This is a genomic window from Nitrospinota bacterium, from assembly GCA_016208975.1.
In the GTDB taxonomy this organism is placed as follows: Bacteria; Nitrospinota_A; UBA7883; order UBA7883; family JACRLM01; genus JACQXA01.
In genome coordinates, this window is record JACQXA010000004.1 from 1,929,840 (window position 1) to 2,160,525 (window position 230,686).

The window sequence follows — 230,686 nt, forward strand, 5'->3', positions numbered from 1 at the left end:
GACAGGTTCTATCTGGAGTTGCAGGATCACGGCATGGCCAGCCAGCGCAACGTGAACCGGCTCATGATACCCCTTGCCAAAGAGATGGGCTTGCCGCTGGTGGCAACCAACGACGCCCATTACCTCAACCGGGAGGATTCCGCCGCCCACGACGCCCTGTTGTGCATAGGAACCGGCAAGAACATATCGGACGAGAACCGGCTCCGTTATGAGGGAGACCAGTTTTACGTTAAAACCCCCGAGGAGATGCAGGCCCTTTTCAGGGACGTGCCCGAGGCCCTCTCCAACACCATCCGCATAGCCGAGGAGTGCAATTTCACCTTCGATACGGGCAAGTATCACCTGCCCCGGTTTCCCATCCCCGGCGACACCACCATAGACGAATACCTGGAGCAGGTGGCCTCCCACGGGCTGGAGTTGCGGTTTATCCAGTCGGCCCGGTCCGGCAGGCCCATCAGCGATGAAAAACAGGCGGAATATAAAAAACGGCTCCAGTGGGAATTGCAGACCATCGGCAAGATGGGGTTTCCGGGCTATTTTCTTATAACGTGGGATTTCATACGGTTCGCCCGGGAACGGGGGATACCCGTGGGGCCCGGGCGCGGTTCGGCGGCGGGCTCCATGGTGGCTTACGCGCTGAGGATAACCGACCTGGATCCCATCGAGTACAACCTCATATTCGAACGCTTCCTTAACCCGGAGCGCATATCCATGCCCGATATAGACATAGACTTTTGCATGGACAGGCGCGAGGAGGTCATAAATTACGTCAAGGACAAGTACGGCGGCAAGGATTTCGTGTCGCAGATAATTACCTTCGGCACCATGAAGGCCAAGGCCGTGGTGCGCGATGTGGGCCGGGTGATGGGCATGCCTTACGCCGAGGTGGACAAGATAGCCAAGCTCATCCCCAACGACCTGAAGATGACGCTGGACAAGGCGCTGAAGCAGGAACAGAAGCTTGCTGACATGGTGGCCGCCAACCCCCAGGTGGCGCGCCTGTTCCAGCTTTCAGGCACGCTGGAAGGCACCGCACGGCACGCATCAACCCACGCCGCCGGGGTGGTGATAAGCCCGGAGCCGCTCACAACCTTCATGCCCCAGTTCAAGTCCGGCGACGATGTGACAACCCAGTTCCAGATGACCGACATCGAGAAGCTGGGCCTGTTGAAAATGGATTTCCTGGGCCTGCGCACCCTAACGGTGTTGAGCAACACCGTTAAACAGATTAAGGCCGGGAAAGACCCGGATTTCGACCTGGACACCATCCCATTGGGAGACAAGAAAACCTTCCAGCTGTTAGGCGCGGCCCAAACCCTGGGCGTGTTCCAGCTGGAGTCTTCGGGAATGCGGGACCTGATCCGCAAGATGAAACCCACCGATTTCTTCGACATCATCGCCCTGGTGGCGCTGTACCGCCCAGGCCCCATAAACTCCGGCATGGCCGACCAGTATGTGCGCCGGAAACACGGGCATGAGAAAGTGGAGCTACCCTTCCCGGCTTTGGGCTCCATTCTGCAGGAGACCTACGGCGTTATCGTTTACCAGGAACAGGTGATGAAAATCGCCAACGTCCTTTCCGGCTTTACGCTGGCCCAGGCCGACACCCTGCGAAAAGCCATGGGCAAAAAGGACGCGGGGCTTATGGCCAACCTGCGGGACAAGTTCATAGACGGCGCCGCCGGGAATGGATACAACCGGGAGAAGGCGGAGGCGCTGTGGGGGCAGATAGAGAAATTCGGCGAGTATGGGTTCAACAAGTCCCACTCCGCCTGTTACGCGCTGGTGGCATACCAGACAGCCTACTTGAAAGCCCATTTCCCTGCGGAATACATGGCCAGCCTGATAACCTCGGAAATGGACAACACCGACAAGGTGCTCCGCTATATACAGGAGTTGCGGGACATGGGCATCCGGGTGCTTCCGCCGGACGTGAATGAGTCCATGAGCGATTTTACTGTGACGCCGGAGGGCATCCGGTTCGGCCTCGCGGCCGTGAAAGGGGTTGGAGCCTCGGCGGTGAACGCCATGATAGCCGCCAGGGAGAAGGAAGGCAGGTTCACTACGTTGTTGGGTTTCCTCGAATCGGTGGACTCCCAGCCGGTGAACAAACGGACGCTGGAGGCGCTGATAAAGTGCGGCGCGTTCGATTCCACGGGCAATACCCGGGCCGCTTTGATGGGCGGGCTGGAGGAGTCGCTGGCGGCGGCGCAAAAAACACTGCGTGACCGGGAGGTGGGCCAGTTCTCCATATTCGGAGGAATGGGGGCGGCCGAGGCGATAGAGCCGGCCATCTCGAAGGTAAAAGACCTGCCCGAATGGCCCGAGAAGGAGCGGCTGGCCTACGAGAAGGAAGCCTTGGGGTTCTATATCTCCGGCCATCCGTTAAACTCCAAGGCCCGCGACCTGAAAATACTCTCAAACTTCAACGCCTCCACCATAGAGAACGCCACCCATAAAGCGGAAGTGCGTATAGGCGGGGTGGTGGTTGCCAAAAGGACCCAGAGCACCAAGAAGGGGGACACCATGGCCTTCCTTACCCTCGAAGACCTGCACGGCGTTGTGGATGTGACGGTATGGCCCGATGTGTACGCCAAGAGTCTGGACATTCTCGACAAAGACGAACCGGTGTTCATAAAAGGCGCCGCCGAGGTGGATGACGAGGGAGGGGTTAAGATAATCGCCCAGGAGATATTGACCTTCGACGCCGCCAAGGCCAATTTCACCAACTCCGTGAAAGTCACCATGTCGTCGCCGGGGCTGGAGGAAGAGACCCTGCGGGAGCTCAAGGGCCTGTGCGAGAAGCACCGGGGCAAATGCGCGGTGACACTGCAGTTCATCGTGCCGGGCAAGGGGGAAGTCACTTTGCGCGCCGGGGGGGTGACGGTGAACCCTACGGAGAAATTCATCCAGTCGGTGGAGGAGCTTTTAGGGGAGGATTCTGTTTACCTGGAGTAAGCCCCCCGCCCGCCGCCATAAAGCCTCGCCAAAACCTTCCGATAAGTAATTATGAAGGGCTGACCGCCCGTAAAGGATGGTGATTGGCATGTTATTGAAATCACTAAAACCAACGGCGCTCTTCGATTCGATAGCGCATGCATCGCCCGCCAATAGTTATATTGGAGGCAAGTTGGGGGCAAAGCCTGCCGGAAAGGTTCCGGCGGGGCCAAAACCCCTGGTGGCCGACAGGGTGGACTTGCTTGGCGAAAAAAAGCCTTCCGGCCTGGCGGTTAATTCGCCTGTCGGGACGGTTTACGATTATGACGTGTCCGATTACCACCAGCTGGTGGTAAAGGTTGTGAACGCGCAAAACCGCGCCGAGGTGGTGCGACAGTATCCATCTGAAGAGTCGCTGAGTTTGAAGGACGCTTACAGGAGATTCCTGAAGCTCATAGGGATGTAACGGGGTTTTCCCCGGGAAGGGGCCTGCCCACGGGCAAGCCACCCTCCCGGAGGGCTCCGTTTCATTTTTCTTGGGGGAGCGTACGGGCCTTTAGCCTATAATAAACCCCCATGCGGCAAGACCATATCAGCGATCCAGCTCCAGAATCCCCCGAGGAAACCAGGTTCGACATGACCCTGCGCCCATCAAGCCTGGGCGAATATGTGGGGCAGAAAGCCTTAAAAGAAAGCCTGGAAATATTCATAAAGGCGGCCCTTAACCGGGGCGAGCCGTTGGACCACTGCATTTTCTACGGCCCGCCGGGATTGGGAAAAACCACTCTGGCGAACATAATTTCCCGCGAGATGGGGGCGCAATTGCGGGTTACCTCAGGCCCAATTTTGCAAAAGGCGGGCGACCTGGTGGCCATCCTCACCAATCTTCAGGAAGGGGACCTGCTTTTCATAGATGAGATTCACCGGTTGAATCCCGCCGTGGAGGAGGTGTTGTACCCGGCCATGGAAGATTTCCGGGTGGACATCGTGATAGGCCAGGGCCCAGCGGCGCGATCCATTAATTTGACACTCCCCAGGTTCACCTTGGTGGGGGCCACTACCCGGGCAGGGTTATTGGCCTCGCCCCTCCGGGACAGGTTCGGTATAAGCCACCGGCTGGATTTTTATAGCCGTGAGGAGCTGATGACCATCCTCAAAAGGTCGGCGAAATTATTGAACATAGAGTTAGGCGAAGAAGGGTCGGGGGAGATAGCCTCCCGGAGCCGGGGCACGCCCCGGATAGCCAACCGCTTGCTCCGCAGGGTAAGGGATTACGCCGAGGTGAAAGCCGGAGGCTCCATAACAAAAGATGTCGCCGATGCGGCCCTAACTATGCTGGAGGTGGACAAGCTGGGGCTGGACAAGATGGACCGGCGGCTTCTTTCCATCATTGTGAACACTTTCGGCGGCGGCCCCGTTGGGATAGAAACCCTTGCGTCGGCCATCCATGAGTCCGCCGACACCATCGAGGACGTTTACGAGCCTTTCCTTATTCAGGAGGGGCTCATCCAACGGACGCCTCGGGGCAGGGTGGCTTCCGGCGCCGCCTACCGGCACCTGGGGCTGACGGAAACCGCCGGTAGAGAGGGCAAAAGCCTGCGGCTACCCCTTTAACCGGTAAAAAAAAGCCAGCTTCCGTAATCCTTAATTTTTCTTTAAAGCCGGGGGGTTGCTGTATAATCATTGCCTAATCTTTGTTATACATCTATGGAAAAAAAATTAGTTTATTCAACTAAAGCCCCCCGTCCAGTGGGCGCGTATTCGCAGGCGGTAATAATCGGCGACATGATTTATACCGCAGGCCAGCTGGGGCTGGATCCTGTCACGGGCAAGCTTATGGGGACTGATATTGAATCCCAGGCCCGGCAAGCCCTGGCCAACTTGGAGGCGGTGATCTCCGAGGCGGGGGCGTCTCTCAACGAGGTGGTGAAAACCACCATTTACCTTGTGGACTTGTCTCATTTTCCCGTGGTGAATGAGCTTTACGGATCCATATTCAGGGCGTCACCGCCGGCAAGGACCACTGTGCAGGTGGCGGCCCTTCCGTTGGGCGCCTTGGTGGAAATCGAGATGATAGCCTATCTGCCCGACGGGTCGGCGTCGTTTTAGGAGGCCAATGGCGCGATCCATGACCGGTTATGGCCGGGTTGAAACTGAGATAGACGGCAGAAGGGTGGTGGTGGAGGCCCGTTCGGTGAACCACCGGTTCCTGGAAGTTAACGTTAAGAGTCCGGCACGGGTGTTCCCCTTGGAGGAGTCCGTCCGCCAGTGGGTGAAGGCGAGGTTCGCCCGGGGGTATTTCGACGTGATCATTTCCGTCCCGCCAAATGGCCAGTCCGCTGGCGCGGTCAAGGTTAACGATGAACTGCTTACAGGCTACCTTCGCGCCGCCGAGGAGCTTTCGAAACGGTACGGAGTGGCTTATCCACCGGCATTCGGCGACCTTGTGCAGGTGAAAGACCTGTTTGCGCCCGCGGCGGAGGATTTTTCACTGGAGAAAAAATGGGGCGAGTTGGAGGCTCCAATCCTTGACGCGCTCGGCCAGCTGGACAAAGCCCGCCAGACCGAGGGCGAAAACACAGTCAACGATGTGAGGGCCCGATTTTCCCGGATCAGGGAGCTTTTGGCCAAAGTCAGCGTCGAGAGTGTCAACTCGGCGGCGGAACGGTACGAAAAACTGCGAGGCAGGCTGGCCAAGCTTTTGAAGGACGCGGAGATGGAGGAGTCCCGGCTGGCCCAGGAAGCGGCTTTGCTGGCGGACAGGAACGACATATCCGAAGAGCTGGAAAGGCTGACCAGTCATTTAAAACAGGTGGAAGAGCTTTTCGGGCTTGCCGAGCCGCTGGGCCGGAAGCTGGAGTTTTACCTGCAGGAGATGAACCGGGAGATAAACACCATCGGCTCCAAATCGGTATCCACCGAGATAACTTTTATCGTGGTGGAGGTCAAGGGCGAGATGGAGAAGATCCGCGAACAGGCGCAGAACCTGGAATGACCGGGCATGCCGACCAGAAACAGGGGGTGCTGATAGTCCTCAGCGCCCCATCCGGCGCCGGGAAGACCACGGTGGCCAACAAGCTGTTGAAGGCCGTGCCAGGGCTGGAGCGTTCCATATCCCACACCACCCGGCCCATCCGGCCCGGCGAGAAAAACGGGGTGGACTACCATTTCGTCACTAAAAAAGAGTTTGAGGGGATGGTGGCGCGGGACGAATTTATAGAATGGGCCGAGGTTCATGGCAACCTTTACGGCACCGCCTTCGCTAACATAGACGACGTGGTGCTGAAGGAGAAAAAAGACCTTTTACTGGTGATAGACGTGCAGGGCGCCAGGACATTGTCGCGCCGGGGGGTGGAGTTTTGCTCCATTTTCCTGATGCCGCCTTCACTGGAGGAATTGAAGCGGCGGCTTGCGGGCCGCGGGTCGGATCCGGCGGAAGTGATGGAGCTTCGGCTCCGCAACGCCATGGACGAGGTGGCCGAGATGGGCTCGTTCGATTACACGGTTATAAATGGCGATCTGGACCAGGCCGTGGCCGAAGTGGCGGCCATTATCACCGCCGAACGTTTGAAAACAAAGAACCGGGGGCTGGTTTTCCCGGATTTTAACCGTTGATGAAAGGGGTCTTGGAATAATGGGGTCTAAGCTGGTTCGTTACTTGATGGCGTTCGTGGTTCTAACGGCGGTCTCCCTGGCCGTGAGGGAAGGGGTGCGCCGGTTCGTGCCGATGCCATCAGGCAAGGGCGTGACCGTACCGGTGATGGACGAGGCCACCTCCCCGTTTTACATCGCGGAAGCCGCGCTTGGCCACCAGATGGACAAGTCCTATGTATTTACAGACCAGGACGGGGCCGCGTTCGATATAGCCTCCTGGTATGACAAGCCGATGATAGTCTCCTTCATTTTCTCCAGTTGCGGAGAGGTCTGCCCGACAATTACCGCCAGCATTGCCAAAATAGCCAAGAACAACGCGGAAAGGCTGGGGAAGGATTTCAGGATAGTTACGATAGGATTCGACGAAAAACGGGACACTCCCGCCAATCTCCACAAGTTCTCGGGCAACTTCAATCCCGACTACAACAACTGGAAATTCCTGTCTGGCAAGCCGGAGACGGTGAAAGCCATGGCGGACAAGCTTGGGATAACATTCAAGCCCGACGGAAAAGGCTCGTTCCTGCACACCGTAGGGGTCACGGTAGTGGCCCCCGGCGGCATCGTGTACGCCCAGGTGTTCGGGCCATCTTACTCCAACGAGCAGGTCTTGGATCCCATAGACGAGACACTGGGAAGAAAGAAAAAGGAGAGCTAGGTTTATACCCGGCCCCCGGCAAGGCTACAAACGCGGCGGATAGGATAGAGAGACAGGCCCGCCGTTTAATAATATTCATAGGAGTTTTTATTATGCTGTTATATGTAGTGGAAGCGGATATTCCCATCCTCGTCTGGTTGTTGGGCTGGGCGCTGGTCCTTGCCATGAAAGGCGATCACGAGAAACACAAGAAAGTGGCCATCTGGCACGGGGTGGCCACGTGGGCCTCGGCGGCCATAGTGTTCGTCCTTGTCCGGATGGGTTTCCGTATGGGGCAGAGCGCGCCGGAATGGATTCTGGACCTTCACCTCAATATCATTTACACCATTCCGCCTCTGTTGATCTTGCTGGCCATCACCGCCATGAACAGGAAGTCGCTGGCCCATAAAGGCACGGCGGCGGCCTATCTTATGCTATGGGCCGCGGCGCTTGTCACCGGCGGCATGATATTCGCCATGGACCGGGGCTGGATTCAGGGATAGCAGGCGCGTTTTTTAATACGGCCTTGATTTTATAGTGTTTGCCAGCCGCACGGGGGCTGGCAAACCTCCTTCAAATTGGGGGCCCTGCCTTGAAGGTGTTGCCCCTTTTTCGAGTGGATGGCCCTCCTGGAAGAGATTTCCCGCAGTTCCGGCGGTATGTGATATATAATAATACGCTTTTAATCCGCAGGTTAGTGATGAGCGCAAGCAATATAAACGCCGGTGTCATAGGCTCCGGCAGGATGGGCCAGTACCATGTGGGCGTTTACTCCGAGCTCACAGGCGTTACCCTCGCCGGGGTGGTGGACATCAACGAGAACCGGGGCGCCGAAGTTGCCAAGAAATACCGCGCGCCTTATTTCAAGGATTTCAGGGACCTCTTTGGCCGGGTGGACGTGGTCTCCATAGCCGTTCCCACATCCCGCCATTACGAGATAGCCAAGGAATGTCTTGAAGCCGGCATCCACTGCCTGGTGGAAAAACCCATTTGCGACGACGTTTCCAAAGCCGAGGAGCTTTTCAACATCGCCGAACGCAAGGGGGTAACCCTTCACGTGGGGCATGTGGAGCGTTTCAACGGCGCTGTCCAGGAACTCAAAAAAGTGGCCACAAACCCCATCCTCATAGAAAGCAGGAGAATGGGGCCTTTCGACCCTCGGGTGAAAGACGATGGCGTGGTGCTGGACCTTATGATCCACGACATAGACATCATATTGAACCTGGTGGATTCGCCTGTTGTTGAGATAAACGCCATGAGCGTTTCGGTGTTTACCGACAAGGAAGACGTGGTGAACGCCCAGATACGGTTCGAGAACGGTTGTGTGGCCAATATCCTTGCTTCCAGGGCCACACAGGAGAAGATCCGCACCATGGCCATAACCCAGGAAAAAGAATACATAGTGCTGGACTACACCACGCAGGACATCCTTGTCCACCGGCGCGTGTCCACCCAGCACCAGATTTCAAGACAGGAACTGCGATACGCGCAGGAGTCGTTGATAGAGCGCATTTTTGTCCACCGGGACAACCCGCTCAAGCTGGAGCTCAAACATCTTATCGATTGCGCCGCCAACGGGGCGGATCGCCGCATATCAGTGGAGAACGAGCTTAAGTCGCTGAGGGTTGCCTTCATGGTGCTCGATAAAATAAGGCCCGTAGGACGGGCCATCCACGCCGGGGTGTAATGGCCCCGGATAAACCTCTCGGCCTCATCGCCGGGAAGGGATCGTTACCCCGAATCTTCATCCGTGAGGCCCAATCGCGCGGGCGCGGCGTGGCCGTGGTGGTTTTCGGGGAGGAAGAAGCCTCTGGTCTGGCGGAAATCGCCCCCAACCTGGCCCATCTTGGGCTGGGGCAGGCAGGGAAAGTGATAAACACTTTCAAAAAAGCGGGGGTCGAAGAAATAACCCTTCTGGGTAAAATAGATAAACGCGTTCTTTACAAAAACCCGAAGTTTGACCTGCGGGCCCTTTCCATCCTAAAAAACCTGGACTTGAAGAACGACGACGCTGTGATGAACGCCGTGGTCGGTGAGCTTAACAAAGAGGGTTTTACCGTGGTGAGCCAGGCCATGTTCCTGAAAGACCACATGCCCCCCGCCGGTTTGCTGGCGCCCCGGGAGCCGGACGGGCGGGAGAGGAATGACATGGAGTTCGGCATGCGCATGGCCAAGGGAGTCGCCGGGCTGGACATCGGCCAGACGGTGGTGGTGAAGGACGGCGCCGTGGTGGCGGTAGAGGCCATTGAAGGGACCGACGAGGCCATTGAACGGGGTTGCCGGATATGCGGGCCGGGAGGGGTTGTGTGCAAGGTTAGCAAACCAGCCCAGGATGACAGGTTCGACATTCCCACGGTGGGGCCTAAGACCGTGGAGGTAATGGAACTGTTCGGCGCATCGGCGCTTTGCATTGAAGCGGGGAAAACATTGGTGGTGGACGCGCCGGGCATGGCCGAAATATGCCGCCGGGCGAACATCACGTTCCTGGCGGTATGACCGGGGCGGGCGGCGAACGGAAACTCGCCTGGTATTGCGCGCTCCTAGTGGCCGGGTTCGCCCTGTTCCGGCTTGTCATGATGGGGCTTACTGGCCTGGGGGACTCGGAGAGCTATTACTGGGCCTGGGCCCACCACCCGGCGTTGAGTTATTACGACCATCCCCCCATGGTGGCTTGGCTTATACATCTGTCCACATCAATAGGCGGGGATAGCGTTTTCTTCACCCGGCTGCCATCGGTGTTCCTGTTCATATTCATCGGATGGGTTTTCTACCGGCTCTCGATGAGGCTGTTCAACGACGGGCGGGTGGCTTTCATCTCCATCCTCACGTTCAACCTTATACCCATGTTCGGTATCGGGGCGTTGCAGATGGTGCCGGACATACCATCGGCGGCCTGTTACCTTTTGTTTATCCTTATCATCCATGACCTTCTGGCGAAAAACGGCCCGGGCTGGATGTGGCTGGCCCTGGGCGTGGTGATGGGGGTTGGGCTGTTGGGGAAATATTTCGCTATCCTGCTGTTGCCGTCGGCGATGCTTCTTGTGGCGATGGTTCCAGGATACCGTCATTGGTACAAGCGGCCCGAGCCTTACCTTATGGGGGTGGTGGCCCTGCTGGTGTTTTCGCCGGTGATAATCTGGAACTATACAAACGAATGGCCCAGCTTCAAGTTCCACCTGGTGGAGCGCCATCATGGGCCTTCATTCTCATGGGATAACGTGGGGCGTCTCATCGGGGGGCAGATGCTTTATGTAACCCCGCTATACCTCATCGCCCTGCTTTGGAGCGCATACGCCGGGTTTAAAAAAGCCCTGGCCGGTGATAACCGTTACGCCCTGCTTTCGGCGTTCTCCGTTCCCACGCTGGTCTTTTTCTACGTGGTGACCGCGTGGACCAACGAGGCGGAGCCTCACTGGCCCGCTTTCGGCTATCTGCCCGCCGCAATTATGATGGCCTCGCTGGGGGTGGAGGCCTGGGACAGGCGCGATGGCAAAACCGGAAAGCGCCTGGCGGCCTATTTCGGCGTGGCTACGGCCATGGCCGGTATGGTGTTCGCGCTGTTTTACATCCACGTGTTCCACCCAATCCTTCCCATTAAACCCAAGTATGACATTGTTAACGAACTGATAGGGTGGGACAAGGCCGGACCCGAGATAGAAAAAGCGTTCGAAAAACTCTCGGTTGGCGGCCAAAAGCCCTTCGCCCTGGCGCATCATTGGGTGCTTTGCTCACAGTTGATGTTCGCCACCCATGACAAAATCCCGGTGGCCTGCATAAACGAGAAAACCGACCAGTTCGACTTTTGGGACAGGGAAAGTGAACTGCGGGGCCGCCCGGCCGTGATAGTGACCGATTTGAGGTTCGAAGAGACCCCGGACAAGCTTTACCTGTTCGATTCCGTGGAGAAACTGGCCGAGATACCGGTTATGCGCGGCGGGGAAGAGACCCGGCGGTTTACGATTTGGGCCGGTAAGAATTTCAAAGGCTCCAGCGCCAGCGTCCCGCCGGTGATAAAGATCGAATAGGGCTTATTTGCGCCCTTTGCCGTTCCGGGCGGGTTTTATTTTGAGATCGTCTATCTTTCTTCGCAGAGTGTTCCGGTTCAATCCAAGCACCCGCGCCGCTTCCGTTTGGTTTCCGCCGGTTTCCTCCAGCGTGATTTCCAGAAGGGAGCGCTCCACAATGTTGACTATCATGGAGTGCAGGTTGCAACCGTTCTCCATGTGGTTCAGCTTTTTTATGAATTTCTTCAGGTCTGTCCTGAGGGCCGTTTCGAAGCAGACCGGCGTCAGAGAGCCGTTATCGCAAGTCATTTTGTTCTCTTCCATAACGGGGGAAAATTCAACCGGCCACAAAAGGATTTTTGTATAACTAACACCACCCCTGCCCGCCACCCACAGGCAAGGAACGATGCTAGCCATATCGAACGGTGAAGTCAATACCCAAAAGTCCGTTTCGCCGGCCTGGATTGCGCCAGTTTTACCGTAGCGGTTATTCGAGGCTGTAAAGGCGCGCCAAACGAAGATTTTTCTTTTACGCCGTGTTGAATAATGTTAAATTTTCCTTTAAGGATTATTTTATGCCGGGACTGGCGCAATTGCTGTTTTAAGCCTTGTTTTCCAGCCGCTTCTTGCCGGGCTTTTTCTTCCCCCAAAAGAGGTGAAATAGCGGGTGGGTTTTGCGGGTGGCCATGAACATGCGGCGCTGGCGGCGTTTTTCTTTTTGCCGGAAATTTTAGAATGAAGTTCACGCAGGACTCTAAAGAGCTTACGGACATAGCCAGGGAACTTAGGGTTGATATCCTCAGGATGCTGGCCCGCTCCGGATCCGGCCATACTGGCGGATCACTCTCATGTATAGACATTATTACGGCGCTTTATTTTTCCAAGATGAACCACAGCCCCCATTTCGGCAAGGACGCCGACAGGGACGTGTTCGTGCTGAGCAAGGGGCACGCCGCCCCGGCGCTGTATGTGGCGCTGGCCCGGTGTGGTTATTTCGACAGGTCCCACCTGGATTCGCTCCGGAAACTTAACGCCATCCTTTCCGGCCATCCTTACTCCCCCTCCACGCCCGGTGTGGAGGTGTCCACCGGCTCGCTGGGGCAGGGGCTTTCCCTGGCAAACGGCATCGCGCTGGGCTACAGGCTGGACGGCAAGAAGGGCACGGTGTTCTGCATGATGGGGGACGGGGAGAGCCAGGAAGGCCAGATATGGGAGGCGGCCATGACCGCCGCCCATTACAAGCTGGACAACGTGGTGGGTATCGTGGACAACAACGGCCTTCAGATAGACGGCAAGGTGTCCGACGTGATGAACATCGAGCCCATTGGCGACAAATGGCGCGCCTTCGGGTGGGAAGTCATAGAGATAGACGGCCACAACATGGAGTCGATCATGGACGCCGTGGATAGGGCAGTGGCGGTAAAAGGAAAGCCCGCGCTCATCTGGGCGCATACAGTCAAGGGGAAGGGAGTTTCCTTTATGGAGAACAAGGTTTCTTTCCATGGCACAACCCCTTCCGCCGATGAGTTGGAAAAGGCCATGGCCGAGCTTGCCGCCGTTTGACACGCCGGATTATTAGGAATTGAAATGAAAAACCGCGAGAAAAAATCCCTCAGGGACGCTTATGGCGCCACGCTGGCGGAGCTTGGGGCGCAAAACAGGAACATAGTTGCGCTGGACGCGGACCTTTCGGGCTCAACCCGCACATCCGTGTTCGCCGCAAAGTTCCCGGACAGGTTCTTTAACATGGGCGTGGCCGAGCAGGACATGATATCCACGGCGGCGGGGCTGGCGGCGGCGGGCAAGATACCCTTCGCCTCAAGCTTCGCAATTTTCGCCTCCGGGCGGGCGTGGGAGCAGGTGCGCCAGTCGGTATGCCTGTCCAACCTCAACGTGAAGATAGTGGCCACCCATGGCGGCATCACCGTGGGGGAAGACGGCCCCAGCCACCAGGCGCTGGAAGACCTTACGCTTATGCGGGTGCTTCCCAACATGACGGTGATAGTGCCGTGCGACGCCGTGGAGACCGCGGCGGTGATGCGCAGAATAGCGGACACTTATGGCCCCGTTTACGTGCGCGTGGCCCGGGAGAAGTTCCCAGTGATATTCGACGCCGATTACAAGTTCAACATCGGCAAGGGCGTGATATTGCGCCATGGCTCCGACGTGGCCATCATCGCCTGCGGCTATTTGGTGAGCAAGGCGCTGGAGGCGGCGGAGGAACTGGCCGAGGAGGGTATCTCCGCGGCGGTGGTGAACATGCCCACCATAAAACCGCTGGACGAGGACCTTGTGATTCAAATGGCCTCCACCACCGGCGCCATCGTGACGGCGGAGGAGCATTCCATTACCGGCGGGTTGGGCTCGGCGGTTATGGAGGTTGTTTGCGAGAACGAGCCTGTGCCGGTTATCCGGGTGGGCATGAAAGGGAGATTCGGCTCGTCGGGCAAGCCCGAGGAGCTAATGGACTATTACGGAATGAACGCGCCGGCCGTGGCGGAAGCGGCCCGGAGGGCCATGGCCCTCAAGACCGGCCCGGTTCAACAGAATAAAAAGGATTGATTGGGCAAAATGCCGGAAACGAAAATCGACGACGTTAAAACCTCCGGGGGAGCCCCCCGCAGGGAAGGTTTCTTCTCCCGCTATTCGATGTGGGCAATGACGCTGGCTTTCATCATCGGGGTGGGGCTTGGCGTGGTCAAGTCCGACTCGGTCCTGGCGGTGGTGAACACCTATGACGAGCTGGAGATTTTCGCCGACGTTTTAAGCCTGGTGGAAACCAATTATGTGGAGGAGGTGAAATCCTCCAAGCTTGTGGAGGGCGCCATAAACGGCATGCTCCGCACACTGGATCCCCATTCCAGCTACATGACCCCCGAGGTTTTCAAGGAAATGCAGGTTGAGACCGAAGGGGAGTTCGGCGGCATAGGAATAGAGATCACCATAGACAACGGCCAGCTTATGGTGGTTGCGCCCATGGAGGAAACCCCCGCCTGGCGCGCAGGCGTGAAGCCGGGCGACAGGATAGTGAAAGTGAACGGCGCTCCGACCCACGAGATGACCCTTATGGAAGCCGTCCGCAAGATGCGTGGCAAGAAGGGCTCCACGGTGGTGATAACCATAATGCGCGACGGGTTCGACGAACCGAAGGATTTTAACATCGTCCGCGACATCATAAAGGTGGCCAGCGTCAAGAGCCAGATGTTGCCCGACAAGTGGGGCTACATAAGGATACGCAGTTTCTCCAAGGACACCGGGGAAGAAACGGCCCGGTCCCTGGAGGAATTGAAAAACCAGGGAATGAAAGGGCTTGTGCTGGACCTGCGCAACGATCCGGGCGGGCTTTTGAACCAGGCGGTGGAAGTGTCGGAGCAGTTCCTGAAAAAGGGGGAGCTTATCGTTTACACCAAGGGGCGAATGCCGAACCAGAACATGAGGTTCACCGCCCAGAAAACCGTGGATAAAGACACTTACCCGATGGTGGCGCTGGTAAACAACGGCTCGGCCTCGGCGTCGGAAATCGTGGCTGGCGCCCTGCAGGATTTGAAGCGGGCCATAGTGGTGGGCACCCAGACTTTTGGAAAAGGCTCGGTGCAGACTATCATTCCGTTAAAAGGGGACGCGGGGCTTAGGCTGACCACGGCCCGGTACTACACCCCGTCCGGCAGGCAGATACAGGGAGTGGGAATAACGCCGGACATCGTGGTGGAACAGCCCGATGAGGAAAAGGCCGAGGCGGAGCAGAAGGCCAAGGAGAAAAAGCCCTCCCATTTGAGAGAGAGGGATCTGCAAAACTCCTTGGACTCCGACAAGCTCGAAAAGGAAAAGAAGATAAAAGACGTCAAGGAGCCCGCCGACAAGACGAAGCTTTCCAAGGATAGCAACGGGAAACGTCCGCTGGTGGACATTGAGAAGGATGTCCAGCTCCAGCGCGGCATTGCGGTGCTGAAAAGCTGGGAGATAATCGGCGACATGCAGAAGAGGCAGGGCGCCGCCAAGTGATTTTATACTGGGCGGGTGCGATGGGCCGCAGGCGCCTGGAATAAAATTCCGTGGCGACCCGCGGCGGTAAAAAGAAATCCAAACCTGCCGGAGGCGGCGGGCGAAAGGGCCCCAAAAACCCGCTCCGCCGGTATATGGTGGAAATCATCCTTGGTTTCGCCATCGGCATATTGGCCATAGCCGTATGGCTTCTGGCTTCCGGCGCGCTGGTGGGCGACAAGCCTGTTAAAAAGTCCGGCGCCGGAAAATCCGTAAAAGAATATGGGGAATATGGTGAAGGGCGACCCGAGGCAAGCCTTGCGCCACCGTCAAAACTGTTCATTCCATCACCCCCTCCGAAACCAAGAATAGCCATAATCATGGACGACCTGGGGGCGGACACCGCCGTTGCGGAAAAACTCCTTGCGCTGGACGCGCCCATAAACTTCGCGGTCCTGCCATACCTCCCCCATTCAAAAGACGTGGCGGTTAAAGCCACCCGGGCGGGAATGGTTGTATTACTTCATCTGCCCATGGAGCCCAAAGGTGATGATGTTCCACCGGGAAAAGGGGCGTTATACATAAAGCAAGGGGATGCGGAGATAGGCTCCATCGTAGCGGGCGATCTGGATTCGGTTCCCGGCGCCACTGGGGTGAATAACCACATGGGCTCGCGGTTCACGGAAGACGGCGCGAAAATGGCCGTGGCCTTAAAAGAGATAAAGGCGCGCAAAATGTTCTTCGTGGACAGCCTTACAAGCCCCCAATCGCAAGCTTATGAAACAGCCGTTTCCATGGGCCTGCCCGCTGTCCGGCGGGATGTTTTTCTGGATAACGAGAAGGATATGGAGAAGATAACGGCCCAACTGGAAAAGCTTGGCAAAATTGCCCGGAAACGGGGTTACGCCATCGGCATCGGCCACCCATACCCTGAAACGCTGGAGGCGTTGCCCGCTGGCATATCCGCCATCAAAGACAGCGGGGTGGAGATAGTGAAAGTGACAGAACTGATCGAACAACCTGCGCGGTGAAATCAGCTAATTAGTCGAGCCCGTATAAATAAAAATCCTCCGGGCTTGATACGGTAAATTCCAGCCGGAATTTTTTCTTCTCCCCGGGTTTTAATGTTACGTCCCATGTAAGGATGTTGCGCTCATCCCGTTTGTCGAATTTGGGTTCCGCCACCACATCCTCCACCCTCACCTCCTCGTTTTGGGGCAGGGGAAGCTGGTCCTTTAACTCCACGACCCGTTCGGTCTTCTTGAAATTCTCCAGCTTTATCTCGTAAACGTAATGGACTGATATCCGCTTTTGCACGATTCCCTTGTCCGCCCGCTCTTTCTTTATAAGCTTGCGCTCCACCTTCATCCCCTCGTCGGCCCCGAAATCCAGCTTCACCTCCTGACCCGGGGCGGCCGGTTTCAGCTGGGATGCGCCCGTCAGGCTGTCACCCACAAAGGTCTGCGCCTCCCCGGCCAGTAGCGGGTAATCGCTGTTATTCACGAACTTTGACCGCATGTAAATATAGGGGGAAATCTTCGGTATCGTCACGTATGTGGTCTCGGGCTTGAAGGTAAGCTCCACCACGGGGATGCGGGTTTTATCCGCCCCTGATTTTATGGTGTGCCTGCCCGGAGCCTGGAAAAAAGCGTAAGCCCCGGAAGACGCCACTTCCGCCGTGTCCGTTCTGGCTTCTTCCTCTTTGGCGGGAGCGGGCGCGGCCATGGATTGGGGCGCCATCAACGCCATATCACCCTTTTTCGTTTTCTGCTCCCTCATCGGAGAGTATGCTCCAATAATCCAGGGCTCGATGTCCGGTAGCGAGGGACTCAACAGCGGGTTAGCGGTGGAGAGGGCCACTTTTACGTTGCCCCAGTCTTCCCCGGTGCGCTGATGGATCATGGCCGAATAGCCCACCCGCACATCATCGCTGTCCTCGGTTCGCGCGGTGTAAACCGGTTCCCAATAGGCGCCAGGCGTGGTGTATTCCAAAGTGAAAACGCCCTTTGCCGGGCCGGCGGAAACAAAATCCACCGCCACCGATTTCAGGCTTTTCCTCGACTGGCTCTTCAGCTTGTTAAGTTCCCGGGTTAGCCTGTCCAACTCCTTTTTCATGGATTCCTGCTCGGTTTGGGCGTCTAACACCCCGGCGCCCGCTTCCACGCTTCTGCCGTAGATCATGTCCAACAGCTTGTTTAGATCGGCCACGGTGGGGCGGTATAGCGGCGGGGAGGAGGATGCTTTTTTGCCGTCCGACCCGGCAATCTTTTCAACGAACTTCAACTGCTCCTTGCGGGCGGTGATTTTGTAATCCAGTTTTTTTATCTCGCGGTTGAGTTTTTCGATCTTCCCGGTTAATGCCGCTTCTTCCGGATTCGCGGATTCGGAAAGCTCAACGGAGGATACCCGCGCCCCTTTAATGATAACGGTAGCGCCGGTTCTGGCCGAAACCCGGACCGATGAATCGTAAAGCCCGGATGGGAGGTTCTCGAAAACAATGGTATGGGCGCCAACGGTTGTTTCCACATCCGCCACCCTTTTAACAGATGCCCTGTCCCGGTAGATAGACACCGAATCCACCTTCCCCTCCACCCGGATTTCCGATGACAACGCGGGGGTTGGTGAAGCGAACGACAGGGAAACCATCAGGGCGATTGATATGCGCATATAGACCCTTCCTGGCTAGGTTGCGGGAGGATTATTCCACAATGCCTATGGGTGCGTGGCCGGAAGTTTTAAGCTTTTCAGCGGCCTTGGAGGCTTCCTCCCGGCTTTCGTAACGGCCCACGCGGACTATATAAATATCCGCCCCGCCGTCACGCTGAATTGTTCTGGGGTCGAACCCTGCCCCTTTAAGCCTGGCGGCAATATCGCTGGCGGCGGATTGGCTGGTGAACACCCCGGCGGTGATAATAAGCCCTTCATTTCCCTGTTTTGTGATTTTAGGCTCGAACCCGGCTTTTTCCAGCGCCGCCTTGGCCTGTTCGGCCTCCTTGCCGGTCTTAAAATCGCCAGTCTCCACGGAGTAAATCTTGCCTTCAAGTTTGCCGATGGATATCCACGAGTTGAAACCTTTGGCGGAAAGGTCGTCTTTCAACGCCAGGGCCCAAGCCACGTCGGAAGCGCCTGCCACCTGCACGGCAAATCCTTCCATGGGGTTGGTGGCGGGAAGCTGGATGTCTTTTTCATCCACGGCGCCGGGCGCCTTGTCATCGGCGTCTATCAAATTCTGTTTTTGCAGGACGGCCATCTGGGCTTCGGATTCTTCCAGTTGCGGCGCCTGCTCGGCTTTTGCTTCCAGTTTCTGCGGAGCCGGTTTTACCGCGGCTTGTTCGCCGTCCAGCATCCCGGTCGCTACCAGTACCGCGCCAACACCCAAGGCTACGCCAGCCACAGCCAACAGCAACCTTTTGGTCTTGGATTTTTCCTGCGACTTAAACTCCCCGGCGAAATCGTCAAGATTATGGTCCACCTCGTCGAATTCGTGGTCTTCCCTCAATCCGTCGTCCATTATGTTTCCCCGGTTTTTTCAATACTATTTAGCCGTTTGTACCACAATCAACGGCCCCGGGCAAGGGGGCAATGGGAGATGCGACGGTTACACACCCACATCCAATACCGGAAGGCCCATGCGGATGGACTGCACGTAATAGCGTTCGAACACCAGCTTCATCAAATGGAATATCCTGCCCTTTTTATAAACCAGCCTGTTCCTTGGCGCCAATAGCGGGTCTGCGGCGATAAAAAAGGCCTTGTCGCCCGCGTCGGCCACGCATGTCACGGAAAAATTCTTGCCATCCTTTTTCAGAGCGCCAGTTATGTCCGCCACAATATTGTCCGCCGCCACACGCGCCATCCGCTCGGTCATCTGGCCTGTTTTCGGGACGCCGGTAGGCACCGGTGTTTTCAATGGCGGGATGGCCAGCGCCACCCCGGCGGAGTATATCTCCGGGTATTTAGGGTTCGAAAGGTCGTTATTGGCCAGAACGAATCCCCGCGGATTGGCCAACCCTTCCACCCCCATATAGGCGTGGCTCCCGAAGAACGGCGGGATGATTAGCGAGAAATCGTTCCCGAACTGTGGGCCATCGGAAAGATCAACCGTCTCCTCGGTTACCTTGGACAATGAAACATTGGATTTCCAGGAAATCTCCCTGTCCGCGAATTCATCCTCCAGCGCCCGTGTAAGGCCGCCAAATCCGCCCACGCCAAAATGGCCCAGGAACGGCTCGTTGGTGAAGAAAGATATGTTGAACCGGCTCCTTATGCCTTTGCGCCGCAACAGGGTGTCCGTGAGCATGGCCATTTCGTAGGCTGGGCCGAGGCACGAGGCGCCTTGGGCGTTGCCGAAAACCAGCGAGCCCGAGCCTTTTGCGATGGCCGCCTCCAGGGCGCTTCCCGCCTGCAACGCCTGGTCAACCGAGAAAATAGAGTAACTGTTCCCCCCCTCCGGCCCCATGCCCGGCGCGACTCCGAAATCCAGTTCCGACCCTGTGGCGATAAGCAGGTAATCGTAACGGTAGTCACCCTTAATCCCCTTGGCTATCCTGTTTTCCGGCTCCAGCCGAACTATGGTGTCCTGGGAAAAACCCACCCCCTTCCGCGCGAAAAGCCCCGGCAGGGGTATTTGAATGCGGGTGGCGTCGCGCCAGCCCATGGCCACCCAGGGTAGTGACGGGGTAAAGGTGAAATGGTCATCTTTGGAGACCACCGTTATGGAATGGCGGCCTCCCAGTATTTTGGCCAGCCGGGTGGCGGCGTGATAGCCCCCGAATGAGGAGCCGAGAATAAGGATTTCCTTGCCAGCCATGACGGTTTCCCCTCCACCAATTTAAAAAGTTACCACCCGGTCACTGTCCATGATCCACCGGTTCAACTCGCCCATTGAACCCACTTTTAACGATGAGGCCATTTCGCCCTCCCCAACGCCGCACCGGTCTATGCAGGTCTTGCAGTATTTTATTTCCGCCCCTTTCGCGGCCAGATCCACTAGCATGTCGCACAGATCGAAAGCGCCGTCTGGAGGGGTTAAAGCATCCCTCCCCGCGTCAACCGCCTCGTTGATGAGGAATACCCTCGTCACCGAGCCGTTTTTCAAGGCCGTCTCCGCGAGCCTTATGGCGTTCCACGCCGCGTCGGATCCTGCGTATGGAGCGCTACTAATTACCACCAGCAAAGATTTGGATTCCATAAATATCAGTCCTCCCATGTTATTTTTCCAGGGGCCATCCCTGTTTTTTCCAAAAGGTCACCCCCCCTTGCGTCACCACAGCGTCGAGCCCCTCTTTTATCAGCCGCTCCCTGGCGGAAGAGGAACGGCGATCTGTCCCGCAGATCAAATAGACCCTGGCTCCGCTTTTTATCTCCCCAATCCTGGTCTCCAGCTCCGGCAATGGGATGTTCACGGCGCCGGGCAGATGACCCTCCACAAATTCCGCTACGCTCCTTACATCCACCACGTAAGGATTCCCGCCGGACTCGATCATCCGTTTCAGCTCTTGCGCCGGGGTGAATAGCTTCGCCTCCCGGGCCCTTTTCACCAGCCTTGGTAGAACGAACATGGCCGCCACCAGCGCCGCCGCCACTAGGCCGTGCCGGACGGCCCCTTCCCCTCCGGCCAGCGCTTCATTACCCGCGTAGCCTAAATAGGTGTAGGCGAAGCTTGCGGGCGCCATGAAGACAAAGGAGGCTATAACGTATTGCGCCAGGCCTATCTTTGTAAGGCCCAGGGCGTAGTTCATCACATTGAAGGGGAATACCGGCACAAGCCGTATGAAGGCCACAAACCACCATCCTTCCACCTCCACGCCGTCGTACATCCTTTTCAACACGCCGGATCCCAACCGGCGTTGTACCCATTCGCCCGCCACGAACCTTGAAACAATGAAGGCCAGCGTGGCGCCCAGCGTGGCCCCTGTGAGGTTTAGAATCGTGCCCCACACCGGGCCGAAAAGCGCTCCGCCCATGATGGTGAGGGCCGATCCGGGGATCATTAGCGGGGTCATCGCGGCGTAGAGCGCCACGAAAATCACAGGCCCCCAAATGCCAGCTTCTTCCAGCAAGGGCGCAAGCTGGCCCGGATCCAGCGATTCCCGGTTCAAAATCGCCACGACGATAGCCACGATCACCATGGCGGCGACCAAGGTCCTGATAAAATTCCTGTTCAAAATCGCCTCAATCCAAAACTATCTGTTGATGGCGTAACCGCTTCCGGGTGAGACGAATGGCTGGATGAGCATCCTGTCCAGCCGGTTATCTCTCGGGCCGCGGAACTCTTTTATTCCTATAACCATCCCCAGGTGCCCCTTGGCGGGCTGGGGGAGGTATGTGCCGAAAAGCCTGTCCCACCAGGGCAGGTTGAAACCGAAATTGCTGTTGGCCTCCCGGGGCTCCACCGAATGATGGACCCTGTGCATGTCCGGGGTCACCACGAAAAGACGCAAAACAGCGTCCACCCTTTCCGGGATGCGGATGTTGCCATGGTTGAACATGGCGGTGGCGTTGAGCAAAACCTCGAATATCAGCACCGATCCCGGGCTTGCGCCGATGGCCGTCACCACACCGAATTTTATTAGCATGGACAAGATTATCTCTATCGGGTGGAACCGAGCGCCGGTGGTAACGTCATAATCCAGGTCGGCGTGATGCATCCGGTGCAGACGCCAAAGGGATGGAGCCGCGTGGAACAGAACATGCTGAAAATATATGGCCATGTCCAGAAAGACCACGGCGCCCAGGGTTTCAATCCAGAAGGGGAGGTCAACGTTGTTTAACAGGCCCCATGCCCTGTCTTGAACGGTGAAGGCCAGCCCCACCGCAGCCGCCGGGAAGATAAGCCTGAGCAGGAGGGTGTTCAACGCCACCAGCCCCAGGTTCGAAAGCCACCGGGCCGCCTTGGGTGTTGTCAGCGCTCTCCTGGGCGCCGCAAGCTCCCACATGGCCACCGCCCCGAAAACCCCGAAGAAAAACGATAGCCTTACGGCGGCCTCCCACGCCATTGAACCCTCCCCGGCCATGATTTAATATACCCCTTCTTGAAAAAGTGGACGCGCTGGCGTATTATTCAACTGTTCAATTGAATACTAAAATATCTTGGGGAAGGGGCAATGTCAAGCGTAAGCCGTAAAGGCGAGATTTACGCCCATTTGGCCAATGCGGGCAAGGCGCTGGCGCACGGGGCCAGGCTGGAGCTTTTGGAGTACATGTCACAGGGGGAACGAAGCGTAGAGGAGCTGGCGGAGCTTTCAGGCATGCCGGTGGCCAACGTCTCCCAGCATCTGCAAAAACTGGGCAGGGCCGGAATGGCCGTTTCCCGCAAGGAGGGGCAGAGGGTGTATTACTCCATATCCGGCATGGAGGTGGTGGCCCTGCTTTCGGCGCTACGGAGCGTGGCGGAGAAGAACCTGGCGGAAATTCGTGGAGTGGTGGACAGATACCTGAAAGTCAAAGACAGCCTGGAGCCTGTTCGCGCCCGGGAGCTTTTGAAGCTGGCCAAAAAAGGTTCCGTGACGGTGATAGACGTTCGCCCCCCCGAGGAGTACGTTCAGGGGCATCTGGCCGGGGCCGTGAATGTGCCGCTAAAGGAGCTGGAGTGGCGGTTGAAGGATATTCCCAAGGCGGGCGAAGTGGTTGCGTATTGCCGGGGGCCTTACTGCGTTATGGCTTTTGAGGCAGTGGTCGCGCTTCGCAAAAAGGGGTATAGGGCGCGAAGGCTGGCTGATGGATTTCCAGAGTGGAAGCAGGCGGGCCTGCCGGTGGCCGCCGGGACCGGAAAAAGCTGAAGACGCGGGGGGCTTATCCGTTGTCGGCCATTTGATGGGAGTATAGGACCAGCCTTCCGCCACCTGCCCTTTTAGCCGCGTACATGGCGTCGTCGGCGAACTTCACCAGCTCCTCAGGATCGCCGCCATGGGACGGATAGATGCTTATTCCTATGCTGGCCGAAAGCGAAAGGGGGATGCCGCCGATCTCCACGGGGCTCTTGAGGGCCGCCAGTATCTTTTCCGCTATAAATTCCGGCTCTTCCCCTTTTTTCATCCGGGGGATGAGCGCCATAAACTCGTCCCCCGCGATGCGCGACACGGTGTCGGACTCCCGGAGCGAGTGTTTCAGCCGTATGGCCGCCTCCTGGATAAGCTTGTCCCCCACATCGTGGCCATGGCTGTCGTTGACATGCTTTAGTTTGTCCAGATCCAGGAAAAACACCGCCAGCATCTCTCCGTCCCGTTTGGCGTGGGCCAGCTCCAGCGAGAGACGCTCGAAGAACATTTGCCGGTTCGGAAGCCCCGTAAGCGCGTCGTGATAGGCCAGGAACCTGATAGTTTCCTCTTTCTGTTTGCGCTCGGCGATGTCGTTGAACACGCCTATGTAGTTTGTCACCAGGCCAGAATCGTCTTTAATGGCCGCCAGGGATAGCCACTCGGGGTAAACCTCCCCGTTCTTGCGGCGGTTCCATATTTCCCCCTGCCATTGCCCGGTGTTTTTCATTTCCTCCCACATCGCCTGGTAGAACTCGGGCCCATGGGCTCCGGACCTGAGAACCCTGGGGGTGCGGCCAATCACATCCGCCTGATCGTATCCCGTAACGGCCGTGAACGCGGGATTTACCGTTTGTATAACCCCGTTGGCGTCGGTGATCATGATCCCCTCGATGGCGTTATCGAACACCGTGGCGGTCATTTTCAGCCTGTCTTCGGCTTGTTTTCGCTGTGTCCGGTCTATCCCGGTGACGATGATGTGCAGGGGGGCGGTTTCACTCCTAAAGAGCGCCGCCAGGGACCATTCGATATATCGCCGCTCATGGGCGCTGGTCCTTATATAGTGCCAGAAGCTTACGTTTTTACCTTCGTGGATTACCTGGCGGAGCGCATCCTGCGCCTCATCTTTGTCGTCATCGCTCCAGGAAAGCTCCTGGAATTTATGACGGTCCAGGTCTTCCGGGGTGTATCCGGTGGTGTCGGAGAAAGCCCGGTTCATCCTCAATATCCGGCCAGCGGGATCCAGAACGGCCACAAGGGCGCCAACCGTGTCCAGGATGCCCGATACAAAGTTGCGTTCTTCCTGCAACTGTATGGCCAGCATGGTGCGGCGGTCCACCTCCTTGCGGAGCGCCGCCTTGCTCCCTTTCATAAGGTAAATGGTCTTGGTGAGCAAATCGGCTTTAACCTCCGCCAAATATGCGTTGCACCGCATCTTCAGCGCTTTTTCGGTGAGGTTCTTGTTGATCCCCTGTATTTCCTTCATGTGCCTTGCGCCGGTCTGCCTGATGTTCTCGTCCATCGCCCCCTCCCGGTTAAACCAGGTCCACCCCGCATTTCAAGTTTTTCAGCCGGCCGATGGCTTTCCGGACATTCTCCCCCTCCAGCACCGAGCCGTGCTGGGGAAGTATCCTTTCTATATCCATCTTCTCCAGCATCTCCATGCATGGGCGCAAAATGGCGGAGCTTGGCATGTAAAGCTCGTGCCACCGCTCCATGGGGGAAAGGAAATCCCCGTTGGCGAACAGGCTCCAGTCCTGCGATATGGCCCCGAAAATGTCTGAAGTGAACAAAGTCTTGGTCTGGCTGTCGTAAGTGACTATGGCGCCGGGCGCGTGCAGGTACGGGGTGAAGATAAAATCCAGTGTCCGTCCGCTTTTCAGCTGGAGTTTGTAGCCGTTTTTGTCCACCGCGTAAAACCCGGACCGCAAGCCGTAATGCCTGAGAAGGCGCACCGTGTTGGAGTGGGCCACTATCTGGAGGCTTGCGCTGTTTATTACCTCCTCCACCACCGCCAGGTTGCCAGCCACGTCGGGATCCTGATGATGGGCCACCACGTAGGTGATGCTCTCCGGGTCCACAAGGTCTATGACCTTTCGCATCACCACGGAGAAGTGGGGGATGGAGCCCGGATCTATGAGAATTATGTCCTCATCGTCGATAAGCACATACGGGTTGCAGTGGAGGTTGGCTTCCCTGTCGTAGAACCCGACCCAATAGATGTCCCGTGTTATGGAAATAGCGTTATCGTAATCGAGTTTTAAAGCCATGGGCCTTTTAAATAAGACTTGGTTAAATTGTAAAGGGGCGTTACTGAGCCATTCTACACAATCATGGCGCCCCGTGTCTAATCAACAGACCCGCTCTAAAAACAGAACACCCCAAGAGCCCCCGGTCCAACATGGGAGCCTAACACCGGCGAGACCCGGCCGGTGAGGGGAGATTCCACCCCCAGCCGTTCTTTTATAATGGCGATAACCTGGTCCCGGCTGTCCATGTCGTCCGACCAGGCGACGGCCACGCGCCCTTCAAAGCCGGGCCGGGAGGCGCGTTCCTCCAGCAGTTCCACCAGTTTTTTCATCATCGCCTTCCTGCCCAGTGCCGACCGGCATGACGTTGCCTTTCCATCCTTGTATTCAAGGATGGGTTTCACCCCGAAAGCATAGCCTATTACCTTCTTGGCGGTTCCAATACGCCCGTTTTTGGAGAGATATTCCAGCGTGTCCACCGTGAAGAAGGTGGAGAGTTTCCCTTTTATCCCATCCAGCCGCGACAGAATGTCCGTAACCGCGGCTCCGCTTTCCGCCATGCGGGCGGCTTCCACAACCATCATCCCCAGTCCCAGCGAAACATGGCCCGAATCGTAACTTATAACCTTTCCGCCGCCGAACTCGTCCCCAAGCCTTTTCCCGGCCTGGTAGGCGCCGGAGAGGGTGGAGGATATGTAGATGGCCAGGACCTTGTCGCAATGGGGGATGAGGTGCTCCAGCGCCCGGATGAAATCGCCCGGGGCCGGAAGGCTGGTGCGGGGTAAAGATCCGTCCCGCCGAAGGCGGTGATAGAACTCGTCGGCGGTGATGTCCATCCTGTCGCGGAAAGACTCGTCGCCGAACATCACCTGGAGCGGCGCCATCTCCACGCCCAGCTCTTCGAGCAGAGCCAGGTCCAAGTCGCAGGTGGAGTCGGTGAGCATCCCGATGGCCTTGAGCGCCCGTTCCGCCCCCGCCAGCTGGCCGCTTTGGGCCACCATGTCGTCCACCTTGGTCTTTATAAGCTGGCCCAGGCCGCCGAGGTAACTGAACACTTTGGGCGGGTCGTTGGTGTGCACATGTATTTTCAGCAGGCCGCTGTCGCAGGTTACTATCACCGAGTCCCCCAGGGAAGACAACTGGCCGCTTATGTCGCTCCTTACGAATCCGCCGCCGCTTACAAGCCCCTCCACGCAATAACGGAACTTGATATCCTCCGGCTTGGCGCGGGCGAATACGCGCCTGATAGGTTTTAACGCCGCGCCCCATTCCCCCTTCATGTAGTTTAACGCCCCTTCCCAGAACAGCAGGAACCCATGGGCGCCGGAATCCACCACTTTGTTCTCCCGGAGTAGCTCCATCTCCCCGGTGGTCTCGTCCACCGAGTGGCGGGCGCTTTCCACCAGTTTCTCTATGGTCACCCGCATGTCCTCGATATCCGTCTGGGCTTCTTTGAGCCTGTCCACAGCCTTGCGGATGGTGGTGAGGATGGTGCCCTCCTTCGGGTTTGTAAGGGCCGCGTAGGCCGCCTGTTTGCCATGGTCCATCGCTTCAATGAACCCGCCGGGGCGGACAGACTCCTCCTCTTTTAGCTTCAAAAACATGCCGTGGAAGAATTCCGAAAGTATGATGCCGGAGTTACCCTTGGCGTCCATACGAAGTTTTTGGGATAGCGTGCGAAGCACCTGGCTTAAGGAATCGCCATCGGAGCCCTCCAGCGCCTCGGCGGCTTTTGTGAGGGTGTGGGCCATGTTCGTGCCCGTGTCGCCATCGGGCACGGGGAACACGTTAATGCTGTTGAGGTAGTCGCGGGACTCGGAAACCCGCCGCGCCCCCGCAATGAAAAGCTCCCGGAACCTTTGTCCGTCCAGCGTATCCTTGGTCATGGCGTCACGCGATGAAGGGTCAATGGAGGCTCACACCCCCATGGCCAGTTTTCTGATAGGTTTTTTAAGCTTGTCCATCATCCTTATAAGCCGCTCGCCGTGGCGCGAGTAGTACATCTTGTAGATGAGCGCTTTTTTAAGCGACTTCTCCCGGTACACGTTGAAGGCGAAGTTCCTGTAGCAGTCCAGGATGTCCTCCCGGGTGAACTGGGGCATGGTAAGCGGCGTGTCGGTCCTGGAGATGAAATCCTCGTCCAGAAAATCCGGGCTCAGGAAACCGGCCTCGATGGATATGCGGTGAAGGGCGGTGCCCGGGTAAGGGTTGAATATGTAACATACAAGGCTGTCCGGCTCTATCCTGCGGTTCACCTCCACGGTGTCCATATGCATCTGGCGGGTTTCATGCGGGAAACCCACGATGTTGTAAGACTTGGTCTTCAACCCGGCCTTCCTGGCGTCGGCGAAAGCCTGCACAATTTTCCCGTTGGTCATCTTGCGGTTCAGCACTTTTCTGCGCAATTCCTCACTGCCCGACTCCACCCCCATGGCCACCCTTGTGCATCCGGCGTCGGCCAGGTTTTTGAAAGTGTCGTAATTGGCGCTTTCAACCCTGGTGGTCACCTCGAAAGGCAGGTCTATCTCCCTTGTGTACGCGTCGCAGAAGTCTTTAACGTACTTTCTGTCTATGGTGAACACGTCATCGGCGAAGAAGATGTTTTTCACCTTGAACCGGGTCACAACGTCCTTTATCTCGGCGATGCCGTTCTCCACGCTCCTGAACCGCACGTATTTGCCCTCCTGCAACCTGCCCATGGCGGGGCTTCCGCAATAGTTGCAGTTATAGGGGCAACCGCGGGAGAGCATGAAGGTGGCCCGGTCGTAATCCGAGTCCACTATCTTCTGGTAGTCGAACATGTCCCGGTCGCCGAATGGTATCTGGTCCAGTTCGTGGATGAAATAGCCCGGAGGGTTTTTTATGAGCGACCCGTCGCTGTTTCGCGCCCACACGCCGGGGATGGTCCTGTAATCCCCCCCCTTCTCCAGAGCTTCCACAACTTTTAAAATTACCGTTTCCCCCTCGCCCACGCATATGGCGTCCAGCCCCTCGGCGTTTTCCAGGAACTGGGGATATAAGGAGGGGTGGGTTCCGCCCGCTATTTGGAACACTCCCGTGGGCCTCACCATGGCGGCCAGTTTTTTCACATGGCGCACTTGTGAGGAATCGGTGGTGTAGCCTACGATGTCCGGCTTGAAATCGCTTATATGTTTGAGGAGCCCTTCCGGATCCCACTGGTCGAACATATAGCGCAACTGGGTCTGGTGGCCCGCTTTCTTCAACACCGACGATAGGATGCCCAGGCCGAAATGGTAGCTTTTGGCCCCGCCCTTCACGTTTATGTCGGTATAGACAAACAAAACTCTCATGCTTTATCCTGTTTATTCGCCGATGGAAGGTTATCCATAGGATAATCACATCTTAATTTAACGTAGGGTTTAATGCAATTTTTAACGGACGCAAGCGGCGTTGGGGAACATAGGCTGTATGGATCCCTCCGATAAGCTGAACATACAGATTCAGCACGAGTACCGGGGCAAAGGCAAGTCGCGCCTTGAACAGTACCAGGACCTGGTGGTGGGTAGCCGCTCCATATGGTTCCTCATGAAGTTCGAGCTTATTACCCTGCTTTTTTCCCGGATTCCCGGGGCGTTGGGGCTCATCCTGCGAAAAATATTCTATCCCTTCATTGTTAATAAAGTGGGGCATGGGGTGGTGTTCGGTGTGGACGTGTCCCTGCGGCATCCTCAAAAGCTTACAATTGGCGAACGGGCCATTATAGACGATGGCGTTCTTCTGGACGCCAAGGGGGCAGATAACAACGGCATCAGCCTGGGCGCCAACAGCTACATAGGCCGGGGCACGGTGTTAAGTTGCAAGGAGGGGGATATTGTAATAGGCGACTACGCCAACATATCCACATGGTGCAACATCTCGTCCAACTCCAAAATAATAATAGGCGAGAAAACCCTGCTGGGGCCTTATGTTTCCATCTTCGCCACCAGGCACAATTTCGACCGGCTGGACGAGGCCATACTGGACCAGGCATGGTCCAGCAAGGGTATAACCCTGGGCGCCAACTGCTGGCTTGGGGCCAAGGTGACGGTGCTGGATGGGGTCACTGTGGGGGACAACACCGTGGTGGGCGCCGGGGCGGTGATTAACGCCGATCTGCCGCCAAACGTGGTGGCCGTGGGAATGCCCGCCAGGGTTGTACGGGAAAGGAAATGACCCAAAGCCCGGCAAACCGCCCAGCCAGGCCGTTTTCGGTTTTTGCCCTCTTTTTTCTCATCGGCCTGTTTTTTTCATGGCCGCTGGCTGGAAACCTATTCAATTCCATTCCATACGCGTATATTCCCGCGGCGGAGCTTTTAAAATCGAAGCTTATCCAGGGAGACCATCTTCAGTTTTACTATCATCTGGGTCTGCTCAAACACGCCGCGTTGGGGCATATAGAGTGGTTTACTAACCCTCTGGAATTCGCCACGGAATACCAGAGTAAAGGCTTTTACAGCTATTTCATGCCGCTCTCGTTTCTTTATTTGCCGTTCACTGCCGTTTCAACGCCACTGGCCTACAACCTGTTCCTGCTGATAACGTTCGCTCTCGGCGGGCTGGCCATGTATTTATGGGCGTGGCAGGTTACCGGCAACCGGTTTGCGGCGCTTATGGCCGGGGTGGTGTTCAACTTCGCGCCCATAAGGCAGGTGGAGCTTTTTGGAGGCCATCCCGCCGGATTCGCCATATTCATGGCCCCGCTGACCATGTATTTTTTTGACCGGGCCATGGCCAGCCGGAAAATCGCGCAGGGCGTTCTGGCGGGGCTTTGCGCGTTCCTGCTGGCGTTCCAGTATCTCCAGTTCGGTTATTACATGCTGATGTTCCTGATTGTGTACATCCCATGGATGGTCTGGACATCCACAACAGGCTCAGGTTTGAATTATAAAACGGCGCTCCGCGCTTTTGCGCCAACAATGGCCCCGTTCCTCACGGGTTTGGCCGGGGCTGTCGGCTGGATGTACTACTTCAAGAAATCGGCCGTGAAAGAGGCCGTGTTCTCCGCCGGGCGCACCATGGACGAGATAAGCCTTTTTTCCCCGAAACTTTCTTCCGCGTGGGATCCGGACACGGATTTCAGCGTTTACATCGGCCTGCCGCTTCTGATGGTAGTAGCCGCGCTGGCCCTGGGCGTGGCGGCGTTAAAGTGGAAGTCCAATTCGATGAGAGACGCCATTTTCTTCAGCGCCGTTTTCGTGTTGGCGTACATCCTCTCTTTCGGCGTAACGCTGAACGGGATTATTCCGCTGTACACGGTGTTCTATAAATATTTCCCTTATTTCAACCTTTCCCGCACCCCCGCCAAGATGATGCTGGTGTCGCTTATGTCCATCGCCATGCTAACGGCGGTATTGGCGGCATGGTCCATAGAAAAAGAGCGCTGGCGACGGGTTGCGGGAGTTGTCCTGATCGCCTTCACCCTTGTGGTAATGGCGGACTGGCGCCCGGCCAGAGGGGTGGGGATGTGCGTCCTTGACGAGGGCAACGCCATATATAAAGATGCGGCTCAGCGAGACGGCGGGAAAATACTGAACCTGCCCATATGGCCCGGGGAAAGCTCCTGGGAGTCTATCTATCAGTATTACGCCATATCCAGCGGGGCGCCGATGATCAACGGCTATTCCCCCCTGGTGTCCAAACGGTACGCCGAAAACGTCTTCATGCCCCTCTTTTCATTAAACGCCGGGGATGTCACCCAGAAACAGGCCCACCTGTTGAAAGAGCTGGGGGTGACAAACATAATATTCCACGAAGAGGCATATCCGCCCAAGGTGTCGGCCTATCCGGCCGGTCTGGCTGTGGCGAGACTGGCCAGGTCTCCCTATCTAAAGCTTGTGAGGCATGAAGGGCCGTTATGGCTTTTCGAGCTTTCGCCGGAGAGTGGGGAGGGGAAAGCGGAAACCATTCAGGTATCATCCCCGGTGGGAGTGTTTTACGAAGCGGAACATCTGGCCCCTATTGGGGGAAAACGTGTTGAGGATAAGCGAGCCTCTGGCGGCATTGCGCTTTTGATGGAAAAAGCGGAGCCCGGCAATCCCGCTGGCATAATAAACGCCGGGCCGTACAGGACTTTTCCGTCCGGAAAATATACGGCCGTGTTCCGCATGAGAACCGTTGACGGGATCCCGGCGGAGGCCCCGGTGGCCAAACTGGACGTGGCCGCCGATGAGGGACGGACAATTGTAAAATGGCGGAAAGTCAACGGCGCCGAGTTTGGCCAGGATGGCGGGTATCAGGATATACAGCTGGAGTTTGAGCTTGCCCCCGGCGGCGCATGGCAATTGGAGTTTCGCGCCTATCTTGCGGGGAGCGCGCCTGTATGGCTGGACAGCGTGTATGTATTGCCAGCCGAAAGGGTTGACCCCCAGTTTGAATTCGAGGCAGAAGAGCTTTTCCATACGGGTGACGCGATAAAAGATGAAAACGCCTCCGGAGGTCTGGTGGTGCGGGCGGAGCCGGGGAAAGATCCCATAGGCCCAATGGTTTTCGGCCCATGGCGGATGTTTGAAGCGGGGGACTATTCGTTACGTGTTTATATGCGCTCAGAATGCCCTGCCGGAATCCAGGGCGGCGCAGGCGTTTCCATCCACAAGGGTGGAGAGGGTAAACTGATAATGAAAAGTGATACGCCGCCCGCGGGTCAGGCTGGCAGTGGATATGGTGAAACCGCCCTTAAGTTCCACCTGGACGAAAAAGGGCCGCTGGAGTTTAAGGTGGTTTTTAGCGGAGCCTGCGCGGTGATGGTTGATAAATTGCGGGTTGAAGCTGATAAAACCTCCAATTGACCCTGTATGTTACAATGGCCAGCTTAGAGAGATCATAGGCGCGGATAATAAATTGAGCAGGCTGGAACAACAACAGATCCTCGAATTTGTGGACAAGCTCCCGGGTTTTTCCCCGGCGGCGCTGAAGATAATATCTTTGGCCAACAATCCCAACACTTCCCCCACGGAGTTGGTAAACGCCATAAGCATGGACCCCATGCTTACCGCCAAGATGCTCAAGCTTGTAAACTCGGCCTATTTCGGTTCGCGCGGCGTTGCCTCACTTAACCGGGCTGTGATGCTTCTGGGTTTCAACACGGTCAAGAACATATCCTTGTCCCTGGCGGTGGTGGGGGGCATCCGTGTGCGGGGCGAGTTCAAGTGGTTCACCAACGACCAGTTCTGGGAACATTGCCTGGCGTGCGCCATAGTCACAAAGAGCCTGGCCAAAAAGATGAATGTGGGGGCGCTGGAGGTTGAGGAGTTTTTCGTGGCCGGCCTGGTGCACGACATGGGGCTGGCGGCGCTGATACAGAAAATGCCCAAGGAGATGGGGGATATTTACGACCCGTCCTATCAGCCCGAGCGTCCGCGGCACAACGTGGAGAAGGAAATGCTGGGTTTCTCCCACCCCGAGCTGTCCGGGCTTATCGCCCGGCGGTGGAAATTCCCGCCATCGCTGGTGGCGGCCATCGAACATCATCACGACCCTCTCGCGGCGCCCGAGGAGCATCGCAGGCTGGCCGCCGCGGTGCACCTTGCCGACAGTGGTTGCCACTCCCTAAAAATAGGTATTCAAACCGAGATAAATATTGGTAATATCACAAAAGAAGAACTTGCCGCCGCCGGGCTGGAGCCGGACCAGGTTGAAGAAAGCCTGGTGGGCCTGCCGGAAGCGGTGGAAGGCGCCAGGTTCTTCCTAGAGAAGGTGGACTAAAAAGCAGTCATGCAAATCCAGTTTTGGGGGGTTCGAGGCTCCATTCCCTCACCTGCGCCGGACACGGCGCAATTCGGGGGCAACACACCATGTGTTGAGGTTCGCAACGAGGGGGAGCCGGTCATAATACTGGACTCCGGCACTGGCATCCGCAAGCTGGGGATGGAGATAATGAAAGACCCCTCGGTGCGGGAGATACACATTCTCCTCTCCCACACCCATTGGGACCATATTCAGGGCCTCCCCTTTTTCGCGCCTCTGTTCAGCCCCAAATACACCATAAAACTATACGGCCCCGTCCATTACTCCAAGAACCTGGAGCAGATTTTAAGCCTGCAGATGGACTATACCTATTTCCCCGTGAGGGTAGAGGAGCTGGCGGCCAACCTTTCTTTCCACGACATAAACGAGCAGGAACTCACCATCGGCAAGGGTGTCAGCATAAAGACCAAATTTGTGAACCATCCTGTGGTGTGCCTTTCATACCGCATTACCCACAACGGCAAGTCTTTCGTTTATTGCACGGACCATGAGCCGTACAGGAACCTTTTCGATGACGGAGACGAGCTTAACCGCGAAGAGGGCAGGCTTGTGGCCGAAGAGCAGACCGAGGCGCTGATAAGGTTCATGGAAGGCTCAGACCTTCTGTGCATGGACGCCCAGTACACGCCGGAGGAATACCGCACAAAGATAGGCTGGGGCCATTCCCATGTGGACTACACTTACAGCATGGCCAGGGAGAGCGGCGTGGGTGAGCTGGTGCTGTTCCATCATGACCCGGACAGGACCGACTCGGAGCTCATGAAAATCCTCAGCGGCCTGCAGGACCGTTCATGGAGCCCTGTCAGCGGCGCCGTCCCTGTCCGCCTTGCCAGGGAGCGGCTGGTAATCACGCTGTGATTCCCCCCAGTAGCTGGCTCACCGGCCTATGACCTCCGTCGCCCACAGCATAAGAAGGATATTCTTCACCGGGCTTCTGGTGAGCCTTCCGCTGGTCATTACCATATTCATATTCAAGTTCGTTTTCGAGTTGTTCGACGGCCTTTTAGGGCCGGTGGTGACAACGGCCATCAGGATAATGGGCGCGCCCATACCTCCCGATTTCCGCATACCAGGCATAGGCGTGGTAAGCACCATCGCGGTGATCTTTTTCATCGGCCTGGTGTCGGCCAATTACCTGGGCAGGAAACTGTGGGACATGGCCGAGACGGCTTTAACCAAAATACCCATAATCCGCTCGGTGTACATCGCCGCAAAGCAGGTGATAGACACATTTTCCACCAGCAACGGCGCGGCCTTCCGCAAGGTGGCGCTGGTGGAGTACCCGCGGAAAGGGATGTTTTCGCTGGCGTTTATAACCGGAACCACGCGCGGAGAGGTGGCCCAGAGGCTGGGCGGGGAGATGGTGAACATCTTCATCCCCACCACGCCCAACCCCACCTCGGGATTCCTGCTTATCCTGCCCAAAGAGGCTGTTATTGAACTTGACATGGCGGTTGAGGATGGCGTTAAGATGATCGTGTCATGCGGGCTGGTTGTGCCCCCCACCGCTGGGGCTATTGTGGAGGGGAATCGCTCCGCTCCTTCTGACGAGCCCGTTTCTAATGGAAGTGTTTAAAGAAAATGTCTGGGAAGTTTTGCGTACAAATAATCTCTAAAAAGGCTGGCTCAGGCCTCATTAAAAAACTGGCCGCGGGGTTCGAGGGCGAAATTAAGGCGGTGGTGGACGTCAAGCGTTCCATCATCGCCGCCGGTTGCGAATGGCACGACGAGGCGCGGGACATGCTGGTGAAGAACGGCTCCGACTCCGACGATTTGTGGGGGGCCAGGGTTTGCGTGAAAAGCGGAGACATCATCTTCAAATCGCAGATAAACGAGGGCAGGGTGGGCGCCGAGAAAAACGAAATTTGCGACCAGGAGATCCGCTCCGAAGTGGAGTCGGTAATTAGGCAGTTGCTTATCTAACCCCGGCCGTCTTTATATCGCTCCTTCGGCCGCAAGCCTGGCTCCGTTGATGATCATCTCCCGTTCTTCCGGTCCAGCGCCAATTATAACGGCGGAAAGCTCCTCGCCGCCCGTGTCCATGGGCAGGGCTCCCCGTTTGGTTAGAGGGTTGAACGCAAACTCACCCAAAACCTCCAGCCACCGGGCCGCGGAGAAAACTTTTCCCGGGGCCGGTATCCTCACGCTGGCTCCAAGCCCAGTATCAGCCATCACCATCGGGTCGCCAGTCAAGGCGCGGTTTACAAACCAAAGGGCGGCTGTGGAAGTGTTGTGCCGGGCGTTCATCTCCACAGCGTAAACTTTCCGGGTCTGGCCGGTCACAATAAAATCCACTCCCACCACGCCTCTTAGCCCCAACAGCGCCGCCTCCCTTGCCAGGTGATGGCCCTGATCCAGAAGCTCCGCCCTCACGCGCCCGTCGGGATGGATGTCGAAAAGGTTGCCCGTATGTTTTAAATCCGCGGACATCACCTGGGCGCTCTGCCCGAAAAGGATTGCTTCATTGTCTGTGATGTAAAACTGCAGGTTGGGGCTTTCCTCCACATCCATAAGAGGCTGGAGCACATAAAGGCCGCCACCTTGCCGCTCCACACGGCTGGCCAGCGCCAGCTTTTCATCGGCGTCTCGCGCTATAAACACCCTGGAGCCGCCGACGCTTTTCGCTCCTCGGACGATGATGGGACCACCGTTCCATTTTCTTATCCGGGACGCCACCGCGTCGCTGTTGCCTGAATAGGAAGGGATGAACGGCATACCCATGTCTTCCAGGAGGCGCAGGAAGAAAGCCTTGTCGTTCAACAGGTCCACCACTGCGGGATTGGTGAATCCGCCACGTTTGCCCGCCATATCCATAATCCTGTTTTCAACCGGACCCATTATGTATGGCTCCACGCCCCCTTGCCAGCGCCGGATAAACTCCATGACGCCGGGGCTTTTTATTACGTCATCGGCCAGGGAAGCGCCTGCGGACACTTCGGGGGTAAGGATATCGGCCCCGCCAGCGCCGAGGGAGCGAAGAAGGCCCAGATAGTTTTCTTCCACCTGCCCATCCAGGATTACCGGGTCTTCCGGCCCCGCCATCAGGAGCGCCCGGCGCGAAAGGCGTTTTAAAGCCCGCTCGAAATTAAGGTAGTCGCTGGACTTTTCCGGCCATATCTCCCTGCCCCGGGTGAAATGCACGCTGGGCAAGTGAAGCAAAGGGTTTCTCAATTCTTGCCCTTCCGCCTGTAGCCGGATGGATCCACTCCCGCCGCTTTCATTTTTGAATAGAGGGTTTTTCTGTCCAGCCCGGCCTGTTGCGCAACAGCGCTTATGTTCCCTGAGAACCTGGCAAGTAGCGACTGGAAATAGTTTCTTTCCACGGCGATCAAGGCTTTCTCGCGCATCTGCCGGTAGGGCAGGGCGGCCAGGCCCTCCTGCGCTTCGCTTTTTACCGGCAGGGTTCCAAGTCCTACGTCGGCCTCCCTTATAATTCCATCTCTGGCCACTATCACCGCCCGCTCCATGGCGTTTTCCAGTTCGCGCACGTTGCCGTCCCACCGGGCGGCGGCAAGTTTGGCCATGGCGGCCGGGTCTATGGAATGGGCGGCCCGGCCATGCCGGGCGGCGTATTGTAACAGAAAATGCTCCGCCAGAGCCGGGATGTCCCCGGGCCGTTCCCGCAGGGGCGGCACATGCACCGGGAATGTGTTGATCCTGTAATAAAGGTCCCGCCGGAACCTTCCTTCGGCCACGTCGGCGGCCAGGTCCCGGTTGGTGGCGAAGATAAGCCGGATATCCGTTTTTATAACGGTGTTGCTTCCCAGCCTTTCCACCTCGCCTGTCTCAAGCGCCTTTAAAAGCTTCACCTGGGTTGCGGGGCTTATCTCGCCGATTTCGTCCAGGAACAGGGTGCCGCCATGGGCTATCTCGAACTTGCCCGGCTTTTCCCGGATGGCGCCGGTGAAAGCCCCCTTCTCATGCCCGAATAACTCCGATTCCAGCAACGACTCGCTGAGGGCGCCGCAGTTGATGGTGACAAACTTCATTCCCCCTCTACGACTGAGCTTGTGCACCGCCGCCGCGATAAGCTCTTTGCCCACACCGGTCTCGCCATGGATTAGCACCGCCGAGTCGGTTCCCGCCACCGAGCGTATGGTTTCGTAAAGGCCCAGCATTTTCTCCGCCCGGCCGATGATGCCGCAGAAGTCCCGCTCTTGCCCTGCCCCGCTTCCGGCCATGGCGATGGCCCGTTCCAGCGTCTCGTCGGAATAGGGTTTTGTCAGGGCGCAAATGGCCCCGGCGTGGAGGAAGGTTTTTTCCAGCGCCTCGTCGGCCCCGCCAAGAAGGATGACTATGGGCGACCCCGGGGATTTGGAGCGGATGTGGGCCATTATGTCAGTAGGGCCTGGTGTGGGAAACCTGGGGTCCGCGAAGATTATGTCAAACCGTCCGGAATATATCTCCAGCCTGTCCACCTCCTGCCATGCGTAAGCGGCCCGGGCGGCCCACCCGAGTCTTTCCAGCTTACCGCGAAGGCTTTCCACGGCATGCCTGTCCAAATCCACGATAAGGGCGGAACCGGCGTTCATGGCGCTTCCAGGCTAAGCTCTACCCCGGCCTTAGCGAGAGCCAGCCCTACGGCTTTCCAGTATCTGGCGGCGGCTTTCCGGGCTGAACCCTGGGCCAACAGTTCCGCGGCGCGCTGGGCCACCAGTTCTTTCTGGTATTCGAGGACAGCGAATGGCGTTGTGGCCCCGGCCTCCAGTTTTTTTGTTTCCCCGTCCAGCCGTTTTTCCGCCAGTTCCCGAGCCGCCCTGGCCGCCACTGTCTGTTTTAATCCCGAAGCCAGATTGCGCGCCGCCTCGCGGACCTCCAGCGCCGCGTCACGCCGGGCCATTTCAAGCCTGGTTTGCGCCGCCTTCAGGTTTAACCCCGCCAGCGCCGCCGCTGATGACGCCCCCCGGGAGTCCAGCGGGAGAGAGAATTTAAGGCCCACCATGTAATCGTAGTAATTGCCCGAAACCACATCCGACACAGAGTCGGAAAAACCTCCATTGAGCGGCGACAAAAGCTCCCCCTCGCCGGTGAGGCTCGTTACTGGGCGCGCCTCTCCCCGAAGGCCGGAAAGATTTACCGTTCCCACCATGTCCAGCCCGGGCAGGGTTTGGTTGTTGCGGTATAAAAGCTCGGCCCGCCGGTTCTCCACCTCCATTTGCGCCGCCAGGATATCCGGCCGCAACGATAAAGCCTGCTCCAGCGCCTCCAGGCTCTCTTCCGGCGGGCTTTCCGGCTCCGGGGCTCCTCCAGGTTCCAGCGTGGTATCCCACCAGGCTGGATCTTTTCCCCGGGAACCCATGAGCTTTATCAGGTTGTCGGAAGCCCCGCAGTATGAGTTTTCTGCGGCGATAAGTTTCTCCTCCCAGGAGGCCACCGAAGCCTGGGCGGCGATGATCTCGATGGGCGCCAGCGCCCCCGCTTTCACCTGGGCGGTCACCCGCCGTTCCAGGTCGCGCGCCCTGTCCAGCGCCTCTTTTTGCGCCTGAACGTTTTCCTTTTGATAAACCAGGTCCCAGTACGCTTCCTGGGTCCTGGTCACAATGTCGCTCAAGGCGGTTTTAAGCTTGTAGAACGCCATGTCCCGCTTGGCCTCGGCGGAAGTGATGCGCCACCGGTTCACGGATATGCCCGCGTTTTTAAGCACCGGTTGGGTAAGCTCCAGCTTTAATCCCGCGCCGTAAGAGGGATTGAGACTCTGGAATGAGGAGTTGGTGGTTTCCCTGGATGTTGTGGCCGCCAGCTTGTACTGGGTACCCGGCTGGGCCTTGCCGGATATGGAAATCTCGCCGCTTTGAACGTCTTTTTCAACCACCGCCGGGTCGGCGAAAACGGAGGAGCTGGGGGTGGCGCTCTTTCCCGCCGCCGCCTCCGCCCCGAACTGCGGATCGAACTCGGACAGGGCCGATACCAGCTCGGTTCCCGCCGCCGCCGAGTTTATCCATTCAAGCGTCCCGTCGAAATTCCCGGCCACCGCCTCGGTTACGGCCTGGGATAGCGTGATTTCGGTGATGCGGGCGGAACCGGCCAGGGCTGGCCCAGGCCAGGTAAAGGCCGTTATAAGGCATAGGCGGGCCGGAAAAAGAAAAACCGCCGGCCATGAAGACCGGAAGGTCATCGGGGCGCCCGCTCCGCGATTCTGGCCAGCCGTTTGTCAGCCTCGTTCAAGCGGCTCACCAGGGAGTGGATTATCTTGAGGGCTATCTCGGGGTAGTTCTCGATGGTCTGTTTAAGCTTGTCGCCCGGGAATACTTTCACCATGCTCTTGCCCTTGGAGCGGATGGTGGCCGTGCGCGGCTGGTCCATCAGCGCGCTCATCTCGCCGAAATATTCGCCCGGTTGTGAGATTTCCCCCACCACCCTGCCGCTTTTGGTGATGATAAGGTGGCCCTGCAGGAGCTGGTAGAAGTTCTTGTCGGTGTTGCCCTCTTTTATTATCAGGTCCCCATCTTCGAATGTCAGTTCGTCCGGGTTGAGCAGGTAGGCCGGGAGCGCTTCTTTCACCAGCACGGTCTTGGCCAACACTTCCTCCAGGCTGGTCATGCCCAGCCGCGCCTTATCCAGCGCGTCCATGCGGAGGGTTTTCATTCCTTCCTTTATGGCTATCTTCCGCAGGGCGGCCTCCTGCACTTGGGCCGTTATGGCCTCTTTCACCGTCTGGGAGGCCTCCAGCATCTCAAAAACACCCAACCGGCCCTTGTATCCGGAGCCGTTGCATATGGTGCAACCCTTGCCCTTGTACAGGGTGTAATGGGGCACCTCCTCCTTGGCTACGCCCGCCTCCAGCAGATCCTGCGGATTGAAGTCGGTGACTTCAACCTTGCAACTGGCGCACACCCGGCGCAAAAGCCGCTGGGCTATGACAACCGTAAGCGCCGAGGAGATCATGTAACCGGGTATGCCTATGTCCAGCAGGCGGCCTATGGTGGAGGCGCAGTCGTTGGTGTGCAGGGTGGAGAACACCATGTGGCCCGTCATGGCCGCCTTTATGGCTATCTCCGCCGTCTCCATGTCGCGAACTTCGCCCACCAGTATCACGTCCGGATCCTGCCGCAAAAAAGCCTTTAGCGCCGAGGCGAAGGTAAGCCCCACCTCCGGCCGCACGTTCACCTGGTTTATGCCGGTGAAGTTGAACTCCACCGGGTCTTCTGCGGTGAGTATCTTCACGTCCGGTTTGTTTAGTATGTTGATGCCCGAATAGAGGGTGTTGGTCTTGCCGGAGCCTGTGGGCCCGGTGACCAGCACAAGCCCCTGGGGCCGCCGGATAAGCTCCAGGAACCGCGTCAGCATTTTTTCCGTGAAGCCCAGCTTCGTAAGGTCTATCTGTAGCTTGCTCTGGTCCAGCAGGCGGAGCACCATGGATTCGCCGAATAGCGTGGGTAGCACGTTCACGCGGAAGTCTATGGATTTGCCCCGGCCAAGCTTAAGCTTTATCCTGCCGTCCTGGGGGCGGCGCTTCTCAGCTATGTTCAGGTTGGACATTATCTTCAGCCGCGAGATCAGGGCGCCCTTGATGGTCAACGGCAGGTTCATGGCCCGGTGCAGGGAGCCGTCTATCCTGTACCGCACCTGGAAGCTTTTTTCGTATGGCTCTATGTGAATGTCCGAGGCCCCCTGGCTTATCCCCTTGAGCAGGATGCCGTTGACAAGCTTTACTATGGCCGCGTCGGCGGAGTTGTAAAGCTGGTCCTTGTCCTCGTCTTCGGAGGTGGAGTCTATCTCCACCTCCTCGGTGGCGTCGGATATGATCCCTCCGATGTCGTCGAACTTTTCGAATATCTGCTTGTCGTCCCCTTCGGGCTTTTCCTCATGCACCTCGCCGGCGGTGGCCAGGGCGGTGTAGTCTTCGCTGGAGATGGCGTAGTATTTCTTGAACGCCTCCAGCAGGTCCCGCTCGGAGACCACGGCGGGTTTTATGGTCTGCTTTACATGGGAACCCACCTGCTCCAGCGTGGCGTAATTGGTGGGGTCTATCATGGCCAGCCGCAGGTTCTTCCCGTCGGAGCGGATGGGGAATATCAGGTTGTCCCGCGCCATCTCCCAGGGAATCATCTTGATGGCCTCGGCGTCCGGCTTTTCGTCTTCTATGTTAGTGATCGGGATGGCGAGAGACCGGGCGATGAATTTGATTATGGTCTCTTCATCCAGGTACCCGAGCTTCTGGACAACCTTGCCTATGCGGGCGTTGGCTTTCTTCTGGTACTCTTCAGCCTCTTTTAGCTGGGACCGGGTAATCTGCCCGTCCTTGACCAAAAGCTTTCCCAGCACCTCGGAGGAAGCATCCTCCTTAACGCTTTTTTTGAAGCTGGTCTTTTTTTCCGCTATTTCAGCCATAGTCCGGTGATGTTATAAAACACGCCATCAAAGCAGGGAAAACCGGAAGCGCACGCTCCGCCCCATTTAATTATAAAAACTTAGGAGGCCCCAGTCTATGAATTATATTTGAATGGCTTGAGCCAGCGGGCCCTGGTTTATAAGGATGGACATTTAAAATTGGCGGCGGGATTTTAACGAGGCTCTTTATTAATTGCCCGCCCAAATAAATTTTACGGGTTTGCCCTGCTTTTCGATAAGCACGATATCGTAAGGCCAGTCTTTCTGCTGAGGAAGGTTTTGGGCCTCGACAGGAGCCCATTGGCGCACCACCACCTCCACGGTCTTTTCCCGCGCCACAACCCGTTCCACTCCTATCCGGTGCCCTTGCGCCGGTTTTTCTCCGGCGAAGACCGCTATAAGGCTTACAGCCTCGAAATTAAAGGGTGGCGACGTTTGTTCGTTGATGTTCAACTCGGCCAGGAGTTTGGAGTAATCTTTCCCGTTGTCCACCAACGTGGCCCTGGGGCCTTTGATACCCGATGGATTGGCGTTGGGGAGCGTTGTCGGGTTGAACCTCAGGATAAGCCCGCTCTGCGCGCCATCCTGGTCATCCCAGTGCATGTAATATTCCTCCGGCGTGTTGCGGACTATCTCCGCCACCGCACTGTCTATACAGACTCTCGCCGCCTGCTCCGCGCCTGTTCCCTGGAATCCACCTAACCCCACCGGCACGCGCGACCAGCCGCCGCCCACGCCCCCCACTATGCCACCGCCCCAGTCCTGGGTTCTGCCTTCAACAGAATTGGCGTGGACCACCCTGCCGGTGCGGGCGTCCACTATCTTGATGTCGGTGGTGATGTAAGACTCGGTGTAGGTGACAGCGCCTATGGGGGTGTCTCCCTGGTTGTTGGCGTTTATGGCTATGGATGCCCCCAGGGTTAACGCGCCGATAAGGATTCCTCCGGCCCCGAAAGCGTCTTTCTCAAAACCGGTGACGGCCCCGAACACCAGAAGCTCAGCCCCTTCGATCTGACCGGTTTGCGCCGCGGTGGCTTCCGATATCCGGCCTGCGGCGGCGAAGTCCTGCTCGTTGATGACGGCGTTGAGATCCTGCCGGTCCAGCATTATGAAGCGGTTCGTATTGAACAGGGCGGTGGTGAGCATGTCGGCCATGCCCTCGCCCATGGAGCCTTCCAGCTTTCCGCCGGTCTTGTCCACGAACTTCACCACCGACAACCTGGCCTTGGGGCCGTTGTAACGCTCTTCCATGGCCTGGGCCATGGTTGGGCCGCCCCCTCCGCGAACCGTGGCTGTGGGCGCCGTGGCGCAGGCGGAGGTGAAAGTGAGAATCATGGCGGCCATCGCCGCCGAAAGCCTAAGCCTGGGTTTCATATCTGTCGTGAACCGGTTGACGCCTTTTACCTAACGAGTTTAGCACCAAACAGGCCCGGTCACATTATGAACCGGCCAACGCGGGGGATGAAATCGCTCTCCTCCACGGGTTTTGTTAGGAAGTCCGCCGCGCCCAGGCGGAACACCTGTTCCCGGGTTTCCACGTCGCTGTCGGAGGTGATGACAATAACCGGCGTATCCTTGAGCTTCGGCATGTCCTTGATCCGCTTTAACAGCCCCAGTCCATCCAGGCTTGGCATGTGGACGTCGGATATAATGAGGTCTGGCGTTCTCTCTTCCAACAGCTTCAGGGCGAGGTCGCCGTCTTCGGCCTCCACGGTTTGCGCCCCCATCTTGCCCAGGTGGATTCTCAGGGTTTGCCGCATCACGTCGCTGTCGTCCACTATCAGTATGAGGGGCTGGGACGGCCCCATGTCCATGCAGAAAGACGAGCCTTTACCCGGCTCAGACTCCAGCTGGATGGTTCCACCGTGGGCTTTCATGATGTCCATGCAAAGCGGAAGCCCGAAGCCCGCGCCCCTTTCCCCCGAGGAGCCGGAAGTGCTGGTTTTTGTCTCATGGCGGAAAAGGTCCGGCTTCAGGGATTCGAGCACCCCCGGCCCCGTGTCCTTGACGCACAGCAAGTTTGGGCCGGGGGAGTGGATCACCACCCTGTCCCCCTTGGCGCAGAATTTCACCGCGTTGCTGATGAGGTTTAAAAGGACTTCGTGGATGAGCGCCATGTCCCCGTAAATCTTCAAGGTTTCCGGGATGTCCACATTTATGGAAATGCCCTTGCGCTCCGCCTGGAACGATACGGAGGCGGCGGTGGCTTGGGCCAGCGCCCTGGCGTTTACCAGCCTTCGGTTGAGTCTGATCTTTCCCATGTTCATCCTGCTGATATTCAGCAGTTGGTCGGTCATTTTCAGAAGGTCGTCGCAGGTGTTCAACGCCCTTTTCATAAGGGTGGCGCGGTCTTCTTCGCTCATGGCCGGTTCCCCAAGGATAAAATTGAGGATGCCGATAACCGTAGCCATCGGGGACCTTAAATCGTGAGACACGAGCGATACGAACTTGTCCTTGAGCATGGTGGCGTCTTCGGCCAGTTCCTTGGCCTGTTTCAGCTCCGCCTCGGCCTTCTTCCTTTCGGTCATGTCCCGCCCGATACCCTGTACCCCAACCGGCTTGCCGTCGCTCCATATCAGCCTGGTGGAAAGCTCCACCGGTATCCTCTTCCCGTTTTTTGCCACCACCTCCAGTTCGTACAAGGTGGAAATGGCTTCGCCCTTGAGCTTTTTCTGGATGCTTTCCGTGGTGGTCTTTAAATGTTCCGGAGGCACCACCATGGAGATGCTCGAGCCGATAACTTCATCCTCGCCAAAGCCCAAAACGTTTACGCATGCTTTGTTTATGGTGGTAAAACGCCCCTCCAGGTCGTGGGAGTAAAGCAGGTCGTTGGCGTTGAGGAAAAGGTCTTTATATTTCTCTTCGCTGGCTTTCAGCGCCGCCTCGGTGGCCTTGCGCTCGGTAACGTCCCTGGCCACGCCGAAGATCTCCTCTTCGCCCCTGGCGTTCTTTATAAGCATACCCTTGAATTCCAGGATGAGGACCTGGCCGCTCTTGTTTCGTATCCTAAGCTCGTTTACGGGCGGCGCTTCCATCTCCTGTACCCGCTGGAGGTTTACCCTGGCCTTCTCCATATCGTCCGGATGCACCAGCCCATTGAAATTTTTTCCGATCCATTCCTCTACCGGCCAGCCGGTGATCTTATGGAATGCCGGGGTTAGGGAGGTGAAAATCCCGTCCCTTGTCATGGTGTAAACGTAATCCCGGAGGTTTTCAAGAATATCCTTGTAGCTGTCCAGCCGGTCGTTGAGCCCGGTGTTTTCATGGCGAACCTGCTCCAGCTCTTTTTCCAATGACTCCACGCGGGCGCGCAGGGTTTTGGCCTCTCCGTCCCCCCGGTGGCCGGACAACAGCTGATCGAAAATAGGCATGGTTCTTCTCTGCCGGACGGCCCGGCTTAATCTATTGGTGATTTGGATGGATGTAGCCCGTAGATTCTATCCAAACGCCCATTGCAGGTCAACGCCTCGTGTTGACAATGGGAATCAATTGAAATACGCTGTGCATTGGCGGTTGAAACTTATCATCGAAACGCGGAAAGGGAGCGGCGCTTAAAGGATGTCCAGGGTTTCCTCAGGCGGACAGTGGCTGAAAAGGTATCACGATTTCCTTACCCGCAACGGATTGAAATCCACCATCCAGCGGGACTTGATCGTGGAGGAGTTCACCCGCTCCACGGGCCACATAAGCGCCGACGAACTGCATTTGAAGCTCCGGGCGGGACACCCGTCCATAGGCCTGGCCACCGTTTACCGCACATTGAAAATACTTTCCGCGGCGGGGCTGGCCAAGGAGCGCCGGTTTAACGACGGGTTGATAAGATATGAATTCGCCGGTCCCGACGGCGGGCATCACGACCACATGGTGTGCCTGACCTGCGGGAGGGTGGAGGAGTTTGAGAACGAGGATATCGAGGAGCTTCAGCGCAAAGTGGCGGGGCAACATGGATTTAAAATGACCGACCACCGGCTGGAGATATATGGCCATTGCGCCCAATGCGCCTCCCGCCGGGAGAAAGCCTGAAGGGTTAAGCCCGCCCGTTATTAATTGGCGTTAAGCCGCTCCACGATCTCCATGATCACGTCGTCGGCCTTGTCGGAGGCCACTCCGCACGATCCGGCCCCCGCATGGCCCCCGCCGCCGTATCCGGCCAGAAGGTTTCCCACGTCCACCGCGCAGGTGCGGTTTAAGATGCTGTGGCCCACGGCTATGGTCACCATCCCCTGGGGGCCGCCGTAGAATACCCTCACGGAGACATTGGCGGTGGGGTACAGCGCGTATACAAGGAACCGGCTTCCCACGGGCGTCTCTTGCAACGGGCGGAAATCCGTCACCACCACCGCGCCGTTGATGTAGGAATGTTTTTTGAGCTTTCCCTCAAAGTCTATCTGCTGTTTGTAGAACTCCCGGGTCCGGTCTTTCACCTCGTCTATGGCCAGGATATCCTCAATGGGCAGTTCCCTTATCCATTCTATAAGCTTTTGGAAGAAGTCGTGGGAACTGCCGAAACCAGTGCGAGGGTCCACTGTATTTGCCAGTTTCACCCATCCTTCGGGACGCAGGATGTCGTTTAGCGTAAGTTGCGCGGAGTCTATCTTGTCCACATCGGCCATGAGCCCGGCGTAACGCTCCCACTGGGGCATGGCGTAATATTCATACACCAATCTGGCGCAGGAGGGGGCCAGCCCGTACCGTCCTTTGAAGCCCTCGGGGCGTTGTTCCCTGTCCATCTCCGATATGTGATGGTCGAACCACATGCCGCAGGAGGGGTGGTAAGGCAGGTTTACTATTATGTCTTCGCCGGTGACCTCAACTATCCGGTCCTGCATCTGCTTTGGATGCACGAAACGGACACCGTCTATCTTTTCGGCTTCGGTGAGCAGGACACAGCAAACAAGCCCGTCGAAATCACCTCTGGTGATTATTTTCATCTTGGCCCTTCCCGCAAAATCATTTCAACCCTATCCTGTGCCCGCATCGGGATACAACCGTAACGGCCCCCGCTTTATCCAGAAGGCCCATGGCCACCCGGAAACGGTTCGGCCCGATAACAGCCCCGCAAAGCGGGCATTGCGCCGTTTCACCAGCGGAGACAGCCATTATCGTTTCGGCCTCTTTATGCCCTTCCCAGCCTATAATGTCGCCCCGGATTTTAACCGCCATCCCCGGCCCATACCGCCGCCGGGTTTCCGCCGGTGGTTTTCCGCCCCTATATATGTCCCGGGCGGTAAGCGTAAACTCGACCCCGGCGCCGCTTTCCACTTCCGCCATATCCATGATGGGTGGCGCCAGGAAAACCTTTATAAAAAGGTCCCGCCAGGTTTTGCCCCCGCTGTCTGGCAAAAGCGCCGCTCCGTCATATATAAAACTCCCCCCGGTCTTTATGGATTCACGGCCAGCCTGGTTTATCACCGTCAGGCCCATGTAAACTATCTTCCGCTCCACAGGCATAGCCGCAATCCCGGTCGGATGGATACCTATTTACCCGTCCTTTGTTTCTGAACGCGCCCGTCGGCCTCTTCCACCTCGGCGGCGATTTTTACCCGATAAGCCTCAAGCTTTTTGCGCAGACGTTTGTTGGACAACGCCATGATTCGAACGGCCAGCAATGCCGCGTTCTTTCCCCCGGCTTTGCCTATGGATACCGTGGCCACGGGCACCCCGCCTGGCATGTTTACCGTGGACATCAGCGCGTCCATCCCGTTCAGCGCCCCGCCGCCCATGGGAATGCCTATAACCGGAAGAACGGTTTCCGCCGACACCACCCCCGCCAGATGGGCAGACATGCCAGCCCCGGCGATGATAACCTTTGCCCCCTCGGCCTCCGCCCGTTTAACCAGCGCCCGTGTCTTTTCCGGAGTCCTGTGGGCGGAGCAGATGTGAAGCTCATAGGTGACGCCCATTTCGTTCAAAACTTTTTCGGACTCCACGGCCGTATCCATGTCCGACTCGCTTCCAATCAGTATCAGAACGTCCATAGCCCCTTTTCCGCCCTCTGTTTTTTATGGCTCATCCGTGCAAGGCTGTCATCGCCAGCGGCGTTTCGTCCGGCACGATCTTTCCCGGATTCAAGATGTTATTGGGGTCGAAAGCCGTTTTTATCCGTTTGGTCAAATCAATGCCTATCCGGCCTATCTCCTGCTCTATGTACGGGGCCTTGGATATGCCCACCCCATGCTCGCCGGACAGGGTGCCCTCCAGCTCCAGGCAGATGCGGAACACGTCGTCTATGGCCTTCTTGGCCCGTTCGTACTCCGTCTTGTCACGCTTGTCGGTCATAACGTTCACGTGGATGTTCCCATCCCCGGCGTGGCCGAAGTTGATGATGGGCATGCCTATTTTCTCCGACAGGGCCGCCAGACGCGTCATAAGGTCTGGTATGCGGGAGCGGGGAACGGTGACATCCTCGTTTATCTTAGAGGGGCGCACCCGCAGGATGGCCGGGGATATGGAGCGGCGCACCTTCCATAGCGTCTCCCGCTCCTCCTCGTTCTTGGCCACCTGTATCCTTACGGCGCCATTCTCGCCACAAATGTTCTGTATCCGCGCCAGGTCGCTTTCGGCGGCGGCGGCCGTTCCATCGGTCTCTATGAGCAAAATGGCCGCCGCGTCGGTGGGCAGGCCAGCGTGCAGATAATCCTCCACCGCCGCCACGGCGCTCTTGTCCATAAACTCCAGGGTGGTGGGAATTACCTTTGCCCGGATAACGGCGGACACGGTCTTGGCCGCCGAGTCCACCGTGGGGAATATGGCCAGCATGGTGCGGGCGGTCTCCGGTTTGGGCAATAGGCGCAGGCGTATCTTGGTTATCACGCCCAACGTGCCTTCCGAACCCACCATCAGCCTTGTTAAGTCGTATCCCACCACGCTTTTGACGGTCTTGGCGCCGGTGTTGATTATCTCCCCCGTTGGAAGAACAACCTCCAGCCCCAGAACGTAGTCTCGCGTTACGCCGTATTTTACCGCCCTCGGGCCGCCCGCGCCCATTGCCACGTTGCCGCCGAGGGTGGACATTTTAAGCGAGGCCGGGTCCGGCGGGTAGAACAGCCCCTGGGCCTCCACGGCTTTCTGGAATTTCTCCGTCACCAGCCCCGGCTCCACCACGGCGGTGAGGTTATCAGTGTCTATCTCAAGTATGCGGTTCATCCTGGTCATTACCATTTCCACACCATAATGGGTGGGAATGGCCGCCCCAACAAAACCGGAGCCCGCGCCCCTGGGAGTGACGGGGAAACGATGCTGGTTGGCCAGTTTTAGAACCGCGCTCACCTGCTCGGGTGTGCGGGGGAATATGGCGATTTCGGGTTTCCTTTCCTCCCCTGTGGCGTCGTAACCGTACACCATCAGGTCTTCCGGGGCGTCGGTGACATCCTCCGGCGGGAAAAGGCCCTTGATTGTCCGCTTTACTTCCGGATCCATCATAACCTTAACCTGTGAATCGTTATAGGGTTTCATGATACCACGGGGTTGGGCTTTTCCGTTACAATCCCGACGGGCTTTCCGTCTTCACCAACTCGCCAATCCGGCGCGCCGCAGGGCTTTAGCGCCCATAACCTTCCATAGTGGCCAGCGCCCCTTGCCCGGCAGGCGGAAAATGTAATCGTCTTTCATTCGTGTGACGTTTAACACTCCCTTCATGCCGGTGGCGTGGGCGGGCAATGTTGTTCCCCAATAAAGCCCTTTAAAACCTTCGTGGGCCGCTATCCGTGCCGCCGCCGCCCCGCCAACACCGAAAGGAAAACAAAGATGGTCCACCCGATGCCCCGGCAGTCGCTCTTCAATATCCCGCTTAGACCTTGAAAGGTTGTGACGGATGCTTTCGTCCCGCTCTTCGGGCGTTTCCAACTGGAATTTATAGCCCTTGACGGCCTCCGAGTGGATCGTCGTCAATTCCCGCTCCCAGCCGGATCTGTTAAAAAAAGCGGAGCCTCCGTTATCGGCCACATGCTTTTCCAAAGCGTGGCGGACCTGGGGCGGTTCAAATGAGCGCAAACAGTCCGACAGGCGCGATTCCATGGAATAAAACGGCGCGCCAAGCCCATATTTGCGTGAGTAATCGTCCCCATCCTCTTCCCGCAATACAGGGAGGTCTATATAAATCCATCTATCCCTGATCTGGGGCGAGTAAAAACACTCCACCCTGTCCGACACGAAGACCATGAAATGGTAAAGAGAGTGGCTCTGGAAATCTAAACTGTCCCGCATTGCGGTTATCTCCGGCCAGGTGGCCAGAGGTTCGCCGCCGGTATCGCTCAAAGAGTTTGTGGGTTTCCTGGGCTCTTTTGCTTCTTTTATCTCTCCGGGCAGGATGAAAGCCACGGCCTTCATCCGCCGCGTCATCAACGCCGGGTAAGCCACGTTCCAGAGGGACGCCCGCCCGTCGTCGAAAGTCAGCATCACATGGCGGCCCGTGGGGCTTTTCCCTTCCATGGCAAGGTATTCGTCCGCCGTAACCGTTTGATACCCGTTGTCCGCCAGGTATATAAGCTGGGCCATGAATTTTTCCGGCTCCACGTCGTGGAATGAAAAAACCGGGATATTTTCCAGCCCCCCGTTTTTATCTCCGGTCACAAAGCCCGGGTATGTCCCGCGCCGGAAATTCCTTAACTCTGCGGCGATCTGAACCCAATGGTTTTTCGGCTCGAAGATGTTCATCAGTCTTTCCGGATCAGCGTTATCCGGTACATGGGGTATGTCTGGTCGTAAACTTTCGTGAATCCCGGCGAGCTTATGAACAGCTCGTGGATGGTTTTGGCCCCGAACTTTTTCATGGGCACGCCGGAATCATCGTCGCCCAAAGCCCTGGCATGACATAAAAGTAGCGCCCCGCCCGGGTTTAACAGGTCTGAAATCCGCTCCACCACCAACGGCAGTTGGGCCAGTTCAAAATAATAAAGCACCTCGGAGCAGGCGATAAGGTCGAACTTCTCGCCGAAATCGCAGGTTAAGATGTCCGCCACTTTGAACCGGATATTCGGCGCGTGGGCGAACCGTTCCCGCGCGCGGTTTACCACCAGCCCCGAGATGTCCACCCCCAAAGCGCGGGCCGATATTTTCGCCAGCGGCTCGGTGAGAAACCCCTCGCCGCAACCTATCTCCAGCGCGCTCTTTACATGCCCGACAGGTTTTATGGCCTCAAGGGTCCTTTGTAGCTTATCCCTCTCAAATTCGGACTTCTCCACATTGTATGGGTCGGCCGTCAGGTATCGCCAGTTGAAGTACAGTTTCACGAAAAGCCGGTTCTCGGTAAGGAACCGCTTGATGGCCGGGGTGTTGGCTATCTTGTGTAAAATGGTAAAAGGCATAACCACCTATTTCGTCAAAAAAGGGGATACCACCCGCCAGTAGGCGTCCAGGAACCCCTCGAAAAGTTTTTTGGCCTTTGGAAGGATCCCGCCCCCTAGCCGCGATGGGAACATGAATATTTCTCCCGAGGTTAAAAGCTCCTTGTCCGGCCGTTTTTTAATGGACAGCGTGGCGCGGCGCTTCTCCATTATCCCGCCGAAACTTTTCAATATCATCCCCACCCCTCTGGCCCATTCCATGCCTGCGCCTTTTGCGGCGAGGAAAGTGAAATTGGCCGCCTCGAAGATAAAGAGCGCTGGGGCCAGAAGGACAAACGAGCGGGAGGCGTAGTTTTTCAGCATGAAATCCAGTCTTCCGCGCACCTGGTAGCGAAGCCTTTTCGGGTTCCGGCCGGGTTTTTCTATATGGTATATCCGCGCCGATGGAACCTGTATCACGTCCCGGCCTGAAGCTGACACCCGGTACGTGTACTCCCCGTCGTCGTACCCGAAATAAAAGTCCTCGTCGAACATGCCCACGGCCTCTGCCACCGTTTTCTTAGTGAGCATTATGCCGCCGGACCCGCAAACCGAAAGGCGGTTGGCCATATCCAGCCCCGCGGGGATTTTCTGGCGCCGCAATGGTATTACGCCGAAACAGGCGAAATGGAGCGCCGCGCCGTTGGAGTAGATCCTGTCCCGCTCCACCGCGTCCAGAACCATGGGGGTGGCCACGCCCGCGTTATCGTCCGCCAGCAGAGACTGCGCCAGCAATTGAAGGCAGTTTTTCTCCAGCGTGATGTCGTTATCGGTAATGAAGACGATTTCGTTCTTCGCCTCGCGCAGGGCCCGGTTGCGGGCGGCGTTGGGCCCCTGGTTCCGCTCCTGTATGAAGACGCGGGCCTGTGGGAACCGGTTTTTAATCATATCCGGCGAGTTGTCGGTGGAGCAATCGTCCACCACCACCACGTCCAGCGAAGGGTAGCCAGAGTTGAAGATGGACTCCAGCGTATCAAGGACGCATCCCGCGCCATTATAGTTTATTACCCCCACAGACATGGGGGGTAGCGCCCCGGCCCCGGTTGAGAAGTTCATTTCAAATGATCAGCCTTGAAGACCCATATCCCGGTATTCTATCCGGAAATTCGCGGCCATTGGCGGCTAAAGAGCTTTGCGGGCGGCGGCGCTTACCACACCGACATGGCCGTGGACATGCCGGTTCTGGCCGTAGGGGTCGTGCAGGTCCGGGAACTGTCCACCTTGTACAACGCCACCACCGCGTCTATCTCCGCTCCGGCGGTCTGATAACAAGTTGGGGATTCCTTATCCAGAACCTTAATATACTTCGCAAACTGCAGTCCCGCCGCGCCCAAGTCGAAATCGCAATGGCCAAAGCCGTATTCTTCGCCCGGGAAACTGTAGCCGCAATAGCTCCAGCCCAGCGAATACCACGGCCCAGCCTCCGATTGGGCGGCGAACACCTCTATGGGCTCCTGCGACCAATATTGATATACGCGCACGTCATAGCCGCCGCCGTTCCAAATGGTGGAGCCCATCTCGAAGATCATGGTCCCGCCGATGTCCATGGAAATGAAACCGTAACCTGGATTGTCCTGGTCCACAAAGCCTGCGGCGTTCGGGGCGCCAAGGGCCTGGTTGGGATCTGTGCGCAGGAGCTGGTCGCAGTTGTAGTCATGGGTCCAGTCCACCACCCATGCGGCGTAACTGCCACCGGAGCCCAGCTCGCAAAAGTCCCTCACGGTGAAAGAATATACTTGCGACCATTCTTGGGCCACGCCGTTTACAACCGCCCGGGCGCGCCAGAAATAGGAAGTGTTATTCAGCAGGCCGGGGGTTCCTGCGTCCGCCGATGTGGCGGGGATTGAAACATCCACGTATGTGTAAGTATCTTCGCCGTTCTGGGCCGCTCCATAGGCGTTCGTTATGGGCGCGGTAAGGGCCGCGTCGTAAAAAAGCTCAAAATCGTATGAGATAGAGGCGTCACCCTGGGTATATACGTTCTTCACCGCAAGCCTGGGGTAAGCCGCGTTGTTCAGGTTCAGATAACCGCCACTCCTGGGCGCGATGGCGTTCATGGCCCCATCCCGCTGGACATATAGAGGCATAAGGTCCGATTCGGACGTGGAAGTGTTCGAGCCGGAGGTGAATACGCCGGTCCATTTCCAATAATAAGAGCGGTTGGATTCTAAAATAAGCCCCGAGGCCCAAGTGGCAACCCCGGCGCCATCCTCGGCCAGTTCCGGGCTTTGCGCCAGAAGCGTGGTCATGGCCCCATCGGTATAAATATAGATGGTGTATGTTCCTGGAGATTTGGTGGCTTTGGTGTTGGTAAGCTGGATAACAAGCTCGCTTCCAGATGCCATAACGGCGCTTGCGGCGGGGACTGATGTGACAGAGCCGGTAGAGCCGGAACCTCCAGAGCCGCCACCGCCTCCGCATGAGGTTGTAAGGGAGAAAACAGCCACTGCCGCCAGAAAACGAAAAAATCGCCGCATGTCGTTAAATGTCACAATAGTAGAGCCGCTGGAATATCGCCAGGTGTTCTAAAATTAAGCCCGAATTTCACCGCTATGAAAGGGATAACGGTGAATACCATCCCCGCCTTTTAAGGCAACAAAGGCTAGAAATATACCGGGTTATTCAAGGTTTCGTCAATAATTATCATGGGTTGCGCATTTTTTTGAGGCGGTTCGGGGGAAAATCCCTGTTCCGGAGGTAAGGACATTAAATTAACGGCTCAACTGAAATTGACGGCTATTCCACCCCAATGTGTTAAAATCCTAACCCTTACGGGAAACATATGCCCTTCCGTGGCTTACGTCGGGGCGCCGTTTTAACGAGGCTATACTGGATGGAAACAATCGCCCTTTCGGACGGGTTCAACAAGATATTTTCGCTCACCGGTTTATATGGGCTTACCACGGGCAACGTGGTAATGATCGGTGTCTCGCTGGTACTGATGTACCTTGCCATAAAGAAAAACTTCGAGCCGCTTCTTCTACTACCTATCGGGTTTGGATGCCTGATGGCCAACATGCCGATGGGGAACATGGCCTCTGGCGATGAAGGAGGGCTTCTATATTTCTTCTATCAGGGTGTAAAGCACGAGATTTGGCCGCCGCTGATTTTCCTGGGCGTAGGGGCGCTTACCGATTTCGGCCCGTTGCTGGCCAACCCCTCTACCCTTATCCTTGGCGCGGCGGCGCAGATAGGGGTCTATATCACTCTGGTAATGGCGGTGGTCATCGGTTTCTCCGTTAAAGAGGCGGCGGCCATAGGCATTATAGGCGGGGCCGATGGGCCCACGGCCATTTACCTCACCAACAAGCTGGCGCCGGAGCTTTTGGGTCCGATAGCCGTGGCGGCCTATTCCTACATGTCACTGGTCCCTATCATCCAGCCTCCCATAATGAGGTGGCTTACCACCGAAAAAGAGCGGAAGATACGCATGGAGCAGTTAAAGCCTGTAAGCCGCGAGGTGAAGATAATATTCCCCATCGTCACCACCATAATATGCTCGTTACTGCTTCCTGCGGCGGCTCCGTTAATAGGCATGCTGATGCTGGGGAACCTTTTCCGCGAATGCGGTGTCACAAAAAGGCTCCATGAGACTTCGGAGACCCATCTAATCAATGTGGTCACTATCCTCCTGGCGATGGCGGTGGGGTCTTCCATGACGGCGGAATCGTTCCTGCGGCTGGAGACCATAAAGATTATAATCCTGGGTCTTTTCGCTTTCGCCACAGCCACGGCAGGGGGCGTTCTTATAGGCAAGCTGATGAGCAAACTGTCCGGAGGGAAAATAAACCCGCTAATCGGGTCGGCGGGGGTGTCGGCGGTGCCGATGGCCGCCCGGGTGTCGCAAAAGGTGGGACAGGAGGCGGATCCGTATAACTATCTTCTCATGCACGCCATGGGGCCAAATGTGGCGGGGGTTATAGGCACGGCGGTGGCGGCGGGGATGATGCTGGCCATGTTCGGCGTCACCGGCGGGCAGGCGCCGGGGGAGATGGAGGCCATGATTTCAAAAGGGGCGGAATTTGTTCTGTCCATCCTGAGAGGTTGAGGATAAATGATAGAAAACCTTGTTTCTTCACTCTATTTAACCGTTATTGGCTTAACTGTAGTGTTCCTTGTGCTGGGATTGCTAATGGCAAGCATCACTGTGTTGAACCGCCTTCTGCCCTATGTGGAGCCCATCGCGATGGAGACCCCTTCTTTCGCTATTTCCGCAGTGGACGAGGAAACCGTGGCGGTAATCCATACAGCTTTGGCTACTTATCTGCAACGGGCTCCTGGAAAACTTATCATCACCCCGGCGGACAGACAATAAACAGCTCGGTCCTTCGCAGGACATATTTTAGCCATCCGGGAACCTTTTTTCCCCTTCCGGTGTTCTAACAAGCATAGCCAAAATCTTTTTGGCAAGGAGGGTATATGGCTGTTCGCTCGAAAATACTGGTTCTAACCTTCTCTATAATAACCGGTTTCACCGGCTCCGCGTTTTTGACTGCCTGTAGCGGAAGCAGTTCCGGCGACTCGTCAGCCTCGGATTCTTCCGGCTCCAGCCAAACGGCGGTTTATCCCATGTTCGCCGACTCGAATAGTAACGGCGTAAACGACTATTTCGAACAATCCACCCATGATTCAGGCTCCACGGCCCGCATGGGCGGCGCCGCGCTTCACGGCCACAGTTTTGTGGACAACGATGGCGACGGCATTTGCGATTACGCCCAGAACGGCTCCAACACCTGGCACGGGCCGGGATTTGTGGACGAGAACGGCAACCACGTTTGCGACTATTGGGAGAGCGGCCAGCCACAATTCGGCATGGGCGGCGGCATGATGTTCGCCGACCAGAACGGCAACGGCCTTAACGATTACGCCGAAAACCAGACCCACATGGGTTACGGCCATGATTACGTTGATTTGGACGGCGACGGTGTGTGCGACTATGCCCAGAACGGCGAAGTCTCCATGTACCACGGCCCCGGGTTCACCGATGAAGATGGCGACGGCATGTGCGACTTCTGGCAGTCCGGCGGCAGGGGCTACATGGGCGGTGGCGGAATGGGCGGCCAGGGCGACGGCGGGATGATGGGTTATTGATATCCAATAGCCGGGGGCTACCTTTCAAGGACTAGTTAGCCCTGCCACTCTTTCATAAAGCCCTGCATGCCGCTACAAAGGCCTTTGCATTAGAGAGCGTTTCTTCCGCCTGACTGGTTTGTACAGGAGGGGAAGGAAAATAATCGGAGAATGCCCTTGCGTCGAAGGCCGCCCGGAAATATTCATGAAACCGTTTTTCTAGGCGGCCGCTCTTGATAAATGTTTCCCCGAACGCGCTGATAATGCCTTTGTGCGAAGATCTCTCAATTCCTTCCATCAACAGTACGGCAGTGGCGGCATGGAACATGGCGTAATAAGCGCGGCTTACGCTGTCTGCCGGATGGTTGTTGTGGAGGTTTTCTTCCGCTACGGCCAGCAGTTCGTCAGCTCTTGTAAGATGATTTTTCGTTTCCTCGCTCACGCCGCTATCCCGTCTCTAAAGATGCTCCTATGGATGGCGAATGGATGGTTTGCCCATTCTTCCTCGGAAATAAAGAGCGCCGATATAAGCGTGTTTTCCCTGAGACATAAGTCCGAAAGCAAACTGTTTACCCGTCTGGCTTCATCAGACCGGTTCAAAGCACCAGTTAAAACGATTGCCACATCAATATCGGAATCTTCCGTAGCCTCATCCCGCGCATGGGAGCCGTAAAGATAAACACCTTTCAACCGCCCACCGTACACGCTGAACAGTTTGCCGCGCAGATCCCGGACAATTCTTAATGCGTTTTCCTTGCGAACGGTCATGGCGACTTTAGCTTTTCCTGATATTTATTGTGAAGCTCACCATCATTGACTCGGCTTAATGTAGCTTAAACCCCGGTTTTATCTTTCCTGTTTGCAACGGAAACTGGAATGGATTTCTCTTTAATAATGGAGCCTAGCAACCCCAAAATTCCTTTTCGTATCAAATTCTTTTCGAAAGTTTCCTCGAAATGTCCTCTGGGCAAATATGCGGCTCTTTTTAAATGAACCTTATCAAATTTATATCCGAGCGTTTTCGCCATTTCATAAAGCAAATCAGATAACCTGTCTTTTGCTTCCTCTCTTTTCGTATCCAAAAGGTTTTGAAAATTTGGCATGGATTGGTTTTGGGGGAAATTTGCATAGCAATCAAGCAATGCCTTCCATAGCTCTCTGACAGATGAATTATCGTAATATTCGATATCAATTTTATTTAATGCTTCAACATGTTCTTGAGATAGCGGCGTTGCCCTTGTAGCCATTAAAGTGGTGAATATATCTATCTTGCGCTGTTTTTTTTCTCTCTTCCGTTGAATGATTGATTCTGCTTGTATCGCCAGAATTGGAGCGGCTATTATAGCGATAATAGTTATCCAGTCATGAGCGCTCATTTCACCGATCCATTCCATGATAGTAAAATTTTACCTATTCTTCTTCGGGCTGTAAATTCAAAACGGAAAATCCACATGATCAACGCCATGTTGTTTCATGAAATCCTTAATAGCGTCCATGAAGCTGTTTTTGAATTCCAGCGAGGAAAACCGCTCCGACGATTTTCTGCATGCTCCTGCAATAAAAGATGAGAACTCTTCTTCGAAAGTTTCCAACGCCTCTTCAAGCCCATCCACCGTCTGCTCAAGGAAGAACACGCCGGTGGGGTTTCTGCCATCGGGATTATCCAGCGGGGTAACCGTTTCAGCCTGGCCGCCACGGCCATAGGCCACCACCGGCGCGCCGCAGGCCATGGCCTCCACGGGGATTATGCCGAAATCCTCCTCGCCGGGATACACCAGGGCTTTGGCGGCCCTATATAGTTCCCGCAGGCGTTCACGGCTGGCTCCGGATTCGAAAACTATGTTCGGCCCGGCCATTTTCCGCAGACGCGCCCCGTCTTCCCCGGAGCCCACTATCCGGAGAGGTTTTCGATTGGCGTTGAAAGCCTCGATGGCCAAATCAACTCTTTTATATGGCGCGAACGCGGAGACCATAAGGTATTCGCCGCCCCGCTCCCCGTTTCCGGGAGTGTAAAATTCCACATCCACCGGCGGGTAAATAACATCCGCCTCGGCCCCATACCATCGTTTTATCCGTTCCCTCACATGATGGGAAATGGCCACGAATTTTTTAACGCGCCCGGCGGTTCTCACATCCCATCGGCGAAGATACGGCATCACCGAGGCTATGGCCCAAAGGGTGGGAGGGGAGAACCGGTTTGGATTGAAATATTGGGGGTACATGTCCCACGCGTAACGCATGGGGGTGAAACAGTAGCAAAGATGGGGCGCGCCGCCGGGTTTGATGCCCTTCGCCACGCAATGGCTGGAGGACAGAACCATGTCGTACCCTTCCAGCTTGAACGACTCGATAGCGGAGGGCATCAGGGGCAAATACCACCTGTACTTTTTCTCCACGGCGGGCATGTTTTGAAGGAACGAGGTGTAAATCCGCCGGTTCTCGATGGTCTTCGACACGGAGCCTTTAACGTGAAGGAGGGTGTATAGGTCCGCCTCCGGGAACATGCGGCAGAATATCTCCAGCACGTTCTCGCCGCCGCGCATGCCGGTGAGCCAATCGTGAACCAGCGCCACTTTCATCGTACAGCCGCCTCGTAAACTTCCAGCGTGGCCTCGGCCATTTTGCGCCAGGAGAAGATTTTCACCCGCTCATGTCCTTTCCGCGCAAGTTCCGCGCGGTAACGGTTGTCCATGGCGATCTCCCGCAGTTGATAGGCCATGGACTCATAATCGTCCGGATCCACCAGAACAGCGGCGTCCCCCACCACTTCCGGGATGGAGGAGCGGTTCGAGGCCACTACCGGCGTTCCGCAGGCCATGGCCTCCAGCGGTGGCAGGCCGAATCCTTCATGGTATGAGGGAAACAAAAGGGCCGCGGCCCCGGAATAAAGAGCGGCCATCCGGGTTTTATCCACAAAGTCCACAAACGTTACCCGCGATCCGAACTTTTCAAAAATTTTCCGCGCCTCCGGCCGCGTCCTGCCAGCGATGGCGAACCGGAACGAATTATCCAACCTGTTCAAAACTTCCGCTACGGCTTTTTGATTTTTGTGGGGCCGGTCGGAGCCTACGAAAAGGAAATAGCCTGGCTGTATGCCCATCTGGCTCAGCGTGGAAATAATCACCGGCTCCGGCGGTCTGGTAAAATCGCCTCCTCCACCGTTAGGGATAACCCGGATTTTGTCTCCCCTCGCCTCGAACAATTCGACCAAATCCTCTTTCGTCCGTTGCGAGACGGTGATCACCGCCCGCGCCCGTTTCACCGCGGAGCCTATCATTACGCGCGCGTAGGTTCTTGCGGCGAATCCGTAAGAAGGGTCAATGACATGGATTGCGTCGTGGACGGTGACCACGGCTGGGGTTTTCATGAAATAAGGCAGGACATAATGGGGAGCGTGGAAAATGTCCAGCCGTTGCCCGTCCGCGTTCCGGGCCAGAGTCCAATGCTCTTTTAGGGAGTATTTCGGGGCGGGCTCAATTATTTTAGTGACGCGCTCTTCTGGATAGGCCAGCCGGTCAAAATCTTCCGGGGTCACGAACAGGACGTAATGATGGCCGCCATCAACCTCCAGAAGGTTGTCCACGAGGTTTGAAATGTGCCGTCCTATGCCGGTGTCGTATATTTTGCGGGCGTCGATTCCAATGCGCATCTGGTCATTTTAGTGGGCGGGGGCCGCAAGTCAACAACTTGCGCTGACTGCGCGCCCGGGGCTATTCTCTTCGGGGCTGTATAATGATGATATTGAAAACCTGTCCGGCGGCCGGGCAGGTTTTATAAACGCCCGGGTTTGGCATGGAGAAGTTGCATTAATGACATGGCGCGAGAAATGGTACGCCGCTCACGACAGGTACGAGCTTGTCAAGGCGCGGTTAAAGAAAAGGCTTCCAACCACAGGCCATGTGGAGAACAGCGCCATATTCCGCTTTTTCGGCTCCACGCTTCTGCGGCGGGACTTGTGGAGTTTCAAGCCGGAGCCGCTGGCCCGGGGCCTGGGGCTGGGGCTGTTTGTGTCGGTGTCCCCGACCATGGGATTCCAATGGGTAGTGGCGGCCCTGCTAGTCCTCATTATCCCCGGCAACCTGCCCATAGCGCTGGCCGCCTGTCTTCTCACGAATCCGCTTACCACCCCGGCGGTGCTTTACGCTGAATATAAGATCGGAGAGTGGATACTCACATTCATGGGGTCCGCGCCTTTGCCGCCTTTCACCATGGACATAAACATGTCCAACATCCGCGAAATAGTTTCCGACCTGGGGTTGGCTATAGTGGTTGGCTCGCTGGTATTAGGGGTCGTCCTGGGCGTGGGTGGTTATTTTGGCGTTCGCGGTTTCGTGGCCGTGGAGCGCAGGATCAAGCACTCCAAACTCCTGCACAAGCGAAAAACCAGAAAACCGGAATAAACTGTTCCCGCCAGCCGCCAGCCGGTTAAAATTGTTAGTGGAAGAGATATTACCGGGAAGGGGCTTTACTTGATAATCGTCACCACCCACCAGAACGCCGATTTCGACTGCGTGGCATCCATGGCCGCCGCGCTGAAACTTTACCCGGACGCGTTCGTATTCTTCCCCGGAGCCCAGGAAAAAAACGTGCGCGACTTTCTGGCCCACGCCGATTACCACCTGCCCATACTGCGCCACAAGAACCTGGACTTGAAACAGGTTAAGGTTGTGGTAATGGTGGACGCCGCCGGGCGGGTGAAGCTGGGGCCATTGGATGAGCTGGCGGAGCGGGACGATGTGGAGTTCCACATTTATGACCATCACCCATTTTCAAAACCGGACCTGCCAAACATGCGCCCCACCATCCTTGAGCGGGGCTCCACCACCACCATCATGGTGGAGATTCTCCGGAAAAGGGGCATATCAGTAACCCCCATGGAAGCCACCCTGCTGATGCTGGGGATATACGAGGACACCGGTTCCTTAAGTTTCCCCTCCACCCGGTTTGAGGATTACGAGGCCGCAGGGTGGTTGTTGAAACAGGGGGCGGACCTGAACATGGTGTCCGACTACATGCGGCGCGAGCTTACCGCCGAGCAGGTGGACACGCTAAACAACCTTTTGAAGAACCTGGAGGCCCGGCGCATAGGCGGCCAGGCTGTGGCTGTGGCCGCCGCCAGCGTGGAACGGCACATCGGCGACATCGCCGCGCTGGCCCACAAGATAATGGACATAGAGAGCGTAAACTCCCTCTTCATCCTCGTTCAAATGGAGGGGCGCATACACCTGGTGGCCCGGAGCAGGGTGAAAGAGATTAACGCAGGGGCCGTGGCCGGGTATCTGGGCGGCGGGGGGCATCCCACGGCGGCGTCGGCCACTATTAAGGACCTCACAATCCACCAGGCGGCGGAAAAGGTTTGGGAAGCCGTCCGGGACGCCATGGCGCAGGCCAACTTCGCGTCGGACATGATGGTGGAGCGGGTGATAACCGTAAAAAGCGGCGACTCCATAGAGGAAGCCGGGAAACTGATGACCCGGTACGACATTAACGGGATGCCGGTGATGGACCACAAGCGGGTGGCGGGGCTAATAACGAGACAAATCGTTGAGAAGGCCATCCACCATGGCATGGCGTCGCATCCGGTGGAAGAGCTGATGATAACCGAGTTCGCCACCGTGCATCCGGACACCCCCGCCCACGTGGTGGAAGACATCATGCTGGGTAGCCGTCAGAAACAGGCCCCGGTTGTGGACAGGGAGAGCGGGGCGCTGGTGGGGCTGTTATGCCGCGGGCAGGTGCTGGGCAGGCTGTACGGCGAGGCGGTGAGCAACAGGGTTTACGCCACCGGGGTGGCCCGGGCGCAACCGGCCATGCGCGACGTGAGCGGCCTTTTAAGAGACAGGATGCCAGCGCCCCTGGCGCGGCTGTTGAACGTCATCGCCGATGTGGCCAACAAGAACAACTATGTGGCCTACCTTGCCGGGGGATGCGTGAGGGACCTGTTGTTGAGAATCCCCAATATGGACATGGACGTGGTGGTGGAAGGGGACGGCGCTGATTTCGCCAAGAAACTGGCCGCAAGGCTTTTGGGCCGTGCCCGGATCCATGAAAAGTTCAAGACCGCCGTGGTGGTCACCAGCGACGGATTGAAGATAGATGTGGCCACCGCCAGGCTGGAATATTACACCCATCCGGCGGCGCTTCCAATAGTGGAGATGAGCGCCATAAGGAACGACCTGTACCGGCGCGACTTCTCCATAAACGCCATGGCCATCAGGCTGAACGGCGCAAGGCCCAACATGTTGCTGGATTTTTTCGGCGGCCAGGCGGACTTGAAAGACAGGGTCATCCGCGTGCTCCACAATCTGAGTTTCGTGGAAGACCCCACCCGGGCCTTCCGCGCCGTGCGGTTCGAGAGCCGGTTCGGGTTCTCCATCGGCAGGCAAACCCTCACTCTGCTAAAAAACGCCGTGCGGCACGAGCTTTTTAACAGGCTTTCGGGGGCCAGGCTGTTCTCCGAGATTAAGGCCATACTCAACGAGCGGCGCCCGGTGGGGGCGGCCCGGCGGATGAAAGAGCTTGGCCTGCTCCGTTTCATCCATCCATCCCTTACCCTAACTCCGGAATCTGAAAGGGTTTTCGACAATGTAGAAGACCTGCTCACCTGGATGGCCCTGGCGTTTCCCCGCAGGCCGGTGAGGCCTTGGTTCGCCCGGCTCCTGGCCCTGCTGGACGGGCTGGAGGAAAACCACATAATGGAGATGGTGACCAGTTTCAGGCCCGCCGCCAAGGTGTTGAAAGAGTCCATGGAGTGCCGCAGGTTCGCAAAACTCGCCTTTGACGAGCCAGACCTGTGGAAAGAGCCGCCGCCATCCACCCTCCACCGGATTTTCGGAGAGCAGAAAGAGGAGGCGTTACTGTATTTCGCGGCCAAATCCAAAGACAGCCGGGTCACTAACGCGGTCACCAGGTACATAGGGGAAATTTCCGGCATTAAACCCTTGCTTAACGGGGAAGACATTATGGCTATGGGAGTGGCGCCGTCGCGGCGGCTGGGCGAGGCGTTAAGGGATATTTACGGGGCCCAGCTGGATGGCAGGCTGTCTTCGCGGGAAGATGCCGTAAGAATGGCCAAAGAGATTTTAGGGCTTGGTTGAAGAAGGCCCCGGCAAAACGGGTTCGGCTTTTTGCTCGCTTATCTTCTTGAACCCGTTGGCCTCGAAAAGGCTCTCCTCGTAGCTCATCATCAGGAAGTTGTCCTTGAACTGGCCGATGGCCGGTTCGGGCCTTTCCCCCAACGCTTCCCGGATTATCATCTGGAAAAAATCCGCCCCGGCGGCCACCGTAAGCTGGATTGCGCCGGAGAACCTGGGGTTGATCTCGAAAAAGGTTATATTGCCGTTGTCCGACTTGCACTGCATGTTTACAGGGCCGCAGATTTTGAGCTTTTCGCAGATTTCCTTGCACAGGTTTATTATGGCGCTGTTATTCCTTGTCCTGCCCCGGTCGGACACTCCGGAGCGGATGACTATCCGTTCCCGGGGTACTATTGACAGTATTCTTCCATCCAGCCCGGCCAGCACGTCCACGGTGAATTCCTCGCCGGAGAGGTAATTTTGCACCACGGGATCCTTTACATAATTCACGAAAAACCGCAGTTCGGTCTCGTTGCGCACCTGATGGGCGCCAATGGAGCCCCGGCCCATCCTCGGCTTGATGAAAAGGGGATAGGACACTTTTGAATAATCCAGCTGGTCGGGCAATATGGTGTGGGCGAAGGGAAAACCGTTCTCGCTGAAAAATAGCGAGGTGTTGTATTTGTCGGTACAGATGCGCCCCACCTTTTCGTCGCACACCAGCGGTATCACGCCCGCGTCGGAAAAATCCTTCTTGCGCCTGCCGAAGGCCGGAAGCTCCTCGTCTATGGTGGGCACCACCATGCCGATGCCCTCCTTGCGGCAGATGTCCAGTATCGTGGGGATGTAGTCACGGGAGGTGGAAAGGGGGACAATGTGGAACTTGTCGGCGAATCGCAGGCCGGGGGACAGCCGGTCCGAATCGGTCACCTGTATCTGGCCGGACACTCCAAGGGCCGACATCGCCCGTTTGAATCCCCGGATCATTGCCACCCGGCGTGAGGCGGCTGTGACAAGAATGTTAAAATCGCCAGCCATGATTGATATCTTGAAACCTTCTCCCCCAAGTCGTTTTATACCGCCGCCGGATTCCCGTGGCGTACGGCGGTTCATTAATCTTAATCGCAGGCTAACGCCGTTTCCATAATAAAACGCTACCCGCGTCTCAACTATGGTTATTCCGATGTTTAATGTATTATTATTAAATATCGGAAAATATGACCGAATACTTGAACCTGCCCCAGGAAACATAGCGGGGCATTTTATTTATATAGCGTTTAAACCGCGCCTCAGGGCGCCATAAACAAAAGGAAAGGTTCCATACCTGATGGCCAATTTAATTTATCAGAAGGTCGGGATTTTCATAGACGCCGAGAACGTGGAGCTTTCGGGCTACAACATATTCGGCGGAAGGACCAACTATGCCATGCTCATAGAGGAAATGGGGAATAGGGAAGTCACCCGCATCATCTATTACAAACCCATCCATAAAACCATCAGCGAGGAGTTTAAAAAGTTCTGGACAGGACTGGGCGGCGAGATAAAACAGCCAATCAAGAACGCCGACGCCTGGCTGACCATAGACGCCGTCACCCTTTCGGAAAAGCTGGACGTGGTGATTCTGGTGGGTGGCGACAAGGACTACATGCCGCTGATATGGTACCTGAAGAACCGCGGGTGCAAGGTGGAGGTGTGGAGCTATCCGGAGACCGCGTCGGACATGATAAAAGACGCGGCGGACCTTTTCGTGCCGCTGGACGAGCGGTTCACCATCCACGACAAGCCCCAGGGCCGGGGCGGACGCCAGGCGAAACGGGCGGTTTAAACAAACCGCCACCGCCACTATTATGTTTGGCGCCGCCGAGCGGATTCATCAGGGGGCGGCGGTAAGGAGCTTCCTGCTTTCGGCGGCCCAGCGGAGCGTTATCGCCTTTTCCGTATCGCCCAATGGCGCGTCGGTGTGCATGATCCGGTAGCGCCACGGCGGCATAGTCCCCTCGTTCATAGCCTTCTCTATCGCCTCCAGATCCTTCAGCGGGGTGGAGTGGCTCTTGAACGGAAAATCGGCGCTCATGTCCATATGCTCGCGCGCCTTGCGGATATCACGGTCTATAAGCCAGCCGGCGCCGGGAATTGCGTAGTACCAGGGGTAAACCGTCATCTTGGAGTGGCAATCGAAGCAATGCCTTTTGAAGATCGGCTTCACTTCCTTGATGTAGCGCTCGTTGATCACCGCAAGGCGTTCCCGGCCGCTTGGGATGGAAGCTTGCGCGGGAGGGGCCGCTTCATGACGTTCTCCGCCATGAGCGTAAACTGACGGCGCCGGGAAAAGGAGAATGGCGGAAACCGCCAAGGCCGCCAGACAGCCGTTAAATTTCCTCACTTTTACCTCCTGAAACCGGGCTTACAAGCGGTCATTCAATTATATGACGGAACGGGTTATAACGCATTCTAACTAATTTCCGGTGATGTGCCAGTTTGAATCTCAAATAACAGACAGATCCTTCACTTCGCTTGCGCTTCGCTCAGGATGACAATGTTATCAACGGCTCTTATATTGTCATTCTGAGCGTAAGTGAAGAATCTCCCCTGCACTTTCAAACTGAGACACTACCAATTTCCGGTGATGTGCCAGTTTGAAATTTCCGGGAGCGGGATATTTAGAAATCGAACTTGTGATCCTTCCCTGACGGCCGGAATGATATGGCGCTCAATGCCTCCAAGTCATTGGCCCGCCGATAACGGGTAGGCCAGCGTTACCTTTGTGCCGCGATTCTCACCGGAACTGTCTATGTTTATCGTGCCGCCGTAATGTTCGGTTATCATCCTGGCGATGGTAAGCCCCAGCCCTATACCGCCCCCCAGGTATTTATAGCGCCCGCTGGAATGATGGCGCGCGTCTTCCAGGGAGAAATAGGGCTCGAATATCTCGGTAACCTTTCCTGCGGGCAGGCCTATGCCCTCGTCTGTTATTTCCACTATGGCCCAGTCGCCCCGCATGAAAGAGCGCACCGTGATCTTTTTGCTGTCGGGGGTGTACTTTATGGCGTTGGAGATGAGTTCGTCTATCACCTTGCGGATCATCACCCCTTCGCCCCGCACCCGGATTTCCTTGGGCAGGCCCGCCATTTCAAGCCCCAGGGAAAGCCGCCGCTGGTCCTTTTCGATCATGTGTCCGGCCATCTGCACGCTGGAGATAAGCTCGAAATACAGGAGGGCGTTTTCTTTCGGGTCTTTGGGGCTGGTCAGGCTCATTTCCGAAAGCAGGGCCGTGGCGGTGGCGATTCTTTCAAGCCGGGCGCAAGACTCGTCCAGCACGGTCCTTATCTGGCCCACCTTGTCTTTAGCCGGGATCTCGTCGTCCAGGCTGTTCAGGAATATCCGCACCAGCCCCAGCATGGTCAGCGGCGTGCGAAGCTCGTGTGATGTGATGGAGGTGAAATATTCCTTGGCTTTTATCAGGGTGGCCTCATGGGTTATGTCCCTCTTGACGGCCACGAAATTGGCGATTTCCCCCTCCCGCCCGAAAACCGGGGAGATGGTGGCGTCCTCCTCGTATAAAGTCCCGTCCTTCTTCTTGTTTATGAACCTGGAGCGCCAGGTTCCCCCGCTCAGGATTGTCCTCCACATCTCGTCATAGAAGGCCTTGTCGTGATAACCGCTTTTCATTATCCGGGGATTCTGGCCGATTATATCGTTCCGGGAATAGCCGGTTATTTTTTCGAACGCCGGGTTTACGTATTGGATTATGCCATCGGCGTCGGTGATGATTATCATTTCCGCCGCCTGCTCTATGGCGGTGTTCAGCCTGGCCCGTTCCTGCTCGGCCGTTTTAAGGTCGGCCACGTGCAAAATGGCGTGGTCCAGTATTTCCTGGTTCAGCTCGTATTTTGTGATGTAGTCGTGGGCGCCCTCCCTCAGCGCCTCCACCGCGGCCCGCTCACCCCCCATGCCCGTGAGCAATATGAACGCCGCGCGGCTTCCGGCCTGCTTCAGGCGGCGCATCACGTCTATCCCGGTTTCGCCGCCAAGAAGGTAGTCCAGGAACACCACATCCGGATCCCCTCCCTTGATGGATTCCAACGCCTCATCTCCGGTAGCCACGGCCATGGCTTCGATGGAGCCAACCTGGGAATCCGCAAGGTATCTTGTCAGCAGGGCCGAGTCCGCGGGGTTGTCGTCCACTATCAGCGTCTTAATGTGGATACCCAATCCGCTCTCCATTAAATGCGGGCCGACAATAGGCCCCGGACGTTATTTTTGAGTTACGTTATCATAGGCCCCGGGGTTCGCCAACCTCCGCTTTGAGCCCGCCAACTTGGCGTTGTGCCCCGCTGGCCTATGGGGATAATATATATATTCACGCCATTAGGTGAAATTAATATGAAAAACGAAGAGCAAGACGAGTTTTGGATGGGCCGGGCGCTTGAACTGGCCGCCCGGGGTAAAGGCCGCACCTCGCCGAATCCGGCGGTTGGGGCGGTAATTGTCAAAAAGGGCAAGATAATAGGCGAGGGATGGCATAAGAAGGCCGGGACGGCCCATGCGGAAGTGGCGGCTATAGAATCATGCAAAGGCTCCACCAAGGGATCCACTTTGTATGTGACGCTGGAGCCATGCAACCATCACGGGAAAACCCCTCCCTGTGTGGACGCCATCCTGAAAGCCGGGATATCCACGGTGGTCATCGGGGCCAAAGACCCATCGCCAAAACCCGGCGTGAAGGGAACGGCCCGGTTGAAAAAAGCCGGTGTGGAGGTGCGGGTGGGGGCGCTTGAGGAAGACTGCCAGCGGATGATAGAGGATTTCGCGAAGCATTCCACCACGGGGCTTCCTTTCGTAACGCTAAAATCCGCCATTACGCTGGACGGGAAAATCGCCACCAAATCGGGCGACTCCAAATGGATAAGTTGCGAAAAGTCGCGAAAGCTTGCCCACCGAATGCGCAACGAGCGGGACGCGGTGCTGGTGGGGGCGTACACCGTTATCGCCGACGATCCCCAACTTACCGTCCGTTACGGAACCCCCCGCAGAAATCCTTTGAGGGTGGTGGTGGACGGGTCGTTGAGGATATCCCCGGAGTCCTTCGTGGTGGCCACCGCCAAAAAGACCCCAACCCTTGTGGCCGCCACAATGAAAGCCCCGTCTGAACGGGTGGAGGCTTTCACCAGTTCCGGGGTGGACGTGTTGACGGCTACTGAACGGGGCGGCCATGTGGATTTACGCTGGCTGATGGAAGAGTTGGGCAGGAGGAACGTGATGAGCGTCCTGCTGGAAGGGGGCGGCAGGCTGGCGGGAGCGGCCATGGAACTGGGGCTGGTGGACCGCGTCATTTTCTTTGTGGCCATGAAAATAGCCGGTGGCGACAATTGCGTGGTGGCCGGGCAGGGGGTAAATAAGATGGCCGACGCCTGGCATCTGAAAGACGTGGTTATAAACATAGTGGGCGACGACCTGATGGTGGACGCGCTGGTGGACAAATAAATGTTCACAGGCATAGTGGCAGGCACGGGCCGGATAACCTCCATAATTCGGCGGGCGGAAGATTTCAGCCTGGAGGTGGACGCGGGCGGGTTCGTGCCCGAACCTGTGATCGGCGAATCAGTGGCCGTGGACGGGGTTTGCCTGACCGTTACATCGGCCCGGGGGCAGACCCTGTCCTTCGACGTGTCGGTGGAGACTTTGAGCAGGACCTCCCTGGGCGCCGCCAAACCGGGAAACGCCGTTAACCTGGAACGGGCCATGCGCATGGGGGACCGGCTGGGTGGGCATCTTGTTTCCGGCCATGTGGACGCCGTGGGCGCGCTGGTTTCCGCTTCGCCCTCCGGGCAGGGCTACGAGGTGGAGGTGGAGCTTCCCGCCGAAGGGATGAAATACGTAATAGAAAAAGGCTCCATAGCCATATCGGGCATTAGCCTGACCGTGGCCCAAAAAAAGGAGCGTTCCGTGACCGTTGCGGTGATACCCCACACTTGGAGCGCAACGATACTTCCAGGCCTGCGGCCCGGGGGGCGGGTGAACATTGAATATGATATGATAGGAAAGTACGTGGAAAATTTTATGTCCGCCTTCCACGGCGCCGGAAAAAGCGGGCCCTCGGGCGGTGAAATAAGCGAGGAGTTCCTGGCCCGCCACGGGTTTTTAAAGTAGTAACTAGCGGCAGTCTTTACAGTAAAACACAATGACAGACACATCCGGTTCCAGAAAATTCAACACCGTCGAGTCCGCCGTTGAAGACCTGCGCCAGGGGCGCATGATCATCATGATAGACGACGAGGACAGGGAAAATGAGGGAGACCTGGTTTTGGCCGCGGAGATGGTAACGCCCGAGGCCGTCAACTTCATGGCCAAAGAGGGGCGTGGGCTTATATGCCTGGCCATGACAGGCCAGCGTTGCGACGAGCTTAACCTGCCTCTGATGGTGAGGGACAACACCTCTTCATTCGGTACGGGGTTCACCGTATCCATAGAGGCCAAACGTGGGGTAACCACGGGCATATCGGCCCATGACCGGTACGTGACAATAAAAACAGCGATAGACCCCAAGACCGGCGCGGACGACCTGGCCCGGCCGGGCCACGTGTTCCCCCTTCGCGCGCGGGAGGGCGGCACGCTGGTTCGCGTGGGGCAAACCGAGGGTTCGGTGGACATGTGCAAGATCGCGGGGCTTACCCCGGCGGCGGTTATATGCGAGATCATGAAAGACGACGGCCAGATGGCCCGCGTCCCAGACCTGATAGAGTTCGCCAAAAAGCACGACCTTAAAATAATCACCGTCAAGGACATCGTGGAACACCGCATCCGCAACGAGCATTTCGTGCAACGGGCTGTGGAGACGAAGCTTCCCACCCGGCATGGCATGTTCCGCGCCATCGCTTACGACAACGTGATAAACGGCGAGGTTATACTGGCGCTGGTCATGGGGGATATTACGGTTGGCGGCCCCTGCCTTACGAGGGTGCATTCACAGTGCCTCACCGGCGACGTGTTCGGCTCCGAACGGTGCGATTGCGGCGAACAGCTGGACCAGGCCATGAGCATGATAGCTAAAGAAGGGCGTGGCGTGCTGTTGTACCTCTTCCAGGAAGGGCGCGGCATAGGGCTTGTGAACAAGCTGAAGGCTTATGCCCTGCAGGACGAGGGAAGGGACACGGTGGAGGCCAACCATCATCTGGGCTTCAAGGCCGACCTGCGGGACTACGGCCTTGGCGCGCAGGTGCTACGGGACCTGGGCGCCCACGAGCTGAGGCTTATCACCAACAATCCCCGCAAGATAGTGGGGCTGGACGGGTACGGGCTTTCGGTGGTGGAGCGGGTGCCGTTGCTGTGCGAGCCCAAGGAGAGCAACATCCGTTATCTTACGGTGAAACAGTCCAAGCTGGGGCATCTGCTGGACATAAAGAAGATCCAGGACGTGTAGCGGCTGGTAGAGTAAGAATCAACTTGGCCGAGGCCGCCAGTAAAAATGGCGCTGAGGTTGAAATAGTCCGTTGGGCCGCGTAGCCTGCGCAAAGATAAAATTATAGAGGGAATATGGCTAACACAATCGAAGGCGTTCTTGAGGGTTCGGGGCTGAAAATAGGCGTAGCTGTCAGCAGGTTCAACGATTTCATCACCGGCAGGTTGCTGGAGGGGGCGTTGGACTGTTTGGTGCGGCACGGCGTGAAGGATGGGGACATCACCGTGGCCAAAACCCCGGGCGCTTTCGAGCTTCCCCTGGCCGTGAAGAAAATGGCCGCCTCGGGCAAATATAACGCAGTCATCGCCCTTGGGGCGGTCATCAGGGGCGCAACGTCCCATTATCAACACATCTCCTCCGAGGTTACCAAAGGCGTTGCCCAGGCCATGCTGGAAACGGGCGTGCCCATCTCCTTCGGCGTGCTGACGGTGGAAACCATCGAACAGGGTATCGAACGGGCCGGGACAAAATCCGGCAATAAAGGGTTCGAGGCGGCGCTTTCGGCCCTGGAGATGGCCAGCCTGTTGAAGAAGCTTTAGCAAGTGGGCGCCCGTCACAAATCCCGCGAGGCGGCTGTCGCCATCCTGTACCAGCTGGACATGGTGCGGGAGAAGGATCCCGGCAAGGCCGTAGCGGAATATTTCGCCACCGAAAATCCTGAATCCGCCCAGATGGAGTTCGTAAGTTCCATGGTTACCGGCGTGGTCTCCCGGATTGATGAGATAGACGCGAAGATCGGGCCGTTGCTTGTGAACTGGGAGTTTGCCCGGTTAGGATATATGGAGCGGGCCATTCTTCGCCTGGGGACCTACGAAATATTGTTCGACGCCACCATCCCCGGCGCCGTAGCGGTGGACGAGGCGGTGGAACTGGCCAAAGATTTTTGCGACGCCGATTCGGCCGGTTTTATAAATGGTGTTCTCGACAAGCTAGCCAAAGAAAAACAGCCCTCGGGCTCCTGACAAGCCTTTTCCTTCGTGTCTTCCCGTCAAGAGGTATAATAAAAATCACCGATTGAAGGGTGGAAATTCATGGAGCCTCCACAAAAAAACGGCGGTTTCCGGGCGGACAAGAACAATCGCTCCGGCCCTGCCGGTTTTTCCCGCCTGAAAAACTTCCTTATCGGCCCCCCGCGGGATCTCAACGACAGGTCGCTATACCGCCGCCTTTCGCTTATCTCGTTTCTGGCCTGGGTGGGTCTTGGCGCCGATGGCCTTTCATCCTCGGCGTATGGGCCTGAGGAGGCTTTCCGCCAGCTTGGCGCGCACACATACCTGGCTTTCGGCCTGGCCGCCATGACCGCCCTTACCGTCTTCGTGATCTCCTACGCATACAGCAGGGTGATCGAACATTTCCCGCATGGCGGCGGCGGTTATGCCGTGGCCAGCAAACTGCTTGGCCCCCGGGCAGGCATGGTATCGGGAAGCGCATTGATTGTGGACTACGCGCTGACGATAACCATATCCATCGCCGCCGCCGGTGACGCCATGTTCAGCCTGGCGCCTCTGCTGGCCGAATGGAAGCTTCCGGCGGAAATTCTGATGATAGCTTTCCTGACCGTTATAAACCTGCGCGGGGTGAGGGAGTCGGCGCTCACACTGGCCCCTGTTTTCATGCTTTTTGTTATCACTCATCTCATCCTGATTGCGGGAGGCGTCCTGATAAAGGGCCCCGAACTGCCCGACACGGTGAGCATGGCCGGGGAGGGGTTTTCCGCCGGGATTGCGGCGCTGGGATTTGGCGGCGTGGCCGCGCTTTTCCTCCACGCTTATTCGATGGGCGGGGGAACCTATACGGGTATTGAGGCGGTGTCCAACGGCCTTTCCGTCATGCGGGAACCGCGCGTCCAAACCGGCAAGCGGACCATGGTGTATATGGCGGTATCGCTGGCGTTCACCGCTTCAGGGTTGTTGCTTTGCTACATGCTATGGGGCATAGCTCCGGTAGAAGGCAAAACCATGAACGCCGCGTTAACGGAAAAGTTCGCCGCGAACATTCCATACGGGAACGTATTCGTTTTACTTACGATGGTGTCGGAGGCGGCAATCCTGGCGGTGGCGGCCCAGTCCGGTTTCGCCGATGGCCCCAGGGTGATGGCCAACATGTCGGTGGACTCGTGGATTCCCCATAGGTTCGCTACCCTTTCGGAAAGGTTGACCACCCAGAACGGAATTTTACTCATGGGAGCCGCTTCCCTTGCCGCGCTGTTCTACACCCGGGGGAATGTTGGCCTGATAGTGGTTATGTACAGTATCAACGTGTTCCTGACATTCTCGATGACCGAGCTGTCCATGTGCCTTCACTGGATCCATAACAGGAATTCGGACTCCTTATGGCGGCGGAAAATAACCATACACATAATCGGGCTGGCGTTGTGCCTGACCATTCTGGCTATCACCGTGTATGAGAAATTTTTCGAAGGGGGGTGGATCACCCTGGTCGTCACGGGGATTGTGGTTTTACTATGCCTGCTCATCCGGGGGCATTATTCGCTGATAGGGGGGAAGCTTGTGAATTTGTATAACTCCCTGATGGAGACCCCGCTTATGGGGGGTGGCCCGCAAGAGGCTCCAGATGCCTCCAAAAGGACCGCGATAATACTGGTTTCAGGTTACGGGGGGCTTGGGCTACATACGTTCCTGAACGTATTCAAGGAATTCCCGGGCCATTTCGAAGGGGTTGTTTTCGTCTCGGTGGCGGTGATCGACTGGCGCGAGTTCAAGGGTGAACTCATGGTTGAGCGTCTCAAGGGCAAAGTGGAGGCGGACCTGAAGAAATACGTCTGGTTTTCCCGCGGCCAGGGGATTCCGGCCACTTACCGATTCACCGTAGGCACAGACACCGTGGACGAGGCGGAGAAACTGTGCCTTCAATTGGCGGGAGAATACCCGCACTCCACCATCTTCGCCGGAAAAATAATCTTCGAGAAGGAGAGGTGGTATCACCGCCTGCTTCACAACGAAACGGCGTTCGCCATTCAAAAACGTCTCCAGTGGGCAGGCAAGACGGTGGTTGTGGCGCCCGCCAGGGTGATGTGAAATCAAACCCTGAGCCATATCCAATAATAACCGGATGCAACCTTTTCCCGGCCGCGCCGCTGTTGACCCCTTTAGCCCATTCAATTACCATACATTAACAAGCCGCTCTAATTGCGGATGAACGTTTATAAAACAACCATCCTCAGAGGTTATTCCGAATGAGAAGTGACCGTATAAAAAAAGGCGTTGAACGGGCGCCCCACCGCTCCCTGTTGTATGCGACCGGCGTGAGCGAAAGCTCCATGAAACGCCCGTTTGTGGCCATCATCTCCAGCTTCACGGACATCATCCCCGGCCACATCGGTTTTAGGGACCTGGAGCGGGCCATAGAAAAGGGGATCCATTCCGGCGGCGGGCAGGCCTTCATGTCCTCGGTGCCGGGGGTGTGCGACGGCATAGCCATGGGGCACAAGGGGATGCATTATTCACTCCCCACCCGCGACCTCATAGCCGACCTCATAGAGTGCGTGGTGGAAGCCCACGCTTTCGACGGCATGGTGATGCTCACCAACTGCGACAAGATAACCCCCGGCATGCTCATGGCCGCCGCGCGGTTGAACATACCCACCGTGGTGGTCACCGCCGGGCCCATGATGGCGGGGGTGTACCGGCAGGAGCGCCGCTCGCTGGTGAAGGACACCTTCGAAGCCATCGGCCAGTACCAGGCTGGGAACATGTCGTTAAAGGAGCTTACCGCCCTGGAGAAAGAGGCGTGCCCCGGCCCCGGCTCCTGTTCCGGCATGTACACGGCCAACACCATGGCCTGCGTCACCGAGTCCATCGGCATGAGCCTCACCGGGTGCGCCACGGCGCTGGCGGTGAGCGGGAAGAAACGCCGGATAGCTTTCGATTCCGGCATTTTGGTTTGCGACCTTATCCGGGAGAACGTGAAACCCCGGGACATAATGACCAAAAAGGCTTTCGAGAACGCCATAAGGGTAGACCTGGCGCTGGGGGGCTCCACCAACACAGCTTTGCACATTCCGGCCATCGCCAAAGACGCCGGGGTGGACTTGCCCCTGGAAACCTTCGACAAGCTGTCCAAAACCACCCCCCAGATTGCCAGCATCCAGCCCGGTGGCGATAACCTGCTGGAGGATCTGGAATACGCCGGGGGCATACCCACCGTAATGCGTGAGCTTAAAACCCTGCTCCACGACCTTCCCACAGTGAACGGCCGTTCGATACACAAGATAGCCGGGGAGGCGTTCAACCAGAACCGGGAAGTGATCCGGAGCCTTTCCAACCCTTACAAGAAAGAGGGCGGGATAGCGGTGATGCGCGGCAACCTGGCGCCGGGCGGGGCCGTGGTTAAACAGGCGGCTGTCCTGCCGGAGATGATGAAGTTCAAGGGCAAGGCCATCTGCTTTGAATCGGAAGAAGATGCCATGAAGAGCATCATGGACGGCAAGGTGAAAGCCGGCCATGTGGTGGTAGTGCGCTATGAAGGGCCCAAAGGCGGCCCCGGCATGCGGGAGATGCTGGCCCCCACGGCGGCCATCACAGGCATGGGGCTCCACAACTCCGTGGCGCTCATCACCGACGGGCGGTTCTCCGGCGGTACCCGGGGGCCGTGTATAGGGCACGTCTCCCCAGAGGCCATGGAGGGCGGCCCCATTGCGCTGGTGAAAGACGGCGATATCATAGAGGTGGACATCCCTAAACGGAAGCTCAACCTGTTAGTGTCGCAGAAGGAGTTGAAAGCCCGGGCCAAGAAGTGGAAACGGCCGGAGCCGAAAATTAAAAGCGGTTATCTGCGAAGATACGCCCAGACCGTCAACAGCGCGGCCCAGGGGGCCACGCAAAAGGACGACATATTAGGAAAATAGTTATCCCCAACCCCAGACAAGGCTGAACCATATGACAACCAGGACGGATAAATATCCCGCTCCCCGGAATATAGACATTCCGGAGAAGCCGTTAACCAGCCTTGTTATGGCCGCAGTGGCCAAGTACCCCGAGAATGTGGCGTTAAGCTTTTTCGGTACCGCCATTACTTACCGCCAGCTGGACAGATACATCCAGCAGGCCATGAACGTCCTGCGGTCGGTGGGGGTGGAAAAGGGGGACCGGGTGGCCATAATGGCGCCCAACTCTCCCCAGGCAGTAATAGCCTACCAGGCCATACTGCGTATTGGGGCCGTGGTGTCGCAAACAAACCCCCTCTACGTAGAGCGGGAGATAAAGGAGCAGTTTAACGACGCCGGGGTTGCCGTAGTTGTCACGCTGAACCTTTTCGCTCCGAAGATAAAAGCGGTTATGGGCTCCACGGCGCTTCGCAAGGCGCTGGTGTTCCGGCTGGAGGAATTTATGCCATGGCCCATGTCGTGGCTGTTCCAGCTTAAGCTGGCGCTGGAGCGCCGGAGCGTCCCCAATGTTGTCCATCCCGATTTCCTCAATTGGGACGAGCTTGTCCGCTCGGCCCCGGGTCAGGCGGAGCATGCTTCCGTTGACCCGCTGGACACGGCTTTGCTCCAATACACAGGCGGCACCACCGGCGCGGCCAAAGGGGTGGCCCTCACCCATCGCAACGTGTTGTCCAACGCCCTGCAATGCCGGGCATGGTTCACCGCCGCCGAGGAGGGTAAAGAGGTGTTCATGCTGGCCCTGCCCATGTTCCACGCCTTCGGCATGACGGCGGGGCTTAACCTGGGGTTTTCGCTGGCGGGCAAGATAGTGCTTGTGCCAAAGTTCGAGGCCGATACGGTGATGAAACTCATCGAAAAACACAGGGCCACCATTTTCCCCGGAGTGCCGGCCATGTACGTGGCCATCAACAACCATCCCAAGGCGCCTAAACGGAACATCTCCTCCATCAAATACTGCGTTTCCGGGGCCGCCCCGCTGGCGCTGGAGGTGAAATCCAGGTTCGAGAGCCTCACCGGGGGCAAACTGGTGGAAGGGTACGGCCTTACCGAAGCCAGTCCCTGTACCCATTGCAACCCGCTGGATTGGGCAAAACCGGGAAGCATCGGCCTGCCATTGCCCAACACCGAAAGCCTGATAGTCAAAGGCGAGGAGGCGGAAACCGCATCCACGGGGGAAATGGGGGAGCTTATCGTGCGCGGCCCGCAGGTTATGGCCGGTTATCACAACCGGCCCAACGAGACCGCCCGGGTGGTCAAAAGCGGCTGGCTGTTCACAGGGGACATGGGGTACATGGACGAGGAAGGTTATGTGTTCCTCATGGACAGGAAAAAAGAGATGATCATCTCCGGCGGGTGTAACGTTTACCCCAAAGAGGTGGAAGACGTCCTGTTCTCACTGCAAGGGGTGCTGGAGGCCGCCGTGGTAGGGGTGCGCGACAGCCAGATGGGGGAGAAGGTGGTGGCGGCGGTGGTGTTAAAACCGGGAATAAAACTGGATGAAAAAGAGGTGATAGCCCATTGCAAGCGCCTGGTGGCCTCATACAAGGCGCCCAAGAAAATCTATTTCATGGAGAGCCTGCCAAAAACCGTCATCGGCAAGGTGCTTAAAAGGGTGCTTAAAGAAGAAATCGAGAAGATGTCTCTGCGGTTACCGCACTGATCCTCGCCTTTTCAGCCGCGACGGAATTGTCGCGCCCTTGACCCTCGTGTCTCACACCAACGCCTTGTTCGGGACTTGTGTCCATATTAATCAATATGTTCACCCTGGCCTGATCTATGCTTCCACTTAAATTGTTAAAGCAACCCATTAAATGGGGGAGGTTTAAGTCATGGTAGCCATAGAAAAAGGCGAAATGACCGCCGTAGAGGTGATCAACACCGCCATATATAACGAGAAACTGGCCGCCGAGCATTATGAGATCCTGTGTGACATGTGCTTGAGGGCGGGGAACCCTTCAGTGTCGGATTTCTTCCATCATCAGGCCAACCGGGAACGGGGCCACTATAACCGGCTCATTAAGCTTAAAAGGAAACGGGGCAAGGATAACAGCCCGGCCGTGGGCGAATACATCCGCTGGGTGTTAAGCGAGTCGGGCGCCGGGGCCAAATTCCTCCCCTCCCTGAACATGGACGAAGCTCTCAAGATGGTGGAGAGCCGGGAGAACGACGCCTGCCGGTTCTATTCGGAAGCCGCCAGGAAAACCACGGATCCGGAGCTGGCGGGAATTTTCGCCGCCCTGGCCGAGGAGGAAAGCCATCACCAGTACCTGGCCAGAAAGCTACGAACGGATTTTGAGCAGAAGGGCATCATAGACGAGATGGATTACGTGGATCTCGGTTTTGAATAAGGGCTCTCTTTACCCCCACGGGGAAGCCTTTGGACAGGCCGCGCGCCATGATGACAGGTAACAGGATGGGTGTATGCTTCTTGTCCTCCCCTGACACCCCAAAGGGTGGCCGCAAATAGCGGTCACCCCTTTTTTTTGCCTGCGTAATACGCGCGCTGTTTGTGTTCAAGGGTGAGAAGGTATGGGCTCATAGCGTGCCGGGTATTGAAATATAATAAAACTATGGTTCCCCTTTGGCCATTAACTGGTAGAATAACCGGGTGGTATAAACGCAGGGTGGGAGCGGGAAGCCGTATGGGGTTTTCAATTCTTTCCAGTCTTCTTCCCAGGATAATCCTGCTCGCGCTCATATCAACCATCCCTTCAGCTTTCCTCATTTTCAGCGCCGCCGTGGATCAAAAGCGGGTGATGAGCGAACACATCAACCAGGAAATGGCCTCCCTCGTCAAGCTTATGGTTGTAAAGCACGAGGTGCTTATCAATAGCGTCTACGACACGCTTTTCCTCATCTCCAAGGAAATCGGCGGCCACTGGAACGACGCTGAAGCGGCGCGTTCTATCATCAGCTCCGCCATAAACCAGCATCCATATTTCGCCAATATCGGCGTCCTGTCGCCAGAAGGCGACCTTATGTATTCGGCGGTGAAACCAGCAGAGCGGTCCAACTTCGCCGACAGGCCCTATTTCAGGAGGGCGCTGGAGACCGGCGCGTTCTCCATCGGGGAACTCCAGGTGGGCCGGATTGTCAAAAAGCCCACCGTCAATTTCGCGTATCCGGTAAAAGGTGATGGGGGCAAACTTAACGGTGTGGCGTTCATCGCTTTATCCGTGGAGCATATGGTGGAATTGATCAAGGAGATCAACGCCCCCTCATATACGGCCATCACGGTGCTGGACAGGCAGGGGAAAATAGTCACCCGGTGGCCCGGGCAGTCCCGCTGGGTGGGGGTTTCTACGGCGAACACCCCGCTTATGCAAAACGTTATGGCCAAAAGGAACGGGGTGGAGACCATGACTGGGGTGGACGGTGAGCCCAGGATTTATTCCTACGCCACCTTGTCCCGTCCGGGGTACGGGCCAGTATTCTTCATGATAGCCGGAACGCCGGAGCAGGCGGCCCTGGCCGAAGTGGACCGGGCTTTTAACCGTCACATGCTTTATTTGTTCCTGGCAACCTCTCTTGCAATGTCCGGGGCGTGGGTTCTGGGCAAAAGGCTGGTCATTAACAAAATAGAAAAACTGGCGGGCGCGGCCAGGGAAATCGCGGCATCGGGAGCTATGGGGGCCAGGACCGGCCTTGAACACGGGAAAGACGAGATTGGCCAGCTGGCCCTGGCCTTCGACGAAATGGCCGAGACGCTGGAGAAAAAGGCCGTGGAGCTTGAAAAATCCAGGGTGGAGGTCCATCGCGCCAAGGAGGAACTGGAAAGGCGGGTTGCCGAGCGCACGGTTCAGCTGGAAGAGGCCAACAAGGAACTGGAGGCGTTCAGTTATTCGGTATCCCACGATCTAAGGGCGCCTTTAAGGACGGTGGACGGTTTCAGCCTTGCGCTATATGAGGACTACCAGGGCAAACTGGATGACGCCGCCAGGGATTACCTTGGCAGGATACGCTCCGGCGCCAGGAGGATGGGCGAATTGATCGACGACATGCTCAAACTCTCCCGCATAAGCCGGACACAAGCGAAGACGGGTTTGGTGGACTTAAGCAGGCTGGCGCTCTCGATTGTGGAAAATCTCAGGATAGCCAATCCGGACAGGGAGGTGGAGTTTGATGTCCAGGCGGGTATGAAAGCCGAAGGGGACGAGGATCTCCTGCGCATAGCCCTGGAAAACCTGCTGGGCAACAGCTGGAAGTTCACCTCGAATGTCCCGCAAGCCAGGGTGGAGTTTAAGGCCAGGTTGGGTGAAAAGGGGGAGAGGCTCTATTACGTCCGGGACAACGGCGCCGGGTTCGATATGAAATACGCATCCAGGCTGTTCGGGGTATTCCAGCGGCTACATGACGCCAGCGAGTTCCAGGGCACCGGAGTGGGCCTGGCCACGGTACAACGGATTATCCATAAACACGGCGGGCGGATATCCGCCGAATCGGAGCCAGGCAAAGGAGCTGTTTTCTATTTTACTTTAAGGAAACCGGGGGAGGCTGAAACCGATGTTATCGAAAACCATATTTCTGGTGGAGGATAATCCGGACGATGTGGCGCTTACCTTGAGGGCGTTTAAACAAGCCAACATCAGTAACAACATCTCCATCGCCAGGAACGGCGAGGAGGCGCTGGACATGCTGTTCGCCATGGAAAAATTGCCAGCGGTGGTCCTGCTGGACTTGAACCTGCCGAAAATGGACGGGCTGGAGGTGTTAAAGGCGCTCCGCGAAAACGAGAGGACCAGTATGCTACCAGTGGTGATCCTCACATCATCCATGGAGGATAGGGATATTGCGGAGGGGTATGCGTTGGGCGCCAACAGTTACATCGTCAAGCCGGTGGACTTCGGCCAATTCGCCACGGCGGCCAAACAGGTGGGGTTGTACTGGCTCGTGCTGAACGAGACGCCGCCCAAACAGTAAAAAAAGGAGGGGCGCATGCCCGGCAGGATAAACCTTCTATTGGTGGAAGATTCGGAAGACGACGCCTTACTTGTCAGCCGCGCCCTTACGCGAGGCGGCATGGAAGTGGAGCCAACCCGGGTTTGCACGAGGGAAGCCATGGAGTCGTGTCTGAGGGAAAAGCAGATCGACATTATCCTGTCCGATCACAAGATGCCGGATTTTGACTCCTACGGGGCTTTGGACACCCTTAAAAAAAGCGGGCTGGACATCCCCTTCATAATAGTCTCCGGAACCATTGGCGAAGACAAGGCCGTGGAGGCCATGAAAGCCGGCGCCAGCGACTACATACTTAAAGACAAGCTGGACAGGCTGGCGCCAGCCGTGGAAAGGGAGCTTAAGGAAGCGGATGGCCGCCGTTTGCGAAGAGAGGCGGAAAAAGAGAAAGAGGAGAGCGAAAAGCGGTTTCGAATGCTGGTGAACGCCGCGCCGGACGCGGTGATACTGGTGGACGGCGATGGCTGTGTCATTTTCTGGAGCGGCGTCGCGGAGGCCATGTTCGGCCACCCCGCGGCGCAGGCGTCAGGCCGGAAAATCCACGAGCTTATCCTTCCGGCCGGGCGCCCCCCGGCTTGTCTTGAGATGCTTGATAACCTCCGTCAATCATCATCAAACGTTCCTAAAACCGATACGTTTGAGATCACCGCCGCCAGGATGGACGGCAAGGAGTTTCCGGCGGAAATATCCATGTCCGCCGAACAGCTTGGAGGCCAATTGCATTTCATCGTTATTGTGCGGGACATAAGCGAGCGCAAACGGACCGAGCGGATGTTGCTCCAGTCGGAGAAAATGGCCTCCATCGGCCAGATGGCCGCCGGGCTTGTGCATGAGATCAACTCCCCCCTTACATTCGTGTATTCCAACTATGCCTATGTAAGGGAGAAGATGCTCCTGGTGTTCAAAACTCTGGAGTCAGTGACCGGAGCGTCCAAACAGCCGCTTGGAAAGCCCTCGCCCAACGCCATGGACAGCCTTGAGGCCATCGTGGGGATGAAGGACGAACTGAACTCCGCCATAGACGAGTCTATCGAAGGGGCAAGGCGGATAATGGGGATAGTAAAAGACCTGAAGAACTTCTCCCATGCCTCTGAGGACCGGTGGGAGCCAGTGGACGTTAACAGCGCGCTGGATAGCGCGTTAAACATCGCCCGTAGCGAGGTGAAATACAAAGCCCGGGTTGTGAAGGAGTATGGCGACCTCCCAATGATAGACGCCATCGGCGGCCAGCTTGGGCAGGTTTTTCTCAACCTCATCATAAACGCCGCGCAGGCCATAAAGAGCCATGGCTCCATAAAGCTGAAGACCCGCGTCCAGGACGGGGGGATTCTGGCGCAAATAAGCGATACCGGCGAGGGGATACCGGAAGAATACCTGGACAGGATTTTCGACCCGTTTTTCACCACCAAACCCACGGGGCAGGGCACCGGCCTGGGGCTTTCCATATCTTACGGGATAATTCAAAAACATAAGGGCAGGATCACCGTGGACAGTGGCCCCGGCGAGGGGACAACATTCTCCATATGGCTTCCGGAATCCCCCAGAGGCCAATAAGCTCCCCTCAAACCGGGAGGCTTATTCTCCGTCCCCCTGCACCAGCCACATCAATTCCTGGATGACATCGTGCAGTTGGGCGGACTGCTCGGAAAGGGTCTGGGCCGCCGCGGCGGTTTCCTCCGACCCGGCGGCGGTCTGCTGGGTTGTGTTATCCAACTGTCCCACCGCGATGTTGATCTGCGCTATCCTGTCGGCCTGCTCGGCGCTTTTCCTGGCGATGGTCTCCACGGTCTGCCCCACCTTCTCCGCCGAGACTGATATTCCCGATAGCGATTCGGACAGTTTCCCCACAAGATCCACCCCGTCCTTGGAGCTTTTGTCCGCCGTGGTAATGAGGCTGGAGGTGGTTTTTACCGCCTCGCCCACCCGCTGGGCCAGGCTTCGCACCTCTTCGGCCACCACGGCGAAACCCTTGCCATGCTCGCCGGCCCTGGCGGCCTCCACCGCCGCGTTCAACGCCAGCAGGTTCGTCTGGAACGCTATGTCCTCGATCACCTTCATGATGCGCGATATTTCCATGGAACTTTTTGAAATGCCGCGCATGGCGTCCATGGCGCTCTCCATCCGCTTGCGACCCCCGGCTACCGACGAGTTTACCTCTGTCATCAGCTTTTCGGCCATGCCCGCCTCGTCGGCGTTTTCCTTGGCCGAAGAGGCCAGTTCGCTCAATGTGGCGGAAGTCTCCTCCAGCGAGGCCGCCTGCTGGGTGGCCGCCTCGGCCAGGGCGCGGGACGCCTCCGCCACCTGGGAGGACGCGCTGTCCACAGCGTTGGAATTGTCTGTCAGTTGCCCCACCACACCCGTGAGCGGCGCGGTGACGTTTTTCCTGGTGAAAACCGCAAGCAGGGCCAGCAGGGCTAAAAGCTCCACGGCGATTATGCCAGCTTGCCAGGCGATCCCGGCGGTTATCCGTTTGTCCGCCGACTCCATGGAGATGAGCATGCTAACACCGCCGTTAACGCCCCCCAGCTGGCCTTCGTGACAGTCCAGGCAACGGATCATGCCGCCGCGGCTATCCACAATGATAAAAGGGACCACAGCCCTTAATTGGCGATGGCCGGAGCCGTTGACGATCAAAAATTCGGGCTTGCCCGTTTCCAGCACCCTCCGTTCCACGTCATCCTGGGGCTGTTCACCCGGCAAACCTTCGCCAAACTGGTCGGTGACCGACTTGCTTCTGAAAATCCGCAACTCATCGAGCCCCTCGATGGTGCCTTTCATGAGCTTTGTGAAATACTCCCGCTCGGCGATGGTCCCCTGTACCATCATCGTGTTCAGGGAGCTTAATACTGTTTCCGATACGCCATTGGCGTAAGAGCGGGTCTGCTCGAACGCGGTGGCTTCCTGGTCCTTGATCGACCACCAGGCGTTGAAGCCGAATACGGCGATGATGGCCACCGCCAGGGAAACAATAAGCTTGGAGCCAAGGGACAGCCTGTGATACCAATCAATCATAATCCTAGCCTAGCCGCTGGTTTTAGTTGAACGAATTGTCACTGGATATGATGCCCTGGCCGCTTGATCAGTAAATCCCCCACAGCCTGATAGCGGACATTGCGTGAAGCTTATCCCAAATTTTCACGCTTGGGGAAAAAAATGCGCCGCAACCCGGTTTTTCATCAAGATTATCCAGCGGCATGCGCCCGGGATCACGTTTTAATACCCATTCCCATAGGGCCGGTAACGGCCAATCTTCCAAGTGGAAAGCCGGGTAAAATCCAGGGGAAAAGTAGTTCTTGACATTAAATGAGGGTTGGGGTAAAAACAGCTGTAATTTGGGTTGGACAAAAGTCTAGCCCGGTATTCCTGATTATTCAAAAAGAGAAATAAATCAAGCGTTTCTCGTCAAACCGTCCGTATAGTTCTTGTCGTTTTAGGGGTTTATTACTGGCGGGGTTTTGAATATCAGGAGGGATGTTTCAGAAAAAAAGCCTTTATGCGCCGTTGTTCACGGCGCGGGTTTTTGAGCAAGTTTCCGGCCACCTGGGTGTCCGGGAATTAGGTTTTTCAAACATTCTAGCAACCATTTTTAAAGGGGGAGGGTATTGTATGGCGCATAATGAAGGCCATGCGGGCCACACGGTCCACCACTGGGAAGTAAGCGCGTATCCGCTTATCCTGGTGGCCGGTATTTTCTTTGCGTTGCCGATAGCGTTCGCGCTGTTCTTCCAGTATGGAAACGGCACAATGGCCGCCGCGGCCCTTGGTATCGGCACACCGCTTCTTATCTGGGGCGTCGCCGGTTGGACCAAGGAAGGCGTGGCCAACAGGGATAAAGAGCACGGGTATGCCCTTACCGGCCTTCCCATCTTCATCGTTTCCGAGGTGCTCATATTCCTTTCGCTGTTCGCCTCTTACTGGACGCTCCGGCTTTCGGCCTCCGTATGGCCCCCCGCCGGTAGCCCCGAGATCGGCATCACGATACCTCTGGTCATGACGGTGATACTGGTCAGCTCCTCTTTCACATATCACCTGGGCGAAATGAGGCTTGAAGAGGGTGACAACAAAGGTTTCACCAACTGGCTGATCATTTCCATCCTGCTTGGCGCGTTGTTCCTGGGTTGCACCGCGTATGAGTACAACCACCTGATCGGCGAAGGTTTCGTGTTCGGCACCAACGCCAAGAGCACGGCTTTCTTCTCCATTACCGGTTTCCACGCCTCTCACGTGCTGGTCGGCCTGGGCGCTTTCGTCGCCGTGCTGATACCCGCGCTGGGCGGCGCCATAAGCCACACCTTCGCCAAAGGGGCCGGGATTTACTGGCACTTCGTCGATATCGTGTGGTTCTTCGTGGTGAGCCAGATTTACCTCTGGTAATGTCACGGGAATAGGTGAAGTGAATACGCTTGGCTCACGCGCCGTCTTTATGGCGGTGGTGATTATGACAGCGGTGGCGGCTGGCGCCTCCGCCCAGAACGGGTTTCGCCCGCCTGACTCGGAATTGGATCCCGAGGTCCTCAGGGTGGACGAGAGCGTGTATCTGGGGGTGAAGCCGGCCAGGGAGACCGCCCTCGTTTTAGACGATGGCCGGGAGGTGACTCTGGGGGATTTCCGGGGCAAGCCTCTTATTCTGGTCCTCTCCTATTTCACCTGCGACGGTTTCTGTCCGGCCTTCAACGCGGACCTGCAAAAGGTCCTCGAGAAGGTGGAGGCTTTGAAAAACGTGAAAATCGGCGACGATTTCACGGTTCTTACGGTCTCTTTCGACAAGAACGACACGAAGGATTCGTCGGCCATGTTCCACCGCTCCATGGGTATGTCCGGGAAGATCGGTGATAACTGGCGGATGGCCACCTTCAAGGACCCGGCGGACCTGGCGAAAATCACGTCGGGGCTTGGGTTCAAGTTTTTCTGGTCGCCGGCGGACAGGATGTTTTTCCACCCAGGCGTTTATTACTTCATGTCGCCCGAGGGGCGGGTTGTGAGGATACTTCAGCATTCCGTAGCGGAGCCCAGAGACATGGAGCTGGCGATAATCGAGAGCAAGTTCAACAAGCTTGCCCCCTCGGAGGCCGGTAACATGGTGATGAGCATGTGCTACAGCTACAATTTCAAGGAAGGCAAGTACGGTCTGAACTACCCACTCTTCATCTCTTTCGGATCTTTGGTTACGGGAGTCACGGCGTTTTTATTCGCCGCTAATTTTCAGAGGAAAAAGGCAAAAAGAGGCAAGGAGAGCTAATATGAGGAAACTGGCGTTTACAACGGCTGGCCTTCTGGCCGCGCCGTACATGGCTTCGGCGGCCGAAGAGACTGAGGCCGTCAAGGAAGCCGTCATCAACGACCCCTCGGAGGGGTGGGAGATTCTGTGGCACCACGTGCTGATAGACCTGACGGCTATCGGCATACTTTTCGCCCTGATTGTGGCGTTTTTCATGCTGTCTTACCGCAGGAAGAGCGAGAACGAAGAGGGCTCAAGCCCGAAACTGACGCTGGGCGGCTCGCTGGCCTGGACGCTGGTGCCTGTTTTCGTGTTCCTGGCTGACGACTTCTACCTGGCCGCCAACGGCTGGAAACTGTGGAACGACCAGCGCCGCGTACCCGATAACGCCATGGAGGTAAAACTTACCGCCATGATGTACAACTGGGAGTTCCAGTACGACAACGGGACCCTTTCCGACCCGGACGCCGATGGCAGGCCCGTGCTGGTTGTGCCCCAGGGCAAACCCGTGGTGGCCCGGATGCATTCGGAAGACGTGGTTCACTCTTTCTTCCTTCCCAGCTACCATATTAAGGAAGACGTGATGCCCGGCAGGATAACCTACCTGTGGTTCTACCCGAAAAATCTTGGCGAGACAGTGCTGACCTGCACCGAGTATTGCGGCGTGGGCCACTCCAGCATGTACGGCAAGGTGAAGGTTGTTCCGGCCGCCAAGTTCGAGGAGATGATGCTGGCCAAGACCGGCGCCGCTCCCGCCGCCGCTGAAGCCGCTCCGGCTGAAGCCGCTGGCGCTGAAGGGGCCGCTCCCGCTGAGGGCGCCGCTCCGGCTGAGGGTACTTCTGCCGCTCCCGCTCCGGGCGCCGGCAAATAACATATCGAGGGAATTAAAGGGAGATTGATATGAAGGAATGGCTTTTTACCACCGATCATAAAAGGATCGGGGTCCTTTATCTGGTGGGGTCGATAGCCGCCTTTGCAGTGGCGGGTATCATGGCCCTTCTGATAAGGATCGAACTGTTCACCCTTGGGCCTACGCTCACGGATGACGCTACCAACTACAACGTGTGGCTCTATTTCCACGGCGCGGCCATGATCCTCGCCTTCCTCATACCGGGGTTGACGGGTTTCCTTGCCAACTACCTTGTTCCGATAATGATCGGCGCACACGACGTGGCTTTCCCCAGGATCAACGCCTTCTCGGTGTGGCTCTTCTGGTTCGCCATCGTGCTGGCCCTTCTTACATTCGTGATACCCGATCCGCCTGACGTTATGTGGACCGGCTATCCCCCTTACTCCGTGCAGACCTCGGGTAACACCGCGTTCTACGTGTTCACCGTGCACCTTCTGGGCTTCTCGTCCATCCTTGGCGCCGTGAACTTCCTCTGCACCGTGATCTACATGAGGGCTCCCGGCATGGGCTGGAACCAGCTCAACTTCTTCGTGTGGACCACCGTGGGCGCTTTCGTGATCCAGCTGATCTTCATCCCGGTGCTGGCCGCGGCGGTGACCCTGGTACTCTTCGACAAGTATTTCGGCACAGCGTTCTTCTCCCCGGCAAACGGCGGCGACGTTCTGCTGTACCAGAACCTGTTCTGGTTCTACTCGCATCCGGCGGTGTACGTTATTCTGCTTCCGGCTGTCGGCACTTTGATGGACATCATCTCCACCCATGCCCGTAACCCCGTCTTCAACTATAAGACTGGTGTTTACGGCGGCATTTGGGGTACCGTGGTCCTCGGCTCCGACGTGTGGGTGCACCACCTGTACACCTCGGGCATGGTGGACTGGCTCCGCATTGGCATGATGGTGACCACCCTGATCATCTCCGTGCCGGTGGGTCTGATGGTGATAAGCCTGGTGGGAACCCTTTACAGGGGCTCCATCAAGTACACCACCCCCATGCTGTACGCCTGCTCCTGCCTGTTCCTGATCCTCATCGGCGGCCTGACCGGCATACCGCTGGCCATGACCTCCGTTACCCTGCACCTGGCTGAGACATACTTCGTTATGGCCCACTTCCATTACATAATGGGCATCATGGCGACCTTCGCCGTGTTCGCGGGCGTGTACAACTGGTTCCCGAAATTCACGGGCCGTATGTACAACGAGAGCCTTGGCAAGCTGGGCTTCCTGTTTAACTTCATCGGCGTGAACGTGACCTTCTGGCCGCTCTTCGGTATCGGTATCGAGGGTATGCCCAGGAGGTATTTCGACTACGCCATGATGCCCCAGTTCGAGGGTACCCATCAGATCTCCACGATTGGCGCGGTTCTCATAGCCGTCGGTATGGCCATAACCATCCTTAACTGGGTGATAGGCGCCATCGCCGGCCCGAAAGCCAGCGACAATCCCTGGGGTTCCAAGTCCATGGAGTGGACCCATACAACCACCCCCCCTGGGCCTGGCAACTTCCCCACTCCCCCGACCGTGTCGGAGGATTGGTCGCCTTATAACTACGGCGGTCACACCGCCAAGACCATATAAGGCGGGTCATGTTTAACGCGGCGGGTCCGGGCTTTTTGCGAAGCTCCGGGCCCGCCGTTTTTAAATTAGCATTAGTAGTAGAGGTGCTGTGATGAACAAGGTATTGATCGGTCTGTCAATTTTTTTCACTTATATATTAATGGTCATGGGGAACATTGTGACCACAACCGGCTCCGGCCTCGGATGCCCGGACTGGCCGCTGTGTTACGGGACTGTCGTTCCCCCGCTGGAGATGCAACCCTGGATCGAATGGAGCCACAGGCTTCTGGGCGGAGCTACAGGCTTCTTGATTCTGGCCTCCACAATTTTCATATGGAAAAATAGCAAGGGCGCCGAAAAATGGCTCACCGCCGGGGCGCTTGGCCTACTTGGCGTGGGCGCGGTATTTGGCGGGATAATAGTTAAACTGGAGGCTCCGTTGCTTCAGGGCGCTCTTCATGTCTTCGTTATCTCGTTCCACATCGTACTGTCCACGATTATCTTTTCCCTCATGATCCTGGCTTTCAGGAAAGTAGGGGGCCAGGCCGCTAAACCGGGTGTTTTCTATCCGTTGATGTTCGGCCTCCTGTCGGCCCAGGTGCTGTTGGGCATTGTTGTCCGCTACAGCCAGGCCTCCATGGCCTGCCCGGATTTCCCGCTTTGCAACGGCCAGATAATACCCGAGTTCACGGAGCCCGGCATCGCCTTGCACTTTGTCCACAGGATCATCGCATACACCATATTCGCGGTTAGCGCGGGTTACGCCGCAATGGCCCTCAAGAACGGCGTGGACACCAGGAACGCCGTTATAACTTTCGCCCTGGTTTTTGCGCAGGCTTCTTTTGGCATCGGCTTGGTGCAGACCGGCATGTTCCTCCCCCTCATAGTCCTTCACGGGGCGGTGGGTTTCGGGTTGCTGGGCTGGATAGTTTATCTAACTGCGCCTTACCTTGTGGGTGGCGGCCAGCTTGAAGAGGCGCGGGCCTAAATGTATCAAACCACGGCGGCTTCCGTTGAGCGTCAGGTAACCATACGGTCCGCCGTATTGGATTACCTGGTTCTCATAAAACCGGGAATAGTCGCCCTGGTTTTGGTTTCCACTCTCGGCGGGATGTATATCGCCCAAAAGGGCCTTCCCGCCACTCCTCTCGTTTTCTGGTCACTGGTTGGCATTGCGCTTTCCACGGCCGGGGCCGCGACGCTGAATAATTTTATAGACCGGGACATAGACACCATCATGCGGCGCACATCCGGCAGGCCGTTGCCGTCCGGGTCCATAACGCCGAAGATGGCCCTTGTTATCGGGCTTGTCACCAGCGCGCTGTCGGTGGTCGTGTTCGCAAAATATGTGAACATGATGGCCATGTTCCTTTCAACCGCGGCCATTTTCATCTACGCCATACCTTATACGCTGTTATCCAAACGGGTAACGCCGCTGGCCACCTTTATCGGTGGAGTGGGCGGCGCGTTGCCTCCGGTAATCGGTTACGCGGCTGTAAAGCCCGGGCTGGACGTGGTTGCGTTCACGCTGTTCCTGATTATTTTCGCGTGGCAACACCCCCATTTCTGGGCGCTGGCGCTGAAATACCGGGATGAATACGCGTCGGCCGGGGTGCGGAACCTGCCTGTGGCCCGGGGCGTTTTAGAGACCAAAAAGCAGATACTGGTTTGGGCCTCGTTGCTGGCCATGGTGTCCACGCTTCCTTTCATCATCGGGGTGGCGGGAAAGGCTTACCTGGCGTGCGCCATGGTTTCCGGCGTGGTTTTTGTGGCGATGTCCCTATGGTTCCTAAGGTCCAGCCGCCCCGTGGCGATGTGCCTGTTCCACTACTCCATAGTGCATCTGCCCCTGTTGTTCACCGTAATGGTTGTTGATATTATAAAATCCTAGCCTATTGAAAGAAGTCATGACAGATAAGGCAAAAAAGTTCTTCGTGTCCCAGCGGACGCTGGTGATATTCATAATCATCGTTATGGTAAGCATCGCTGGCACTTTTGTGTGGCGGGTAGCCTCCCACGGTTATCGCTAGGCTCTTCCTGAAATATCCATTTGCGATAAAATAGCCGCCGGATTTTTATTTCGGCAGTGTCTCAGTTTGAAAGTACAGGGGAGATTCTTCACTTACGCTCAGAATGACAATATAAAAGCCGTTGATAACATTGTCATCCTGAGCGAAGCGCAAGCGAAGTGAAGGATCTGTCTATTGTTTGGGATTCAAACTGAGACTTACCGGGGAGCCTTCCGGAAACCTCGTCATGCCCAACCACGTGGTTGAGATGGGTTAAAAACCCCTGCTTCGGTTTCAGCTCTTGCAACATTTCCAACGCCTGCTCCACGGTGAAATGGGTGGGATGGCTTTTTAAGCCCAAGGCTCCAAGGATAATTGTGTCCATCCCGTAAAGCCGCTCCATGGACTCCTCCGGAATGGCGGAGCAGTCCGTAAGATATGCTGTTTTGTTGAAGATATAGCCGAATATTGGCAACTCCCCGTGCATTATCCTCACCGGCTCCACCGGCATATCCTTCACAACCACCGGGGCGTCAATGGAGTGGAGCGACAGCTTGGGTTTGCCACCGCCGGTTTCAGGAAGGCCGTCGAAGATATAGTGGAACATGGTTTGTATGTTGCGCAAAGTGCCGGAGGAGCCATAACACGGTATGCGGCCCTGGCCGATGAAATTGAAACTTCTAAGGTCATCTATGCCGTGGATATGGTCGGCGTGATGATGGGTGTAGAAGACCGCGTCCAGGCTTTTAATACCGGCGTTAAGGGCTTGAGTTCGAAAGTCCGTGGAGGTGTCCACCAGCAAGCTGGCGGAGCCGCTTTCCACCCATATGGATGAGCGGAGCCGTTTGTCCTTTATATTTGTGGACTGGCACACCGGGCAATCGCACCCTATAAGGGGTACGCCGGTTGATGTGCCCGTGCCAAGAAACGTAAGCTTGCCCATTTGGTGAGAAAAGATACCGTCATCAAGAAGAGTACCCGTTTATTTTAGCAAAAAAACACCGGCAGGGGAGGGCGCAATGGAAAAGAAGCGTAAAGCCTTGTTTGGCGTGAGCAACGTGTATTATCCTTTAACTGCGAAACGTAAAAAATAAAAAGCCAAACTACGCCCGGCCAGCCGGGCAAAACTTATGGAGGGCGCCATGGGCGGATTCCAGTTTCACGGGAAGTTTTACAGGACAGACAGCCTTGGGTACATGACGGATTTCCACGAATGGTCGGAAGATGTAGCCAGCCACATAGCCTCCATGGAGGGGGTCAAGCTGACAGAAAAGCATTGGGAAATCGTGAATTTCGCCAGGGATTATTACAAGCAGTACAAGATCGCCCCCCAGATACGCATATTAAAGAAGGCGCTCAACGAGAAGCTGGGGGTGGAGAAGAGCGACAACAAGTATCTTTACGACCTGTTCCCCAAAGGCCCCGCCGCCCAGGCTTGCAAGATAGGCGGATTGCCCGTCCCGCCCGGGTGTGTGGACATCAACAACTAACCTTACCTCGGCGGCGCGTCTATAAGGGTGAAAAAGGTTTTGGATTGGGCGGTTATAGTTACCAGATGTTCAGCCTTTATCCGCGCCTGGTCGCCAGCGGTGAAGGTTTGGCCGTTTATGGTCAATTCCCCCTCAGTGATATAAACGAACAGATGCCTGTCATTTTCCGGCCGTAATTCCACGCTCTCTCCCGCTGTAAGCCTGCCCAGGCTTATGGATGCATCAATGTTTAACGGTAATGTCCCTCCCGCGCCTCCTTCGGTAGCGAGGGGGGTGAAACAGTCATGGCCCTCCGAGCAAGGGATGTTTGCGTAACCATACCAGGGTTCCAGCCCCTTTTGCCCAGGGGTAATCCATATCTGGTAAAGATGGGTTGGAACGGAGCCCTCGTTGAATTCGGAGTGGACAATACCCGTGCCTGCGGTCATTTTTTGGACTTCGCCCGGCTTTATCACACGGCTATGACCAAGGCTGTCCTTGTGGGTAAGCTCACCCTCCAGAAGGATGGTGACAATCTCCATATCCTGATGAGGGTGCATGGGGAATCCGCCGCCGGGATTTACCACATCGTCGTTAAAAACCCGAAGCCTGCCGAACCCCATGTTGGAAGGGTCGTAATAATGGTCGAAGGAGAATATCCAGTAAGTGGAAAGCCAGCCACCATCAAAATGGTATCTCTGGGCCGCCGGGATTTTTATAATCATGGCTTAAACTCCTTGCTCGGCGGCTGGGTAGGGTGGTTATCCGCCGCTCTTGGCGTGAAGGATGTCCGAAATTTTATTCTTATCGCACAATACATCCGCCAGGGTGTATTTGTCCAAAGTGTCTAGGAAACCTTTCATGGCCTGCCCGAAAACGCCGGTGAGCTTGCATGAGCGGGTGATGGGGCAGGTGTTCCTCTCCGAACTGAAACATTCAGCCACTTCCAGCCGGTCCTCCATGTGGCGAACGATGGCGCCCACGGGGATGTCTTTCGGATCCATCCCCAGGGCCAGCCCGCCGCCCTTACCCCTCACGGTCTTGATATAACCCAACTGGGAGAGCCTGTGCACCACCTTCATCAGGTGGTTTTTGGAAATCCCGAAACTGTCGGCGATTTCTTTTATGGTCACAAGGTTGGCCCCGTTAAGGCCGAGGTATATCAGCACCCTGAAAGAATAATCGGTATGGCGGGTCAACTGCATGTTACTTCATCCATGGTTGGTAAAACATAACCGCGCCATTATTATTAACGGCGCAAAAGATATATCTTTAACCACTAATATAAACCTATCTTTTTTTCGAATCAAAACAAAACATCGGCTTCCCCCTTTATTTGCCGAGTTATAGTTTGTGGAACAGGTAAAAAATCCAGGCTGGATACCGGCGCTAAATGAGCGGAAACTCCAGCCGTTTGTTTTGAGTTGAATTGTTTCTAAAGTAGGATTAATTTATCGAAAGTGGGGGCTTGGCGTACATGATGGGACGAGGAGTGGCGTATTCCATGTATATCCATGGGCGATTTATCCTGTGCCTGTGTGTTTTCGGATACCCCGCATGAAAACACTGGGCCGCTACCAAATCCTTGAAAAAATCGGAAGCGGAGGAATGGGTCTTGTATATAAAGGCCTGGATCCCAAAATAAACCGCCCGGTGGCGCTGAAGATCATCCGCTCCTCCACGATGGGGCAGGAAGCCCAATCATCCCTGCATCTGGCCGAGCGGCTTTTAGTTGAGGCGCAAGCCGCCGGCCGCCTTTCGCATCCATCCATCCTGACAATATATGACGTAGGCGAGCAAAAGCTGAAGGATGGCTCACTGTGCATTTACATCGCAATGGAATTTCTGGAAGGAAAACGGCTGGACTGGCACATAAAGAACAATACTTACACATATATCTATAAGAAGCTGAACATAATCCGGGAAATCGCGGAAGGGATGGAATATGCGCACCGCCGCAACGTCATCCACCGGGACCTTAAGTCGTCCAACATAATCATTGTTGATGGGGATCACCCCAAGATCATGGATTTCGGCCTGGCAAAGATTCCGGACTCGTCTATAACTCTCACGCTTTCCGGCACGATCATGGGCACTCCAAGTTACATGTCCACCGAACAGATATACGGCAAGCCGGTGGACCACAAGACGGATATTTATTCCTTGACGGTCATTCTTTTCGAAATTATCAGCGGCAAGAAGCCATTTACCGGGAACAATATCACCTCTATAATCTTCAACGCCATCAGCCAGCCCCCGCCCATGCTGAATAACCTGAATCCTGAACTGGGGGGGGCTTTGAACTCGTTCATTCAGAAAGGGCTTGCCAAGAAGCCGGAAGACCGGTTTGAGAATTTCACCGAATATCTTGAATCGCTCAACAAGATAATATTTTCATCGCAAATGGCCGAAACAATGCCCGTGGCTCCGGCGATGGAAAGCGCGCAGGCTGGAAGCCTCCCTGTAACAACGCCCCGGCTTGAAGAAACGCCGCTGAAAGCTTTCGTCAATGAAATGCACTCCGGATTAAAACATCTCCCCGACCTTGAAGAAAGCACGAAAGACCTGGCGGAAGCCGCCCCGCCGGTGAAAGGGCCGCTGGAAATAGACTCCGACCAGATCAGGCGCAAGAACGGCGACCTGGTCAAATTGAGGGTCAAATTCACAAAACTGCTTTCCAAATATACCGATATTTCGTACAGCATTGACGAAAAAGGGCTGGCCGATTGCCTGGACAAGTCGCTCACGCAAATGGGTTTTTCGCTCCACACCGGCATTTCAAGCCCCCTTGAAAGTTTTGTCAAGCAGATCAACCATGACATTAATCGCGGCCGTCTCTTTATCCTTCTTTATAAACATAAAGAATCCGGATATGACATGGTCAAGCTTTTCAGGGAGCTTCTGAAGCTCAACCCCGAAATAGACATGGGCGGCGTCATCCCTCTTTTCCGCGGAATCGTTAAAGAGGATCAACAACAGGCCATGCTCCGGTTTCTCGGGGACGCCGGGGTAAGATTCACGATTTTTTTCACAAAACAGGAATCGGTCGAACACAACGTGGCCGAGATCTTAAGCGGACTTGTCCAGTACAGCAATGTGATTTCCGGCCTCGGCGCGTCAAAGGAAAAAAGGGTGACCGAATCGAAAAAATACGGGATGGAGGATATAGAAATATACAAAGGCCTGCTGGAGCTGGGCGACATGCACATGAGATCCAACCAGCATGAGGAGGCCGCCAAGGTGCTCTCCGAAGCGGTCCAATTAAATCCGGATATCAATTCCCTCGTTAACCGGGGAGACGCAAAATTCAAGCGCGGCATGTATGTTGACGCCCTGAACGACTATCGGGAAGCCAACAAGCTCAACCAGGAGGCCCCGGCGCCTTACGCGAAGATCGGTGGATGTTGCATGACTTTGGGGAGGAACGAGACAGAGAAAGGGGACGCCGCAAGGGCCCAGAGCTGGTACGAGGCAGGCATCAAACGTCTGCTGGAGTCGGAAAAACTCATAGAACAGCAGGAAATCCGGTATGCGGATTCACCTGAGAAGCTACCGGGCAATCCCTACTTTCCCCTCCTTTCAGCAGTGCGCATGGTGGATTACGAGATGACCGGCATGGACGATATAAAGCGGGATTTCTCAAAGCTGGCCGGGCGTCTTGCCGAAAAGACAAAGAATATACAGGTGGAAGACAAGGAAACCGATATCGAAACGCTTATGGGCAGGGCTCTGGCGCTGGCGGCCAGCGGGAACAAGGCCGAGGCGGAAAGGATATTCATAGGCGCCTTGAAGCGGAATCCGGAGCATGTGTCGCCGGATTTCAACAATTACGCGGTTCAGTTAAGAAAGGCTGGTGAGTACTCGAGGGCTTATGGCATCTACCAGGAGCTTCTGAAATATCAGATCCCGGAAAAAACCGTTGTCATCGAGAACATGAAAACGGCAGGGATGAAGCACGCTCTTCAGCTTCGGAACCTGGGGCGCTTTGAAGAAGCAAAAGCAGTGTATAAAACCATGCTTTCGCTGGACGCGGGGGAGAAGGAGTGGATGTTTTGCGAGTTGGCCTCCATCGGCCTTGAATCAGGGGATCAGCCCGGGGCATGCAAGTGGTATAACGAAGCCATTTCACATAATCCGGATATGCTGAAGTCGGAAAAGTTCAAAAAATACCCGGAGTTGGAAAACATGTGCGGGTTGATGGTGAAAAAGCCCGCTCAAGATAACTAAAGAATAAGAGCCCTGAGGCGATATGCCTGTTCCGCGCTTAGCCCCCCCGAAATGCAAGGCTTACCAAGCCTCAACGATATAAAAGTTTATATGCGCGCAAATGCTTGGTTGCGCGACGTGAACGGTTATTATACTATTTATGTTTACGCGCCCGTAGCTCAGCCCGGATAGAGCGCCAGATTGCGGTTCTGTAGGTCGCAGGTTCGAATCCTGCCGGGCGCACCAACCAAACCGCCTTCAATTCCAAATTTCAAGCAGTTGCAAGTCCGATTTCCGCAATAGGCCCAAAACCCAATGACATCTGGCCAGGGGGGGGTATGCCATTTGCCAGCTTTGTGGTATTTCTAATTAGATGAAAAGGAAGGTAATCCTGGCTTCGTCCTCCCCCAGGCGGGCCGCGCTTCTAAACGACGCCGGGGTGGAGTTTGACATCGTCAAGCCGGACATCGACGAGACGCCGGATCCGGCGCTCACCCCGGAGGAGAACGCCCGGTTCATAGCCTTGCGCAAGGCCGAGGCCGTGGCCCAAACAGTGAGGGAGGGCGTTGTGCTGGCGGCGGACACAATGGTGGTGATAGACCATGAGATCATCGGCAAACCCGTGGACGCCACCGACGCCCGCAAGATGCTCCAGCGTATCGCCGGACGGGAGCATAAAGTGGTCACCGGGGTGTCAATCATCTGCGAGGGGAGCCGCCGCCGCTGGGCGCATGTTGAGGTGAGCTTCGTCCGGTTCAAACCGGTGGCCGACGGGGATATAGAAGCGTATGTGAACACCGGCGAGCCTCTGGACAAGGCTGGAGCTTACGCCATACAGGGCGGGGCCGCAGGGTGGATAGACGGATACAGCGGGAGCCTTACAAATATCATCGGCCTTCCCATGGAGCAGGTGGCCTGCGCGCTGGAGTCCATGGGGGTAAAGGTCAGCCGGGGGAGGTGGGGCGCATGCCGTTAATCGGGTTGACCGGGGGGTACGCCTCTGGGAAAAGCTCCGTCACCGCCATGTTCCGCGAACTTGGCGCCGACGTGATAGATTGCGACATCCTGGCCCGGCAGGTGGTGGAGCCTGGCGCCGAAGGGCTGGCCCAGGTTAAAGAAAAATTCGGGCCGGGAGTTATAAGTGAAGACGGAACCCTGAACCGCGCCGCGCTTGGAGCCATAGTGTTCAACGACAGGGGAAAACTTAATGCGCTGGAGGCGGTTCTCCACCCCCACATCCGCCAAAGGCTTTTCGCGCAGTCTCAAAAACTTTTGGCCGCCGACCCCAGGAGGATCGTAATAGTGGACGCGGCCCTCCTTTTCGAGACGGAGTTGAGCCGCCATATGGATAAATGCATCGCGGTCACCTGTCTTAAAGCGCAACAGGTGGAACGGGGCGCGAAAAGGGACAAAATCAGCCCGCAGGACGCTGAAAAAAGAGTGGCCCTCCAGATGCCCATTTCGCAAAAAACGGCCCTGGCGGATTACGTGGTGGACAATTCCGGCTCCGCCGCCGCCACCCGGGCTCAGGTCGAGCAAATCTGGAACAGCCTCAAAGAAGTGGGGAAATAATTCCACATATTATGTGGGGTAAATTCCACATTTATTAGTTTTCCCTCCAGTTTTAGACTCAACGTACCCGTAGCTCTGCCCCCAACATTCTTAGGATTCAAGATGTTCCAGCATGGTTATGACATGGGCACGGGAATTGATTATGTTTTTCCAGATATAGGGGTAGCCGTCTTCAAATGGTGGCGGCGTGGTAAGAAATTTTCCCGGTTTGAAAGGGCTTGGACATGACGGATGAACTGACAAACCTTACCAAGGCCGAGCTTATGGCGTTGGCGGCGAAGAAGAAACTACAGGTTTCGTCATCCATGAAGAAGGAAGAAATCATAAAAATGTTAAAACCGGCCAAGGCCGTTAAATCGGCTGTGTCCGCCAAGGCTTCAAAGCAGAAAGGCTTCTTGAGCGCCGCTGGGAAGGCCAAGAAGCAAGCCGCCAAACCGGCGGCCAAGTCCGTAAAAGCCAAGGCTGTAAAACCGGCCGTCGCCCCGGTCAGGAAAGAAGCTCCAAAAGCCGGAATCAAGGCGGCTTCCGGCAAGACAAAGGCCAAGGCTCCGGAAAAGGCGATGGCTAAAGCGGGGCAGGCCAAAGCGAAGCCTGTTGTAAGGGCCGCAAAACCGGTAAAAGCCAAACCCGCGCTGGTGGCGGTGAAGTCACTAGTCAGGAAAACACCGGTTAAAAAAGCGCCATTTGCTCCGGCTGTCCAGGCTTCCATGCCGCCGGTGGAAAAGCGGATGGAGTATAAAACGGCGGTTAACGACTCCAACACAGGGCCCACGAGATCCACTGTTTCAGCGGCGGTGATGTCCGGGGTTTCCGCGGGGCCCAAGCTCTCCCAGCCCAAACCTGCAATACAGCAGGGGGCGGGAAGGGTTCAGGAGCCCGTGGCAAAGGTGGAAACGCCAAAGCCCGCGAAAGCTCCAGCGGTTAAAGCGCCTGCGGCGAAACCGGCGGCGGCAAAACCCGCTCTGGCGAAGGCGCAGTCCAGGGAGTCCGGCAGGCAAGCGCCTCTTTCCAGGAATGTGGCCGCCCAGACCAATGGCCGGGGGTGGGACATAAAAATAGACGAAAAAAAATTTTTCATAGCCGACGAGGCCTACGACTACCCCAAGGCAGAAACGTCCAATTTGCCGTCCGAGTATGGCGATACCAGGATAATAGCCCTGGCGCGGGACCCTTATAAGCTATACCTGTACTGGGAACTGCAGGGTGGCGCGGTGGAGCGGGCCCGGGCGGCCTTGGGCAAGGATTGGGCGCAGGTGCGCTGGTCGTTGAGGATTTTCGATGTCAGCGGGCTTGCCGAGGGTTTTCACCGGTATTTTGACGTGGATGTGAACCCCAATTCGGGGAGCATGTATCTGGAAGTGGACCGGGCGGACTGCGAATATGTGGTCACCATGGGCCTGAAAGATGAAACCGGGCGGTTCGAGCAGGTGGCAAGCTCCAACAGGTCCCGCACACCCCGGGCCGAGGCATCCTCCTCCACCGACGCCGAATGGACTGTGCCGGACGACCTGTTCGCCCGGATCTACGGCCTTTCCGGCGGCTACATGGCGGGGTCTGGAAGCCTGGAGTCATCAATGTTCTCTCTGCCCGGCGTCTCGTCGCTGGCGGTTTCCAGCTGGCAATCGGTATCCAGTTTCGAGGTGTCCAGTTTTGGCGCTTCGGAGCAAATGGCCGCCCGCGCAAAGAAACGGGGCTTCTTTTTCTGGCTGGATTGCGAGCTGATAGTTTACGGCGGCACCGAGCCGGACGCGAAAGTTACCATGATGGGCAAGAAAATCAACCTCCGGCCCGATGGCACTTTTACAGCCAGGTTCTTCCTGCCTGATGGCATATTCGACATACCTGTAACCGCCGAATCATCCGATGGGGTGGAGAAACGGGAGATTTCCCCCACAGTTACCCGCGCCACCCGCCGCAAGGAGGAGTTTTTGATACCGGAAGAGGAGTGGCTTAAAAAGTAGGTGGTGGATTACATGAGACGCAATGCAGGAAGGCGCGGGGTGGTATGATGAAAGGCTATCTGGCCCTGGTTCTGCATGCCCATCTACCCTTTGTGCGTCATCCGGAGCATGAGGAGTTCCTGGAGGAGGACTGGCTTTTTGAAGCCATAACCGAAACCTACATATCCCTCCTGACCATTTTCGAGGGGCTGAAAAAAGACGGGGTGAGGTTCCGGGTGACCATGACCCTGTCGCCTACGCTGATATCCATGCTCCGCGACGAGCTTTTGCAGGAGCGCTACCTTAAAAGGCTCGGCAAGCTTACAGACCTGGCGGAACTGGAGATAGGACGCACCCGATTCTCCCCAAAGCTCAACGAACTGGCCGCCATGTACCGCTGGAGGTTCGAGGAGGCCCGGGAACTTTTCGAGAAAAAATACAACTGCGACCTGGTGGGGGCTTTCAAGACATTCCAGGACGAGGGGTACATAGAAATAATCACCTGCGCCGCCACCCATGGCTACCTGCCCCTGCTGGCGGTGAATGAGGCGGCTGTGAAGGCCCAGATAAAGGTGGCCTGCCAGCAATATGAAACCGTTTTCGGCAGGAAAGCCCGGGGCATCTGGCTTCCGGAATGCGGTTACCAGCCGGGGTTCGAGACGTACCTTAAGGATGAGGGCATCCTTTTCTTTTTCACTGACGCCCACGGGGTGCTTCACGCCGAGCCCCGCCCACGCTATGGTGTGTTCGCCCCCATTTACACAAAAGACGGCGTGGCGGTGTTCGGGCGGGACGTGGAATCCTCCCGGCAGGTGTGGAGCGCGCGGGACGGGTATCCCGGCGACCCGGTTTACCGGGACTTTTACCGGGACATCGGGTTCGACATGGACATCGAATATTTGAAAGATTACCTAGCGCCGGACAACCTGCGGAAAATGACCGGCATAAAATACAACCGGATCACCAGCAGGGAATCCGGCGACAAGGAGCTTTACGTTTACAAAGACGCCTTGAACCGCGCTTCGGAGCACGCCGACGATTTCGTGAGGCGCCGCATGGAGCAGATAGAGAGGCTGGAGGGGTTGATGGACAGGCCACCGCTCATCGTGGCCCCTTACGACGCGGAGCTTTTCGGCCATTGGTGGTTCGAGGGGCCGGAATTCCTGAATTTCGTACTCCGCAAATGCGCCATGGAAAGCGACAGGCTGGAGACCATAACGCCCTACGATTACATAAGGATATTCCCGGCCAACCAGATGGCGGCCCCATCCGCCTCGTCCTGGGGGCACAAGGGTTATTCCGAAGTCTGGCTGGATGAGAGCAACGACTGGATATACCGCCATCTCCACAAAGCCGCCGACCGCATGGTGGAACTGGCCCGGGTGAAAAGGGAAGGGAACAACGGGCTCATCGAGCGGGCTTTGAACCAGGCCGCGCGGGAGCTTTTACTGGCGCAATCATCGGACTGGGCGTTCATCATGAAAACCGGCACCATGTCCCAATACGCCGAGAAACGCACCAAAGAGCACCTGGCCCGGTTCAACCGGCTGTATGACGACGTTGTCCACGACTCGGTGGATGAAGGTTATCTCAAGGAACTGGAGGGTTCCGACAACATCTTTCCGGACATCAACTGGCGCGTTTATACGGCGTAGAATCCTATTTACCCCACACGCCCTCAAGATGATCAAAGACAGAGCCGATAGCGATGAATCCCCCCAAGGGAATTGAGGAAGGCGTGACAAGCTCAACCACTCGGCTGAACATTCCGCCAGATGGAATAAAGACGCTATGGCTGGTGATAGCCCTGGCGCATGGGATGGCGTTTTCAATCCATTGTCTGGCTTCTTGGGCGGTGTCCCACCTGGCTCCGGCATAACCCCCTGTCCCGCTTTTCGACAGATACAGAAGGCTGTTTGTGTTCAACAGCCCAAGCGCCAAGCCTTTCCGGGCGACTCTGGCCATCTCCTTCACCGCTCCGGCTGGATTGGCGACAAAACAAAGGCTTGTCACCGCTACGCAATAGTCAAAAGATTTATCGCTGAATGGAAGGGCCTCGGCGGAGCCTTGGGCGAATGCGCCGCCCACTGACGATTGGGCGAACGCGATGTGGGGCCAACTCTTGTCCAGCCCGGTCACGCGCAGGCCGGCGCTTTGGAATCTTCGCGTGAAATGGCCCGTACCACATCCTGCGTCAAGCATGGAATCGCCCGGCCTGGGGGACAATAATCGCCAGAGCGAGTGGAATTCGATGTCACTAATCCACCGTCCCCTGGGTGTGGCATACCATGCGTCGTAATCAGCAGGAGTGGCGTTCATGTGTAACGTCGTGAAATGGTTGGCGGAGAGTGGATTAAACCCACAACCTCCATCTTGCAATGATGGGATCCGTCTTCCGGATGAACTAACCGCCTGTTGTGAGAAATTTTAACATAACATGGATAATTATCATTCCCATCATGGTCATACATTCAGGCAGACCCCGGCCGTTCTTAAAAAACCGGATGTGTGCTAAAATCTGCTTATTGAATCCCATCAACCAAGCTGGAGGCCGGCCGTCATGGCGGACGAGGAAAAAAACAACGAAAAAGACATGGAGGTCCTCACCCGTGCCATCGTGGAAGCCATCACAAAGTCCCGTGACGTGCGGGACGCCATAAAGCGCCTGTCGGAAGGGGAGGAGGTCTGCTCCAAATCCTTCATGGTCCTCATGCTCAAGGTTAGGTCGCTGGCGGAGTCTATGGGGTTTGACGTGGCCGATGAATGCCGCCATGAGCCGTTGAAACCCAGAGCCACCGGAAAGCCAGCCGCGCCTCCACAGGAAGATGTGGTGAAACTCTCCGGAAGAGTGGAAGACGGCAAGGCGTTATCGGACAGCGAATCGTTGTTCCGGGACTATCTGGCGGAAAAGTTCGATCAGGACGCCTGGCTGAAGAAGCTGGGCCTTAAACTCTGAGAGTATAAACAAATAAAGCGGAGGCCGCGCCGTGAGACCGTGGTTGGCCGCCCTGGCTTTTTATGCGGCCATTTCGCTACCGGCTCCCGCGTGCACACAAACAATGAACAGTTCCAGCCTGGCCGGATCCAAACGGGTAATGCTGGAAACCCACCTCCGGGGCCGTGGCATCACCAATCCCGATGTCCTGTCCGCCATGGAGGATGTTCCGCGGGAACGGTTTGTGGACAAAGCCTTCTACTACAACGCGTACGACGATAATCCCCTGCCCATTGGCCTTGGGCAAACCATAAGCCAGCCGTATATAGTTGCGCTGATGACCCAGGTTTTGCGCCCCAAACCCACAGACAAGGTTTTGGAGGTGGGCACCGGCTCCGGATACCAGGCGGCGGTAATCTCCCGCATTGTGGAGCGGGTGTACACCATCGAGATAGTAAAACTCCTGGCCGACGAGGCCGCAAAGCGGTTTCGCGAGTTAGGGTACGACAATATAGAATCCCGGGCTGGCGACGGATATGGCGGCTGGGTAGAGCATGCCCCTTTCGACAAGATAATAGTGACCGCCGCCGCTCCCATCGTGCCCAAACCGCTGGAGGAACAGTTAGCCGAGGGGGGCCTGCTGGTGATGCCCGTGGGCGGCTCGTATGTTCAAGACCTCCTGCTGGGCGAGAAAAGGGGGGGTGTGGTAAGCTACAAAAACATCGCCGCCGTCCGGTTTGTGCCGCTGACCGGCAAGGCTGAAGAACGTTGAGTTTGACTGGTTCCTGTAACGTTTTTGGAGTTGGGCCGGTTTGAAGAAATATATTTGCGTCCACGGGCATTTTTACCAGCCGCCCAGGGAAAACCCATGGCTTGAGATCATCGAAGTCCAGGATTCGGCCAACCCATACCACGACTGGAACGAGCGGATAAACCGGGAATGTTACGCGCCCAACACCGTGTCGCGGGTGATGGGGGCCGATGGGCGCGTGGCGGCGCTGGAAAACAATTTCGAGATGATGAGTTTCAACATAGGCCCCACCCTGTTTTCCTGGCTGGAGAAGAACGACCCGGACACCTATCTGCGCGTTATCGACGCGGACAAGTACAGCCGCTGGGAGAACGACGGCCACGGCTCGGCCATCGCCCAGGCTTATAACCACATCATAATGCCCCTGGCTTCCGACCGGGACAAGGAAACGCAGATAAAATGGGGCCTGGCCGATTTCATCTACCGGTTCGGCAGAAAACCGGAGGGCATGTGGCTTCCCGAGACGGCGGTGGACAAAAAAACCCTCCAGATGCTGGCCGATCACGGAATCTCGTTCACCATACTGGCCCAGTCTCAAGCCAAGGCGGTGAAAGAGAAGGGGACTACGGAGTGGCAATCCCTAAGTAGCGGCATAGACCCAAGCCGTTCCTATCTTTGCGAGCTGGACGGGGGGCGCTCCATCAACCTGTTCTTCTACGACGGTCCCATAAGCCAGGCGGTGGCTTTCGAAGGGCTGTTAGCCAGCGGCGACAGGTTCATCGAGAGGCTCAAAACAGGTTTTTCCGACGCGCGCCAGTGGCCCCAGCTTCTCCATATCGCCACCGATGGCGAGACATACGGGCACCATCACAGGTTTGGCGAGATGGCGCTGACCTACGCGCTCAACAAGTTCAAGGAATCGGAGGATGTGATCCTGACCAACTATGGCCAGTTCCTCTCCATCCACCCGCCCACGTTGCTGGTGGACATACACGATAATTCCTCCTGGTCGTGCGCCCACGGCGTGGAGCGGTGGAGGAGCGATTGCGGATGCAAGATCGGTAGCGGTCCGGGCTGGAACCAGAAATGGCGAGGCCCGTTGCGGCGGTCGCTGGAAATACTGAAGGTGGAGCTGGACAGCGTTTTCGAGAACGAGGGGGAGAAGGTTTTCAAAGACCCGTGGGAGGCGCGCAACGCTTACATAGAGGTGATCCTGGACAGGACGAGGCTTGCCCCGTTCCTGGAGGAGCATGCGCGCCGCCCGTTGCAGGGGGAGGACAGGATAAAGGCCGCCAAGCTCATGGAGTTCCAGCGGAACGCGATGCTCATGTTCACCTCTTGCGGGTGGTTTTTTGACGATGTCTCCGGCATCGAGACCCAGCAGATTTTAAAATACGCCGCCCGGGCCATACAGCTATGCGAGGATGTTTCAACAGCCCGTCCGGAAAAGGAATTTTTAAAAGCCCTCAAAGAGGCCAAAAGCAACATCCCGCAAAACGGCGACGCCGAGAAGATCTATTGCAAACACGCCTTGCCCGAAAAGGCTTCCCTGGCGCGGGTGATGGCCAACTCCGCCATCGTGGCCGCGCTGAACCAGGGCGGGGCGGACGGCCTGGGCGAGTCTTACGCGGTGGTGGAGAACGACAGGGTGAGTGAAGATTATGGCGATAACACTTTGTCGCTATGCCGGGCGGAGGTCTCCTCTTCTGTGACGCTGGAGAGCGCCTCCTTCCTGGTGGCCACGTTGCGCCTTGGCGGGTCCGACGTTACCTGCTTTGTAAAGCCGGACGGCGACGAGCTTTCCTTCGGCCCGGCCGTAAACGAAATATATTCCGCATGGCGCAGAAAACCCCTCACTGAGGTGATACGAAAGCTAGACTCAAACTTCGAGGGCGGGGAGACCTTCATGCTCAAAGACCTTTTTATCGAGCAGAGGAGAAAGACCGTGGCCGGCCTTATGTCCCATCACGTCAGCCGGTTCACGGACACGTATAAACAACTGTTCTTCGAGAACCGCAGGATGATGGACTATTTCACCGACGCGGGCGTTCCCATCCCCTCCGAACTGCGGATGGCCGCCCAGTACATCCTGGAAAAAGAGCTTCTTTCGGTGACTCGGGACCTTGAGAACGCCGACAATCTCGACAAGCTGGCGGACCTTATGTGGGACATCCAGCGGTGGGGGCTGGATGTGAATCTGAACGAGGCGCGCAAGGCGGCCGAGGCCGATTTGTGGAAGAAGATGAATGGCGTGGTGAAGGCGCATGACCTTTCCCCGGTCCCCTCGATGATTAAGACGTTGCTGAGCCTCAACGCCGCGGGCCTTCAAATAGACCTGTGGAGGATGCAAAACCTTTTCGCCGAGGTGTATTTTGAGTCGGGCCGGGCCAAGGACGACCCGTTCTATGGAAGCAGACAGCTGAAGAAGCTTGGGATATTGCTCAGCTTCTCCTACGCCGAACCCAAGACGCGGGAGGCGTAAACGCGGCGCCCGGCGCCATTAGAAAAGCCAGCCGAACAGGAACGCGTACTGGATGTGGTCGGCGTCCCCCTTGGAGTCGAACAGGTTCACCTCGGTGCCTTCAAGTATTCGCACGCTCCCGCCCACCTGGAAATTCTCGAAGAATATGTAATTGAGCCCCACGGCCCCGAAATAGCCCGCCCGGTTGGAATCGGTATCCGACCCGGTGGGGGTGGATGTGGATCCCCCCTCAATTTTGGCCGTGGTCCATGAAACCCCCGCGGCGAGGTACGGCTCGATATTATCCAGCCTGAAATTGGTTTTGGCCCCCACGCCCAGCTCAACAGTGGTTCCGGTTACGGCGTAAGTCCCCCCGCCGGAAGAGGCTATCGCGTCGGCGCTTTTGCGTGAAGAATGGGCGGTCACCAAGAAATGCGCGGGCCAATATTCTTTGCCGAACGCCGCTTCCATCCCAACAACGGTTTGGGACTCCACGGGCTCCCAATATTTTTGGGTGATATTTCTTTGCCCCGCGATGATGTTGAAACTTCCCGTCCAGCCGCCGTCGTTATCCGCCGCCAGGGATGGGGTGGCAAGGAACATGGCCACAGCCGTTAGAAGCGCCGCAAGTCTCATGGAGTTCCCCGAAAAAGGTTTAAAAAGGGTTAGCCAAATATACCAGATTGCCGTTCATGCGGGGGCTAATTTTAGAAATCCTTTTCCCCATCTTTACGGTCTGGCTATCAAAAGCCTTCTGGCGCGGGGGATAAGCTCCGAAGGATCCATCTGTTTGGTTATGAAATCGTCGGCCCCCATTTTGAAAGCCTTCTCCCGGGTCTCCAGACGCGAGTCGCTGGTGATGACCATCACAGGTATTTCTTTCATGGCCGTCTTTATATGCGCCACCAGCGAAAAACCGTCCTTGCCTGGCATCGAAATGTCCGTGATAACCAGATGGGGCTTCCTTTGGCGTAACATCTCAATCGCAGTGTCCACATCCCCGGCTTCCATGATGTCCACATCCATCGCCCGCAGTTGCTCCTTGATCATAAAGCGGATAACCGGCTCGTCATCCACGGCCAGCACCAGCGGCCGCGTTGGCGGCAGGCTGGCGAAGAATGTGGAGCCTTTCCCCAACTCCGACTCCACGCCGAGGGAACCGCCGTGGGCCCTCATAATATCGCTGGAAAGCGGCAGGCCCAGGCCCGAGCCCAGCTCTCCAGCGGTGCCCGGCTGGGAGGTTTTCTCCTCGTGGATGAATATCCTCTGGATGTTCTCGGGGCTTATCCCGGTTCCGGTGTCTTGCACGGCCAGGGTGGACACGCTTTCTTCCGGCGCGAAGATGGTTATCCTGTCCCCCTTGCGGGAGAACTTTATGGCGTTGGACACCATGTTGTGGATCACCTCCGAGAACAGGTCCGGGTCGGCGTATATCCTGTAATCGGGCTGAACCTGGTTTACTACCGCTATGCCCTTGTTCTGCGCCAGATACGACAGACCGCCAGCCACCCTTGCGACGATGGCGAACCCGTCCAGGAATCTTGGTTTCGGGGTGATTGTGCCTGTTTTCAAACGGCTGATGCTTAAAAGCTCCCCGATCATCCTGGTGAGGTTGCCGCCGCTTTCGATTATCTTGCCTATGATCTCCCGGTGCTCCGGATGGAGAGGCCGCTCCCTGTCCTCGTCTATAAGCTTTAACAGGCCCAGGATGGAGGCGAACGGCGACCGCAAATCATGCGCCACCAGTGAAATGAACTTGTCCTTAAGCTTAGTGGCGTCCTCGGCGTTTTCCTTGGCGGCAAGAAGCTCCTGCTCGGCCTGTTTGCGCCCGGAGATGTTGGTGGCGAAAGCCGCCTCGCCAATAACTTTTCCCTCCGCGTCCCCGAGCGTGGCCGCGTTGATGATAACGGGTATGCCCATGCCGTTTTTGGCCCGCAGGGTTACATCGAAAACCCTGTGCGTGGTGGTGTGGATAATGTCCGCATGGCTCCGGATGATTGCGGCGTTCCGCTCGTCGGCGAATTCATAGGGCTTTTTGCCGATCATTTCATCAATCGTGTAGCCCAGCATTTCCAGGAGGGACAGGTTCACCTCCACCATTTCAAATTGCGGGTTCACCATCCAGAACCCTTCGGATGTGGTGTTGATGATGTTGCGGTATTTCCTCTCGCTCTCCCTCAGCGCGTCCTCGGCCACCTTGTGTTCGGTAAGGTCCTGAAGGATCCAGATAACCCCTTTTTCCACGTTGGCCGGATCCAGCGCCCTGCCGATTAGATGGCACCAGAACAGTTCGCCGCTCTTGCGCCGCATCCTGCCCTCGGCGGAATAGGTTTCCCCCGCCTTCATCACGTCATAGGCTTCCATTCCAAGCCTTTCATGGGTTTCCTGGTCCGTGTAAATATTGCGGGTGGACTGGCCTATAATTTCATCTCTAGAGTATCCGAACATCTCCTCGAACTTGTTGTTCACCCTCGCCCAATGCCTTTTTATGGTCCACGCTATCCCGGCGCCCGCGTTTTCCAGGATGATCGAAAGCTCGGACAGCGTGTCTGAAAGCCTTTCCTGGGTCTCTTTCAAACTGGTGATGTCCTCGAAGGTCACGAACGCCCCGGATAGCGCGGCGGAGTCTTCTTCAAAAATGGGCATGGCATGCAGTTTTATCCACTTTATCCTCCCCTCAACGGGGTTCTCTACGCCAATCAACGCATCGCGGGATTCCTTCCCGCTCAGAACCGCCCTAAGCGCAGGGTGACGGCTGGGTTCCACACGTCTCCAATGTTCATCCACGGCGGGGGTGAACGGGGCGGGAGCCTTTAGGGTGTACATCGTTTTTTCCTCGATACCCAGTATGTCCCTGGCCGCCGGGTTGGCCGAAACCACGCCGCCTCCCGAGTCCATGTAGATCACCCCTTGCGCCATGGTCTCCAGTAGTACCCTGCGGCGCTCCTCCAGCCTCCGGATCTCCTCCTCCACGGCCTTTCTTTCGGTTATGTCGTCGGCGGTGAATATCATCCCGTCGAACGCGCCATCTTTCACCATGGGCACAAGCCACCCGGACTGCCAGGTGGCCCTCCCGGCGGGGGTGGCTATCGCCAGCGAATCGAAGAAAATGGGGGCCAGGCCGGTTTTGGTCTTTTCGTAATACTCCCGGAACGGCTTGGCCGTCTCGCTTTGAAGGGCGGAAAATACGTTTTCCCCCACTATGCTGGCCAGCGACACGCCCGCTATAACGGTCATTCCCCTGTTGGCGTAGGTGACGGTGTCGCTGGCGTCGGTAACCAGCACCCCGCTTATCACCGATTCGAGGATGTTGGAGTAGAAGTTCTTTAAGCCCTCAATCCTTTCCTCGGCCTTAACCCTGTCGGAAATGTCCCTTATCATGGCGAAGATGACATCCCGCCCCTTCCACGAGAACGGCCCCGCGGAAATTTCCACCGGGAAAACCTCGCCATCCTTTTTCCTGTGCCATCGAAGTGGTAGCTTTATGTCACCATCGGTGGCCGCCTGCTCCATATATTCCCGGGCTTTTCCCGGGTCGGAACTGATAGTGTCCAGCGGCATCTTTAACAGCTCTTCCATGGAGTAACCATAAAGCTTCAGGAACGACTCGTTGGCGTCCAGGAAAGATTGTTTCTCCCGGTCGAACACGCATATGGCGTCTATGGAGTTTGTGAATATCCGGCGGTATTTCTGTTCGCTCTCCAGAAGCTCCTTCTCTATTCTCTTGCGTTTGGAAATATCCTCCACCAGGGTTATCACCCACTTGATGGCGCCGGTATCGTCCCTTACGGCGGTGGAGGCCACGTTCACCCACTCTATGCCTCCGCTTTTGTGGATGCACCGCTCCTCAATGGTAAAAAACTCGCGCCGGCCCTGTACCATTTCCCGGAACAAGGACAGGTTCAACTCCAGATCATGGGGATGGGTAAAATCGGCCCAGCGCAGGGAAGCCAACTCATCTTCGCTGTAACCCACTATATGGCAGAAAGCCGGATTGGCATGTACGATCCGGCCCTTTTCGTCCCCCAAAACCACGCCGAAGGGGGATCGTTCGAAAACCGCCCTGTACTTGGCCTCGCTAAGCTTGAGCGCCGCCGCCGTTTTGTCTATCTCCTTTCGGGCCTGTACCAGCGAAGATATGTCCCTGCCCACCCCCACCGCGCCGGTAATCTCCCCCTTGGAGTCCAGGATAGGCGTAACGGAAGTGTGGAAATAAATGGGCGCGCCGCCAGGCCCGCTGGTGGACCATTCATACGAAGCGCTTTCGCCGGCCAACGCGCGCTGGAAAGCCCAACCATGGATGTCGCTATTGTCCTCCCCATAAATTTCCTGCGCGGTCTTTCCAATGAAATCCTCCGGAGCTACGCCCGCCGCCGCCAGGCCCTTGCCGTATAAACCTGTGTGGCGCTGTTCCTTGTCCAGCGTGAACACCATCTCGTCCATGGAATCCACCAGGGTCTTGAACCGCTCTTCGCTCTTACGCCACTCCTTGGACATCTCGGCGGCCATGGCCACTGCCCTCATGTGGGTGCTTGTTATTACCAGGGCCACAATGAAAAGAAGTAAACTCACAGTTACGCCGAACGCCAGGACGTAAAACGGCCTGTCCCAATCCACATCCCCTTTGTACGAGGGAGTTGTGAAGAACCTGAAAGTCCATGGAGTGTCCCCGATCTCCATGATTTCCAGCTTTTCGAAAAGCGGAAGTTCCGCCGTCCAGAACGAGGGCCCTGAAATGGGCGTATAGCCGCCCAAGAAATGTTCCGTGTCAGTGTTTTTCCCCTCGTATACCTCAACACCCATTCCAGGCTCTACCGTTTGGGGCACGGGCGCTATCAACTGGTTGAGGTCAATCAACGCGATGACCAGCATTTTATGTTTTGCCTGTGCGCCCGGGTTGCTTGGGCCAGCGTCCAGCATCATGTAGATAAAGATGCGTGGCGGCCCCGAAACCCCTTCCAGGGTGTATGCCCTGGTGGCGGAGGATGTGACGATAAAACCAGTCTTTAAAACTTTATCCACAAGGGGCCCGTGAAAGGGGCTTGCGGCCAGGTCCGCCCCCTTGCTGATTGGCGCATGAGGATCCAGCAGTCTTGTGAAGGTTACGGGAACATGTATTTGCCCATTTGGCTCCGTTTCCACTTTGGCCACGGCCAGGGCGCGGAACGCTTTGTACTTGTCGAATATGGCAAAATAATTTAAGTACTCATCCCATTTTGCCGTTCCAAGGTCGTTTCCTGACGCCATCCAGTAACCAAGCATTCCGCGCATTACATACTCGTGGTCCACTATCTCCCCGAAAATGGCCTGTTTGAATAAGTCGGAGTGAAGATCAAAATGGTATTGCGCTGAACTTTGAACCTGCTGGATGGATTGCCTCCAGCTGAAGATTACGATAGCCAGGGATACCGCCAACACAATGAAAGCCGGATACAGGCTGGATTTGGAAGAGGCGGGACGTGAACTTTTGCCGTTTCTGGGAGAATTCGCCTGCCCGTTCATAGTTTATGGTTCTCTCGATTGACCTGACTCAAAGAGCGTTCAACCTGAATCGCGGGCGCATATACCACCGCAACTGTAACCCCTGGGGAAATTATATCTTTTTCGCGGGGCGTTTGGAACAAATGGGATTATTTGGTGGTGTCCCAGTTTGAATCTCAAATAATAGACAGATCCTTCACTTCGCTTGCGCTTCGCTCAGGATGACAATGTTATCAGCGGCTTTTATATTGTCATTCTGAGCGTAAGTGAAGAATCTCCCCTGTACTTTCAAACCGGGACACCACCTATTATTTGAGGTTAGGACAGGAGGTTGCTCTAAGGCCATGGCTGTGGAATTGCCATGGGCCTGCGGGTTTAAATATCCTCCAACTCCTCCACCGCATCTTCCCCGGCCTTGGCGGGGCCTTTTAGAAGATACCCCTCGATGAATTCATCCAGCGCCCCGTCCAGCACGGCGTTGACGTTGCCGGTTTCTATCCTCGTCCGCAGGTCTTTTACCATCTGGTATGGTTGCAGTACATAAGAGCGGATCTGGGATCCCCACTGGATGCCTTTCTTCTCGCCGGTGATGCCGTCCAGCCTCTGCCTGCGTTTTTCCTCTTCGATGGCGAACAGCTTGCCTTTTAGCACTTTCAGCGCGTAGGCCTTGTTCTTGTGCTGGCTCCGCTCGTTCTGGCAGGCCACCACGATGCCGCTGGGGATGTGGGTAATGCGCACAGCCGAGTCGGTGGTGTTTACGCTCTGCCCCCCGGCGCCGGAGGAACGGTAAACGTCCACCCTTATTTCTTCTTCCTTTATCACCACCTCGATGTCGTCTTCTATATCCGGCGTTACGGACACGGAGGTGAAAGAGGTATGTCTGCGTTTGTTGGCGTCGAAAGGGGAGATGCGCACAAGCCTGTGCACCCCCGCCTCGGCTTTCATGTATCCATAGGCGTAGTCCCCCTGCACGATGAACGTGGCGGATTTAACGCCAGCCTCGTCTCCGGGGAGCAGGTCCACAATCTGTGTTTTGTATCCCCGCCTCTCGGCCCAGCGCAGGTACATGCGCATTAGCATCTCCGCCCAGTCCTGAGACTCGGTGCCTCCGGCGCCCGGATGGATTTCCACGATGGCGTTGTCCATGTCGTGCTCGCCGGAAAGCATTGCGGCGATCTCCACCTTTTCGGTTTCCTTGGCCAGCAGGCTCGCGTCTTTACAGGTTTCGGCGAAAAGCTCCGGCTCGGCCTGGGGATCCACGATCTGGGCGAACTCGTCCAGGTCAGCAAGCCGTTTGGACAAAGCGTTAAACCCGTCGAGGGTCCTGATGATCGCGGCGCGCTTTTTAAGGAAAGGCTGGGCGGCTTCGGGCTTGTCCCAAAAACCGGGTGAGGCTATTTTCTTGTCGAGCGAGGCCAGTTCGGCGGTTTTGGATTCTATGTCAAAGATGACCTCGGAGCCTGGTGAGTTTGGCCCGGGTCTGTTCCAATAATGCGGAAAAATCCTCGTTCATTACTTCCTCTTCGATTTAGCTTTTTTAACGGCTGGCTTGGCGGCTGGTTTCCGGGCCACGGTTTTTTTCGCCGGTTTGGCTTTTTTGGCCACGGGTTTAGCTTTTGGCGCCGTCTTGGCCTTCGCCTTTTTTGCGGCTGGCTTGGCGGCTTTTTTCACTGGCTTGACAGCCTTAACCGGTTTAGAGGCGGCGGGCTTTTTAGGCTCCGGAGTAACCTTGCCGCCGGTTTTGGCCAGCGTGGCCTTTTTTATGGTTTCGTTGGCTTCCACCAAATCCAGCACGTGTTGCCTGGCGGATTTTTTGATGGATTCCTCAAGGACGTGGATCACCATTTTGCCTACTGGCGTGGCCACTCCAGGCACATCAGGTATGGGAGCGCCCTTGGATATATAACCTTTAAGCCGCTTGGCCACCTCATCCATGGTGTACAGCTCGGAGTCTTTATATTTGTAAAGGAGCTTTACATAATCCCGCTCCTTTAACTCCACATCCAACGATCCGTGGATGATGTTCTCCATTTTGGTTTCCGCGGGACGTTTGGGAAGCTTGTTTAAGATTTTTATAACTTCGTTGAAGTATTTGGTTTTGCTTGCGTCCAGATTAGCCCTGGGCGGGAAAATGTCTTGGGGTATCTTGGAGCTTATCTCAAAAGCGTAGTCATTTCCATTGATGTCACAGGGGCTAACTTCGTAAGTTATACCCTTGATTAAGAAACGGTTGTCCTTTTTAGGGGTGAATTTCCCCCGGAACTCGGCGCGAACCTGCTCCAGACTTTTATTGATATGCTCAAGAAAAAGCTGGTTTTTTACCTCACCCATTTAATTCCGCGTAGAGTATGTTTGTGACTGTTAATAGTTGATTTTCAACAGCTATCACCTTGAAGAATAGCAGATGGCCCTACCAAGGTCAATCCTAAAACCCAGCGAAAATTCCAAATTCCGGTATAATTTAACGGTTTTTGGAAAACTTGTCGAAGGCCATAGTTAATGGCAATCATTACAATTGATTGGCTGAAAGTTAGGGGCAAAAAAAAGGCGGTCTCGACGAGGAGTAGTCGAGACCGCCAGGCCTTAAGTTAGCCGAAGAAGCCACTTCCAGAGTTTATATCCCTCTGGCTACAGAGGCCCGCAAGAGGATGAGGCGTCCGTCTTACGGAGTGCCGGCTTGCCATACAAAATTAGCATAAGCCGTGCCAATGTTGATTCTTGCTATGATTGCCAATAAAAACAATGAGATAAGAAAAAATGCTATTCTCCTTTTCTTGGACAAATGTCTAGATAGAGTGCGGTGAATTTATTCAATCAACTTTGGTCTTTTGTAACCAACTGAATAATAATGGGTTTGTATATGCCACGAAAACGTGGCGCCACTGCCCGGTGCGGTGAAATCGTGGCGCCAATTGGACTGAAAATCTTAAACATCAACTTTCCGGGCTTAATGTTTTGCCCTAACCCTTGGAATTTGATAAAATTCAACCCTGTTTTTCCCGCGCCGCCGGTGTAGCTCAGTGGTAGAGCAGCTGATTCGTAATCAGCAGGCCGTGAGTTCAATCCTCACCACCGGCTCCAGTTTTTCAATTGGTTAATAGTTTATATCAATTGGATCTATGTCTGCTCTCTACGCAATCTTGTCCCAGTTATTATTTAGATTCACCCGCCAACGGATTATTCTCACATAGGCTAGGCCATATTGCCAAAGCAACCAAAACATCCTGTGCAAGTAGCTGGAGCTACCCAGCGGAAAAAAGCCTGGTTGTGCTACATCCTGCGATGTTCGGATGGCACGCTTTACACTGGCGTCACCAACGATATTGATAAACGCCTTGTGGCCCATAACTCGGGAACGGCGGCCAAATACACCCGGTCACGCGGGCCTGTGGAGCTACTACTTGTGGAGGCCTGCCACGATAAGTCCGCCGCGTTGAAACGTGAAAGGGAGATTAAAGCGTTTTCGCGGGCGGAGAAGCTGGCGCTGATAGAGGCAAATCAGGGGGCTGTATAACACCTGTATTACATACTGGAGCCGCAAAATATGCATTCAGGTGAATTCACTCCATCCCTTGTTTTGCCTGAAGTATTCGCACATAGGCCACAATATCCCACGCCTGGGCGTCTTCCAGCTCGTTGCGGTATTGAGGCATGGTAAGGTCGCTGGCCAGGATTTTCACGAAAATATCCCCATCGGTCAGGGTCATGGACCTGTCATTGGTAAGATCAGCCGGTTTGGTATCCATTTTCTTGGCGATCCTGGTATCCGCCTCTCCCGCAGGGCCGTGGCAAGGAACGCAGTATATGGCGAAAAGGCGCTTTCCCCGCCCGGCGGCGGTTTGATCCAGAGGAAACGGCGGATGCAACCTGGCCGGGTCCGCGGCGGAGTAATCAACTTTGCGTCTGGAGCCTAAAACCGGCACGGCGCCGTCCGGCGGAATGATATTGGGGGATTTCTGGATTTTCACATAAATCTGCTCATGCAGGTTTTTATCCACATTTTCACAGCCCGCAAACAGGGCCAGCGCCAGCATGACGAAGGCGGATTTCCTCAAAAGTCATCCCTCCCTCTTTTTGTTTTCACCGCGCCCAGGTCTTCCATGATTTTCTCCACCTTGTCCGCCACAGCCTCGCTTTCGCAATTTACCAGTATCCCTATCATGCTAAGGCTTATCGTCTCGTCGTAGGCCAGCTTGTTCCAGTCCGGCAGGCCCGCATACCACAGCATGCCAAAAAATGTTCCCAGCACAGCGCCAAGCAACGAAAACTCATAACATGCGATAGCCACCGGGGGTATCGCCACAATACTTTTTCCGCTGACGTTGAGGTTCATGGCCGCCTGGGTTCCTCCGGCCACGGTTATGGCGAGCATGAAACCCAGCACACCGCCAGCCAAAGCGAAAAGCCACATGGGCATGCGGGTCTTGTCGTGGTACAGGGCTCCATCAGGGTAAGGCGCCACGGAGAGGAGCCTTATGTCGTCATGGGGCGTCGAAATGGCTTCCAGAGGCTTCATTATTCTGGCGGTGTCTTCCACGTTATCGAACAATCCAAGCACCGTGAAGCTCATGACTGCTCCTCCGCGTCGGCGTGGACGCGCACGTAGGTGTTGCCTATCCTCAGGTCGCCGCTGATAAATTTTCCTTCCCTGATGTCCGCCACGGTGACAACGGGCAGAAGCTTGGAGAACACCGCGTACAACAGGAAGAAAAAGGCGAAAGACCCCGCCACTATGGATTTTTCCACTATGCTGGGCAGATAGTCCGTCCACATGTACGGGTTGTCCCGGTGGGTGAGGACAGGTACCAATATCAGGTAGCGTTCGATGTACATCCCCACGTTGATTAGCATTGTGATGATAAACAGCCAAAGTGGGCTGTTGCGCACCCTGTTGAAGGAAAGGGCGGCTATGGCGACGGCAGTGCCCCCCAGCATGATTACCATAAGATGCGGGAACCGTTCCCACTGGTATTCCCATATGCGCCATTCGGCAGGCTTGTGGCCGTACCAGGTGGTTATAAACTCCACGAAATAGAAATAGCTCCAGATGATGGCCATGGCCAGCTCCAACTTGGCCAGGTTGCGAATATGCACAAGCCGGATTATTTCATCCAGCTTGAAAATCCACCGGAACAGTATCATCAGGGCTATCACCCCGGCCACGCCGGAATAAATTGCCCCCACCACGAAATAGGGGCCGAAGATGGTTGTGTGCCACCCGGGGGTTATGCTCATGGCGAAATCCCAGGAGACGATTGTATGCACCGACGGGGCTATGAGCAGTATGAACACCGCCAGCAGGGTGGAGGCCCTCTCGTGGGCCATCCATTGCCGGTGGGAGCCTCTCCAGCCCAGCGCCAGCACGGTGAGATACTTCTTTCTCCAGTCGAATTGCGGGCACATGTCGCGCGCCAGGGCTATGTCCGGCAGAAGCCCCACATACAGGAATGTTACGGAGGAAACCAGATACACCGATATGGCCATCATGTCCCACACCAGCGGGCTTTTGAAATTGGGCCAAAGCTCACGCTGGCTGAATAACGGGAACATGTAATAAGCCCGCCACACCCTGCCCATGTGTATCAGCGGGAACAGCGCGGCCACCATAAGGGCGAACACCGTCATGGCCTCCGCCCCGCGCAGGATAGGCCTTCGCCAGTGGGCCCGGGTTAGCCGTAGCAGGCTGGATACTATAGTGCCCGAATGGCTCAGCCCCACCCAGAACACGAACGAGGCGATATAAATGCCCCAGAATATGGGGTGCCGCAGGCCCGTCACCCCCATGCCCTTTACAATCTGGTAACCCCAAAGCGCAATAGCCCAGGCCACCACCATACCGGCGGCGATGGTGAATATGAAATAGGCCCTGGTGGTGAAGAACATGGGGCTCAGGGAATATTGGTTGAGCCACCCCTCTGGCATGTTCAGGTCTATGTCGGCCCCGGCTTGTATGTTTTTCCGGGCCGCCAGTTCCCTCAGCTCCTCAAAGCTGGGGAGCTTGCCGCAGTTGTCTTTTTCATCCATGGGGATGGGCATGTTACGCGCCTCCCTTCAAGTAGATCACAGACGGTTCCGTGCCCAGGTCTTCAAACAGGCGGAACCGGCGCTTGCTGGCGGCAAGGGCCGCCACGCGGCTTTTAGGGTCGTTCAAATCCCCGAACACGATGGCGTTGGTGGGGCAGGTTTGGGCGCAGGCGGGCGTTACCTCGCCATCCATCACGCTACGTCCCTCATCCTTGGCGTGGTCTTTGCCACGTCGTATTCTCTGCATGCAGAAGGTGCATTTTTCCATAATACCCCGCTGGCGCACGGTGACATCCGGGTTCAACTGCTGTTCCAGCGGTTGTTCAAGCTTGTAATCGAACCAGTTGAACTTCCTCACGCCGTATGGGCAGTTGTTGCCGCAGAACCTGACGCCTATACACCGGTTGTAAACCTGCGCGTTGAGCCCTTCCGGGTTATGATACGTGGCGAACACGGGGCATACAGATTCGCACGGGGCGTTGGCGCAATGCTGGCAGGGCATGGGGAGGAACACCACCCGCAGGTTGGGCCATTCCCCCTCGAAATACCGTTCCACCCTCAGCCATGCCATGGTCCGTTTTTGCCGGGCCACATCCTCCCCCACCACGGGCACGTTATTTTCCGCCTGGCAGGCCATTACGCAGGCGCCGCACCCGTTGCACCGGTCCAGGTCTATCACCATCCCCCATTTGTGGGAGTTGTCGTGGCTATAGTTGAAAGACTCTACCCTCATAATCACCTCTCGGGTTGCCCGCCATCACAAACTCGGTTTTCCTTCCGGTTTTCGTTATCTTCGCCATGACGCCCCGCCAATTTGTGTCTTCAATGAGTTTCATCGCATTGGCTCCCCTGCCGCTGGCGTGTTTGCCGAATGATTCATGACCGTATCCGAATGGAATGGCCAGCGTGTCCGGCCCCACGCCGGGGTAAAGATAGGCCGGAACCTCCAGCGCGCCGTGGGGAGTTTCTATCTTTAGAATGTCTCCGTTGGAAACGCCAAGCTCCACGGCGGTTTTGGGGTTTATCTCCACCCAATGGCCCCAGCTTATTGTGCTCATGGGTTCCGGCATTTCCTGGAGCCATTGCATGTTCGCGGCCCCCCCGGCTCCAATGGGCATGGTTTGATATGGATGCAAATGGAAAGTATGGCCGGGTTTTGCTGAAAAAACCGGAGCCTCTATCGCAATGGGGCCGCTGTTCCGTGGCGTATGGGCCTGGGCTTGCGCATGGCTATTCACCTCCGGCCACCAGCCGCCCCTTTGAAGCAGATATTCCCAGGCTTCTTTCGCAGTAAGGGTTGATGGCGCTCCAGACCATTCATGGCGTAGCTTCTCCACGATCTTCATGACCATAGCCTCCTGGCTTTCCACCTCCACCGGCAGACCGGCCATTGCGGCGGCCCTGAGCAATGTGTCGCCGGGTTGGGCCGTTGAATAAAGCGGCCTCACCACCGGTTGCCGGGCGTTGAACACCGGAATTCCGCTTGGGGATATGGTTACCTGGGCCGACCATGATTCAAGGAAATGGTTGGAGGGCAGTACGATGTCCGCATGGCGGGTGGTGTCGTTCAGAAAACATCCGAAAACGGCCACGAACCCTGTTTTTTCCAGCGCTCCGGAACAATTCATGCCTCCAGGCAGGTTATGGGCCGGGTTGGTGTTTAATATCATTCCCAGCGACATCTCACCCCGGGCGGCTTTGGCGATGATTTCTTTCGTCGCGGAATAATCCGTGGCATTAGAGGGAACAGCCGCGAATTCCCTCATCTTACGGTAGATGGGCGGCTCTTCCCGCCACAGGCGCCGCGCGCCGGATAGATGACTCAAAATGCTGTTTAAGAAATCCACGGCTTCAAGCCCCTGCGTTCCGTTGGAGTGGGCCGTTACGTCGTCCCCCGCGATGGCGATGGCCGGGGCGTGATTGAAAAGCTGTGACGCTATTTCCAAAATCGTTTCGGTGGGGACGCCGCTTTTTTCCGAAGCGGATTCCACCGTTAATCCATCGAGCCGTTTCATCCATGAAAGCATGGTTGAATCTGTGGCGGCGTTTTCGTTTTGCGCCAGATGTATAAGCCTTGCGGCGATACCCAGGGCAAGCGTTCCTAACGAACCGTGTTTCGCGCTCACGAACCGGTCCGCCGAGGCGGCGGTCATGGATAACCGCGGCCCGGCGTATATCATCATCCCTCTTCTGGTGGGGTCGCCCCGGCGAAGCTGGCCATAAGCGTGGCCGAAATGCACTTGCGAGAAACCGTTTTCAAAAATATCCGCCCCAAGCAGAAGCGCGCAGGCGGCTTTGGATAGATCGAAATAAACAGGCGGGCCGTCCGCTGAAATTAGCTTGCCGCCAAGCACGGGAACCGCAAAATCATGCGAACCCAACTGTTGCAGAACCCGCGTGGCTATCATAGCCACCACGTCCGAATGGTCATCGGCCATCACGAAGGAGCCTTTTCCCCTTGCCTTTTCCATGTTTTCCGCCAGCAACCCCAGCGCCTCATCCCATGAGATAGGCGTGAAGATGTTGGAGCCTTTGGCGCCATCGCGTTTCAACGGGGTCTTTATTCGCTCAGGGTGGTACAGTTGCCAGACCGCCGCCTGGCCCATGGCGCAAACGCCGCCGTGGTTCACCGGGTGGGATGGATTGCCCTCGATTTTTTTCGCGCGGCCCGACACTGTGCGGACCATGATTCCGCAACCGGAGCCGCACATCCCGCACACGGTGTAATAGTATTCCCCCTCGACGGGGTTTATCCCTTCATCCGGCGGTGTTACGTAGGGGATGATGGATTGCGCCATCTGCCCGCACCCGCCGGTTATTCCCGCGGTGGCGATGGCCCCACCGATTTTCAGGAACGAACGTCTGTCCATAAATTCCTCATGTCAGGTGTGGCATGTCCAGCAATCGGTGGGGGCGTTTTTCCCCTGATGGCAATCCAGGCAGAACCCCATCTGGTGGGTTACGGCCTTGTAAGTGACCTCCATGGTCTCAACGGGGCCGTGGCACACGGCGCACTTTATATCTTTTGCGATATGCCGCTTGTGGTTGAACCATACGTGGTCTGGGAGTTTATATATCCTTATCCATTGGCCCGAGTCTTTGCTCTCGGCGAGGGTTTTGAGTTTTCGGACGGGCTCTTTTTTGATGGTCAGGTTTACATGGCAATTCATGCACTTGGTGAGTGGCGGAACCCCCGCGAATTCCGCCTTGGCGGCGTAGATGTGGCAATACTGGCAATCTATCTCCAGATCGCCGGCGTGAAGCTTGTGGGAAAACCGGATGGGTTGTTCGGGAGGGGAAAAAGAAGGGGGATAAACCGGCGCGTGGTATATAAAGCCCATAACCGCCGCCACGGCGAGCGCCCCGGCGAGGCCAGCTCCGGCAAGCCCACGGGCTATGGCGGACCTGGGCCTAAAACGGTAAAGAAACGCCCGGCGCCCCATGCTCAATCTCCCTCAAACAGCGTTACACCGCGAGAGCAAGCGCACATTTACGAAAATAGTATTAAATGTATATCAATGCAAGCTTCTTCTTGCGCCGCTACAATGGATGGGCTTTGCGGCTTGCAAAGGAGCGTGGCCTACTCTATGATTTTTTTAGTTACCAGGGGGATGTATGAAAACCATCAAGCTATTCGCGTTTCTGGCCCTGGCCTTCATATCCATGCTTTTCCCGGCCATCTCCGGCGCCGCGTCCAAAGTGGTGGCTGTCACCGTTAAAAAAACATCCATCCGGGCGGATAAACAGTTTTTTGCGCCCACCGTGGCGGAAGCGGTTTACAAGGACCGGCTGGAAGTTCTGGAGGAAAGCGGCGGATGGATAAAGGTCGCTTTCTCCGGCAAGAACGGTTGGATACATAAATCCGCCGTGGGGATGGAGGTTAAGGACAAAGGCCCCTCTCTTTTCGGCGGGGATGACGCCTCCAAGGTTTCCCAGGAAGAGGTGGCCCTGGCCGGTAAGGGATTCAACTCCCAGGTGGAGAGCGAGTATAAGAAAAAGAACCCATCGCTGGATTTCGCCGCCGTGGACAGGATGGAGAAGATAACGGTGGAGGATTCCAAAGTTGCCGCCTTCGTGAAGGATGGCAAACTCGCTTCCAGGGAGACGGGCAAATGAAAAAATTTAATTTGCGCCCGCTAGCAGGCATTTTCGCTGTTGGATTGGCCCTGTTATTGGCAGGCCCGGCGGATTCCCAGGACTGGGGAAGCATCATTATGAAAGGGCTGGAGAAGAAAGACGCCATAATCAAGACCGCCACGGCCCTTCGCAAAGGTTTCTCCGAGCTTACGGAGGAGGAGGAATATTACATTGGCCGGTCGGTGGCGGCGAAAATCCTTAGCCAGTACAAACCGGTGGATGACAAGAGACGGACGGGTTACATAAACACCCTTGGGCAAACGCTGGCGCGGTTCTCCACCCAGCCGGAAACTTTCGGCGGCTACCATTTCATGCTGATAAATAGCGGCGAGATAAACGCTTTTGCGGCGCCGGGCGGGTTCATTTTCATCACCACGGGGCTTTATTCGCGGGTGAAGTCCGAGGAACAGCTGGCGGCGGTGCTGGCGCATGAAATTAGTCATGTGACGCTCAAACACGGGTTGTCGGCCATTAAATCCTCTCGCCTCACCGAGGCGTTCACCATAATCGGGACCGAGGCGGTGAAAGAATATTCCTCGGCGGAGGTGGCCCAGCTTACCGCCGCGTTCGAGGGGACCATAGATGACATCGTGAACAAGATGGTGGTGAACGGATATTCCCGCTCGCAGGAGTTTGAGGCCGATGAGGAGGCGTTGAAAACAACATGGAAGGCTGGCTACAACCCGGCGGGGCTGGCGCAGTTTCTTGCTACGCTGGCCGAAGAGGCCAAGGGAGCCGGGGAAACGGGATTTTACAAGACGCATCCGCCCGCCGCGGACAGGCTGGCCAGTTGCGAGAAGCTTATAAAGAAAAACAAATACGAAGCGGTAGACGAGCCTGCGCGGGAGCAAAGGTTCAAGGCGTTTGCGGCTAAATGAACATTGGCTTGACTGGTAATTTAGGGAGGCGCGCCTTGTCCGCCAAGAAACTGGTCGTCGCGTTAATAATCTGTTTTGGATTATCCGGATATGCCGCCGGGGGCGATAGCGGTGTCTATCAGGTTGGGGTGGTGAACGCCCTGTCTGTGGGGGTGCTTGAGGGGGACGTTACTATCGGCGAGTTGAAGAGAGAAGGGGACACAGGCATCGGCACGTTCAACGGGCTGGATGGCGAAATGGCCGTGGCGGACGGCGTTGTTTATCAGATTAAAAGCGACGGGGTGGCCATACCCGCTGGTGACACATTGAAAACACCATTCGCCACTGTGACAATGTTTGCGCCGGACCGGGAGGTGAAGCTTGCCAGTGTGGAGAGTTTCACGAACATGGCCGCCCAGCTGGACAAGGCGTTGCCCACGTTAAACGCCATCTACGCCGTGCGGATAGACGGCAAGTTCGAATACCTGAAAGCCCGGAGCGTTCCCGGCCAGAAACGGCCATACCCCACGTTGAACGATGTGGTGAAACAGCAGACCGTATTCACGTATGAAAGCGTGGAGGGGACGCTGGTGGGGTTCAGGTTCCCCTCGTATATGAAGAGCGTGAACGTGCCCGGCTGGCATCTACATTATTTAACAAAAGACCGGAAGCGGGGCGGACATGCGCTGGATTTGCGGGCGGTGAGCCTGACGGCCAAACTTTCGACGGCCAGCCGCCACACGGTAAAGTTGTTCTACAACGCCGATTTTAACCAGGCGGATTTGGCCGGAGCCGGGGAATACTCAAAAAGTTTCGCGCCGGAGAAGTAGGGCGCATCTCCAGAAAGCTCCCCCTCAACCCGACGCTTGGGGTTACTTCCCTTTGGCCCCTTCGCGGGAGGCTTCGTCGTTTAGCCGTTTTAGAAACTCGGCGGTATCCAACCCGTGCATCGTGGCGGCCCATTCCACGGTTTCAAGCTTGGCTCCGCCGCAGGATTTACAGCCCATCCCATAAGAATCAAACACTTTGATGGCGGAAGGGTGTTCCCGCATGAGCTGATGCAGTACCGATTCTTTACTTATTTTTTCCATGACACTTTCAAAAAACAGTTGCCAAAGTCACAATACATGCTAACATTACTATTTTTGATTTTGAACCGTTTTTTGCGAGCGTTACATGGCTAAAGAATGTGAGATCTGCGGGAAAAAGCCGATGTTCGGCAACAACGTGAGCCACGCCCATAACGTCACCCGGCGGCGGTGGAACCCGAACCTTAAATCGGTACGGTCCGTCACGGCCAATGGCGGTGTGAAAAGGGTCACCGTTTGTGTGGACTGCATCACCTCCGGCAAGGTTAAAAAACCCGCGTAAGTTTTTCCGGCCCGGCAAATCAAGCGCGGGCCGGGCCTCACTGGGCTTAAAAAAATGTCCGGTTATCTAATCCGCCAGGCCTCTTTTGACGACATCCCTGCCATCGTCCGCCTGCTGTGCGAGCTTTATTCCATCGAATCCATGTTCACTCCCCGGCCGGACACGCATTCAGCCGGGTTAAAAATGGCCCTCGACAACCCGCATTTGTCCCGCCTGTTAGTGGTGGAGCATACAAGTGACGTGGTGGCTTTCGCCAATCTGCAACTTATGGTAAGCACCTATCATGGCGCCATGACCATACATATAGACGATTTCATCATCACCCGGGCCCACCGGCAAAACGGGGTGGGCCGGATCCTCATGAACGGCGTTTTCGACACGGCCAAAAAGCTGGGCGCGCCCAGGGTTAGCGTGAACATAGACAAGGCCAACAGCCCCGCCTTCGCCTTCTACGGCAAGATGGGCTTTGTTTCCATGGAACTGGAGCGGTACCAGCGGCTGGATTTTTAGATCACAGCCGCTAGCTATTTGGCTACCGCTTATTGTCATGCTGGGCGGAGCGAAACATCTACCCTGGCGATCCGTTCCTTCCACAAGGCGCGGCCCTCCTTCACATCGGCTAGTTCTTGCTCGCTCGCATGTAGAGACTTTTTTTTCGAGTGAAACCCAGCGCCTTCCGCAGAGTGTTGTGAACGGCCACAAGCGAAACTTTCAGGCCGCTCCGGTCGCGCAATTCGGCCAGTGTAGCGTCGGGATTGGCCAGAACATCCGCCTCCAGCTTGCTAAGCGCGTCCCCGGAAAACGCCGGTTTGCGCCCGCAATCAGACGGCTTGGGCTCCAGCGAACCGGTGGCGTGGTAATGTTCTACAAGATGTTGCACTGTGGCCTTGGGCAATTTATAACGCGCCGCTATTTGCCCCAAGGACTCACCCTCCTTACGCGACTCGATCACCCTCCGGCGCAAATCTATGGATATTGGTTTCATCCATAAATTATACACAGTATCTATGAAATATTAAAATGCTCTAGGCGTGACGCTGGGAAGCATATATAGTGTGACCTCGGGGAAGCGGTGGGGAAGGCGTCGCGCGAAGGGGCGGGTTTTAAATCCGCCCGCGCTACAAGCGGAACCAATGCGGACGCGCCCTGGTCATGGTTCGTGGCTCGACAAGCTACGCCGCCACGCCTCTATCGTATTGTCAGCGGTAGAACCGCCCCGGCTCAGGCTGAGCCTTCGCCACCCCGCCTTGCTAAGGCGGGGAAAAAGAAACCGAGGTCAGGCGACCTCGGGGAAGCATAAAGGAGCCCGAGGTCAGGCGACTTCGGCGAAGCGTATTTGGCGTGACGCTGGGGAAGCATGTAAAGGGTGTCTTCGGCGAAGCGGTAATCACTTGGTGGGCTTGTCATGCCGGACTTGATCCGGCATCGTGGCCTCTATTCATTTCTGCGTTAAGGTTCTGATGCCTGCTCATGCCGCCGTGTTGCAGGGATGATATTACCGGGAGCCGCTATTTGCCACCCAAGTGGGCAGGGCTTGCCCTGCCCCTACAATATGACTCCGTTTACGCGCAGGCCACGGTTATGGCGTGGGTGTGGCCCGTATTGTCCGCATTTGTGGTGATAACTACTGTCGTCCCCGCTTGCAGTGTGTCGAACGATGCGGCGGGAACCGTTACCGAATGCGTATGGCCTGCGCTTCCCGCGCCAACCTGATATGTTTTTAGCGTTCCCTCAGTAACGTCGGCGGCTGGGATAGACGGCGAGGGGTGACCATGGTTCGTGCCTACCGTTGCCGTGGTTCCGTTTGTTTCGCAGGCGCTTAGCGGTTCCGGTGTGGATGTGTCGCCACCTGTATCCGGCGTTTCGTTGGAGGATGTGTCTGTGGATGATGAACCCGATGAGCCTCCACATGCATGAATCAATAATGATAACCCGCCGGTGGTAGCGGCGAGCCCTAAAGCCGTGGTTAGAAACTTTCTTCTTGTGGGAACCATATCCGCCTCCGCTGGTTAAGAGACCAAACAATGTCCCGCATAAGGCGTAAAAAATATGCGCCTTTCCCCTATTGGTAAAATGTATGCCTCAATAGTGGAAATAGTCAAATTATGATACTTAGGAGGAACCGTGGTCGGGCGACCACGGGGAAGCATCGTCGTAACGCCGATATTGCGAAACGCCCTGGCTCATGCTTTGCCTTGGCCACCCCGCCTTCTCAAGGCTGGGAAAGGAACCGTGGCTGGCTACTTCGAGAAACATTTAAGGGGCGTGACCTCAGGGAAGCGTTAAAGGTTCTCCCTTATCCTTCTCGCCACGGTTTCGGAAACTTTCAGCGTTTCCATCAAGTCCTCAAGGGCGGCTTCCCGCGCGCGTTTGACGGATCCGAATTTCGTCAATAACAGTTTTTTGCGCCGGGGGCCTATGCCTGGCACGTTGTCCAATGAAGACTCCCGCGCCGCCGCGTCCCGCGTTTGCCTGTGATAGGCCACGGCGAACCGGTGCGCCTCGTCCCGCGCCTGTTGCAGTAAAAACCTGCCCGGCGAGGTGGGGGGGAACGGCGCAGGCTCCGCCCGGCCCGGCAATATAAACTCGTCGCTTTCAGGGTTCTCCCTGTCTGCGCCCTTGGCGATGCCCACCACCGGCGGCGGCGTGATGTTCATGGACCGGAACGCCTCCATCACCGCGTTTACCTGCCCCTTGCCGCCATCTATTATCAACAGGTCGGCGAAAGGCTCGCCGGTTTCGGCCAATTTGGAAAACCTCCGCATTATCACCTCGGCCATGGAGGCGTAATCGTTCGGGCCGGTAACGGATTTAATCTTGTATTTGCGGTAATCATCCTTGGAAGGCGCGCCGTCTTTAAAAACTATCATGGAGCCCACCGCCGAAAGGCCGCTTGTGTTGGATATATCGTAAGCCTCCATGGTCATTGGCGCGGAAGGAAGGCCAAGGGTGGCCCTGATTTCCTCCAGCGCTTCGCCACGGCTTTTGGATGTGTTCATTATGGCGCCAAGGTTCATCTTGGCGTTGCGCTCGGCCATGTTAAGAATCTGGCGTTTCCTGCCTTTCACCGGGGTGTATATGCGGGTTTTGCCGCCCCGTACCGCTGTCAGGCGTTCCTCCAGCGCTTCAACGCCATCAGGCGGCTCCGGCGTCAGGATTTCCGGCGGTATCTCCATGCCTTCCGCATAGAACTGGCGGATGAAGGCGCCCAGCGCCTCCGCCCGGTCGGCCCTATCCACCTTGTCGAAAATGAAATGCCGTTCCCCGTTCAGTTTCCCGCGCCGCACCTGGAATATCTTTATCATGGCCTTGCCAGCCTCTTCGTAAATCCCCAGCGCGTCCAGGTTGCCCAGATCCGGCGAGGTGATCTTTTGCTTCTCGGCCAGGGTTTTAATGGCGGCGATCTGGTCGCGATACCTGGCGGCGGTCTCGAAATATTCCTTTTCCGCCGCGGCTAGCATCCCTTTTTCCAGCGCGTCCAACAGCCCGGCGTTGTTCCCCTTCAGGAACATGGCCACCTCGTTGACAAGCTCCATATACTCCTCGCGGTCCACCAATCCCGCGCAAGGGGCCAGGCATCGTTTCATCTGGTAATTCAGGCATGGGCGGCGCAAGGGTTTGCCGTCCAGAATGTCGGTACTCTGGCGCAGTGGGAAAATCCTGTGGATGAGCCGCAGGGTGGAACGCACCGCCTTGCCGGAAACGTATGGGCCGAAATACATACCCTTGTCGTTATCCACCCTTCGCACCATGAAGATGCGGGGGAAAGCCTCGTCCAAGGTTATCTTTATATATGGATAGTTCTTGTCGTCCTTGAGCATCACGTTGTAACGGGGCTGATGCTTTTTGACGAAATTGTCTTCCAGCACCAGCGCCTCCACCTCCGTGGCGGTCACCATGAAACCGATGCTCCGCACCCGTTCCACCATGTGGGCGATTCTTGGGGTGTGGGTTGCGGATTCCTGGAAATACGAGCGCACACGGTTGCGCAAGGATTTGGCCTTGCCTATGTAAAGGATTTTGCCATCGGCGTCTTTCATCATGTAAACGCCTGGCTCCTGGGGCATGTTCTCCAGGATTTCTTTTAGATGCCCAAACCGGTCACTCATACCCTGATTATACATTCGCAACGAAACAAGCCGAAACCGCGCCGCTCAAAAAAAGGTGGTAACGTCCTACAAAAATTGGAGTTACGACTGTGAAAAAGAAACGAAAAATTCCACTTGCGTTTTAAACGCATTGAAACTACAATCCTTACCCGTTCAGTCATATTGGCACATCCATTGCTCAACAAACAGTCTAAATACCAGGGGATCATCCAGGAGGCTTACATGATGGAGGCTTTCCAGATTCCAGTGACCGCGGTGATTTCCATCATCGTCGGTTGTTCCGCGCTAGCGTTTACCTATTTCGATCCGGCGTTCCACAGCGGCCGGACATCGCTTTACCACGTTGGCGATCATGATGTGCTTCACACCACCGAGGCTGAAAGGCTTTTCAACCGGCTTGTAAGCGATGAGAAACTGGCCTATGAACTGCTCCCCTTCGAAATGAAGCGGTGGTATGGTGACCGGGCCGGGGAGATAATGTTGCAGACTGTGGAACAGGCTTTGGTGGTAAACACGGCCAACCCCGAGATGTTCGACCGGTTACAAACTTTAAAAGGCATGGCGTTCTCGCTGATGGGCTCCCGAGAGCAAGCATTGACGGCTTATCGCGCCGCGGTGGACTTCAATCCGGGTAATGCAACCGCACGGGAGCGGCTGGACATTATTCAGGCGGAGCTGGACTCGGAGGCACAAGCCCTGGCGGCCCAGCAGGCGGCGGAATCAGGCGCTGTAACAGAGCAGGCCCAAGGCGAGGGCCCATTGAGCGCCTTGGCCGCCCCTGTGGGAAGCGCGGGCTAAATTTCCTTTTGGCCGGCTTCCAAACCGGCCATTTGTCCATTCAAGTCCCGGATTGTTAAACATTCCGCCTGGCGCCTCCTCCAAACCGGAATCTTGCATGCATTTGAAATCATCAATCAATTGGAAAAACAATTTTGGGAAAAACAATGCCCGACGCTACGGAAATCTCCCCGGCTGAACTGTTGGGCCGGTTGAGAAACGGATTTGAACCGCTACTTCTGGACGTGCGCAATCCTGATGATTACGCAAGCTGGAGGATGGATTTTATAAGGGACCAGGTGAACATCCCGTATATAGATTTTATCGAGACGCCAGACGAGTCTGCCGGAAAAGTGCCCCAGGGCAGGGAAATCGTGGCCCTTTGCGCCAAGGGTGGCGCCAGCGCCTATGTTGCGAATATCCTCAAAGACAAAGGCATAACCGCCGTCAACGTGGCTGGAGGCATGAAAGCCTGGGGCAATCTATACGTGAACACACCCGTTTGGGCCGGAAACGGAGCGGAGGTGATACAGTTCAACCGGGTGGGGAAAGGGTGCCTTTCCTATCTTCTGGTTTCCGGGGCGGAAGCGGTGGTGATAGATCCGGCGCGGCATGTGGAACAGTATCTGGCGGCCGCCAAAGAACGGGGCGTGAAAATAAAATACGTGTTCGACACCCATCTGCACGCCGACCACATTTCTGGCGGACATAGCCTGGCCCAGGTTGCGGGGGCGGAATACCGGGCAGGTTCGGCGGATATGGATTTGGCTACCACGCCGTGCCTGCCCGCCGGGGATGGCGAAGTTTACACCATCGGCGGAATGACTATCGAGGTGGTGTCGATGGCGTCGCCGGGGCACACGCCGGGCTCCACATGTTTTCTTTTCGCGGATAAACTGCTTTTCACTGGAGACACACTTTTTCTCTCCAGCATGGGCAGGCCAGACCTGGGGGGCCACGCCTCCGAATGGGTTTACAACCTGTGGGACACCATACGCAAATTTGAAAAGCTTGGCGATGATGTGCTAATAGCCCCCTCTCACACCACCGGGACCATGGAGATGGATGAGCGGTGGCGCGTTATAAAGCCGCTGGGCGCGCTTCGAAAGACCAACCCGCTACTCACCATCGGGGACAAGGAGCGTTTTGCCGCCAAAATTCTTTCGTGCCTTCCAGCGGAGCCGGAGGACTACCAGAACATGCGGCACGCCAACCTGGGCCAGGTGGAGCCCGATGAAGAAACCAAGGAACGCTGGGAATTGGGCCGGAACCGTTGCGCCGTTGAATCGGCGGCGGAGGCGCGTCACCGCTGATACCGGCGCCCAACCTGGAATGTTGAACAGGCGCCGCTCCGGGGGTATGATGACGCTTATTCAAGAGGGGGGATAGATGAAGGCGGTAAGGTTCACCGGCGAAGGGGCGCTAAGCTCCATCCGCGTCGAAAACCTTCCAGACCCGCTTCGGGCCGAGCCGGGGCGCGTGGTTGTGCGCGTCATGGCCTCTTCCCTGAACCATATGGACCTTTACTCCATGAGCCGGGGCGACGGGTTGGCCATACCCGGCTCCGACGGGGCGGGAGTGGTGGAGTATGCCGGGGCAGGAGTTACGGATTTCGTCCCAGGCGACGAGGTGATAATAAATCCCAATATCGGCGAGCCGGATGAGGATAACTACACCATCCTGGGTTCCGGCGCAAACGGGACCCACGCCGAATTCATCTCCCTTCCATCCAGGAATCTATTAAAAAAACCTTCATCGTTAAGTTTCGAGGAAGCCGCGGCGCTTCCCCTGTGCCTTATGACCGCATGGCGGCAGGTGGTGGTGAAAGGGGCCGCGCGGCCCGGGGAATGGGTTTTAATCCACGGCGCGGGCGGCGGCGTGTCCGTTTACGCCATGCAGATAGCGGCGCTTTGCGGGGCCAGCGTGATAGTGACCTCCGGCGACGAGGCGAAGCTTGGCAAAGCGGCCTTGCTGGGCGCCACGCACACCTTGAACCATCGCCATACCGACATCGTGGCCGAAGTGGCGGACATCACCGGCGGCCATGGAGCGGATGTGGTGATAGACAACGTGGGGGCCGAAACGTTTCCCACAAGCCTGGCGGTTGCGGCCACGGGAGGGCGCATTGTGATGTCCGGCAACGTGTCCTCCGAGCAGGTTTCTTTCCATCCTGCGCCGTTATACTGGAAAGGGGTGACGGTGATGGGTTCGCTTATGGGCCGCACGGAGGAGCTGGAGAAAGCCCTGGCCCTGGCCGCCGAGGGGAAGATAAGACCGGTGATAGACAGCGTTTTCGACCTGTCCGATTACCGCATGGCCATGGAGCGGATGGTAGAGAACAGGCATTTCGGGAAGATCATCATTGGGCGTTAACCGCCCGGTTTTTTGCCCGCCATTTTGATCATCCAGCGGTATCCGGAAAGTTCCGACAACGCCAACGCGCCGAAATAAAGAAAACCGAACGCCACAACCCTTTGCGGCTCATCCACCCAAAGCCCGCTGGAGGTAAACTCCTGCGCCCGGGCCACATCGCTGGTTATTCCAAGTTCCGGCACCGGAAGCAGGGTTGTGGCGAAAACGAATAGCAGGTAGAACAGGGCGCTGGCGGCCCATGAATGGTTCGCGGCGGACTTGCGGACCTCCCCGGCCTCCGCCGTCAGCACGGTGATAACGCGGTTGGCTATCATCCCGGCGAAAATAAGGGCGGGCAACCAATCTGAAAACGAAAGGGAAATGCCCAAAATGAAAAGGCTGTAAAAAAGGCCGATCCCCAATATGTTCAGGCTTTTTTTACCCCTGCTTACATTCGCCGCCATGGCCGTGGCGAGAAACGCCCCCGAATGCATAACGATGAATTCCAGCAACATCATCATGGTTAGGTATGACACGGTTTTCAACCCAAAGGTATATGGGCTTATCCAGGTGATGATGAACATGGCGGAGAAAGCGGCGTAACCCAGGCCAGATATGGCGCTACCTTCCGACGGGTATTTTTCGGGGCTGTAAGGATCCATTCCTTCCGATGGGCCGGTTATGTTGCGCGACCTTGTCATGATTCCCGCCTATTTGCTGGTGTGCCTGAAAGCGCCGTCCCATTCCGGGGGAGGCGGCGTTCGCATATAATGTTCCGCCCGCTCTAAAAGTGTTTTGGACGGCAGGTCGTCATATCTTTCGATAAGAGTCTTGCACATTGCGACAGCCCCGCTCCAGTCCCTGTTCGAGTATCTTTCAAAAGCCTCTTCGTACATTGCGGCCTGTTCAACCATTGCGCCGGTCTCCTCACCCCTTCTTGCCATTATCTCGTAAACCAGCGTAGGTTTCTCCTTCCCTTTCACCACGAGCAGGTCTATTTTCCTGCCGAATACCACTGGTTGCGCGGCCAGGTAAGTGACCTCCGCCGCCAGTATCCGGGTGTTATAAGCCTTGTTGAGCCCCTCCAGCCGGGAAGACTGGTTCACCGCGTCGCCTATGGCGGTGTAGTCGAACCGGTCGCGGGAGCCCATGTTGCCCACCACGCAAAGGCCGCTGTTGAGCCCCACACGCATGTTTATCTCCGGCAAACCCTGCTTGGCCAGCTGGGCGCGGAACCGGTCCAGCCGCGCAAGACATTCCAGCGCCGAAAGGCAGGCCAGTTCCGCATGCCGTTCCTGCTCCACCGGGGCGCCCCAGAAGGCCATCACCGCGTCGCCAATGTATTTGTCCACAGTGCCGTCCCGTTGGGTGATGGTCTCGGCCATAAGGGTTGTGTAGCCGTTTAGTATCCCCACCAACGCCGAGGCTTCTAACCGTTCCGATAAAGTTGTAAAACCCACCAGGTCGGAGAAAAGCACGGTTATCTCCCGCTTCTCGCCGCCCAGTTGAAGCCGCTCGGGCTCTTTAATTATCTGGCTCACCACCGAGGGTGACACATAATGCTGGAACGCCCGCTGGATGAACCGCCTTTGCCTCCCCTCCACCTGGTACTTGTACCCGGCGGCAAGAATCAGCGAAACCGTGGCCGATGTAAAAAGCGTCAGCAGGCTCATCCACTGGCCGGATTTGAAAAAGGCGCCGGATGTGGCGAACAGGGCTCCCAAGGTCAACGACGTTATCGCCCCCGCCCAGTAAACCGAATTGATGAACACAACGCTAAAGGCTATAAACAGCGCTCCGGCTAAAGCCGCCAACGCTGTGAGCCAAAGGGGGGCCTCCCGCAGGAACCTGGCGTTTAAAAGGTTGTCCAGCGCCGCCGCGTGGATCTCCATCCCAGGCGACACGGCGGAAAGAGGCGTGGGCTTCAAATCAAACAAGCCAGGCGCTGTGTAGCCTATAATGACGTAGGCGTCGTTAAAAACTTCCGGCGCTATGGCTGGCTCCACCCCTTGAGAAGCGGCCAGGGCCGACGATATAACCCCGGCGGCGGAATATCGCTTATAGGCATTCCGCCCGCCGTGATAGTAAATCCACATGCGCCCATCGCCGTCCAGCGGGATGTCAAGCCCGTTTACGGCCAAGGCTCTGTTGTCGAACCTGGCGGTCTTTTCACTGGAGAATACTGGAGCCGCGAACAGGGCGGGGATGAGCCCGCCGTTGAAAACTATGGCCGGGGGAACCCGGCGGTAAACCCCGTCGTTGTCCGGTCTGAACGTCACCGATGCCAACCCCCGGGCGGCGGCGGCCAACTGCGGGAGGGGGAGCGACGCGCCATTTTTCACCAACGCCATGGGCGCGGCGCCTTCGAAACCGATTCCCGATTTTTGCGTGGCCTTCATGACCTCCCCGCTGGCGGAGCCGCCGGTGGTGAAAGCCGCCGCCAGGAATACGTTGCCAGCCTTTTGCATGGCGCCGGCGAATTGTTCGTCGGTCTCCTCGCCGTATGGCGATATGTTGTTGAACAAAATATCGAACATCACCGCGCGGGCTCCGTTTTTGGCGCAATATTCGATTATGGGGTTATAAAGGCTTCGCGGCCAGGGGAAGGGGATGTTGTCCCGCTCGAAATGGTCCAGGCTATGCTGGTCCACCTCCACAAGTATTATGCGTTTGTCGGCCAGGGCCGGGTTTGCGTACGCCCGGAACTGGGCGTCCAGCGATTTTAGCGCGAAGGACTCCATAAAAGGCGCGCGGCCAGCGACAACGGCAAGAATGGAGGCCAGCATGGAAATGCCCAGCGCCGCCGCGGTTTTTTTCATGGTTATCAGCCCGTGATGGTCGAATCCCGTTGGCTTTTCCGTCATCATACCAGAACAACATTAAAGATAGGTTTTTGAAGGATGGGCATGAGTTTCGCCGAAATGATGGAATCCGTAAAGGCGTTTCATCTCAAACACGATTTCGCCAACAAAGGTGGCGAGGAGATGAAATACCGCGTGTGCCTGATGGCCGAGGAGTTGGGGGAGATTTCATCGGCGGTCACCAAGGGCAAGGCGAAAGAGGAACTGGCGGAGGAGATAGCAGACCTTCTGATCCTCGTGATGGGTTGCGCGATAGCTTTGGATTTTGACATGGAGACGGAGTTCAACAAAAAGATGGAGAAGATAATGGACCGCCCCTCAAAGCTTGTGAACGGCGTTATCCGGGTGACGGAACACCAGTGAGGCGGTTATAGGCGGCTCCGAAAGGGGATGTAATGATGAGTTTGTCGAACTATGACCCCAATGTTGGTTGTCACCCTTCGACGGGCTCAGGGTGACAAATCACCTCTTGCCATTGCCTGTTGAGCAATCTGACCCGGTATAATTCCGGGGTTAGCGCTCCGTTTGCCTTAATGTTTCAATCCACCCTGCAAACTCCTCATTGGCCCGTTCCAGAATTAAAGCGCGGCGTTCTTTTCTGCCCCTGGTCTTTTTCTCCAACGGCGGGAACAGCGCGAAGTTAATGTTAGTAGGCTGGAAATTGTCCGCCCGCGCAGGGTCGGTAATGTAATGGAGCAGGGCGCCCAGGGTTGTGGCATGCGGAGGCGGCGGCATGTCCATTCCCAACAACTCCCATGCGGTAAAAGCGCCCGCCAGAAAACCCATGGCCACCGCTTCCACATAACCCTCCACGCCGGTTATCTGGCCCGCCAGCCGGACCCGATGATCATTTTTCAGCGTCAACCCGGCGCTCAACGCTCTTGGGGAATTAATATAAGTGTTCCTGTGCAGCGAGCCGAACCGGAGGAAATGGGCTTCTTTCAACCCCGGTAACGTTCTGAAAATGCGCTCCTGCTCGGGGTAGGTAAGCTTGGTCTGGAACCCCACCAGGTTATATGCGTTCCCTTCCGCGTTTTCCTTCCTCAACTGGATTACGGCGTATGGCCTCTCCCCGGTGGCAGGATTGGTGATACCCACCGGTTTCATGGGCCCGAACGATAAAGCCTCGCGCCCCCGGGAGGCTATTTCCTCTATGGGCAGGCATCCCTCGAAATAATATTCCTTCTCGAAATTTTCGAATCTCACCGTTTGGGCGGACAGAAGACTGTCTATAAAGCTCTCATATTCGTTGCGATTAAGCGGGATGTTCAGATAATCCCCGGCGCCCGGTTCGGCGTACCTGTCCTGCTCGAAAACCATGCTTCTGTCCAAAGAATCGGCCTCCACGATGGGCGCTATGGCGTCGTAAAAATATAGCCCATCGCCTCCGATCAACTCCTTGAGCCGCTCCGCCAAAGCGTTTGAGGTAAGAGGGCCTGTGGATACGATCACCGCGTCGTAACCCTCGGGGATATCCGTCACTTCCTCACGGATGAGTCGTATGTTCTGGCGTGACTGGATGGCCTTTGTCACCGCCTTCCCCAACAACTCCCTGTCCACCGCCAGCGCTTTGCCGGCTGGCACACGGCATTTGCGGGCCATTTCCATGATGAGCGACCCGGCTTTCGAAAGGTTTTCCTTTAGCATGCCGGTGGGCGAAGATAGCTCTTCGGACTTGAGCGAGTTGGAGCACACAAGTTCCCCCAGCCATGCGGTGGCGTGGGCGGGGGTGGATTTTACCGGCCGCATCTCGTAAAGGTCCACGCGGCCGTTCTCGCCCAGGATACGGGACAACTGCCAGGCCGCTTCCGGCCCGGCCAGCCCGCCGCCGATAACGGCTACCTGGAAGGCTCTTCTTCCAGCTGTTTCTTGTAGCCGCATTCCTTGTTGGGGCATTTGAGGAATACGCCCGACTTTAACGATTTTTTCACGAGGAAGGGGTGCTTGCAATCCGGGCAGGCCTCGGCCACCGGCTCGTCCCATGTGGCGAAATCGCACTTGGGATAATTATCGCAACCGTAGAAGGTCTTTCCGGTCTTGGTGCGTTTGCGGGTAAGCTCGCCGCCGCAATCCGGCTTGGGGCATTTAATGCCTATGCCTATTTGCTTTGTGGTCTTGCACTCCGGATAGCGGGAGCATGCCATGTACCGTCCGAACCTGCCGGTCTTTATCACCATGGGGGATCCGCACTTCTCGCATTTCAAATCCGTCGGCTCGTCTGGCGGCGCCTCTTTTTTCTCCATCGGGATTCCGCTGGCGTCCAGTTTCTTGGTGGTTTTGCATTCCGGGTAGCCGGAGCAAGCCAGGAATTTTCCGAACCGTCCGAACTTTATCACCATGGGTTTGCCGCAGTTGTCGCAGACAAATTCCGTCACTTCGGCTTCGGCCTTCACGTTGCGCATCTGTTCGCGCGCCTTGTTCAGGTCCGCTTCAAAGGGCTTGTAAAAATCGTCCAGCGCCAGGGTCCAATTTTTCTGGCCATCTTCCACCTGGTCCAGCTCGTTCTCCATCTGGGCGGTGAACTCCACGTTTATTATGTCGGGGAAATTCTCCACCAGAAGGTCGGTAACCAGTATGCCCAACTCCGAAGGGATAAGCTTGCGGTCCTCCGCCTGGCAGTATTCCCTCTCCTGGATGACGCCCACGATGCCCGCGTAGGTGGACGGCCTGCCGATGCCCCGCTCCTCCAGCTCCCGGATAAGCGACGCTTCGGTGTATCTTGGCGGCGGTTGGGTAAAATGCTGGTTCTCCTTAAGCTCCGCAAGTTTCAGCCGCTGGCCCTCGGCCAGGTCCGCCGGGAGGCGTTTGTCCGAATCGTCAGCGCTTTCATCCGCGTTCTCTTTGGTCTCCTCGTAAACCTTCAGGAACCCGGCGAATTTCATTATGGAGCCGGTGGCCCGCATAGTGTACTCCCCGGCGGTGATGTCCACCGAAGTCACGTCGAACACGGCCTGGGCCATCTGCGAGGCCACGAACCGTTTCCATATCAATTCATATATGGCCAGGTCTTCCTTCGAAAGATGTTTTTTCATCTTCTCCGGCGTCCGCTCCACCGAGGTGGGGCGGATGGCCTCGTGGGCGTCCTGCGCCGATTTCCCGGTCTTGTAAACGTTGGGGCTGGCGGGCATGTATTGGCCGCCGAATTCTTTTTCGATGAAGCCGCGCACGTCGGTGATGGCTTCGGCGGATACCCTGGTGGAGTCAGTCCTCATATAGGTTATAAGACCCACCGGTCCCTCTTCACCCACATCCAAACCCTCGTATAGCCTTTGGGCCACCGACATGGTGCGCCGGGCGTTATAACGAAGCTTGCGCGAGGCCTCCTGCTGGAGTGTGGAGGTGATGAACGGCGCGTAAGGGTTCCGCTTCCGCTCTTTCTTCTCTATCTTCTTTATTACAAGCTCCGCGGCGCGGATGGCGGCGCCTATTTTAGCGGCGTCCTCGCCGGAGCCAATTTCTATCTTTTCGCCCTTGAACTGGGCCAGCTTAACCTCGAACGGCGGCGGGGACGAGCCTTCCACAACTCCGTCTATGGTCCAGTACTCCTGCGGGACGAAGGCGCGGACCTCTTTTTCCCGCTCCACCAATATCCTCATGGCCACCGACTGAACCCTGCCCGCCGAAAGCCCCTTTCTAACCTTCTCCCAAAGGAGCGGCGAAAGTTTATAGCCCATGAGCCTGTCCAGAATCCTGCGGGCCATCTGGGCGTTCACCTTGTTCAGGTTTATCTCGCCCACGTTCTTTATGGCTTCGGTGACGGCTTTCTTGGTGATCTCGTTGAACAGCACCCGGTATATTTTTTTGCCTTTGCCGGAAATTTCCTCCGCCAGATGGGCGGCTATGGCCTCCCCTTCGCGGTCCGGGTCGGGCGCCAGGTATATTATCTCGGCGCTTTTGGCGGCGCTTTTCAGGTCTTTTAAGACGCTGGCCTTGCCCTTGATGGTGACAAACTCCGGTTTGTAACCATTCACAATGTCCACGCCCAGCTTGGACTTGGGCAAATTTTTGATGTGCCCCATGGAGGCCATCACATTAAAATCCTTGCCCAGATACCGCTTCAACGTGGCCGCCTTCGCCGGCGACTCCACCACTAAAAGACCCTTGGCCATTAGAGCAACACCATAAAAAATATAGATTTACGCAAGCATGAAAAGCTTGCCGGGCATCTGTTTCACCTTGCCCTTCAGTTCAAGGGTGAGAAGTATAGCAGACAGCATTGGGGTTGGCAAACCGCTGGACTGGGCGATTATGTCAATATGCCGTTCGGTATGGTCCATGGCCTCCAATGCCATTTGCTCCTCCGGCGTAAGGGGAATGGGGGTTTCCAGGGGCAGTTGGGCTTGCCGGGCCTTCAGTTTTCCCAATACATACTCGGGCAATTCCTCAAGGATATCTTCCACCGACTGGACCAGCTTAGCGTGCCCTTTCTTAATGAGGCGGTTGGGGCCTTCGCTTTTCGGAGAGTTCACCGGGCCGGGCAGGGCGAACACGTCCCGGTTGTCATCCAAAGCGGCGTAGGCAGTTATCAACGCTCCACTTTTCTCGGCGGCCTCTATAACCAGCACCCCGAGACATAATCCGCTGACAACCCGGTTGCGCATGGGGAAATGTATCTTGTCCGGCCCGGCGATGAATGGAAACTGGCTTATCACGGCTCCGGTGTCGGGTATCTTCTTCTGAATGTCCCGGTGCTCGGCCGGGTAATATATGTTCAGCCCGCATCCCAGCACCGCCGCCGTCCTTCCCCCGGCGTTCATTGCGCCCCGGTGCGCCAGGCCATCCACCCCCCTCGCCAGCCCCGACACCACCATTACGCCAAGTTCCGCCAGGGCTCCTGCCAGTTTTTCGGCCATCATCTTGCCGTAGCTTGTGGGCGCGCGCGTCCCCACCACGCCTATCGCAAGCTCGTCCTCCTCCCGCCAATCCCCGGCGATGGATAACACGGGCGGGGGGGAATAAATGTTCTCCAGAGGTTTTGGGTAACCATCTTCACCGAGCAGGTTGATGCTGGCGCCCAGCTTTTCGGCCATTTGGGTTTCCCTGGCGGAGACTTTCAAAGGGTCTGTCCCGCTGATTTTTTTCGCCAGCGCCTCGGACACCCCCTCCACTTCGGCAAGCCGCGCCACTGGAGTTTGAAAAACCTCCATGGCCGAGCCGAACGCCGCCACGAGCCGGTGGAATATCACAGGCCCGATGAACGGCACTGCGTTCAACGCTATGCGGTAGTCGCGGTCATCACCTGGCATTTATGCTTTTCCTTATTGCGCCCGTTGCGAGACAAAATCCAGATAAACCGCCCTTACTTTCGCCATGGTCTCCTTTACCTCCCCCAACAACCTTTCAGGCCCCACGCCGGGAAGAGCAACCATCCGCGCCAGCCGCCGCAACGCCGCAACATCCAGCGGGATCACATTTAACGCCTGTTCCCGGTCCATCCTCAAAGCGTCTTCCAGGGAGCGGTATAGGACATACGCTTTTTCCAGCTCCACGGTGTCTTGGGCGGAAATGATTTTGCGGGCTCTAGCCCTTGCCAGGGTGGACATGGTGAACGGCTCTTCCTTCTCCGGCGGGGAGCCCAGCGACGGTTCCTCCAGCGCCAGCCATTGCAGGATGAACTCTATTTCAATCAGCCCGCCCCGGCCGAACTTTATGTCCACCGCGCCAGTCCTCACCTTTTCGTCGGCTATGCGTTCCCGGATCTCGGCAATGCGGGCCGATTCCTGCGGGGTAAGGGGTGGGTGAGTTATAAACCTGTCCATCGTTTCCATCACCATGGCCCCCACAGCCTCATCTCCGGCGATGGGGCGGGCGCCCACCAGCGCCAGCCGTTCCCACGCGTCGGCTTTGCCGCCGTAATATTCTTCCGCCGCGTTGATGGAGGGCACAAGCTCTCCTTTCTCGCCATAGGGGCGCAGACGCATGTCCAGCGCGTATCCGGAACCGTATGGAGTATATGCCCCGCAAAGCCTGATAGCATGTTGAGTCAATAACGTTACCCCGGCCCTGTCCATTTCCCGGTCGTCCACGAACACTATAAGGTCCATGTCCGACCCGTAGTTCATCTCCCGGCGGCCCAGTTTTCCCGCCGCCAGAACAGCCCAGCCCTTTTCGCCGCAACCGGTTTCAAAGGCCGCCAGGGAGAATGAGGCCTTCAAAAACTCCTCGGCAAGTTTTGTAAGACCCTCCATCAGCTCGAACCTGTCCGATAAGCCCAATAACCTGCGCAAACCCAGCCGCAGGCTTTCGGCGGAGCGGAACATGTTCAGTGACGACATTTTGTTTTCGGCGGTTCCGCCGCCATCCAGCGCCGAGCGGAACTCCCCCCGGTAACGGAACCTGTCGGCGGGCCTTTCCAATGGGTCGGCCACCAGCATGCGGTCTAGAACATCGGGCTGGCGGATGAGTGTGGCCGTGAGCCGCTCCGATTGGGAGAAGATGGCCGACAGGAGTTTTATTATGGGTCTGGTCTCGTCCAGAAGCTCATATAGCATGTCGCGCCCGCCCCTTGCCTCCACGAAACGCTCGAAACCCACAAGCACATGGTCGGGCCATGGGGTAGCCTGGGCTTCCCTTATTATCTCCGGCCCGAACCTGTCGAAAGCCAGCCTGCTCCTTTCAGACGGATGGGTGAAGGGTTTGCCGTTACGCAAGGTGTTCAGCGCCCGGGCCGATTCTTCAGGTTTGTCGAAGCTCAAGGAATCCAGCCATGCGGTGATGGTCTCAACATCATCGGTGGGGGCCGGGAAAGAGTCCGCCGCCTTTTTTTCCTCTTCCTTCTTGAAAAACAAGTCAAAGATGTTCCGCACCCGTTTTTGGCGTTTTTTGGTCTCTTCCAATAGCGTGGCCGCCGGATCCTCAGAGTCAAAACCCATCAGCTTGCCAAGTACTTTGAGCCGCTCGGGGTATTCAGGCATGGAATGGGTCTGGAGCAACTGATGATACTGGATACGGTTCTCCAGCCGCCTGTAGAATAGATATGATTCCCTCAAGTCCCGGTGATGTGGAGCGGAGAGAAGCCCCAGGGTCCGGCACGCGTCCAGGGCTTTTAGCGTATTCTGCGTCCTCAGTTCCGGATAACGCGCCGCGTAAAGCAACTGCATGGCCTGGGTCACAAACTCTATCTCCCGGATGCCGCCATGGCCGAGCTTTATGTTCCTTTCGGCGTTTCTTACCCCTTTTTTCGACTGAAGCTGAAGATCTATCTTGCCTTTCATGGCGGCGATTTCATCTATGGCGCGCTGGTCCAGGTATTTCCTGTACATGAACGGGTAGAGCCTGCGGAGGGTCTCATCGCCCACTTGTTTTGAGCCGCCGCAAACCCGGGCCTTTAACAAGGCCTGGCGCTCCCATTGCTGGCCCCATGACTCGTAATAAACCTCCATGGCCCCTATGGAGTTTGTAATCTCCCCCCGGGTCCCTTCCGGGCGCAGGTCCAGGTCCACCCGGAAAACGGAGCCATCCTCGGTGGATTCCCCCAACAGCCTGGTCACCTCCCGCGCCACCATTACAAAATGCTGGTGGAGGGGCGTGATGGCGGAGCCATCCTCTTTGCCGGTGGTGGAGCCGTTGTTCGACGAATGTACATATATAAGATCCACGTCCGACGATATGTTCAACTCCTCACCGCCCAGCTTCCCCATGCCCAGGCAGGCGAATCTGGCCGGAAGCTCCTCTTTCCCCTCAAAAGGGGTATAAAAAGGCTGGCCATGAAGCTTAAGAAACTTCGTTTCGGCGATTGTTATGGCGGTGTCTATGGCGATGTCGGCCACGGTGGACCATTCGGCCAGCGCCTCGGTGACTTCGCACAGGCCCGCCAGTTCCCGGGCGGCGATGCGGGCCAGTTCCCGGTGCTTGAACCTTCGCAGGGCGGGCATTGGCTCCATTGCCGTCAGTAGCATTTCGATATGCCCCTGCATGGATTCTTTGCCTCGTGACGAAAGCAGAATCTCCCCGGTGGTGAGCCAGTCCAGGTCATTGGGCCGGGCAAGGATGTAGTTGGTAAGGTAATCGCTTCCGGCGAACAACCCGGCCAGCGGAGTGAAAATTTCCGGGAAGGAGGCCAGTTGGGGCCTTGTTTCAAAAAGCCGGTTGAACCCGGAGGCCACGGTGTCCGGATCGGCTGATGATAGGACGATTTCTTCCGGTGTCATAATCAGGATTCGCCGAGCCAAATGAGCAGGTTAATCCAACATGGGAACTTTGCGCGAGGCGTCGGTTTCACTCCTCGGCCTTGATATGGTATTCCCCGATCTTTTTCATAAGCGTGTTCCGGTTCACGCCCAAAAGCTTTGCCGCGTGGGTCTGCACGCCATCGGCCTTCTTTAGCGCGTGTTCTATAAGCGTCTTCTCCACAAGGCTTATCACGGTGTCGTAAACCTGGCCTTCCGGGGCGGATTCCATAAGTTCCATGGTGAGCCGCGAAAGGCTCTCTTCCGGTTTCCTGCCATCCTTGGCGCCGGTGATCTCCGGCGGCAGGTCTTCCACGGTGATGGTGTCTCCGGGGGCCATCAGGGCGCCCCGGCGGATGACGTTTTCAAGCTCCCTCACGTTTCCGGGCCAGTTGTAGCGCGTAAGGGCATCCATGGCCGCCGGGGCCAGCATCTTCTGTTTTTCGTTAAAGGTGCGGGCTATCTTGGACAAAAAATGCCTGGCCAGCGCCGGTATGTCCGGTAGCCGCTCAGACAGGGGAGGCAGGGCTATCCGCACAACGTTGAGACGGTGGTACAGGTCTTCACGGAACTTCCCCTCGGCCACTTCCGTGGCCAGGTTCCTGTTGGTGGAGGCTATCACCCTTACATCTATTTTTACGGGGCGCGTGGCGCCTACCGGGTAAAACTCCCGCTCCTGCAGTACCCGTAGCATCTTGGCCTGGAGAGACAGGGGCATCTCCCCCACCTCGTCCAGCAGGATGGCCCCGCCGTTTGCGGCCAGGAATTTCCCTTTTTGATCTTCCACCGCGCCGGTGAATGCCCCTTTAACATGGCCGAAAAGCTCCGACTCCAGAAGGTCGTGAGGGATGGCCGCGCAGTTTACCGTGATGAACGGCTCCCGCGCCCGGGCCGAGTTTTGATGGAGCGCCCTGGCCACCAGTTCCTTACCGGAGCCGGTGGGGCCGGTGATTAATACCGTGGCGTCGGAATTGGCCGCCCGGCCGATAAGCTTGAACACGTCCTGCATGGAAGGAGCCCGGCCGATTATTTCGTCCGGCGACGATTTTACCGGCTCCGCGGACTTTAGCTGGGCCAGCTCCCCGGCCATTTTGCGATACTCGCCCACCCTCTGGGCCAGCAGGGCAACCTCGTTCAGGTCGAAAGGTTTCGTCAAGTAATCGAACGCCCCTTTCTGCATGGCCTCTATGGCGTTTTTCATGGTGGCCTCGGCGGTCATCACCACCACAGACGGGGCGTTGGGCCGCCGCTTGATGCTCTCCAGCAGGTCCAACCCCGAGCCGTCTGGCATCATAATGTCCACAAAGGCCAGGAAATAGGGATATTCGTTGAGAAATTCACCGGCTTCGGCCACGGTGGAGGCGGCGTCCACCACGTATCCTTTGCGGGTCAACCCACGGGAAAGCACGAAACGCAGACTGCTTTCGTCGTCCACCACCAGTATCCGGTTAAACTTTTCTTCAGCCATAATCAAAAAGGTACAGGTTTCCAACTGTAAAATCAATTCCGTTAACATAACGGATAAGGTAGGATTTATGCCTTGGACAATCGTTAGTGTAGAGGTCATAACGCCAGATGGACGATTCGGTAACGTATAAAACCGCCGGGGTGGACATAGACGCGGGCATGGAAAGCCTGCGCAGGATTAAAAAAGCCGCCGCCGCCACCCACAATACTTCCGTGCTTACCGGGCTGGGCTCTTTCGGCTCCCTTTTCGATATGGGAGCCACGCTGAAAGAATTTCAAGAGCCGGTGCTGGTGCAGAGCGTGGACGGGGTTGGCACAAAGCTTATGGTGGCCCGCATGATGGGCCGGTACGACACCGTGGGCGTTGACCTGGTGAACCACTGTTGCAACGACATTCTCTGCCAGGGCGCGCGGGGGCTTACGTTCCTGGACTACATAGCGGTGGACGTGCTGAAGCCGGAACAGATAGAAGCGCTTGTAACCGGCATGGCCAAAGCCTGCGCCGCCAACGGCGTGGCCCTGGTGGGAGGGGAGACGGCGGAGCTTCCTGGAGTTTATGCCGCAGGGGAGTATGACCTGGTGGGGCTTATCACAGGGGTGGTTGATAAATCAAAAATAATCACCGGCAGGGACATAAAAAAAGGTGATGTGATAATCGGGCTTAAATCATCCGGCCTGCACACCAACGGCTACACCCTGGCCCGGAAAGTTTTATTCGACCGCATGGGATTTGGTGTGGACAGCCATCACCCCGAACTTGGAACGACGGTGGGGGAGGCCCTACTGGCTTCACATAGGGATTATTCCCGTCCTCTTCTTCCGGTTTTTGAAAAGCGCCGTGTGAAGGGTGTGGCCCACATCACCGGCGGCGGACTTATAGACAACGTGCCCAGGATTCTCCCATCCAATGTGGACGCGGTATTCAAAACCTCATCATGGACGGTTCCGGCGCTGTTCCGGCTCATAGCGCAGGGAGGGGCCGTTCCCAAGGATGACATGTACCGCTCCACGAACATGGGGGTGGGGATAATACTGGTGGTCTCGCCCGAAGAAGCTTCCGCCGTGGCTGGCGACCTGAAAGATGCGGGGGAAGAGCCGATGTTCATCGGGGAGATAGCCGAGGGAAGCGGCGCGACCCGGCTTGAGTAAGGCCGTGATCAGTCCTTCTTGGGGGCTGTCTCCATCATGTCCCGGAAGAACTTGACCATCTCCGGGTTGTCCCACTCCCGGGCGCCCTGGGCCTGAGCCACTACCAATCCATCAGGATTTACCACAAAAGTGGCGGGTATGCTGGTAACGCCATATTCCCTGGCCACATTGGCCGTGTCCATCAGCACACTGAACGACACACCCAATTCCTTCGCGAACTGGCGGATTTTAACGGGTTCGGCGTCGTCCAGGCTGATGGCCAGCATCACGAATGGGTCGTTCTTCATGGTCTGGTTCAGTTTTTCCATGAGCGGCATTTCCACAACGCAGGGGCCGCACCAGGACGCCCAGAAATTAATGAACACCCATTTTCCCCTGAAGTCCGTTAAAGAAACGGACCTGCCGTTCACATCGCTAAGGGTGAACAGGGGGGCTGGAGGGTCTATGACTTTCTCCGCCGGTTTGGCTTCCGACTCGGCCAGTAAAGCGTTCTCCACCCCTTGGCGCACATATGGCGTTCCGGCCACAACAGCTACCACCACGAACAGGGCTAAAATACCAAGTATGGCGGCCAGACGCGGAGAACCCGGCAATTTGGGGGCTTTGAACGAAGGCAAGACTGATAACGCTTTCAAATACTCATATATACTTGGAATTATATACGCTTGGGCCGCCTCCCAGTCAAACCCTAATTTGATTGACTGGCCTTTGGGGACGTGTTATAAAAACCAACTTGCCAATCGGCATGAGACGTTCCAAAGCGCCGGTGTGCGCCGCTACATAGAGGATAGTTTATGAAAATCCACGAGTTCCAGGCAAAAGAAATACTGAGAAATTTCGGCGTCCCCACGCCCAAGGGCAAAGTTGCCACACGGGTTGAGGAGATTGACGCGATTGTGAGCGAACTGGGCCTGCCGGTGGTGGTAAAGGCCCAGATTCACGCCGGTGGCCGTGGCAAAGCTGGTGGAGTGAAACTGGCTAAAACCCTGGAAGACGCCCGTTCCATAGCCAAAGAGCTGATAGGCAAAACCCTGGTGACCCATCAGACCGGCCCTGAAGGCCGCGAGGTTAAAACACTTCTGGTGGAAGAGGGGATGACCATAGTAAGGGAGCTTTACATGGGCATAGTGGTGGATCGTGAAACATCGCGCCCCTGTTTCATGGTCTCCGAAGAGGGTGGTATGGAGATAGAGGAAGTGGCCGCCAAAACCCCCGAAAAGATAATGAAAGTATGGATAGACCCGGCGGTGGGCCTTATGCCCAGCCAGGCGCGGGACATGGCTTTCTTCCTGAACCTGCCGCAAGAAGTTTTCAAACCGGGGGTGGATTTCATCCTGAAACTTTACAAGGCGTTCGAGGCTAAAGACTGCTCCATGGCCGAGATAAACCCCCTGGTCATCACCGGGGACAACCGGGTGCTAGCCCTGGACTGCAAGATGAATTTCGACGACAACGCCCTGTTCCGGCAGAAAGACGTGGTGGCCTACCGCGACCTCAACGAAGAGGCGGAGCTGGAGATAGAGGCTTCCAAGTATTCCCTCAACTATATTAAGCTGGACGGCAACATAGGTTGCATGGTCAACGGCGCCGGGCTTGCCATGGCCACCATGGACATCATAAAGCTGGCCGGCGGCGAGCCCGCCAACTTCCTGGACGTGGGCGGCGGCGCCACGGAGGAACAGATAGAGAACGCCTTCCGCATAATTTTGGCCGACCCGCACGTTAAGGGCATCTTCATAAACATTTTCGGCGGCATCCTGCGGTGCGACAGGCTGGCCAACGGCGTGGTGAGCGCCGCCAGGAAGATAAACGTGTCGGCTCCGGTGGTTATCCGGATGGAAGGCACCAACGTGGCCGAAGGGAAAAAGATACTGGAAGAGAGCGGGTTTAACTTCATAGTGGCCGAAGGGATGCGCGATGGCGCGGCGAAAGCCGTGGCCGCCATCGGGGCCGCTGTTAACGCGTAGGTGTAAAAATGAGCGTGCTGGTTGACGAGAACACAAAGCTTATAGTTCAGGGTATCACGGGCAAGGAGGGCTCCTTCCACGCCCTGGGATGCAAAAATTACGGCACCAACGTGGTTGGCGGCGTTACCCCCGGCAAGGAAGGGCAGGACATGGAGGGCATCCCGGTGTTCAACACCGTCCAGCGGGCGGTGGACGCCACCGGAGCCAACGCCACCATGATTTTCGTGCCGCCCCCATTCGCGGCGGACGCCATTTTCGAGGCGGCGGAGGCCGGTATTAGCCTTATCGTGTGCATAACCGAGGGTATCCCGGTGTATGATATGATAAAAATAAAGCGTTACATGCAGGGGCGGAAGAACCGGCTTATCGGCCCCAACTGTCCGGGAATAATCACCCCTGGCAAAGCCAAGATAGGCATCATGCCGGGTCACATACACAGGCCCGGTCCGGTGGGGGTCGTTTCCCGGTCCGGCACGCTTACCTACGAGGTGGTGGGCCAGCTTACGGCCTTGGGCATTGGCCAGTCCACTTGCATCGGAATCGGGGGAGACCCTGTTAACGGCACCAACTTCGTGGACGCGCTGGAGTTGTTCAACAGCGACACTCAGACTAAAGCCATCTGCATGATTGGCGAAATCGGCGGTTCGGCTGAGGAAGAGGCCGCCGGGTACGTGAAAGCCAAGGTTAAAAAACCGGTTGTGGGTTTTATAGCCGGGCAAACCGCGCCCCCGGGTCGCAGAATGGGGCATGCCGGGGCGATAATTTCCGGCGGACACGGAACAGCGGAAGAGAAAATGAAGGTGATGGCCGCTTGTGGCGTCACCGTTTGCAAGTCCCCCGCGGATCTGGGCGAAACCATCAAGGGGGTTCTTGAATCCAACTAAGGGTCTTTATCATTGAGCGGTTGGGCCGCCACGGAAGCATCCGCCAAAAGCGGGGCGGATGTTGCCGCGGCGACCTTTCCGTTTGGAACACGGACGCGTGAAAACGCGCTTTGAAAGGCAAGGACGGTGGCAGAAAAAAAGACTGATCTCATCATCAGGTTCGGCGGAGAGGGTGGCGAAGGCATCATCTCCTCCGGCGACATGGTGGCCCAGGCCGCGGTGCGCTCCGGTCTTGAGGTCCTGACATTCAAGACCTTCCCGGCGGAGATCAAGGGCGGCTACGCCATGTATCAAACCAGGTTCGCCCACGACAAGATTCTTTCCGAAGGCTCCGGGTTCGACGTTATGGTGGCCTTCAACCAGGAGGCGCTGGAGCTTAACAAGAAGTTCCTGAAGGAAGGCAACGCGCTCATTTACGACTACCCTGGCGGAGACATAACCGAGGAGCAGAACATCCCGGGCGTCCACTGCTATCCGGTCCCCATGAGCAAAATATCAAAAGAGGACATCGGCAATTACCGCTCCAAGAACATGGTTTGCATGGGCGCGGTGGCGGAGCTTTTCTCCATATCCATGGAGCAGATCCGGGGTACCATCCAGTCCAAGTTCGGCAAGAAGGGCGCCGACATCGTTGAGATGAACTTCAAGGCCCTGGACGCCGGGCGCGACCATGTGCGCTCCAACATCAAGAAGACAGACTCTTACAAGATGGACTCGGGCAAGACCGCCGAGAACACCATAATAATTTCCGGTAACGACGCGGTGGGGCTGGGCGCTCTGATGGCCGGGGTCCAGTATTTCTCGGCCTATCCCATAACCCCCGCCACCGAGGTTGCCTATTTCCTGGCGCGCCACCTGCCAAAAGCCAACGGCAACCTGGTGCAGGCCGAGGACGAAATAGCCTCTATCGCCAATGTTATCGGCGCCTCGTACGCGGGCTTGAAGGCCATGACGTCCACGTCGGGCCCCGGCCTGTCGCTGATGCAGGAGCTTATCGGCATGGCCTCCATGATGGAGGTGCCGGTGGTGATATGCGACGTCCAGCGCGGCGGCCCTTCCACTGGCTTGCCGACCAAGCATGAGCAGTCGGACCTGTTCCTGGCGGCCCACGGCTGTCATGGCGACGCCCCCAGGGTGGTGTTAAGCCCCGAAGGGGTGGAAGATTGCGTGTACCTTACGGTGGAGGCTTTCAATATCGCCGAAAAGTACCAGCTTCCGGTGATGGTCCTCTCCGACGGCTCACTGGGTTTCCGCACCGCTTCCATGAAGAAACCGGATCCTTCGAAACTGCGCCTGGTGACCCGCGAAAAGTACGAGGGCAACGGGGGCGATTTCAAACGGTACAAGCTTACCGAAAGCGGGGTTTCGCCAATGTCCATCCCCGGCACGCCCGGCGGCGCGTACATATCCACCGGCCTGGAGCACGCGGAATCTTCCGCGCCACGCTACACGGCGGACAATCGCACGGCCATGATGGACAAACGGTTCAAGAAACTCGACAACCTGGAAGATTTCTTCCAGCCCACCGAGGCGGATTACCAGGATGGGGCGGAAATAGGCGTCATCGCCTGGGGCTCCACCATTGGTGTGGCCCGCGAGGCTGTGAACGAAGCCAGGGCCGCCGGGTTGAAAGTTTCTGCGCTTTATCCGAAGCTTGTATGGCCGTTGCCTTTGAAGGCCATAAACAAGTTCATCGGCAAGCACAAAAAGATACTCATACCCGAGGTGAACAAGCAGGGCCAGCTGGCCAAGCTTATAACCGGCGAGACCGGCTGTGTCCCCATAAGCTACACCATCTACGGCGGCATGCCCTTCACCCCGGCCATGATCGCCGAGAAGATAAAGGAGATATCCAAATGACGACCACCGCCACCGAACCTTTGAAATCGAAAGATTACAAGAGCGAAGTTCCGCCCACATGGTGCCCCGGTTGTGGCGACTATGGCGTGCTCAACGCTCTTCTTAAGTCGTACGCAGACCTTCAGCTGGACATCAACAATACAGTGATGGTGTCGGGCATCGGCTGTTCGTCGCGGATACCCTATTTCGTGAAGACCTACGGCATGCACACCGCCCACGGGCGTGTTCTGCCAGTGGCCTCTGGCGTAAAAGTCGCCCGGCCCGACCTGGAGGTTATAGCATTCGGCGGCGACGGGGACGGGTTCTCCATCGGTGGCGGGCATGTGCCCCACGTGGCCCGGAAGAACACCGACATCACCTATATCGTTATGGACAACTCCATATACGGCCTTACCAAGGGGCAGATGTCGCCCACCAGCCCGCTGGGCATGGTGACCTCCACCACGCCCTACGGTGTGCCGGACAATCCCTTGAACCCCCTGTCGTTCTGCCTTACATACGGCGCCACTTTCGTGGCCCAGGCTTACAGCTCACAGGGCAAGGTTCTTACGGACCTCATAACCAAGGCTATCAAGCACAAAGGATTCGCCTTCATAGACGTGGTGAGCCCATGCCCCACGTTCAACAAGGTGAACACTTTCGACTCTTACAAGGGCCATGTGGAGGACGTGCCTGCGGACCACGACGTGACGGACGTGAACGCCGCCATTAAGCTGGCCAACCAGAGCCGGGCAGAGGGCAAGGTGCTTACCGGCGTGTTTTACCAGGTGGAGAAACCCACCCTGCTGGACAGGCTGGGAGAGATCCGCAAGAAAGCTGGCGGGTCGGCTGATTTTGACGTGAACAGCGTCATCAACGGTTACGTTCCGTAAAGAGTCTAGAGGCAAGCAAAGCGCCGGCGGATGGCCGAAAGTCCAACCGGCGCTTTTTATTTTTTTAAGGAGAGCTAGAAAGATGTCACGCACGTTCGCAATTGTGAAGCCCGACGCCGTGGAGCGGGGCCTTACCGGAAGGATTTTAAGCAGGATTGAGAGCGAGGGGCTGAAAGTTGTTGCCCTGAAACGCATCCACATGACCAAATCACAGGCCGAGGGGTTTTACATCGAGCATCAGGCGCGGCCCTTCTTTGCCTCGCTGACCGGCTACATGAGCTCCGGCCCCTGCGTGGTTGCGGTGCTGGAAGGGGAGAACGCCCAGCCCAAATGGCGCGACATCATGGGGGCCACTAACCCGGCCAACGCCGCCCCAGGCACCATAAGGAAAGAGCTGGCGGTGGATTTGGAGAAAAACTCCGTCCACGGGTCCGACTCCGAGACTTCCGCCGCGCGGGAGATAGGCTATTTCTTCTCCGAGACGGAGATAGTGTAAGGCGGGGTTTCCGCTAAATCGGTAATCCGCAAAGCCGGAATCCCCGCTGGGCGTTAAAGCCATGCAGGGTGGTAAGAAAGCGGAAGGTCACTTGCCGGTGAGAACTATTTTATTGAAAAATAACCGGCAGGTGATAGTATTTTAGTTTCTTTGGAATAGCCCTTTTGCAGTCGGGATGTGGCTCAGCCTGGTAGAGCACTCGCTTCGGGAGCGAGGGGTCGGAGGTTCAAATCCTCTCATCCCGACCATTTAAAATCAAACAAATCCCTTGATAATAGCCACGATGGACGCGGTTTCTCTCGCATAGTACAATCCATCACAACACGCACAATCAACACCTGAACACCCCACAAAACACCCCATTAGGTGGGGAGTACGGTGGGGAGTAAGGGGAGGGAGAAATGCCGGATTTCAAACGCCACACCACGGCTTACCCAGGCGTCTGCTACATCTTAGCCAAGGACGGTTCCAAAATCTTTTATCTGCGCTACAAACGCGGCGGTAAATCGGTGGAGGAAAAGCCTGGCACTCCGTGCGCGACGCCATGACGGCGGCCAAGGCGGCCCAGATAAGAGCCCGGCGCTACCCCATATATGCGCCACAGAAAATAGTGATAAAAGTTTCTTACGGAGTTTATCGCAAAGCCAGCATTATCCCCCCTTGCGCGCAAGAATGCCGGTGGTGAAGGGATGCGGCTAAAAATACCAGCATCGTTGGAAACTGGAGCGGGATTTTTAAGGAAGGATCCGGGTGAGGTCTTGTCTTCCCCACCCGGAAACCTGAAGGCTGTCCGGATAGGGGGATCCGCCAGCCCTTTTGAGGCATAAAAAAAGTAGGACGAAACAAACCGGCCAATAGCCTCCGAAAGCTCCGCTTCCACAAGGCTCCGGCAAAACCGGCGAAGAATAGGGATGGTTACTGCTTTAACCCCCTGCCGTGTTCCGTCCACATAAAGGCTCATCACCTTCACGCTAATTTAGATGCCGGTATAGCGCTAAAAGATTCAAGCGTGGCCGGAAAAGAGGTTTCGGATAGGCGATAAATCAGTTAAAAACAACGTGTTCCAGCGACAGGTGAAAGGTGAAATCGGGCGCGGTCTGGTTCAGGTTTTCCGACAAGCCAAAGCTTGCCACATATCCCCCCGCAATCAGGTATTTTAATCCGAGTGTAACTTCTATCCATTCGCGGCTGAACTGGTAAATGTCCGCCGATTTTAGGGGGGAGGTGTTGAACATGCTTTGTCCTATAAGGTGTAAATCGCCGGTTACCGGAATCTCCAGCGCCACAAAGCCCGCGTACATTGGCTCCATCGGGATGCCCTGGCCGCCGCTGTTCAACTGGCCTGGGAATGTCACTCCTCCTCCGGCGTGGGCGATTATGGATTCCGATTCCATTGACGCCAGTATCCTCCCACCCCATTCCCAGGTGGACGAGCCGGTTCCGGTATTCGGGGACCCCGTGGGAGCCTGGGCAAGCAACTGTCCAGCCACTTTCACTTTTTCCCCGTCATGCAGAATGGTTTTCAGCCACAAGCCGGTATCGCCAAACATGGCGCCTTTTTCCCCCGAAACGATTTTTTCGCCGTCGTGGTAAATAGCGTCTTCGTAGCGGTAATCTCCCGTTTCAGCCTGGCCTCGATAGCCTCTCACGCCAAGTCTGCCGTGCCACCAGCGTATCAGCCCGTCCAGAAAACCCTCGGAAGAGCCATACACCGCCGCGTTGAACCCCACTTCCAGTTTTCCCGGAGTTATGGGGACAGACAGGTTCACATCCGCTTCGGTCAGTTCCCTGTCAATTGCCGCAAGCCATCGTTTGCCGCCGTTATAAAGATAGATGTTGGTGTGGTTCACATCTATCCGCCAGCGGAAAGATTGCGCTGTCAGCGCGGATTCCGGAGAGGGGTAGAGAAGCGACACGTATAACGGATGGTGGTTCTTCATGGGTATTGGGCCCATATAAGCCGGTTCCGCCGCCGCCGTGGCCGCGGAGAGGAGGATTATAAAATGGAGACCCCAAAAGCCACGCAATCAGATCTCTTCCGCGAAAGTTTCCTTGCCCTGGTCAAACCAGTACAGCCCCAAAAAGGAAAGGGCCATTCCTGTAATGGCAATCACCGCCACCACCAAAAGGTCGGGCGTTTTGCCATATAAGAACATGTCCTGATAACTCACCGCCAGCATGGCCATGGGATTTATATAGAACACGAAACGCCAGTCTTCCGGCGTTTGGCTGATGGGATAAAGTATGGGGCTTACGAAGAACCAGAGCGTTATGAAGTTGCCCAGAATGTGCTGGGTGTCCCGGAACTTCACGTTGAGCGCCGCCAGAATATAGACCGGCCCAAGGGTGAAAAGCGTCTGCGATATCATAACTATTGGAAGCCACAGCGCGGCCCAGCGGAGAGGCACCCCGTAGGCGAACATGAATATCAGCAGAAGCGGCAGGCTCAGCGCGTAATTGGCCAGGTTGGAGAGGATCTTCACCATGGGCAGTATCTCCGCGGGGAACATGGACTTTGTTATAAGGTTCCCGGCGCTGGTGATGCTGTTCACCCCGTCCAGAAGCGAGGATGAGAACCATATCCAAGGCAGAAGCCCGGCGAACACGAACACGGCGTAGTTTTCCACTTGCGCCCGCATGTACACGGAGAATACCAGTGAATATACCAGCAGTAACAGAAGGGGATTCAGGAACGTCCACACCACGCCAAAGAAAGAGCCCCGGTAGCGCGCCTTCAACTCTTTTACCACCAGCGCCCATATAAGCTCCCGGCGGCGGTAGAGGGTCTTGATATTGTCCAGAACCTGTCCTTTCATGATCATCGGATTTTGACGGATCAAAAGTCAAAACGGGGTTTATTATAACAGGCCCGTGGCGTGTGTTGGCCGGGCTTTTATTTTTATGGAGTGGCGCTCAGCCGCCGATGAGGGCGTTGTGCTCGATCTTTATGCACTTGTCCTGGACCACGGTTATCCCAGCCTTGCGGAGGATGGCCGCCACCGGATTATTCACTATCCCCAGTTGAAGCCAAACTACCCGGGGTTTTTTAGCGAGGATATCTGCGGCCAGTTCGCCTATGGAGTCCGCCCGGCGGAAAAGGTCTATTATGTCCACCTCACCGGGTACCTGGGCGATTGTGTTGTACGCTTTAATACCCTCCCAGCCCTTTTCTTCCAGGGCAGGGTTTACAGGGATAACCTTGTAACCATGGTCGGCGAGATATAAGGCCACCCGGTATGAGTCGCGATTAGGTTTGTTGGAAAGCCCAACAACCGCCACAGTTCTGCAATTTTCCAGAATCCCCCTTATCTCCTCGGGAGATGGATTGCCTTCAGGCTTTTCGGGCCGTTGGCTTATGTCGCATGCGTCGTTCATGGGACAGCCTCATTCGGCCCCGGTTTTGAGCTCTTTCTTTAGAAATTCCATAAGGTTTGAGGATACTGCCCCTGGAATAGACTTGGCAGTGGTGTCCTCCACTTTCCTGAACACCTCCACAGTTTTCCGCAAGGTGTTCAAAAAGGCCACGCAAGGCTCGCAATCCTTGAAGTGGGCTTCTATCTCGTGGCAGATGGATGGATCCAGCTCCCTGTCTATATATTCGCTGATCCGATCAAATATTTCATGGCATTTCATGGTGTTATCCCCGGCCCTTCAAGGTTTTGGATGCCCCTACAATCCCGTTGAAGTAGTTTGTTAGTTCCTCTCGCATTATCAGCCTTGCCCTGTGCAGGCGCGATTTTACCGCCGCCACCGACATGTTCAGGATTTGCCCTATCTCTATGTTGGAGAAGCCCTCCACGTCTTTCATTATTAGGACGATCTTTTTGTCCTCCGGCAGTTCCGATATTATCCTGTCCAAAACCGTCCGTATCTCCTCGTTTCCATGCATAAGCGCCGGGTTTTTGGACCAGTCCACAATTTCCCTTTGAATGGATGACCCGTCAAACTCCATCGGTTTGTCTATGGATACAAGGTCCACCTTCTTCTTCTTCCTTATCCTCATAAGACAGCCGTTGGTGGCTATCTTGAACAGCCAGGTCGAGAAGGCCGAATCTCCCCGGAACGAGTCCAGCGAGCGATAGACCTGAAGGAATGTTTCCTGCAACACGTCCTCGGCATCCTCCTGGCTATTGAGGAATTTCAAGCAGTGATTGTAAATGCGCGACTCGTACTTCTTGACAATCCGCTCAAATGCGCCAAACGAGCCTCCTTTGACCTGTTCTATTAAAGACAGGTCCTCGCTCTTGCTTTCCTCGCCGTATAAGGGCGATTCGGCGTTGTCCCCCGTGACTTTTTCAGCTGTCATTTAGATGTCAAGGCTTTAAGAAAGGTTCCTTGGTGGATTCTGGCTACATGCTACCAACAGCCGGAGCCCCGTGGCAACACCCTAATTAATGATTCTTTCGGGACTCCTCTTTTAAATGGCTGAATTTTATGGCGCCCAAACAGCTCTTTAATGCAAAATTGAGCCCATGAGTGAAAGAAAGATACTGATTGTTGACGATAACAGGGAAAACCTGGAGTTCCTCGGCGTACTGCTGGAGCGGTACGGATGGGAAAGCGACCCGGCCGACAGTGGCGCCGCCGCCCTCAGGATGCTGGAAAAAACCCATTACGACATCGTGATAACAGACCTCATGATGCCCGCCATGAACGGCATCGAACTGCTGGGCCGTATCAAGGAGGAATTCCCAGGGGTGGAGGTGGTGATTGTCACCGCCTACGGCTCCATACCCACGGCCATAGAGGCCATAAAAAGGGGAGCGTACACCTATCTTCTCCGGCCCTTCGAGCCGGAAGAGGTGGCCCTTACCGTAAAGAAGATTTTCGAGCTTATAGATATCCGGTCGCAAAACAGCCTGCTCAAAGAAGAGCTTAGCAAGGCGTTAAAATATGACAAGCTTGTTGGCTCCGGACTGGCAATGCAGAAAGTGTACAGACTGATAGACAGCGTGGCCGTCACTAACTCCACGGTGCTTGTGATGGGGGAGTCCGGTTGCGGCAAGGAACTGATCGCCCGGGCAATCCACATGAAAAGCCAGCGGGCCGAAGGGCCTTTCGTTAAAGTATCCTGCGCCGCCTTACCGGAGACACTGTTGGAAGCCGAGCTTTTCGGTCACGAAAAAGGGGCCTTCACCGGCGCGGTGGCCCAGCGCAAGGGAAGGTTTGAACTGGCCGACAGGGGAACGCTTTTTTTAGACGAGATAGGCGAGATACCGCTATCCATCCAGGTAAAACTGCTCCGGGTCATTCAGGAGCGGGAGTTTGAAAGGCTCGGCGGGACCAAGACCATAAAGACAGACACCCGCATCATTTCCGCCACCAACCGCAACTTGAAGGAAGAGGTGGAGAAAGGCAATTTCCGGGAAGACCTTTACTACCGCCTGAACGTTATTACCATAGAAGCCCCCACGCTCCGGGAACACAAACAGGACATACCCACCCTGGCCTACCATTTTCTCAACAGGGCCGCCGCCGAGGCCGGCAAGGAGATAAACAGCGTTTCAGACACAGCCCTGGCGGCGCTGGCCGCGTATGACTGGCCTGGCAACGTGCGGGAACTGCAAAACATCATGGAAAGGGCGGTGGTGCTTTGCCGGGGAGTTGCCATTGAAATGCCAGACCTGCCCGATTTCGTCCGTGAACCCGAAGGCGCCCCCTTTGTTCCGGAGGAACTGGAGCCCCGGGAGCCAGAAGCAAAACGCGCCGCAACGGATTACGTTGTTACCGATGAACCAGATTCCGGGGAATACCTCCTTCCCCTCCGGGTGGCCAAGGGCGCATGGGAGAAAAACTATATTGAGCGCGCGCTGGCCAAATTCTCGGGAAACATCTCCCACACCGCCGACGCCATAGAGATAGCCAGGAAAAATTTGCAGGAAAAGATAAAGGCCTATGATATAGACACTCAGAAATTCCTTGGCCGCAAGACCGCTGGCGATTGACCTCTTTCTTCCCCGTATGATAGCTTAATTACGGCCTTAAGCCGGAAATTGGCTGGCCGGAGGGCGGTAACGCCCCTAAAAATTAAAAAAATTTTGGCTAATGGGGAATTTTTATCATGATTAAAGTAATGGTTTTCATAGATGGAACCTGGCTTTACTCCAACCTCCGCCACCTCGCCAAGGAATCCAACCAGCCAGGCTTTTATATAGATTACGGCTTGCTTCCCCAGGCTCTTATGCGCGAGCTGGAAAGACGGGAGAAGTTAAAAGAACTGGATCTGGCGCGCACTTTCCTCTTCGGCAGTTATCCGGTTAACTATGACGTTATAGACGAGGACCGGGCCAAACGCCGCAAGGATTTCTTCGCCCTGCTAAGGGAGGATTACCATTACGAGGTGGAGTCTTTCCCCATCGACTATCAACGCAGGAGGATCCTGCACGACGACCGGAGCGGTGAAGACACCTTCTCCCCCCGTGAAAAATGTGTGGATATCGCCTTGGCCTCCTCAATGCTCTACTACACGGCAATCCCCGACGGGTTTGACATCGCCATAGCCGTCATCGGAGACAAAGACTATTTCCCGCTCCTGCAAAAGGTGCGGATGCTGGGCAAGAGGGTTGCGGTGGCTTCAATCCGCCAGTCTTGCGCCAAGGTGTACGCCGACAGGCAGGACGACAACCGGCTGAAGGATTATCACATCATGTGGCTCAACGACATGATCGAGGCCATCGCGTGGAAACCGGAGGAGTGGCTGGTGGAATGCAAGTCCCCCCTCCATGAAGGGCCCCGCGAAAGGATAACCACCGTGCGCTTGCGGGAAGGCCAGCCCTTCTTTTGCGACGAGTGCCGCGCCAAGTTCGCCGAACAAAAGGCCGAGCAGATGCGTGAATATACCAGCGCCGGGCTGGAGAATACGAATGGAACCTCCGCCGGGGTGGAAGACGTGGAGCGGTTCGAGGGAAAGATGTTTGATGGGATTATAGACAACCTCAAGCCCGATAGGGGGTTTGGTTTCATCCGCCGGGAAGACGGGCAGAGCTTCTTCTTCCACGTTACCCATCTTACAAACGCCGAGTGGTCGTCTCTACAGACAGGCCTTAAGGTGCGGTTCGCCATTACCAAGCTTCCTGCGGGGGCAAAAGCCGGATCCGCCACCGAAGTGGCGGTAATGATGGAAGAGGAATAAGGTTTAATCCAGCTTCGCCAGGTATTTTGCGAACCGGCAATCCTCGCAACCTTTTTCGTTAGCCGAGCAAAAATCGGTATGGATCTGAATCAACCCCTGCTGGCGCGGCGCGGTTTTCACCAGCGCCCTTGCCTGGACGGGCGCCGGGGCCAGTCTTTGGGCCATGAACCGGGCGATGGAGTTTGGTTGGCCGGGAGGGATGGAATGGTATAGCTCCCTGACCCGCTCCTCCAACTGGCGGTTACTGTTGCGCCGGGCTTTAGCCAGAAAATATGGCGCCACCACGTTTATCAATATCGCCGCCACCCGTTCGGGACCAATCAGTTTTCTCGGCTGGGCAAGCCTCCTGCCGCCGAAGGTGTACCTGGTGGTGAAATAACCCCCTTCTTTGGACTGGAAAAGTCCCATCGCTTTTTCAAACTTCCCTTGCGCCCCGTTTTCCCCGGCGGAATCGGTAAGCCTGGCCAACAGCGCCTCCAGGTCGCTATCCAGATGGATGGATAGAAAATCCGCCACCCCCGCAAGCCTGCCCATGGGGTAGTTGGCGGGACGGGTACCAGCCAGACGCCAGTCCTGGACGGAAAACCCGGGGCTAACCGGCAGGGTTGAAGACGCACGGCTCCAGGCTTCGCTTAACTTGCCTATGTATTCTACGGTTTCCGCGTCCCAGTTTTTTTCCCTACGCAGTGAAGGCTCCGGCAACAGCCCGGCCACACCGAAAAAAGCTCCTTGAAGGGCCATGGAACGGTTCCGCCATTCCACACCATCCAGAACGCTCTTTAACCTATCCAGCGAAAGCCAGCCCGCAAGCCTTGCGAAATTGGTTTTGAACGCGCTGTAACCCAACGCCTCCAGTATCCCCCGGTACAGCTCCTCGGGGCCGGATTCATGGGCCATGGCCGTGGCGTATCTGCCGGATTTTAATTCGCACCGCCCTTCACCAGCCGCCTCCAGAACCTCTATTCCCTTTTCAGGCCCAAGCCGCTCGAACTGACCGCCACAACGCCCCGTCACCTTGGCAGGATCCACGGCCAACGATGGGGAGGTCACCTCCGCCCTTATCCTATCTATAAAAGAAGCGCATACAGGAGCAAGCTCTATCTCAATGAGCGCCGCGCCGGAGTGTTTGGAGGGCCGGGTTTTTTGACCAAGGTCGCTGTAAAGGGATACGTGTAGCCTGGTTTTATCGTAACCAGGGTCCAGATGGTGTTTGTGGGCCATCCAGTCCGACGATCGTACGTGGATCTCCACATCCCCTTTCTCAACAGGGCCGCCGTTTAGCCTGAAAAGGGCGTCCTTAAAATCCGGGCCGAAGGATCCGTTAAGCCAGCCCGGAGAAATTATCTCTATCAAGTTCCCGGCGATGTCCCGTATGGGGCTTGCGCCCCAGGGTTGTTCCATCCACAGGGCTTTAACCATGTCTTCCCTGACGCGAGGGGAATGGCGCTGGGGAACAGGCTTGTCCCCACGGTTCTCCTTTTCCCTTACGAAAAGGGATATGGAGCTTGTCATGTCCAGGTAGAGTCTGGAAAACATCGGGATATTGTATTTCCAGCAATGAGGCTGGTAAAGGTATTTATACCGGAGGAATCCGGAATATGTGAGGGCAATGAAGGGTTTTTAGCTTTTGCAAGCCTGCGGATGATTTATAATGGAGGTTGACAACTGTGTCGCTTTCAGACGGGCCTGCCGACAAGTTTGTCAGAAAAATCTTTGTTGATATTGGCAACGCCAGTAAAATCAGCCTGTTTTTGCAAGGCTTATATTGGCCCGTTTGTTGCTGTCATACAGCCAAAAGGCTTATGGCTCAATTATATAGGAGTGTTTTCGTGAGTATGGATACCAATTTCGGGTATAGCGATACGGTGATGGATCATTTCTCCAACCCCCGCAACGTGCTAAAGACGGCGGAGGAGGAGTATGAGCCCAGCGGCGTGGGTATGGTTGGAAACCCCACCTGCGGCGACATGATGAAGGTTTGGATAAAGGTGGATGAGCAGGAGCGCATTTACGACCTGAAATGGAAAACTTTCGGATGCGCCTCGGCCATTGGCTCCACCTCCATGATGTCCGTGATGGTCACCGAAAACGGCGGCATGCGAATAGACGACGCCTTAAAGCTCAAACCCGACGATATTATGGACAGGCTCGGTGGCCTTCCCTCCATAAAAATCCACTGCTCGGTGCTGGGGGACAAGGCCCTGCGCGCCGCCATATACGACTATTTCGCCAAAACCGGCCAGGAGCACAGGATTGTGGAGAAAAAGGCCGTGCTGATTTGCGAATGTCTCAACGTCACCGACCATGAGATAGAAGAGCAGGTGCTGGAGGGTGTGGCCGATTTTGACACCCTACAGGAGCGCACGAAAATATCCACCGGTTGCGGCAGGTGCAGAACCCGCGCCATTGAGACCCTGGAGCATTACCGGGCCAAGTATTTCGGTTGATCCGGCTATGGCCATTCTAAAAGTAGCCCAGCTTGGCAACCCCGTGCTAAGGCTCAAGGCAGAAGCGATACCTCAGGATGTAATCCGTTCCGCCGACGCCCAGTCGCTGATAGATGACATGATCGAGACTATGCGCGAATATAACGGCGTGGGGCTGGCGGCGCCGCAGGTTCACGAGTCTGTCCAGCTTATCGTGGTGGAGGCGGACGTGAACCCCCGCTATAAGGACGCCCACTCCATACCCCAGACGGTAATAATAAATCCGAAGATTGCAAGCTTCTCCGATGAAATGGAGGAGGGGTGGGAAGGGTGCCTTTCCCTGACAGACCTTTGGGGCAAAGTGCGCCGGGCCAAAAACGTTCGGGTGACGGGGCTGGACCGGAACGCAGAGCCTTTAACCCTGGACGCCGAGGGTTTTTTCGCCCGGGCGTTACAGCACGAGATAGACCATCTCCACGGAAAAGTGTTTATAGACAGGATGAAAGACCTGGCCACACTGTCTTTCGGCAAGGAATACGCCCGTTACGGGCATTTGCACGAGGAAGACGGCGAGGCGTTGTAACGCCTCGCGGCCGCGACACGGTCAGTCTTTTTTCCCGTATTCGGCCTTTGGCCAGAATGAAATGCCACCCCTGGGGGTGAACCGGCCCTCAACCTTCAGCCAGCGTGGTTTTAAAAGGCTCGCCAGGTCGTTGGCGATCCTGTTTACGCATTCCTCGTGGAACCCGCCGAACATCCGGTATCCGGTGAGATAAAGCTTCAGGGATTTGCTCTCCACCAGTTTCCTGTCCGGCGTGTAATCTATCACTATGGTGGCGAAATCCGGCTGGCCCGTAACGGGGCAGAGGGTAGTAAACTCCGGCGCTTCGATGTGGATTGTCCCTGTCGCCCCGTTGGGATTTTTCGAAGGGTCGGCGAAAGGATTATCGAACGCCTCCAGGACGCCCGCGTCCGGCGAGACATAATTATATTGTGTGGCCCTTCCCTGGCCCAGGGCCTTTAATCTGTATTCTTCCGTCAATTTCAGTTCACCTTATGGTTTCAGCGCCTCCGAAGCGGAGCTGGGGCTATTGTAACGGCGCCGGATTCATATTACTATAAAACCCGGTGGGATTATCAGGGTGCGCGCGTCATGATTTGTCCCTTTTCTTCTCTCAACAGTCACCGCGCCATTTATGCTGGGCTTAACGCGGAATTACGGGTTTTAGCGGGCGGAACATGGGCGTTGTCATGGTTTCTAAAATGAGGCCCGGCTTTAAAGACGAGAGCCTGGCCGGGGCCGGTGGAGCCCCTGATGAACAAACACGCCGCATCTTCTTCGCCATAGACCTTCCAGATGAGCTTACAACCCGCGCGGAAAACGTCATAAGCGGGTTTGGCGTGCCTTCGGGGCAGGTGCGGTGGGCCCGGGCGGGGAACATGCACATCACCATGAGGTTTTTGGGAGACGTCAGCGAAAAGGCCATTCCCGGCCTTTGTGACGCCGCTGGCCAGATAGCCGCTACTTTCCGCCCGTTCCGGATAACGGTGGAAGGGCTTGGCGTGTTTCCCAATCAGGAACGCCCCAGGGTGGTGTGGTTCGGCGTGGGCGGGGATGTGGAGAATCTAAAAAATATCGAAACAGCACTGTCGGCGAGGCTTGAGGGCATGGGTTTCCCCCCCGAAGAGCGGGCCTTCAGCGCGCACCTCACCATCGGCCGGGTGAAGAGCGACAACGCCCGGGGGAAAATAGCCCGGCTTGTGCGGCAGTACCGAAGATATTACATCGGTGACGCCCCGGTGACCGAGATAGCGTTGTACGAAAGCAAGCTCAACCCCCAGGGTTCCATATACACCAAACTTGGCTCCTTCAAGCTGTTGAAGGCGGCCAAACCGTAAGGCCGCCCGCTTTGTGGTATCATTTCCGTTAGCCATGAAAGTTGCCGGGATTCCCAAATGATTGCTTTGGAAAAAATTGGCGCCGCCGCCTTCGAGATGTTCAAGGGCGCCATTGTGGCCTTGCTTCTGGTGGTGTTCCTCAAAGGCTCCATGGTGGAAGCCAACCAGATAGTTTCAGGCTCCATGATCCCCACCCTGATGGAAGGGGATTTCATAATCGTAAACAAGATAAAGTACGGTTTGCATCTGCCTTTCGTGGGCAAGATGGTTTACGTATGGTCAAGCCCCGACAGGGGTGACGTGGTGACATTCCAGCCCCCGGCCGGCTCCTTCGACGGCATAGGCAAGATATTCGTAAAGCGCATCGTGGCCATTCCCGGCGACAGGGTGGAAATTGTGGACTCCCGCCTGTACATCAACGGCCAGCCTGTGGAAACCAGCAGGTCGCTGAACCATACGGGAGAATACCTGGAGTCCATGGGCGACAAGAAATATAAAGTAATCAAGCGTGACCCTCATTACTTTTTCGGCCCGGTGGTGGTGCCCGAGGGTTATGTTTTCGCCGTTGGCGACAACCGGGACAACAGCCTGGATTCCCGCTCCTGGGGCCCTCTGCCCATAGAGAACATAGAGGGTAAAGCCGTGTTCATATATTTTAGCAGGGCTTGGGACGCGGGCGTTTCGGCTATCGAACGAATAGGAAGCCTGCTATAACGTTTCCCCGCCGTCCGGTCAGCATCCTTGAAAGACCATGGGTGGAGCCCTCATCCATTTTCCGCGCCCATGGCAATGGAGAGGGTTTTGTGTGGCTGGACAGCTCGCTTGAATCCGGCCCTTACGCCAACTGGTCGTTCATCATGAATGAGCCTTCGTTCCTCATAAAGGGCGGTGGCGGCTCTTTTGTCTTTACCGGCGCTGATGGAAAGAAAACCGCCATTGACGGCAATCCTCTGGGTTTCATCGAAAAAATACTGGCGCGGTATAAAACTGAAAAGAGCCCTAGTGTGAAGTATCCACCCTTCACCGGCGGGATGGCCGGGTTTTTCGGTTACGGTCTCACACGATACACGGAGCCTTCGGCGCGGATAAACTGGGACAGGGATTTTGCGCCCGAAGGCGACTTGTGGCTGGGATGTTATTTGCGCCTTATTGCTTTCGACCACGCCCGTAAAAAAACATTCCTGGTGGTAAACCATGCCCATGATGAAAGCCCCGAACCGGCTTTAGAAGAGCTGGAGCGGTTAATGGGGCCTTCTCAAGCCTATGGGGCCGGGGCTCCGGTATCCGTGGAAAATCCATTGGACATAGCTCCCGTCAAGGAATTCACCCGGGAAGAATACATCGAATCGGTGGAAAAAATCAGAGAGTACATCGCCGATGGCGATTGTTATCAGGTGAACCTTTCACAAGCCTTTGAGTCGGCCATGGGGGCGGACGCCAAAACCATTTACGAAAAACTCCGCGTATTAAGCCCGGCCCCCTTCGCCTCATATCTGGACTGTGGCCGGTTCCAGATCCTTTCCTCCTCGCCGGAGCGGTTTGTAAGCGTCCGTGATGGATCGGCCCAAACCAGGCCCATAAAAGGCACCCGGCCCCGGGGAGCCACCGAAGAGGAAGACCAGCGCATGCGTGGCAACCTTTCGGCCAGCCAGAAAGACCGGGCGGAGAACGTGATGATAGTAGATTTGATGCGCAACGACCTTTCGAAAGTGTGCGAGCCATTCTCGGTGACTGTCCCGGAAATTTGCGCCGTGGAGGAATACGCCACGGTGTATCATTTAACATCCACCGTGGAGGGAAGGATAAAAGAGGGCGTAGGGCCAATCGGAGTTTTAAATGCCGTATTCCCTCCGGGCTCCGTTACCGGGGCTCCCAAAACCAGGGCGCTGGAGATTATAGACGAACTGGAGCCAACCCCGCGCGGCGCCTATTGCGGCGCCATCGGCTATGTTGGGTTCGACGGCGATATGGATTTGAGTGTGGCCATCCGCATAATGGTATGCTCGGGCCGCCAGGCTCGGTTCCATGCGGGGGGTGGCGTTACATATTCCTCCAGCGCGGTAAAAGAATACGAGGAGACGTTGCACAAAGCCAAAGCAATCATGGAAGCGTTGAACCGGTGAAAGCCATTCTAAACGGCGTCGTGACGGAGAACCCGGCCGTTTCAGTTATGGACAGGGGGTTTACCCTGGGAGACGGCCTGTTCGAGACCATACCTCTATATGGTGGCAAACCGTTCCTGCTGGAAAAACATCTGGAGCGGATACGCCAGGCATCGGAGGTTATCGGTCTTCAAATTACCTTTGTGGACGCCGCCGTGGCCGGAGGGATAGCCTTTCTGGCGAAGGAGGCTGGCGTTAGCCGGGGTGTAGCGCGGCTCACCGTAACCCGGGGTGAGGGGCCCAGAGGGTATGGTTATTCCGGGGCCGTGAACCCTACGTGGGTTCTCACGGTCGAGATGTATGAGCCCATGGCGGAGTCCAAACGGCAAATCGGTTTTACGCTGGCTCCGTCATCAATTATCAAGAACAGCCGCTCGCCGTTGTCGGGCGTAAAATCCACCAGCGCGCTGGAGCGGGTGATGATGAAAGCTGAAGCGGAACGGGCTGGCGCTGACGAGGCTTTTACATTGTCCGACGCGGGACATGTGGCTTGCGGCGCGGCGGTGAACATTTTCTGGGCGCGCCAGGGCAGGCTTGAAACTCCGTCAATAAATTGCGGCATACTTCCGGGCGTCACCAGGGGCGCCATAATATCCCTGGCCAGGCAAAACGGGATGGAAGTGGCCGAAGGCAGTTTCGAGCCATCAAGTCTGGCGGAGGCGGACGAGGTATTCGTCACCAACTCGCTTTTAGAGATTGTCTCGGTGAGACAGATAACAGGCTTGGGCCGATGGGATAAAACACATGGCCCGGTGGTTGAGCGGTTGACCGCCTCATACCGGGCCTTGATACGCTGACTTTACCGCTATTCTTTAGTGAAAGCCCACTGGGCCGCTATTATCAACGCCCCCAATATACCCAACAGACCGAACATTGCCCCGGCCTGGGCCATGATAGCCAGCGACTCCTTGGCCGCATGCCCGCCCATTCCCGCCGCCCGTATGGCGGTAAGCGTCCAGAACAAAGGGTAGAGGACGGCGCCCAGCCCCGCCGATGTGGAGGCGGCGGTTTTCAACCATGGCGCGACGGGAGACAGGCCAATGAAAAGGCACAATCCCAAGGCCACTGCCCCAAGCCCCATGAAATGCTCATGGGCGCGTTTTAAATATTTCCAGGCGTCCTCTTGGGCTTTTATAACTTTTTCAGGCCCGCCCAAGGCCGCTTCAGCCGCTTCGGAAGAGGCTTTAAAAGATTGCTTTATGGCGTCTTCTTTGGCGCCGAAAGCCATTCCGTGCAGTTCCCCGGTTAGAAGCGCTAAAAGAGCAAGAAAAACGCCGAAAATCACCTGTTTAAAAGCAAAAGCGTTTCTATCCATGCCCGTCTTCCTTTCTGATACAGCCTAATGTTATGAAGATGTCCGCGAAGATAGAGATTAAATGTTGCAAATGGGATTTCGTTTGGTATTATACCCTAAAAAAAGAGGAAGTTAGGCAGGGGGCGGCCGCTTTTTCCTGGCTGTCCACGCGGCAACATATATTTCCAATCCGGATCGGAGGCTGTATGTTTAACGGCAGGCGGTTTTTGGCATGTCTCGTGGCGATGGTTTTCGCCGCTGTTTTCCCTGTAAGCGCTTCCGCTCAGGTTGCGATTGACGGAGGGAGCGGCCTTTTCCACATGCAAAAGGCGAGAACCCTGGGGCATCTGAACTTTGGCGTCGGGCTTTATTACGAAAGCGACAATCACGACCTCACCGCGCCCACCGGCAAAGGGAACGAAACCGATTTCGGTTACATGCCCATTTCGGCCACTTTAGGCGTGGGGGATAATCTGGAGTTCTCCGTTTCGGCCCCTTACAGCCGGGTGGAAGTTAAAAAAGGAACCAGCGAGTCTGGCATGGGCGACGGCATAGGCCGCGTTAAGTGGAACTTTTTAACCTCCGAGAATTTCGGCGTGCGCATGTCCGCGCTGGCGTTTACCACCCTGCCTTTTGGCGACAAAGACAAAGGGCTGGGGACCGGCAAGACCAATCCCGGCGCGGGCCTTGCCCTGGATAAAGAATATGAGAGCGTAACCTGGCACGCCAGCGTTGGGTATCAATCCCGCCAGGAAGATGGGCTGGATCCGCAGGTGCAATATGGCGCCGGGGTGGAATACATGCCCATGGACAACCTAAGCTTCATCGCCGAAGTGGGCGGCTACAACTGGACTAAACAGGTGGCCGGAAGGGATGACCAGACCATGGTCACCGGCGGCGTAAGATATTACATAAGCGACTGGGCCAGCCTGACCGTGGGTTACAGCTCCTGGGGTGGCGGCACAGGTGAATCCAGCCCGAACTACATGTATCTTGCAGGCATCACCGTTGGCTCGGGGCTTGGCCAGCCGCGAGGGAAGCTGGGTGTTAAGGAAGCGGCGGCAATGCCGGGCGCTGGCGAGGCTGGCGCAGGTGAAGCTGGCGCCGGGGAAGCCGCAGGCGGCGAGAAAGTCACCATTGTCCTTGAAAGCATACATTTCGAGTTCGACAAATCGCGTCTTACCAAGGAAGCCCAGGAGATCCTGGTGGGCACCGCCGAGAAACTCAACGCCAACCCGAATGTGGAATTGGTCATTGAAGGGCACACCTGCTCCATAGGCTCCAACGGTTACAACCAGGCCTTGGGCATGCGCAGGGCCAACTCCGCCCGGAAATTCCTGGTGGAGCATGGGGTGAAAGGCGAGAGGATCGACGTTATAAGCTACGGAGAAGAAAAGCCTGCCCACACCAACAAGACAAGGGAAGGCAGGAAGATGAATCGAAGGGCTGATTTCGTCATCAAAGTGAAATAAATTTGATGGCGGGGTTTTTCCCGGAAGTCTTTCTGACCGTTTGAGGAAGGCCGCCATATTTGGATCGGCCAATCGGTATTCATGATCCGGCGTTGCCCCCTGTCCGGGGGCGCGCCGGATTGTCTATGAAAAGCCTTTCTGGGTTTTTCCGGGCAAATGCCGTGGAGCCGGGGGAAGTCGGGTTCGCTCGTTTTAGGGGCGCTCCCGGGGGGACAAATAGACGGAGTAGCGGCTAAAATGATCCAGTTACGCGCCAGCGGCCTGAAAGATACGTCAAAAATTATCCCATCGTTATTTATCGCTATTTCGGCGGTTCTCTCCCTGCCCACAAGCCTTTGGGCCCAGGCCGCCCCGGCGTCCGCCCAGGTACAGTTTTTGGCGGGGGACAAAGCGGCCATCCCGCCAAATTATCTCTGTGTTAATTGCCATCTGGAAATGGCCGATGAGCGATTGACCCCGCCTGTCAATGATTGGATGGATTCGGTCCATCGCCAGGCCGGGGTGCGTTGCGCCGACTGCCACGGGGGGGATCCGTTCGACGAGGCCATGATAAAAGAGCCTTCGGCGGGGTATATAGGCAAACCAAAGACGGAAGACATACCCAAGCTTTGCTCCAAATGCCATTCCGACCACACCAAAATGCGCGAGTACAACCTTCGGGCGGACCAGTTCACGCTTTATTCCGACAGCGTCCACGGCCGCAAACTGCAGGAAGGGGATACCGAAGCGCCCACCTGCGTCAGTTGTCATGGCATGCACAAAATTTTGAAGGTCAAAGACCCCAACTCCCCCACCGCCCGGAAGAACATTCCCGAAACCTGCGGCCAGTGCCACGCGAAAAAAGAGGTGTTCGAGAAGCGGGGCAGGCGGTTCGACCAGCTGGCGCTATACAAAACCAGCAGGCATTACGAGCTATACGCCAAGGGCGATCTTCTGGTGCCGACCTGTTTCGACTGTCATGGCAACCATGGCATCCAGCCGGTGATGAACGAGCGCACACAGACAGTGTGCTTCAACTGCCATGCCCAGCAGGCGGAATATTACAAGGCCAGCAAACACTACGACGCTTTCAAGCGGTCAGGCTCGCCGGTGTGCCTGCATTGCCATAGCAACCACGGCATATTAAGGCCCACCCCGGCGGATTTTACCGGAGACAGGGATTTAGATTGCGTGGGGTGCCATGAGGAGGGTTCGGCGGCCTATTTGCTGGGCAAGGATATCCAGCAGGTGGCTGTGGCGGCCACCACCGCAGTGGAATCGGCCATGCGCGGGTTGGAAGATATCGAGAACAACGCCCATGGCGGGTTTGAGATAGGCGAGCTGAAAGAGAGGATGGCCAAGGCCTCCGACGGGTTGAAAGAGCTTCACTCCCTCACCCACAAAATGGACATCGAGGCGCTCAAGAAACAGTCGGAAGGGTTGATCCAGATATCCCAGTCGGTCAGCGCCCAGGTGGACCAGATGTGGGGTGAGGTGCGTAAACGCCGTATCGGGCTTGTGATGGCGTGGCTTGTGTTCATTGGTTTCATGACTGCCCTGTGGTATAAGTCCAAGGAATTGGAAAAAGGGCGGGAGGATTGATTTGGAGAGCCAGTCGGATGCGATCCGGAGGATAGACTCGGAATCGGCCATGGCGGCGCGGGATGCGCAAGCGGCGCCGGGGCGGGGCGCGTTGGTTTATGAGTTACTGGTACCTCCCGTTGCAGTTTTGTTCAGGGTACTGTTTTCTCAAGGCTCCGTCTTCAAGGGCGCAAGCGGCCTGAAAGATGCGGTAAACGCCTGGGCTGGCGCGTTTGCCCCCGCCGCCAAGCGATACGAGAAGTTCTACGCGTCCAGCGAAGCTTTAAACGCCAAGGCCAGGGATTTCATTGGCGGTTCATGATGTCCCTCCTGCGGAGCGCGGGTTGTTGGAAATGCGCTACTGTCATGGTGTTGTCAAAGTGATGGGGGGCAACCGGGGCTCGGCCCCTCTTATCCTGGTGCTTGTCATTGGCGCGGCGCTGGCGCTGTATTATGTTGTTAAAGCCATGGCGCCAGCCATATTCGGCGGCGCCCAGCCGGTGGAGTTCTCCCACAAAACCCATGCTGGTAGCATGGGCATTTCATGCCTGTATTGCCATTATGAGGCCAGGTTTTCATCCCAGGCTTACATTCCCCAGGCGGCGGCCTGTTTAAATTGCCATTCCAGCGTGGCGGTTCAATCCCCCGAGGTCCAGAAACTGGGTGTGTATGTGGCCGCGGGGATGGAAATTAAGTGGAGAAGATTGTCCACCCTGCCGCCCACTGCCCGGTTTACCCATAAACCGCATGTGGACAACGCCACCTCCTGCCAAATATGCCATGGCAAGGTGGAGGAGCTGGAAAACACCATATCGCCCGGCCCGTTCAGGATGGACGCTTGCTTGAAGTGCCACAACGGTAAAGCCGCATCGGCCGAATGCCTTACGTGTCACGACAAGAATTTCGCTCCGGCGGCGTCTGCAACCGCCAAGAGCGGTATAAAAGCCAAACCGGCGGCAAAACCTTTGGAGTCGGAGCCGCAGTCTGGGCGGACAAAAACCGCTCCGGCCAGGCTATATAACATTTACTGCGCCAACTGCCACGGCGCCACGGGTTTAACCGCCTCCGCCCCGGTGGGCGCAAAGTTCAATCCGCCGCCGCCGGATCTTGCCGGTTCCGCCATCAGGGACGAGAAGGAAATTGTAAACAGGATTATGAACGGGGGGACGCTGATGCCATCTTATCAAGAGGAGCTAACAGAACAGGAAGCGGCGGATGTGGCGGCTTACGCCCTGTCGCTGATGAAATGACCTATATTTAATGTGTATTGCCCGGGGATGCGGTGGATTGTATCGTCACTCCGGCAAGGGCTGGATTAAGGAGGTACATATGAACAAACTCATTATTGCGTTTGCGCTGGTTGGAGCCGCCATCTTTGTTTCAAAACCGTCAGGGGCGCAAATGATGCCTATGCATGATGGGATGCATGATGGAATGCATATGGGGCAGGGCGCTTCGGGCCCAGACGAAAGGGTGAAACTGGACGCGCCACCGATGATGAAAACCCATCTCAAGCAGAACATGCGGGAACATCTTAAGGCCGTAAACGAAACGTTGCGCGAAATGGGCAAGGGGGATTATAAAGCCGCGTCCAAAATTCTCCGGGAAAAGCTGGGCCTAACCGAGCAGATGAAGAAGATGTGCGGCATGATGGGCAACGACACCTACCGCCAGATGGGCATCGCGTTCCATGAAAGCGCGGACAAAGCCGCCGGCGTGGTAGCTGGAGGCGACGCAATAAAATCCGCCGCCGCCATCAGCTCGGTTCTGGAAAAATGCGTAACCTGCCACGAAGCTTTCAGGGTGGAGTGAGCGGGGGGGCTTTGGGCGCGCCGGATATGCTAAAAACCTCCGGTGCGGGGCAGATACAAGGTAACAGAGGTTCCCTTTCCGGGGTTGCTTTTTACCGCGATAGCGCCGTTCAGTTTTAAAATCACGCCATGCGCTATGGCCAGCCCCATGCCGTTACCTTCTCCCAATGGCTTGGTGGTAAAGAACGGTTCAAAAATCCGTTCCATTACCTCCCCAGTCATTCCGCAACCGGTATCAGACACGGTAAGCTCCGCATAAAAATTACTACGCACCGCTCCAGCCAGCACATTAGGCTGGATCCTGACGGATTCGGGATCCATTTCCCTGGATATAAGGGTTACAGCAAGCTCTCCACCATTAGGTTTCATTGCGTAAATGGCGTTGGAAAAAAGACTGATGAGAACCTGCATTAGGATTAGCGGGTCAGCGTAAATTCCCCAAATGGTTTTTTCCATGATGGTTTTTACGCTGATTGATGGCGGCATGGTCCGCTTCACCTCGTTCAGGGCCGTTTCAATTATGGCTGGCAGGTCAATTTCCTTATATTCGAAAACTCTTTCCTGGCTGAAAGTTAGAATCTGCTGAATAAGGTCGCTGGCCCGCTGACCAGCTGTTAGCGCTTGCTTTAAATAGTTGCGCGATTCATTTACTTCAGGAGTGGAAAGTCTGGCAAGCTCAATCAGTCCCATCATCGAGTGGAGGATATTGTTGAAATCGTGCGCCACTCCTTTCGCCAAAGCTCCCACAGCTTCCATTTTATGGGTCTGTACCAAACGTGTCTCCAGGGCCCGCCTTTCCGTAATGTCCTGCATCATGAGAATAGCGCCGTTGAAACCGTCGCTGTTAATGATTGGGGCTCCCTTTACGGAAACATGCCTGGGCATGCCAATATCCTGCCGCAACATCCTTTCAAATGACAGGGTGGAGCCCTCGGCGAGCCGCGAGAGATCCTGTGGCCCGCCTAAAGGCTGGAATGGTTTTAATGCCGTTATTTTGACCCTGGTAGCGTCTGGCCCAGGATTAAGAGAATCCCCCAGTATTTCCCGGATTTCATGGTTGGCGTACACCACATTGAAATCCTTGTCCAGCGCGGCGATTCCAAGAGGAGCTTTTTCAAGGAGGTTATTGTTGAATTCCAGCAGTTCCCTGTATTTTTCCTCCATCTCCTTTCGTTCTGTAATGTCGAACGCCATTTCCATCCTCACAAGGCGTCCATCAACCCACTGGATGGCCCTATCCACAATGTGAAACCAGCGGTTCGTAACCGTGTTTCTAAACTCCCAAATATAAGGCTCCGCGGGAGCGCCCTGCGGTGTTATAAGCTTGCCGTTGGTGCAAAATTCACAAGGGCCCGTTTGTCCAGATTGAAAAACCTTCCAACATGTTTTCCCCACGGCTTCACCCAGAATCCTCACCCCGGCGGCGTTCACATAAAGGACTTCGTATGTATTCATGTCGGCCACATAAACCACAGCCTCCAAGGAGTCCAGAATCGTAAGAAGCCTTTCATGATCGCCCTGGTTTTCCGTTGATGCCTTGGCTGAAACGGGACGTTCTTTGCCGGTTAGCAGAAAGCTTTCCATCTGGCCACTGGCGTGATGAATAGGCTCTATGGTTATGTCCCATAAGCTTTCGGGATGATCTGGAGAATTCTTGTCAAAATGGGGCAATCCGATGCAAGCCGCCATTTCTCCGGCCTCAAGTTTTTCCCTTAACAGGGCCACCATTTCTATATTGAGCGTGAAATCCCAAAGACATTTTCCAACCAAGTTATCCGGAGCCAAGCCGCAGGACTTGGCCAAGGCATCGTTGACGAAGGTGAAACTGAAATGATGGTCTATTAAGGCGGCCAGTATTTTTGAGGGAGAACTTACTTTCCCAGGAGTTTTCTGGTTTGAAAGACCATGTCCTTCAAAAGCAAAACCCCGTCCATCTTTGAGGTTATCGATCGCTATATCTATGTGAGCCAATTCAGTCTTTGGGTAAATTTGTGAAGTCTTACCCCCTCTCCCCCAGCAAATATAGAAAGGCATTATACTCCCTATTGAAGAGATTCGATGAATTTTGCGGGGAAAGTGTTTTATGGTGCCCTCGGCGAGATTCGAACTCACGGCCTACGGATTAGGAATTCGTTTAAATGCCTTTTAGCCTGTTTTAAGACCTTTGCGGTCGTCACTAAGACCTTTGATATATAAGGATAATATGCTATAAGAAGTCCGAAGGCCGCCTAGTGAGTTTTAATTCTAGTGACGACCCGGCGACTACCACGGAGGCTAAGGCATAGCATGAAAACCAAACTCACCAAGTCCGTAATTGACAAAATTCCATTCTCGAACGATGGCCGTTTGATGCTCATTGATACCGAGCTCAAAGGTTTCGGTTGTCGTGTGGGGAAATCGTCGAAGGTCTATTTCGCTGAAAAGCGGGTCAATGGTAAACCTGTTCGTGTCACCATCGGCAAGCATGGCCAAATCACTCCTGAACAGGCCAGAGAGGAAGCCAAAGCGATTTTAGGGCAAATGTCTGGCCGAACCGCTTCTAATCCCAATGAGGAGAAGAAACAGGAACGTATCAAGGGGATAACGCTTGCCGAAGCCTTGGAGGAATTCAAGCGGGCCAGAAGTTATCTGAAAGCCAGAACCATCAAGGATTACGAATACGCGCTTCAAAAATACTTTTCCGATTGGCGGGGGAAGCCATTAACCGCAATTACGCGGGAAATGGTTGATAGCCGTCATAAGCTTATTGGTAATGGAAATGGTGGCGCGGCTCAGGCGAATCAGGCTATGCGCTTTCTGCGGTCGCTTTATAACTACGCCATTGGGAAATACGGGCGGGAAGTCGTTTCAGTCAATCCAGTGGAAGGATTAACTCTGACCCGCTCCTGGTTCAAGGTAAAGAGAAAGCAATCCATAATTCGGCCCCACGAGTTGCCAGCGTTGTTTGAGGCGTTGGAAAAGCTGGTTGCTGAAAGCCCTTATGAAAGCACGCGGACGTTTCGGGATTACATTCTTCTTTTACTGTTTACCGGCTTGAGGCGAAACGAGGCTTTAAAGCTGACCTGGGATATGGTGGATTTCGAGGGGAAGACCTTCAAAATCGCCGACACAAAGAACAACGAGCCTTTGATTCTGCCCTTGTCCAGTTACCTTTTCGATTTGCTGAACGAGAGAAGCAAAAACAGGAATGGCAGTGATTACGTTTTCCCCGGAAGGAATCCAGAGTTGCCATACGCCGATCCCACGCGGCAACTGGACAACCTGAAAAAACTCTCCGGCCTTGAATTTGCCCTTCATGATTTCCGGCGGACGTTCATCACGATTGCCGAAAGTATAGATTTGCCTTATTATGCGCTTAAACGGCTGGTGAATCACAAGATGGGAAACGATGTGACTGCGGGATATATCGTTCACGACGTGGAGCGGTTGCGAAGACCGATGCAACAGATCACGGACAAGATACTGTTCGAGGCAAAGCAAATTGGAATCGGCAACGTCATCGAATTCAAGAAGGGAACTAGAAAATAGCGTATGAAAAAACACAAATTGGAAAAAACACCAATAGTTGATTATGCATATTGTGATTATACTAATGCTTTTATATTTGAAGAAATACCTTGGTATTGGGCGGGTTATATACCTCCACATGAAAGTATAGAATACGATCCATTAGTGATCCCGCCAGAAATTCGGATGAATGAAAGTTTAATTGAAAGAGGGATTAGGATGGGTTTTCTTCAGTGGTATACTGAATCTGTAGAAAAAATTGATGATGAAGGCGGGCGCTCAAAATTGGAATACATGTATATTCCTAAATATGATCTCATTGCGCTGGCTGAAAAAATTAATGTTAAACCTGCTTTTCTATTTCCTGAAGTAAGAGGAATTTCTTCTTTATCGGATAAGCCACTTCGGAATAACCAACGACACCGCGAGCGTTCCAGGGCAATTGCACAGTTGCTCTGGAAGCAAAATCTAAAAATAAAAATTGAAGACATGATTCATAGTGACGAGATTAACGGCATTGCTTGCGAAGGCAAAATATATGGCCCCAAAACTCTTCGAAACTGGGTAAACGATCTTTGTCCAAACCGGAATCCTGGTCGAAGACCTAAGGAATAAACTCCCGTTTTCGCTGGAAAACCGTTTTTTACGCAGTATAGGAATTTTCTTGCTCGACTAATTCTTTCAAAATCCCTCTGAAAGTATCCAACTTAGGAGGGTTTATGAAAAGTCTTCTTACTACCCAGGAAGCCGCCGATTTTATCGGCATGTCACGCCAGTTCTTGGAACGGGATCGTTGGAAAGGGGCGACTATCCCGTTTATCAGGGTAGGGGAGCGGGCGGTTCGATATCGCCTTGATGATTTGGAGGCGTACCTGGCCTCCAGAATTACCAAAGCCGTAACCATTTAGCCAGAGCCAACCCATGATTGATTGGGTGACGGCGGTGGTTCCATGTTTCAGCGCTGACCCGGATAAGCTGAACGATGGCTTGATATGCCGCATCCGGCCTGATGGTGAATATGAATGGGCCAAGCACGTTCCCATATCCGTTGTCGGCTCCCATGACGCCAACATGCGCGTTAGTTACCATCCCATAAGCAAAGGTTCCGGTTATATAGGCCCCGCGCTTCGTATTGATGGCAATCCCGCGAAATGGCTTCAAGGTCACAATATCTTCGGTTCAAGTGACCTAAGTGGCCTTATTTACGCCGTACTTGAAAGGCTTGTCGCAATTCTGGAATTACAGCCAGACGAGCAAGAAACAGATTCCTGGAAAAGGGGCATGTATCATATTTATCGCGTTGATTGCACGGAAATGTGGGAATTTCCAACTCACGCCGATGTGCTGGCATGGCTGAACGCGGCTCAGTTTCAATCGAAAAGCCGCCACGGTAAGCCGATTATGACTGGCGGAACGCTATATTTCGGCAAGAACTCACGACGCTGGTCATTAAAGTTTTACAGCAAGGGAGAAGAAGTCAACCGACGAGATAATCCCTTGCCGGCATCTCTCCCGTTCAGAAATATGTTGCTTGAATTCGCGGACAACAAACTCAGAGCCGAACTGGTTCTAAGAAGACCCCAGCTGGAAAAACTGAACATAAACATGGCGTTCATCTGGAAGCTTGAAACACCGAAACAACAACTTCTTGAGCATCTTGCGACGCTGGATATGGCGGATCAATTTCTGCTTACAACCAAGCAGATTGATGGATTATTGCCGAGGCTTCAGCTTGCCTACAAATCTTGGCAACGTGGGGAAGACTTGCGTTCTATGTTCGGCAAAAGCACTTTCTACAGATACAGGCGTGAAATGCTAAAACATGGGATAGATATCAGCGCTTCTTGTGAAGATAGGCAAGAGAAGAAAATGGCTCTACGGGAAATTTTCAAGAATGAACCGGCGCAAATTCCAGAGTGGGCAATTAGAACGGAGATTTTGTTTCAGCCTCTATTGTCAGAAAGTTCTGTGGGAGACAGCGGCCACGACGCAATGGCGATGGGCGAGCCGCATGGCCGCCCTAGCCATGCGCCCGGCGCCGCCTCCTCCGAGTGCGGGCATAGTAATACCGCACTTTAGTGCCAAAATGGATCCTTGATGAAAAATAAGAGCAAATAATATGAAATATCGCTATTCCAATATATTGACAGACGCTATGGATGGCTATATTATTGATTTATGAAGTTGGAAATAAATTATAACAGAAGGAAGTCCGATGGCAAAGAATAAGCCGTACGGTGATAACGCAAGAATTGGGGCTGTAACTGGCCGTTCGCAGGTGTTCAATCCACATAACGAAAAGTGGACGAAACGGGATACGGAAAGCGGGCGGTTCATGGATCAAAAGGCTGATGACAAGCCATTCAAAGGCGTTAGCAAGGAGAAGTAGGCTGATAGCTCTTTATGATCTATTCTAAGACGATTGAGGATTTGACTTGGAATGATGTCGAATCCTTTTGTTCCCGTGGTGTCGCGGAAAACGCTTATCTTGATTACAAAGAGAGCTTTCCAAAAAATCTTGAAAAGACTATTGCCGCCATGGCGAACACCTTCGGTGGAATCATACTGGTTGGGATTGAAGAAGACAAGAATAATAAGCCGGTACAGCCAATAAAAGGCATTGAGTTAGAACGCGGGCTGGAGGAAAAAGTAATCAGTATCATCCTTTCCAACATTACTCCACCCATTATCCCTGAAATAAAGGTGTGTCCTGACGGTGAGGCTCAAAAGGCCGTGGTTGTTATTCGAATTCCACAAAGCCAGCAAACACCCCATGCCATAAATCGGAATACTAAAGTTTACATCCGGACTGGAAATAGAAATGAAGCGAAGGAACTTGAAGACTTGGCGACTCTGGATAGAATAGATTGGTTAAAGGAACATCGGAAGAAAAGCGAAGAATTAAAAATATTTCTCTATCAACAGGCAGAGCGTAGGGTTGAAAAGTCATATTCTGACAAAAAAGTAGAAAATGACGAAAGCGCCAAACGTTTAAAAGCAATGTACGGACGGTTATCCGCTCCGCTGGCGTTGTTTACGCTTTCAATGTGTCCTGTTTTTCCACAAGAGCCATTCCTTAATCCGCCTGCAATTGATAAGCTTTATTCAAAGATTCGAATCCGTGATTATTATGGAAGTAGTGATGGCGGATTTCCATTGCCTGGGCGTTCGATGGGATTAATAGTAAATGATGGAAGCATAAACACCTTGGTATTTAAAGATAGAGACGGTTTTTGGCACACTGAACTGAATATTTTCGGATTGTATTTTTATAGGCAGTCTCTTTTGCATGGTACAAAGAGAATCGAGGGTAAGGAATATTCCGTTATTCGAACAAGCGAGGTGCTCTGCCGTCTTGATGAATATATTGACTCGGCAGCGCTCTTTTACAAGGAAATTGGATTCCAAGGATTATTGGAATTTCGCGTAAACTTGGAAAACTTATTTGATCATGGGAGAATCGCATACCTTGGGAAATATCCGGATGATGGATGCTGGTCTTCAGGGCCTATTTCCACCTCACTGGATCAATCTGTTTATTTTTCCGATATAGTTCAGGCGGGGGTGTTACACGATATTAAAATGCCTCTTATCTATAATGCCGCCAAGAAAATTGCATGGGCGTTTGGCTGGGATTTAATAGAGACTGCAATTGATAAATATTATGAAAAAGAGAAGCGTTAAAACGGAAAGCGTTGGGGGATTTGGGAATGACTGAACAACCGAAGTATGGGCCGGGGAATCCGCACCCGCTTTCCACAATGAAGACGGAACTTGTGTGGGAAGGGAAGTATGACGAGTACGGAAACAAGCGGGAGGTGGATATTTCCGGCTCCGCCATGCCTATGCAGAGGATAGAGACCATTGATGAGCCCAGGAGCAGGCTGGAATCCCAAGGGGAGCTTTTCAACGCCAAGAAAGCGCATACCGATGATTTTAGAAACCGGCTTATTTGGGGTGATAACAAGCTGGTAATGGCTTCCCTCCTGAAAGAATTCAAGGGAAAGATTGACCTTATCTATATTGACCCTCCATTCGATGTTGGCGCTGATTTCACGATGGATATTCCCATCGGCGATGAAAAAGAAACCATCGAGAAAGACCAGTCAACCCTTGAAATGGTTGCCTATCGTGATATGTGGGGGAAAGGAACGGATTCTTACCTACATATGATGTATGAGCGACTTTCTCTAATGAAGGCTCTACTAAGCGAGAAAGGCAGTATTTACATCCATATAGATTATAGAGTAGCAAGTTTTATTCGCCTCATAATGGATGAGTTGTTCACTAAGGATAATTTTCAGAACCAAATTATGTGGTGCTATAAAGAGAGAGAAAGAGTTCTGGATAAATACAATCCAAAGCATGACGTAATTCTTTTTTACTCAAGAACAGATTCTAAGCTAAGGCCATTCAATTGGAAGTTTGCAGCTGAAGAATATTCTGAGATAACTAGAAAGAAATTTAAGTATCAAGATGAAACGGGATGGTACCAAATTCGTGGTAAGAACAGAAAAGATAGTCCAGTGCAGGCCGCAGATGGACTTACACCGGAGCATGAAGCGAAATACCCAGGTTTAACCTTTAGAGATTACTTGCACGACAGAGAAGGGGTTCCCCCACGTGATTGGTGGACGATTGGAATTATTAATAAGGCGGCTGATGAAAGATTGGGATATAGCACTCAAAAACCAGAAGAATTGATTGAGAGGATAATTCAGGTATCCTCCAACGAAGGCGATCTTGTTGCTGATTTCTTCTGTGGATCAGGGACAACTGGCGCAGTCGCAGAGAAGCTGGGGCGGCGCTGGATAATGAGCGACTTGGGGCGGTTTGCCATCCACACTTCCCGCAAGAGGATGATAGAAATACAGCGGGACGCTCATGTGAGCGATAAACCTTATCGAGCCTTCGACGTTTACAACCTTGGACGGTACGAACGTCAATGGTGGCAAAAAGAGCGGCTCAACGGGGCGGATGAAGAGCATCGGCGGGTGGTGCTTGAATTCTTCAAAGCCGAAGTATTGACCAAGACACCATCACCTCTTATTCATGGAAAAAAGTCTGGCGATTTTTGCCACGTTGACGGGATAGACAGTATCTTTACCCGTGAAGAGGCCAAGGAAGTTGCCAAGGCCGTTCAACAGGCTGGCGGGAAAGAGTGCTATTGCCTGGCATGGGAATTTGAAATGGACTTGCGGCTTGCCACCGCCGCGCTGGAAAAGGAGTTTGGCGTAAAGCTTAAACTAATCCCCATCCCGCGCGAGATAATGGAGAAGAACCGAAAGGAGCCGCCACCATTCCTTGAAATGGCCGTGCTGGAAGCCGAACCAGTTTATAAAGGCGATGGCAAAGAAAGAACTGTGGACATCAAGATCACCAAGTTCATGCCCTCTTTGCAGGAAGTGCCCAGCAAGGAACTGGAAGCCCTGAAAGAACGGGCTATAAAAAGCGGAATAGATTTTATAGATTTCTGGGCGGTGGATTTTGCATGGGAGCCGGGCAAGCCGTTCAACCACCATTGGCAGGATTACCGCACACGAAAAGACCGGAGCCTTAAGACCGTGAGCGACGCTACCCATAAATACGAAACGAAAGGCAAATACACCGCCTGCGTGAAAGTGGTGGATACTTTTGGGTGTGACACCAGCGTTACGGTGGAAATAACTATATGAAAATGCAATGGTTATTGATATTATGCTAACAATTATTGAATGGGAAAGCGCATTCTCATATAATAAACGCAGGGAAGAGGATCAATATCCCATAAAAAGCGCAATTGCTCCCCGTTCGACTTGTTTGAAGGCTGAAAGGCTGGATAACCTCGGACGGGGTTATTTTTTGGGGCCCCTATGGTAACTGAACCTACAGTTAAACGGGCAATCGTATTCTTCGATGGGCAAAACCTTTATCACTCCGCCAGAGAAGCATTCAACCGTTCTTATCCAGACTTCGATCCTTTGAAGCTCGCAAAGAAGATTTGCGAGATGAAAGGATGGCAACTGCATCAGGTTCGTTTCTATACAGGCATTCCCGATGAACAGGATAATGCCCATTGGCATCATTTCTGGATGGCAAAACTTGCCAGCATGGGCAAGCGAAGGATTTTTACTTTTTCAAGGCCGATCAGGAACGGCAAGGAAAAAGGAATTGATATACGGATCGCCCTTGATATGGTGCGGCTTGCCAGGCATGGCAATTATGACGTGGGAGTTGTATTCAGCCAGGATCAGGATTTGACGGAAGCCGTTCAGGAAATAAAAGAACAGGCGTTCATTTCCGACAAGTGGATAAAAATCGCTTCCGCGTTTCCAGATAGTTCTGTTTCCAAAAATAAAAGAGGAATTAACGGGACAGATTGGATACGTATTGATTCCGCCCTTTATACATCGTGCCTTGATCCCAACGATTACAGAAAGCCGGGAGTATAGATGAGCGAAATAATAATCAACAAGTCGGCGCTGGCTCCGCTTTATAAATCATGGGAAGAGCCGAATGCTCATAGGGTGCGGTCTAAAGATAAGGACGCCCCGGCGGAAATAGCCAAAGGACGGAGGCCATCATCCATTGTTATCGCTCATAACCTTAGAGCGATGATCAAGGAGTGGCGGGAAAATGGATATTTTGGCGCAAGCGATACCACCCGGCATCTTTTGAACCACTGGTTTGGCAGAAGCCATATCCGCTCCACTCCCGCTGGGGAGGAATTTGAGTTTCGTTATTACTTCTGTCAGCGTGAGGCGATTGAAACGCTGATCTATCTCAAGGAAGTCAGGAAACTTGAATATCTTTCCCAGCTTTATGACGAATTTGGCGGCGAGAACAGGGAAATTGCCGCATTAGGTATTACCGAAGAAGAAGACGCATGGAGCCGATATGCCTTCAAACTAGCCACAGGTTCGGGCAAAACGAAAGTAATGAGCCTTGCTATCGTATGGAGTTATTTTCATGCCTTGCGTGAATCTGATTCACCAATGGCGAAGCATTTTGTTGTGATAGCCCCGAACATCACTGTTTTTGAGCGGCTGAAGGAAGACTTTGGCAACGGGAAAATATTTGATGAAGATCCACTTATCCCTGTCGAATGGAAGGGAGACTGGAACCTTTCAACCGTTTTACAGGATGAGGCGGGGCAATCCGTAACAGGAGGGACGCTTTATCTCACCAATATTCACCGCCTTTACGACTTGGAAAAGCGAAAGAAAAAGCAGGAAGATGAAATGTATTCATGGGCCGGACCTCACGTCTCGAAGGCAAAGGCGCTGGATACCGGAGCCTTGTTGCGTGACAGGATAACCAGCCATCGTAATGTGATGGTGCTAAATGACGAAGCTCACCATGTATGGGATCCAGATTCGGCTTGGAATGAAGCAATTAAATACATACATGAGACAGTTAGGAAAAAGACGGGCGGAGGAATAGTCTCCCAACTTGATTTCAGCGCAACGCCAAAAGATAACAAGGGGAATATTTTTAAGCATGTCGTTTGCGATGCGCCGCTGGGCGAAGCGGTTGACGGTGGGATTGTAAAAACCCCTGTTATCGGCAGAGGAGGAGAATTAAAAGAAGTCGCCAATGACAGCGCGGCTTATAAATTCGAGCATCATTTGCGAATTGGTTATGAACGGTGGCTTAAAAGCTGTGAGGAGTGGCAACCTAGTGGCAAGAAACCACTGATGTTCGTGATGTGTGATGATACGAAAGCCGCTGATGAAATCGCCCAACGCTTGAACAGTGATGTTATTTTCAAAGATTTGAACGGTCTCGCAATAAACCTGCATACCAATCTCAAAGGAAAGATCAAGAACGTTGGCAAGGGGGCCACAAAGCATCAAGTGTTTGAGGAGAGTGAAAAGGAAATCAGCGATGAGGATTTGAAAGAACTCCGCAAATTGAGCCGGGAGCTGGATTCAAATACCAGCCCTTATAAGTGCATTGTTTCAGTCCTTATGCTTCGAGAAGGTTGGGACGTGAGAAACGTAACAACAATAATTCCATTGCGCCCTTATAGTTCAAAGGCAAATATTTTGCCAGAACAAACGCTTGGGCGCGGTTTGCGGCGAATGACCCCACCAGGGCAGGCAGAAGAACTTGTGACGATTGTGGAACATCCCGCCTTCGCTAGCCTGTATCAGCAGGAATTGGCTCAAGAAGGTGTTTTGGTGGATGTAGTGGATGTTGATGACGTGCCGCAAACTACAATTTCCATTTTCCCGGACGCGGGCAATAAAGATTTAAAAGCGTTGGACATCAAGATTCCAGTTCTTGCCGCCGCCCATAGACCCGTTCCCAAGATTGAGAATCTTTCTATCGAAGACATTAAAAAGAAGTTTGCGGGATTATCCAAACTTCCATTGGGGCGCAAGGGTAAGACCGAGATTGAGTATGAGGGCAGGGCGCTTTTCACTAATGAAGTTGTGGAAAGAATGAAAGTGAATATTCAGCTTTTGGAAAGCGGCCCCGGCGCAATATCCTATTATGTCCATATGCTGGAGCATATTTGCCGGTTACGAGGAACACATTCCACTCTAGCCCCGTTAGTACAAACATTCTTTGAAGAAATCCTCTTTGAAGTTAAGGCAACCATTTTTGACCAAAATCTGGTACATCGCCTTGGGGACTCGGATGTTCAGGAACATTTAAGGGCCGTATTCATTCCCCTTATACGGGAAAGGATTATTAAGACAGAAGCTAGAGATAAAAAGTCGGAATATTATTCATTGGCGGATTGGAAGCCTTATCAAGTAACGCATAGTGAGAGACGGCCAGCAGTAAAAGCAACGGGAACGCTGTTTAACCTTGTTCCGTGCAATCGGGAACTGGAAGTTGCAATGGCCCAGTTTATTGATAGGGCGCATATCGGAGGGGATGTAGCCGCATTTGCGAAAAATGCCGGGCCGCAATGTTTGAGGATAGATTATCTTTCGGATGGTTTCCGGCTAGCCTTCTATACTCCAGATTTCTTTGTTAGAGCGAAGGATGGTAATTACTATCTCATCGAAACAAAAGGCCGGGAAGATAGAGATGTTCCACTTAAAGCAAGGGCGGCTGTTGAATGGTGTAAATCTGCCTCATCAAAGGACGCAAAGTGGGAATATGTTTATGTCCCACAAGGCGTTTTTAGTGGCGCTTCTTGTAAGACGGTCAGTGAGCTGGCAAGAACCTGTGCGCCTTCGCTAAAAGAGCTTTTAGACGAAAAGGTTGTTCCCCAACTGCCTTTATTTGAGAATAAGCCAGAAGAGCAAATTCCAACCACAAATGGCATCGTTGATATCTCTATAATTGAAAATATGCCGTCCAGATATAAGAAGGCGGCCAGCGAGGCTCTAGAACTATTTGCCTTCCTCAAGAACAAGGAAGGTGTGAATCTTTCTCCCGTATTTCAACCATTGCTGGGTTCAATAGATGACGCGGCGAGGGGCGTAATAATCAAGATGCTGGAGTCTGAAATGCCAACCAGTGGCCCTAAGCAGGCTGATTGGTTCGATCCCTTCTATGGCGATATGGGTAGAGCAGACGAGAACAACTTTAAGAACATTGCAAGGAACTTAAAAAAGACGCTTATTTATCGAAATGGGCTGTCTCCCATTGGCCTGCTGAACAATTGCATGGAATATGCTCTTAACGATAGCCGTAAGATCGGCGGTGCTTTTGAATCCATAAAGAAGAAATTCAAGGTCAGTGGCAGTCGTGAAGTTTTGGATGCTGTCAAAGCTGTAAATGATTTTCGAAACACCTATGTTGCCCATTCTGAGAAGGAATTGCTGGATAGCAAATTAGCCGGAAAGGAACTTAAAACGTGGATTGAAGGATTGGCTTTGATATCGGGATTTGCCTCATCCGGGCGCATCGTGGAAGAAAAAGGGTAATACCCCTAAAAGGGGGTAATAAAGAGGGTAATAGACTGGCCATATAAGCGATACGGACAAAATCTTAGCAGGGCTATTGGGTTATAATTACAACATCAACTCAACGGGGTTTAAATCATGTTGCAGGCGATAAGGGGACATTACAGGGATGGCAAAATTGAGCTTTATGAGGAGCCGAAATTGAAGGAAGGCGAAATAATTGTGACTTTCCTGAATTCGGGTGAATCTGTATCGGTTGATTTGCAGGCTCGAGGAATATCAATAACCGAGGCGGCTGATTTAAAATACAGGCTTAAAACGTTTGAAGCCGACTGGAACGCCGAGGGGATGGATATTTATGACAAAGTATAAAAAGGGAACGGTTGTATTAGCCCTTTTTCCCAAATCCGACCTTGTAACCGCAAAGCGTCGTCCTGCCTTGGTGGTTCAAGCCGATACGCCAAATACAGGGCTGGATCAAGTCATTATAGCCATGATAACAAGTAACCTTGCCCGCGAAGGCCATCCCTCCCGTGTGAGGATCAACAAGGATTCCGATTCAGGAAAACAGGCGGGATTGCTCACCGATTCCGTGATCATGACGGACAATGTGGCCACTGTCAGGCTGGTTGAGATAGACAAGGCGCTTGGCGCATTGCCGGATACGAGCTCGGTGGACAAAGCATTGAAGATAACTTTCGGTTTGTAAAATGGCTGGATTCGCGGCTAATCGTAAATCCGTCCTAAAACGCCTCGACGCCAAAGGCGAAAACTGCGAAGCATGGGAACGGGAGATAGGCGGAATTGTGGCGAAGCTGTATGGACTGCCTTCAAGCATGAATCTGTTGTTGTGTTGACAAAAAGATAGAGAAATATGTGAGATCATGAAGATACATTTTTCAGATTTTTTTGAAATTGATCCTGAGGATATCGAGAAGTATGGAGCGTTTAATATTTCCTTAATTAATGACCTGCCTCTCTTTATTGATCCTTTCCTACTTTTCAATAGTACTAAAGAAGAATATAAGCTTCTTCATTCCGAGATAATACACTACATTGCCTTTTTAAGGGATCAAGCTACTTCTGGAAGAATAGATAATGGCCTTCTCAGGAGTTGGTATGAATTCCCTGAGGTCAAACAAAATTGGTTGGGATTCAGCCGGGTGGGGAATAGTGGCGCAGGACTTGGCTCCGATTTTGCCAACGCGCTATTTAATAACTTGCATGAGTTGTTCAAAGATTTTGGTGGAGAAAGAATCACAAGAGGAAGCCACCTTGAAAAGCTATGCCTGATAAAAGAGGGAGTGGGGAAGGACAAAATCAGTGACTTTACAGCAAATCTCATTAAGCAATATCTACTTCAATATACACAGGAATTTGGTAAAAGGTATTTAAAGAGCAATCAAAGAAAAGTTGTCGCTGTCAGCAAGGTAAGGTTTAACTATCAGACAAGATCATGGGAGAGCGGGCATTTTGAGCTACCTTATCAAGAGGGTGATTACATCATTCTGACTCCAAAGGATATTTTGACAAAAGAAGATACATGGATAAATAAAGCAGATTTAATACATGATTTCGACGATATCGTTCAGGCCATTCCAAATGATCAACTAAGAGCACAGCTAAGTCATTATCTTCATAGCGTTCTTCCAGAAAAACCCAAGGAAGCGGATATTCGTGAAGCACGTAGCAAGGTTGTAGCCAAGTATCCTCAGATTGTTGATTACTTCATACGCTACAAAGAGGAAAACGGTGGGCAAGCGATATCATTAAGTGAGCAAAGGGTAAAGGAAATAGAAAACGTATTTTTCAAGCAACTTCGCGAATTTGTTTCTACCCTCGAAAATTCAAATCAGTTTTATCCAATTGGGGAAAATACATATGAAGAAGCGAAAAGGAGAGTTCTTTTTCTTAAGGATATAATTGAAAATAAAGGAGGGCACAAATTATTCTTTGTCAACGGTGAACCAATCCGGCGTGAAAGCGATCTGCAAATATTATTTCGTCTTACATGGTATGCAACACCGTCGGATATCAGCAGAGAGGTAAACGATGGGCGAGGGCCTGTTGATTTCAAAGTGTCTAGAGGCAGTAAGGATAAGTCTTTAGTTGAATTTAAATTGGCGAAAAATACACACCTAAAACGCAACTTGGAAAAGCAATTAGCTATATATGAAAGGGCAAGCGATGCAAAACACTCATTGAGCGTGATTCTATTTTTCTCGGAAGAGGAACTGATTAAGGTCAATGGAATATTGAAAGAACTCGGATTGCAGAAATCCTCAGATATTATTTTGATAGACGCCTCTTCAACAAATAAACCATCAGGTTCAAAAGCGTAAGCCAGAAAAATGATTTTATGATGACGATTAAACGTTTCGCCTCCAAGCTGGACTCCATACCAGTTGGAACCTCGTGGCTTCTGGCTGATTTGGGTGAAGCTCTGGGTAAGCAGGAGCTTTTCACAAAGCAATCACCGCAAAGGCTTAACGTTTTGCGGGAACATGCCTTGATTGAGAGCGCCGTTTCATCCAATCGAATTGAAGGGGTGACGATGGATGACGAGCGTGTTCGCCCGGTCATTCTTGGCAAGTCTCATCTGCGAGATAGGAACGAGGAAGAAATAAGAGGCTATCGGAACGCGCTTAAGATTATTCATGAGCAAGGCGCCAAAATGCCGGTATCGGAAGATAGCATCCTCAATCTGCACAAGCTCACGCGGGGTGAAATATGGGACGCTGGGAAATATAAAGAAAAGAATGTGGACATAATCGAGAAAATGCCCAATGGCCGGGATCGTGTCCGGTTCAAAACCGTTCCGGCGGCTAAAACCCCGGCTTATATGGCCGAATTGGTAACGCTGTGGCGGCAAAGTATGGATGAACGTTCAGCGCCACCTCTCATACTGCTGGCGGCGTTCAATCTGGACTTTTTGTGCATCCATCCTTTTCGGGATGGGAATGGCCGCGTATCCCGATTATTGCTTCTGTTCCAGTTATACCGCCTTGGGTATGAGGCGGGGCGTTACATCAGCATTGAACGCATCATCGAGCAGAGCAAAGACCGCTACTATGAAACTCTAGAGCAAAGCTCCCAAGGCTGGCATGAGGGCAAACACGACCCGTGGCCTTATATTAATTATGTCCTTTTCACGCTCAAGACGGCATATCGAGAGTTGGAAGAGAGGGTAGGCCAGGTCAAGAGTCCTCGCGGGGCAAAGACGGAACTTATCGAATCAGCGATTAATTCCTTTACGGGTGAATTTACGTTGTCCGATCTGGAGCGGGCCTGCCCCGGAGTAAGCCGGGATATGGTTCGACGAGTGCTTCGAGACCTCCAGAAAGCCAAGAAAGTGGAGTGCCTTGGCCGTGGGCCTGGGGCATCGTGGAAGAAAAAGGGTAATACCCCTAAAAGGGGGTAATAATAAGGATAATAGCAAGCAGGATCACCCTTCTTTCAATTCTGCCAATCTAGACAAGCAAAATACGATTTCCTTTCCGCTCAATCACCCCAGACAAAGAACCGCCCCTAAATATATTTCCCCGTTTTTGCTGACGACCATATGACGACCAGAGGGATTTAAAGATTTGACAGATTGTTTAACTTATTGAAAAATGGTGCCCTCGGCGAGATTCGAACTCACGGCCTACGGATTAGGAATCCGGCGCTCTATCCAGCTGAGCTACGAGGGCGTCGCTTGAATGGACGATTATATCTAAAGAAACCGGCCGAAGGAAGAAATTGTTCCGCCCCATATTCCACCCAAACCCGCAAACCGCGGACTTGTTTTCAAAATGACGGTAACACCATCTCTCGGCCCGCCCAGCTCAACCTTTCACCTCATTTATGGTGAACAACGGCTCGTAACGCACTCCTTTGGCCTTGAACGCTTCCACGCCTCCCATATTCCGGTCCACAATGGAAACAACCCCCGCAATTCGGGCGCCGGCTTCCAGTATCACGTCTATGGCTTTCAGCGATGACCCGCCGGTGGACACCACGTCCTCCACCACAACCACGTTTGTTCCCGCGGCTATCTTCCCCTCTATTTTTCTGCCGGTGCCATGGCCTTTGGGCTCTTTGCGCACGATGATGTTAAAAAGCGGCGCCCCTTCCATGGCGGAAACAAGGCTTACAGCGGTGGATATGGGTACGGAGCCCAGCTCCATCCCACCAACGGCGTTGGCGCCCCACCCGCGCACGGTCTCAAAAATCACCCGCCCCACCAATAACGAACCCTCCGGATCCAGGGTGACTTCCTTCATGTCTATGTAGTAATCGGATTTTAAGCCCGAAGACAGGGTGAAATCCCCCTTGCGGTAAGCCTTCGTCCTGATTGCGGCTAAAAGTTCTTGTCTATCGTCGTTCACCATAAAACCCCAGTTAAGTAACATATCAACTACCGGCGCCAAATTTTTATAAAAGGCGTTTTCCACGCGGCGTGGAATTCCTTGACGAGCCTTCGCGCGCCATGCTAGTTTTCCCTATTGCGCCGAATCGGCCCTAAACTAAACGTGGTATTTTAACCATGTCTCGCAACCGCGATAAGGATTTTTTAGCATGAATAACAGAATTTGCCTGGTTGTCGCCGCTCTGCTGGTTTTCTTGGGAACCCTGGCTTCAACCCGTACGGCTCAGGCCATTCCCGCTTTTTCAAAGAAATACGAGATTGCCTGCTCGGCCTGTCACGGCTCTTTCCCAAGGCTTAACGATTTCGGCTCCAAATTCAAACTTAACGGCTTCCAGCTTCCCGCATCGGAAGACGGCGGCTCCACCGCCAAGCTGAATCCGGCGGAAAACCTGTTTTTGGACATTGGCAAGGCCAGCCCGCCCATTTCCATTATTCTCGATGGCGGCGTAACCATTATTCAGGCGGCCAAAGGAGAGTTCGAGGACAAGAACAACAAGTTCTTCTGTTGTGTTAACGGGAACTCCGTTACGGCGGATTTGGGTGGCACCGTGGCCCCCAATATCGGTTACTGGCTCTCACTGCCCTGGGGTAAGGAAGAAGTGGCCCAAGCCAACATTCGTTTCGTAAACTGGTTCGGCCCAGGTTATGTAAGTATGGACTTGGGCGCCATGCGGGTGATGGATTACGACGTGGTTTCGCCCGGGCGCGAGTGGTTCGCCGCGCCGTTGGTGGCGTTCCACGGGCATCCTTACCTCACTTCCTCCACCGAGGAAGGATTTGGCGCCGCCCATAACGACACTGGCGTCAGGATCTACGGCCGTCCTTCATATGGCCCATTTACATACGAAGTGGGCATGTTCACCGGAGCCCAGCTTGTGGGCGCCGGGGATGACGACCAGGAGCATGCTTACACCTTCATGGGCCGGGTGGATGTGGACAAGTTCTCCACCTCTTTGCGGTTTTGGACCAACAAAACCGGCCTGACCGATGTTTCAACCCCGCTTTCGTCTGGAGAAACCATAAGTTTTCCCGCCAGCGGGCAGACACCCGATGAAACCACACAGGAGATGATTGTCTCCGCCTCGTACAAACACCCATATTTCGAGGTGGACGTAACGGTGGACAGGTCCTCGTTCACCTTGGGCCAGCGCACCGCGTTGGGAACCGATGGCGTGAGCCATACATATTCCCAAAGCTCCCAGAACAGGCTTGGCGCTTCCATAGGGATTGTGTGGCTGGTCAACTCCTGGATGGAGACGGGGCTGGCCTACGGTTACTCCAAGATGGAAGATTACACCGTAACTGTGGACGGCGCGGAATCCACCATAAAAGGGAATCCTGTCAGCCTGGCTCAATGGAGGCTGGACATCCGCCCCACCGCCAACTTGAAAGTGGGTTTTGAGGCGCAGTTAGACACCTCTTCCGCCGATTCTCGGAAAAGAAGCGACGGAACCGAGTTTGACCCGCAGAACAAGGTGCTCTTAACCTGGAAACTGGCTATTTAAGAACCACCCCGGTTTTATTGAACGTGGAAGCGCAGAAGTTTGATGTGGATGTCCTGGTTTTCGATCTGGACGGCACACTTATAGATTCCAAGCAGGACATAGCCGACTCATTAAACTGGACCTTCGGCCAGTTTGGTTATGAACCTTTGCCCATGAACCTTATAGAGCAGTTTGTGGGCAACGGAATAGCCCCACTCATCAATCGCGCTGTGAACCAGGCTGGCCACCCGGAGCGGGAAACGGAAGTGCTTAAAGTTTTCCGGGCCAGGTATTATGAACACCTGCTGGATCAAACCATGTTTTTCCCCGGCGTCGAAAAAACCCTGAACCTTTTAAAGAGCCGGTACAAAATGGGGCTGGTCACCAACAAACCCCACCAATTCACCGAAAAAATCGTGGCCAAACTGGGCCTGGACTCATATTTCAACGGCGAGGTTTACGGAGGCGACACGTTACCGGTCAAAAAACCGGATCCCGCCTCCATACTGAGAATATCCAGCCGCTACGGAGTCAGTCCCTCCCGCGTCTTGATGGTGGGGGACTCCTCGGTGGATGTGATGACCGGCAAGAACGCCGGGTCGTTCACCGTGGGGGTCACATATGGATTCAGAAGCGTGGAGGAGCTTATCGAAGCCAAACCTGACGCAATGATAGACCGGTTCGAACAATTGACGGGCCTTTTGGCCTAATGACCATGAAACGATACGGCCAGTGCGTCCAATGCGGCTCCTGTTGCAGTTTGATGAGAATCACGGGTGTGTTGAGCAACGTGCTTTCCCAGCACGGTTCACTGGAAGAGGCCCGGAAATACTACGGGTTCCGTGGCGTGAAGATTACCGATGTGGCCCCCGAAGCGGACAGGTTGTGTTTTGAGTTGGAAATCCCCTGCGACAAGCTTACCGCCTCTAATCACTGTGCGCTACATGACAAACCGGAGGAAAAACCGGTGATATGCCACCGTTATCCCCTGGCTCCGGACGACATAGAAAACTGCGGGTTTTACTTTAAATAACCCCGTCGTTTATACAAGGCTATTCGCCGCCATAACAAATGGGGCGGCGGTTTTAAGGTTTTCGCAGGCTTTCGCCAAACTCTCCCATGATTCATATATCCCAAATAGAGTGGAGCCGCTTCCGCTCATTATGGTTTTTAATGGCCCTGGCTTGGTGTCCATCATCCGGTCAAGTAGCGTGACCAATTCCGGATGGGTCTGGACAGCCCAGGGCTGTAAATCGTTATCCAAACGGCGCGCCAACCTTGCAGGCTCGCCGGACTCCACATCGTCAATCAACCCTTGTACGTCAGGGTAACCCTTAAAATCGAACCTTGAACCCTGATACGCTTCTTTAGCGGAAATACCGAATAAGGGTTTCACAAGGAGCAGAGGGAATGATGTTCGCGGATTCAACGGTGTGATTTTTTCGCCGATACCTTCAACCAGCGCGCAGGTCCAGTCGCCCATGAAAAATGGGGTGTCGGCCCCGATGGATAGGGCTATGGATGTAAGTTCTTTTTGAGGAACGTTCAGCCTCCACAGTCCGTTCAACGTCCGCAACGTGATGGCGGCGTTAGAGCTTCCCCCACCCAGCCCGGCGGCTATGGGAATCCGTTTTATCAGCGTTATATCCACTCCAGCCTTTACGCCCGCATGTTTTCTCAACGCTTCGGCGGCCTTTATTATCAGGTTCGCCCCATCCAGAGGCACAACAGGGTTGTCGCAAGCCAGCGTCAGCCTGCCATCATCCCTGGGTGTGAAGGACAAGGTGTCGCACAAGTCCAGCTTTTGAAAGACCGACAGGATTTCATGGTAACCATCGGGCCTTTTCCCTACGATTTTAAGGACAAGGTTTATCTTGGCTGGTGATTTGGATGTAATAGTCATGCCGCAGGATTATATCAGCCCTGGGATGCCTGGCGGTATGGGCTTTAAGCCTTGTGGCGGTCAGACTTGGGAAGCCCTTCCATTAACGAATACAAAGTCCGCAAGAGCCTGGCCGGCGATGGAGGCTACGAACGTTTTGCCCCGGAAGCCCACTTTCTTCTTCTCGAACAGCCCCATGAGCTTCTCGTAAGCCTCCTGGCTCTTATAGTCCGAAAGATCACGATAGCTGGCCATGACACGGTCTCCCTTTTTCATAACTAATTATCGGCCTGCCTGCTCCAGGGCTTTAGGGAAATTAACATGCGCCCCAAAGCCGGTCGCTGACTTATGTCATATACCATGCAGGCAAAAGGTTCTAAATTAATATGTAATAACCGAGCAATAAGCTAAACTATTCTTGAAAGGCTGTAAAATGAACGCGATAGCGGAGAACATGACCATCAACGATGTAGTTAACCGGTATCCTGAAACCATGAAAGTGTTTAACCGTTACAAAGTGGACTCCTGTTGTGGCGGGGCGCAAAGCATCAAGAACGCGGCGGAACTCAACGGTGTGAACCTGTCGAAACTTTTAGACGATCTGACCGCCGCCGTAAAAAAGGGGACATAAGCCATGGCCCATACCAAGTGGAAACAGGGGTTTTTCTCTGATGTGGAGCCTATCTCCATGCGCGATCCTCTGGCCGAAGCCTTGGGGGCTGTAAATCCCGGGGAACTCATCCATTACCATTATACCGATTGCGTGAAAGTGGCGGGCCATGCCTGCGCGTCGGTGTCTTCGGCTTTCATGATGACCAAGCTGGCTTTGAACGCCCTTTTTGGCGACGAAACCCCAGTGAGGGGTGAAATTTCCGCCCGCATAGCCGGAGGCCGTGAGGATGGCGCCACGGGGCCCATAGGGCAGGTTATCCAGTTCATCACAGGGGCGGCGGTGGAAACCGGATTCAAAGGGCTGGGAGGAAGGTTTGCCAGGGCTCATAAGTTCCTTTATGACGAGAACCTTAAAGATGAAGCGGGGCAGGGCATTCTGGCCGAATTCACCCGGCTGGACACCGGAGTCAAAGTGCGGGTTCGCGCCAATCCTTCGATAATCCCGTTGACCGGAGAAGAAATGGCCGGGGCCCAGCATTTCGCCAAGGTGGTTTCCGGCAAGGCCAACGAAGAGGAGCGGGAGGCTTTCTTCGCTTACTGGCAGGGCAGGAACAGGAAAATCCTTCTGGAGCAAATACCCGGCTTATTTAGCGTGGAACGGATCGGGTAAAGCCCACCTTTCCCTCCTTTATTTACATGTCCGGCTTGAGCCATTTCAATGTGTTTATAAACACGTCCAGGTCGCCTTTTGTGAACAGGCAAAACACGATGCGGCGCAGGCTCTGGTTCTCCTCCCGCGCAAAATGATCCAGGGCCGTGGATAACATTATCGCCGCGCACCGGTCCACAGGGAAGCCAAACACCCCGGTGGATATGGCCGGGAAGGATATGGACTGTATTTTAAGCTCTTCGGCCCTTTTCAATGACGCAAGCGTGGCCATGTGAAGCTTGTTGTCTTCATTTCCCTCTCCCATGCGGGGGCCCACGGCGTGGATAACGTAACGGGCCTTAAGGTTCCCGGCGCCGGTGACCACGGCGTCCCCAACGGGGCATTGGCCGATCTTGCTCATCTCAATTTGTATGGCGTCGCCGCCCTTGGCCGCGATGGCGCCGGACACCCCCGCGCCGAGTACAAGGCTGGTGTTGGAGGGGTTTACAATGGCGTCGGTGGCCATCTCCGTTATATCCCCCTGCATAAGCTCAATAGGGCCGCTTTTCACGAGAAGTCTCCGGTTTCTATCTGGATTGATTATAAACTTTAAGGCCGGTCCTGGAAATGCCAAAGGGCAGGTGGGTGGCCCCCTCCGCCGTGACGGCCCGTATAACTTCCTGTTGCCTGTGAGGCTCGGCGGTCACAAAGAAACAGCCGCCACCCCCGGCGCCGCAAATGCGGGCGGAACGGGCGCCGTTTTTCATGGCTGAGGCTATGGCCCGGTCTATAACGGGGGTGGAAATTTCCGGGAACAGGGAACGGCGGGCGTTCCATTCGTCGCCCACGGCTTTTTCGAAAGCGGCGTAATCGTCTTCCCTGAGCGCGATAAGGGCGCGCAGGGCGCAGGTTGTTATTTTGTCGAATTTTTTCACCACGGCGTTGTCTTTCTCCACAACCCGTTTGAACATTTCCCAGTTGTTTATGCCGGATGAGCGGGATTTGCCAGAGTAGAAAAGCAGAACATGGCGGGCCAGCCACGGCCCGGCGTTATCCAGCTTTTCGCGGACCATCCCCCCGGCGGGAAAATGGAAGGCGTTCACCGAGCCATACACCGCCGCGGCGTAATCCTGTAACCCTGTGGGGGTCCTAAGCAGGGCCGCCTCCACGTCTTTGGCCACCTGGATGAGTTTTTCTTTGGTCACTTTACGTCCGGTGGCTTTGGCCAGTGCGCCGCACAGGGCTATGTTCAGCGCCGAAGAACCCGCCAGCCCGGCCCCGGCGGGGGCTTCCGATCGGGTTACAATCTGGGCTCCGGTGTGGTCGTCGTGGGCGAAATGCTCCAGCAGACGCGACAGCAGGCCCAGCGGGTGATGATGGTTAATTGAATCTATGTCGGCAAAATCCACCCGGTGGTTGGTGTCTTCGGAGACCAGCACTATTTTGCCGTCATCGCGCGGGGTAACGGTGGCGGTGGTTTTTATGGATATGGCCATGTTGATGGTCACCGCCCCTTCGAAAAACAGGTTCAACGGCCATATATCCAGGGTTCCCCCGGCCAGGTCTATCCGGGTTGGGGCTACGGCGTCCACAGTCTCAAACGGTTTCATTTCCCCTTTACCTTGTGGCCAGCGGATTTCATCAGTTTATTCACCGCCTCCACGGGTATATGGACCATATCCCCCGGCTTTATCATTCCCAGGGTTATGTTCCCGATGGACACCCTTTTAAGTTTCAGCACCGGGTGCCCCAGCGTTTCCAGCAGACGGCGTATATGACGGTTGCGCCCCTCGGTAAGCACCATCCTCAGCCAGCAGTTGGAGCCTACAACCTCGGTAACCTCCACCGAGTCTGCCGCCAGCCGCTCACCTTCTATGGTGACGCCGCCTTTTATTTTCTTTAGCGCCTTTTCATCGGGCGTGTTGCGGGTTTTGACAAGATAAACCCGCTCAACCCGGTTTTTCGGCGAAAGCACGGCCTGGGCGAAAGCCCCGTCGTTGGTGAGCAGTAGAAGCCCCTCGGACATAATATCAAGTCTGCCCACGGGATACACATTCATATATCCCGGCGGCAGATAATCCATAACGGTGCGCCGCCCCTCCTCATCCGACCGGGTGGTGACTACCCCCTTGGGCTTGTACATGGCCAGGTATATCTTGCGGGGGGCCTGGGCCAGAACCTTGCCTTCCACCTTGATGATGTCGTTTTCCGGGTCGGCGGAAACACCTTTAACCCGCACCGTAACGCCGTTTACGGAAACTTTTCCCGACGCGATAAGCGCCTCGGCCTTGCGGAGGGAATATTGCCCCGTGGCGGCGATTATCTTGTGAAGGCGTACTTTAGCGGGACTGCCGTCCTCACTCTTCTTTTGCGTCATCCTGTCCCGATTCTTCCGTGTCTTCAATATAACGGGAACGCAAGCTTTCCCCTTCGGGGTCTTCTTCCGCCTCAAAACCTTTGGTTATTACGGCAAGGCCGTCTTCCTCCACGCCCCCCTCTTCCACCTCGACGGATTCCTCATCATTGGAGGGTTCTTCGGCTGTCTCCCCGGCCGGTTCGAGAGTTTCAATTTCCCCCTCCTCGACGGTTTCAACTTCGCCGGAAACGCCGCCTTCCCCTTCATCGTCCGCAAACTCCAGCGACTGTTGCGGCGAAAGGGACATCATGGCTTCCAGCTCCTCGGCGAACTCGTCCAGCGTTGGCAGGTCCGCCAGGCGGGCCAGACCGAAATATTCCAAAAACCGCTTGGTGGTGCCGTACATCATTGGTTTGCCGGGGGCTTTTCTCCGGCCCATGGCGCGGAGGAGGTTCTTTTCCATCAGGCCCCGGAGCGCCGCGCCAGAATCCACCCCGCGGATCTCATCCACCTCCGCCCGGGTGATGGGCTGGCGGTATGCGATTATGGCCAGCGCCTCCAAGGCGGCCCGGCCCAGTTTTTGCCCCTTTTCCATTTTATAGAACTGGGTTACCCACCCGGCGTATTCCGCCCGGGTCTGCAACCGCCACCCCTCGGCCACCTCCACCAGCGTTGTGGGGCGGTTTTCAAAATCCTCCCGCATGGACGAAAGGAACTCCAGCATTTCTTCCCGGGTGAATTCCCGGTCGAAAAGCTCCACAAGCCGCTCCACGGTAACGGGGCTGTCCGCTACGAAAAGGATGTTCTCGATTATCGCCTTTACCTGTTGCTGATCCAAAGGTCACTCTCCAAGATTATTTTCTTCAACGGGCCTTTCGGCCGGCCCCGGCGCCGCCGGGGGATTGGACGGCTCCACGTTTTCCGCCGCGCCGCCCAAGGGCAGTTCGGGCTCCTGCGCCCCGATGGGGCCTTCATCTTCAATAGCTTTATAGATGACAATTTCCCCGCCCGCCCGGGTTTGGCTGGCCCGGGCCAGCTTAAGCCGCATAACCTCCAGCAGGGCCAGGAAAGTGGCGATTATCTCCATTTTCACCCTTGAGGTGGCGAAGAGCGAGTCGAACGTTATGAACTCCTCGGTGTCCAGCCGGGTCATCATCTCGTTTATCTTGTCGGTTACGGACATCTCCTCCAGGGTGACGGTGTATTTGGATTCGGCGCCGAACCGCTGAAGTATCTTCTGGAATGCGCCCAGCAACTCGAAAACGCTAACTTCCAGAAGTATTTCCCCCTCGTCGGGCATATCCGCCTTGGAAGGTATCCGGGTGAAGGTCTGGGTCTGGTCCAGCTCCATTTCCCTGAGTTTCAGGGCCGCTTCCTTGAACTTTTTGTATTCCACCAGTTTGTGGATAAGCTCTTCGCGGGGGTCTTCACCCTCTTCCATCGCCTCTTCCTCGGCCACTTCGGGTTTTGGCAGAAGCATTTTGGATTTTATATAGGTAAGGGTGGCCGCCATAACCAGGAACTCCCCGGCCACCTCCAGGTTGAGCGATTTCATTATCTCTATATATTCGAGATACCGCTCGGTGATGGTGGCTATGGGGATGTCGTAAATGTCCAGCTGGTTCTCCTTTATCAGGTGCAAAAGGAGGTCCAGCGGCCCCTCGAAAACATCCAGCTTAACGTTGTAACTCATGTCTTTTTATAGTGTTAGGCTATTTGAAGCCCTTTGTTTCCCAATCCGGCCCCGTGTGTAAACTTGCCATTATAAACCATCAAACCAAAATATGGCCCAAATAAGGTTCCTGTTTTGCGGGTAGCCTTTTTTAACTGTCCGCCAGCCGTAACCGGCCATGAGAGGCATGGTAATTCGAAAGACCCGGGGTTTTAACCGAAGGTGGAGGAAAAGGAGAATTTGAGGGATTTGGAGGATTTGAAAAGGATGAAAAATATGGGGCATTTGTTGGAGTTTTCACCCTGTGTTAGGAGCGAACGATGTACGCGGTATGCGGATCGTTATGACGCCGTACCGCAACCTAAGGAACCGCCCCGGCGAAAGGCTTCGCCTTCGCCACCCCGCCTTGCCAAGGCGGGGAAAAGGAATCCGTGGCCGGGAGATATCCAGTAGGGGCGATTTGCAAATCGCCCTGGGTAAGTCAACAGGTTGCCAGCACAGGAAACCGTGGTCGGGCGACCACGGGGAAGCGTTCATATGGCGACTACGGGGAAGCGGTCATGAGGCGACCACGGGGAAGCGTTCATAGCGCCACCTCCTTTATAGGTGGTGTCCCAGTTTGAATCCCAAATAATAGACAGATCCTTCACTTCGCTGGCGCTTCGTTCAGGATGACAATGTTATCAACGGCTTTTATATTGTCATTCTGAGCGTAAGTGAAGAATCTCCCCTGTACTTTCAAACTGGGACACTACCCCTTTATAGCCAAACTTGCTTCATCCGCTTCGCCGGGGTCGCCCAACCCCGGGAGATATCCAGTAGGGGCGATTTGCTAATCGCCCAGCTTTTTTAGCCGCTTCCAGGGTTTTCCAGATGTCTTCCTTGGTGTGGGCCAGGGACATGAAACCCGCCTCGAATTGGCTGGGGGCCATGTACACCCCGTTTTCCAGCATGGCCAGGAAGAATTTGGCGAACCTGGCGGTGTCGCAGGTTTTGGCGCTCTTATAGTCGTAAACCTCCGGCGCATCCGTAAGGAACATGGAGAACAGCGACCCGGCGCGGTTGAACACCGCCGGAACGCCCGCCTCCTGCGCAAGACCCTGCAAGCCGTCGCATAGGGTGCCGGTGAGGTCGTCCAGTTTCCCGTAAACGCCCGGTTCGGCCAGAATCCTGAGCGTCTCCATCCCGGCCGCCATGGCCAGCGGATTGCCCGAGAGGGTGCCAGCCTGATATATGGGGCCCGCCGGGGCCACCTGTTCCATGATCTCCCGTTTGCCGCCGTAGGCGCCCACAGGGAGGCCGCCGCCGATTATCTTGCCCATGGTGGTAAGGTCCGGCGTAACATGATAAAGCTCCTGCGCGCCGCCTAAAGCCAGCCGGAAGCCTGTTATAACCTCGTCGAATATCAGCAGGGCGCCGTATTTGTCGCAAAGGGAGCGGAGCCCTTTTAAATAGCCCGGCTGGGGGAGTATCACCCCCATGTTGCCGATGACAGGCTCCACTATCACGCAGGCTATGGATTTGCCTTCGGCCTCGAATTCCCGCTCCACGGCGTCCAGGTCGTTATAGGGGAGCGACCGGGTAAGCTCCGCCAGGGCTTTGGGCACGCCGGGGGAGTCTGGCAGGCCCAGGGTTTCCACGCCGGAACCGGCCTGCACGAGCATGGAGTCTCCATGGCCGTGGTAGCACCCGTCGAACTTTATTATCTTGTCGCGCCCGGTGTATCCGCGGGCAAGGCGGATCGCGCTTATCACCGCCTCGGTGCCGGAGCTTACCATCCGCACCATTTCCACCGATGGCACGGCTTTAACCACAAGCCCGGCCATCTCGGTTTCCATCCCGGTGGGGGCGCCGAAACTGGTGCCGTTAACCATGGCGCTACCGATGGCGCCCAGCACCCTGGGGTTGGCGTGTCCGGCTATCATGGGACCCCATGAGCTGACGTAGTCTATATATTCCTTGCCGTCCACGTCGGTGATCTTGCACCCTTTGGCGCTTTTTACGAACACAGGGGCGCCGCCCACGGCGCGGAAGGCGCGAACGGGGCTGTTGACGCCGCCGGGGATGACTTTCTTGGCCTGTTCGAACAGGCGGGAAGATTCGCTCATTTAGAAAATAAAACTCCAGTGTAATGGGTCAGACGTATTTGCCTATTATAAGCTCCAGGTCTTTCCTGGCGCTGGCGGGAATCATCGCCGGGTTGGTCATGATGCCGTGTTTGAGCGCGTCTTTGCAACCGCAGTCGCGCTCCTTTTTTATCATGGGCACGCCAGCTTTGATGGCCGCCTTGGAGTTGGCCACGTTGGCGTTCATTGTGGCGATAACCTGCTCCACGGTGACCACTTCGTTGTGCCAGCAGTCGTAATCGGTGGCAAGGGCGATGGTGGCGTAACAAATTTCCGCCTCGCGGGCCAGCTTGGCCTCCTGCAGGTTGGTCATGCCGATAACCTCGGCCCCCCAGGAACGGTACAAGCGCGACTCGGCCCGGGTGGAGAACAGCGGCCCTTCCATGCAGACGTATGCGCCGCCCATGTGGGATGTCCAGCCCACCTTTTTGGTTGCCTCGTGGAGGACACCGGCCAGATAGCCGCACACAGGGTCGGCAAAAGATACATGGGCCACCACACCGTTACCGAAGAAAGTGTCGGCCCGTTTGCCCCGGGTGCGGTCTATAAACTGGTCTATCACCACGGCGTGGCCGGGATGGATTTCCTCTTTGAGCGAGCCCACGGCGGAGACGGATATGATGCGTTCCACCCCCAGCTTTTTCATGGCCCAAATGTTGGCGCGGAAATTAAGCTCCGAGGGGAGAATCCTGTGACCCCGGCCATGGCGGGGCAGGAAGGCCATTTCAACCCCGTCCAGGGTTCCCGTGACAATCTCGTCCGAAGGGTCGCCGAAAGGGGTGGGCACCTTTACGGATTTTACGTTCAAAAGCCCTTCCATTTCGTACAGGCCACTGCCGCCGATGATGCCGATGGTCATTGGTGAAAATCTCCAGTTATGGGCGATTTATGGACGGATAACTATCGCATAACGGCGCCCGGCCTTCAAGAGGGGAAATAACCATCCGCTATCGCGTTGACAATGGACCGTTCCGGATGCATCATCAAACAAAGACTCCACAATAAAGGCCCATACCATGGAATGCCCCAAGTGCGGCCATAAGCAACCGGATGGCGCGAAAGAATGCGAACGATGCGGCATTATTTTCAGCAAATGGCGCGAAAGGCAGGAGAGGCAGGAAAGGGGCGAACCCAGCAGGTCAACCAGTAGCTCAATCAAGGTTCAGCCGTTAAACCCTTACGCCGTCAAAAAAGATTCCAAAGACTGGGTTGGGTACATCCAGCCGGCCATCATTTTAATCGCGTTTCTGGGCGCGGGGCTCTGGATACATCACGACCTGAACAACTGGCGGGAATTCACGTCGCCCACCAGGGGTTTCACGCTGGAGTTCCCCGGAACGCCGGAATCACAAACCGACAGCTCCACGGTAAGGCCGGACCCTTCCATAACTGTGTACCTGACTTCGGAGTTCCACCAGGTGGCGCCATTGTTCGGCATACCCGGCATCTATTACGCGGTGATGGTTGCGGATTATAAATACCAGTCCAGCCAGCCTGTGGAATGGGACGATGAAAAAGGTTTCGCCGGGTTCCGGGACGGGGTGATAAAGGAGCTGGGGTTTGCCGCCCGGGTAGAGTCGCAGAGTGATGTGGAAATCGCCGGATACCGGGGCAAGGAATACAATTTTTCCGCCAACATAAGAAAAGCCACCATCCGGGTTTTCCGCAAGGGGGACAGGATGTACGCCCTGGCGGTGATGCATCCGCCGCTTCTTACCCTGGCCGAGGATAAAGAGCGGTTTTTCGGTTCGTTGAGGTTGGAGTAGAACTAGAAGGGAAATGGAACCGTGGTCGGGCGATATCCCCAGTAGGGGCGATTTGCTAATCGCCCAGGGTAAGTCAACAGGTTGCCAGCACAGGAATCCGTGGTCGGGCGACCACGGGGAAACGCTCATATGACGACCACGGGGAAGCGTTTATATGACGACTACGGGGAAGCGCTTAATTTGTATATCACCCCCTAATTCTGGTACACCACCGGGACGCTGGAACCGTCGTGGCATCCGCCCGCTGAACAGGCGCCGCTAGTGGGCTGGGTGACCATGGGCATGGAGTTCCCCTGGACCGTGGCGGAATATCCGCCGGAGGGGGCGCCGCGCTGGGTGTAAAAGTTGCCGCTGGCGTCGGCCACCACTTCTATTACCGACCCGCCGGACTCGGTGATAACGATAACAGCGCCAGGGGCTGTTCTGGCCCCGCCATCCTGATACACGCTTCCGGCGTAGGTGGCGCTGTGGCACTCTTTACAGTTGCGTCCCGTGTTATGGCTGGACTTGCCGGTTCCGCTTTCTCCCAGGCTCCCCCCTAATTCCTCACCGCAAGCTGATAAAGAAATCGCGGAGAGCAATAGGAACGCCGTTGCCCCGTTGCAAATCATTTTAGATGGGAACATCCGGTTCAAACATCCTCCCTTGATGTGAATCACAAAAACGGCCCCCAGCCTTTTTAAGGCCGGGAGCCGTCTTACAAAACCTTTTACAAATGCAAACCGTTAAACCGGTTTACGCCCGTTACGCGTTACCGCAGGGGCAACACGTTGTGGCACGCGGCGCCGCCGGTGGCGCAGGAGCCGCTGGTGGGCCGGGTGACCATGGTACCGGCCGCTGTGGAGGAGGTGTAACCGCCCGCAGGGTTGCCGGTGACGCAGAAGGCGCCAGTGGAGTCGGTGGTGGCGGTAAGAACCGTCCCGGAGGTCTCGGTGATGGTGATGGCGGTGTTGGCCGGGCCGCCGGTTATCCAGTAAGAGGTGGCGTCGGCGGTGTTACAGGCGGCCGGGGTGGGGGCCGGAGCCGGTTCGCCAGAGGTTCCGCCGGAGGTGGAAGTGTCACCGGAAGTACCGCCGGAGGTGGAAGTGTCCCCGGACGTGCCGCCGCTGGTGGACGTATCTCCGGAAGTGCCGCCGGAAGTGGACGAGCTGTCACCGGAAGAAGACGAGGAGCCGCAGGCGCTCATCATCACCGGAGCCACCGCCAGAAGGGCCGCGAAGGCGTAACGGATAAGTGAGTTGTTCATTTAAAAAAAAGACCTCCAAATGATGTTTTATATTTCCGCAAAGGGCTTCCCTAAAAGCCCATTGCCATGAACCTTGTTATAGGCTCCCTCTCTCAAGTCTTCGACAGGAAAAGCAGGTTCCATGCCATGAATAAAGATGCATGTTAGTTACGTCTCATTTGATAGCTATCCTTATGAAATGTAATGAATTATAATTTTGAGTGCCGGTTACGCCCCCATAACTTTCCCGGCTTATCGAATAGCGGCTAGCGTCCTGATTCAGGACAAATGTCCATAACGGAGTGTCCTTAAATGAGTCTTTATCAATTATGGTGGGCGAAGATGAATTTATTATTAAAACCTTCGTGATTACAATAAGTACACTTGCCCAAAACCCAAATGCCGGGTAATATTTTTAAACACGATCCACGCCATAGGCCGCGCCGCCCTTATTCAAACCTGCATACCGCCAGCGGGCGCCGGTAAAAAGTGGCTCTAATGTTTTTTGGCGGTGAAGTTTTGGGGGTGTATTGATGTTAAGAGTGTCGTTGTCTGACACGCTGGCGATGATACTCGGTGGCGGCAGGGGCACAAGGCTTTACCCGCTCACCAAGGAACGATGCAAACCGGCGGTGCCTCTGGGCGGGAAGTACCGTTTGATAGACGTGCCCATCTCCAACTGCATAAACAGCGGCCTGCGTCAGATATACATCGTATCCCAGTTTAACAGCGCATCCCTTAACCATCATGTGGCCCAGGCTTACAGGATGGACTCGTTCACCAACAGTTTCGTGAGCGTGCTTGCGGCCACCCAGACGGATTTCTGGCGGGAAGACTGGTTTCAGGGCACCGCCGACGCGGTTCGCAAATGCGTGAGCCTGGCCCATCTGCCCGAATACAAGCGGGTGGTGATATTAAGCGGCGACCAGCTTTACAAGATGGATTACCGCAAAATGCTGGAGACCCACGAGGCCCACGACGCGGACATAACCATCGGCGTCCTGCCGGTGGAGCGGGACAAGGTGGACGCTTTCGGCATCATGCGCATAGACGGCGAAGATTCCATAGTGGATTTCGTGGAGAAACCAAAGGACGCCGAGGTGGTGGAGCGTTACCGGGTTTCCGAGGAGTTCGCCGCGAAAACGGGTATAGCCTACACGGATAAAAGATGGCTGGCCAGCATGGGGATATACGTGTTCGACTCCAGGGTCCTGCTGGAGATATTGAAGGATGAAAGCCAGATAGATTTCGGACGGGACGTTATACCCTCGGCCCTTTCGCGATATAAAACCTGCGCCCACCTTTTCGACGGGTATTGGGAAGACATAGGAACCATAAAATCATTCTTCGAGGCCAACATAATGCTTGGCGCCCGCTGGCCGGAATTCGACTTTTACGGTGACGAGGCCAGCAAGATTTTCACCAACCAGCGCTACCTGAACGCCTCCCGGCTGATGGGGGCGCATGTGACCGAGTCCATGATAAGCGACGGTTGCTTTATAGACGAGGGGACGGCCATCATAAAATCGGTAATCGGGTTGCGGAGTTCCATAGGGGCCGGGTCGCACATCGAGGAGGCGGTGATATTCGGGGCGGACTACTACAAACGGCCGGAGATGGAATCGGCCAGGCCGCCCCTGGGCATCGGGCCGAACACGCTTATCAAGAGGGCGATACTGGACAAGAACGTTACCATCGGCGCCGGGGCGAAAATAGTAAACCGCCACAATACCGAACACGAGGATGGGGAATTTTACCATATCCGCAACGGGGTTGTGGTTATCCCCAAAGGGGCTGTGGTGCCGCCGGGCGCGGTGATTTAACAGCGGTATTCGTGGCGCGCAATAGCGCCACCTCCTTTATAGGTGGTGTCCCAGTTTGAATCTCAAATAATAGACAGATCCTTCACTCCGCTTGCGCTTCGTTCAGGATGACAATGTTATCAACGGTTTTTATATTGTCATTCTGAGCGTAAGTGAAGAATCTCCCCTGTACTTTCAAACTGGGACACCACCCCTTTATAGCCAAACTTTCTTCATCCGCTTCGCCGGGGTCGCCCGACCCCGGGCGATATCCAGTAGGGGCGATTTGCTAATCGCCCAGGGGAAAGTCAACAGGTTGCCAGCATAGGAATCCGTGGTCGGGCCACCACGGGGAAGCGTTCATAGCGCCACCTCCTTTATAGGTGGTGTCTCAGTTTGAATCTCAAATAATAGACAGATCCTTCACTTCGCTTGCGCTTCGCTCAGGATGACAATGTTATCAACGGCTTTTATATTGTCATTCTGAGCGTAAGTGAAGAATCTCCCCTGTACTTTCAAACGCCACCACAGGGAAGCGTTAGAGTAGGAATCCGTGGTCGGGCCACCACGGGGAAGCGTTTAAATCGCCACCCCAATCCTGTCCTCACAACAGCTCCCATGATATGGTATTATTCCAAAGTTTCGCCCAAAGCCAGGCTTTGGAATGTATGTTACTGTTACAGGTTATATGGCTAAGAAAGAAGAGAATGTGGAGCCGGAGATTATCCGGATAGTCAAGAAAGGCCACGGCGGACATCACGGCGGGTCATGGAAAGTGGCCTATGCCGACTTCGTTACGGCCATGATGGCGTTTTTCCTGCTCCTTTGGCTGTTAAGCATGGTGTCCAAGGAGAAGAAAATACTGCTGTCCCAATACTTCAACAACGTGAGCCTTTCCAACGTGAAGGGGGGCTTGCCGTTTATGGAGTCCGGCTCCCGCAACCTTACCGAAGAACAGCACGACCTTATAACGTCGCTGTCGGTGGACAGCGAGAAGATCTCCGAAAAGATGCCGGGTGGAAAGCCGGTAATGTCTGAAATTGAAAAGGCGCTGGTGTCCAAACTTATGGAGATAGCCGACCAGGTGCGGGTGAACTCGGCGGAAGAAGGGGTTCGCATAGAGATAGGCGATACGGAGAAAAGCAGGCTGTTCCAGCCGGGGGGCGCGGTTCTAACCGACAACGCGAAGAAAATCATCCACGCGGTGGCGGACAACATAAAGGGGCATGTTACCAGGCTTTCCATAGAGAGCCATTCGGAGACTTTCAAAGACCAGAAAGAGGATAGCGCGTGGGAGATGTCTTTGGCCCGGGCCATGGCCGTTCGCGCGGAGCTGGAAGCCAGCGGGGTGAACCCGTTTTCCATCGAGAAGATCATAAGTTACGGTGACAGGCTGTTGGTGGACAAGGCAAATCCGGGGAGCGTGGTGAACAACCGGGTGAACATAGTACTGCTGGACAATAGCAGGAAGGATAAGTCTAAAGAAGACGGCAATGGCGCCCCGGCCCCAGCGCAGGGCGCGGCTGGCGCGGGAGCGCCCGCCCCCGCCACCCACTAGCGGGCGGAGCGCGTGTCTAGAATTTACCGAGCGCTACAAGTATAAGCCCGGCCACCATAAGCATTAACCCGCCCATCCTCAAGGCCGTGCGGGGAGTCTTGAGGAGTATGGCCGAGACTTTTTTCATTTGTTCCGGCGCCACGAAATACGGGACACCTTCGATAACCATCACCATGCCAACGACCATCACGAAAAGCTTCATTTAAACAGCGCCTCGGGTGTATATGGAAAAAACCATTATACAAAAAAACGCCCGGTTAAGGATTAATGGGCGGGATTACAGACGAAGCGGTTTTTATGGCGCGCTTGCACGGCCTGTTACATTATTTGCAGGACGGCGTATTTTACCGGTTCTTCCGTCCAGATACCCAGTCATGGGTTTCCAGTAATATATATTGAAAAGATCCTCATCCTTCGTGATCAATCCCACATGCCCGCCGATGGGGCTTTCGCGATATAAAGATTCTTTCGGTAGTGTCCCAGTTTGGAAGTAAGGGGGGGCACTTACGCCCAGAATGACAATATAAAAGCCGTTGATAACATTGTCATCCCGGGCGAAGCGCAAGCGAAGTGGAGGATCTGTCTGTTATTTGAGATTCAAACTGAGACACCACCCTTCTTTCCCTTCCGTTTGATCTCGCCGGCCAACCTAAGGTGTAAACGATGTCCCCGGTCAATGTGTAAATGATGTATCAGGTCTGAACCATCTCCCTGCCACTCCCTCGAGGGGAGAGGCAAGGAGAAGAGAAATCCCTGACTATCTAAACTTCCACGGCCTCCCTGGGTTTGCCGGTGTAGCCTGCGGGTTTGGGTAACGGCTCTATGGCTTTCAAGGCCCGTTCCACGCCCGCTTCGTCCATCCGGTCGTCCACAAGCTTGCCTTCGAAATAATTGTCGTATGCGGCCATGTCGAAATGCCCGTGGCCGGAAAGGTTGAACAGTATCACCCGCTCTTTCCCTTCTTCTTTCGCCCGCTGGGCCTCCACAATGGCGTGGCGGATGGCGTGGGAGGATTCCGGCGCCGGGATTATCCCTTCGGCGCGGCAGAAGGTGATGGCCGCGTCGAAACACTCCAGCTGGGGATAGGCCGCCGCCTCGATGATGTTGTCCAGCAACATCTGGCTTGTGATGGGCGACGCCGAGTGATACCGCAGGCCGCCGGCGTGGATGCCGGGCGGTACGAAATCGTGACCGAGGGTGAACGATGGGATAAGGGGCGTAAGCTGAGCGGTGTCGCCGAAATCGTAGGCGTATATCCCCTTGGTGAGGGTGGGGCATGAGGCGGGCTCCACCGCCACAATGCGCACGTTCTTGCCGTGAGCCCTGTCCCGGACGTAGGGGTGGGCGATGCCGCCGAAGTTGGAGCCGCCGCCGCAACAGCCGATGACCACGTCCGGGTACGCCCCGGCCATCTCCATCTGCTTTTGCGCTTCCAGCCCGATTACAGTCTGGTGCAATAGCACATGGTTTAACACCGAACCCAGCGCATAGTTGGTGTCCGGATTGGTTGCGGCCACTTCCACCGCCTCGGATATGGCTATGCCAAGGCTACCGGTGGAGTTGGGGTCACGGGCCAGTATCATCCTTCCGGCGTTGGTGGTGTTTGAGGGGGAGGGGATAACCTTGCCGCCCCAGCAGTTCATCATGTACCGCCGGTAGGGTTTCTGTTCGTAACTCACCTTCACCATGTACACCAGCACTTCCAGCCCGAACATGTTTCCCGCCAGGCTCATGGCGGAGCCCCACTGGCCCGCGCCGGTTTCGGTGGCTATCTTTTTGATGCCCGCCTGCTTGTTGTAATAGGCCTGGGCCACGGCGGTGTTGGGCTTGTGGCTACCGGCGGGCGAGCCGCCCTCGTACTTGTAAAATATCCTGGCGGGCGTGCCCAGCGCCTTTTCCAGCCTGCGGGCCCGGAACAGCGGGGAAGGGCGCCACATGGCGTAAATGTCCAGCACCTCCTGGGGGATGTCTATCCACCGCTCGGCGCTTACCTCTTGCTCGATCAGGGCCATGGGGAAAAGCGGGGCCAGGTCTTGCGGCCCCACGGGCTGGCCCGTGCCGGGGTGGAGCGGCGGCTGGGGCGGATTTGGAAGGTCGGCCAGAACGTTGTACCACTGCCTTGGGATATCCGAATTGTTCAGGAGATACTTGGTTTGCTCAGGCATTTTATTTTCCCCCCGGTTCGTGAAATAAGAGGTTGCGCCCGGAGGTTTGCGGAAATTTCCCCGGGTAGTGGAGATTTTAGTTGGTTTAGGGAGTTTCAATCAAGAAAGATTAAAGGGCTGGCCGATAGGCCCGGCGTTATCTGTTAACATATCCGCATGATTGATTTTTCGGCAACCCTGGCCGGTGGCCCGGCTATCCGAGCGGGGGTGGACATTTGCTCGCAATACCGCATCCGCCATGCGGCGGAACGGCATGGGGAGCGGTTCATCCATCAGGTGTTCACCGAACGGGAGATAGCGTATTGCTCCACCCAGGCGGACCCGTATCCATCTTATACCGCCCGGTTCGCCGCCAAGGAGGCGGTGATGAAACTGCTGGGCAAAGGGGTGTGGGTTATCCCCTTCACCAATGTGGAGGTGGGCCGGGGGGCAGAAGGCAGGCCGTTCATCATCCTCACCGGAAAGGCCGAGGAACTGGCCCGGGAACTGGGGATCAAGAGCATGGACGTAACCATATCCCACGAGAAAGATGGTTACGCCGTGGCGTTTGTGACGGCGCTGGCGGACCCAAAAAAGCCTTCTTCCGGCCGTTAGGCTCCCTTGGTGTTACAATATCGGCTCTGGTTTTCTGATATAAAATTCCCATGGAACAAAAACACGTAGTATCGGCCAGGAAATTCCGGCCCCAAACTTTTTCCCAGGTGGTGGGGCAACAGCACATCGTGCGCGCCCTGGGCTATGCCTTGAACTCGGGCAGGATAGCCCACGGCTATCTTTTCGCCGGGACGCGGGGCGTGGGCAAGACCACCACCGCCCGGATCCTTGCCAAGGCGCTCAACTGCATAAAAGGCCCCACGGCGGAACCCTGCCTTGAATGCGCCAATTGCAAGGAGATAGCCGCAGGGACATCTGTTGACGTAATAGAGATAGACGGAGCCTCCAACCGTGGCATTGAGAACATCCGGGAGCTGAGGGAGAACGCCCGGTTCTCCCCCACCAGTTCGCGGCACAAGATATACATAATCGACGAGGTCCACCAGATAACCAAAGACGGTTTCAACGCCCTGTTGAAAACCCTGGAAGAGCCGCCCGCCCACGTGGTGTTCATCTTCGCCACCACGGAACTGGCCAAGGTGCCGGTGACCATACTTTCCCGGTGCCAGGTGTTCGAATACCGGAGCATCTCCCTTGCCGACATCGCAAAACAGCTGGAGATGATAGCCGGACACGAGGGGGTGGAGGCGACGCCCACGGCCATTCAACTGTTGGCGCGGCGGGCCAAAGGCTCCATGCGGGACGCGCAGTCGCTGTTCGACCAGGCGGCGGCGTATGGCGGCGGAAAAGTTACCGAGGAGGACATCCAGCTGATACTTGGTCTGGTCAACAGGTCCACGCTGATAAATGTCATGGACGCGGCGACCCGGCAGGACAAGGCGTCGCTGTTGGAGCTGTCGGAGATGGTTGCCCAGTCGGGTTACGACCCGGCGCTGTTCGTGGAAGAGCTGTTGGAAACCGTGCGGGACATCATGGCGGTTAAGATAAAACCGGAAAACGCGGCGCGGCTTGCCGAAGAGGAGCGCGCCCCGGTGGAAAACTGGGCGCGGGCGCTGGATTTCGACGAGATACAAAGGTTCTTCAGCTCCCTTGTGCAGACAATGGAAGAGATGCGGTATTCCCACATGCCAACGCTGAACCTTGCCATGGGGCTTCTGCGGCTGTCGGAAAAACGTGGCATGGCGCGAATAGAGGACATTCTGGACAGGGTGGCCCGCGCCGAGGCCATCGTGGAAAAAGGGGTTCCCGGCGCGGAAAGGGCCGCCCCGGCGCCTTTGCGCATTCCGCAGGGCTCAAACGCCGCTAAAAAGCTGGAGCCAAACCTGGAGCCCGCCCCGGCGGAGATAACCAAAGCCTTCAGCCAGGGCGGCGCGGAAGATTTAAAGAAAGCGTTCCAGACGGCCCGCCCGGTTCTCATTGGATATCTGCAGAACGCAACCCTGGCCCTGCGGGACATGAACTATACGATAACGGTGGACGACCTGCTCGCCAGGGAACATCTGGAAGAGCCGGAAACCAGGAAGACACTGGAGGACATCGCCCAGAAAGTCACCGGAAAAGCGTTGCGGCAGGTGGTTGTTTACCAGCCTGAAAAAAAAAAGGAAACTGACCCCCAGTTAGCAAGGAATAAGGAGATAGAATCCTCCATAAAAAAACACCTCACCGAAACGCCCATCGTGCAGAGCGCACTGGAGATATTCGGCGGGGACATTGTGGACGTGAAGGTAAGGAAAGACGGCAGGTTAAACCCGCCATCGGATAACTGATTATCGAATTTATTGGAGAGTTTAAGAGATGTCCAAAGGTTTTGGGAACCTGATGCGGCAGGTCCAGCAGATGCAGAAGAAAATGGCGATAACCCAGGAAGAGCTTAACGGCAAAACCATCGAGGGTGAAGCGGGCCATGGCAAGGTGAAAGTGACCGTCACCGGAGGGCTGGAGATAAAAAGCGTGTCCATAGACAAAGACGTGGTGGATCCGGCGGACACCGGTATGCTGGAAGACCTGCTGGCCGTGGCGGTGAACGACGCGCTTTCCAAGGCGAAAAAGATGAAAGACGACGAGTTCTCCAAACTCACCGCTGGCCTGCCGGTGAACCTGCCGGGGATGCTGTAACAACGTGACAGGCTCCGATTCGCTGGCGCGTCTGGTGGAGCGCCTTCAAACCCTTCCCGGCGTGGGGCGCAAGACCGCCGAGCGGCTGGCGTTCCATATTTTAAAATCCACGCCGGACGAAGTGGGGAAGATCACCCAGGCCATGACGGATGTGAAGGAGAAAGCGCGGCTATGCTCGGTGTGCATGTCCATCACGGAGCAAGACCCGTGCGGCATTTGCGCGGACACCGGCAGGGACCACGCCACCATTTGCGTGGTGGAAGAGGCGCACGACGTTTACGCGCTGGAGAAGATGGGGGAATACAAGGGCGTGTACCATGTGTTGATGGGCGCCCTTTCGCCGCTGGACGGGATCGGCCCCGAAGAGTTAAAGCTGAAAGAGCTTGTGGCGCGGGTGGAGACGGGCGGCGTGAATGAGGTGATACTGGCCACAAACCCCAACGCCGAAGGGGAGGCCACCGCCATGTACGCCGCCAAACTGTTGAAACCCGCCGGCGTGGTGGTCACCCGCATAGCCCGGGGCCTGCCCATGGGTGGCGATCTGGAATACGCCGACGAGATGACGCTGAGCAAATCCCTGGGGGGAAGGCTTAGGATGTAAAGGCTATTTCAACCGGATAATAAAATGGCTTAAGCGCAATTAGCAATTGGTCCGGAATTCAATTAGACAGATACAGATTGATAGACAGGTTTCAAAAGAAGACAATACCCTTATGCCTGAAATATGCAGGTTCTTTGGTATCATTATCGCCATGTATTACAAAGACCACGCGCCACCGCATTTCCACGCTCGATATGGCGGGCAAAAGGCGATAATATCCATAGAGAGCCTTTCGGTCATCGATGGATATCTGGCTCCGCGCGTCCTTGGGATGGTTACAGAATGGGCGTTGGCGCACAGGGCCGAGCTTTACGAGGATTGGGAGTTGGCGCTTGCTATGAAAGGGTTGAAATCCATCGCTCCATTGGAGTAGGGAGGACACATACCATGCTTAAAGATGTCGTGTCTGTGAAGCCGCTTAATGACCACCGCCTTTTTGTCAGGTTCGAGGATGGCGCGGAAGGGGAGATAGATGTTTCGGCGCTGGTGTCATTCTCCGGTGTGTTTGCCCCGTTAAGTGAAAAAACCGGTTTTGACAAGGTGCGGGTGAACAGTGAACTGGGCTCCATTGAGTGGGAATGCGGAGCCGACCTTGACCCGGACGTGGTTTATTCCGTCATTACCGGCCAGCCCATACCCGACTACAGAAGCAAAGCCAAGGCTGGTTGATAACTGTTACATCCCTCCGGCCGGTTTTGCTTTCTGTGACTGGTTCAGGCAGTTTTTGAACCGGCTTACAAAGCCGGAATATTCGGCGAAAAGTTTTTCCTCCTCCACGGCGGCTATCGCAAGGGTCCGCTCCAGCTCCACGGTTTCGGAACGGTAAATCGAAAGCTTTTCGAACAGTATTTCCCGTTTGCGCTCGCCGGATTTCACGCCGTCATCGGCCTGGCTTGTCTTTTCGGTTAGGCGTTTGCGCTTGTCTTCCATTTCTTTCAGCCGCCCCTCCAGTTCGGAAAAAGCGCCGGAAAGGGTTGCCAAAAACTGCTCCTTGCGCGCGGCCAGCTCTTCCTTGTCTTTTTCGAACAGCGAATCGAAAGCTCCGTTTATCTCCTCCTTGCCCGTGCCGGGCAGGCGGCCGGTGAGCATTTCCAGGTATTTCCCTTTTACAACCGTCTCTTCCCGTTTGAGGCGTGATAGCTCCTCGCGGGAACGCAGAAGGTCTTTTTTAAGCAGATCTATGTTCTTAACCAGCTTTTTTAGCGTGTCGGCGGTCTCTTTGCGCAGAGCGGCCAGCTTGTCCAGCCGTTCCTTCGCCTGCGCTTTGCGGGCTCTGCTGGTTTTAAGCTTGTCCCGATATCCGCCCAAAGCGCTTTTCAGCGAATCCAGGGTTTGCCCCACCTCTTTTTCAAGGGCGGTAAGCCTCGATTCCATCATGTCTCCGCCGGTCTTGTTATCCATCGTTCAAAAATCCCGTCATCCAATTGACGCGGACATCCGCGATAAATAACAAGAACACAATCCGTGCCAAACCGGCGCGTAGATGGATTTTTGACGGGAGGTATGTTGCCTTTCCGGGATAAAGCGGGGGGGCCCGCTTCTCCGTGGTCGGGCGACCACGGGGAAGCGTTCGATGGGCGACCACGAGTAAGCATTGTCCGCTTCTCCGGGGTCGCCCGACCCCGGTTTTCACTACCTCAACTAAGAGCCGTGGTCCGGCCGGGCTGTTGCCCAAATAGTTTAGCGCCGTTTCAGCGATGTCGTCCCGGGCGTAGCGCAAGCGGAGACCCGGGATCAGGGCCTCTTTTCAAATACAGATAAGGTCGTGGCCCCGGCTCGCGCTTCGCTTGGCCGGGGTGACATTGCGGGAAACGGTTTGGGCAACAGCCCCCGGCGGCCACGGGGAAGCGCTAGATGGGTGGCCACGGAGTAACCTTGTCATGGTGAGTTTATCGAACCATGCCCCCCCATCACCCCTCGACAAGCTCGGGTGGCAACTCAACTCTGGTGTTTCATTCCGGCTCTGTCCACGGACGCCGTTGAACCATGCCGCCCGCTTGATGTAACATACTGCCTTCATTCATCGCCTGTTGGAGTTTATCCGAAATGAAATTCCCGTGCAGACACGGCGCCACGGCATGGCTGGGCGTGGCCATCACCTCCATGGCTTTCATGGGCGCCTATGCGTTCCTTATAGTGTTGAGCCGCGCGCCGGGTTTCAACATGCTCTTCACCGAGCAGGATTTTTTCAAGACCGCGCTGGTTACCCATGTGGTGCTGGCGGTGGTGATATGGTTTCTGGCCTTCGCCATATTCCTTATGTATTACGTCACGGCGGACAGGCAAACCCCCAGGCATGAGCTTTTCGCCGCTGGTGGCGCCTTGATGGGCGTGTTGTTCATAGTGGCCACCCCGTTTTCCGGCCCGGCTTTCCCGCAGTTGAACAACTATGTGCCGGTGCTGAACGCGCCGCTATATTTCACGGGCCTGCTGGTGTTTTTCGTTTCCGCCATACTGGGCTTTGTGTTCCGCGCCCCGGCGGTGTATGAGGCCACGGTTAAATCGAAGGCCGTGGAAGCCTCCGAGGGCGGCGCGTTGTTGCTGGCCGGGTTTGCGCTTGTCGTGGCGGTGACATGTTTCGCGCTGGCGGCTGTCGAGTTGAACTCCACCCCCGGAATGGATGTGTCCCGGCTGTTCTTCGAATCGCTATTCTGGGGCGGGGGGCATGTTCTGCAATTCGCCAACACGGCGGGCATGATGGCCGCCTGGGCCATTTTGGGCAGGAGCCTTTCCGGCGGGGCGGTTGTAAAGGAGAAGGCGGCATGGCTTGTGTTCGCGGCCATGGCGCTATTCATAGTGGCCGGCCCGCTTTATTACGCCAAAGCCCCGGTGGTTTCCACGGAGCACAGGACTTTCTTCTTACTGCTTAAAGGGTGGGGTTTGTCGTTCGGCCCAGTAGTTTTCGGCTATGCTGTGGCCAGCCGGTGGAGCGCCATAGGCGGGAAGGGGAGCGCGTCGCTGGGCTTGCTGGCCTCCATAACTCTTTTCGCGCTGGGCGGATTCATATCGCTGACCATAGAAGGGAGCGACACGCGGATACCGGCCCACTATCACGGCGTGATAGGCGCGGTTACACTGGCGTTTATGACCATGGGGCTATCCGCCATGACGGAGAACGGCAGGCTGGCCGTTAGCGAGAAATGGAAAAAGTTCCAGCTGGGGCTTTATGGCGTGGGCCAGGCCATGTTTGTCATCGGCCTTTTTATCGGCGGCACCCGGGGATTGCCCCGCAAAACTTTTGGCCAGGCCCAGGAGTTGGACGACGCCATGAAAGTGCTGGGAATGGGCGTAATGGGCATCGGCGGCGCGCTGGCCATCACCAGTGGCGCCATATTCGTGGTGTTCATGATAAAGGCGCTGGCCAAACGTACAGACGCGTAAGCTATGGAGCAGGATGGAATGGCGCGCTTAAGTTTAGCCGAGGCGTTCACCCTTCGACAAGCTCAGGGTGACAATTCATTGCCGTCATGGTGAACCTGTCATGGCGAGCTTGTCGAGCCACGAGCCATGAGCCCGGACAAAACGCGCGTTAGGAAGTCCACCCTGAGACACTACCCGGTATTATTCGGCATTGCATTATTCGCCATATGGCCGCAGGTTTGCGTGGCGGCGGATGCGCCCGCGGTTTACGCCATGTGCAGGAACTGCCACAACTATCCGGGAAGCATCGGCCCCCGGTCCGCGCCGGACCTTTCGGAGTCCACCTATACCCTTGACCAGTTTCGGAACCAGTTAATGAACGGATCCAAATGGCCCGGCAAACCCCCGAAGAAACAGAAGTACCGCTGGAAAGAAATGCCGCCCCAGATAGGGCTTGCCGAAAAGCAGATAGTGGAGCTTTACGGGTATATAGTGAAGAGCCGGTAGGTTACGGCTCCCAGGCCGGGTCGGCGTCCAGCTCCATGTAATCCATGAAGGCGGGGTTGGCGCTGTCTGCGAGATATTTATACGCTCCCACGGCGGCTATCATCGCCGCGTTGTCGGCGCATAATGACACCGATGGGATAATCACCGGCAGGCCCAGCGCCGCGCCCAGCGTCCGCATCCTTTCCCGCAAGGCGCCGTTACAGGCCACGCCGCCGCCCACCGAGATGGATTTGGCGCCGGACACATCCACCGCCACCTTTGTTTTCGCTATCAGCGCGTCTATCAGCGATTTCTGGAACGAGGCGCAAATGTCCGCCACGGGCATCACTCCGCCAGCTTTCTCCTGGGCGCGGATGATGTTCTTCACAGCGGTCTTGGGACCGGAGAACGAAAAATCCATCGTGTCGCCGGGAAGGGCCACAGGCACATGGAATTTCGCCGACCCTTGCCGGGCCATCCTTTCCACCTCCGGCCCGCCGGGGTATGCAAGGCCCAGCATCTTGGCCACCTTGTCGAAAGCTTCCCCCGCCGCGTCGTCCCGGGTTCCGCCCAGCCGTTCCAGTTTGCCTATCTCCCGCACCACGAAAAGCTCCGAATGGCCGCCGGACACCAGCAGGGAAACCATGGGCAAAGGCGCCTGGGGATTTTCAAGAAACGCGGCGTACACATGCCCATCCAGATGGTTCACACCAATAAGGGGGATGTTCCTGGCGTAGGCGAAAGCTTTGGCGTAGGACACGCCCACCAGTAACGCCCCCACCAGCCCCGGCCCCCGGGTGACGGATACAAGGCCGATATCTTGAATGGATACCCTGGCCTTGTCCAGCGCCTCCATCGCCAGCGGGCTTATAAGCTCCGCGTGACGGCGGGAGGCCAGTTCCGGCACCACGCCGCCGTATTTGTTATGGATGTCCGTTTGCGACGCCACCACCGAGGATAGTATCTCGAACGGTCCCCGCGCCACCGACGCGGCGGTCTCGTCGCAGGAGGTCTCCAGCCCCAGTGTTAGAAGGTTATTTTCGTTCATGGCATGTCAATGATACAGCAATTGTATTTGTCATGGTTCGTGGCCCGGCAAGCTGGCCATGACAGGCCCACCATGACAAATGACACGTTGCCGTCCCGAGTTTGCCGAAGGGCGGGACCCTTCGCCTTCGTTCAGGTGGCAACTTATGCTTCACCGCGGTCGCCGACCACGGGTCTGGAGAACAAAAGAGAAGCCAGGGCCGGGCGACGCCGGGGAAGCCAAATGATTCTTCAAACATTATCCGTGATAAAATTTTCTGATGAAAGTGAAGGAACTTGCGCGTCTAATAGAAAAAGATGGCTGGTTTATGGTTCGGCAAAGAGGTAGCCACATGCAATTTCATCACAGCCAGAAAAAGGGGACGGTTACAATCGCCGGAAAGCCGTCAGCCGATGTTCATCCATTCGTAGTAAACAGTGTTCTAAAACAGGCGGATATTAAAACACCCGGCGCGGGCGGCGGAGGCCAGAATGAATAAATACCTTATCTTTATTGAAAAATACGGTGACAGCTTTTCAGCTTTCGCGCCGGATTTGCCAGGGTGCGTAGCCGTTGGTGAGACAATTGAGGAAACGGAAGAATTAATGCGCCAGGCCATTCATATGCATCTTGAGGATATGAAGCAAACGGGGGAATCTATTCCATCCCCCTCGGCGGTGTTCCGATATGTGGAAGTGTAAGAAGCCTGCGCCGTGCGACGCCGGGGAAGCGGGATGTGGGGGCGAGGGATAAAAATCCGGTAGTGTCTCAGTTTGAAAGTACGGGGGAGATTCTTCGCTTACGCCCGGAATGACAATATAAAAGCCGTTGATAACATTGTCATCCTGAGCGAAGCGCAAGCGAAGTGAAGGATCTGTCTGTTATTTGAGATTCAAACTGAGACACCACGAAAAAACTCTCCCTGTTGTTTTTTTTCTCCGCCGCTGGTAATATGCGCCATCAAGTTCATGGGGCTATGCCCGTTTATTACCCGGAAAACAGCAAAATGCGATTTATAACCGCCATAGTTTTCGCGCTACCCTTGTGGCTTTTCGTGGCCGCCCCGCAGGCCGAGGCCCGCGACGCGGAGGCGATAATAGCCGAAGTGGGGCTGGCGGACGTCATTTGCGGGCTTAGCCACGGGCAGGTGGAAACTTCGCGGGGCGCCATGGCCGCTGAAGGCGCAAGCGCATCGCCCGCATCACACAAACATGGCGGCAAATGCCACGGCGCGCCGCTGGTGGTAGCGGCGGTCGATGAATGTTGCCATTCCATGTGCGGCCCTGGCGACGCCATTGCCAGTTACGATCCTGGCAAGATTTTTCACATGATCACGTACCAGGCGGCAAAGCCTTTGCCCCTGTATGAAGGCGCTCAGCCTGTTACCGGGCGCATCGTCCCCCATTTTAGAACCGACGAACCCAACCCAAGACCTCCCACAGCCTAAGTTCCCGTCACGCTTTTGCCGTTCCGGCGTTACGGCCGGATATCTATCCGCGTGTCCGGGTTTTCCGGGCGGTTGAATCCAATTAACAATCCGGCGCCGGGGTATTTATACCCATTGGCGCATAACTTGAGGTTTGGGCAGTGAAACTGTTATCCACTTTTAAAGCCATGGCGCGCATGCTGGCGGCGCCCGCCCTGTTCCTTTTCTCCATTGTGGCGTTGAGCGCCTGTGGCTCTTCCTCCGGTACGCCCGGTTACGATGTGGAGCTTGTTCCAGGTTCCATGGCCACGGGCAAAAGCTCGTTCCAGCTTAAGGTGACCAGGAAAAGCGACGGCTCCCCGGCCACCGGCCTGGCCGGGAACATAGAGCTTGCGCCTTTGATGAACATGGGGACATTCGTCCATTCCACCGCTATTCCCGCGGACGCGGTTTCGGAGTCATCCACCCCGGGCACTTACGACTGTACGCTCTTTTTCGTGATGGGTGGCGACTGGACCGTGGACGTGACCATAGGATCCGAGACCACCACCCACGCGATGACGGTTGGAATGGGCATGGGGTCGGACACTTCGGTGGTCAGGATGAAGAACGCCAGCGACATGTATATGTCCATGGACGGCGCCATGGGCATGAGGAACTACTATCTGTTCACCGATAGCCTCGTGCCCGGGGAAACCCACGGTAGCGCGCTCACCGTGTTCGTGGCCACCCTGCAAGAGGGGCTGATGAGTTTCCCGCCGCTTACCGCCGGGCTTCAGCTTATGGGTATGGATGGATCTGTCCAGAAGACCATAGACAACTTCACGCTTGAAATCTCCGGCGACGGAGTGGAGTGGGACGCCATGACCTGTGACGGGAATTCCCGGTGCGAGGGGCATCTCCATCACGCATACGCCGCCGGTGAGCAAGGCACGGCCTATCTGCGGTTGACGGTGAACGGCGATGTTTACACCACCGACGGCGCGGCGGCCAACAACTCCGCCGATCCGGCCAGCAACAACGCCAACGCGGTTTTTACGGTCACCATGGGCGGCAGTGACATGTCCAGTGGCGGCATGTAATGCGCTCTTTTAGCCATTCTTTCCTCATCTCCCTTTGCGCGGCGGCCCTTTTCCTCGGGGCCGCCGCCCCTATGGACGCATGGGCCGCGTCATGTTGCGGGGGCGGTTCCGCATCGTCGCTTGTCATGCCCAAATTCTCCCAGGGGATGCTGGACGTTTCGCTGGACATGGAAAAATACGACGGTTACTGGAACGCCGACGGAAAATACCTGCCAGACCCTCCCGGCTCCAGCCTGAACCAATACCGGTTGAACCTGGCCGGAGCAAAACGCCTTGCTCCCCGGTGGCAGGCTTATATTTCGCTACCGCTGGTGTGGAACGACAACCGGTATTCCGCCGTGAAGTCGGACACCCGGGGGGTAGGGGACGTTTCCTTGGGCTTCTGGTACGAGGCGTTCGACAACATCATGTGCGTGTGGAAAGTGCGGGAAATAGCGGATATGAAGCCCGCCGTTTACCTGGGCGCCTCCCTTACGGCGCCTACTGGCGCATCGGCATACGATGATGTGAAAAGCAGTTTCGACGTGACCGGGCGGGGCTTTTACAGGCTGGACGCCAACCTCCTGCTGGAAAAGACCATCTTTCCGTGGAGCGTGTCGTTCCAGTATTCATACGGGGTTCATCTGGAACGCCCCATCAACCGGGAGTATGGCGAGTATGTCAATCCATATCATAAAAAACTGGGGGACAGGAGGCTGTGGTCGGTCTCCGGCGGATACACCCATTTCATGGAGAGCATGAACTCCCTGAGCGCGGGCCTTTCGTACTCGGACCTGCTGGAGTCCGGCGGAACCATAGACGGTATGGGCGACCCGACATCGGGGATGAAAAAGCGCTCTGTGGCGGGCACATTGGCTCTGGCCAGCGACGACCGGGACTGGGTGTTGAAATTCAGTTTAAGCCACACATTCAAGCAAGACGGTTTCGGGGCCAACTTTCCCGCCACGGACATCTATACCATAGGGGTAAGCCATGTATTACGCTAGACTGGCGCTGATATTGCTCGCGGGTTTTTTAGCCTCCTGCGGGGACATGAAGAACGACCTGCTCCCTTCCGGCGAAGACCGCTCGGCCTCGGCCCAAACGGAGGAAACGGTGGTGGAAACGGTGGCCGATTTCACGTTGCCGGACACCCTGAACAGGTCCGTATCGCTGTATGAAACCCTGGCCGGTTACGATGGGGTGGTACTTTATTTCACCATGTGGTGCCCCGTATGCTCGGCGCACATGGACCATATGCTGGCCAACGTGACGCCGCTTTACCCCAATGTGAAGTTCTTTTTGGTGGATTACGTTTCCGGCTCGGTGGAGGCGGCCCGCACGGCGGAGGTATCCAACGGTTACGCCATCTCGGCGTTTACAACCCTGGTGGACGTAAATGACGACCTATTAAAAACCTTCGGCGCCACCATGGGGACAACCGTGGTGATAGACAGTTCCGGAGCCATTGCAATGAAAGAAGACTACAAGGATGGAACAGCCCTGAAAGCGGCGCTGGAGGGGTTGAAATGAGGCGGCTTCCGTTCGCGTTCTTTTTGACCGTGGCCTTTGCCGTTCCGTTATGGGCCGCCGCTGAAAATGAGGGATACATCGCCGGGGAGCGGCTGTTTAATTCCCGGTGTGGCCTGTGTCATCAGCTTCCAGACCCCAAATCCTTAAGCCGCGCCCAATGGCAGGTGGCCCTTAAGACCATGAACAAGCGGCTTGAACGCAACGGCATGGAGCCCCTTACAGATGTGGAGAACCAGGCTTTACGGGCGTATTTTGAGGCTGTCGGGGCGGGGAATTGACCAATCACTCCTTAACGGCCCATTCATTAAAGTGAATGGGCAAAGCTTGGTCCCTCCCCCTTCCTTGCGCCCCAAACCATAAACTTTCCGCTAACGATAATTGAAATTGAATTAGTTCCAGAAGGTGATATATTTTTAATTGTAGAAATCAGGGGGGCCTGAGGTCATAAATTTGGTATCGCTCACCGCAGTATAGGAGCGGAACCTTCGGTAAAACCACTCCATCTTCCGGGAGGGAATATGAGCGACGCTGTAACGGCTGAAACGGGCGTCAAACCGGGCCAGCAAGGGCGGGGTAAAGAGGGCAAATACCTCACCTTCGTCCTGGGCGAAGAAGAATACGGCCTGGACATCACCAAGGTCAAAGAAATCATAGGGGTAATGGAGATAACCCACATCCCCCGCACGCCTCCTTTCATAAAGGGCGTTATCAACCTCCGCGGCAAAGTCATCCCGGTGATAGACCTCCGCCTCAAGTTCGGCATGGAAGAGGCGGAATACACCAGGGAAACGGTGTTCATCGTGGTGGAGGAGTCGGGCATACTCATGGGCATCGTGGTGGACACGGTGCGGGAGGTGCTGGACATCCACGAGGCGGACATCGAGCCGCCCCCTCAATTCGGCACCCGTCTGAATACCGATTTCATACTCGGCATGGGCAAGATTCAAGGCAAAGTGAAGATCCTTCTGGACATAGAGAAGGTGCTTTCCGCCGAGGAAGCCGCCATGCTTACCGGTTTGGCTAAGGAAGACTGAGAGGCTTTTTCATAAATTTCCATAGGGCGGCGCGATGGCCCGAAATGGATTAGGGGAGGTCCCGTCATGAACTTCAAGAACATGAAACTCGGAACCAAAATCATCAGCGGTTTTCTGGCCATCCTCGTGATAGCCCTCGCCTTGGGCGGTTTGGCCGTTTGGAACATGTTGAACGTCAAGACTGATACAACCCAACTTGCTGAAGAATATATCCCTGAAGTGGAAATCGCCATGGAGGTGGAGCGTTACGCACTGAAAAGCGTGATAGACATGCGGAGCTACGGTTACACAGGGGACGCCAAACAGCTCGAAAGCGGCCGGAAGAACATGGGTGAAATCAGGAAGCACCTGAAGGAGGCCGACGAGCTGGCGGACCGGGCCGAAAACCTGGTGAAGCTAAAGGGCGCCATGGCGGACGTGTCCAAGATACTTGCCGAATGGGAGGCGCTTGTAAACGAGACCGAAAAACAGAACAAGGAGCTGGATACCCACCGGGTTGAGATGACCGAAACCGCCAAGGTTTTTGTGGACAATGTGAACACCTATCTTGCCGATCAGGACGGGAAGATAAAGGCGGAGATAAAGGCCAAGGCCCCGGCGGATAAAGTGGCCTCCAGGGTAATGAAGATAAAGCTGATCAACGACGTGGTTGATTTTGGGAACGCCATCAGGGTTGCGTCCTGGCAATCCCAGGCCCTTCGGGATCCCGCCATTCTGGATCCTGTCATGAAGAATTTCGACGAGATAGACAGGATAGTAAGTGAAGTGCTGGCTACAACAAGCCAGGAGGCCAACGTACAGCAACTTACGGCCATCAAGGAATCCGCCGCCAATTACAAGCAGATTTTGGCGGATATGAACGAGATAGCCAAGAAACTGCAAGAGATCGGCGTAAAACGGCAAGCCGCGGCAAATACGACCGCTGAAAAGGCCAGGGGCGTGGCTGATGATGGCATGGCGACCACCGTAAGGCTGGCTGATGAAGCTGAACTGATGCTCAACACCGCCTCATGGGTGATGATCATCGGCCTTGGCGTGGCGGTGGTATTGGGGCTGGGGCTGGCGTTCATAATTACTCGCGGAATAACCGGCCCAATGAACCGGATCATCGAGGGGCTTTCGGAAAGTTCCGACCAGGTGGCGGCGGCGGCGGGGCAGATCTCGTCCTCCAGCCAGTCTTTGGCGGAAGGCGCCACGGAGCAGGCCTCCTCGCTGGAGGAAACCTCGTCGGCGCTTGAGGAAGTGTCCGGCATGACACGGCAGAACGCCGACAACGCCAACCAGGCCAGTTCCCTTGCGCGGGACACCCGCGCCGAGGCGGAAAAGGGGAACCAGGCCATGGGCGACATGATCAACTCAATGAAGGCCATCAACAAGTCTTCAGAGGAGATAGCCAAGATCATAAAGGTGATCGAGGAGATAGCGTTCCAGACGAACCTCCTGGCCCTCAATGCCGCGGTGGAGGCCGCCCGGGCGGGCGAGCACGGCAAAGGTTTCGCCGTGGTGGCCGAAGAGGTTAGGAACCTGGCCCAGCGTTCGGCCACGGCGGCCAAGGATACCGCCGCGCTCATAGAAGAGGCGGTGAAACGGGCATCCGAAGGGTCGGACATGGCCAACCGGGCCGGTGAAGTGCTCCACATCATAGTGGAGAGCGTAAAGAAAGTAACCGACCTGGTGGCGGAAATAGCCGCCGCCTCCAACGAGCAGGCGCAGGGGGTGGACCAGGTGAACACCGCCGTGTCGCAGATGGACAAGGTGACCCAGCAGAACGCCGCTGGCGCCGAGGAAACCGCGGCCGCGTCCGAAGAGCTGAACGCCCAGGCCGAGCGGCTTAAAGACATGGTGGGAGAGATGGTTGCCATGGTGGAGGGTTCGTCGTCAGGGCGGTTTCGCGGCGCCCAGGCTGGCGCGGTTAAAAAGGTGAAACCCAAAGGGGCGCTGAAAGCCCCGGAGCTTCACGCTTCAAAGGAGAAAGCCGCGCCGCGGCGCATGGGGGCTAAAGAGCCGCAGAATCCTAAAGAGCCTTCCGGCGGCAAAGGCAAGGCGGATGACATAATCCCTCTGGATGACGATTTTAAAGACTTCTAGAGCGACGTTATCCCGGCAAGGCGTTTAAACGGCCCTCCGCTGTAAAGGCGGAGGGTTTTTTATGACCGTGGCGTGACCTTTCCCGGCCTCCCGCTTACCTTGCAGGCCGTTCTTGTCAATATTCCCCCCTGGTAAGCATCCAGCGGCCGTAAAAATAGTTTGCAAGGAGCGTGAAATTATTATACTAATAATCAAAGTATATTTTCATATTACAGGAGGCGGGCTCATGGTTGACGGAGGCGGGAAGCTGAGCGGCGCGGCTAAAAGCATGCTTAATGAAAGAAAGAAGCTGTTGACCGCGTTGAACAAAAAGAGCAAGGAAACGCTGGATCTTCAGATGAAGCTTACGGAGCTTCATGGGGAGCTGGTCAAGGAGGGGGTTTACCTTGATACGAACGCAATCATGTGCTGGTGAACTAAAAGGTCTAAAGGGGCATGCCTTGGGGCCGCGTTCCATACGCGTTTACCGGTGATGACGTTTTCCTGGTGGACAGCCGGGGTGGGCCGGTGTGGCCCCTCCGGTCTGAAACCGAGCTTATTGCCCTTCAAGCGCTGGCGCGTATCTTCGGCGGGGAGCTTTTTGAGACCCATGGGGTTGCCGGGCCGCCGGCCGCAGGGAGGGAAACCGTCGCAGTCTATGGGGAGGTGGATGAATACTCCGCCCGTCTTTACGCGCATCTCACAGGCCGCAGGTTTTTGAGGGCGGAGGCTTTGCGGGACATATCACAAGCCCCAGGCCTGTCGGTATTGATTACTGACGGCGGATCTCTTACGGGGAAAACCCTTCAGGCCATAAATAATAACCCAGTCTCACGGTTCCAGGTTCCCGGCGTAATCTGCGGTTATCACCCGGACCAGTTCCGGCTTCTTGCCATTTTAAAGACCGCTTCCGCGCGCTTTGTTACCGCCGGTTATGGGGATGTGGTGGAGATAGCGCCAGAACTGCCCTTTGCCGGCGCCGAGACTGAAGGGATTTCGCGGTTTGGCGGAAAGGCCAAAGTGGGCATGTTGAGGAACGCCTTGGGAAAAGGGAGCGATCAGGTTTTGATCCACTCCCATTCGGACGGAGTGGATGTTTCCCTGGGCCCGGGTGGTGTTTTGTGCCCTGTGACGGCCAAGATGAAGCCCACCGGTGCATTAACGCCGGATTGCATGGAAACAAAAAACTGTTTCAGGCTGGAGACGCCCATCATCCGGGCGCAACGGAACAAGGTTTTGATACGGCCAGAGGAGGTGAGGTGCCGGGTACTCACACTCAGCGCCTGCTCGGCCCTTTTGCCGCCGGATTGGCATGTGGATCAGCGTATGGGGATAGCGCCAAGACTGCATGTTTCGCCATTCGTAGGCGCGATGATAATAACCTGCGGGCTTTCACACACAAGCTTGCGGTTTATGGAGAAACTGGCCGGATTAATCGGGCAGGGGGTTCCTGTGGGGAAAGCATTGGCGAAGTTCCGGAAGATGGACATGATGAACGGAGGTGGCCGGAACCTCTATTTGATGGGGGATCCCCGCGTGGCGATACCCCCGGCCGGGCGCCGGGCTAAAACGCCTGTGGCTAAAATACCGGGCGGCAGAAGAAAAAGAGTGTTAATTGGGCGCGCAGGGGCGCAGGGGAGGCTGGCTTTTTTAAGGCTTACGCTGATGTCTGTGATAAGCGGGGGGAAAAAATCTTCCATAGCTGGAGAGGCGCAGGAGGCGCTGAACGCGCTTCTTGCGATGGAATATGCCCTGTCGCAGAATTGCCCACCCAAAGCCGTAAACTTTTGCGCGCTCCAGTCCAGGGTTATAAGACTTCTTCTTCAAACCCTCAGGTTTTACGATGATTGGCATAAGTTTTCGGAGCCGGTTGGAGAGTCCTTGCCGCATGGCGTTTGCCCGCGGTGCGGCGGCCTGGCCGAAATGCCCCGGCTCAAGCTCCGGATAGAGGGGGCGCCCAGCCGCCGCAAAACCCTATGCGCATATTGTGGCGTGCTGGAGGACACCTCGGCGGACTCAACCTTTTACCTTGACGCCACCCCGGAAGGCCGTTTGAAACTTATGGGGGAAAAGCCCACGGCGCCATGCGAGGGGGGCGCGCTGGCCCATGAAGTGGGCACGGGGGGAAAGCTGTATTTCCCGTGGCCGAAAACCGGCGCTGGAAAACTTGCCGCATATATGGATACCGGCAAAAGGTTCAGACCGGGCAGGTATTGTTTCCACTTCATGGCGATGTATGGGCTGGACATACATTACTCCATGCTTTTCTACCGCCCGGCGGCCAGCAAACGCTGATGGCGCGCGGCAAAAAGGGCGAAGCCGGGGAAAGGGTGAAAGAGCGGCCCGTTTTCATCTTCGCTTCCGGCCAGCGTACTGGAAGCACTTTGTTACAGCGACTGTTGAACACTCACCGGGACATACATATTTGGGGTGAGCATTCCGGGGGGCTTGAACCAGGGCTGGCGCGAAATTTACGCATGGCGCGGCAGGGATTAGAGATAGCCGCCACCCGGGACGGCGGCGCGGAACAGTTCGAAAGTTACCGGAAAAACCGGGCCGACCAGTGGATGGCGGCCATGACCCCGCCCGGGCCGTGGGATGACGTGTTCCGCGATGTTTTTATAGATCTTTACGCCGGCGCGGCCAGGGATATTTTCGGAAAACGCCGGTGGGGTTTCAAGGAAACCCTGTATGACGCCGCGGACGCGCGGTTTCTTGCAGGCCTGTTTCCATCGTGCCGGATAATATTCCTGTTCCGTGATGTCCAAGAAACATACCGCTCCATGCGCCGGAACAGCGCCATATCACCTTTTTTTTCCATAGACACATTCGTGGGCCAATGGGTCCGCATAGTCACCTCATTTCTTGAAAACGCAGGAGACAAGCCGAACGTGACGATGGCGCCTTTCTCGCAACTTATAAAAGACCCTCGCGAGGCGATGGAGATGGTGGCCGGGTTTCTTGAGGTGGACGCTGATGGATTTGACATGGGCATTATTAAAAACGTGATTCCCGGGGCGCCGGAAATTAACTGCCCTGCGCCTAACGAAGAGGAGCTGGAGTTTATCGAGCGGGTGGCTGGTGAGACCCGGCGGGAGCTGAAGAAGCGTTTCGGAACGGCTGGATAAAGAATTGTTGAATTAATTCGGGGGGGGCGATGGCTCTTAAATATTTCGGGTGGGAGATAACCCACGCATGCAACTTAAGATGCCTGCATTGCGTCAATAAAACCGGCGCCCGAAGGAAGAACGAGCTTACGTGGGACGAGATGCTTTCCATGATAGGCAAGATAAGGGAAGCGGGCGTTACAACGGTGTTCTTTTCAGACGGGGAGCCGCTAATGTCGCCGCTGTTCATGCCGCTGGCGCGGAGGCTGAGGCAAGAGGGGTTCGGGCTGGCGCTGGTTACCAACGGCACGCTGATGACTTGGGAGATGGCGCGGGAGATAGCCGAGTTAAAGTTCGATGTGGTTGGTATAAGCCTTGACGGGCCGGAGCCGGTTCACAACCATGTGCGCGGGCCGGCGGCGTTCGGGAAGGCGGCACAGGCGGCGCGATGGCTGAAAGAAGGGGGTATAAGGCTTAGCGTTACTACATGCGTGAACAACGTTACGGTGGACACCCTGCCGGAATTCGCCGGGATGGTGAATGACCTGGGCGCCGATGAGTGGCAGTTGCTCACTTTGGTAAAAAGCGGCGATTTATCCGGGGATGTTGTTTATTTCGACAAGGTTGTGGCTGACAAGATGGACAGTTTCGTGATGAGGGTCAAAAACGGGAACGGCTACGGTTTCAATCTGCGGGTGATGAACTGCCTGGACCAGTTGCCGGTGAGCGTGGGGGAAAATCCGTTCAACAACCGGTGCGAGGCGGGAACGACTTTTCTTTGCATGGCCGCCGACGGTCTGGTGAAACCATGTTTCGCCCAGCCGGACGATTATTTCCTGGGGGACATGAGGGTTGAGTCGCTTGCGGACATATATGGAAGGCTTGCCGATCCGGCGCATCCTTACTGGAGCCGGAAATATTGCAAGGGTTTTTGCAACACCATAATTTGACACCCAATGAGCCATGTCAAGTTCCGCCCGCTGGGCGCCACGGGGTTGAAGGTCTCCATCCCCTGTTTTGGCGGCCTGCACCTGGCCACAAAGCTTGGCCCGCGTGAGGCTGAAAAGCTGGTCCGTTACGCCGTGGAGCGGGGCATAAACCTGTTCGACACCTCCCGCGCCTATATGGACAGCGAGGAAAAAATAGGCCGCGGGCTGGAAAATATCAGGGGCGATATCCTGTACTGCACCAAGAGCATGCGGCGCGACGGGACGATCGTGGAAGAACTGGATGCGTCGCTGATGGCGTTGAGGACCGGTTATGTGGACATTTACATGTTTCACAGCGTGGACCGGGAGGAGGATTACAGGAGCGTTATCCGGCGGGCCCTGCCAGCCGTGGAACGCGCAAGGCAGGCGGGCAAGATAGGGCTATTGGGCCTGTCCACCCACTCCCGGCGGATTCTGGAACTTTCAGCGCGGGAGGGGGTTTTCGATTGCCTGCAATTCCCCTTTAACCATGCGCACCGCGCCGGGCTTGCCGATGGGCTTGGAGATGAGATAGCCGGAAAAGGCATTGGCATATTGGCCATGAAACCCTTTGCCGGAGGGGTTTTGAACGATCCGGAGCTGGCCGTAAGTTTCATTGCGCAATACCCATGGGCCGTTCCCCTGGTAGGTTTTGAGAAAAAAGGGGAGATAGACCAGATAATAAGCCTGTTCGAAAATCCGCCCCCTTTCGATGAAAGGATGCGCGCCAGGGCCGACGCGGCAGTGGCCCGGACCGGGAGCGGATTTTGTTGCGGGTGCGAGTATTGCCAGCCCTGTCCCCAGGGCATTTCCGTGGCGGCTATCATGTATTACCCCGTGATAGAGCGGCAATATGGGCGGGAGAAGATGGACGCGGTGACGCTCCAGCGCCACTTTGAGCGGTTTGAAAACGATTGCGACCAGTGCCGCCAGTGCGAAAGCAAATGCCCATTCAGCCTGCCCATACTGGAAATGGCGCCCAGGCATCACCGGCGTTTTGTGAAACTGATGAATGGCGGTTGAGGCGCGGCCTAGTAGATGAACCTGCGGACGCGGGGAATGAAATCGGCGGGCTCCATGAGTTTTGAGATGAAATCGTTGGCGCCCAGCCGGAAGGCTTTCTCACGGGTTTCCATGTTGGAGTCGGACGTGACCACGATTACCGGGACGTTCTTGGTTTTGGGGGCGCCGCGCAGGCGCGTAAGCAGGTCGAACCCGCCCATCACCGGCATGAAGATGTCCATTATCACCAGGTCCGGGATAACGCTATCCATCATGTCCAGAGCCTCCTCGCCGTCGCCGGCCTCCTCGATTACCGCGTCTATCTTTTCCAGGTAGCGGCGGTAAACGGCGCGGACTATTTTCTCGTCCTCCACCAGCAGGATAAGCGGCTTTTTCACCGGGAGCGACGCTATAAACACGCTTCCCTTCCCTTTTTCCGACTCCACCGCTATGGAGCCGCCGTGGGCTTTCATGATGTCGTCGCAGTATGGAAGGCCAAGGCCGGTGCCTTTTTCGCCAGCGGTGCCAAGGGTGGAGGTCTTTATTTCATGACGGAACAGGTCGGGCGCGATCTCCGGGTTTATCCCTATGCCATTGTCCCTCACCGCCACAGATCCCGGCTTACCCTTGGGCTGGAAAAGCTCGACAACGGATCCGGCGGGCGAAAACTTTATGGCGTTGGCGATGAGGTTTAGAAGCACCTGCGAGAAAAGCTCCGGGTCGGCGTAAATCCGCGAGCCGGGGGCCACGTTGTTGCGGATATTGATGGTTTTCTCCTCGGCCACGTATTTCATCGCCGACATGGCCGATTCAGCCAGGATGTGGGCGTCCTGGAATCTAGGCTGGGGGGTAATGGCGCCGGTCTTCAAACGGCTTATGTCCAGCAGTTCGTTGATCATCTGTATGATCCGCTCGCCGCTCTTGCCTATGTGCCACAGCATCTCCCGGTGTTTTACCATAAGGTTCTGGCCCGCCTCGCGGTTGATGAGGTTTAGCAGGCCCACCATGGAGGTGAGGGGCGACTTCAGGTCGTGCGCCACAAGCGACACGAACTTGTCTTTCAACCGGGTGGCTTCCTCCGCCGTTTCCTTGGCCTTTATAAGCTCTTCCTCCGAGGCTTTCCGCTGGTTGATGTCAATCATCGCGCCGCGCAATGACACGGGCTTGCCCTCCACGCGGGTGACGGTGACGATGTCCCGGAACCAGACGGGCTGGCCGTTGGAGTTCATGAAACGGTACTCCAGGTCGTGGTCGAGCCCCTTGCCGGCGGCGGTCATGGAATATTCCACGGCGCGGGCCCTGTCGTCCGGATGGATATGGTTTTTCCAGAAATCCAGCTCGCTCCATTTTTTTATGGGATAGCCCAGGATCTCCACGGCCTGGTTGCTGACGAAGGTGAACTGCCTGGATTGAGGATCCGCCTCCCAGGAGATAAGGCGCACTCCTTCCACCAGGAGCTTGTAGCGTTCCTGGCTTTTTAACAGCGCCTCCTGGGCCACGGCCCGTTCCCTGGCCTCAAGCTTCAGCCTCTGGTTGGCGCTCATAAGTTCCGAAGTGCGGCTGGTTACGCGGGTTTCCATCTCAGCCTGGGCGTTGGCCAGTTCCATTTCCGCTTCCTTCAGCTGGGTGATGTCCACCGCGAAGGCAATGACCCCTTTTATGATGCCCTCCCTGTCTTTGTAGGGGACCTTGTCTATCTTCACCCACCGGGAGCGCCCCTCTTTGCGGATGGTGGTGATGATGTTAGTCTTCGGCTGGCCGGTTATCATCACCTCCAGGTCGTCCAGGCGGAACCTCTCGGCGTCTTCCGGCGGGAAAATATCGAAGGATGTTTTTTGTAACACCTGGGCCCGGCCGGCGCCGATGAAATCCAGGAACGCCTTGTTGGCGCGCACTATCCGGTTTTCCCTGTCCTTGAATATCACCATGGCGGGGATGGCGTTGAGTATTGTCTCCAGCTGTTCTTCCTGCGCCTGCCACAATTCCTCGGCGGCGCGTTTGGCGGCCAGGGCCGTATTTCGTTCGGTAATGTCCCTGGCGATGGAAATAACTGTTTGCTTTCCATCCATGTCAAAAATATGGGAGCTTACCTCAACGGGTATTTTGCGGCCGCTTTTCGCCTTGTGGATCCATTCGATCCTGAGGGACTTTTTCTCCATGAATTCGGCCATTACCGTTTTCAGGTTTACGGTTGGCGAGTCCATCCCGGAGATGTCCGCCACGGTCAGGCCCATAAACTCGCCGCGGCTGTATTCAAGCCTGTGGACGGCCACGTCGTTTACGTCTATGAATGGGCCGGGGGAACCGTCTTCTAAAAGGTGATAGACGAAGATGGCGTCGTTGACGCTGTTGAACAGGAGGCGGTACCAGTCATCGCCCGCCAAAGCTTCCTTTGGTGGCTCTTGCCCGGCGCCTTTGAAAGCCGGTTTGGATATCTGGTCCAGTCCGTTCATTAAAAGCCGCTTACCCCAGAGTTTGCCCTGTAAATTTGGATGCGACAATGGAAAACCGCTTCCTTAATTATAGTCCAATTTCCGTAGTTTTACCGGGGCTGGCGCATGTATGTTTTGACGGATGGGAGGTTGGGGGTTTTTACAATATAATTGGTGGTGTATTAAACAGGAAAGCCGGGAGGAAAATGATAATAGACGCCCACGTCCATCTGGTAACCATGTCCATGATCCTTTCCGCCCAAAAAAAATGGGACAGGGTGAAGCCGGGCATCATGGAGAGGGCCATCGCCCATGGCAGGGCGTTGATCAAGCGGGAAACGCTGACGTTCCTCAAGTCGGTCTCCATCCCGGCCCTCGCCCATATGTGGCTGGAACAAATGGACAAGAACGGGGTGGATAAGGCGCTGTTCCTGCCCATCAGGGGCGAAGGCTTATCGGAGCTGGATGAATTCATAAGCCTGGCGCCTGACAGGTTTAAAGGTTATGTCTTCCTGGACGACCCGGTAAAGAAGAGCTCCCAGGCGGTTCTGCGCCGGTGGCTTGCGACTGGCCGGTTCCGGGGGCTGAAACTTTATCCATCCCTGCAAATGATTTCGGCGGCGGACAAACGGCTGTTCCCGCTGTACGATATTTGCGCGGAATATTCCGCTCCTGTCTTGATGCATTTTGGTATCACACACGCGCCGGTGTCCGACTACCGGTTCACAAACCCCCTGGACATCCAGTATCCTTCCAAGCTCTTTCCGGACACCCAGTTTATGATCGCCCATTTCGGAGCCGGGTTTTTCCGGGAGATACTTCTGCTGGGGTTCCATTCGGAGAATATCCATCTGGACACCTCCGGAACCAACAACTGGCGGTTGTTTCTTCCTTCGGTGATGGGGCTGGACGGGATTTTCAAACGGGCTATCGAGGTTTATGGCTGTCAAAGGATCCTTTTCGGCACCGACAGCGTTTTGAACGGCGTGGCGGGATACCGTCAATTCGTGCTGGATGAGCAGGCGAAGGTTTTGAAAGCCATAAAGCTTAAGAAAAACGACCAGGCGCTTATCATGGGCGGTAACGCCCAACGGCTTTTCAACCTGGACAAGTGACGCGCACTTGAAAAAAACACTAATACTGGCGCTGGCCATGGC

The 230,686-nt window shown here is 55.6% G+C and carries 217 protein-coding genes and 4 tRNA genes (2 of these 221 only partly in view); 133 read left to right on the top strand and 88 right to left on the bottom strand.

All coding sequences use genetic code 11. From position 1 onward, the window contains the following. The 11 genes from dnaE to HY751_13030 form a co-directional block, all read left to right on the top strand. Positions 1-2,958, top strand: partial view of a DNA polymerase III subunit alpha gene (gene dnaE / locus HY751_12980; GenBank protein MBI4667310.1) — the 3' portion only. 519 nt of this gene lie to the left of the window's left edge; only the last 2,958 of its 3,477 coding nucleotides appear in the window; its start codon lies beyond the left edge, outside the window; its stop codon occupies positions 2,956-2,958. A 172-nt stretch (positions 2,959-3,130) separates the two neighbouring features. Then, positions 3,131-3,403 carry a hypothetical protein gene (locus HY751_12985; GenBank protein ID MBI4667311.1) on the top strand — a complete coding sequence of 91 codons (273 nt, stop codon included), beginning with the start codon at positions 3,131-3,133 and terminating at the stop codon, positions 3,401-3,403. Between the two features lie 110 nt (positions 3,404-3,513). Continuing rightward, positions 3,514-4,551, top strand: a complete 1,038-nt coding sequence (gene ruvB, locus HY751_12990; GenBank protein ID MBI4667312.1) for a Holliday junction branch migration DNA helicase RuvB — start codon at positions 3,514-3,516, stop codon at positions 4,549-4,551. A 93-nt stretch (positions 4,552-4,644) separates the two neighbouring features. Beyond that, positions 4,645-5,046, top strand: a complete 402-nt coding sequence (locus HY751_12995) for a hypothetical protein (GenBank protein ID MBI4667313.1) — start codon at positions 4,645-4,647, stop codon at positions 5,044-5,046. Positions 5,047-5,053: 7 nt separating this feature from the next. Continuing rightward, positions 5,054-5,932 carry a YicC family protein gene (locus HY751_13000; GenBank protein MBI4667314.1) on the top strand — a complete coding sequence of 293 codons (879 nt, stop codon included), beginning with the start codon at positions 5,054-5,056 and terminating at the stop codon, positions 5,930-5,932. Next, positions 5,929-6,552, top strand: coding sequence for a guanylate kinase (gmk, locus tag HY751_13005; GenBank protein ID MBI4667315.1), 624 nt, complete (start codon positions 5,929-5,931; stop codon positions 6,550-6,552). The genes HY751_13000 and gmk overlap by 4 nt, the downstream gene beginning before the upstream one ends. A gap of 19 nt (positions 6,553-6,571) precedes the next feature. Continuing rightward, complete coding sequence (locus HY751_13010; protein ID MBI4667316.1) at positions 6,572-7,246, top strand: SCO family protein; 675 nt, start codon at positions 6,572-6,574, stop codon at positions 7,244-7,246. Positions 7,247-7,338: 92 nt separating this feature from the next. Next, a complete protein-coding gene (locus HY751_13015; protein ID MBI4667317.1) occupies positions 7,339-7,728 on the top strand; it encodes a hypothetical protein in 390 nt (129 codons plus the stop codon). 197 nt (positions 7,729-7,925) lie between these two features. After that, positions 7,926-8,912 (top strand): Gfo/Idh/MocA family oxidoreductase, encoded by a 987-nt coding sequence (locus HY751_13020; protein MBI4667318.1) that lies wholly within the window; start codon positions 7,926-7,928, stop codon positions 8,910-8,912. Further along, entirely contained in the window at positions 8,912-9,721 is an 810-nt protein-coding gene (gene lpxI, locus HY751_13025) for a UDP-2,3-diacylglucosamine diphosphatase LpxI (GenBank protein ID MBI4667319.1), read from the top strand. The genes HY751_13020 and lpxI overlap by 1 nt, the downstream gene beginning before the upstream one ends. After that, on the top strand, positions 9,718-11,250 hold the full coding sequence (locus HY751_13030) for a glycosyltransferase family 39 protein (GenBank protein ID MBI4667320.1): 1,533 nt from the start codon (positions 9,718-9,720) through the stop codon (positions 11,248-11,250). Before lpxI ends, HY751_13030 begins: the two co-directional genes overlap by 4 nt. A 3-nt stretch (positions 11,251-11,253) precedes the next feature. Here HY751_13030 and HY751_13035 read toward each other — a convergent pair whose 3' ends face one another. Both HY751_13035 and HY751_13040 read right to left on the bottom strand, forming a co-directional pair. Then, entirely contained in the window at positions 11,254-11,646 is a 393-nt protein-coding gene (locus HY751_13035) for a hypothetical protein (protein MBI4667321.1), read from the bottom strand. A gap of 14 nt (positions 11,647-11,660) precedes the next feature. Next, the gene (locus HY751_13040; protein MBI4667322.1) at positions 11,661-11,975 is read right to left on the bottom strand and encodes a hypothetical protein; all 315 of its coding nucleotides are present in this window, start codon (positions 11,973-11,975) and stop codon (positions 11,661-11,663) included. Here HY751_13040 and HY751_13045 point away from each other — a divergent pair. The 4 genes from HY751_13045 to HY751_13060 are packed head-to-tail and all read left to right on the top strand — an operon-like array spanning position 11,965 to position 16,241. Continuing rightward, a complete protein-coding gene (locus HY751_13045) occupies positions 11,965-12,792 on the top strand; it encodes a transketolase (protein MBI4667323.1) in 828 nt (275 codons plus the stop codon). The genes HY751_13040 and HY751_13045 overlap by 11 nt on opposite strands. Before the next feature lie 24 nt (positions 12,793-12,816). Beyond that, positions 12,817-13,791: a transketolase family protein gene (locus tag HY751_13050; GenBank protein MBI4667324.1), complete on the top strand. Its 975-nt coding sequence runs from the start codon at positions 12,817-12,819 to the stop codon at positions 13,789-13,791. 9 nt (positions 13,792-13,800) lie between these two features. Then, positions 13,801-15,231 carry a PDZ domain-containing protein gene (locus tag HY751_13055; GenBank protein MBI4667325.1) on the top strand — a complete coding sequence of 477 codons (1,431 nt, stop codon included), beginning with the start codon at positions 13,801-13,803 and terminating at the stop codon, positions 15,229-15,231. A 50-nt stretch (positions 15,232-15,281) separates the two neighbouring features. Then, positions 15,282-16,241, top strand: a complete 960-nt coding sequence (locus tag HY751_13060; protein ID MBI4667326.1) for a divergent polysaccharide deacetylase family protein — start codon at positions 15,282-15,284, stop codon at positions 16,239-16,241. Between the two features lie 10 nt (positions 16,242-16,251). On the opposite strand, the gene HY751_13065 is transcribed toward HY751_13060, so the two are convergent. The 6 genes from HY751_13065 to HY751_13090 all read right to left on the bottom strand — a co-directional run bounded on the left by HY751_13065 (position 16,252) and on the right by HY751_13090 (position 22,208). Then, positions 16,252-17,877: a mucoidy inhibitor MuiA family protein gene (locus tag HY751_13065; GenBank protein MBI4667327.1), complete on the bottom strand. Its 1,626-nt coding sequence runs from the start codon at positions 17,875-17,877 to the stop codon at positions 16,252-16,254. Between the two features lie 31 nt (positions 17,878-17,908). Beyond that, positions 17,909-18,721: an SPOR domain-containing protein gene (locus HY751_13070; GenBank protein ID MBI4667328.1), complete on the bottom strand. Its 813-nt coding sequence runs from the start codon at positions 18,719-18,721 to the stop codon at positions 17,909-17,911. Positions 18,722-18,808: 87 nt separating this feature from the next. Then, positions 18,809-20,020 (bottom strand): FAD-dependent oxidoreductase, encoded by a 1,212-nt coding sequence (locus HY751_13075; GenBank protein ID MBI4667329.1) that lies wholly within the window; start codon positions 20,018-20,020, stop codon positions 18,809-18,811. A 21-nt stretch (positions 20,021-20,041) separates the two neighbouring features. After that, on the bottom strand, positions 20,042-20,401 hold the full coding sequence (locus tag HY751_13080) for a DsrE family protein (protein ID MBI4667330.1): 360 nt from the start codon (positions 20,399-20,401) through the stop codon (positions 20,042-20,044). A gap of 19 nt (positions 20,402-20,420) precedes the next feature. Next, on the bottom strand, positions 20,421-21,377 hold the full coding sequence (locus tag HY751_13085) for a VTT domain-containing protein (GenBank protein MBI4667331.1): 957 nt from the start codon (positions 21,375-21,377) through the stop codon (positions 20,421-20,423). A gap of 18 nt (positions 21,378-21,395) precedes the next feature. After that, the gene (locus tag HY751_13090; protein MBI4667332.1) at positions 21,396-22,208 is read right to left on the bottom strand and encodes a sterol desaturase family protein; all 813 of its coding nucleotides are present in this window, start codon (positions 22,206-22,208) and stop codon (positions 21,396-21,398) included. A 108-nt stretch (positions 22,209-22,316) separates the two neighbouring features. Between HY751_13090 and HY751_13095 the strand changes: the two genes are divergently transcribed. Then, the gene (locus HY751_13095) at positions 22,317-22,991 is read left to right on the top strand and encodes a metalloregulator ArsR/SmtB family transcription factor (GenBank protein ID MBI4667333.1); all 675 of its coding nucleotides are present in this window, start codon (positions 22,317-22,319) and stop codon (positions 22,989-22,991) included. A gap of 13 nt (positions 22,992-23,004) precedes the next feature. On the opposite strand, the gene HY751_13100 is transcribed toward HY751_13095, so the two are convergent. The 4 genes from HY751_13100 to HY751_13115 all read right to left on the bottom strand — a co-directional run bounded on the left by HY751_13100 (position 23,005) and on the right by HY751_13115 (position 28,527). Further along, positions 23,005-24,489 (bottom strand): diguanylate cyclase, encoded by a 1,485-nt coding sequence (locus HY751_13100; GenBank protein ID MBI4667334.1) that lies wholly within the window; start codon positions 24,487-24,489, stop codon positions 23,005-23,007. Positions 24,490-24,502: 13 nt separating this feature from the next. Beyond that, positions 24,503-25,237 carry an MBL fold metallo-hydrolase gene (locus tag HY751_13105; GenBank protein MBI4667335.1) on the bottom strand — a complete coding sequence of 245 codons (735 nt, stop codon included), beginning with the start codon at positions 25,235-25,237 and terminating at the stop codon, positions 24,503-24,505. Positions 25,238-25,332: 95 nt separating this feature from the next. After that, positions 25,333-27,102, bottom strand: coding sequence for a DegV family EDD domain-containing protein (locus tag HY751_13110; protein ID MBI4667336.1), 1,770 nt, complete (start codon positions 27,100-27,102; stop codon positions 25,333-25,335). 30 nt (positions 27,103-27,132) lie between these two features. After that, positions 27,133-28,527: a B12-binding domain-containing radical SAM protein gene (locus tag HY751_13115; protein ID MBI4667337.1), complete on the bottom strand. Its 1,395-nt coding sequence runs from the start codon at positions 28,525-28,527 to the stop codon at positions 27,133-27,135. A gap of 118 nt (positions 28,528-28,645) precedes the next feature. On the opposite strand from HY751_13115, the gene HY751_13120 reads away from it, so the two are divergent. Genes HY751_13120 through HY751_13145 form a run of 6 tightly spaced genes read left to right on the top strand, consistent with a single transcriptional unit; the run spans position 28,646 to position 34,882 of the window. After that, a complete protein-coding gene (locus HY751_13120; protein MBI4667338.1) occupies positions 28,646-29,389 on the top strand; it encodes an acyltransferase in 744 nt (247 codons plus the stop codon). Continuing rightward, entirely contained in the window at positions 29,386-32,001 is a 2,616-nt protein-coding gene (locus tag HY751_13125; GenBank protein MBI4667339.1) for a hypothetical protein, read from the top strand. The genes HY751_13120 and HY751_13125 overlap by 4 nt, the downstream gene beginning before the upstream one ends. Positions 32,002-32,053: 52 nt before the next feature. Continuing rightward, positions 32,054-32,917 carry an HDOD domain-containing protein gene (locus HY751_13130; GenBank protein ID MBI4667340.1) on the top strand — a complete coding sequence of 288 codons (864 nt, stop codon included), beginning with the start codon at positions 32,054-32,056 and terminating at the stop codon, positions 32,915-32,917. A 9-nt stretch (positions 32,918-32,926) separates the two neighbouring features. Continuing rightward, a complete protein-coding gene (locus tag HY751_13135) occupies positions 32,927-33,817 on the top strand; it encodes an MBL fold metallo-hydrolase (protein MBI4667341.1) in 891 nt (296 codons plus the stop codon). A 28-nt stretch (positions 33,818-33,845) separates the two neighbouring features. Beyond that, positions 33,846-34,535, top strand: coding sequence for a DUF502 domain-containing protein (locus HY751_13140; GenBank protein ID MBI4667342.1), 690 nt, complete (start codon positions 33,846-33,848; stop codon positions 34,533-34,535). A 5-nt stretch (positions 34,536-34,540) separates the two neighbouring features. Beyond that, entirely contained in the window at positions 34,541-34,882 is a 342-nt protein-coding gene (locus HY751_13145) for a hypothetical protein (GenBank protein MBI4667343.1), read from the top strand. A gap of 12 nt (positions 34,883-34,894) precedes the next feature. On the opposite strand, the gene HY751_13150 is transcribed toward HY751_13145, so the two are convergent. From HY751_13150 to HY751_13175, 6 genes are all read right to left on the bottom strand, one after another. Next, complete coding sequence (locus HY751_13150; protein ID MBI4667344.1) at positions 34,895-36,130, bottom strand: ATP-grasp domain-containing protein; 1,236 nt, start codon at positions 36,128-36,130, stop codon at positions 34,895-34,897. Next, entirely contained in the window at positions 36,127-37,491 is a 1,365-nt protein-coding gene (locus HY751_13155) for a sigma-54-dependent Fis family transcriptional regulator (GenBank protein MBI4667345.1), read from the bottom strand. The genes HY751_13150 and HY751_13155 overlap by 4 nt, the downstream gene beginning before the upstream one ends. Then, positions 37,488-39,074, bottom strand: coding sequence for a TolC family protein (locus HY751_13160; GenBank protein ID MBI4667346.1), 1,587 nt, complete (start codon positions 39,072-39,074; stop codon positions 37,488-37,490). The genes HY751_13155 and HY751_13160 overlap by 4 nt, the downstream gene beginning before the upstream one ends. Then, a complete protein-coding gene (gene pilB, locus HY751_13165) occupies positions 39,071-41,290 on the bottom strand; it encodes a type IV-A pilus assembly ATPase PilB (GenBank protein ID MBI4667347.1) in 2,220 nt (739 codons plus the stop codon). The genes HY751_13160 and pilB overlap by 4 nt, the downstream gene beginning before the upstream one ends. A 189-nt stretch (positions 41,291-41,479) precedes the next feature. After that, a complete protein-coding gene (locus HY751_13170; GenBank protein MBI4667348.1) occupies positions 41,480-42,634 on the bottom strand; it encodes a hypothetical protein in 1,155 nt (384 codons plus the stop codon). Between the two features lie 89 nt (positions 42,635-42,723). Next, positions 42,724-44,661, bottom strand: a complete 1,938-nt coding sequence (locus HY751_13175) for a PAS domain S-box protein (GenBank protein MBI4667349.1) — start codon at positions 44,659-44,661, stop codon at positions 42,724-42,726. Between the two features lie 187 nt (positions 44,662-44,848). Between HY751_13175 and HY751_13180 the strand changes: the two genes are divergently transcribed. Beyond that, a complete protein-coding gene (locus tag HY751_13180) occupies positions 44,849-45,313 on the top strand; it encodes a transcriptional repressor (protein MBI4667350.1) in 465 nt (154 codons plus the stop codon). A 20-nt stretch (positions 45,314-45,333) separates the two neighbouring features. Here the strand turns inward: HY751_13180 and HY751_13185 are convergent, their stop codons facing one another. From HY751_13185 to HY751_13220, 8 genes are all read right to left on the bottom strand, one after another. Then, positions 45,334-46,221: an exopolyphosphatase gene (locus tag HY751_13185; protein ID MBI4667351.1), complete on the bottom strand. Its 888-nt coding sequence runs from the start codon at positions 46,219-46,221 to the stop codon at positions 45,334-45,336. A 19-nt stretch (positions 46,222-46,240) separates the two neighbouring features. Continuing rightward, positions 46,241-46,741: a hypothetical protein gene (locus HY751_13190; GenBank protein MBI4667352.1), complete on the bottom strand. Its 501-nt coding sequence runs from the start codon at positions 46,739-46,741 to the stop codon at positions 46,241-46,243. A gap of 26 nt (positions 46,742-46,767) precedes the next feature. Beyond that, entirely contained in the window at positions 46,768-47,268 is a 501-nt protein-coding gene (purE, locus tag HY751_13195; GenBank protein ID MBI4667353.1) for a 5-(carboxyamino)imidazole ribonucleotide mutase, read from the bottom strand. A gap of 31 nt (positions 47,269-47,299) precedes the next feature. Then, the gene (locus HY751_13200) at positions 47,300-48,712 is read right to left on the bottom strand and encodes an FAD-binding protein (protein ID MBI4667354.1); all 1,413 of its coding nucleotides are present in this window, start codon (positions 48,710-48,712) and stop codon (positions 47,300-47,302) included. Between the two features lie 84 nt (positions 48,713-48,796). Beyond that, positions 48,797-49,945, bottom strand: coding sequence for a polysaccharide deacetylase family protein (locus HY751_13205; GenBank protein ID MBI4667355.1), 1,149 nt, complete (start codon positions 49,943-49,945; stop codon positions 48,797-48,799). Beyond that, the gene (locus tag HY751_13210) at positions 49,945-50,595 is read right to left on the bottom strand and encodes a methyltransferase domain-containing protein (protein ID MBI4667356.1); all 651 of its coding nucleotides are present in this window, start codon (positions 50,593-50,595) and stop codon (positions 49,945-49,947) included. Before HY751_13210 ends, HY751_13205 begins: the two co-directional genes overlap by 1 nt. Positions 50,596-50,601: 6 nt before the next feature. After that, a complete protein-coding gene (locus HY751_13215) occupies positions 50,602-51,669 on the bottom strand; it encodes a glycosyltransferase (protein ID MBI4667357.1) in 1,068 nt (355 codons plus the stop codon). Positions 51,670-51,761: 92 nt separating this feature from the next. After that, a complete protein-coding gene (locus tag HY751_13220; GenBank protein MBI4667358.1) occupies positions 51,762-53,060 on the bottom strand; it encodes a hypothetical protein in 1,299 nt (432 codons plus the stop codon). Between the two features lie 386 nt (positions 53,061-53,446). Here HY751_13220 and HY751_13225 point away from each other — a divergent pair, with 386 nt between their 5' ends. The 3 genes from HY751_13225 to HY751_13235 all read left to right on the top strand — a co-directional run bounded on the left by HY751_13225 (position 53,447) and on the right by HY751_13235 (position 55,704). Continuing rightward, the gene (locus HY751_13225; protein MBI4667359.1) at positions 53,447-54,661 is read left to right on the top strand and encodes a sodium ion-translocating decarboxylase subunit beta; all 1,215 of its coding nucleotides are present in this window, start codon (positions 53,447-53,449) and stop codon (positions 54,659-54,661) included. Between the two features lie 84 nt (positions 54,662-54,745). Beyond that, positions 54,746-54,928 carry a hypothetical protein gene (locus HY751_13230; protein ID MBI4667360.1) on the top strand — a complete coding sequence of 61 codons (183 nt, stop codon included), beginning with the start codon at positions 54,746-54,748 and terminating at the stop codon, positions 54,926-54,928. 104 nt (positions 54,929-55,032) lie between these two features. Continuing rightward, positions 55,033-55,704: a hypothetical protein gene (locus HY751_13235; protein MBI4667361.1), complete on the top strand. Its 672-nt coding sequence runs from the start codon at positions 55,033-55,035 to the stop codon at positions 55,702-55,704. A gap of 52 nt (positions 55,705-55,756) precedes the next feature. Here HY751_13235 and HY751_13240 read toward each other — a convergent pair whose 3' ends face one another. The 5 genes from HY751_13240 to HY751_13260 form a co-directional block, all read right to left on the bottom strand. Further along, the gene (locus HY751_13240) at positions 55,757-56,125 is read right to left on the bottom strand and encodes a HEPN domain-containing protein (GenBank protein ID MBI4667362.1); all 369 of its coding nucleotides are present in this window, start codon (positions 56,123-56,125) and stop codon (positions 55,757-55,759) included. Further along, a complete protein-coding gene (locus tag HY751_13245; GenBank protein ID MBI4667363.1) occupies positions 56,122-56,451 on the bottom strand; it encodes a nucleotidyltransferase domain-containing protein in 330 nt (109 codons plus the stop codon). The genes HY751_13240 and HY751_13245 overlap by 4 nt, the downstream gene beginning before the upstream one ends. 65 nt (positions 56,452-56,516) lie before the next feature. Further along, complete coding sequence (locus HY751_13250) at positions 56,517-57,077, bottom strand: hypothetical protein (protein MBI4667364.1); 561 nt, start codon at positions 57,075-57,077, stop codon at positions 56,517-56,519. Positions 57,078-57,116: 39 nt separating this feature from the next. After that, positions 57,117-58,262, bottom strand: coding sequence for a glycosyltransferase (locus HY751_13255; protein ID MBI4667365.1), 1,146 nt, complete (start codon positions 58,260-58,262; stop codon positions 57,117-57,119). Then, a complete protein-coding gene (locus tag HY751_13260) occupies positions 58,259-59,332 on the bottom strand; it encodes a glycosyltransferase family 4 protein (protein MBI4667366.1) in 1,074 nt (357 codons plus the stop codon). Before HY751_13260 ends, HY751_13255 begins: the two co-directional genes overlap by 4 nt. A 160-nt stretch (positions 59,333-59,492) precedes the next feature. Here HY751_13260 and HY751_13265 point away from each other — a divergent pair, with 160 nt between their 5' ends. Both HY751_13265 and HY751_13270 read left to right on the top strand, forming a co-directional pair. Further along, positions 59,493-60,083 (top strand): DUF2062 domain-containing protein, encoded by a 591-nt coding sequence (locus HY751_13265; GenBank protein MBI4667367.1) that lies wholly within the window; start codon positions 59,493-59,495, stop codon positions 60,081-60,083. A gap of 69 nt (positions 60,084-60,152) precedes the next feature. Next, positions 60,153-62,780 (top strand): CBS domain-containing protein, encoded by a 2,628-nt coding sequence (locus tag HY751_13270; protein ID MBI4667368.1) that lies wholly within the window; start codon positions 60,153-60,155, stop codon positions 62,778-62,780. Here HY751_13270 and HY751_13275 read toward each other — a convergent pair. Continuing rightward, positions 62,766-63,797, bottom strand: coding sequence for an ATP-grasp domain-containing protein (locus HY751_13275; GenBank protein ID MBI4667369.1), 1,032 nt, complete (start codon positions 63,795-63,797; stop codon positions 62,766-62,768). The two genes, HY751_13270 and HY751_13275, sit on opposite strands and share 15 nt — an antisense overlap. A 289-nt stretch (positions 63,798-64,086) precedes the next feature. On the opposite strand from HY751_13275, the gene HY751_13280 reads away from it, so the two are divergent. Continuing rightward, positions 64,087-64,584, top strand: a complete 498-nt coding sequence (locus tag HY751_13280; GenBank protein ID MBI4667370.1) for an NYN domain-containing protein — start codon at positions 64,087-64,089, stop codon at positions 64,582-64,584. A gap of 48 nt (positions 64,585-64,632) precedes the next feature. Here the strand turns inward: HY751_13280 and HY751_13285 are convergent, their stop codons facing one another. After that, positions 64,633-65,142 (bottom strand): heme-binding domain-containing protein, encoded by a 510-nt coding sequence (locus HY751_13285; protein MBI4667371.1) that lies wholly within the window; start codon positions 65,140-65,142, stop codon positions 64,633-64,635. 341 nt (positions 65,143-65,483) lie between these two features. After that, positions 65,484-66,971, bottom strand: coding sequence for a PAS domain S-box protein (locus tag HY751_13290; protein MBI4667372.1), 1,488 nt, complete (start codon positions 66,969-66,971; stop codon positions 65,484-65,486). A 171-nt stretch (positions 66,972-67,142) separates the two neighbouring features. On the opposite strand from HY751_13290, the gene ribD reads away from it, so the two are divergent. From ribD to HY751_13350, 12 genes are all read left to right on the top strand, one after another. Further along, positions 67,143-68,243 (top strand): bifunctional diaminohydroxyphosphoribosylaminopyrimidine deaminase/5-amino-6-(5-phosphoribosylamino)uracil reductase RibD, encoded by a 1,101-nt coding sequence (gene ribD, locus HY751_13295; protein ID MBI4667373.1) that lies wholly within the window; start codon positions 67,143-67,145, stop codon positions 68,241-68,243. Next, a complete protein-coding gene (locus HY751_13300; GenBank protein ID MBI4667374.1) occupies positions 68,244-68,909 on the top strand; it encodes a riboflavin synthase in 666 nt (221 codons plus the stop codon). 31 nt (positions 68,910-68,940) lie between these two features. Beyond that, on the top strand, positions 68,941-70,179 hold the full coding sequence (locus tag HY751_13305; protein ID MBI4667375.1) for a bifunctional 3,4-dihydroxy-2-butanone-4-phosphate synthase/GTP cyclohydrolase II: 1,239 nt from the start codon (positions 68,941-68,943) through the stop codon (positions 70,177-70,179). 113 nt (positions 70,180-70,292) lie between these two features. Continuing rightward, the gene (locus tag HY751_13310; protein MBI4667376.1) at positions 70,293-70,757 is read left to right on the top strand and encodes a 6,7-dimethyl-8-ribityllumazine synthase; all 465 of its coding nucleotides are present in this window, start codon (positions 70,293-70,295) and stop codon (positions 70,755-70,757) included. 3 nt (positions 70,758-70,760) lie between these two features. After that, on the top strand, positions 70,761-71,180 hold the full coding sequence (gene nusB, locus HY751_13315; GenBank protein ID MBI4667377.1) for a transcription antitermination factor NusB: 420 nt from the start codon (positions 70,761-70,763) through the stop codon (positions 71,178-71,180). 69 nt (positions 71,181-71,249) lie between these two features. Next, a complete protein-coding gene (locus tag HY751_13320; GenBank protein ID MBI4667378.1) occupies positions 71,250-73,256 on the top strand; it encodes an APC family permease in 2,007 nt (668 codons plus the stop codon). 158 nt (positions 73,257-73,414) lie between these two features. Then, positions 73,415-75,085, top strand: coding sequence for a dihydroxy-acid dehydratase (gene ilvD / locus HY751_13325; GenBank protein ID MBI4667379.1), 1,671 nt, complete (start codon positions 73,415-73,417; stop codon positions 75,083-75,085). 31 nt (positions 75,086-75,116) lie between these two features. Further along, a complete protein-coding gene (locus HY751_13330) occupies positions 75,117-76,784 on the top strand; it encodes a long-chain fatty acid--CoA ligase (GenBank protein ID MBI4667380.1) in 1,668 nt (555 codons plus the stop codon). Positions 76,785-76,953: 169 nt separating this feature from the next. Further along, complete coding sequence (locus HY751_13335; protein ID MBI4667381.1) at positions 76,954-77,472, top strand: ferritin family protein; 519 nt, start codon at positions 76,954-76,956, stop codon at positions 77,470-77,472. Positions 77,473-77,766: 294 nt separating this feature from the next. After that, on the top strand, positions 77,767-79,662 hold the full coding sequence (locus HY751_13340) for a HAMP domain-containing protein (GenBank protein MBI4667382.1): 1,896 nt from the start codon (positions 77,767-77,769) through the stop codon (positions 79,660-79,662). After that, positions 79,628-80,044 carry a response regulator gene (locus HY751_13345; protein MBI4667383.1) on the top strand — a complete coding sequence of 139 codons (417 nt, stop codon included), beginning with the start codon at positions 79,628-79,630 and terminating at the stop codon, positions 80,042-80,044. The genes HY751_13340 and HY751_13345 overlap by 35 nt, the downstream gene beginning before the upstream one ends. Before the next feature lie 15 nt (positions 80,045-80,059). Then, a complete protein-coding gene (locus tag HY751_13350) occupies positions 80,060-81,634 on the top strand; it encodes a PAS domain S-box protein (protein MBI4667384.1) in 1,575 nt (524 codons plus the stop codon). Between the two features lie 21 nt (positions 81,635-81,655). Here the strand turns inward: HY751_13350 and HY751_13355 are convergent, their stop codons facing one another. After that, positions 81,656-83,092, bottom strand: a complete 1,437-nt coding sequence (locus HY751_13355) for a methyl-accepting chemotaxis protein (protein MBI4667385.1) — start codon at positions 83,090-83,092, stop codon at positions 81,656-81,658. 594 nt (positions 83,093-83,686) lie between these two features. On the opposite strand from HY751_13355, the gene HY751_13360 reads away from it, so the two are divergent. The 6 genes from HY751_13360 (at position 83,687) to cyoE (ending at position 89,652) form a co-directional block, all read left to right on the top strand. Further along, on the top strand, positions 83,687-84,454 hold the full coding sequence (locus HY751_13360) for a heme-copper oxidase subunit III (GenBank protein ID MBI4667386.1): 768 nt from the start codon (positions 83,687-83,689) through the stop codon (positions 84,452-84,454). 64 nt (positions 84,455-84,518) lie between these two features. Then, entirely contained in the window at positions 84,519-85,319 is an 801-nt protein-coding gene (locus HY751_13365) for an SCO family protein (protein MBI4667387.1), read from the top strand. Position 85,320: 1 nt separating this feature from the next. After that, positions 85,321-86,169: a hypothetical protein gene (locus HY751_13370; protein MBI4667388.1), complete on the top strand. Its 849-nt coding sequence runs from the start codon at positions 85,321-85,323 to the stop codon at positions 86,167-86,169. Between the two features lie 29 nt (positions 86,170-86,198). Further along, the gene (locus HY751_13375; protein MBI4667389.1) at positions 86,199-87,782 is read left to right on the top strand and encodes a cbb3-type cytochrome c oxidase subunit I; all 1,584 of its coding nucleotides are present in this window, start codon (positions 86,199-86,201) and stop codon (positions 87,780-87,782) included. Between the two features lie 91 nt (positions 87,783-87,873). Further along, positions 87,874-88,749, top strand: coding sequence for a heme A synthase (locus HY751_13380; GenBank protein ID MBI4667390.1), 876 nt, complete (start codon positions 87,874-87,876; stop codon positions 88,747-88,749). Beyond that, entirely contained in the window at positions 88,750-89,652 is a 903-nt protein-coding gene (cyoE, locus tag HY751_13385) for a protoheme IX farnesyltransferase (protein ID MBI4667391.1), read from the top strand. It abuts the gene before it with no gap. A 272-nt stretch (positions 89,653-89,924) separates the two neighbouring features. Here the strand turns inward: cyoE and HY751_13390 are convergent, their stop codons facing one another. Further along, on the bottom strand, positions 89,925-90,713 hold the full coding sequence (locus HY751_13390) for an MBL fold metallo-hydrolase (GenBank protein ID MBI4667392.1): 789 nt from the start codon (positions 90,711-90,713) through the stop codon (positions 89,925-89,927). A 199-nt stretch (positions 90,714-90,912) separates the two neighbouring features. On the opposite strand from HY751_13390, the gene HY751_13395 reads away from it, so the two are divergent. Beyond that, a complete protein-coding gene (locus HY751_13395; protein MBI4667393.1) occupies positions 90,913-91,260 on the top strand; it encodes a TusE/DsrC/DsvC family sulfur relay protein in 348 nt (115 codons plus the stop codon). A 2-nt stretch (positions 91,261-91,262) separates the two neighbouring features. Here the strand turns inward: HY751_13395 and HY751_13400 are convergent, their stop codons facing one another. Beyond that, on the bottom strand, positions 91,263-91,964 hold the full coding sequence (locus HY751_13400) for a pirin family protein (GenBank protein ID MBI4667394.1): 702 nt from the start codon (positions 91,962-91,964) through the stop codon (positions 91,263-91,265). A gap of 36 nt (positions 91,965-92,000) precedes the next feature. Continuing rightward, complete coding sequence (locus HY751_13405; GenBank protein MBI4667395.1) at positions 92,001-92,444, bottom strand: Rrf2 family transcriptional regulator; 444 nt, start codon at positions 92,442-92,444, stop codon at positions 92,001-92,003. 403 nt (positions 92,445-92,847) lie between these two features. Here HY751_13405 and HY751_13410 point away from each other — a divergent pair, with 403 nt between their 5' ends. The 6 genes from HY751_13410 to HY751_13435 all read left to right on the top strand — a co-directional run bounded on the left by HY751_13410 (position 92,848) and on the right by HY751_13435 (position 100,612). Then, a complete protein-coding gene (locus HY751_13410; GenBank protein ID MBI4667396.1) occupies positions 92,848-95,466 on the top strand; it encodes a protein kinase in 2,619 nt (872 codons plus the stop codon). Between the two features lie 147 nt (positions 95,467-95,613). Further along, positions 95,614-95,691 (top strand) — tRNA-Arg (locus HY751_13415). A 127-nt stretch (positions 95,692-95,818) separates the two neighbouring features. Continuing rightward, positions 95,819-96,421, top strand: coding sequence for a septum formation protein Maf (gene maf / locus HY751_13420; GenBank protein MBI4667397.1), 603 nt, complete (start codon positions 95,819-95,821; stop codon positions 96,419-96,421). Beyond that, positions 96,412-97,017, top strand: a complete 606-nt coding sequence (locus tag HY751_13425) for a dephospho-CoA kinase (GenBank protein MBI4667398.1) — start codon at positions 96,412-96,414, stop codon at positions 97,015-97,017. Before maf ends, HY751_13425 begins: the two co-directional genes overlap by 10 nt. Positions 97,018-97,241: 224 nt before the next feature. Further along, complete coding sequence (locus HY751_13430) at positions 97,242-98,978, top strand: DUF4912 domain-containing protein (GenBank protein MBI4667399.1); 1,737 nt, start codon at positions 97,242-97,244, stop codon at positions 98,976-98,978. Positions 98,979-99,022: 44 nt separating this feature from the next. After that, positions 99,023-100,612 (top strand): DUF1957 domain-containing protein, encoded by a 1,590-nt coding sequence (locus HY751_13435; GenBank protein MBI4667400.1) that lies wholly within the window; start codon positions 99,023-99,025, stop codon positions 100,610-100,612. Positions 100,613-100,616: 4 nt separating this feature from the next. Here the strand turns inward: HY751_13435 and HY751_13440 are convergent, their stop codons facing one another. Beyond that, on the bottom strand, positions 100,617-101,276 hold the full coding sequence (locus HY751_13440) for a methyltransferase domain-containing protein (protein ID MBI4667401.1): 660 nt from the start codon (positions 101,274-101,276) through the stop codon (positions 100,617-100,619). A 241-nt stretch (positions 101,277-101,517) separates the two neighbouring features. Here HY751_13440 and HY751_13445 point away from each other — a divergent pair, with 241 nt between their 5' ends. The 3 genes from HY751_13445 to HY751_13455 all read left to right on the top strand — a co-directional run bounded on the left by HY751_13445 (position 101,518) and on the right by HY751_13455 (position 105,125). Then, positions 101,518-101,913 carry a hypothetical protein gene (locus HY751_13445; protein MBI4667402.1) on the top strand — a complete coding sequence of 132 codons (396 nt, stop codon included), beginning with the start codon at positions 101,518-101,520 and terminating at the stop codon, positions 101,911-101,913. A 139-nt stretch (positions 101,914-102,052) separates the two neighbouring features. Further along, on the top strand, positions 102,053-102,664 hold the full coding sequence (locus HY751_13450) for a protein-L-isoaspartate(D-aspartate) O-methyltransferase (protein MBI4667403.1): 612 nt from the start codon (positions 102,053-102,055) through the stop codon (positions 102,662-102,664). 40 nt (positions 102,665-102,704) lie between these two features. Continuing rightward, positions 102,705-105,125 carry a DUF3536 domain-containing protein gene (locus HY751_13455; protein MBI4667404.1) on the top strand — a complete coding sequence of 807 codons (2,421 nt, stop codon included), beginning with the start codon at positions 102,705-102,707 and terminating at the stop codon, positions 105,123-105,125. An 18-nt stretch (positions 105,126-105,143) separates the two neighbouring features. On the opposite strand, the gene HY751_13460 is transcribed toward HY751_13455, so the two are convergent. The 4 genes from HY751_13460 to HY751_13475 all read right to left on the bottom strand — a co-directional run bounded on the left by HY751_13460 (position 105,144) and on the right by HY751_13475 (position 112,916). Next, positions 105,144-105,740, bottom strand: coding sequence for an outer membrane beta-barrel protein (locus HY751_13460; GenBank protein MBI4667405.1), 597 nt, complete (start codon positions 105,738-105,740; stop codon positions 105,144-105,146). A gap of 93 nt (positions 105,741-105,833) precedes the next feature. Further along, complete coding sequence (locus HY751_13465) at positions 105,834-110,522, bottom strand: PAS domain S-box protein (GenBank protein MBI4667406.1); 4,689 nt, start codon at positions 110,520-110,522, stop codon at positions 105,834-105,836. Between the two features lie 438 nt (positions 110,523-110,960). After that, positions 110,961-112,098, bottom strand: a protein-coding gene (gene prfB, locus HY751_13470; protein ID MBI4667407.1) for a peptide chain release factor 2 whose coding sequence is annotated in 2 segments (ribosomal slippage) — positions 110,961-112,028 and positions 112,030-112,098 — 1,137 coding nt in all. Because the reading frame shifts where the segments join, the coding sequence is not laid out codon by codon here. Further along, complete coding sequence (locus tag HY751_13475; GenBank protein MBI4667408.1) at positions 112,098-112,916, bottom strand: hypothetical protein; 819 nt, start codon at positions 112,914-112,916, stop codon at positions 112,098-112,100. Before HY751_13475 ends, prfB begins: the two co-directional genes overlap by 1 nt. A 675-nt stretch (positions 112,917-113,591) precedes the next feature. Here HY751_13475 and HY751_13480 point away from each other — a divergent pair. Then, positions 113,592-113,666 (top strand) — tRNA-Thr (locus HY751_13480). A 145-nt stretch (positions 113,667-113,811) separates the two neighbouring features. Continuing rightward, entirely contained in the window at positions 113,812-114,099 is a 288-nt protein-coding gene (locus HY751_13485) for a GIY-YIG nuclease family protein (GenBank protein ID MBI4667409.1), read from the top strand. Between the two features lie 46 nt (positions 114,100-114,145). Here the strand turns inward: HY751_13485 and HY751_13490 are convergent, their stop codons facing one another. The 6 genes from HY751_13490 to HY751_13515 are packed head-to-tail and all read right to left on the bottom strand — an operon-like array spanning position 114,146 to position 120,052. Next, positions 114,146-114,640: a cytochrome c gene (locus HY751_13490; protein MBI4667410.1), complete on the bottom strand. Its 495-nt coding sequence runs from the start codon at positions 114,638-114,640 to the stop codon at positions 114,146-114,148. Continuing rightward, positions 114,637-115,155 (bottom strand): DUF3341 domain-containing protein, encoded by a 519-nt coding sequence (locus HY751_13495; GenBank protein ID MBI4667411.1) that lies wholly within the window; start codon positions 115,153-115,155, stop codon positions 114,637-114,639. The genes HY751_13490 and HY751_13495 overlap by 4 nt, the downstream gene beginning before the upstream one ends. After that, entirely contained in the window at positions 115,152-116,621 is a 1,470-nt protein-coding gene (gene nrfD / locus HY751_13500; GenBank protein ID MBI4667412.1) for a polysulfide reductase NrfD, read from the bottom strand. The genes HY751_13495 and nrfD overlap by 4 nt, the downstream gene beginning before the upstream one ends. 1 nt (position 116,622) lies before the next feature. Then, positions 116,623-117,342, bottom strand: a complete 720-nt coding sequence (locus tag HY751_13505; GenBank protein MBI4667413.1) for a 4Fe-4S dicluster domain-containing protein — start codon at positions 117,340-117,342, stop codon at positions 116,623-116,625. Then, on the bottom strand, positions 117,317-119,479 hold the full coding sequence (locus tag HY751_13510; GenBank protein MBI4667414.1) for a molybdopterin-dependent oxidoreductase: 2,163 nt from the start codon (positions 119,477-119,479) through the stop codon (positions 117,317-117,319). The genes HY751_13505 and HY751_13510 overlap by 26 nt, the downstream gene beginning before the upstream one ends. A gap of 12 nt (positions 119,480-119,491) precedes the next feature. Continuing rightward, positions 119,492-120,052: a cytochrome c3 family protein gene (locus HY751_13515; protein ID MBI4667415.1), complete on the bottom strand. Its 561-nt coding sequence runs from the start codon at positions 120,050-120,052 to the stop codon at positions 119,492-119,494. A gap of 172 nt (positions 120,053-120,224) precedes the next feature. On the opposite strand from HY751_13515, the gene HY751_13520 reads away from it, so the two are divergent. From HY751_13520 to budA, 3 genes are read left to right on the top strand one after another with little or no spacing between them, the layout of a single operon-like run. Next, positions 120,225-120,725, top strand: a complete 501-nt coding sequence (locus tag HY751_13520) for a hypothetical protein (protein MBI4667416.1) — start codon at positions 120,225-120,227, stop codon at positions 120,723-120,725. Further along, entirely contained in the window at positions 120,722-121,624 is a 903-nt protein-coding gene (locus tag HY751_13525) for a M48 family metalloprotease (protein ID MBI4667417.1), read from the top strand. The genes HY751_13520 and HY751_13525 overlap by 4 nt, the downstream gene beginning before the upstream one ends. A 35-nt stretch (positions 121,625-121,659) precedes the next feature. Beyond that, positions 121,660-122,433 (top strand): acetolactate decarboxylase, encoded by a 774-nt coding sequence (budA, locus tag HY751_13530; GenBank protein ID MBI4667418.1) that lies wholly within the window; start codon positions 121,660-121,662, stop codon positions 122,431-122,433. 42 nt (positions 122,434-122,475) lie between these two features. On the opposite strand, the gene HY751_13535 is transcribed toward budA, so the two are convergent. Then, complete coding sequence (locus HY751_13535; GenBank protein ID MBI4667419.1) at positions 122,476-122,694, bottom strand: DUF1858 domain-containing protein; 219 nt, start codon at positions 122,692-122,694, stop codon at positions 122,476-122,478. A gap of 85 nt (positions 122,695-122,779) precedes the next feature. On the opposite strand from HY751_13535, the gene HY751_13540 reads away from it, so the two are divergent. Together HY751_13540 and HY751_13545 are read left to right on the top strand one after the other, a co-directional pair. Beyond that, positions 122,780-122,974: a 50S ribosomal protein L28 gene (locus HY751_13540; protein MBI4667420.1), complete on the top strand. Its 195-nt coding sequence runs from the start codon at positions 122,780-122,782 to the stop codon at positions 122,972-122,974. 54 nt (positions 122,975-123,028) lie between these two features. Continuing rightward, positions 123,029-123,484, top strand: a complete 456-nt coding sequence (locus HY751_13545) for a GNAT family N-acetyltransferase (protein ID MBI4667421.1) — start codon at positions 123,029-123,031, stop codon at positions 123,482-123,484. Positions 123,485-123,593: 109 nt separating this feature from the next. On the opposite strand, the gene HY751_13550 is transcribed toward HY751_13545, so the two are convergent. The 3 genes from HY751_13550 to uvrC form a co-directional block, all read right to left on the bottom strand. Beyond that, positions 123,594-123,959, bottom strand: a complete 366-nt coding sequence (locus HY751_13550; protein ID MBI4667422.1) for a transposase — start codon at positions 123,957-123,959, stop codon at positions 123,594-123,596. Positions 123,960-124,536: 577 nt separating this feature from the next. Then, complete coding sequence (locus HY751_13555) at positions 124,537-124,896, bottom strand: hypothetical protein (protein ID MBI4667423.1); 360 nt, start codon at positions 124,894-124,896, stop codon at positions 124,537-124,539. Positions 124,897-125,256: 360 nt separating this feature from the next. Beyond that, on the bottom strand, positions 125,257-127,083 hold the full coding sequence (uvrC, locus tag HY751_13560) for an excinuclease ABC subunit UvrC (protein ID MBI4667424.1): 1,827 nt from the start codon (positions 127,081-127,083) through the stop codon (positions 125,257-125,259). Between the two features lie 174 nt (positions 127,084-127,257). Between uvrC and HY751_13565 the strand changes: the two genes are divergently transcribed. From HY751_13565 to HY751_13575, 3 genes are all read left to right on the top strand, one after another. Continuing rightward, a complete protein-coding gene (locus HY751_13565) occupies positions 127,258-127,881 on the top strand; it encodes a hypothetical protein (GenBank protein ID MBI4667425.1) in 624 nt (207 codons plus the stop codon). A gap of 146 nt (positions 127,882-128,027) precedes the next feature. Next, positions 128,028-129,173 carry an MBL fold metallo-hydrolase gene (locus HY751_13570; GenBank protein ID MBI4667426.1) on the top strand — a complete coding sequence of 382 codons (1,146 nt, stop codon included), beginning with the start codon at positions 128,028-128,030 and terminating at the stop codon, positions 129,171-129,173. A gap of 76 nt (positions 129,174-129,249) precedes the next feature. Continuing rightward, the gene (locus HY751_13575; protein ID MBI4667427.1) at positions 129,250-130,233 is read left to right on the top strand and encodes a zinc-binding dehydrogenase; all 984 of its coding nucleotides are present in this window, start codon (positions 129,250-129,252) and stop codon (positions 130,231-130,233) included. Here HY751_13575 and HY751_13580 read toward each other — a convergent pair. Together HY751_13580 and HY751_13585 are read right to left on the bottom strand one after the other, a co-directional pair. Beyond that, positions 130,230-130,913, bottom strand: coding sequence for a hypothetical protein (locus tag HY751_13580; protein ID MBI4667428.1), 684 nt, complete (start codon positions 130,911-130,913; stop codon positions 130,230-130,232). The genes HY751_13575 and HY751_13580 overlap by 4 nt on opposite strands. Before the next feature lie 9 nt (positions 130,914-130,922). Further along, positions 130,923-133,079, bottom strand: a complete 2,157-nt coding sequence (locus HY751_13585; protein MBI4667429.1) for an adenylate/guanylate cyclase domain-containing protein — start codon at positions 133,077-133,079, stop codon at positions 130,923-130,925. Positions 133,080-133,112: 33 nt separating this feature from the next. On the opposite strand from HY751_13585, the gene HY751_13590 reads away from it, so the two are divergent. Next, positions 133,113-133,436 (top strand): nucleoside triphosphate pyrophosphohydrolase family protein, encoded by a 324-nt coding sequence (locus tag HY751_13590; GenBank protein MBI4667430.1) that lies wholly within the window; start codon positions 133,113-133,115, stop codon positions 133,434-133,436. Positions 133,437-133,586: 150 nt separating this feature from the next. Here the strand turns inward: HY751_13590 and trmFO are convergent, their stop codons facing one another. The 5 genes from trmFO to HY751_13615 form a co-directional block, all read right to left on the bottom strand. Then, positions 133,587-134,954: a methylenetetrahydrofolate--tRNA-(uracil(54)-C(5))-methyltransferase (FADH(2)-oxidizing) TrmFO gene (gene trmFO / locus HY751_13595; GenBank protein MBI4667431.1), complete on the bottom strand. Its 1,368-nt coding sequence runs from the start codon at positions 134,952-134,954 to the stop codon at positions 133,587-133,589. Beyond that, on the bottom strand, positions 134,912-137,182 hold the full coding sequence (topA, locus tag HY751_13600; protein MBI4667432.1) for a type I DNA topoisomerase: 2,271 nt from the start codon (positions 137,180-137,182) through the stop codon (positions 134,912-134,914). Before topA ends, trmFO begins: the two co-directional genes overlap by 43 nt. A 27-nt stretch (positions 137,183-137,209) precedes the next feature. Then, positions 137,210-138,319: a DNA-protecting protein DprA gene (gene dprA / locus HY751_13605; protein ID MBI4667433.1), complete on the bottom strand. Its 1,110-nt coding sequence runs from the start codon at positions 138,317-138,319 to the stop codon at positions 137,210-137,212. 12 nt (positions 138,320-138,331) lie between these two features. Continuing rightward, positions 138,332-141,223 (bottom strand): bifunctional [glutamate--ammonia ligase]-adenylyl-L-tyrosine phosphorylase/[glutamate--ammonia-ligase] adenylyltransferase, encoded by a 2,892-nt coding sequence (glnE, locus tag HY751_13610; GenBank protein ID MBI4667434.1) that lies wholly within the window; start codon positions 141,221-141,223, stop codon positions 138,332-138,334. A gap of 67 nt (positions 141,224-141,290) precedes the next feature. Then, positions 141,291-142,709: a sigma-54-dependent Fis family transcriptional regulator gene (locus HY751_13615; GenBank protein MBI4667435.1), complete on the bottom strand. Its 1,419-nt coding sequence runs from the start codon at positions 142,707-142,709 to the stop codon at positions 141,291-141,293. Positions 142,710-142,816: 107 nt separating this feature from the next. On the opposite strand from HY751_13615, the gene HY751_13620 reads away from it, so the two are divergent. After that, a complete protein-coding gene (locus HY751_13620; GenBank protein ID MBI4667436.1) occupies positions 142,817-143,857 on the top strand; it encodes a phosphoribosylformylglycinamidine cyclo-ligase in 1,041 nt (346 codons plus the stop codon). 8 nt (positions 143,858-143,865) lie between these two features. On the opposite strand, the gene HY751_13625 is transcribed toward HY751_13620, so the two are convergent. After that, the gene (locus HY751_13625; protein MBI4667437.1) at positions 143,866-144,474 is read right to left on the bottom strand and encodes a TlpA family protein disulfide reductase; all 609 of its coding nucleotides are present in this window, start codon (positions 144,472-144,474) and stop codon (positions 143,866-143,868) included. A 177-nt stretch (positions 144,475-144,651) separates the two neighbouring features. Here HY751_13625 and sucC point away from each other — a divergent pair, with 177 nt between their 5' ends. The 6 genes from sucC (at position 144,652) to HY751_13655 (ending at position 150,184) form a co-directional block, all read left to right on the top strand. After that, on the top strand, positions 144,652-145,824 hold the full coding sequence (gene sucC / locus HY751_13630) for an ADP-forming succinate--CoA ligase subunit beta (protein ID MBI4667438.1): 1,173 nt from the start codon (positions 144,652-144,654) through the stop codon (positions 145,822-145,824). An 8-nt stretch (positions 145,825-145,832) separates the two neighbouring features. Continuing rightward, positions 145,833-146,708 carry a succinate--CoA ligase subunit alpha gene (gene sucD, locus HY751_13635; GenBank protein ID MBI4667439.1) on the top strand — a complete coding sequence of 292 codons (876 nt, stop codon included), beginning with the start codon at positions 145,833-145,835 and terminating at the stop codon, positions 146,706-146,708. Between the two features lie 126 nt (positions 146,709-146,834). Continuing rightward, complete coding sequence (locus tag HY751_13640) at positions 146,835-148,568, top strand: 2-oxoacid:acceptor oxidoreductase subunit alpha (GenBank protein ID MBI4667440.1); 1,734 nt, start codon at positions 146,835-146,837, stop codon at positions 148,566-148,568. Then, positions 148,565-149,440 carry a 2-oxoacid:ferredoxin oxidoreductase subunit beta gene (locus tag HY751_13645; GenBank protein ID MBI4667441.1) on the top strand — a complete coding sequence of 292 codons (876 nt, stop codon included), beginning with the start codon at positions 148,565-148,567 and terminating at the stop codon, positions 149,438-149,440. The genes HY751_13640 and HY751_13645 overlap by 4 nt, the downstream gene beginning before the upstream one ends. 82 nt (positions 149,441-149,522) lie before the next feature. Continuing rightward, positions 149,523-149,936, top strand: coding sequence for a nucleoside-diphosphate kinase (ndk, locus tag HY751_13650; GenBank protein ID MBI4667442.1), 414 nt, complete (start codon positions 149,523-149,525; stop codon positions 149,934-149,936). A gap of 171 nt (positions 149,937-150,107) precedes the next feature. Next, positions 150,108-150,184, top strand: a tRNA-Pro gene (locus HY751_13655). Positions 150,185-150,979: 795 nt separating this feature from the next. Here HY751_13655 and HY751_13660 read toward each other — a convergent pair. The 5 genes from HY751_13660 to HY751_13680 all read right to left on the bottom strand — a co-directional run bounded on the left by HY751_13660 (position 150,980) and on the right by HY751_13680 (position 154,242). After that, the gene (locus HY751_13660; GenBank protein ID MBI4667443.1) at positions 150,980-151,963 is read right to left on the bottom strand and encodes a DUF3187 family protein; all 984 of its coding nucleotides are present in this window, start codon (positions 151,961-151,963) and stop codon (positions 150,980-150,982) included. Next, a complete protein-coding gene (locus tag HY751_13665) occupies positions 151,964-152,752 on the bottom strand; it encodes an ABC transporter permease (protein MBI4667444.1) in 789 nt (262 codons plus the stop codon). It lies immediately after the preceding gene. Between the two features lie 97 nt (positions 152,753-152,849). Further along, positions 152,850-153,311, bottom strand: coding sequence for a CoA-binding protein (locus HY751_13670; protein ID MBI4667445.1), 462 nt, complete (start codon positions 153,309-153,311; stop codon positions 152,850-152,852). 9 nt (positions 153,312-153,320) lie between these two features. Continuing rightward, on the bottom strand, positions 153,321-153,569 hold the full coding sequence (locus HY751_13675) for a zf-HC2 domain-containing protein (GenBank protein MBI4667446.1): 249 nt from the start codon (positions 153,567-153,569) through the stop codon (positions 153,321-153,323). 4 nt (positions 153,570-153,573) lie between these two features. Then, positions 153,574-154,242, bottom strand: coding sequence for a sigma-70 family RNA polymerase sigma factor (locus tag HY751_13680; GenBank protein MBI4667447.1), 669 nt, complete (start codon positions 154,240-154,242; stop codon positions 153,574-153,576). Between the two features lie 166 nt (positions 154,243-154,408). On the opposite strand from HY751_13680, the gene HY751_13685 reads away from it, so the two are divergent. After that, positions 154,409-155,881 carry a sigma-54-dependent Fis family transcriptional regulator gene (locus HY751_13685; protein MBI4667448.1) on the top strand — a complete coding sequence of 491 codons (1,473 nt, stop codon included), beginning with the start codon at positions 154,409-154,411 and terminating at the stop codon, positions 155,879-155,881. Positions 155,882-155,997: 116 nt separating this feature from the next. Beyond that, positions 155,998-157,068 carry a cold shock domain-containing protein gene (locus HY751_13690; GenBank protein ID MBI4667449.1) on the top strand — a complete coding sequence of 357 codons (1,071 nt, stop codon included), beginning with the start codon at positions 155,998-156,000 and terminating at the stop codon, positions 157,066-157,068. 3 nt (positions 157,069-157,071) lie between these two features. Here HY751_13690 and HY751_13695 read toward each other — a convergent pair whose 3' ends face one another. Continuing rightward, positions 157,072-158,604: a DUF2851 family protein gene (locus HY751_13695; GenBank protein ID MBI4667450.1), complete on the bottom strand. Its 1,533-nt coding sequence runs from the start codon at positions 158,602-158,604 to the stop codon at positions 157,072-157,074. Between the two features lie 299 nt (positions 158,605-158,903). On the opposite strand from HY751_13695, the gene HY751_13700 reads away from it, so the two are divergent. Both HY751_13700 and def read left to right on the top strand, forming a co-directional pair. Further along, positions 158,904-159,515 (top strand): iron-sulfur cluster assembly scaffold protein, encoded by a 612-nt coding sequence (locus tag HY751_13700; GenBank protein MBI4667451.1) that lies wholly within the window; start codon positions 158,904-158,906, stop codon positions 159,513-159,515. Positions 159,516-159,522: 7 nt separating this feature from the next. Then, positions 159,523-160,077, top strand: coding sequence for a peptide deformylase (def, locus tag HY751_13705; GenBank protein ID MBI4667452.1), 555 nt, complete (start codon positions 159,523-159,525; stop codon positions 160,075-160,077). Positions 160,078-160,098: 21 nt separating this feature from the next. On the opposite strand, the gene queF is transcribed toward def, so the two are convergent. Beyond that, complete coding sequence (gene queF, locus HY751_13710; GenBank protein MBI4667453.1) at positions 160,099-160,542, bottom strand: NADPH-dependent 7-cyano-7-deazaguanine reductase QueF; 444 nt, start codon at positions 160,540-160,542, stop codon at positions 160,099-160,101. A 203-nt stretch (positions 160,543-160,745) separates the two neighbouring features. Here queF and thpR point away from each other — a divergent pair, with 203 nt between their 5' ends. From thpR to HY751_13730, 4 genes are read left to right on the top strand one after another with little or no spacing between them, the layout of a single operon-like run. After that, positions 160,746-161,393: an RNA 2',3'-cyclic phosphodiesterase gene (gene thpR / locus HY751_13715; protein ID MBI4667454.1), complete on the top strand. Its 648-nt coding sequence runs from the start codon at positions 160,746-160,748 to the stop codon at positions 161,391-161,393. A 57-nt stretch (positions 161,394-161,450) separates the two neighbouring features. Further along, on the top strand, positions 161,451-162,107 hold the full coding sequence (lepB, locus tag HY751_13720) for a signal peptidase I (GenBank protein ID MBI4667455.1): 657 nt from the start codon (positions 161,451-161,453) through the stop codon (positions 162,105-162,107). Positions 162,108-162,148: 41 nt separating this feature from the next. Next, positions 162,149-163,516 carry an aminodeoxychorismate synthase component I gene (gene pabB, locus HY751_13725; GenBank protein MBI4667456.1) on the top strand — a complete coding sequence of 456 codons (1,368 nt, stop codon included), beginning with the start codon at positions 162,149-162,151 and terminating at the stop codon, positions 163,514-163,516. Continuing rightward, positions 163,513-164,352, top strand: coding sequence for an aminotransferase class IV family protein (locus HY751_13730; protein MBI4667457.1), 840 nt, complete (start codon positions 163,513-163,515; stop codon positions 164,350-164,352). Before pabB ends, HY751_13730 begins: the two co-directional genes overlap by 4 nt. Positions 164,353-164,360: 8 nt before the next feature. Here the strand turns inward: HY751_13730 and HY751_13735 are convergent, their stop codons facing one another. Continuing rightward, a complete protein-coding gene (locus HY751_13735; protein MBI4667458.1) occupies positions 164,361-164,870 on the bottom strand; it encodes a hypothetical protein in 510 nt (169 codons plus the stop codon). A gap of 185 nt (positions 164,871-165,055) precedes the next feature. On the opposite strand from HY751_13735, the gene HY751_13740 reads away from it, so the two are divergent. The 5 genes from HY751_13740 (at position 165,056) to HY751_13760 (ending at position 169,693) form a co-directional block, all read left to right on the top strand. After that, a complete protein-coding gene (locus HY751_13740) occupies positions 165,056-166,321 on the top strand; it encodes an OmpA family protein (protein ID MBI4667459.1) in 1,266 nt (421 codons plus the stop codon). A 237-nt stretch (positions 166,322-166,558) separates the two neighbouring features. Continuing rightward, positions 166,559-167,902: a cytochrome c3 family protein gene (locus tag HY751_13745; protein ID MBI4667460.1), complete on the top strand. Its 1,344-nt coding sequence runs from the start codon at positions 166,559-166,561 to the stop codon at positions 167,900-167,902. Between the two features lies 1 nt (position 167,903). Further along, the gene (locus HY751_13750; GenBank protein MBI4667461.1) at positions 167,904-168,203 is read left to right on the top strand and encodes a hypothetical protein; all 300 of its coding nucleotides are present in this window, start codon (positions 167,904-167,906) and stop codon (positions 168,201-168,203) included. A gap of 31 nt (positions 168,204-168,234) precedes the next feature. Continuing rightward, positions 168,235-169,131, top strand: coding sequence for a c-type cytochrome (locus tag HY751_13755; GenBank protein MBI4667462.1), 897 nt, complete (start codon positions 168,235-168,237; stop codon positions 169,129-169,131). Positions 169,132-169,210: 79 nt separating this feature from the next. Further along, a complete protein-coding gene (locus HY751_13760; protein ID MBI4667463.1) occupies positions 169,211-169,693 on the top strand; it encodes a cytochrome C in 483 nt (160 codons plus the stop codon). 29 nt (positions 169,694-169,722) lie between these two features. Here the strand turns inward: HY751_13760 and HY751_13765 are convergent, their stop codons facing one another. Further along, positions 169,723-171,462: a PAS domain-containing protein gene (locus tag HY751_13765; protein ID MBI4667464.1), complete on the bottom strand. Its 1,740-nt coding sequence runs from the start codon at positions 171,460-171,462 to the stop codon at positions 169,723-169,725. A gap of 516 nt (positions 171,463-171,978) precedes the next feature. On the opposite strand from HY751_13765, the gene HY751_13770 reads away from it, so the two are divergent. The 13 genes from HY751_13770 (at position 171,979) to HY751_13830 (ending at position 186,468) form a co-directional block, all read left to right on the top strand. Then, positions 171,979-173,220, top strand: a complete 1,242-nt coding sequence (locus tag HY751_13770; protein ID MBI4667465.1) for a site-specific integrase — start codon at positions 171,979-171,981, stop codon at positions 173,218-173,220. A gap of 3 nt (positions 173,221-173,223) precedes the next feature. Then, the gene (locus HY751_13775; protein MBI4667466.1) at positions 173,224-173,814 is read left to right on the top strand and encodes a hypothetical protein; all 591 of its coding nucleotides are present in this window, start codon (positions 173,224-173,226) and stop codon (positions 173,812-173,814) included. A 104-nt stretch (positions 173,815-173,918) separates the two neighbouring features. After that, positions 173,919-174,107, top strand: coding sequence for a helix-turn-helix domain-containing protein (locus tag HY751_13780; protein ID MBI4667467.1), 189 nt, complete (start codon positions 173,919-173,921; stop codon positions 174,105-174,107). 13 nt (positions 174,108-174,120) lie between these two features. Beyond that, positions 174,121-175,278 (top strand): hypothetical protein, encoded by a 1,158-nt coding sequence (locus tag HY751_13785; GenBank protein MBI4667468.1) that lies wholly within the window; start codon positions 174,121-174,123, stop codon positions 175,276-175,278. 136 nt (positions 175,279-175,414) lie between these two features. After that, entirely contained in the window at positions 175,415-175,588 is a 174-nt protein-coding gene (locus HY751_13790) for a hypothetical protein (protein ID MBI4667469.1), read from the top strand. 14 nt (positions 175,589-175,602) lie between these two features. Further along, positions 175,603-176,883, top strand: a complete 1,281-nt coding sequence (locus HY751_13795) for an ATP-binding protein (GenBank protein ID MBI4667470.1) — start codon at positions 175,603-175,605, stop codon at positions 176,881-176,883. Between the two features lie 26 nt (positions 176,884-176,909). Beyond that, the gene (locus tag HY751_13800) at positions 176,910-178,874 is read left to right on the top strand and encodes a site-specific DNA-methyltransferase (protein ID MBI4667471.1); all 1,965 of its coding nucleotides are present in this window, start codon (positions 176,910-176,912) and stop codon (positions 178,872-178,874) included. Between the two features lie 177 nt (positions 178,875-179,051). Then, a complete protein-coding gene (locus HY751_13805; protein ID MBI4667472.1) occupies positions 179,052-179,630 on the top strand; it encodes an NYN domain-containing protein in 579 nt (192 codons plus the stop codon). Beyond that, on the top strand, positions 179,631-183,068 hold the full coding sequence (locus HY751_13810; protein ID MBI4667473.1) for a DEAD/DEAH box helicase family protein: 3,438 nt from the start codon (positions 179,631-179,633) through the stop codon (positions 183,066-183,068). Positions 183,069-183,185: 117 nt separating this feature from the next. Beyond that, entirely contained in the window at positions 183,186-183,419 is a 234-nt protein-coding gene (locus tag HY751_13815; protein MBI4667474.1) for a hypothetical protein, read from the top strand. Next, positions 183,406-183,756 carry a type II toxin-antitoxin system PemK/MazF family toxin gene (locus HY751_13820; protein ID MBI4667475.1) on the top strand — a complete coding sequence of 117 codons (351 nt, stop codon included), beginning with the start codon at positions 183,406-183,408 and terminating at the stop codon, positions 183,754-183,756. The genes HY751_13815 and HY751_13820 overlap by 14 nt, the downstream gene beginning before the upstream one ends. Positions 183,757-183,931: 175 nt before the next feature. Continuing rightward, on the top strand, positions 183,932-185,389 hold the full coding sequence (locus tag HY751_13825; GenBank protein ID MBI4667476.1) for a hypothetical protein: 1,458 nt from the start codon (positions 183,932-183,934) through the stop codon (positions 185,387-185,389). Positions 185,390-185,406: 17 nt separating this feature from the next. Next, positions 185,407-186,468 (top strand): Fic family protein, encoded by a 1,062-nt coding sequence (locus HY751_13830; GenBank protein ID MBI4667477.1) that lies wholly within the window; start codon positions 185,407-185,409, stop codon positions 186,466-186,468. A 194-nt stretch (positions 186,469-186,662) separates the two neighbouring features. Here HY751_13830 and HY751_13835 read toward each other — a convergent pair. Further along, a tRNA-Arg gene (locus HY751_13835) sits at positions 186,663-186,739 on the bottom strand. A 135-nt stretch (positions 186,740-186,874) separates the two neighbouring features. Further along, a complete protein-coding gene (pyrE, locus tag HY751_13840; protein MBI4667478.1) occupies positions 186,875-187,420 on the bottom strand; it encodes an orotate phosphoribosyltransferase in 546 nt (181 codons plus the stop codon). A 187-nt stretch (positions 187,421-187,607) separates the two neighbouring features. Between pyrE and HY751_13845 the strand changes: the two genes are divergently transcribed. From HY751_13845 to HY751_13855, 3 genes are read left to right on the top strand one after another with little or no spacing between them, the layout of a single operon-like run. Next, positions 187,608-188,963 carry a hypothetical protein gene (locus HY751_13845; GenBank protein ID MBI4667479.1) on the top strand — a complete coding sequence of 452 codons (1,356 nt, stop codon included), beginning with the start codon at positions 187,608-187,610 and terminating at the stop codon, positions 188,961-188,963. A gap of 23 nt (positions 188,964-188,986) precedes the next feature. Beyond that, positions 188,987-189,652 carry an HAD-IA family hydrolase gene (locus HY751_13850; GenBank protein MBI4667480.1) on the top strand — a complete coding sequence of 222 codons (666 nt, stop codon included), beginning with the start codon at positions 188,987-188,989 and terminating at the stop codon, positions 189,650-189,652. A gap of 53 nt (positions 189,653-189,705) precedes the next feature. Beyond that, positions 189,706-189,975 carry a hypothetical protein gene (locus tag HY751_13855; GenBank protein ID MBI4667481.1) on the top strand — a complete coding sequence of 90 codons (270 nt, stop codon included), beginning with the start codon at positions 189,706-189,708 and terminating at the stop codon, positions 189,973-189,975. Between the two features lie 9 nt (positions 189,976-189,984). Here HY751_13855 and ispE read toward each other — a convergent pair whose 3' ends face one another. Then, positions 189,985-190,845 carry a 4-(cytidine 5'-diphospho)-2-C-methyl-D-erythritol kinase gene (gene ispE / locus HY751_13860; GenBank protein ID MBI4667482.1) on the bottom strand — a complete coding sequence of 287 codons (861 nt, stop codon included), beginning with the start codon at positions 190,843-190,845 and terminating at the stop codon, positions 189,985-189,987. A 60-nt stretch (positions 190,846-190,905) separates the two neighbouring features. Then, complete coding sequence (locus HY751_13865) at positions 190,906-191,100, bottom strand: hypothetical protein (GenBank protein ID MBI4667483.1); 195 nt, start codon at positions 191,098-191,100, stop codon at positions 190,906-190,908. A 157-nt stretch (positions 191,101-191,257) separates the two neighbouring features. On the opposite strand from HY751_13865, the gene HY751_13870 reads away from it, so the two are divergent. Then, the gene (locus HY751_13870; protein MBI4667484.1) at positions 191,258-191,455 is read left to right on the top strand and encodes a DUF542 domain-containing protein; all 198 of its coding nucleotides are present in this window, start codon (positions 191,258-191,260) and stop codon (positions 191,453-191,455) included. Positions 191,456-191,458: 3 nt separating this feature from the next. Beyond that, positions 191,459-192,106 carry a hypothetical protein gene (locus tag HY751_13875; protein MBI4667485.1) on the top strand — a complete coding sequence of 216 codons (648 nt, stop codon included), beginning with the start codon at positions 191,459-191,461 and terminating at the stop codon, positions 192,104-192,106. Positions 192,107-192,128: 22 nt separating this feature from the next. Here HY751_13875 and HY751_13880 read toward each other — a convergent pair whose 3' ends face one another. From HY751_13880 to mtnP, 7 genes are all read right to left on the bottom strand, one after another. Next, a complete protein-coding gene (locus HY751_13880) occupies positions 192,129-192,632 on the bottom strand; it encodes a macro domain-containing protein (GenBank protein MBI4667486.1) in 504 nt (167 codons plus the stop codon). 40 nt (positions 192,633-192,672) lie between these two features. Further along, on the bottom strand, positions 192,673-193,695 hold the full coding sequence (locus HY751_13885) for a GHMP kinase (protein ID MBI4667487.1): 1,023 nt from the start codon (positions 193,693-193,695) through the stop codon (positions 192,673-192,675). After that, positions 193,692-194,462, bottom strand: coding sequence for an rRNA pseudouridine synthase (locus tag HY751_13890; GenBank protein ID MBI4667488.1), 771 nt, complete (start codon positions 194,460-194,462; stop codon positions 193,692-193,694). The genes HY751_13885 and HY751_13890 overlap by 4 nt, the downstream gene beginning before the upstream one ends. Further along, positions 194,443-195,279 carry an SMC-Scp complex subunit ScpB gene (scpB, locus tag HY751_13895; GenBank protein MBI4667489.1) on the bottom strand — a complete coding sequence of 279 codons (837 nt, stop codon included), beginning with the start codon at positions 195,277-195,279 and terminating at the stop codon, positions 194,443-194,445. The genes HY751_13890 and scpB overlap by 20 nt, the downstream gene beginning before the upstream one ends. 3 nt (positions 195,280-195,282) lie before the next feature. Then, entirely contained in the window at positions 195,283-196,134 is an 852-nt protein-coding gene (locus tag HY751_13900) for a segregation/condensation protein A (protein ID MBI4667490.1), read from the bottom strand. A gap of 755 nt (positions 196,135-196,889) precedes the next feature. Then, the gene (gene hemL / locus HY751_13905) at positions 196,890-198,221 is read right to left on the bottom strand and encodes a glutamate-1-semialdehyde 2,1-aminomutase (GenBank protein MBI4667491.1); all 1,332 of its coding nucleotides are present in this window, start codon (positions 198,219-198,221) and stop codon (positions 196,890-196,892) included. Positions 198,222-198,249: 28 nt separating this feature from the next. Continuing rightward, the gene (gene mtnP / locus HY751_13910; protein MBI4667492.1) at positions 198,250-199,098 is read right to left on the bottom strand and encodes an S-methyl-5'-thioadenosine phosphorylase; all 849 of its coding nucleotides are present in this window, start codon (positions 199,096-199,098) and stop codon (positions 198,250-198,252) included. A gap of 157 nt (positions 199,099-199,255) precedes the next feature. Between mtnP and HY751_13915 the strand changes: the two genes are divergently transcribed. Then, positions 199,256-200,005, top strand: coding sequence for a zinc ribbon domain-containing protein (locus HY751_13915; GenBank protein ID MBI4667493.1), 750 nt, complete (start codon positions 199,256-199,258; stop codon positions 200,003-200,005). A gap of 194 nt (positions 200,006-200,199) precedes the next feature. Here the strand turns inward: HY751_13915 and HY751_13920 are convergent, their stop codons facing one another. Together HY751_13920 and HY751_13925 are read right to left on the bottom strand one after the other, a co-directional pair. Further along, positions 200,200-200,586: a hypothetical protein gene (locus HY751_13920; GenBank protein MBI4667494.1), complete on the bottom strand. Its 387-nt coding sequence runs from the start codon at positions 200,584-200,586 to the stop codon at positions 200,200-200,202. Positions 200,587-200,756: 170 nt separating this feature from the next. Continuing rightward, entirely contained in the window at positions 200,757-201,251 is a 495-nt protein-coding gene (locus HY751_13925; protein ID MBI4667495.1) for a hypothetical protein, read from the bottom strand. A 521-nt stretch (positions 201,252-201,772) separates the two neighbouring features. Here HY751_13925 and HY751_13930 point away from each other — a divergent pair. Next, complete coding sequence (locus HY751_13930) at positions 201,773-203,053, top strand: glucose-1-phosphate adenylyltransferase (GenBank protein ID MBI4667496.1); 1,281 nt, start codon at positions 201,773-201,775, stop codon at positions 203,051-203,053. A 667-nt stretch (positions 203,054-203,720) separates the two neighbouring features. Then, entirely contained in the window at positions 203,721-204,590 is an 870-nt protein-coding gene (locus HY751_13935) for an OmpA family protein (GenBank protein ID MBI4667497.1), read from the top strand. Positions 204,591-204,606: 16 nt separating this feature from the next. On the opposite strand, the gene HY751_13940 is transcribed toward HY751_13935, so the two are convergent. Together HY751_13940 and HY751_13945 are read right to left on the bottom strand one after the other, a co-directional pair. Continuing rightward, positions 204,607-204,792: a DUF2065 domain-containing protein gene (locus HY751_13940; protein ID MBI4667498.1), complete on the bottom strand. Its 186-nt coding sequence runs from the start codon at positions 204,790-204,792 to the stop codon at positions 204,607-204,609. Positions 204,793-205,351: 559 nt separating this feature from the next. Then, entirely contained in the window at positions 205,352-206,755 is a 1,404-nt protein-coding gene (locus HY751_13945) for a TrpB-like pyridoxal phosphate-dependent enzyme (GenBank protein MBI4667499.1), read from the bottom strand. 156 nt (positions 206,756-206,911) lie between these two features. On the opposite strand from HY751_13945, the gene acpS reads away from it, so the two are divergent. The 6 genes from acpS (at position 206,912) to HY751_13975 (ending at position 210,695) form a co-directional block, all read left to right on the top strand. Next, positions 206,912-207,349: a holo-ACP synthase gene (gene acpS / locus HY751_13950; protein ID MBI4667500.1), complete on the top strand. Its 438-nt coding sequence runs from the start codon at positions 206,912-206,914 to the stop codon at positions 207,347-207,349. 50 nt (positions 207,350-207,399) lie between these two features. Continuing rightward, positions 207,400-209,076, top strand: a complete 1,677-nt coding sequence (dnaX, locus tag HY751_13955) for a DNA polymerase III subunit gamma/tau (GenBank protein MBI4667501.1) — start codon at positions 207,400-207,402, stop codon at positions 209,074-209,076. Between the two features lie 28 nt (positions 209,077-209,104). Beyond that, a complete protein-coding gene (locus HY751_13960) occupies positions 209,105-209,425 on the top strand; it encodes a YbaB/EbfC family nucleoid-associated protein (GenBank protein MBI4667502.1) in 321 nt (106 codons plus the stop codon). A 4-nt stretch (positions 209,426-209,429) separates the two neighbouring features. After that, positions 209,430-210,026, top strand: coding sequence for a recombination protein RecR (gene recR, locus HY751_13965; protein MBI4667503.1), 597 nt, complete (start codon positions 209,430-209,432; stop codon positions 210,024-210,026). Between the two features lie 112 nt (positions 210,027-210,138). Then, positions 210,139-210,399, top strand: a complete 261-nt coding sequence (locus tag HY751_13970; protein MBI4667504.1) for a DUF4160 domain-containing protein — start codon at positions 210,139-210,141, stop codon at positions 210,397-210,399. A 14-nt stretch (positions 210,400-210,413) separates the two neighbouring features. Next, positions 210,414-210,695, top strand: coding sequence for a DUF2442 domain-containing protein (locus HY751_13975; GenBank protein MBI4667505.1), 282 nt, complete (start codon positions 210,414-210,416; stop codon positions 210,693-210,695). Between the two features lie 6 nt (positions 210,696-210,701). Here the strand turns inward: HY751_13975 and HY751_13980 are convergent, their stop codons facing one another. Then, complete coding sequence (locus HY751_13980; protein MBI4667506.1) at positions 210,702-211,427, bottom strand: hypothetical protein; 726 nt, start codon at positions 211,425-211,427, stop codon at positions 210,702-210,704. A gap of 645 nt (positions 211,428-212,072) precedes the next feature. Here HY751_13980 and HY751_13985 point away from each other — a divergent pair. Both HY751_13985 and HY751_13990 read left to right on the top strand, forming a co-directional pair. Then, positions 212,073-213,407, top strand: a complete 1,335-nt coding sequence (locus HY751_13985; protein ID MBI4667507.1) for a cbb3-type cytochrome c oxidase subunit I — start codon at positions 212,073-212,075, stop codon at positions 213,405-213,407. A 126-nt stretch (positions 213,408-213,533) separates the two neighbouring features. Further along, complete coding sequence (locus tag HY751_13990; GenBank protein ID MBI4667508.1) at positions 213,534-213,893, top strand: hypothetical protein; 360 nt, start codon at positions 213,534-213,536, stop codon at positions 213,891-213,893. Position 213,894: 1 nt separating this feature from the next. On the opposite strand, the gene tsaD is transcribed toward HY751_13990, so the two are convergent. Next, on the bottom strand, positions 213,895-214,920 hold the full coding sequence (gene tsaD, locus HY751_13995) for a tRNA (adenosine(37)-N6)-threonylcarbamoyltransferase complex transferase subunit TsaD (protein MBI4667509.1): 1,026 nt from the start codon (positions 214,918-214,920) through the stop codon (positions 213,895-213,897). Between the two features lie 259 nt (positions 214,921-215,179). Here tsaD and HY751_14000 point away from each other — a divergent pair, with 259 nt between their 5' ends. The 14 genes from HY751_14000 to HY751_14065 all read left to right on the top strand — a co-directional run bounded on the left by HY751_14000 (position 215,180) and on the right by HY751_14065 (position 227,118). Then, positions 215,180-215,398, top strand: coding sequence for a type II toxin-antitoxin system HicA family toxin (locus HY751_14000; GenBank protein ID MBI4667510.1), 219 nt, complete (start codon positions 215,180-215,182; stop codon positions 215,396-215,398). Beyond that, complete coding sequence (locus HY751_14005) at positions 215,391-215,600, top strand: type II toxin-antitoxin system HicB family antitoxin (protein MBI4667511.1); 210 nt, start codon at positions 215,391-215,393, stop codon at positions 215,598-215,600. Before HY751_14000 ends, HY751_14005 begins: the two co-directional genes overlap by 8 nt. Positions 215,601-215,905: 305 nt before the next feature. Further along, positions 215,906-216,346, top strand: coding sequence for a hypothetical protein (locus tag HY751_14010; protein MBI4667512.1), 441 nt, complete (start codon positions 215,906-215,908; stop codon positions 216,344-216,346). A gap of 140 nt (positions 216,347-216,486) precedes the next feature. Beyond that, complete coding sequence (locus HY751_14015) at positions 216,487-217,407, top strand: hypothetical protein (GenBank protein MBI4667513.1); 921 nt, start codon at positions 216,487-216,489, stop codon at positions 217,405-217,407. Beyond that, positions 217,407-218,393: a hypothetical protein gene (locus tag HY751_14020; protein ID MBI4667514.1), complete on the top strand. Its 987-nt coding sequence runs from the start codon at positions 217,407-217,409 to the stop codon at positions 218,391-218,393. The genes HY751_14015 and HY751_14020 overlap by 1 nt, the downstream gene beginning before the upstream one ends. Then, a complete protein-coding gene (locus tag HY751_14025; GenBank protein MBI4667515.1) occupies positions 218,380-218,919 on the top strand; it encodes a redoxin domain-containing protein in 540 nt (179 codons plus the stop codon). The genes HY751_14020 and HY751_14025 overlap by 14 nt, the downstream gene beginning before the upstream one ends. Continuing rightward, positions 218,916-219,197 carry a hypothetical protein gene (locus HY751_14030; GenBank protein MBI4667516.1) on the top strand — a complete coding sequence of 94 codons (282 nt, stop codon included), beginning with the start codon at positions 218,916-218,918 and terminating at the stop codon, positions 219,195-219,197. Before HY751_14025 ends, HY751_14030 begins: the two co-directional genes overlap by 4 nt. Before the next feature lie 240 nt (positions 219,198-219,437). After that, positions 219,438-219,953, top strand: coding sequence for a chemotaxis protein CheW (locus HY751_14035; protein MBI4667517.1), 516 nt, complete (start codon positions 219,438-219,440; stop codon positions 219,951-219,953). Positions 219,954-220,019: 66 nt separating this feature from the next. Then, on the top strand, positions 220,020-222,041 hold the full coding sequence (locus HY751_14040) for an MCP four helix bundle domain-containing protein (protein MBI4667518.1): 2,022 nt from the start codon (positions 220,020-220,022) through the stop codon (positions 222,039-222,041). A 226-nt stretch (positions 222,042-222,267) separates the two neighbouring features. Then, complete coding sequence (locus HY751_14045; protein MBI4667519.1) at positions 222,268-222,456, top strand: hypothetical protein; 189 nt, start codon at positions 222,268-222,270, stop codon at positions 222,454-222,456. Between the two features lie 20 nt (positions 222,457-222,476). Beyond that, the gene (locus HY751_14050) at positions 222,477-224,315 is read left to right on the top strand and encodes a hypothetical protein (GenBank protein ID MBI4667520.1); all 1,839 of its coding nucleotides are present in this window, start codon (positions 222,477-222,479) and stop codon (positions 224,313-224,315) included. Next, a complete protein-coding gene (locus HY751_14055) occupies positions 224,315-225,148 on the top strand; it encodes a sulfotransferase (GenBank protein MBI4667521.1) in 834 nt (277 codons plus the stop codon). Before HY751_14050 ends, HY751_14055 begins: the two co-directional genes overlap by 1 nt. A gap of 29 nt (positions 225,149-225,177) precedes the next feature. Continuing rightward, complete coding sequence (locus tag HY751_14060; protein ID MBI4667522.1) at positions 225,178-226,077, top strand: radical SAM protein; 900 nt, start codon at positions 225,178-225,180, stop codon at positions 226,075-226,077. 6 nt (positions 226,078-226,083) lie between these two features. After that, complete coding sequence (locus HY751_14065) at positions 226,084-227,118, top strand: aldo/keto reductase (protein MBI4667523.1); 1,035 nt, start codon at positions 226,084-226,086, stop codon at positions 227,116-227,118. A gap of 8 nt (positions 227,119-227,126) precedes the next feature. Here HY751_14065 and HY751_14070 read toward each other — a convergent pair whose 3' ends face one another. Next, positions 227,127-229,550: a PAS domain S-box protein gene (locus HY751_14070; GenBank protein ID MBI4667524.1), complete on the bottom strand. Its 2,424-nt coding sequence runs from the start codon at positions 229,548-229,550 to the stop codon at positions 227,127-227,129. A 185-nt stretch (positions 229,551-229,735) separates the two neighbouring features. Between HY751_14070 and HY751_14075 the strand changes: the two genes are divergently transcribed. Both HY751_14075 and HY751_14080 read left to right on the top strand, forming a co-directional pair. Beyond that, complete coding sequence (locus HY751_14075; GenBank protein MBI4667525.1) at positions 229,736-230,644, top strand: amidohydrolase; 909 nt, start codon at positions 229,736-229,738, stop codon at positions 230,642-230,644. A 7-nt stretch (positions 230,645-230,651) separates the two neighbouring features. Then, positions 230,652-230,686, top strand: partial view of a thioredoxin domain-containing protein gene (locus HY751_14080; GenBank protein ID MBI4667526.1) — the beginning only. The gene runs 2,026 nt beyond the window's last position; the window shows 35 of its 2,061 coding nt (coding positions 1-35); it begins with the start codon at positions 230,652-230,654; the stop codon falls past the right edge of the window.

Coding starts and splice junctions, on each gene's coding strand:
- HY751_13795 (MBI4667470.1), top strand. CDS start 175,603: ATGATCTATTCTAAGACGATTGAGGATTTGACTTGGAATGATGTCGAA.
- HY751_13110 (MBI4667336.1), bottom strand. CDS start 27,102: ATGACCAAGGATACGCTGGACGGACAAAGGTTCCGGGAGCTTTTCATT.
- HY751_13370 (MBI4667388.1), top strand. CDS start 85,321: ATGAGGAAACTGGCGTTTACAACGGCTGGCCTTCTGGCCGCGCCGTAC.
- HY751_13675 (MBI4667446.1), bottom strand. CDS start 153,569: ATGAAATGCCATGAAATATTTGATCGGATCAGCGAATATATAGACAGG.
- HY751_13080 (MBI4667330.1), bottom strand. CDS start 20,401: ATGGAATCCAAATCTTTGCTGGTGGTAATTAGTAGCGCTCCATACGCA.
- HY751_12995 (MBI4667313.1), top strand. CDS start 4,645: ATGGAAAAAAAATTAGTTTATTCAACTAAAGCCCCCCGTCCAGTGGGC.
- def (MBI4667452.1), top strand. CDS start 159,523: ATGGCCATTCTAAAAGTAGCCCAGCTTGGCAACCCCGTGCTAAGGCTC.
- HY751_13495 (MBI4667411.1), bottom strand. CDS start 115,155: ATGAGCTTCACGGTGCTTGGATTGTTCGATAACGTGGAAGACACCGCC.
- HY751_13505 (MBI4667413.1), bottom strand. CDS start 117,342: ATGAGGGTAGAGTCTTTCAACTATAGCCACGACAACTCCCACAAATGG.
- HY751_13100 (MBI4667334.1), bottom strand. CDS start 24,489: ATGGACGAGAACATCAGGCAGACCGGCGCAAGGCACATGAAGGAAATA.
- HY751_13405 (MBI4667395.1), bottom strand. CDS start 92,444: ATGCAGTTGACCCGCCATACCGATTATTCTTTCAGGGTGCTGATATAC.
- sucD (MBI4667439.1), top strand. CDS start 145,833: ATGAGCGTGCTGGTTGACGAGAACACAAAGCTTATAGTTCAGGGTATC.
- HY751_13755 (MBI4667462.1), top strand. CDS start 168,235: ATGCGCTACTGTCATGGTGTTGTCAAAGTGATGGGGGGCAACCGGGGC.
- HY751_14005 (MBI4667511.1), top strand. CDS start 215,391: ATGAATAAATACCTTATCTTTATTGAAAAATACGGTGACAGCTTTTCA.
- HY751_13235 (MBI4667361.1), top strand. CDS start 55,033: ATGGCTGTTCGCTCGAAAATACTGGTTCTAACCTTCTCTATAATAACC.
- HY751_14075 (MBI4667525.1), top strand. CDS start 229,736: ATGATAATAGACGCCCACGTCCATCTGGTAACCATGTCCATGATCCTT.
- HY751_13400 (MBI4667394.1), bottom strand. CDS start 91,964: ATGATTATAAAAATCCCGGCGGCCCAGAGATACCATTTTGATGGTGGC.
- uvrC (MBI4667424.1), bottom strand. CDS start 127,083: ATGAGTGACCGGTTTGGGCATCTAAAAGAAATCCTGGAGAACATGCCC.
- ribD (MBI4667373.1), top strand. CDS start 67,143: ATGAAAAACGAAGAGCAAGACGAGTTTTGGATGGGCCGGGCGCTTGAA.
- HY751_13645 (MBI4667441.1), top strand. CDS start 148,565: ATGACGACCACCGCCACCGAACCTTTGAAATCGAAAGATTACAAGAGC.
- HY751_13760 (MBI4667463.1), top strand. CDS start 169,211: ATGAACAAACTCATTATTGCGTTTGCGCTGGTTGGAGCCGCCATCTTT.
- HY751_13355 (MBI4667385.1), bottom strand. CDS start 83,092: ATGATTGATTGGTATCACAGGCTGTCCCTTGGCTCCAAGCTTATTGTT.
- HY751_13430 (MBI4667399.1), top strand. CDS start 97,242: ATGACGGATGAACTGACAAACCTTACCAAGGCCGAGCTTATGGCGTTG.
- HY751_13170 (MBI4667348.1), bottom strand. CDS start 42,634: ATGGCCGCCATGATTCTCACTTTCACCTCCGCCTGCGCCACGGCGCCC.
- HY751_13345 (MBI4667383.1), top strand. CDS start 79,628: ATGTTATCGAAAACCATATTTCTGGTGGAGGATAATCCGGACGATGTG.
- HY751_13770 (MBI4667465.1), top strand. CDS start 171,979: ATGAAAACCAAACTCACCAAGTCCGTAATTGACAAAATTCCATTCTCG.
- HY751_13140 (MBI4667342.1), top strand. CDS start 33,846: ATGACCTCCGTCGCCCACAGCATAAGAAGGATATTCTTCACCGGGCTT.
- HY751_13180 (MBI4667350.1), top strand. CDS start 44,849: ATGTCCAGGGTTTCCTCAGGCGGACAGTGGCTGAAAAGGTATCACGAT.
- lpxI (MBI4667319.1), top strand. CDS start 8,912: ATGGCCCCGGATAAACCTCTCGGCCTCATCGCCGGGAAGGGATCGTTA.
- HY751_13280 (MBI4667370.1), top strand. CDS start 64,087: ATGGCCAATTTAATTTATCAGAAGGTCGGGATTTTCATAGACGCCGAG.
- cyoE (MBI4667391.1), top strand. CDS start 88,750: ATGTATCAAACCACGGCGGCTTCCGTTGAGCGTCAGGTAACCATACGG.
- HY751_13395 (MBI4667393.1), top strand. CDS start 90,913: ATGGGCGGATTCCAGTTTCACGGGAAGTTTTACAGGACAGACAGCCTT.
- HY751_13200 (MBI4667354.1), bottom strand. CDS start 48,712: ATGATGGATCCGGAAGTAAAGCGGACAATCAAGGGCCTTTTCCCGCCG.
- maf (MBI4667397.1), top strand. CDS start 95,819: ATGAAAAGGAAGGTAATCCTGGCTTCGTCCTCCCCCAGGCGGGCCGCG.
- HY751_13035 (MBI4667321.1), bottom strand. CDS start 11,646: ATGGCTAGCATCGTTCCTTGCCTGTGGGTGGCGGGCAGGGGTGGTGTT.
- HY751_13305 (MBI4667375.1), top strand. CDS start 68,941: ATGACAGACACATCCGGTTCCAGAAAATTCAACACCGTCGAGTCCGCC.
- HY751_13380 (MBI4667390.1), top strand. CDS start 87,874: ATGAACAAGGTATTGATCGGTCTGTCAATTTTTTTCACTTATATATTA.
- HY751_13510 (MBI4667414.1), bottom strand. CDS start 119,479: ATGGACAGACGTTCGTTCCTGAAAATCGGTGGGGCCATCGCCACCGCG.
- HY751_13880 (MBI4667486.1), bottom strand. CDS start 192,632: ATGCAGGGGGATATAACGGAGATGGCCACCGACGCCATTGTAAACCCC.
- HY751_13360 (MBI4667386.1), top strand. CDS start 83,687: ATGGCGCATAATGAAGGCCATGCGGGCCACACGGTCCACCACTGGGAA.
- HY751_13570 (MBI4667426.1), top strand. CDS start 128,028: ATGCCCGACGCTACGGAAATCTCCCCGGCTGAACTGTTGGGCCGGTTG.
- HY751_13970 (MBI4667504.1), top strand. CDS start 210,139: ATGCCTGAAATATGCAGGTTCTTTGGTATCATTATCGCCATGTATTAC.
- HY751_13980 (MBI4667506.1), bottom strand. CDS start 211,427: ATGGATAACAAGACCGGCGGAGACATGATGGAATCGAGGCTTACCGCC.
- HY751_14010 (MBI4667512.1), top strand. CDS start 215,906: ATGCGATTTATAACCGCCATAGTTTTCGCGCTACCCTTGTGGCTTTTC.
- HY751_13330 (MBI4667380.1), top strand. CDS start 75,117: ATGACAACCAGGACGGATAAATATCCCGCTCCCCGGAATATAGACATT.
- nrfD (MBI4667412.1), bottom strand. CDS start 116,621: ATGCCCATCCCCATGGATGAAAAAGACAACTGCGGCAAGCTCCCCAGC.
- HY751_14045 (MBI4667519.1), top strand. CDS start 222,268: ATGGTTGACGGAGGCGGGAAGCTGAGCGGCGCGGCTAAAAGCATGCTT.
- trmFO (MBI4667431.1), bottom strand. CDS start 134,954: ATGCGGCTACAAGAAACAGCTGGAAGAAGAGCCTTCCAGGTAGCCGTT.
- HY751_13190 (MBI4667352.1), bottom strand. CDS start 46,741: ATGCCTGTGGAGCGGAAGATAGTTTACATGGGCCTGACGGTGATAAAC.
- HY751_13265 (MBI4667367.1), top strand. CDS start 59,493: ATGACATGGCGCGAGAAATGGTACGCCGCTCACGACAGGTACGAGCTT.
- HY751_13160 (MBI4667346.1), bottom strand. CDS start 39,074: ATGACCTTCCGGTCTTCATGGCCGGCGGTTTTTCTTTTTCCGGCCCGC.
- HY751_13985 (MBI4667507.1), top strand. CDS start 212,073: ATGAAATTCCCGTGCAGACACGGCGCCACGGCATGGCTGGGCGTGGCC.
- HY751_13350 (MBI4667384.1), top strand. CDS start 80,060: ATGCCCGGCAGGATAAACCTTCTATTGGTGGAAGATTCGGAAGACGAC.
- HY751_13445 (MBI4667402.1), top strand. CDS start 101,518: ATGGCGGACGAGGAAAAAAACAACGAAAAAGACATGGAGGTCCTCACC.
- HY751_13135 (MBI4667341.1), top strand. CDS start 32,927: ATGCAAATCCAGTTTTGGGGGGTTCGAGGCTCCATTCCCTCACCTGCG.
- HY751_13475 (MBI4667408.1), bottom strand. CDS start 112,916: ATGGGTGAGGTAAAAAACCAGCTTTTTCTTGAGCATATCAATAAAAGT.
- HY751_13045 (MBI4667323.1), top strand. CDS start 11,965: ATGAAGTTCACGCAGGACTCTAAAGAGCTTACGGACATAGCCAGGGAA.
- HY751_13855 (MBI4667481.1), top strand. CDS start 189,706: ATGAGAATCACGGGTGTGTTGAGCAACGTGCTTTCCCAGCACGGTTCA.
- HY751_13020 (MBI4667318.1), top strand. CDS start 7,926: ATGAGCGCAAGCAATATAAACGCCGGTGTCATAGGCTCCGGCAGGATG.
- HY751_13615 (MBI4667435.1), bottom strand. CDS start 142,709: ATGGCTGAAGAAAAGTTTAACCGGATACTGGTGGTGGACGACGAAAGC.
- HY751_13990 (MBI4667508.1), top strand. CDS start 213,534: ATGAGCCCGGACAAAACGCGCGTTAGGAAGTCCACCCTGAGACACTAC.
- HY751_13700 (MBI4667451.1), top strand. CDS start 158,904: ATGGATACCAATTTCGGGTATAGCGATACGGTGATGGATCATTTCTCC.
- HY751_14065 (MBI4667523.1), top strand. CDS start 226,084: ATGAGCCATGTCAAGTTCCGCCCGCTGGGCGCCACGGGGTTGAAGGTC.
- ndk (MBI4667442.1), top strand. CDS start 149,523: ATGTCACGCACGTTCGCAATTGTGAAGCCCGACGCCGTGGAGCGGGGC.
- HY751_13740 (MBI4667459.1), top strand. CDS start 165,056: ATGTTTAACGGCAGGCGGTTTTTGGCATGTCTCGTGGCGATGGTTTTC.
- HY751_14055 (MBI4667521.1), top strand. CDS start 224,315: ATGGCGCGCGGCAAAAAGGGCGAAGCCGGGGAAAGGGTGAAAGAGCGG.
- HY751_13620 (MBI4667436.1), top strand. CDS start 142,817: ATGGACGATTCGGTAACGTATAAAACCGCCGGGGTGGACATAGACGCG.
- thpR (MBI4667454.1), top strand. CDS start 160,746: ATGGTTTCTAAAATGAGGCCCGGCTTTAAAGACGAGAGCCTGGCCGGG.
- HY751_13515 (MBI4667415.1), bottom strand. CDS start 120,052: ATGGGGCGCCGGGCGTTTCTTTACCGTTTTAGGCCCAGGTCCGCCATA.
- HY751_13870 (MBI4667484.1), top strand. CDS start 191,258: ATGAACGCGATAGCGGAGAACATGACCATCAACGATGTAGTTAACCGG.
- HY751_13800 (MBI4667471.1), top strand. CDS start 176,910: ATGACTGAACAACCGAAGTATGGGCCGGGGAATCCGCACCCGCTTTCC.
- tsaD (MBI4667509.1), bottom strand. CDS start 214,920: ATGAACGAAAATAACCTTCTAACACTGGGGCTGGAGACCTCCTGCGAC.
- HY751_13875 (MBI4667485.1), top strand. CDS start 191,459: ATGGCCCATACCAAGTGGAAACAGGGGTTTTTCTCTGATGTGGAGCCT.
- HY751_13830 (MBI4667477.1), top strand. CDS start 185,407: ATGATGACGATTAAACGTTTCGCCTCCAAGCTGGACTCCATACCAGTT.
- HY751_13050 (MBI4667324.1), top strand. CDS start 12,817: ATGAAAAACCGCGAGAAAAAATCCCTCAGGGACGCTTATGGCGCCACG.
- HY751_13425 (MBI4667398.1), top strand. CDS start 96,412: ATGCCGTTAATCGGGTTGACCGGGGGGTACGCCTCTGGGAAAAGCTCC.
- HY751_13590 (MBI4667430.1), top strand. CDS start 133,113: ATGGGCATGAGTTTCGCCGAAATGATGGAATCCGTAAAGGCGTTTCAT.
- HY751_13785 (MBI4667468.1), top strand. CDS start 174,121: ATGATTGATTGGGTGACGGCGGTGGTTCCATGTTTCAGCGCTGACCCG.
- HY751_13540 (MBI4667420.1), top strand. CDS start 122,780: ATGGCTAAAGAATGTGAGATCTGCGGGAAAAAGCCGATGTTCGGCAAC.
- HY751_13335 (MBI4667381.1), top strand. CDS start 76,954: ATGGTAGCCATAGAAAAAGGCGAAATGACCGCCGTAGAGGTGATCAAC.
- HY751_13255 (MBI4667365.1), bottom strand. CDS start 58,262: ATGAAAGTGGCGCTGGTTCACGATTGGCTCACCGGCATGCGCGGCGGC.
- HY751_13460 (MBI4667405.1), bottom strand. CDS start 105,740: ATGAGACTTGCGGCGCTTCTAACGGCTGTGGCCATGTTCCTTGCCACC.
- HY751_13925 (MBI4667495.1), bottom strand. CDS start 201,251: ATGAACAACTCACTTATCCGTTACGCCTTCGCGGCCCTTCTGGCGGTG.
- HY751_13320 (MBI4667378.1), top strand. CDS start 71,250: ATGGAGCCTCCACAAAAAAACGGCGGTTTCCGGGCGGACAAGAACAAT.
- HY751_13550 (MBI4667422.1), bottom strand. CDS start 123,959: ATGAAACCAATATCCATAGATTTGCGCCGGAGGGTGATCGAGTCGCGT.
- HY751_13780 (MBI4667467.1), top strand. CDS start 173,919: ATGAAAAGTCTTCTTACTACCCAGGAAGCCGCCGATTTTATCGGCATG.
- HY751_13435 (MBI4667400.1), top strand. CDS start 99,023: ATGATGAAAGGCTATCTGGCCCTGGTTCTGCATGCCCATCTACCCTTT.
- HY751_13685 (MBI4667448.1), top strand. CDS start 154,409: ATGAGTGAAAGAAAGATACTGATTGTTGACGATAACAGGGAAAACCTG.
- HY751_13410 (MBI4667396.1), top strand. CDS start 92,848: ATGGGTCTTGTATATAAAGGCCTGGATCCCAAAATAAACCGCCCGGTG.
- HY751_13805 (MBI4667472.1), top strand. CDS start 179,052: ATGGTAACTGAACCTACAGTTAAACGGGCAATCGTATTCTTCGATGGG.
- HY751_13975 (MBI4667505.1), top strand. CDS start 210,414: ATGCTTAAAGATGTCGTGTCTGTGAAGCCGCTTAATGACCACCGCCTT.
- HY751_13665 (MBI4667444.1), bottom strand. CDS start 152,752: ATGAAAGGACAGGTTCTGGACAATATCAAGACCCTCTACCGCCGCCGG.
- HY751_13885 (MBI4667487.1), bottom strand. CDS start 193,695: ATGAAACCGTTTGAGACTGTGGACGCCGTAGCCCCAACCCGGATAGAC.
- HY751_13440 (MBI4667401.1), bottom strand. CDS start 101,276: ATGAACGCCACTCCTGCTGATTACGACGCATGGTATGCCACACCCAGG.
- HY751_13205 (MBI4667355.1), bottom strand. CDS start 49,945: ATGAACATCTTCGAGCCGAAAAACCATTGGGTTCAGATCGCCGCAGAG.
- HY751_14060 (MBI4667522.1), top strand. CDS start 225,178: ATGGCTCTTAAATATTTCGGGTGGGAGATAACCCACGCATGCAACTTA.
- HY751_13365 (MBI4667387.1), top strand. CDS start 84,519: ATGACAGCGGTGGCGGCTGGCGCCTCCGCCCAGAACGGGTTTCGCCCG.
- HY751_13245 (MBI4667363.1), bottom strand. CDS start 56,451: ATGACCGTTCGCAAGGAAAACGCATTAAGAATTGTCCGGGATCTGCGC.
- HY751_13900 (MBI4667490.1), bottom strand. CDS start 196,134: ATGAGTTACAACGTTAAGCTGGATGTTTTCGAGGGGCCGCTGGACCTC.
- HY751_13055 (MBI4667325.1), top strand. CDS start 13,801: ATGCCGGAAACGAAAATCGACGACGTTAAAACCTCCGGGGGAGCCCCC.
- gmk (MBI4667315.1), top strand. CDS start 5,929: ATGACCGGGCATGCCGACCAGAAACAGGGGGTGCTGATAGTCCTCAGC.
- HY751_13735 (MBI4667458.1), bottom strand. CDS start 164,870: ATGGATAGAAACGCTTTTGCTTTTAAACAGGTGATTTTCGGCGTTTTT.
- HY751_13935 (MBI4667497.1), top strand. CDS start 203,721: ATGGCTAAGAAAGAAGAGAATGTGGAGCCGGAGATTATCCGGATAGTC.
- HY751_13310 (MBI4667376.1), top strand. CDS start 70,293: ATGGCTAACACAATCGAAGGCGTTCTTGAGGGTTCGGGGCTGAAAATA.
- ilvD (MBI4667379.1), top strand. CDS start 73,415: ATGAGAAGTGACCGTATAAAAAAAGGCGTTGAACGGGCGCCCCACCGC.
- HY751_13545 (MBI4667421.1), top strand. CDS start 123,029: ATGTCCGGTTATCTAATCCGCCAGGCCTCTTTTGACGACATCCCTGCC.
- HY751_13790 (MBI4667469.1), top strand. CDS start 175,415: ATGGCAAAGAATAAGCCGTACGGTGATAACGCAAGAATTGGGGCTGTA.
- HY751_13185 (MBI4667351.1), bottom strand. CDS start 46,221: ATGAAAATAATCACCAGAGGTGATTTCGACGGGCTTGTTTGCTGTGTC.
- dprA (MBI4667433.1), bottom strand. CDS start 138,319: ATGCCAGGTGATGACCGCGACTACCGCATAGCGTTGAACGCAGTGCCG.
- HY751_13865 (MBI4667483.1), bottom strand. CDS start 191,100: ATGAAAAAGGGAGACCGTGTCATGGCCAGCTATCGTGATCTTTCGGAC.
- HY751_13845 (MBI4667479.1), top strand. CDS start 187,608: ATGAATAACAGAATTTGCCTGGTTGTCGCCGCTCTGCTGGTTTTCTTG.
- HY751_13390 (MBI4667392.1), bottom strand. CDS start 90,713: ATGGGCAAGCTTACGTTTCTTGGCACGGGCACATCAACCGGCGTACCC.
- HY751_14000 (MBI4667510.1), top strand. CDS start 215,180: ATGAAAGTGAAGGAACTTGCGCGTCTAATAGAAAAAGATGGCTGGTTT.
- HY751_13225 (MBI4667359.1), top strand. CDS start 53,447: ATGGAAACAATCGCCCTTTCGGACGGGTTCAACAAGATATTTTCGCTC.
- HY751_14030 (MBI4667516.1), top strand. CDS start 218,916: ATGAGGCGGCTTCCGTTCGCGTTCTTTTTGACCGTGGCCTTTGCCGTT.
- HY751_13810 (MBI4667473.1), top strand. CDS start 179,631: ATGAGCGAAATAATAATCAACAAGTCGGCGCTGGCTCCGCTTTATAAA.
- HY751_13815 (MBI4667474.1), top strand. CDS start 183,186: ATGTTGCAGGCGATAAGGGGACATTACAGGGATGGCAAAATTGAGCTT.
- HY751_13115 (MBI4667337.1), bottom strand. CDS start 28,527: ATGAGAGTTTTGTTTGTCTATACCGACATAAACGTGAAGGGCGGGGCC.
- HY751_13520 (MBI4667416.1), top strand. CDS start 120,225: ATGAAAACCATCAAGCTATTCGCGTTTCTGGCCCTGGCCTTCATATCC.
- HY751_13775 (MBI4667466.1), top strand. CDS start 173,224: ATGAAAAAACACAAATTGGAAAAAACACCAATAGTTGATTATGCATAT.
- HY751_13695 (MBI4667450.1), bottom strand. CDS start 158,604: ATGTTTTCCAGACTCTACCTGGACATGACAAGCTCCATATCCCTTTTC.
- HY751_13690 (MBI4667449.1), top strand. CDS start 155,998: ATGATTAAAGTAATGGTTTTCATAGATGGAACCTGGCTTTACTCCAAC.
- HY751_13915 (MBI4667493.1), top strand. CDS start 199,256: ATGGAATGCCCCAAGTGCGGCCATAAGCAACCGGATGGCGCGAAAGAA.
- acpS (MBI4667500.1), top strand. CDS start 206,912: ATGATTGATTTTTCGGCAACCCTGGCCGGTGGCCCGGCTATCCGAGCG.
- HY751_13940 (MBI4667498.1), bottom strand. CDS start 204,792: ATGAAGCTTTTCGTGATGGTCGTTGGCATGGTGATGGTTATCGAAGGT.
- HY751_13535 (MBI4667419.1), bottom strand. CDS start 122,694: ATGGAAAAAATAAGTAAAGAATCGGTACTGCATCAGCTCATGCGGGAA.
- HY751_13145 (MBI4667343.1), top strand. CDS start 34,541: ATGTCTGGGAAGTTTTGCGTACAAATAATCTCTAAAAAGGCTGGCTCA.
- HY751_13260 (MBI4667366.1), bottom strand. CDS start 59,332: ATGCGCATTGGAATCGACGCCCGCAAAATATACGACACCGGCATAGGA.
- HY751_14025 (MBI4667515.1), top strand. CDS start 218,380: ATGTATTACGCTAGACTGGCGCTGATATTGCTCGCGGGTTTTTTAGCC.
- HY751_13090 (MBI4667332.1), bottom strand. CDS start 22,208: ATGGCGTGGGAGGCCGCCGTAAGGCTATCGTTTTTCTTCGGGGTTTTC.
- mtnP (MBI4667492.1), bottom strand. CDS start 199,098: ATGACCATCGGCATCATCGGCGGCAGTGGCCTGTACGAAATGGAAGGG.
- HY751_14070 (MBI4667524.1), bottom strand. CDS start 229,550: ATGAACGGACTGGACCAGATATCCAAACCGGCTTTCAAAGGCGCCGGG.
- glnE (MBI4667434.1), bottom strand. CDS start 141,223: ATGACACCGGAAGAAATCGTCCTATCATCAGCCGATCCGGACACCGTG.
- HY751_13580 (MBI4667428.1), bottom strand. CDS start 130,913: ATGACAAGGTCGCGCAACATAACCGGCCCATCGGAAGGAATGGATCCT.
- HY751_13120 (MBI4667338.1), top strand. CDS start 28,646: ATGGATCCCTCCGATAAGCTGAACATACAGATTCAGCACGAGTACCGG.
- HY751_13065 (MBI4667327.1), bottom strand. CDS start 17,877: ATGCGCATATCAATCGCCCTGATGGTTTCCCTGTCGTTCGCTTCACCA.
- HY751_13585 (MBI4667429.1), bottom strand. CDS start 133,079: ATGATGACGGAAAAGCCAACGGGATTCGACCATCACGGGCTGATAACC.
- hemL (MBI4667491.1), bottom strand. CDS start 198,221: ATGAGCGAATCTTCCCGCCTGTTCGAACAGGCCAAGAAAGTCATCCCC.
- HY751_13820 (MBI4667475.1), top strand. CDS start 183,406: ATGACAAAGTATAAAAAGGGAACGGTTGTATTAGCCCTTTTTCCCAAA.
- HY751_13745 (MBI4667460.1), top strand. CDS start 166,559: ATGATCCAGTTACGCGCCAGCGGCCTGAAAGATACGTCAAAAATTATC.
- lepB (MBI4667455.1), top strand. CDS start 161,451: ATGATTGCTTTGGAAAAAATTGGCGCCGCCGCCTTCGAGATGTTCAAG.
- HY751_13525 (MBI4667417.1), top strand. CDS start 120,722: ATGAAAAAATTTAATTTGCGCCCGCTAGCAGGCATTTTCGCTGTTGGA.
- HY751_13095 (MBI4667333.1), top strand. CDS start 22,317: ATGTCAAGCGTAAGCCGTAAAGGCGAGATTTACGCCCATTTGGCCAAT.
- HY751_14040 (MBI4667518.1), top strand. CDS start 220,020: ATGAACTTCAAGAACATGAAACTCGGAACCAAAATCATCAGCGGTTTT.
- HY751_13105 (MBI4667335.1), bottom strand. CDS start 25,237: ATGGCTTTAAAACTCGATTACGATAACGCTATTTCCATAACACGGGAC.
- HY751_13015 (MBI4667317.1), top strand. CDS start 7,339: ATGCTGTTATATGTAGTGGAAGCGGATATTCCCATCCTCGTCTGGTTG.
- ruvB (MBI4667312.1), top strand. CDS start 3,514: ATGCGGCAAGACCATATCAGCGATCCAGCTCCAGAATCCCCCGAGGAA.
- HY751_14020 (MBI4667514.1), top strand. CDS start 217,407: ATGCGCTCTTTTAGCCATTCTTTCCTCATCTCCCTTTGCGCGGCGGCC.
- HY751_13340 (MBI4667382.1), top strand. CDS start 77,767: ATGGGGTTTTCAATTCTTTCCAGTCTTCTTCCCAGGATAATCCTGCTC.
- HY751_13070 (MBI4667328.1), bottom strand. CDS start 18,721: ATGGACGACGGATTGAGGGAAGACCACGAATTCGACGAGGTGGACCAT.
- HY751_13155 (MBI4667345.1), bottom strand. CDS start 37,491: ATGAACGCCGGTTCCGCCCTTATCGTGGATTTGGACAGGCATGCCGTG.
- HY751_13075 (MBI4667329.1), bottom strand. CDS start 20,020: ATGGCTGGCAAGGAAATCCTTATTCTCGGCTCCTCATTCGGGGGCTAT.
- HY751_13210 (MBI4667356.1), bottom strand. CDS start 50,595: ATGCCTTTTACCATTTTACACAAGATAGCCAACACCCCGGCCATCAAG.
- HY751_13890 (MBI4667488.1), bottom strand. CDS start 194,462: ATGACGCAAAAGAAGAGTGAGGACGGCAGTCCCGCTAAAGTACGCCTT.
- HY751_13000 (MBI4667314.1), top strand. CDS start 5,054: ATGGCGCGATCCATGACCGGTTATGGCCGGGTTGAAACTGAGATAGAC.
- HY751_13450 (MBI4667403.1), top strand. CDS start 102,053: ATGCTGGAAACCCACCTCCGGGGCCGTGGCATCACCAATCCCGATGTC.
- HY751_13680 (MBI4667447.1), bottom strand. CDS start 154,242: ATGACAGCTGAAAAAGTCACGGGGGACAACGCCGAATCGCCCTTATAC.
- HY751_13215 (MBI4667357.1), bottom strand. CDS start 51,669: ATGAACTTCTCAACCGGGGCCGGGGCGCTACCCCCCATGTCTGTGGGG.
- HY751_13125 (MBI4667339.1), top strand. CDS start 29,386: ATGACCCAAAGCCCGGCAAACCGCCCAGCCAGGCCGTTTTCGGTTTTT.
- pilB (MBI4667347.1), bottom strand. CDS start 41,290: ATGGCTGAAATAGCGGAAAAAAAGACCAGCTTCAAAAAAAGCGTTAAG.
- topA (MBI4667432.1), bottom strand. CDS start 137,182: ATGGCCAAGGGTCTTTTAGTGGTGGAGTCGCCGGCGAAGGCGGCCACG.
- HY751_14035 (MBI4667517.1), top strand. CDS start 219,438: ATGAGCGACGCTGTAACGGCTGAAACGGGCGTCAAACCGGGCCAGCAA.
- HY751_13250 (MBI4667364.1), bottom strand. CDS start 57,077: ATGGAATGGATCGGTGAAATGAGCGCTCATGACTGGATAACTATTATC.
- HY751_13375 (MBI4667389.1), top strand. CDS start 86,199: ATGAAGGAATGGCTTTTTACCACCGATCATAAAAGGATCGGGGTCCTT.
- HY751_13010 (MBI4667316.1), top strand. CDS start 6,572: ATGGGGTCTAAGCTGGTTCGTTACTTGATGGCGTTCGTGGTTCTAACG.
- HY751_13300 (MBI4667374.1), top strand. CDS start 68,244: ATGTTCACAGGCATAGTGGCAGGCACGGGCCGGATAACCTCCATAATT.
- pyrE (MBI4667478.1), bottom strand. CDS start 187,420: ATGGTGAACGACGATAGACAAGAACTTTTAGCCGCAATCAGGACGAAG.
- HY751_13175 (MBI4667349.1), bottom strand. CDS start 44,661: ATGCCTATTTTCGATCAGCTGTTGTCCGGCCACCGGGGGGACGGAGAG.
- HY751_13960 (MBI4667502.1), top strand. CDS start 209,105: ATGTCCAAAGGTTTTGGGAACCTGATGCGGCAGGTCCAGCAGATGCAG.
- dnaX (MBI4667501.1), top strand. CDS start 207,400: ATGGAACAAAAACACGTAGTATCGGCCAGGAAATTCCGGCCCCAAACT.
- HY751_13670 (MBI4667445.1), bottom strand. CDS start 153,311: ATGAACGACGCATGCGACATAAGCCAACGGCCCGAAAAGCCTGAAGGC.
- HY751_13230 (MBI4667360.1), top strand. CDS start 54,746: ATGGCAAGCATCACTGTGTTGAACCGCCTTCTGCCCTATGTGGAGCCC.
- HY751_13575 (MBI4667427.1), top strand. CDS start 129,250: ATGAAGGCGGTAAGGTTCACCGGCGAAGGGGCGCTAAGCTCCATCCGC.
- HY751_13030 (MBI4667320.1), top strand. CDS start 9,718: ATGACCGGGGCGGGCGGCGAACGGAAACTCGCCTGGTATTGCGCGCTC.
- HY751_13945 (MBI4667499.1), bottom strand. CDS start 206,755: ATGCCTGAGCAAACCAAGTATCTCCTGAACAATTCGGATATCCCAAGG.
- HY751_14050 (MBI4667520.1), top strand. CDS start 222,477: ATGCCTTGGGGCCGCGTTCCATACGCGTTTACCGGTGATGACGTTTTC.
- purE (MBI4667353.1), bottom strand. CDS start 47,268: ATGGACGTTCTGATACTGATTGGAAGCGAGTCGGACATGGATACGGCC.
- HY751_13825 (MBI4667476.1), top strand. CDS start 183,932: ATGAAGATACATTTTTCAGATTTTTTTGAAATTGATCCTGAGGATATC.
- sucC (MBI4667438.1), top strand. CDS start 144,652: ATGAAAATCCACGAGTTCCAGGCAAAAGAAATACTGAGAAATTTCGGC.
- HY751_13275 (MBI4667369.1), bottom strand. CDS start 63,797: ATGGCTGGCGATTTTAACATTCTTGTCACAGCCGCCTCACGCCGGGTG.
- ispE (MBI4667482.1), bottom strand. CDS start 190,845: ATGACTATTACATCCAAATCACCAGCCAAGATAAACCTTGTCCTTAAA.